Source organism: Francisella adeliensis (assembly GCF_003290445.1).
Classification (GTDB): domain Bacteria; phylum Pseudomonadota; class Gammaproteobacteria; order Francisellales; family Francisellaceae; genus Francisella; species Francisella adeliensis.
The window spans coordinates 288,358-519,043 of record NZ_CP021781.1; the positions used below are offsets into that span (position 1 = coordinate 288,358).

Here is a 230,686-nt window from a genome sequence, read left to right on the forward strand (position 1 = left end):
CGTAACTATCGTTATGGTAAAGAGATTTATCCAACATATAAGAAGGTTGATACTTGTGCAGCTGAGTTTGATTCTTCATCTTCATATATGTACTCAACTTATGAGCATTTTTCTCATGAAGAGATCATAAGAGATTGTGAATCTGATATTACTGATAACAAAAAAGTAATAATACTTGGCGGAGGGCCAAATCGTATTGGTCAAGGTATAGAGTTTGATTATGCTTGTGTGCATGCTTCAAAATCTTTAGCTGAAGAGAGTATTGAAACTATTATGATTAACTGTAATCCTGAGACAGTTTCAACTGATTATGATACTTCTGATAAGCTCTATTTTGAACCATTAATGGCGGAAAATGTATTAAATATCATTAAAAATGAGATGAGAAAAGGTGAAGTTCTAGGTGTGATAGTTCAATTTGGTGGACAAACTCCATTGAAGCTAGTTTCAGCACTTTTTGAAAATAATATCCCAATTCTTGGTACTAATCCAGACATGATTGATTTGGCTGAAGATAGAGAGAGGTTTAAAGAGCTACTTGATAAAATTGGTTTAAAACAACCAAAAAATGACATCGCCTACAGCATCAATGAGCTTACAAAAAGTGTCGAGAAAGTAGGTTATCCAATCGTTGTACGTCCATCTAATGTGTTAGGTGGTAGAGCTATGGAAATTATTCACTCTAAAGAAGAGCTCGATAATTACATAAAGATAAATGGTAAATGTATCTTAGAAGGGCCTATATTAATTGATAAATTCTTAACAAATGCTGTTGAGCTAGATGTTGATGCTCTTGCAGATGGAGATGATGTTTTTGTTGCAGGTATAATGGAGCATATAGAAGAAGCAGGTATTCACTCAGGTGATTCAGCTTGCTCGATTCCGACGCGTTCATTAACGGAAGCTCAAATTATAGAAGTTATGGACAGCACTATTAAGCTTGCAAAAGAGCTAAATGTAGTTGGCTTGATGAATGTGCAGTTTGCTTACCAAGATGGTGAACTTTTTGTAATTGAGGTAAACCCTAGAGCATCAAGAACTGTACCGTTTGTAGCTAAATCAACAGGTAATAGTATTGCAAATATTGCTACTAAATTGATGATAGGGCATAAGTTGAGAGACTTTACGCTAAATAATCCAATACCATCACATTACTCTGTAAAAGAAGCAGTATTTCCATTTGGTAGATTTGCTGAGGTAGATTGTTACTTAGGTCCTGAGATGAAGTCTACAGGTGAGGCTATGGGTATCGGTGACACATTCGGCGTAGCTTTCTATAAGGCTCAAGAGATGGCGTTTAATACGCTTCCTTTGAATGGAAATATCTTAATTTCTGTGAGTAATAACGATAAGCCAAAAATACTTGAGCCAATTCGTAGTTTAGTTGCAAAAGGGTTTAATGTATTTGCTACATCAGGGACAGAAAGTTTCTTGAGAGAAAATGATGTTGATTGTAAGCACTTCGATAAAGCTTCTGATAATATTCAAAACTCTTCAGCTACGAATACTGTTGAAGCTATAGAGGCTGGAAAGATTGACATACTTGTAAATACTTCGATGCGTGAAGAGTTAAATATAAGCTTAGCACTAAGAAGATCCGCTATTATGAATCGTGTGCCATACCTTACAACTTCAGGAGCATTTGAAGCATTTGCAATAGCTGTTGATGAGATGGGTAAAATTGATAACAACTATAGTGTAAAAACTGTAGATGAGTGGATTAATGGTTAATCAAGTCACTAAAACAAATAAAGCGCAAAACTACAGGATGAGTGCTAATGGAAAATATTGAAAAATGTAGAAAAAATGCTAAAAAATATAAGTTTAGATTTCACTTGTATAAGTGGTTAGGCAATATTTATTTACTAGTGTTTTTGGTCTTTTTACTAAATTCAATGGTGATTTTTTGTGGACAAACTGCTCTTCAAGGAAGTTATGGTTCAACAGCATCAACTGTTTATAACTATCTTGGAAAATATAGTTATCCAGAATATGCTTATGGGTTTGATAAAAATGGTTTGATAATTATGCTGATTAGTTTTTTACCTGTATTATTTTTCGTTGTTCTTGAAAAAATTAATGGAAGTAAAATGCGTAGGCTTTTAGCAGAAATTGATATTCATGATCTTGAAGAGGAAAGAAAAAATCAGCAAGATCGTGATAGAGAAATGAGTCGACCATGTGATTAAGTTTTTTGATAATTTATCTAGTGTTAACTTTCAGGAGAAAAAATGCTTTCATTTCAAAAGCTTCTAAAAGCTGAGCAAATCAGCCAAGGCGACTTAACGACTCTTTTTAAACAAGCTGATAGCTATAAAGAAAAATTAGAAGATAGTCAGCCTATAACTGATATGCAGAGTAAAATTATGGCATCACTTTTTTTTGAGCCAAGTACTCGAACTAGGTTTTCTTTTGAATCTGCTATGAATAGACTTGGTGGAAGTGTGATTTCATTAGAGGGTGGAGGTTCAAGCTCAGTAGCTAAGGGTGAGACTCTAGAAGATACTGGTCAAGTAATGGATCAATATGCAGATATAATCGTAATGAGACATCCACAAGCCCATAGTGTTGAAGAGTTTGCTACACATGTAAAATCACCAGTTATTAATGCTGGAGATGGTGATAATGAACATCCAACACAATCACTGGTTGATTTGTATACTATTCATTCTGAAAAAGGTACATTAAAAAATCTCAAGATATGTTTCATTGGTGATTTAAAATATGGTCGTACGGTACATTCTTTAGTTAAGATACTTGCAAAGTATGACTGCTCATTTGAATTTATATCATCTGATTATTTGCGTATTCCAGATACTCTTAGAAAGTTTATAAATGACAATGGAAACTCATTTGAAGAACATCAAAAAGTAGAGTCTGAGGTACTTGATGATTTGGATGTGCTTTATGTAACAAGAGTACAAAAAGAAAGGTTTCCAAGTGAACAACTATATCTTGAGAATAAAGATTTGTGCTATTTAGATAAAGGTCATATATCAGCTACAAGTGATTTTATAATCTTACACCCACTACCAAGAGTAGATGAGATGGATAAATCTATTGATGATCTTGATTGTGCTAAATATTTTGATCAAGTAAAACTAAGTGTACCTATAAGAATGGCTTTGTTATACTGTTTGTCTAATTCTTGAAATATTTAATAAAATGAATAAAAAAGAAGATTTTATGTGGTCTCTCAGCCTTTATGGTACAGCTATAGGGGCAGGGGTTTTGTTTTTACCTATTCAAACAGGTATTTCGGGTATTATACCTGTAGCTATAATGCTGCTGTTTATATTTCCAATGGTTTTTCTATCGCATAGAGCATTATGCAGATTTGTGATTTCTAGTCCCAATGGTAGTCATGATATTACACATGTTGCAGATGAGTATTTTGGTAAAGTTGGAGGAGTTTTTTTTAATATTTTATATCTGTTGGCAATATTCCCAATACTTTTAGTCTATAGTGTTGGAATTACAAATACTCTACAAAGTTTCATCCAGTATCAGTTTTATTATGATATTCAGAATCGGTTTTTATTGAGTTTTTGTACAATCGCTTTTTTAGTTTTTATTATTAATTTTGGTCAAAATTTTATTATTCGAGTGATGAGCTTTTTGGTGTTTCCATTTATTCTATCGTTAATAGTTCTTTCATTATGGATGGTTCCACACTGGAGCTTTGATATTTTTAAAGATAGTTTTAAGCAGACTAGTTCAGCTTCGAGTGTAGTTATAGCAATATGGCTTATTATGCCAATACTTATATTTTCATTTAATCACTCGCCGATTATTTCATCTTTAGCTGTTTACACTAAAAATAAATACAAACAGAATGCTGACAAAGAAGCTTCAAAAATTATAGCAACTAGCAATATACTTATGATTGTTACAGTAGTTTTGTTTGTGGTTAGCTCTATGCTTGTTTTGACACCACAAGACCTGATGTCTGCTAAAGAGGAAAATGTATCAATTCTTTCGTATCTGGCAAATCATTTTGAAAATCATACACTAGAATACTTAGCACCAGTAGTTGCTTTAGTTGCTATGGGTAAATCTTTCTTTGGACATTATTTAGGCTCAAAAGAGGGTATCGATGGTATTGTTTGTAAGGTCTCCAAAAATAAAATAAAAGAAAGCTCAATTCGACCAATTACTCTTACTGTTGTTTTCTTAATGTGTTGGTTTACAGCGTACTTAAATCCTAATATTTTAGATATGATATCTAGTATCGGTGGGCTTGTATTAGCTATTATATTATTTATTATGCCGATATATAGTATCTACAAAATTAAAAATCTCGAAACCTATAAAAAACCAATAGCAGATATTTTTATCTTAGCTGTTGGATTTATTGCTCTTTCATCAGCTATCTATATGTTGTTTTAAGTAAAAATGAGACTTTTATATTTGATATGGCACTTCGATTATTACCCTAGTATCTCCTTCTTGACTTAAGCTTTTTAAAGCCCACTTTATAAGAAATACTCTTTGGTTGTGTAACATATTGTGCCAGAGCTTTCTATTTTGAACTTTAGGGAGCACTATCGTTGATAGCTCATGGTTATTACTATCAGAAGTTTTAATGTATTTGACAAAATAATAAACAAAAGATTCTATCTTGGGCTCTATGACCGTAAGTTCTTCATTTATATTTAGTTTTTGCCAATTGTCTTTAAGCTCTTCTGTTTCAGTCGGATCCATATTTATAGTTACTATATCAACATTGTTTGAAATTGATTTAGCAAATTCTATAGCTTTTACTGTTCCTTTATGAAGCGTTGATATTGGGACAATAATTTTGATACTATTTTGAGCCTCTAGATTTATACTTATAGGTTTAATAGTTTCAAGTTCAAGCCTCTTTTTAACTGAATTATAATGTGCATTTATGCGATAAAACATTAGCACTATTAGTGGAATGGCAATAACAACAATCCATGCACCCTCATTGAATTTTGATTCAGCAATAATCAAAACAGTAACAAAAGTGGCTATACAGCCAATTAGATTAATACCAGCTTTTAAGTACCATTTGGGAACTTTATCACGCTTTTTAAACCAAAAGACTAGTAGACCACTTTGACATAGAGTAAATGCTAGAAAAACCCCAATAGAATAGAGGGGTATCAGAGCACTTGTGTCTGCATCAAAAAGTAAAATTAAAGCCATAGCAAAGATAGCCAAAATCATAATACCATTTCTAAAGGCAAGCCTTTCATCTTTATTTTTAAATTGTGCTGGTAAGAAACCATCTTTACTCAAGATAGATGCTAAAATTGGAAATGCTGAGAAGGACGTGTTTGCTGCAATTATAAGTATAAGACAAGTGGCTAGCTGTAAAAAATAATAAGCTATACCTCCACCAAATATGTAGTGTCCTAGTTGAGACAAAGCACTTTGGTCTACAAGTGGTCTTATATCAATTTTATAAGAAAGATACCCAATACCAGTAAACATAACGATTAATGTAATAATAAGAGCCATAAGAGTAAGTATAGCGTTGCGTCTTCTATCTGGACGGAATAAAGACACGCCATTTGCTATTGCCTCTATTCCAGTCATGGCTGAACATCCTGAAGAAAATGCTCTTAAAATTAGAGTTAAAGTTAAAGCTTGGTTTACAACTACTAAATGGCTAGTTGTATTTGAGTAGTCAATAGGGTGTATATCTCCGATAACCAAATGATACGTTCCCATGACTAATAGTGTTAGAATAATTCCAACAAACGCATAGGTTGGCCAAACTAAAATTGTTGCGGTATCTTTTATTCCTCTTAGGTTTATCCACATCATTATCATTATAGCAATTATTGCCATTTCAACTCTATAGTCTATGAGTGAAGGTATTGCAGATGTAATTGCTAAAATTCCAGCGGAAACACTTACCGCGACTGTTAAAACATAATCAATCAGTAAAGCTCCAGCAGCAATTAGACCTAATGGTACTCCTAGATTTTCTTTGGCTACCATATATGCACCACCACCTTTCGGATAGGCGTTGATTGTTTGAATATAAGAGATTCCAACAATTACAATTAAAGCTAAAATGAATAGTGATATGTGAAATGAAAAGCTAAGAGCTGCTACACCTGCTACTGCTAGTGTTGCTAGTATTTCTCCAGTAGCATATGCAACAGATGATAGTGCATCAGAAGACAATATAGGTAAAGCAAATCTTTTTGGTAGTGTATATTCGTCCATATTTTTTTTTGAAATAGGATTGCCGAAAATTACATTCCAAAGCATAACTTGGTTGCCTTATTTAGTTTATAAAACCAGCAGATGATACTCTTGTTTTATGGGTTTAGCAAACTTTTTTATGACTATTTTAATCATCATCTTTAAAGATTGGGAGTTTTTTTGTATGTTTTAGTATAGGTTTGTTAATCAGTTGCATAGCCTCTTCAAGAGCTAAAGGTCTGGAGTAAAGATAGCCTTGCACATAGTCGCAGCCAAGTTCTTTTAATATATCTTCATGGATTTGATACTCAACTCCTTCTGCAACGGATTTAATCCCTAAAGATTTGGCAATACCAATTATCGCTTTAACTATAATTTGTTTTCTATCATCTTTATGAAGTGTTCTGATAAAAGTTTGGTCTATTTTGAGTGCATCAACATGATGATCTATTAAGCGATTGATTGAGGAATATTCAACACCAAAATCATCAATTGTTAGACTAATATTTTTTTCTTTTAATAGGTCTGAAATATAGTTGTTTTTCTTTAGGCTCATAATACGACCGAAAGCATCCTCGATAAGTTCAAGTTCAAACATGCTATTTGGTAAATCACTTTTATCTATAATTTTTACTACTTCAATTATATGATCTAAAAAATCTTTTACATATGGAGATATGTTTATAGAAATGCGTTTACCTTTTAAACCTGAACTTCCAACTTCTTCTATAACCTTTCTTACTGCATACAAATTAAGTTTTTCAGATAATCCTATTTTCCTAACATGGTTAACAAGATCTTGAGTGGTCGCATCGATATCATCTGGTAAATCAAACCTAAGAAGTGCTTCAAAACCATTTATATTATTCGTGGTTAAATCAATTTGGGGTTGGTAATGAAAGAAAAATAAATCTTTAGAAAACGCTTTTAAAATATATTTTTCTAATTTTTGTTCCGAAGTGAAGTTTTTTTCTAAGTCCTCTGAAAAAAATGAATAATTTGTTTTACTATTTTTTGATTTATATAGAGCTAGGTCGGCTTGCTTTAGTAGAGTATTTATTTTCATGCCACTTGAGTAGAGGGCTATACCAATACTTACTCCAGAGTGAAATGCTTTTCCTTTGAAAATATAGTTTTGATTACAGATATTATTGATTCTTTCAGCAATAGGTGCTACATCACGGGTACTCTTAATATTATTTGCTACGATAATAAATTCATCACCACCAAATCTAGCAACAATATCCGTTTTTTTATTAAGCGCTTAATTCTTTTAACTAGTTCTATAAGTACATGATCACCGTAATCATGACCATAAAAATCATTAATTTTTTTAAAATCGTTACAGTCGATCATAATTACGGCAAAGTCAGAAGTTGCATTATTAATGTAGATATTATTGACTTTATCGGTAAGATATTTGTTTAGATAGTTTCTGTTATATGTTTTAGATAGTGAATCAATATTTGCCATATCTTCAATCATTGAAACATTTTTAGATGATTCTAAGATAGATGCTACAACACAAAGAAGATCTGATAAATCATCTATATTATCCTGGTTATAATCAGTATCCCTATCAGATAAATAAAACATACCAATAGTTGAGTTGTTTGAGTTTTTAATCGGTAGAGCAAGATATGAGCCAAAATGCGACTCTTTTTTTAGTGTTTCATCACTATTTGAGTCATCTCGAATATTATTTATCATAGAAAAGTTTTCATTTTTTAAAATATGACCGAAAAGTACATCTAAGTTTCTAAGGATTAAACCGTGTTCAACACTTTCTTCAAAAAAATGCTTAGATTGTATGTCAGAGTTAATATTTAAGTTAGCATAGCTTTTTAAAAATGAGCCTTTTGTATCTTCATAGATAGGACCAATAAAGCCATATTTACTTTCTGTGATGCGAATCATAAAGTTAAGAATAGTTTCAAAAATTTCAGGTAGAGGGATTTTATTTATATACATATTTTGTATTTGAGATATAAGTTCTGTGGTATTTTCTTTTTTTGATTGCTTACTATAGTCTTTGATTGCAATTACGAAGCATAAATTTTCTTTGAAGATAATATCATTTGAATTTAGTTTGACTGAAATGATTTCTCCATTTTTTTTCAAGCCTTTTGTGAGTCCACTAGTACCTAATATTTTTCTGAAAGCTTTGCTATAATTGCTTGAAACTTTATTTTTCTTTTCTTTGATATGTTTATCAGGAATTAATTTTCCGATTTTTTTACCAATTATTTCATCAGGAGTATATTGGAAAAGTTCAATAGCTGCTGGATTTATATATTTTATAGTACCTTCATTATCAAAAATAATAATACTGTCATTAACTATGCTAAGGGCATTGTCAAGGTTTTCATGCGACGAGGTTAATTTTATATTATCTAAACTCTTCTTAGGCATTACCATTAGACCTTAATTAAATTAAGTTATGTAAGGAAGGTGTTAAATCAAATTATATATTATTAAATCATCGAGGGTAAGAAGTAATTTAATTAATTAACTAATTATGTGTTGACTAGATTTGACTTTTAGTGAAATAAGATATACATTACACTAACCCAAATGGGGGCGAATATGGTTTCGACATGAATGTCAAAGTCTTAGGTGCATGCCGAGGAAGTACAGTACCTCGCTAATAACAGTACAATGCCTATATAACTGGCAACAAAAAAGCAAACCGCGTAGCGGCTAACGACAACAGCTTTGCAGCTGTTGCTAAAGCTGCCTAGTCTAGCTTAATAACCTAGAAACGCACGGGTATGATGGGCTTTCTTATGAGGCTGTCTATACATCCGTTCATCTTTTACATAAGATGGTCATTTGCTTTAAGTCTGGAAGTAAATGACTGTACTAATCAGACTCGCTAACTTTTACCCTGACTAACTGGGGAAAAGCCAAGCTAAACACTAAATGAGTTGGTCTAAGCATGTAGATCCGAGGATGAAGAGTTTATGGACGCGGGTTCAAGTCCCGCCGCCTCCACCACAAAGCTATTTCAAGCAGTTTCATAAAGCCCCACAAACCCTTTAAAAACAATGATTATAGCCATTTTTATGGTTTTATACAGTCCCAATACATACCAATAAAGCCCTTGTAAATATACATACTATAATACATACTAGATACATAATCACTAAATGAGTATGTATTTATGGCTATTAAAATCACTGATAGTAAGGTAAAGAGCTTAAAATACAAAGATATAAAAAGTATGTCTTTAGGCGATAGATTAAACATAAAAATAGATAAAAACGATAATAAGTATTTTTTCTATCTATACACTATCAACGGCAAAAGAACTACTATAGGTATTGGAAGCTATCCCGCAATAAGTCTAAAACAGGCGAGAGATGAGGCGTTTAAATATAATCAGATGTTAGCAAGTGGTAAAGACCCGAAATTAGAAAAAGCTAAAGCAAAGTATCAAGATGGCAATATTTTTGAAATAGTCGGAAATAAAGCACTAGAAACTAAACACCCTAGCAAGCCACACGGTTGGAAAAGTGAAGAGGTTTATACTAGGAATTTATCTATATACAATAGATTTATACTACCAAGCTTAAAAACTTTTGATATAAAAGAAATTGAGCCATACCAAATAGCGGGGATACTAGAAGCTACTACACCTAGCTATCAAAGAAAAATCAAAAACTTACTAAATATTATTTTCAACTATGCAGTTGGTAAAGGTATTACTAGATACAACATTGCTAGAGATATACAAGCGGAAAAAGAAAGCCCTAAAGGTTTTGAATTTATACACCCGACAGAAGACAGATACAACTTTAGTAAATTACTAAATGATATTGATACCTACAAAGGACAATATAATACAGCCATAGCTTTAAAACTAGCCGTATTAGTCGGTTTTAGACCAAGTAATATAGTAGGTATGAAATGGGAAGACATACAAGAGGCTAATATAGATGGTAAAAAAATACCTTTTGTATTTATATCCGCTGATAATATGAAAATGAGTAGAGATTTTAGACAGCCATTAAGTAAACAGGCTTATAAATTACTAATGGAAATAAAAGAATATAACGGCGGTTTTGAGTATGTATTTCACTCATTAAGTAAGAAAAAGCATATTACTATTGAGAGCCTATCAAAGGCTTTGAGAGATACACTAGCCTACAATGGTACAGATAAACCAAAACAACATACACACGGCTTTAGAAAGTCAGTTAGAACATATATTAGCACTATCAGAAGTAAATATAACTGGAGTGATGACAGTATAAGAATGATATTAAGCCATAGTAAAGAAAATGCTATAGATAACATCTATGATAAAAACGATTTTATAGCAGAGCGTAGTCAGATGTTACAGCTATGGGCTGATTATGTAGATGATGTTAAAGCTAATAGTAATATTATCAATATGGATAATGTAAGTTAGATTTTAAAGGTTAGCATTGTCTAGGTTCACTACCGAAAGAACACCGCCCAAGTGTTTTGGCAATGCTTAATATTTTGGGGATACTTTGGGGGTATTGGTTTGTCAAATAACAAAGCTAAGTTTTTATTATCAAAGAAATATTTAAATGTTAAAGATATTAGAGAAGTTTTATTATTGCATGACATAGATTTAGATATTGAGCAAATTATAGATTGGATAGAACAAAGTCAAAAATCATATATAAAGCCAAGAGATTGGACTAGTTTAGATGTAAGTAATTTCTATCATACCGCTAAAGGTTTTCAACATTTAACGCTAACAGATATGCTAAATGAACAAAAGGATGATTTTTTAAAGGCAAATTATACTAAAGATGATGAAACTTTTAATAACAGTCATTTAGAGATAGCTTACATTTTCAAGATAGCTGATTATATAGCCAATGTTACTGAATATACAGAATGTCCCGAACACCTTAGAGAATATAGCTATAAAGATAATATTTATTTAGAAAAAAGAGTATCTACTTATGATGAGCTAGCTAGTATTTTTTATACAAAATCTAGTTTTATCAAAGAGTATTTAGATAGTTTACAAGACCACCAACCAAAGTCAGCTACTAATCAAGATGATAGCTATAAATATAGTGAAGCTTTGAACCCATACAATGATATCATCTGGGCTTTTGAAAATGAAAGTAAAGAGTACGAAAAGTACAAAAATACCATTACAAAAGAAGTTATTAGAGATGAGTTAAGAATTAATTATAAAAAGCTACTATCTAGCAATGAAAAAGCAGAGTTTGTAGCTGATTTAATAATGGAACACTATAATATACCTAAAGGTAATCGTAAGAAATAGGTTTTAACCTCCGAACTTTCAAAGCTATATATATCAATACTTTTAGCCATACTTCCGAACTATATTTTAATAAGCTTCCGATACTTCCAGAATATTTTACCCTTAATTTTAACCGTATCATTTATAGCAGATACCAACTAGAACCACTCAAAAAAAAGCGGTTTTAAAAGGTACTAATCTTTAGTTGCTGCAGCAATTAAAACTAAACATTAATTGATAACTAAAGGAAGAGGTTATAAAGATATGAAAATACTAAGACTACCACAAGTTATAGAGAAGACAGGAACATCAAAAACAACTATCTATAGATGGATAAATGCTAATCAATTCCCGAGACCAATCAATCTTACCCATGCTAGTGTAGGTTGGTTGGAAGCTGATATAAACGATTGGATACAGTCAAAAATAGAAGCGAGGGGGTAGACAATGAATACGAGTAAATTTAATGGTTTTGTATCAGATTTAGGGTACTCATTGCCTAATAACTTTAATTATAGCATAGGTATTGGCGAGCTTAAAAGGTTTAAAGATACTAATAAAAATAAACATAATGTAGATTTATGGCTACAGAATATTGATAATAATATCTTTGTCTTTGGCGATTGGAAAACAGGCGAGAAATACAATTATATAGATAATGACAATCAATATAATAGCTATGAGAAAAGAGCCTATAACAGCCAAGTATTGCAGCAACAAAAAAAAGCAGAGATGCAGAGCAAACAAGAGCTAGCAAGTAAGTTAGAGAGTTATTATTTATCACTATCAAATGCAGATGATAACCACCCGTATTTAGTCGCTAAAGGTATAAAAAGCCATGAAGCTATAAAACAGGATGGCAATAAACTTGTAATTCCTTGTATTGGTATTAATGAGCCTTTTAAGGCTAAGCTACAGAGTATACAAACTATATTGCCTAATGGCTTTAAACAATTCTATAAAGGTGCTAATGCTAAAGATAGTTTTTTAATACTAAATAAGTCTACTAATGAAAAGTTTATTTTTGTGGAGGGACTAGCAACTGGTTTAAGTGTTTTAAGGTTCGCACAAAGTCAAAAAGTAGACCGCTTATACAGTATAATAGTTTGTTTTAATTGTAATGGTTTAAAACCTATTGTTAGTTATTTTTATAGCTTATATCCTGAAGCTGAATTAGAAATATGGGCTGATAATGACAAAAGCGGGGTAGGGCTGAAAAAAGCTCAACAAGTTAAAGAAGTGTTTCCAAGTGTATATATCAATCCCCCACCGCTAACAGATGAGGAAAAACAAAACGGCTTGTCAGATTGGAATGACTATATACCGACTATAGGAGAGTTTTAGCAATGAGCAATATTTTAGAAATGCAAAAAGAAATAGCAGAGGTTAAGCCTTTACCATTGCCAAGCGATAAAAAACAGCTACCAAGGTTTAATATTGATTGTTTACCTAAAGTTATAGCTGATTATGTAAGTAGTTTAGCTAATGCACATCAACAGCCAATACAGTATATAGCTACATCTAGTTTAGTTAGTATAGCGGGATTGCTAGGAAATAAAGTTTGTTTAGATATTGATGATAGAAAAGCCTATCCTATTCTTTGGGGTATGCTAATAGGGGATAGTGGAACAGGGAAAACCCCTAGTATCAATGAACCTATGAAACCAATTAAAGAAATAGATAAACAGCTTTTAGATGATTATTTAAAAGACTATGCTAATTATCAAACAGCATTAGAGTTATACGAAATTGAGCTAAAGAAATTAAAGGCTAAGCTTAAAGATTGTAAAGATGAGCAAAAGCAAAGTATCAAAGGGGAAATAGAAGCATTTAAGAAGCTAAAACCAATAAAGCCATATTCTAGGGAAATATGTATAAATACAGCTACTAAAGAAGCCTTACTAAGTCAGTTAGCAGATGACAGCCCTAACGGTTTAATACTAGAAATTGATGAGTTGATGGACTTTATACAGTCAGTTATTAGAGCTGAAAAAATAGAAGACCATAAACTATATGTAGAGGCTTACAATAATGGAAGTTTCAAAAGCAAAACAATATCTAGGGGTACTCAATATATAGATAATGTAACAATATCTATTATTGGCGGGGTACAAACTCAAAGACTGATAGATTTTACTAACAAATATAATGGTAGTGGCTTACTAGCTAGGTTTCAATTAATCCCTATAGCTGAAAAATACCAAAGAGAATATAAAGAAGCTAAATTAAGTTTTGATATAAAAAGTAGCTATGAGAACCTACTAAACAGCTTAAAACAAATTCCACAAAGGTTTAATATAGTTGATAATGAAAAAGTCAAAACAGAGCCTAAAAAGTACAACTATACAAGTGAAGCCAAGAGATTATATATTGACTGGTTTAATAATATTGAAAAAGTAAAAAATGAGAGTGGGCAGAGTGATTTAATGATAGAGTATCTAGGTAAAGCTACTAATACTTTTCATGCTTTGGCTTTAATATATCATCTAGCAGATAATCAAGATAACTACAATATAAACAAAGAAGTAGTACAAAAAGTTATAGCTACCTTAGAGTATTTTTATGATTGTGCTGATTATCTCTATGGCTATAATTTCAACAAATCTTTAGATTTAGCTAAAAAGATAGTTGATATAAAATCTAAACTGAACAACAAAAAAGGCTTTAGTATTGGCGACATTACTAGACCAACTAGTTATAGAAAGCTAGATAAAGAACTAGTACAAGAGGCTTTAGATATACTAGAGCAATATCATCATATTATAAAAACTGATAAGAAAGGTACTAAATATTATAAATATCATTGGCTATAATATCTCTATTTTCTAATTTCTTAACACATCTAACACATTAACACATTAACACATTAACACATTAACACATTAACACATTAACACATCTACCCCTAACACCCTTATTTTAAAGGCTTTGGCGTGTGTTACACTCTTAACACATAAAAAAGCAGATATAACACAAAACTATAAAATGGTAAGGTTTAGACAAGGGTATAAATAGTTGTGTTATTAACTGTGTTAGCAGTTACCACAACTGAAGCCCTTATGTATCAACGCTTTTAGCTATGTTGTGTTAATTGTGTTGGTTGTGTTAAGAAAAATAAAAAAACACGATATCTACATCTAAAATTAGAGTATCATTACTCAATATAATTAAATGTTATAATTATATAAAAATAGATAATAATTGATGATATGAATAAGCTAACATCTAAACAATTAGAGTTTTGTAAGTATTATTTGCAAAGCGGTTGCATGACAGAGGCATATATACAAGCTTATGACACCGAAAACATGAAAGACCAAACAATACATAATGAAGCTAGTAAGCTACTCAAAAATGAGAAAGTAGCCGAGTTTATAGAGAGCGTACAAAAAAGAGAAATGCTAGGTACATTTAACACTAGACAAAAGTACTTAGATAAACTTGATGATATTATAGATAGTGATGATAGTAGCATGAGTGAAAAGATACAAGCTATTAATACAGTCGCTAAACTCAAACAATGGGATAAAAGAAAAGCAGGCTTACAAGTAGACTTTCAAGAGGAAAGCGATTTACTACAAAGAAGCCTAGCAACTGATATAGGTAGTTTTCATAGCTACCCTAGAAAAGATATATAAACACCATTATTTTACCATTAGCTTTATGGTAAGATTATAAGGGTAAAAATAATAAGATACATACTATATCAAAATATAGCAAAAAAAATCTATATAGCACGGTGGTTGTAGGCGATAGTTTATGTCCCGCCGCCGCTATTTCAAGCAGTTTCACAAAGTCCCGCAAACCCATTTAATCAAGGTTATGACTGTTTTTTTATACAACATACTATGCAATATACTACTAAAAATAGTGCAACAAATGATGCAACTACAAAAAAATATAAGAGTTGATTAACCTATATAAATTACTTAAAGACTAATTGCATATAATTTGTTACGATTAAAAACTAGTGTTTAAAGAATGATTTAAATGATTAAACTAATTTCAAGTTCAGATAATTGGGAAGTTTGTCAAATAGAGAAAAAAAGCATTTGGAGAGAACCAGAAGCTAAGCATTTTGATGGGTTTAATCTTTCCAAAAAGAAAGGTTTTTTCTCATCTGAAAACAAGAGGTATTTTAGGAGACAAGCTATAAGAGTGGTTACAATCAATGAAGATAATAGTAAATCTCTAGTAGGTACGGCAGGAGCTTCACTTGCAGGAGGCTTATTGCTTGGTGGTGTGGGTATGCTTGCAGGGGCTTTAGCTGGAGGTAAAAAAAAGACTATCAGAGTTGGTGTTGAATTTAATGATGGTAAAAAAATTGTTTTTGAAGAAAACTCAAAAGACCAACCGTTTATAGCTTTTTTAAAATTTGCAGAAGAAATACAAGCAACAAAAACTCTAGATTTTTAGGTATTAACAAATAAACTTCTTATTCTGAAGAGTTATAGTTGAATATTCGAGATTACCCTGTTTTTACACCTTATTTATAAGTTTCATGCTCATACCATCCTTCAACATAAGTACCTCTACTACCAGTTTCTTTTAGGTCGCATCCAAAATTTAATTTAGTTCCTTTAACAAGCCCTGAAACGCTTTTAGGTTTATCCCACATTATGTCAAGCTCTCCATTTCTTGATTTTATAGAGTTTAAACATTGACTCATTGAACTAAATTCACCGTATAAGTTTTCTTTAATTTTTTCTTTCTTATTAACTTTGCGATAATCACTTATACATCTTTTAATTTTGGCAGTACTATTCGATATATTAGAATAATTATTTTCTAAATCTTGCTTTGATGTTGGTAGTATTAATTTGTCGCCTTTATTTATTTTGTTTTTAACTATTTCTGGATAGTTATTCTTATTGATATTTATTATATTATTTGTTCTCTCAAAAATAGAGGTTTTTGGTATACTATTTTCTTTTCCTAGATTATAAAGGAAATCTCCATCTTTAACTGTATATGTACAAAATGAAAAAGCGAAGCTTGATTCTAGTAATACTAGACAAAATATTATCATTTTTTTCATATTATCGTTCAAAAAAATAAATAGACTTTAAACATAAACCATGGTGCTATTTAAATCAAGTATCCATATTAAAATTTTATTTTCCTTTACACTTTTATATTAAAAATCAACCAACCTAACAGCTGATATAATTACTAGTATTAAATTTGTTCTATTATTAATCTATGGCTACTAAACTAACATCTAAGTAATTAGAGTTTTGTAAGTATTATTTGCAAAGCGGTTGCATGACAGAGGCATAAGAGCAGGCTTACAAGTAGACTTTCAAGAGGAAAATTATTTAATACAAAGAAGACTAACAACTGATATAGGTAGCTTTCATAGCTACCCTAGAAAAGATATATAAATACCATTATTTTACCATTAGCTTTATGGTAAGATTATAGGGGTGAAAATAATAAGATACATACTAATATACATACTATATCAAAATATAGCAAAAGAAAGCTATATAGCACGGTGGTTGTAGGCGATAGTTTATGTCCCGCCGCCAAAAATTATTCAAATAAGTATGTAGTTTCATCACATACAAGGATTATTCCCCATGAACAAAACAAACTTTTCAGATCTTTCTTTATCGAAAGAAATGCTTCATAACCTTAATGAAATTGGCTATAAGCAAATGACTTCAGTACAAGCAAGCACACTGCCACATATATTAGAAGGTAGTGATGTGATTGCTCAAGCAAAAACAGGTAGTGGTAAGACAGCTGCTTTTGGTATTGGGCTTTTGGCTAAACTACAAGTTAAAAAATACCGTGTACAAACACTAGTTTTATGTCCAACAAGGGAGCTTGCTGATCAGGTAGCTAAAGAGCTGCGTGCCTTAGCTAGATTTACGCATAATATCAAAATTCTAACGCTTTGTGGTGGTGTGGCTTTTCGTCCACAAGAAGAATCTTTGCGTCATGAAGCTCACATAATAGTAGGTACACCAGGGCGAGTGCTAAAACACCTTGATAAAAACACTCTAAACTTAAAAGATGTCGATACTTTGGTTTTTGATGAAGCTGATAGAATGTTAGATATGGGCTTTATTGATGATATTGAGAAAGTTTTAACATACACTCCTAAAAATAGACAAACCCTACTTTTCTCAGCAACTTATACTGATGAAATCATTGCTATAAGCGATAAAGTTCAAAGCAATGCTATAAGTGTAAAAACTACAGATATAGAAGTTGCCAATAAAGTTACTGAAGTATTTTATGAAGTAAAGATTGCTAGCAAACTCAAAACTTTAATTAATGTACTTGGTACTTATCAGCCAGAAAATGTAATTATATTTACAAATACTAAAGTAGAAGCAAATGAGCTAGCACAAAGCTTAAAAAACCACAATATAGACACTTTAGCAACACATGGTGATCTTGAGCAGTATGAAAGAAATGATGTGCTTGTGCAATTTGCTAATAAAAGCTGTCGTGTACTTATTGCTACAGATGTTGCTGCTCGTGGATTAGATATCAAAGAGCTAGCAATGGTTATAAATTATGATATTCCTTATAATGAAGAAACTTATACTCACAGAATAGGCAGAACAGCTAGAGCTGGCGAGGAAGGTGTAGCTATATCTATCTATAATTCAAATAGATCTTTTAAAGCTCTTAATTATCAAAATGAAACACGTAGATATGAAGACTCAAGTGCTTTAGAAACTACTCCTGACTTTGCGATGAAGCCGATATATAAAACTCTTGTAATTGAAGCTGGTAAAAAAGATAAGCTCCGAGCAGGAGATATATTAGGTGCTTTGACTGGTGATGTTGGAATTGCAGGAAAAGCTATTGGTAAAATAGATATTTATGATAAACAAAGTTATGTAGCTATTGATCGAGCCTTAATTAATTCAGTTCATAAAAAACTTTCTAATGGTAAGATTAAGGGTAGAAAATTCCCTGTGTGGATTTTGAAATAGCTTAAAGCTGAATATTTTCAAAAATAATTATTTTACAAATCATCAAATTTTATAACTTTTACCGCTCTACCAAGTATTACAGCACTAGAAGGATATTTTATGTTTTCTTTGCCTTGGAAGTTTGAGTTGAGTGGCATTAGACAAAGTTTACCATCATTTTTGTATAGCAATTTGACTGTTGCTCCTTCAGAGTTTTGAGCAACTACAACTTTACCGATTAGACTATTTATATCAATTTGGTTTGGATCGACTATTATAGATTCGCCTTCTTGGAGTGAATACTTAAGGTATTTGTCTGTAAGTATTTGTCTATCTGAGTGATCAAAAGTCATACTTTTGCCTGTAATTTCGAGTAAATAACCATTTTTGGGAATTATATTTGCAGGTAGCTCCATATGTCCTATAGGATCTGTATCTGTGGAAGATTCTGTAAATTCACCTGCTTGAACATAGTCTAAAATTGGAACTTGTATAATTGGCGTGGTTGATTCTTGGATTACATTTTTCGTAAGATTTATCTGACCCAAAATACTCATTACTTGTTCGTGTCTACTCATAGTAGGACTTGAAATACCAGCTATCCAGTTGCGTATAGCTTTAGTGCTTATATTTAGCCTTTCAGCTAATGCTTTTTGTGTCATCCCAATAGATTTAAGTTTGGGCTTTAACTCGGTTGTATAATCAAACATCTTACAACTATAATTGATTGTTATAATATGTAATTATATATTATTATTTTTATTCTTAAACTCATAAAGTGGAATTTTTAGTTGTAAAGTGGCTGTTTGTATATTATATTTGTAGTTAATCGGAATATTTAGTTCCGATTTTAATAAAAAGGAAGTGTCTTATGTTTAGAAAAAGTATTTTAGTCGCAAATAATGAAATGAGACTTTTGTTGTCAGTAATTAAATCTAACTACATATCAGACAATAAAAATGCTCTTCAAGAAGTAAATAAGAATTGTGTAGCAAATCGTATTGATGATGAAAATATAAAATCATATGTGATTAATTGTTGGGATAACTTAGAGGATAAAATAGGTTTCGAAGTAACTTTACTAGAAAATAATTGTAAGAGAAGTATTATAAATCGTTTGTATAATAGATCTCGTGATTTGAATTTTGTGATAAAAACTAAATCAGATGTAGTTTCTAAAGAATTACAAGATAATATCAAAAAAACATCTAATATTAACATAATTATGAAAGAGTTTGTCTTATAGTGGTTTTATTATGACAGCTTTTAGAAAAACTATTTCACAGGGATTATAACTTCATTCTTGCGTAAGAAAGGTATTGTCCACGGTGGGTTATATCCAGCTGCTTGAGGCCTATCTATAATTTCAAGATTATTTGAAGCTATCCAGTTTTTTAATTTTTTTGTATTCACCTCAATCGACTGTTTATCCATATAACCATTAAATTCAATCACAGCTACTTTAGTTTTAGGTTTTTCGACTAATTTAACTTCTTTATTTGTTGGCTTAGGAGCATTTTCTAGTGTCATCTTAGCAGGCATTACAAAGGTTATTGTCCAAGAGTTATTTTGTTCATTATTCTTTATAAGAACTGGGGCTGTCATCTCGATATCTTGTGATTTTTGCTCAGTAATAACAGGAGCAGTCATTGAAATTTTTTGCTTAGAAATATTTGAGCCAGTAATATATTTAAACAGCTCTCTAAAACCTTTATTTATCGCTGACTTATAATCTTTACCTTCAATAGTCACTTGTGCTTCGACTACTGGTTCATAAACTCTTACTGAAAAATTATTGTCTTTTTTTATGTCTTGATATTTCGCTTGTGGGGTATTGTTTATACCAATTACGCTACAAGACGATAAGGCGATAGATAATCCTAGAGCAGATATTTTTTTAAACATAATGCTTAACCTTTAATGTTTGTTCTATACTTTTATTATATTCTCTAAAAGAGCATTGGGAGATTAAAGTTTTGTAAGGTTTATCAGATTAAATGGTATTATTTGTACAGTTCTAATTTAGATTAAAAGGTTTTATGTTTATGAAGCTATTTAAAACTGTTATTTTAGCTTTTGTTGTGATTGGTGTGAGCTATGCTGGAGATGAACAGACTATCAGGCTTATAATGCAAAGAGCTAAACTTATGGAAGGAATAGGAGTTTGTAAGTTAAAGCTTAACTCTTCCTTGTATGATGCTGAGCAGGAAGTAAAAGTTCTTCAAAATGCTGAAAGCATTGCAAAAAAATATAACTTAGGTTTAGATTCTTTACTTGTGTTTATTCAGCTGCAAATGGATCTTTCAAAACAAATTGAAAACTACTATGTGATAAATACATCAAAAGAAGAAGCTAATAAGCAAAGTGATAAATGTTTGTTGGAGTACAGAGATAAAATAAAAAGTATTGATATAAAGCTTTATCCGAGCATAGCTAAAAACTTAAGCTCTTTAGTTAAGGATAAAAACCTTCGATTAAATCTTTATGAGCTTTCACAAAAAAATAAAATTAAAGGTATTCCTGGTGAACCTGATTATTTGGGGTTGATTTCTTTGAGTATCAAGAATATTAAGAGTGTGTAGTTTTTTAAATCTCATAAACTTATTTACTATAGGCTTGGATTCAACTATTATATAGTTTCAATATTGATATTCTTTTAATAGTGAATCCTCAAATGAAAATAATGTTCTCCGCAGATGGTATTTCTAAAAGTGATTTAGAAAAAACAGCAACGATTTCAAAGCTGGTTGATTGTGTCAAAATAGGGCATATATTATGCTCAACGCTATCTTTTAAAGAGATTAATGAGCTTGTTGGTGACAAAGATATATTCTTGGATTTCAAACTTCATGATATTCCAAACACCGTCAAAACAGCTATTGAAAACTACTCAAAAGCTATTCCAAATTTTAAGTACTTTACATTCCACGGTACAGCAAGTGATGAGATGGTAAAAGCTGCATTAACTGCAGAAACAACGGCGATACCTTTAGCTGTTATCACTTTAAGTAGTGATGCTAACTTTAATAAAGCCGATAGTTTAGCTAAATTTGAAAGATGTGTGAAACTTGGAGTTACAGACTTTATTTGCCATCCTTATTTGGTTGCCGATGTTAAAGCTAAGTTTGGTGATAAAATAAAGCTATATGTCCCAGGTGTAAGGCTTGAGAGTGATTTTTCAGATGATCATTTTAATGCACTAACTCCTAAAAAAGCAAAAGAGTTAGGTGTTGAATACATTATTGTAGGTAGACCACTATTGCGCGCAGATAATATTTCAGAAAAGCTAAAAGAATTTGAGTATTAAGAAATATGAAAAACCAAAATCTTAAAGATGTAATTATTTCGCCACCTTTTGGTAAATATATCAAATTCAAAGAAAGTTCTAATGTTTATGGTTCCTTTACCGTAAATAGGCGTTGGGGACTTATTAAACAAGCTATTAAAACCATTCGTAAAGTAGAGAGAAATGCTTGGCGTAATAAAATTGGTTTGCGTAACCCAGGTTTAGCAAATATAAACCCACCTAAACGAGCTCAAGATATTATTTCTTTAGCTGCTTTAGAGGTGGCTGATTGGCATAGTTTTGCAGAGACGCTAAAAAGCCCTAAATTTTTTACTCATAAAAATATAGAAGTAAATATAGGTTGTCCAAATGCTGCTATAGTCGATTTTCCGATAGAATTAGCACCATTATTTGCAGATAAAAACATAATAGTTAAAGTACCGCCAACAATTGATATTAATGCTAAAATTAGAGAGTTTATCAAAGTGGGTATAACATCTTTTCATCTTTGTAATACTATCCCTACACCAAAAGGTGGTGTATCTGGTTACCCGTTGCATCAATATACTTTTCCAGCTATCAAAAAGGCTAGAGAGGAATTTGGCGATAGTATAACTATTGTAGGCGGTGGGGGGATCTATACCCTAGAAGATGCGAAGAAATACTTAGAAATTGGAGCAGACCACTTAGCTCTTAGTTCAATTATGTTTAACCCTGTCAAGGGTCGAAGACTCGTTAAGCAGATTATAGGTTTGATGAGTAGATAATTTTTTAGGGTTTTAATTGGTTTGATTTTTCCATGAATATAAGTTAAATTAAGCCTCACTATATAAAACTACACTAATAGTTCATGAAAAAAACTACCATTACACTCTTATTATCTTTAGCTTTTTTTTCACTATATGGTTCCGAGAATTCGAACGAAGAGCCTCCTCTTATTGAAAAAGTAAAAATTAAAAATGATATGGGCGCAATGAATTCTAGATTTGAGATCAAGTTTGCTGGGGTTAAAAAAGAAATAAAATCAAATAAAAGTGTAACAATATATAATTCTGAAAACAATACTCCTAGTGCCTGTCAGGAGAATAGATACAATGAGTTTACTTGTGAGGTAACTATGTATTATGATGGAATACCTAAAAAGTTTAAGTTTGAACCAACAAAAGAAGTTTATAAAATCTCTAGCCTTATTGAGAGTGAATCTTAATAAAGTAGAAGTCTGAAATAACGATAGAATTTATTAGAAATGGTTATTTGGCAAATTGCTCAGAAACAAATTCCCAGTTTACTATATCCCATAGAGACTCAACATACTTAGGTCTAGCATTACGGTAGTCTACATAGTAAGCATGCTCCCATACATCAAAAGTTAGTAAAGGCTTTTTGTTGTCTGTAAGTGGGCAACCAGCATTACTTGTAGTAGTAATTTCTAATTTGCCATGAGAGTTCTTAACTAACCATGCCCAACCAGAACCAAATGTAGTAACTGCAGCGTTTGAGAATTGTGCTTTAAACTCATCAATAGAGCCAAAAGTTTCAATTATAGCTGCCTTTAAAGCACTAGATGCTTCAGTTTTCTTTGGGGATAAGCAGTTCCAGTAGAAAGTATGGTTATAAACTTGAGCAGCATTGTTAAACATACCGCCACTAGTAGTTTTAATAACTTCTTCAAGGTTTTGGCCATCATGTTCAGTGCCTTCAACTAACTTATTTAAGTTAGTTACATAAGTTTGATGATGCTTTCCATAATGGTATTGGATAGTCTCTTTAGAGATTACAGGCTCTAGAGCATCTTCCGCATAAGGTAATTTTGGTAGTTCAAATTTCATAGTTAACTCCTTTTGATTAATTTAATCGTTTAATATTTAACTGTATTTAGTATAATATGCTATCATTTTTTTAGAGAAATTTCTAAGCTTAGTAAGCTTATTAGATTAATTTAACCAGTAAGGATATAGTTATGTACACAGCAGAAGAACAACAAGTCGTTGACAAGATACAAAAGCAAATCACAGAAAACGATATAATTTTATATATGAAAGGTACTCCAAATATGCCACAATGTGGTTTTTCTGCTCATGCATCTACTGCTGTTAGAGCATGTGGTAAGCCTTTTGCATTTGTTAATATTCTTGAAAACCCAGATATTCGAGCAATACTACCAAAAGTTGCTGAATGGCCTACATTTCCACAGTTATGGGTAAAAGGAGAGCTTATCGGCGGTTGTGATATAATTATGGAAATGAAAGAGTCTGGCGAGCTTCAAGAGACTATCAACACAGTGGAGTAGGCATTTATCCTAAATAATTAATTTTTAGTATATTTTAATATGCTATAATTTAAAAAATCTTCAGGGCAGGGCGTAATTCCCTACCGGCGGTAACTATCTTTAGAAGCCCGCGAGCGCTTTTTGAATTTTCAAAAAGGTCAGCAGATTTGGTGAGACTCCAAAGCCGACAGTTAAAGTCTGGATGAAAGAAGATGATTGAAACTCAAGTAAGTTAAATGATTGACAGTGATGTTAATTACTTGATTTATTTAATATATGAGAAAAATATTTAAGTATATTCTTGAGATTTTTTTATTCCTGCCCTTAATGTTATTGACAACCTAAAAGCGGCAGTATGAAACACATAGACCAATACTATATGCAACAAGCACTAACTCTAGCTAATAGAGGTCGATTTAGTGTGTCACCGAACCCAATGGTTGGCTGCATTATTGTTAAAGATGGTTTGATTGTTGGTGAGGGCTATCATGCCCAGGCTGGAAAAGCTCATGCGGAAAAGTATGCTCTTGAAAAATCTGGTTCAAATGCACAGGGTGCAACAGTTTATGTGACTCTAGAACCATGTTGTCATTTCGGTAAAACCCCTCCATGCACAAAAGCTTTAATTGAAGCGAAAGTATCAAGAGTTGTTGTAGCTACCTTAGATCCTAATCCTAAGATGGCAGGCAAAGGAATAGATATTCTTTTAGATTCAGGTATTGAAGCTGAGGTTGGACTTTTAGAAGATAAAGCTCAAGACCTTAATAAAATATTTTTCCATTATCAAAAACATAAAAAGCCGTTTGTATTTGCAAAATGGGCAATGTCTTTAGATGGTAAAATTAAAGTTAATTCTTACGATAGTAAAAAAATCAGTTCAAAAGAAGTATTTATAAATACTCATCAGACTAGAAATATCTGCGATGCAATATTGGTTGGTAAAAATACGCTGATTGATGATAACCCTGAGCTAGATGTGCGTATAAACTTAAATAGAAAAATTAACCCAACTAGAATAGTTGTTTTTAATGAGATTGAAGATATAAGTGAATCTTGGAAGGTTTTGGATCAAAGAGCTGCTAAAACTATACTTGTATGCACATCTATTGACCAGGGTGCAAAGGAAAAGCTTGATAATTTAGGGGTAGAATGTTGGATTGTTCCTACCAGAGATAATAATCTTAATTTAGATAGTTTACTTCATAGATTAGGTGGAATAGGTATTACTAGTATTTTAGTTGAAGGTGGACAAAAGATATTGGAAAGTTTTATTACACAAGAATTAATCAATGAGTTTATTGTCTCAGTTAGCCCTGTTGCAATTGCAAAAACCAATCCAAAAAAGAAACTCAAATTTAATAATACTAGATTGTTAAGTAATGATTTACTTATCAACGCGTCATTTGCGGGAGATAAAAATGTTTAGTGGTATAGTACAGCAGTTAGGTATAGTTAAGAAAATATCAATAGTAAATAATGTTAAGACTTTTTACATAGCTTTTGATAATTGTAGTAATTGTAATATTGGTGATAGTGTAGCAATCAATGGTACATGTTTAACGGTAACAACAATTAATGCTGAACAGGCTATTGCAAGTTTTGATGTGGTTCCAGAAACACTACAAAAGACTAACCTTGATACTCTTGTAGAAGGTGACATTGTAAATACAGAGCTAGCAATTCGTTATGGTGATTTTGTTGGTGGACATGGTGTACAGGGTCATGTTGATGAGCAAGGAACTATTAACAGTATCAAAGATGTTGGAGGTGCTTGGTTAATTGAAATATCAGCAACTAAGGGTTTTATTAGATATTTAGTTGATAAAGGTTTTGTAACTATTGATGGTATGAGTATTACAGTTGTTGAGGTTTTAGAAAGTGGTTTTAGTGTAACTTTGATTCCACATACTATGGATTCAACTATAGCAAAAAACTATATCGTAGGGACTAAAGTAAACCTAGAAGCAGATGCTACGGGTAAATATATTTATAAATACATGCAAGGATTTAAGAATGTTTGAGCAAATAAAACAAAATGTCAACAATGCCATACAAGCACTTAAAAGTGGTAAAGGTGTGGTTGTAATTGATGATTATGATCGTGAAAATGAAGGTGATCTGATATTACCTGGTGAAATGGCAACACAAGAAAATATTGCGTTTATGTTACAGTATACGAGTGGTATAGTTTGCTTAGCAATGGATAGCACTCAAGCAAATAAACTAAGTCTTGCTCCAATGGTTGCCGCTGATAAAAATAACAGTACTTTTGAAACGCCGTTTACTGTGACAATAGAAGCAAAAGAAGGTGTGACAACAGGGGTTTCTGCTAAAGATCGTGCTCAAACTATACAGGTAGCTTCAAAAACCGCAGCTAAAGCTTCCGAGCTAGCTAGACCTGGTCATATATTTCCATTGATAGCTAATGATAAAGGTGTACTTGGGCGTAATGGTCATACTGAAGCAACAGTTGATTTGATGAAATTATCAGGTTTTAATAGTGCTGGTGTTTTATGTGAGCTGATGAATAAAAATGGTACTATGATGAATGGTGACGAACTTGAACGATTTGCTAAAAAGTATGATCTTCCCATACTTACAATAGCTGATTTATATCAATACCGTTTAGCAACCGAGGTTTTTGTAGAGAAACAGGCAAGTTCAAAAATGCCATTTGAAGGTGTTGGTGAGCTTGAAATGACTGTTTATAAAGATGTTTTTAGTGGTGATGAAGTTGTGGTCTTATCTAAAGACTATAGTGGTGATAATCCATTAGTGAGAATGCATTCATCTTGCATAACAGGTGATTTATTTGGTTCATTGAGATGCGATTGCCAATCTCAATTACATAAAGCAATGCGGATGGTTAATCAAGATGGTGGCTATCTTATATATCTAAATCAAGAAGGTAGAGGTATTGGCCTAGTAAATAAACTAAAAGCATACAACCTGCAAATGAATGAAAACATGGATACCATTGAAGCAAATGAAGCTTTAGGTTTACCAATAGATTCTAGGAAATATGATCTTGCAATACAGGTGCTAAAATATAACCAAATCTCAAGATGTAAATTAATCTCAAATAATCCCAAGAAGATTAATGCTTTGGAAACTGTAGGCATAGAAGTCGAAACAATAAGCTGTGAAGCTTTTGTTAACTCTCATAATCAAGGTTATTTGAAAACAAAAAAAGACAAAATGAACCATTCAATAAAAGGTATATAAAAGAGGCTGAAAATGAGAAAAATTGCTATAGTTGTTGCAGAATTTAATGATTTAATAACAAATAAGATGCTTGAGGGTGCTGTGCAAGAAGCTTATGATCAAGGCTTAACAGATGAGCAGATTGTTATAAAAAAAGTTCCTGGTGCTGTAGAGTTACCTTATGCTGCAAAATTATTTGCTGAAACTAAGCAGGTTGATGCTATTGTTTTACTTGGTTGTGTAATCCGTGGTGAGACAGATCACTATGATTTTGTTTGTAATCAGGTTAGTGAAGGAACACAAAAAGTAATGCATCAATATAATTTACCTGTAATTTTTGGTATATTAACCACACATAATAAAGAGCAAGCCTTAGAAAGAGTTGGTGGTAAAAAAGGACATAAAGGCAAATATTGTGTCCAAGCTGCTTTAACTATGGCTAATTTAAAAAAAGAAATAGAGAATAACGGAGCATAAAATGCCTTTACAAATTTTGCAGTATCCACATCCAGTATTAAAAGAAGTAGCCAAAGAAGTTTCAAAAGATGAAATTAATGATGATTTTAGAGCAACTCTTGAAGAAATGGCAGGACTTATGAGTGAAGCTAATGGCGTTGGGTTAGCGGCTATTCAGGTAGGTATTAAAAAGAGATTTTTTATTATGATTGAGAGTCTTAATAGTGATGAACATAATGTTATAACTATTATTAACCCAGAAATAGTTGAAGAAAAAGGAGAGATAAATGATGAAGAAGGTTGTCTGTCTTTTCCTGGTGTTAACGCTAAGGTTAAACGAGCTGAAACTGTAAAAGTTAAAGGCCTCAATGAGTTTGGTGAAGAAATTGAGGTGGAAAAAGAGGGTTATCTTGCTCGTTGTATTCAGCATGAGATTGACCATCTAAATGGGATTACTTTTTTTGACCATTTAGGAGCTATTAAACGCCAGATGATTGAGAAAAAATATAAAAAGCTTATGAAAGAAAATGCAATGGCTTAAACTTTTAAGTTAAATTAGCTGCAAACCCTTTACTTTTTCTGTAAGCTAGGCAAAAATTGTTGTTGAATTATAAAATATTGGAAATAATAGAATATGCGCAAAATTGTTAAATTAGTATCTCTTACTTTTTTACTGTTGGCTGTTGCTTCATGTGGAATGTTAACCGGAGATAAATTTGTATATCTTGGTCATGGAGAAGATACTCCTGATTATCAGCTTTATTATGATAAAACACGTAAATTATTTTTATTTGTAGATAAGCGAAATGGTTGTTTCCAAAAAGATGATACTGGAACATGTATGGCTTTCACACTTAAAGAAGCTCGCGAGTTTAGAGAGAAAGTATTATCTAAAATGATAGATATAGACCTTAGATTAACTAAAGATGCTTATGGTGATTATGCAATAAAAGAGCTTTCAAAGGCGGGTATTACAACGGTTAATAAGCCAATCAAGATCGATAATGTATTTGCTACACCTATTAGGCAGATCGTGCTAGATAGAAAGCAACAATACCATTTGGTTAGAGAGAAATTTAAGATAGATGCAAATCTTGTTGCAATGGTAACAAATGGAGACAATGGTAAAAAACGTATAAAAGTTGCTTATACTGTAGATTTCCCTAGAATTGTTAAAAAATACAATGCAAAATTAAGACCGTTTGTTGTAGATCCGGAGTATATGTATACACATATGACTATTGATTCAGTTCATGAAGCGAGATTTATGCAAAAAGATGTTATGAAGAATCAAAAGGATGTTACAAAAGAATTGGATAACTATCTTAAGAAGGTTGTTGATGAGGAAGAAAAGCCAAATGGCCATCCTAAAGAAGTTTTATCACGAAAAGTTGCAAAACTTGAAAGTGATATTGTCACAAATAACATTATGATGGAGCCAAGTGGTTCAACCACTGTAGATAACGATTCAGCAGCTAGTGGAAGTACTGTTAAAGCTAAAGATCTACCTTTAGATCACACTATGACGGAAGATGAAGCATCAACTGACACTCCTGACACTAAATAAATCTACTTACTTGTAGTTCTAATCAGTTCTTAAAATCTCAAGAAGCTATGTTACAATATGCAAACTTTCTCTACAAATAATTTTTAATGTTTAAAAAAAATAACCCTTTAGTTCTATTTTTATTTGGCTTTCTAGTTATATGGGTGGGTTTCACTCTTTTGATACACTCACCATCAAGTATTTCTCCTGATACTGCGGAAAACATGATGTGGGGAATGAAAGCTCATTTGGTTTATGATAAACATCCTGGTTTAGGCCCCTTATTTCTTATCCCATTCACTTATTTATTTAACTCTCTTTTAGCAGATCTTCTAGCAGTTAGTGTTTGTATATTTGTCACTTGGTTTTATCTGTATCGAACAATTAAACTTTTTTACCCAATAAAAGAGGCAATAATGTTGTTTCTTTTATCAGTGGCAAGCTTTTTCTATATGGGCGAATTTTTCATTCAATATAACCAAAACATTATTTTATTGCCATTTTGGAGTGCTAGTACATATTATTTTGCTAAGGCAATCACAGGTAATAAAAGATTAGACTGGGTTTTATTAGCGATATTTACAGCTCTTGGAGTGTATGCGAAATTCCAGATTGGTTTAATCGCAATTGCGATGCTTATATGTATTGTTATGAAGTTTGATAAGAAATGTTTAGTAAATATTTGTATAGCTATTTTAGTTGGTACAATATTTTTATTACCAGGTTTTATATCTCTTTATAGTATTGATTTTGAGACACTAGACTATGTTACAGCTCGTGTTAGCGAGCCAGATTCAAGTTTTCTACATGGTTTTTTGTATGCAGCTTTTGATAGTGTTTTTCAGCTTTTAAACCTTTCAATCGCAATAATTGTTTTTATATATCTTCTTTTCAAGAAAAGAGTAGTTAGATGTAAAAAAGAATACTTATATGATAAAAAAATATTGATCATACTTGGGTTAGCTCCTTATATTATATTTGTTTTTTTAGAATCTTTAAATGGAATGTTACCTACAGAGTGGCTTGTTTGTACAACAGTATTTTTGTTGCCAGCAATTTATGCGTTACTGAATTTAAAGTTAGTAGATATGAACATAAATCTACATAAGCTCGTAGCATTTATTTTAATCGTTAACTTGGTTTACTTTGTTTCCTTTAATTTAAATACGTTTTTTAACAATAATATAGAGCATAATAATATCGGTGATAGTGTAGCATTAAGTGCCGAAAATTTTTTAACAGAAAATAATCTTCCACAGCCAAATTTTGCTTCTGGAAACTGGGAATATGGCTTCTATTTAAGTGTGTTTATGCAATCAAAACCTCACTACTACAGGATTTGGCAAAACAAAGAAAAGCCGGGTGTTTTATTGTTGGCTTATCCTGGTTGTGATAATACTATTGATGTCACTGTTTATGGCTATAAACTTTTAAAGAAAAGCTGTGAAGAGGTGAAGATAATAGACAAATATAACACCCAATATAAAAAATTTGATTTCTATTTGGCAGAAAAATAAAAAACTTATCTGCTTTTATCAGTAGTATCACTTGTAAAATTTAGTGTATTCTTTATAGTTTAGAATAATAATTTTATAACATATATAACCTCCTTATTACCTATGCAAAAAAATAGCCTAATAATATTTAAATCAAAACTAGCAAAAGTTGTCGATGTATTAGATAAAAAAGTTGACATTGAAACTATAGATGGTAAAAAAATTAAACTGCCACCTAAAAATGTCGATTTACTTTTCACAGCTACAAAAGATTTTGAGCTTGAAGATATTCAAGAACTAGAAATTCCAGAACTTGAGATGACTTGGGAGCTACTTCAAGAGCAAGATAACACAACCTTAGCTGAGCTTAGTGAACTTTTATTTGAAAAAGAAGGACTTAATGAGGCATATACAGTTTGGAAGCTTGCAAATGCAGGAGAGTACTTTAGCTTTAATGATGATTTTGATGTGATTATTCACTCTGAAGAGCAAAAAGATAAAATTATTGCTGATAGAGAAGAGAGGCTCAAAAAAGAGCAAGAACTAAAAGATTTTGTGTCGCGTATTCATCAAAAAACTTATTTGCCAGAAGATGAGAAGTTTCTTAAAGAAATAGAATCATTAGCCACTCTCAAAAGCCAAAATTGTAGATTATTTAAGCACTTAAAGTTAGAAGAATCTGAAAACAGTTCACATAAACTTTTGTTGGAAGTTGGGTTTTGGGATGAGTTCGTAAATCCTCACTTATATCGCTATGGTGCAGAGCTTGAGAGTAACCCTGCGAACTTTATTTATAATAATGATTCAGATCTTAATCGTGTAGATTTAACACATTTAACAGCTTATGCAATAGATGATGAGGGTAGTAACGATCCTGATGATGCTATTAGTTGGGATGAGTCAAATGACAAAATGTGGGTGCATGTTGCAGATCCTTCTTCAAGCATAATTTTTGATGATGAAGTTGATGTCGAGGCTAGAGCTAGAGGGTCAAACCTGTATGTGCCGGAGCATATAATTTCGATGTTACCTACAAATGCTACCGATGTACTAGGACTTGGGCTTAATGAAGTTTCACCTGCATTATCTATAGGTTTTAAAGTTTTAGAAAGTGGTGAAATTACAGACATAGAGATTTGCTTTAGTAAAATAAAAGTTACTAGACTAAGCTATGAGTATGCTCAAGAAAATCTTTCAAATTTGGACTTGGGTCTTATTTCTGAGTTTGCTAAGAATTTTAGCCAAAAACGTCTTCAAAATGGAGCAGTAGAGTTAGAGTTTCCTGAGGTGAAAATATCTTTAGATATTGATAAAAAAGTAAAAATTTCAAATCTTGAGAAGTTAGCTTCAAGAACTTTAGTAAGAGATACAATGCTAATGGCCGGGGTTGCAGTGGGTCAATATTGTCAAGCGAACCAAATACCTGTACCGTATTCAACTCAGCCTGCACATGAGCTAACTCCTGAAAGTTTAGAAAACTTAAACACACCTGCAGAGATGTTTGCAGTGCGTAAAAAACTTCAAAGAGGTTGTCACTCTACTCAACCTAGCATACATGGTGGAATGGGTTTAGAAAACTATGTCCAGGTTACAAGTCCATTGAGAAGGTATCTTGATTTAGTCGTGCATTATCAGCTTAGAAATCATATAGAGGGAAAAGAGTTGATCAATGAGACAAAAGTAAGTGAAATAATCTCTCAAGCAGATATCCCTATCAAAGCTAATCGCCAAACAGAAAGATATTCAAATCAGCATTGGAAATTAGTCTACTTAATGCAAAATGCTGATTTGAAAACAACAGCTACAGTTGTTGAACTTTTAGATAGAGGTAGAGTTATGGTTTCAATTAATGAGCTAGCAATGACAAAGAAATTATCAACTGGTGAAAAAAATAATCTAAATGATACTATTGAGTTATTAAACACCTCGGTAAACCTTATAAATCAAGAGGCTTACTTCAAATAAAGCTAAGCTATCCACCTTAAAGTCACAATACATACACATTGTTATCCACAATTTATTTATTTAATCCTTGACACATTTTTAGCATATAACTCTAATCTTCAAAGCCTTTATTTCCAGGGTTCTTCGTAAATTAATGAAACTTAATATAGTGTTGTTAAAAAATTTACAACAAAAAATAAACACTACTGTAAACAGAGTTATCCACAGCGAGTATTGATTTGATGATTTTTTTCTTGCTTTTTGTTGAAAGCTTTAAAATATAAAGCTTTTATGCACAAAGATATTTATTTGATAGTTAAATTTATGACAAATTCATGTATCATTTGAGGTATAAAGTTACAACTTTGAAAATAATATGAATTATGAAATAGTAGAATCAAAATTAGATACTAAATACTGTATTATTTGGCTTCACGGACTTGGTGCTGATGGACATGATTTTGTCGATATCGTTGGACATCTAAATATTTCTTTAGATCATGTGAGATTTATTTTTCCACATGCTGATGTGATGCCTGTCACCATAAATATGGGGATGCAAATGCGAGCATGGTACGACATCAAATCTTTAGATGCTAATAGTCTTAATAGGGTCGTAGATGTTGAAGGTATTAATAATTCCATAATACAATTAAATAAGCTTATTGATGTTCAGATTAGCGAAGGTATTTCTAGTGAAAATGTAGTTCTAGCTGGTTTCTCACAAGGCGGGGTTATTGCTACATATACAATGCTGACTTCATCTAGGAAATTAGGTGGTTTAATGGCTTTATCAACATACCTACCTGCTTGGAGCGACTTTAAAGATCAAATAACAGATACTAATACAGATACACCAATAATAGTTTGCCATGGTATAAATGATCAGGTTTTACCAGAGGTTTTAGGTAAAGATTTATCAGATAAGCTTAATGAAAATGGTTTTAAAAATAATTATAAAAGTTATCTAGGAATGGAGCATAGTGTTTGCCCTGAAGAAATAAAGGATGTTTCTAATTTCTTACAAGGAATTATTAAATGAAAAAAATAACTATAGCAAGTAGAGATAGTAAGCTTGCTCTTTGGCAGACAAATTTTGTCAAATTACGAATTGAACAAGAGTTGGGTATTGATTGTGAAGTTATCACAATGAAAACACAAGGTGACATTATACTTGATAAGCCTTTAAGTAAAATCGGCGGTAAAGCACTATTTATGAAAGAGCTAGAGATTGCAATGCAAAGTGGTAAAGCTGATATTGCAGTACATTCTCTCAAAGATATTCCTTATGAGCTTCCAGAAGGGTTCACTATAGCCAGTTTTATGCCTAGAGAAGATCCAAGAGATGCTTTTGTGTCTAATGATTTTAAAAACATTGATGAGCTACCACAAGGTGCTGTTGTAGGGACTTCTAGCTTACGACGTAAAGCACAGCTTCTAAGTTATCGTAAAGATTTAGTTATAAAAGATTTACGCGGAAATGTTCAAACTCGTTTAGCAAAGCTAGATAGAGGTGATTATGATGCTATTATACTAGCTGGAGCTGGTTTGATTAGGCTTGAACTACAAGCTAGGATAGCTCAGCTTATTCCTGTAGAGATATCATTGCCTGCAGTTGGTCAAGGTGTTGTGGCTATTGAAGTCCTAGAAAAAGATAGTAAAGTTTTGAATGTATTAGAAAAACTAAACGATAAGCAAAGCTATCAAACAAGTTTAGCTGAAAGGGCTTTCAACCAAGAACTTAAGGGTGGTTGTCATGTTGCGATAGCAGCTTTTGCTACCCTGAAAAATGATGAGATTACTTTAAAGGCTAGAGTTGCAAGTAGTGATGGTCAAATTATCTTAGAGAGGCAAGAGCAAGGTAATGATCCTGTTAACGTTGGTGTGAAATTAGCTCAAGAGATGATTTCTCGAGGAGCAAGAGAAATATTGGAGCAGTAAATGAGTTTAATGATTTTATTAGTTGGTATTGGTGGTGGACTAGGGGCTATTTCCAGGTTTTTAGTAATGCAGGCAACCAGCAGTTTTTCTTCTGAAATACCTTTCGGAGTATTCCTATGCAACATTATTGGTTCATTAGCAATAGGCTTAATTGCAGCTTTTTTAATTAAAACTAATTTATTTAATGAGGAAATCTCAGCATATACTCGCTCTTTAGTTGTGACTGGATTTTTAGGTGGTTTTACGACATTTTCTAGTTTTAGTCTAGATGTTTTAAACTTGCTTCAAAGAGGAGAAGTCTTTATAGCTCTAGGCTATATTATCGCAAGTGTATTGGTTTCTATATTAGCAGTTGTATTGGGTTTTTATTTGGTTATGGGAGTATATAAGTGAAAAAAACAAAACTAGTGTTAGGAGTATTCGCGAGTTTAGGTCTTGGTAGTTGCGTACCTATTTTAGGTAGTGATTATGTCATAGAATCAAATCAAGGTATCCATAGTTTGGAAATGGAGAAAGGTGTAACTGTTCCTCAACTACATAAAGCAATTATGAAAACTGTTAAAGATAATCCTAAAGAGTTTAAGCTTAAGGCTAATGATCCTAATCCTGAAAGATCTGTCGTTTGGACATTCTCCGAAAAGTATAAAGAGCAAGTAACATTTTATGCAATGAAATCTGAAGGCAATGTATATCTAAGTGTAGATATTGGTAATGTGAGTAAAGCTGATAATGATATTAAGGATATTTATTATTTAGAAGGCTTAGTAGAATCAAACTTAGAGAGTGATTAGTTATTATTTTTTTTATCGTTAATAAATAAAAGAACAATTAGTGATAAAATCATGCTTATTACGAGAGTTGTAAATGCAAAGTGGTATGAACTAAGCTCAAAGTATTTTATGTCTGTAGGCATTATTTGCTGAGAAACGACAGCACCAGTAGATGTTATAAATTTACCTGTCCAAGACCAATCAAGAAAGTAGCCAATTAGTGGGTCAAAGATTGCACCTAAGATTGGTTCACCAGTGTTTATAAATGCAGCTACTGTAGCAGTTAAGATTATAGGATTAATTCTATTGCCGATAGCAAAAGAAAGCATATATATACCTAGACATAAACCAAATATAAATAGCAATATAGCAGACATTGTTGCAGAAGTTTTCGTTAAAAGAACTATACTTAAAGCAATGGTCCCGATAATATGGAAAACTATCATTACGCCTTTACGACTATCTAACATTTCAGATATTTTACCAAGAATAGGTGAGCCAACAGCCATACCTATAAATATCATTGAAATAATGCTAGCAGCACTTTCTTTTGAAACTCCATAAGCTTCTCTAAAGTATGCGTTCCCCCAAAATCCTGCAAATGCGTCAACAGCAGTAAAACTTAATCCAACATAGAGTGTTAATAGCCAGTTATCCTTATTTTTAATAACTTCTTTCAATGACATCATAGTTGTAAGTTTATCACTACTATTACTAGCTTCTGGTTGCTCAGGGTTAAAGTCTCTAACTACTATATAGTAAACTACAGCCATAAATAAGCTAAGGACGCATATTAAAAGCATAGCTGCTTTCCAATCACCACATAAGCTTATAATGTATGCTAGCGGAGCCTGGGCACACAAAGCGCCAATCATTGCGGCTGTAGCTAAAAAACTTGCTGCAAAAGCAAACTGTCTTGGTTCAAACCATACAGATACAGCTTTTAAGTATGATATCGTAGCAAATGAAACACCCATTCCAGTAATTATTCTAGCAATATAGGCTAGAGTTAGACTTCCCATGTTTGCAGCGACTACAAAAAGAATCACACCAGCAGTTGATATAGTTATAGATACGGGACTTATTAAGCGAAAACCATATTTATCTATAATCGGACCAGCTATGAAAAGCTGGCAAACTATAATTGACCAAAAAAATGCAGATCCCAAAGCACCTGTTTGTGTAGCATTTGTTTTAAAGCTGATCATCATATCATCAGTAATTAAACTAGGAAAAACTTGCATAATATACTTATCAAAAAGTAAGAATGAACTAAGGAGAATGATTATCCATGCATATCCACGGATATTATATATTTGTTTGGCCATGTATAGGTATAATTGATAATATTTATATGGTATTTTATTGATATACGGTGTTTATTGCAATAAAGATTTAAGAGAGATCCTTTGATGATCTGGTCTCTGGCATTTTGCTAATTAACAATAGTGTTATAATTGATGAGACAGCAAGATATATGCAGGCACCGTATTCAGACCCTGATGACTGGGTTAACCATACTGCAATCATCGGGGTAGTACCAGCAAATATAGCATTGCCAAGGTTATATGCTGCAGACATTCCACTATATCTATGAGCAGTAGGAAATAATTCACTAACAGTAATTTGAAAGGCTGCAGTCATTGCTGAAATAATTATAGCCATAACTATTTGAGCAATTAAGATAGCTTGTAACCCACCATGTATAAATGTGAAAAAGAGTGGGTAGCATAGTACTAGTAGTGTGAAAATAGGTATATATAATAAAGGTTTTCTTCCCCATATATCTGACATCCAACCAAAAATTGGAGATACAACGGCATAAGCTATAGATACCATAGCAGTAATATACATAATATATGAAGCATCAAAGCCTCGATTTGAAATTAATATGTTTGGTAAATAAGTAGCCATCATATAGTAAGCTATACCGACGTATCCTGTTAGAGTAAATGTCCATATAAGCGGTAGTTTTGCACCTTTTAAAGCATCTTTTAAAGGAGATTTTGAAATAACATTATTCTCCTTTAATTCCTCAAATGCTGGTGATTCATGAGCTTTTTTTTGTAAGATTGTAGATACTATTGCCAAGATAAATCCAGTACCAAAAGCTATTCTCCAGCCGTAATGTAGCATTTGTTCATTTGTAAGTATACTTGCTAATAAGCCAACAGTTAGTGAGCTTAATATGACACCAGCTTGTGATGCTAAGCCAGCTATGGCCGTGGTAAAACCTTTATGCTTGGGAGAAGCACTTTCTGCTAATGCTACTAATATCCCGGTATACTCACCGCCAACAGAAAACCCTTGTAGCATTCTTGCAAAAACTAGAATAACAATTGCCCAGATACCTGCGGAGCTATAAGTTGGCATTAGTGCCATAATTAGCATTGGTAAGCACATTAGCATCATACTAAGTTTGATAGCATAACTTCTACCCAACCTATCGCCAATTGATCCAAAGAAGAAACCTCCTAGAGGTCTCATAATATAGCTAGCAGCAAATATCCCAAATACCGAAATTAATGCTACAGCCTGATCTTCTTTGGGAAAAAATAAAATAGTAAGATATGTTGCTAAGTAGCCATATAAACAAAATTCAAACCATTCTAAAACAGCTCCTAAGTTTATTATAGCTATAGTTTTATAGCGTTCTTTACGAGTTAGTTGCTTAGTCATTTTGATGTTAAGGAGGTATCTTATTATAAATATTGTATCTATTAATTGCTTTAGGTGTGAAGTTTTTTAGTTAAAATGATTTATGAAGGATAAAAAGTTCAGTAGTATTAAAGCATTTTTAATTATTGAGGCTAAGCTATCTGTCTGTTAGAATCATTTGATACAAAATATTATAGAACTGAAAAATGCCAGAATCACATCTGCCTAAAACCAAAATATTAATCGCTACAGCCTGGTTTATTTGCATTGTTGCAACTTTAAATTATAGTTATGATTTCTTTATTCGTGCAGCTCCTGGAGCTATGACAGAAGAGTTAAAAACTGCCTTTAAAATAAATGCTACTAATATTGGATGGCTATCTTCGGCCTATTTTATCGCTTATACTATTATGCAGATTCCAGCTGGTGTCATCATTGATAAATATAATAGAAAAATAGTTATAGGTGTTGCGACTGCTTTATGTGTTTTAGGGAATTACTTATTTTCAGCAACAAGTTATTATGAAGTAGCATTTCTTGGAAGAATCTTAATGGGTATAGGTTCGGCATTTGGCTTTGTAGGTGCTGCTAAAATGGCTGGTATGTGGTTACCTCAGAGGTTTTTCTCAACTTTCATTGGTATTGCAACAATTGTAGGTATATTAGGTGGTCTTATTACAGATGTAGTTTTAGCAAACCTTGTAGATACATTGGGCTGGATACATGCTAATGAAGTTTTCACATATATCGGTCTAGCACTTTTAATACTTGTATTTATTTTCATAAGAGATAATCCTAAGCATGTCCAAAAATTTGATCACTATAGTGAAATAAGTTTTAAAGGAACCATAGAAAAAGTGATGATAATCTTTAAAAATCCTAAGTTTTGGGCTGCGAGTCTTATCGGTGCAAGTATTTTTATTCCTATCAATGTACTTGGTTCGCTCTGGGGTGTCAGTTTTATACAAATAAAATTAGGACTTAGTCAAGCCGAAGCATCACATTTAAACGGTTTTTTATTTATGGGAGCGGCTATAGGTTTTGGTTTTTTTGGTGTTTTATCTGCTTTTACTAATAAGTTTAGATTACTGCTTATTTTAAGCTTATCATCATCAGCATTATTATTAGCAATATTGTTGTTTGTTACTCTTGAAAGGAACTTATTTATAGTCCTTTATTTGCTTTTAGGTGCAATGGCAGGCCCTCAGGCAGTTACTTTCACAATTGCAAAAGTTCTTTCTCCTGCTGGGACATCAGGTTCTAGTACTGCTGGTGTAAATATGGTTAATAATCTTGCCGCAGTAATTTTACTGCCACTTATTGGTTATGCTTTGACCTTATTTACAGCACACCTTGATGATGGGTATAATACAATTGTTGATTATCAATATTCTCTAAGCATAATTATCATTATTTTACTTTTTTGCCTCCCATTAGCATTTATTCTTCCTAAAAAAATGGAAGTTTAAAACTAAGGTCTAGACCTAAAAAGAGTTTAAAGCATGTAAGAACATTATAAGACAGAATACTGTTATTATACTAGCTGTTAGATTTAGCTCTTTTTTATTACAAAATATTGAAACAATAAACCAAACTAATATACCACAAGCTATACCTGTTGATATTGATGATGATAGTGTCATCATTAAAATAGTAAAAAATGCTGGGGTTGCTTGAGAAAAATCATCCCATTGAACCTTATATACTTGTTGCATCATCATGATTCCAATCAAGATTAAAGCCGGAGATATAACCTCTATCGGGATAGCACTTATTAATGGTGATAGAAATAAAAATGGTAAAAACATCAAGCCGCCAAATATTGCAGTCAGTCCAGTTTTACCACCTTGAGCAATACCAACGCCAGATTCAACCACAACAGTTGTTGGGCTTGTGCCAAAAATTCCAGATAATGATGCTAATGTTGAATCAACAAGGAAAGTTTTTTTAAGCTCTTTACTTTTATGATTATGCTCTTTATTCATACTTCCATAAAGGCTAGATATTGTACCAGTACCATCAAATAAACTTAAGAAGCAAAATGTAAAAATAGTTGGCAATATTGCAAATTTCAGTCCATTTAAAAAGTCTATTTGACCAAATAGTGAAAAGTCTGGAAAGCTAATAATGTGATTAGGTAAGGTTATGATTTCTTGTCCTGAAAAATGCTCAAGTGGTAAAGCTATAGTGCATCCTAAGATGATGACTAAAATGATTGCTGCAGGAACTTTTCTAATATGGAGTATTAGTAGTGTACATAAACAAATTAGGAATAAAACTGTATGGGTTGAGATTTCACTAAGTGTCAGCATACCTCCATTAGAAGTTAAAAAACCGCTATTTATTAAGCCAACATAAGCTATAAATAGCCCTATACCGGCTCCTAATGATTGCTTTATAGATTTTGGTAAGCTTAGCATTATTTTAGTTCGTACATTTAAAATCACTAATAAACTAAATATTATTCCAGACCAGAAGGTTGCACCTAAAACAGTTTGCCAAGGTAAGTGGTATATCTTAACAGCAGTAAATGAGAAGAATATATTCATTCCCATACCTGGAGCGATTATAAAAGGATTTCGTGTAAAAATCCCCATTAAAATACTACCGAAGGCAGATACTAAGATAGTGCTTGTTACTAATGCATTTGTAGGCATTCCTGTAGCAGCCAGGATTTTAGGGTTTACGACAATAATATATGAAATAGCTAAAAAAGATGCGATAGCAGCTAATAACTCTTGCTTAATAGATGAGTTGTTTTCTTTAAGCTGGAAGTAGGAATTTATTTTTTTGATACTCATTGTTAGGTCCGAAAATAGAGGTTTTACTTGGTATATCCACCAGGAGCTGATTGGATAAGGTTCTGCATTTCTAATTCAAAAAGAATCTGTGTTATTTCAGAATAATTTAGCTTAGTTGAGTTGATGATATTATCTATAGTTGTTAGCTTGCTATCAATAGAGTCAAACACTAGTTTCTCTTGCTCTGAAAAATTGTTTGCTTGTGTGTTAATGAAAATATCTTCTTGGATTGTTAATTCATTAGCACATAACTCTGAAATTATATCTTTAGCATCAGTTACAACTTTAGCTCCTTGCGAGATAAGGGTATTGCAACCTTCGCTAGTAATATTAAATATACTACCAGGAACAGCAAAAACATCTTTATTTTGTTCTAATGCAAGATTTGCTGTTATTAGGGAACCACTTTTTGCTGCTGCCTCAACAACTAAAACACCTTTACTTAAACCACTGATTATTCTGTTTCTTAGAGGGAAGTTATGCCTTAATGGTCCAACCCCGAGCTGAAACTCTGAGATTATCAATCCATTTGTTGCTATCTGTGAATGTAATTTTCTATTATTTGAAGGATAAATGATGTCAGCACCAGTACCAATTACAGCGATAGTTTTTAGGTTATTATTTAAGGCTTGCTGATGAGCTAGCGTATCAATACCAAAAGCTAAACCACTGGTAATAGTAATTTTAGATTCAGTCAGATTAGATATGATCTTATCTGTGACATTTCTACCATAAGTAGAATAATTTCTTGAGCCTACGATTGCCAATTGCATATTTTTAAGTAATGAAATGTCACCAACACAGTATAAAAGAATTGGAGGGTCAGATAACTCTTTTAAGTCACTAGGATAATTATCATCAAAGTATGAAATTATATTATGGTTTGAATCTTCTAACCATTTATTTGCTTTATCTAAATATGTTAAATATTTTTTTTCGGTTAGATAGTCAATACTTATATCTCTTAAAGCGAGTTGTTTTCTAAAGCTTTTTGGGTTTTCTATAAGTTCATTAAAGTTTATCGAATTCTCTAGTGCTAAGATAAATTTTCTTGGCCCAAAGTAGGGGGTGCATGAAAGTATTAGAGCTATTTTAGAGGAGTTATGCATTATAAGATAGTTGTAGCCATAGATTTGCTGCTAATCTCTTGTAGGGAGTTTATAATGATAACAAGAGAGTAATGTTCAGATTGGCGATAAACAAAGCCATACCCTGTAAATTTAGGCGGAACTGGAAAACCATCGGTACGAGATTCTGGCTCATATAAGAGCATTTCTGCTCCAAGTTCTAAGCCATCAGCAGTACCTTTATTAATTAATACAGTATTATAGGTCGATGAGAAAGTATTTGTATTCATTACATCTTCCATCACATTACCTGTTATCTTGCTTTTCATTCTAAAAGTTTTTTCTGGAAGAGGTTTTGATAAAAGATCTGTTGGGCCAATATAGTCACCTACATTTGCTTCTCTTGAAAGATTTTTTATTGTTAAAGCAGTGATACCTTTGAATGTATAATCATAGCTAGCAGTGCCTAGACGATAAACTTTTTTATCTTCATTAAAAGACTCTAGTAGCTTTGGTTTTGTGACCACTATGAATGGTTCATTATTGAAGTTTATAGGGTATTCCTTATCTGCAAATATCTTAAAGCCACTAGCTAGTACGGGACGCTTCTCTCGACTATCATAGATTTGAGCTATGTCTTTATCTTGATCTTCATTTAGTAGATAAACATTAGAGAAGAATTTTTTGTAGTTTGAAGGAGTTACATGTTTTAGGCTACCCTCAATATTGTCTATTTGCTCAAGTAGTTTACTCTTAACTGTAATCTCAACTCGCTGATTTAAAGCTCTGTTTTCATTAGAGTCATTAGGTGCTATAGGGTCTTGGTAACCAAGAGCTTTAATAGTTATGCTTTCTGAATTAAGACCCTTGTTCACGAGGTATTCTCTTACACTTATAGCTCTATTTTTAGATAAGCGAATATCATGCTCTACAAGCAATTCTTTATCATGTATTAGTTTTGAATCGACTTTCCCTGTATAGCCACGAATCGTAATTGCTGGACTACCACTTAACTTTAAGTAAGCAAAGAGCTTATATAATATTTTTTTAGACTCTTCATCAAGTGTGAAGCTATTATTGTCAAACTTAACATTTGTTTCTATTAGATCAATACCTTCTTGCTCTTGTATGCAGATATACGACTCTTTTGAATCAATAAGCTTTACAGAGCATGGCTCTATAGTCGGAAAAGTAAGAGGATCTTCTTTTGTAGTATTGCAGCTTGTCAATGCAAGTATAGATGACAGTACTAAAGTAGATAGTAAGAATTTTTTCATGCTTAGAGATATTTACAGATTTTAAAATTTATTTTACTATAAAAATGTCGCTGAATAAATCTCATTCGTTGATTAGATTGATTTAAGTTTTTTGTTTTACGAAAACTTTAATAAGTGCTCTAGAAGAGCCTTGTAATTTCATTATTTGTCTAGTATTATAGTGCTTGCTGTCTTGGTCCCACGCAATGATAGGTTGTGAACCCCGCCAGATCCGGAAGGAAGCAACGGTAACGATTGATGCATGTGCCGTGGAAAGGCCGAGTCAGCACTTAAAATATTCACATATTTTATTATAAAATTGATTACATTATAGTTATAATGTCTATTATCATAAAACTAATCTTTCCAAATTAGTGCAATTTCAAGAATTAGAAAAAATAATTAATCATGATATTGATTATGGTTTCAGCGGGATAGCTGTGAATATATGCCATCGTGGAGAAAATATATATCAAAAAAGTCACGGATTTAGTTATAAGTATAATAGTTGTGGGCAAAAGCTAGATAGTCCACAGGTTTTAAAAGAGAATATGCTTTTTGATATAGCCTCTTTGACTAAAATTTTTGCTACAACTTATGCATTGATGTATCTATATGAACGAAATTTAGTGGATTTAGACTTACCAATAGATGGCTATATAAGCAATTTTAAATTTGAAGGTACTAATTATATCCCAACTTGTCGTGATTTACTTAGTCATAAATCAGGCTTAGCTCCAGCATTTAATTTCTATGATGAAAGTGAGGCTGGAGAACTTTTTAGTCAAGATAGGGATAAGACTATAAAGTTTTTAACTACTAAGATGAAGCCACAACATTCAGCAAACAAGTATTGTATTTATAGTGATATAGGAATGAAGATACTAGGATTAGTAATTGAAACTATTACTAATCAGCGCTTAGATAAGTTTGTTGAGCAGCATATATATGAAAAGTTAGACCTCAAAAATACATGTTTTGATCCTCTTGATAATGATTATAATAGTGATGAGATTGTAGCAACCCAGCTTGATGGACATACAAACTTAGGTAATACTAAGTTCGCAAACATAAAAACACATACTTTAAGAGGGGAAGTACATGATGAGAAAGCACTCTACTCAATGGGTAGGGTTGCCGGTCATGCAGGGCTTTTTTCAACTATTGATGATATAAGTAAATTATCAAAATTACTTTTTGAAGATAATGAACTATTTTCACAGAAAACTGTAGCAAGGTTTAGTGAACAATGTGCTATAGATAAAACATTTGCTCTAGGTTTTTGGACAGCTAATGGCCGTAGGACTAGAAATTCTTTTGGAGAGTTGTGTAGCAACCAAACAATAGGACATACCGGTTTTACGGGACAATGTTTTATATTTGATCCAGTAAATAAAATTAGTATAGTCATTATGACAAACAGTGTACATTCACCAATTATTTATCCGAGAGTTTTTAGTGGTAAGACTTTTCAGTCAGGTAAGTATGCGTGTTTGATTGATTCGATATATAAAGATTTAAAAGTAGGAACTAAATCATGAAGCTAAATTTAGATTTTAGGTATAGTTTTAAATATATTTTGACAGTATATCTTATAGCTGCGGTCATAGGTGGTTATGCCTTGGCAATTGTTGGAGGTATTGGTGATGAAATCCGACATCAATTTAAACTTGATTCACACCAATTATCTATACTGCTTGGTCTGGTTTTTTTAGGTGGTATTTTAGCAAAATTAGTATGGTTAGCTGCTGATAAAGTTGGTCGAAAAGTAGTTATTCTCTTTTTTGTAATTATGTATATTGTCGGTACATATATGTTTGTTTGCGCAGAAAGTTATCAGGTTTTAGTTGCATCTAGGCTGTTACAGGGAGCTGCTATACTACTCTGTACTTATGCTTTTCCCGTATATATGACAGAAATAGCACCGCCAGAAAAAAGAGGTAGATATGTTGCATTATTTCAGCTTTTATGGACTGCTGGAATGTGTTTATCAGGTTTGATAGTATTTTTCTTTCAAGAGGCTTTAACTTGGAGAGAGTACCTTTTCCTTACTTTATCATTCTCCATAATCTTGTTAATAATGGCTTGTTTACTTCCAGCTAGCCCAACATGGTTGGTTCTTAAAAAACGCATTCATGATGCTTATGAGGTTATTCAAAAAACACAGACTAGTCTAAGCGATGAGGAAATTAAAAAACATATTGATGATATTCGTGTGAGTTTAAGAGATCATAAGCCAAAAAGTTTTTTGCAAAAGTTATTGATAGGTAAAGATGTTTGGCCAGTAATGCTTGTTACAGTTCTTTTAATATTAAACCAGCTTACAGGAATTAATTTTATAGTATTTTCATCAGAAATGCTCATAGTTCCATTAACCTCAAACCTTAGTGTGGCTCATTTCACTAATTTCTTTTTATTAGGGATTAATTTTTTAGTTACCATACTTACTATTTTATATATTGATAGATGGGGGCGAAAAAAGGTTATATTCTTTGGGCTTAAACTAGCGTTAGTTAGTATGTTATCTTTGTTTGTAGTCTATAGCTTACCGGTTTTTGAATATAGTTATATCATTGCGATTTTAATGTTAGCTCTTTGTATCTCTGGATTAGCTTTTGGGCCTTGTGGTGTAATTGTTACACTTATCAATGAGCTATTACCAAATCGTGTGAGAATGATCGGTATTTTTATGGCAGGCATTATTTCGATGTTGTTCTCATTTTATTTTATTGGTTATTTTTTGAGAGTCGGTGAGATTTTTGGTTATAACATGCTATTTTTAGTGTTATTTATATGCTCAAGTGTCTACTTCTGGGTTGTGAAAAGATTTGTACCAGAGACTGCTGGAAAAAGTTTAGAAGATATTGAAAATGCTTTCGATTAGGATATTTCTTAGTAAGAAAGTTACTAACAGAAGTATTAATAAAAGAAACAAGATGGCTGAGTATAGTCGAAGCTTCAATTTCCTTAAACTAATAAGTAGCAAAAATTTAACAAGCTTAAAAGGCTTTTGCTACTGAATCAATATCTTTTACTAGTAAGAGTTTTAGTGATTAGATAATTAGATTATTTATCGGTTTGTGAAACTACTCACCTTCCCAAGGGACAGCGTATCCGCACTCACCAACATTAGGGCAAGCTTTTTGCTCACCATCTTTTTTAGTAGTTTTATGTAGAAGTATCGGAGAATCACACTTAGGGCAAGACTCTTTAATCGGAGGATACCAATAAGCATTCTTGCATTTAGGGAATCCTGAGCAAGCGTAGAAGACTTTACCTTTACGAGATTTTTTCTCAACGATAGTATCTTTGTTACACTTAGGACAAGTCACACCTGTATCTCTAGGTTTTTCTAGGGGTTCCATATGTTTACATTTAGGGTAGTTTGAGCAACCAATAAACTTACCATAACGACCTTGCTTAATATGTAAATCAGATTCACATTTAGGGCATTTTCTATCTTCAACAACTACAGGCTCTTCTTTTTCAACTTCGTTACCGTCAGCATCAACTCTACGAGTATATTTACATGTAGGGTAGTTTGTACAACCAATGAATCGACCATTTTTACCTAAACGAGAAGATAGCTTACTGCCACATTCTGGACAATCTTCATCTAACTCTTCCGCAACTACATCTTTACGATCTACTTCTTTTGCAATCTTGTCTATTCTAGCTTTAAACGGTTCCCAAAATGCTGTTAGGACACTCAGGTAGTCATTACTGTTGTGAGCTATTTCATCTAGTTCTTTTTCAAGGCCTGCTGTATAAGAGTATTCAACATATTTCTTGAAATATTCTGTTAAGAATTTGTTTACTACACGACCTTTGTCTGTAGGAGCAAAACGGCGTTTCTCTAACTCTACATATTCTCTTTGCTGTAAAGTAGAAATAATCGATGCATAAGTAGAAGGGCGACCAATACCATGCTTTTCAAGAGCTTTTACTAAAGAAGCTTCTGTATATCTAGGAGGAGGCTCTGTTGAGTGAGCTTTTGTGATGATGTCTTTAAGCTTAACTTTTTCACCTTTTTCAAATTTTGGTAAAGTTTGCTCTTCGTCAGAGTCTTTTTCATCCTCATCTTTCTCGACATTATAGAGGCTTAAGAAACCTGCATCAACAATCACAGTACCTGTAATTCTAAATTTATGTTTGTTATTTTCAGTGATAAGATCAACAGCAGTACTATTTAAAGTAGCGTGCTTCATTTGACAAGCGATAGTTCTATTCCAAATTAAGCTATAAAGCTTAAATTCATCAGCTGTAAGATGGTTTTTCATCTCAGCAGGTGTTCTATTTGCTGCAGTTACTCTAATAGCTTCATGGGCTTCTTGAGCATTTTGTGATTTTTTACTAAAAACTCTGGGCTTAGCTGGTAGCATACCTTTATCGTATTTTGATTCAATATAGCCACGGATATCGTCTAATGCATCGTTTGATAAGTTTGTAGAGTCTGTTCTCATATATGAGATTAAACCAACAGATTCGCCGTCACCTAAGTCTTTACCTTCATAAAGTTTTTGTGCTGTAGACATTGTTTTTTTTGCACTAAAACCTAGCTTTTTAGAAGCCTCCTGTTGAAGTGTAGATGTTATAAATGGAGGATATGGATTTCTACGAGATTTTTTCTCAGTAATTCCATCAACAGTTAGCTCACCATTTGCATCTTTGATTATTGTTGTTTTAGCATCTTCGGCAGATTTTTCATCTGTAAATGAGAACTGTTCTATTTTGTTATTATTAAACTCTGTTAGGTTTGCTAGAATTTTTCTTTTTTTAAAAGTCTCTGCAGTTAAGCTCCAGTAGTCTTTTTTTATGAAACTTTCTCTTTCAATTTCTCGTTCTACAATCATACGTAAAGCAGGACTTTGAACACGACCAGCAGAAAGACCAGATGTGATCTTTCTCCAAAGTAGTGGAGATAAGTTGAAACCAACCAAGAAATCTAGAGCCTGTCGAGCTTTTTGAGCGTTTACTAGATCCATAGACAATTCTTTTGGGTTTGCTATAGCAGTTGAAACAGCAGATTTTGTGATTTCATTGAATGTAACTCTATAGACTGTTTTGTCTTTCAGAAGCTTTGCATTTTTTAAAACTTCTTGAACATGCCAAGATATAGCTTCCCCTTCTCTATCTGGATCGGTAGCAAGATATATATTGTCAGCAGATTTTGCTGCTTTTTTTATAGCATCTATATGCTTTTTACTTCTGTCATTGATTGTGAATTTGATTTTAAACTTATCATCAACATCAATTGAGGTGTTTTTTGATGGAATTTCACGAACATGACCGAAAGATGCCAATATCTCAAAATCATTGCCAAGATATTTTTTGATAGTCTTAGTCTTTGCAGGAGACTCCACGATTACTAAATTTTTTGCCATTTAATTTTTTGCCTTAAGAATTCAAAATTATAAGAAGAGTGTTCTAACTTTATATGGTTCTTTTATAAAATATAAGAAAATACTATAGCTTTCAATAGCTAATATACAAAAGTTAGTTTTATAGCTTGTAAATATAGATTATAATTTCTGTAATTAATCTAATGTTAGAAAACAAATTATCAGGTTTTAAGGTTTCAAAATGCAAAAAGATGCAAAAGTAATTTCGTTGCTACAACAAAAAGGCGGGTCAGGTAAAACAACAACTGCGATAAATATTGCATGTGGTCTTAGTGACTTAAAATATAAAGTAGCAATTATAGATATGGATAAAGATAAGCCAGATGCTTATATGTGGATGACAAAAAATAGTGAAGATACTAGTTTTGTTTATAATCTTGATGAGAAAAATATTCGTGAGAAAGTTAAAGAGTTAAAACCTGAACTAGACTTCATAGTTATTGATACGCCACCAAATTTTCAGACCGCAGCTTTAAAGTCAGCCTTATTATCAGATTTGGTAGTGATTCCATGTTCACCAAGTGGTATGGATTTATCTGGACTTATAGAAGCTAAAGATCTTGCTCTAACTGCTGATAAACCATACAGGTTTTTTGCAAATCGAGTGCAGATGCAATCTAATATGTCGAAAAGTTTGATGGATTTTTTTGAGGCGGATGGACATTTTTTTGAAAGCTATGTTTCACAAAGTGTGAAATTTATCGAAGCAGAATCAGAAGGTCAGTATATTGGACATTATGCAAAAAGTTCTAAAGTACATATTCAAGTTAAAAAGCTTGCTAGAGAAGTCGTAGAATTTTTTGGAGATAAATAAATGGCAAAGAAAATTTCATTAGCAAATCGAAAAGTTAATAAACAAGTTCACGATACTGTAGGGCAAGAAAAAAAGGATATTCTTCGTGCAATGCAATTACAAGAGCTTAATGAGCAAGCAAGTAGAGTTGGCGAATTTTTTGAACTACCATTAAGTCTTGTCAAACCTGATGCTAATCAGCCAAGGAAATCTTTTAAGAATATTGAGTCATTAGCTGCAAGTATCAAAGAAAATGGTGTAATACAGCCAATTATTGTAACTGCAAAGAAAAATGATGGTACGCATTATATTATTGCTGGTGAAAGAAGATATTTAGCATCACAGCAAGCTGGATTAGCAACTATACCTTGTATTGTTCGCCAAGAAGAAAGTGATGCTAGTATACTTTTGTTACAGCTTTTAGAGAATGATCAGCGAGAAGGTGTATCACCTTTTGAAGAGGCTGACGCGTTAAGAGATTTGATTGAGCAAAAAAATGTAAAAAAAGCTGAGATAGCGAAAGTACTTGGCCGTGAAGCTAGTTGGATTTCAATGCGTCTTAAAATTGCTGATGCTAAAAGTAATATTCGTGCATTGGCTGATAATGGTGTCATAGAGGATGTTAGAACTCTTTATGAGTTAAAGAAATTTGCTGAAGAGATGCCAGAGGGAGCTCATGAGTTTGTAGAAAAAGCTTTGGCGAATAAAATTTCTGGATCATATAGGTCGGCGATTACTAGATATAGAGATAACTGGAAGCGAAAAGCAGAAATTATTGATAATGAGAAAATGGATATTATTAGTATAAAAAACATATCTAAAGATGATAACATCTTAAGAATCAAAGGTGCTAGAGCTGGATCTAAGTCTTATACTTATTCATTTGAAATAACTGATGAATTTAAACAGTTATTATTTGATGCACTGATAAAGTAAATTATGAAAATAGCTATATTACAAACAGATCATATTCCTAAACATCGCCGAGGTGTTGCTGGTGGAAATTACCCAGAAATGTTTGCTAATTTATTTTTTAGGCTTTCGCTTATTATAGATTTTGATACCTATGATGTTACAGAAGGGCAATATCCTAAAGACTATAGTATATATGATGGTTTTATAATAACAGGCAGTAAAGCAACAGCTTTTGATAATCTACCATGGATAGAAAAATTAAAATCGGTAATTACAGAGATATATAAAAATGGGCAAAAAATAGTAGGGATATGTTTTGGGCATCAGATATTAGCCCAAGCATTAGGTGGGGCTGTTAAACGTTCAGAAAAGGGTTTTGCAGTTGGTGTAAGAAATGTTGAAGTTACAGCTACTAAGCCTTGGATGGAACCATACCATCACTATTTAAGCTTACTTTTTTATCATCAGGATATGGTAATAGGATTACCTGAAAAGGCTGAGCTTATAGCAACAAGTGATTATTGTCAGGTGCAGATGTTTTGTGTTAATAATCAGATATTTGGAATACAAGCACACCCTGAGATGTTAAAAGTGCATAATCATGCTTTAATAAAAGAGTATCAAGATGATATTAAAAATGAATTCCAGCATGCATTAGAGAGCTTAAGAATTAGAGATAACAGTTTAGTTATAGGTCACTGGATGGCTAACTTTTTTGAATATAAGGAATGATTATGGATATTAAGCGATTAGTAGTGTTTGGTGATAGTCTATTAGATACAGGTAATGTTATTAAAACTCTTGGTGTGCCTGGAAAGCCATATCATGACGGGAGATTCTCAAATGGTTTGGTATCAACAGAAGTTTTAGCAAATCTGATAGCTAAAGATCAGGGTGTGGAGTTTGTGGATCATAAAAACTACGCTATCGGTGGAGCTTTTACTCATGGTTCAAATCCAACATCTTTACTTAAAAACCATGCATTTCCAGTTTCTGAGCAGCTTACAAGGTATGAAAATGAAGAGGGGCGCTTTAAAGAAGATGACCTTGTTGTAATAAATGGTGGGGCAAACAACTTCATGTTCACTATTTATACTGAAATTCCATACATAAATGTTACAGCGAAATTAAGAGTAGCTCGTGACTTGCGTAAAATAACTCGAAAAGCTATTAAGATGGGTGCAAAAAATATAATTGTTTGGAATATTCCAGATGTAACAAGAGCCCCAGCCTATAAGGATTATCTTACTAACTGGGTTGGTAAATTTTTTAGATCATACTTACAGGTGAATATCAATCTACAGAATGGCTTGTTACGTAATAGAATAGCAGACCTACAAATAATTTTTCCTAAAGTAAATATTAAACTTTTTGATTTTTATACCTTACTTAATGATTGTGGCGATAATCCAGATAAATATGGCTTAGAAAATACTACAGATGTATGTGTGGATAGTTATGGTGGTGCAGATTCTTTAGGTAATATTCAGTATGATATTGAGATAATAGCAGATCCAGAGAAGTACTTATGCTGGGATTACTGTCACCCTACAGCTAAAGCAAATAGAATAGTTGCAGATGGAATGTTTAAACTATGGAAACATAATCTTTGAATAATTTAGACCAACAAGTCAAGTTTATAGTGGAGCTTGAAAAGCTTAAATCAGTTTACAGAAAAACTTGGATTCCATGTGATAATAACCGTAATGAGAATACGGCCGAGCATAGTTGGCAGGTAGCTTTAGTAGCAAATATTTTAAGTGAGTATGCTAGTGTTGAGATTAATATTGCTCATGTGACAAAGATGCTTCTTTTACATGATATTGTTGAAATATATGCAGGAGATACATTTGCCTTTGCTTCAAATGCAATTTTAGCAGAACAACAGGTTAATGAGTTAAAGGCTTTAGATAGATTACTTGATTTACTACCTAAAGATCAAAGGAAATATTTTAAAGATATTTGGCTTGAATACGAAGAAGCTAAAACAAATGATGCAAAGTTCGCAAATGCTATAGATAGAATAGTTCCTGCCTTTCAAAGTTTCGCAAATGCTGGGGGAACATGGAAAAAGTTTAATGTTTCTAAAACAAAAATTTTGCAAAGGAATAAATATCTAAAAGAAGTTGCACCTAGGCTATATGAATACTTACTTGAAAAAATTGATAGTCATTTTGAGGGAGACTATTATAAATAATCCATTTATATTTGGCTATACATTTGATACATATTTGGTATTATTTTAGTATTCACCTTATAGTTTTTAGGAAGTCATATGAAAAAAATAATAGGATTAATATTTTTAATGGTTGTTTTTGCAATTGTATCTTGTACTACTGAGAGTGGAGATTCATTTGGTTATCAAACTCCTCCTTCATCAGTGAAAAACATGGATTCTACAGAGCCTGGGCCTTTACAGCAGCCTGGAGGCGTAGCAGCAGAAATAGAAAATAATCAAGGTAATCCAACTAATGGTTCTGAATTTACTGTTAGAGAATAAGCTTTTAAGGTTCTATATCAACAATTTTTTTACCATCAACGCTTGATGCTTCATTTAAATCGTTATTTTTTGTCTTATTTTTATGCCTGTAGTGTGTTATAGGTCCTGATAGAGCATAACCCATCATTAGTAAATATAGTAATTTCTCAGGCATAGTGAAAAGCATTAGAATAATAAGCATGAAACAAACTACATAGAGTTTGCTTATATTGCCTTTGCCATCACTATCTTTAAAGCTTCTAAACTTGATATCACTAATCATCACAAATGCTAAATAAAGAGCTGTAAATACAGTTAAGCTAACAGTAATGAAATCATAGTGCCCAATAAATGTTCTTTGTCCTAGCCAAATAAGGCCTGATATGGCTACTGCTCCAGCAGGGCACGGCATTCCATAGAAATACTTCCTTCTTTCTATAGCAGAATCTTCTGTTATATCTTTAATAGACATAGTATCAAATTTCGCTAATCTAAGAGCAACTGCCAATAAATATAAAAATGCTATTGCTGCACCAACTGAACCTAGTCTATGAAGGCTCCAAAAGTACATCACTAAAGCAGGAGTAGCTCCAAATGAAACAACATCTGCAAGACTGTCTAATGCAGCACCAAATTCAGTCTGAGTGTGGGTGTATCTAGCAACCTTGCCATCAAAAGCATCAGCAAATCCAGCTAAAAGCATATAAACAGCACAAGATACAAAGTGTGATTGAAAAGCTGAGATAATTGCTAGGAAAGCAAAAAGTAGGCTTGCACTGGTAAACAAGCTAGGCAGGATGTACTTAGATTTCTTCATATCAATATTTTCTAATAACCACATAGGAATCCTTTTATTTTAATAAGTCTGGTCGTAAGTTTTTAGCTTTTCGAAGATAAATATGTTGTATATCTTCTTGAGTTTTATTTGTATTATAAGTCAACATTACTCTAATGCAAAGAGCTAAAGAGTTTTTACATTTCATTTGTTGACAGTCTAGTAATGGGACAGTTGTTAAGCCTATTTTTCTGGCAGCAACAGCTGGAAATTCTGAAGATATATCATTAGTAGTCGTGAATATGATATTTACAATATCTTTAGAATCCACTGAGTTACTGGAGATAATTTCATTTAAAAGCTCTATAGTAGCATCTATAACTAGTTCTTTACTATCATTGTTTATAGTTGTAGCACCTCGAATAGATCTTTGCATTTTACACCTTTACAAGTTTCTGTTTTAATAATCTTGGCAGTGGGAAGTAAACTTCTTCTTTAATACCGTCAAAGTCTTCAACCTGAACATTGCCATTACACACTTGAGATATTTTAGTAATAATATCTTGAACTAAATATTCAGGAGCTGATGCACCAGCACTCACACCACAAGACTTTTTATTATCAAACCAAATTTTATTTATATCTAAAACATTATCAACTAGATAAGCGTCAATACCTTCATTACTAGCAAGCTCTCTAAGTCTATTCGAGTTGGAGCTGTTTTGTGATCCAACGACTACAAGTACATCAATCTCATTTAACATTGACTTGATAGCTGTTTGGCGGTTTTGAGTTGCGTAACAGATATCTTCTTTCTTAGGTCCTTTTATAGCTGGGTATTTGCTTTTTAAGCTGGCTATAATGCCTTGTGTCTCATCAACTGAAAGAGTAGTTTGGGTTGCGTAGTAAAGGTTTTGGGGATTATTTATCTGTAGTTTTGAGACATCCTCTTCACTTTCAACCAAATAAATAGCTCCTTCAGTACTGCGATATTGTCCCATAGTGCCTTGTACTTCAGGATGCCCTTTATGCCCAATTAAGACACATTCAGCATCATTGTTGCTAGCTTGTCTTACACCTCTATGAACTTTTGTTACTAGTGGGCATGTTGCATCATATAGTACTAGATTTTTTTTTGCGGCTTCACTTTCTACTTTTAAAGATACTCCATGAGCACTAAATATACAGACTGAATCATTTGGAACTTCATCAATCTCTTTTACAAAAGTTACACCTTTTTTCTTCAAGGAGTCAACAACAACCTTATTATGAACAACTTCGTGCCTCACATAGACAGGAGTTTTTTCAACCTCAAGTACTTTTTCAACAGTTTCAACTGCTCTGCTTACTCCTGCACAAAAACCACGAGGATTAGCTAATAATATCTTCACTTATTTCTCCCTCATTTTCAGCAATTTCTAAGATTTTAGATTCAAAAACTATTATTTGCCCAGATAATGGGTGATTAAAATCCACAGTTACATCAAACTCTTCGATTTCAGTAATAAGACCAGGAAGTTTAGAACCATCTTTTTGACTGAAAGAAACTATTAAACCTTCTTCAAGCTCCATATCTTTAGGGAATCTTTTTTTAGGTACAGAGTAGATACTAGAAGGATGTTTTTCACCAAAAGCTTCATCTGGCATTAACACGACTCGTTTACTGTCACCAATTTCAGAACCTATAAGTTCATTTTCAACCTTATCGGTAAAGCATCCTTGACCCATTTGAAATACAAAAGGTCTGTTATAATTTTCAGTATCCTCTGCTATGGTTCCATCTTTTAAACGAAATTTAAAGTGCATTTTAACGAAGCTATTGTCGGTAATTCTCATTGTTTTATATTAGTAATTATCTTTTGTACTAAGATACCATATTTAGTTTATTGAGTCATTATATTTGCCAGGTAGACATTTTAATTTGAAGTGAAATAGTTGTCTGATTTAATATTACTTTATAAAAATACCCAAATAGAGTACTATTGTGGTATATAAATAAGAAAAATTTAAGAATAAACTGAATGTCTTTTTTAGTAGCGATTGTAGGTAGAGCCAATGTTGGAAAATCTACCTTATTTAATGTAATGACAAGCTCGCGTGATGCTCTTGTTTTTGATTTTGAGGGTGTTACACGAGATCGCCAATATGGTCAAGCGAAATATGATGATCTTGACTATCTTGTAGTGGATACAGGTGGTATTTCTGATAATGATGTCGGCTTTGATGAGTTTATGGCAAGACAATCAGAAATGGCTATAGATGAAGCAGACTTAGTGTTTTTCATTGTTGATGGCCGTTCTGGAATTACAAGTGGTGATGAATATGTCGCTGATTTGTTGCGTCAAAAAAACAAAAAAGTAGTCGTAGTAGTCAATAAAGTTGATGGTGTTGAAGAAGAAGCAGCGATGTCTGATTTTTATAGCTTCGGCTTTGACAAGGTTTTTGCTATTTCTGCAGCTCATCGTAGAAATACACAGAAATTAATCGATAAGTATCTGAAAAAACCACTTGATGCATACTATAAAGATTACACTCAAGCAGAAGAACATCGCGAAGAGCAACGCCATGGCATTCACTTCTCATTAATTGGTAGACCAAATGTAGGTAAATCAACTCTTACAAACCGTATGCTTGGTGAAGATAGAGTTGTTGTGTATGATATGCCAGGTACAACGATTGACAGTGTTAGCATTCCATTTGATAGACATGGTAAAAAATACACAATTATTGACACAGCAGGAGTGCGCAAAAGAGGTCGTATAAATGAGACTCTTGAGAAATTCTCAGTTATCAAAACTTTAAAAGCTATCCAAAACTCGAATGTAGTAGTAGCTGTGATTGATGCAAGAGCAGGACTTTCTGAGCAAGATTTAAGCCTAATAAATTTCGCAGTTAAAAATGGTCGCGCAATAGTTGTGGCTGTCAATAAATGGGATGGTATGAGCGAAGAAGATCGTGCCTTTGTTAAGAAAGAGTTAGATAGAAGACTGTTTTTCTTAAAAGATTATGTTGATATTTTATTTATATCAGCGTTACATGGTACAAATGTTGGACATATATTTGAATCAATAGAAACAGCTTATGCTTGCGCAACGAAGAAAATAACTACAGCAGATGCTACTAGGCTGATGCAACTGGCTGTTGATGCGCACAATCCTCCAGTAGTTGGTAAGTTTCGTATTAAGTTGAAGTATGCTCATGTAGGGGGCCATAACCCTCCATTGATTGTTATTCATGGTAATCAGGTTGTTAAACTGCCTCATTCTTATAAGAAATATCTTGAGAATTTTTATCGTGAAGCATTAGATTTTCGTGGTACACCAATAGCATTTGAATTTAAGCAATCTGAAAACCCTTATGCAGATAGAAAACCAAAGAGAGTAAAAGATGAAAGCAATAAGAGTAAAAAAGCTAGATAATATAGCTGACGATATAACTATTAATATTAGTGGGGCTAAAAATGCTCTATTACATCTTATCTTTGCAGGTTTAATCCCTGCTTCAAAAACAGTTTTTTCAAATGTTCCAACTACTTTACTTGATTATAAAGGAGCTAAAGAGATTTTAGAAAGTGTAGGCGCTAAAGTTGTTGAGAAAGGTGAAAATGTAGCTATAGATACAAGTAAAATTACAAAGGATACGTTAGAGTTATGTGGTAATCAAACATCAAAAACTCGTTGTTCACTAATGCTTCTAGGAGCGATGCTAAAGCAAAAAAGTCGTGTAAAAATTGGTTTTCCAGGAGGCTGTAGTTTTAGTGAAAAAAGACCTTTTGATATACATCTTGAGGGGCTTGAAGCATTAGGTGCTGAAGTGGTTTTAGGTGATGAGTTTATTGAGGTTATCTATAAAGAAGAAAAAAATGCAGAATACAAAATGCCTTTTCCATCTGTTGGCGCTACGATGAATCTCATCATGTATGCTGTAATTGGAAGCTCTAAAGTAATCTTAGAAAATGTTGCTCTTGAGCCAGAGGTTGTTACGCTTATTGATTATTTAAATAAGTGTGGAGCAAATATAAATTTTGATACAAATAGTCGTAAAGTTGAGGTTGATGGAGTTACAAAGCTTAAAGGTTGTGAGTTTGAGATTATTTATGATCGTATTCAGGCAATGACTTATGCTACGATGGCATATTTGTATAAAACAAATGTTACTATAACTAACATTAACACGGGCGATACTAATAATATTAAAAAACCCTTAGAAAAGCTTACAAATGCTGGGGCTAAATGGGAGTATGATAGCGATAAAAATTTAATTAAATTTTATGGTAAAAACAGCTCGCTAAATGGTGTAGATATTATCGCAGCACCGTTTCCACATTTTCCTACAGATTTACAGCCTATATATGCCATTATGTTACTGATGGCTAATAGCACGAGTACTATTCAAGACACGGTATATCCAGAGCGACTAAATTATGTGTATCAAATAAGAAAAATGGGATTTGATTTGTCGATAGATAATAACCTTATAAGAATAAATCCTATTGAGAAACTGAGTGAAATTCGGCCAGCTACAATGAGTGTTAAGGATTTGCGAGCAGGAATGGCATGTTTGATGGCAGGCTCATTACTTGAAGAATCCTCAACTATAAATAATGCACATCAAATATTTAGAGGTTATAACAATCTTGTTGAAAATATGTCGCATTTTATGAAAATAGAAGTTCTGAGTGAAATAGAGTAGGATTGTGATGTCAGAGTATATATCTTTAGAAAAATATAATACATATAGGATTAATGCTGTTGCTAAGCATGTCTACTTTCCAAGTTCAGAAAGTGAGGTTGTTGAGATTGCTAAAAAGCACGATAAATTATTTTTTCTAGGCAATGGTAGTAATATTATTTTTTCTAAAGAGAGATACGAAGATGATATAGCTTTTATAGTATTTTGTGAAAAATTTAATAATTTAAAAATACAAGGTAATAGTGCAAAGGTTGAAGTTGGAGTTCTATTACAAGATTTAGCTTTAACAACTTATCAAGCAGGGTTGAGTGGGGTTGAAACATTTTATGATGTGCCAGCAAGTGTTGGAGGAGCCCTGATAATGAATGCTGGTGCCTATGGTGATGAAATATATACTCTTGTTAAAAGTGTCAGAGTACTTGATTTAAAAACTAAAAAAATTAGAGAGTATCAAAAAGCTGACATTGAATATGGGTATAGGTATTCGATGTTTAAAAATAATCATGATATCTGTATATTATCAGCAGAGCTTGAGTTTGAGAAAAAGCCTAAAAACCAAATAAAAGCAAAACTTGATGATATTTACTCAAGAAGGCTTGCAAACTTACCCCAAAAACCAACAGCAGGGAGTGTTTTTAAGCGGCCTCAAGCAAATGTGCCAGTCGGTGTGATGGTTGAAGAATTAGGGCTTAAAGGTAAAACAATTGGTGATGCTCAAATCTCTCCTAAACATGCAGGTATTATAGTCAATAGAGGGCATGCTAAAGGATCGGATATTATAGCTTTAATTGAGTATATTAAAGAACAAGTCTCCAAGCATTATAATATATGCTTGCATGAGGAACAAATTATAATTTGATGGTGCTTATTCGATAGTTGCTATATGCTCAAAATTTACTATACTTCTTTTAGGTAATTTATTTTTATGAAAAAGATGACAAAAACTGTTCTAATATCGCTATTTTTACTTGTAGGCATTGGTTTGGGTGTTGCTAGTGAAACTTATCAGGGAGAACATTCTGATAAAAAACTTGGGTTAATAAGTAAGAAGACTACAAATACTGGTGGTTTACAGCCTGATGAAAAAGATAGTAGCTATAGTTATGACGAGAAGTATGAGGATCTATTGACTCATATAGATACGTCATATACTGATGACTATGAGATTGATTCTGATAAATTAGATGGTGAGCTTTCAAGCTATGAAGACGATTACCAACATCTTTTAGCTGAAGCTGAAAAAATAATTGGTAAAGATAAAGTTGATGCATTAACGAAGAATGTTGAAGAAGTTGCAGTAACACCCAAAAAAGAGCCTAAAAAAATAATAAAAATAAAACAGTTAGATGATGCTAAGAAAAAATTGCATGAACAAAATGATTCTATGGCTATAGATTATAGTAAGGCTAGGGATTTAGATTCTGATTCAGATGGTGAAAATATTTATCAAGGTTTATTGGATGCGTTAAAAACTGATAAAAAAATTGATGGTATGTTTAAGCCTGATGAAAATGAGGGAGGAGAACATGATGAGCATGATGAGGAACATTATAAGTATAAGATGGATAATGGATTTCCACTTGAAGAGATAATGACAGTTGGACTCTTTAATGGAGAGCAGAAGCGCTTTAAAAAGTGTTTAATCCTGAAAAAATATGGCGGGGGTACATGGAGAACATATTGCCAGCCATTAGCTAAGCCTACTAAATGTTCTGATCAAGAATGGCGTGATTTATCTACTATGCCAATTATGTATTGTTAAATTTAGTACATAATTTCAGATTATTAATTTTTTCTATCCTTTTTTGAAATCAGCAATTTGTTTCTTAAGATCCTCAAGGCTTACTCTGTTAGGGTTTGCTTTGGGTTTTAAGTCAGAAGAATCTTTGCGAACAGCATAGCCATATAAAGCTTCGACTTCTAATTGAAAATTGTTTTTTAGTTCGGCTATAAAACTTTGCCATTTGTTTTTGCCTGTTAGAGAGGTTTGCATTTTAGTATCTGCTAAAGGCTCATTAAGCTCGCGAATATCATTAAATAGCACATTTGTATCTTCATAGGTAAAAGTGATTAAATCACTCTCTATAGCGGGAGACTTGTAAGCGCTTGATTGAAGCATGCCTCCCCATGTTTTAGCATCTATCATAGCATTTGTATGAGGTAAGTTATCGATGGTTGAAAAAGCTGAGTTTATAGAGCTAAAACTATTATCACCAAAAGTGGAAAATAGAAGAATCCCTTCGTGGTTTAGCATTTCATAGTACTGATCAAGCTTATCTGCAATGTTAGGGTTAAGATGAACCGTAGTGTTTGATATTATTAGGTCATATTTTTGGAGTAAATTATTAGAAATATTTGCTTCAGGAAACCTATCTTTTAAAACACTTATATAAGATTCATCTTGGTAACCGTCAATAAAAATATTCTCAGGATTAAGGTTTATAAATTCTAACCTTTTTAGGAGTCTTAGGGCTATTTCATTTTTTATAAATGAAGTGTTATATTTACGACTTGAGTTGAGTCGTTGATTAAAAAAAATATAGTTAAACATTTGTTTTTATGTGTAGAAAGTGACTTTGAAATAGAGTATATCACTTATGATTTATTGTCAAAAAAGTGATAATAATTTCCTCCCAACTCTTCTTTTGTCATGAATATTGCAGTATTTACTTGAATAAGTAGTTTAGCTATATTGGTGTTGGAGTTGTTAATATAGATCTGAAAGGCTAAATATTTATTTACATTTGCCTTTAAAACTTATAAGTTTATTAATTAAATATATACTGGTTTTCATAGAGAATTTATGAGTTTTAATATTGGAGTATTTGGCTCCTTTGATTTTAAAGGTGCTTCTGAGCTTAAAAGCGAGATAACTTCAACAGGACCTAAGATTTATGAGTTTAACCTAAAAGAAGATGTAGTTAGTCAAATACAAACAAATAATATTCAAGTATTGATCCTAAATTTGCAGAAAAAAGATTTGCTGATTGAGACTGTTAATAAAATCAGATCTTCAGCTGAGATTTATTTATTACCTGTATTTAGTGTTGCTGAAAACTATGAAATTTATACTGATGCGACATACTCTAGCGTAGAAGGTTTGAGTAGTATATATGAAAAACTAACTGCTAAAAAAGAAACCCTAGTAGATATTGATGGTAAAAGGATGATAAAAGACTGGCAGACAAGATTCTTAACTTATCTGTATACTAGAAAAGGGTTGAAATCTTTAGATGCTTCAGTAGATAAAGTATCTAAATCATTTTATAGTTTTCCATTGATAGAGGTCTTCCATACTGATAACACGAATGTTGCTGAATGGATTGGTGATTTAAAATCAGATGAGTTTTTAAAGATAAAAAAATTTGTAAAATCTTATTTTTGCTGCCAAAAGTGTGATTCTGCACGAATACTTTATTCTGAACAGTGCCCTGATTGTAAAAGCGAAAATATTCTCTTGACTGACTTTATACATTGTTATACTTGTGGAAATATGGGTCCTCAATCAGAATTTCTACATAATGAACAATATGTTTGTACACATTGTAATACAAAACTTAAGCATATTGGTCAAGATTACGATAAACCTTTGGAAAATTATTACTGTAAGAGTTGTAACTTTAGTTTTTTAGAACCTAATGTTATTTCTGAATGTATCGATTGTGATAACAAGTGTGACACAGAACAACTAAAAAAAATGAGTGTTCATAATTATGAATTAACTCAAAAAGCTGAGCATTTTATTAGTATCGGTTTGAATTATGCGATGTCTGTTTTCGATAATATAAACTATATAGTCCCTGAATTTTTTTATAACTTTATAGAATGGTCATCTCTCATGCAAAAAAGGGATGAGTCATACGCATTTTCATTATTGAGGATAAATATCTCTGATAATGTTAATGTTAATGTTGATGAAATAGTACTCATTTCAAAAAGCCTTAAAGCTGTTTTACGAAAAACAGATATGCTTACAAGAATAAATGGTCAAACAGTTTGGGTATGGCTTCCAAATACGCCAATAGATGGTGCAATGGTAGTCTTGGAGAAACTTAATACTATTCGAGTATCAGAAGGGGCGAATGCTGAAGATATGACTAATATAAAAGCATTTTCATCGGAAGACTTAGGAGTTGTTCAAGATGCTAAGATATTGTTGATTGAGCTTGCCAATAAGGATTAAGCAACATGGAAGAATTGTATATTTTATATAATTATGTTTTAGGCTTACTCTCTAACCCTAAAGAACTTTTTTTATCTGTATTTGTAGTAGTATTACTTGTAGAAACCCCCTATACTTTTTTTATTTTTTTAAGTGTTTTAGGTAGCTACTTTCATCAGTTAATTACACCAAATAAAAAAGAACCATATTATCCTAAGGTAAGCTGTATTATTACAGCTTACAGTGAAGGCAAAGATATTTTAATTACTCTGAAAAGTTTAGAAGAACAATTTTATAAAGGACATATCGAAGTTTTAGTAATGATCGATGGTGCAGATGTAAATAAAGAAACTCTTGATGTTGCGATGAACTATAAAAAAACATTTGAGTCAAATAGGAAGAGAACTTTAAAAGTTGTACCAAAATGGCAAAGAGGTGGACATGCATCATCATCAAATCTAGGTTTTAGACTTAGTACTGGAGATTTAGTAATATTGCTTGATGGAGATACTTCAGTCGATAATGATATGGTTAGTAATATGGTGCAACCATTTGCAGACCCTGATGTTATAGGATGCTCAGGAACTATAAGAGTTAGAAATATTAAGAAAAATATTCTTACAAAGTGCCAAGGTATAGAGTATATGTTAGGCATCCAAATGTCGAAGATAGCTTTAAGCAATATTAACAGTGTTAACAATATTTCTGGAGCATTTGGTTGTTTTAGAAGAACATTACTTAAAAAAACCACTTTGTGGCGTAACGGATCAGCAGAAGATCTAGATATGACATTAAGGTTACAATTTTTATTTAAGCGGCATAAGAATCTTAAGATTAAGCATGTACCTTATAGTGTCTCGCATACAGATGCACCAGAGTCAGTTTGGGTGCTTATTAAACAAAGAATGAGGTGGGATGGAGATACTTATTTTATATATATTCGTCGACACCTCAAAAGGTTGTTGCCTAGGTATCTAGGTTGGAAAACTTTTTTTGTTACCTTGTTTTCTGGTTTATTTTTTCATGCTGTGCAGCCTATAGTTATTGTAATAAGTTTGATTTATACAGCCTTTATGTTTCCAGTGCATGTGATAGTGCCTGTATATGTTGCAGTATATATATATTATTTAGTATTGAATTTTGCTTTATTTATTACTTTTATATTGTTAGTATCAGAGAGAAAAAAAGAAGATGCTAAGCTTTGGTATGTATTGTTTGTGATGCCATTTTATTCTGTGTTTTTAAAATTTGTAGCAACAGTCGCAACATTTAGTGAGTTTTTTATTAAGTCTCATAAAGATAGCACTATGGCTCCAACATGGGTTAATAAAAAAGTAGGGTGAAATTTACAGCATGAAGTTTAAAGTGCCTAAAAATAAGTTATTGTCTCAGGTTGAGAGATCACCTGTGCGTAAAAATATAGCTAAATGGCAATGGTATTCTGTTGTAGCTGTAGTTGTAGCTCCACTTGTTTATATAGTATGGTTGATTTTTAGTGGTAGTTGGTTTATTGTCGCTCATGGAACAGTTGTTACAGAAAAATACCTTATTCGAGCGAATGAAGATAGTTTCGTGGAGCAAAACTTTATTCATGATGGTGAGATAATTAAAAAAGGCGGGCAAGTTTTTAAACTAAAATCTCCTCTCCTTGAGACTGAACTTAAAGAAATTAACGATCAAATTCATGAAATAGAAAGTATGCAGGAGAAGCTCTATAATAAAGATCTTAGCGCAATAAATCATATGTATAATACATCAAAAAAATATGTTGATATAAATAAAAAGTTTTATGAAGCTATGGTTGATCTACGTAAAGAAAAAGTAATAAACTTAGTTGATTTGCAAAAATCATCTCAGGTTTTGCATGATGCAGAAATGGAACTTGAAAAAGTAAAGGTCGATAAGCAAGAATATAGTCTTGATAAGGATAGTGAGTATGAAAAAGATATTAGGGATCTTGAGTTTAGAAAAGCTATTGTAGAAAAAAAATTAGATAGTTTAGATATAAAAATGAATATCAGAGCTGTTGTTAATAAGGCATATGTTTATAAAGGTGAGTTTGTTCAAAAAGGACAAGAGCTAGCTATGCTATCTTTATTTAGTAAACCTTATATTAGAGCTTATTTAGACTCTAAATATCTCTCTTATGTACATCGAGGGACTGCTGTTACGATTCGTTTTCAGGATGGTGTTGAATTTTCTGGTAAAGTTGATTCGCAACCTATTTTTGCCGAAGTAAATAGAGATAGTACTAGTATATTTGATGAAGTAGAATCTAAGGTCGTAATAATTGTCAAACCTACAGAAGAGATTCCTTCAGATTATAATATTAATAGTGTGCCTGTTGAAATTGACATAGATCGTTTGTAGATGGGAGTAATTATATGTCACAAGCTATAATTGATAGTTTTATTGCTTTAGATAACGCGATTATAGGAATATTAGTTATTGATAAGCATAAAAATATCAAAGTTGCTAATAGTACAGCTTGTGAAATTTTTGGTTATGAAAAGAGTGAACTACTTGATCATAATATAAAAATGTTAATGCCTGAAGATATTGCTAAAAACCATAATGATAATGTTGACAGATATATCACTTCTCGCAAGGCTAGGGTCCTTGGTCAGCCACTTCAGCTGCCAGGTGTCAAAAAAGATGGATCCCTTTTAAATCTACTAATTTCTATAAGTGAGATAGAGACAGATGAGCCTTGTTTTGTAGGCTTAATACAAGATTTAACTCAGCAAACTCGTGAGCAATCCAAATACAATGCTATAGATGCTACAAGCTATGCTTCTTGGGTATATAATGCTATGGAAGATAAATTTTATTGGAGTGTTGAGCACTTTGAATACTTTGGAGTTAAAGTAACAAAAGATAAAAGTATTTCATTGGATTATTGGATAGAGTTAATCCATCCAGAAGATCGGAGTAAGTTTAGAGAGGCTATAGAACAGATTATTTCAAAACAACAGTTACTTGATATTATTTTTAAACTTAATTGCAATTCTGAGATAAAAACAATCAGGATGTTTGCTAATTATTCAAATGACTATAAAGGTGAATTAAACTATATCGATGGTATCAGTGTAGATGTAACTGATAGAGTTAAGTTTTCACAGCTACAAAAAATAGTGAATATAGATCTCCTTACAGAGTGTAATAGTAGGTTTTATTTTGAAAAAGCATTAAATAATTCCATAGAAAACTTCTTACAGAAGGGAGAAGGTTTTGCACTAATACTTATTGATATTAAAAGGTTTAAAGATCTTAATGATTATTACGGGCATAGTGCTGGGGATCAAGTGCTTAAAAAAATTGCATCATTGCTAAAAAAAAGCTCTCGTATCAGAAGAGAAGATGTATTAGCTAGGCTTGATGGAGATGAATTTGCAATAATTTGTAATAATATACAGTCGCAAACAGAGCTTAAAGAAATTGCTGAGAGAATCTCGAGCATTATCAACACAACCATACAGGTAGATAGTGCAGAGATAAATGTGGCTACTCATATAGGTGTGGTTTCAAGCCAATATGACAATAAAAATCTACGTACTTATGCAGATTTTGCTATGAGTGCTGCTAAGAAAAGAAATTTGGATATTTGTTATTTTAATGAAAATATTAAAAATGAGTATTATGAAAATATAATACTTGATCATGCAGTTAAAGATATTATTGATAATGGAAATATAAGAGTTACATACCAATCTATTCATGATCTAAAGACATCTAAGGCTATAGGTTTTGAGGTTCTTGCTAGGTCTTCAACGAAAGCCTTTAGTGGTATTAATATTGGTAATTTAGTTGAGTTAATTGAGAGAAATGGTCTAGCAGATAGACTAAATAAGCTAGTAATTAATAAAATCTTCTTAGACTTAGAAAAAGTTGAGTTACCAAAAGATTTTAAAATCTCTATAAATATTTCTCCTAGTGTTATAAATCTTGCACGGCATCTTAAAGATTTGGTAGATATTGTTTCTCAAAAGAGAAAAAATCTATCAACTGACTGCGATATTGTTTTTGAGATTATAGAATCATCAATCATGTCATTTACAGAAAGAGAAATAACAGAAGCTCGAGAGATGTTTAAAAAGTCTAATATACTACTAGCTATTGATGATTTTGGTACTGGTTACTCATCATTTGGAAGATTAATGGACGGTGGCTTTGATATATTAAAGCTTGATAAGTCATTATTAGATAAACTGATGCAGGGAGTTGTTGGAAGCAAAAGTATCTTTGAATCAATAAATAGCATAGCTAAAGAAATGGATATGAAGTTGATAGTAGAAGGGGTTGAAACTAAAGAAGCCTTAGATTTGGTTGAAAGCTTGGGCTATAGGTATGTTCAAGGCTATATATTTTCTAAGCCAGAAGGTTTAGGAGCATTAGTCGATAAAGGGGTTTTAAAATATAAAACAAAATGAGTTTTTTAAGTTTTGTATCATCATTAGTTCAAAAATTTACAAAGCAAAATTGTTTGTTATGTCATCAAAGTTCAGATGAAGTGATTTGTAATTACTGTTTTGATGATATGGCGAGTAACCTGCATTTAACAAAAGAGCAAGTTGAGTTAGATGTGGAGTATGATTATTTCTATCTTTCTAGTTATTCGATAGAGATGAAGTTTTTATTGCAGAAACTCAAATTCAGTAAGGATTTACTTATTGTACCAATTTTTGAAAAGCTTTTTGATAAATGGTGGGGCAGCTTTGCAAATAAACATTTAGTTGATGTAGATGCTATAGCAGTAGTGCCAAGCCATCGCTTGCGTTATCTTTATAGAGGATTTAACCAAGCAGAAGTTATAGCACAAAGCATAGCTGATAAAATTAGTATAACGACGACATTTGAGCATTATAAACGCTCAAAGTATACCAAGCCACAATCAAAATCCTCAAAAGCACAAAGAGCAGAACAGATATCAGGAGTATTTGAGCTTACAAAGCCAATCACAGCGAAGCACCTTATAGTTTTTGATGATGTGCTAACTACAGGCTCAACCTTGAAAGAGTTTATAGCAACTATAAAAGAAGGTAGTAAGATTGAGAAAATCTCGGTGGTTACGCTAGTTAGAGTTGGATAAATAATTAAATAGTATTTGCAGTAAATCGTTGTTTAACTTTATCTCTGTCGAGTATTATGATGCTTTTTGCAGGGACACTTAACTTTTGATATTTCTTAGAGGTTTCAGCAAAATTCGCAATTACTGAGATATGATTTGAAAATTCTGTGCGTTGGAGTAGTTTGTCTTTGCTTAGATAATCAAAACTAGTCATTTGTTGCTGCACTAAGACTCTATGCCATTTAGACCAGATAGGCAGATACTTACTCAACAGAGGTTTTTGTTCAGACCATGCTTTTCTATCTAAATGCAATAGTGGTGGATAGTTGTAGAGAAAAGTTTTCAATATGTTATTTTTTATTTCAGATGGGAACTTAAAAGTCGCATACTCCCAGTGATCAGATGTAATTATACTATCATTATAAACTAGTTGAAAAAGGGGGACTTCAAAACTAGGATTATAATATATATAGCTTAAAAGTGGTTTTAATGGTGTTGGCTTGCCGTAACGATCTGGGATACCATCAGGAGACCAATACCCTCCCATATAATATTTTGAATTTTTATTTCGACGCATATCTTTATCCCATATTCCTTGAGAAACTAAGCCATGTCCAAATACAGCTACAGGAGCAACATAATCTTTGCCATCTTCCGTACCGACAACTAACTTATATTTATTCGCTGCCCATTGCATACGATCTAATCTATTTTGAGCATCTTGCATTTTACTCATAGGATGTTTGGCTGAAAAGTCATTATTAAGATCGCCAGCACCATCTGTATCAAAAAACCAAGAATTAAAAGGGGTTTTATCTTTGTTTATAGCATCATTTAAGCGTAAATGCACTTCAGGAGTTGCAAATGAAGAGTTTAAGCTATGACCTCTACCTAAGAAGCCAGTTTTGTATTCTCCATTTTGTTTGATTACAGCGGCTCTTGTGTATAAGGTTTTATCATTGAAGATGCCCGTTGACCAAGAACCTTTTCCTGGTTGTTGTAGCGAGTGGTAAGAATCATAAGGAGCGATTAAGTAACCATCATCAATAGCTTGTTTTATCACATTTGCATGATAAGTGCCATCTGAAATCTCATTTAACCCAAGCCAAGCATTTTTTAAGCCGATACTTTGTAAGTCATCTAACATTGCTAAAGAAACACCATTACCCCATAATTTAACTGGTTGAATATATTCAGCGTAAGCAGATTGAATGAGGTTTTTGTTTAATTGGATAATTTCAGCAGATGTTTGCTTTTCTTTAAGTAAAGAAGCTGCTATGGTATTTAATTTAGTAGAAGCAAATGCTTTTTTATTCCAGAGTTTTGGATCGGCAATTAGAGATTTAAAAGCATCATCAAGCTGTGCTTCTAAAGCTGGATATACCCATTTCTGTTTGGCAAAATTTTCTAAAATATTATTTGAGGATCTCTTAAGTAAAGTGTTGAAGTATTTTGTGGGATTATAAGTTTTACTCGCAAGTTGTTGCTTTATAAATTCATGAAGTTTACGCCAGTTTACATTTTTATTTCCAATTAATTCGTCACCCCATAGATAAATAAAGGGAGCGCCATATAGCTTGGTAACATTTGGAGCAATTTTAGCTTTTTCTGTTAAGGTTACAAATTTACCCTCAGCTATTTTATGTTCACGATATGTGTTAGCTATTACATTAGGATCATTTTTTAATAATTTAATTGTAAAACCAAATGATCTTTTTTCATTGAGAATATTAAATGTATGAGAGAAGCTTAAGCCTAATCTATTTTTTCCAGTAAACCAAAAATTATTGTCAAAGGGGTTGTTAATTTGGTAGTAAAGAACTGAATCTCCAAAACCTGCTGTTAGGAATTGCATTGATAGGTTTGCAAGGCCTGTTAATGAGTCTTTCTCATTTGTAGTTGAAGTTAGATAATTAATCCATTTTGGATCTGTGGTCGGAATGAATCGTCCTTCTAACATTGGAAGTAAGAAAGAGTTTGAGTTATTGATAATTGGGAATGTAATAGAGTTATTATCTGTTTTTTTTAGTTTTATAATGTTGGAGAAGCTAACATCAAGACTATTATTGTTTAGTTTGAAATCAACTTTGACATTATTGCGATCAAAGACTAATTCTTGTTTATTTTGAAGTTTTATGTCGAATTTTTCTTCAGTTTGAGCTACTGAGACCGGGAAGCTCTTAGAGTTTGATTTTAAATCAACCTTTAAAGTTGCTGGGTTGATCAAGAAACAAGAAGTTTTGTCACAAAGTTGAACTGGGTTAGCAATAGTCGTCCCAAAAGTAAGAAAGATTAATGGGAGTAAATATTTTAATTTCATAATTGCAGGATAGATTCGGTATTTGTATGAAGATTGTATCATGAGAAAATTTCATAAAGGCAATGCTCTATAGCAAATCTATCTTCATTCAGGTAGTTTGAGACTCATTTTGCCACCCAAGATATGAGCATGAATATGAAACACCATTTGGCCACCTTCTTTACCTGTGTTGAAAATAGTTTTAAAGCCTCTTAAGCCATTTTCTTTGGCTATTTTAGGAATTGCTAGCATCAGCTTACCCATCATTTCTTCATCGCCAGGTTCAAGCTCGTTTAAGCTAGCTATATGTTTTTTTGGAATAACCAAAATATGTACTTCAGCAGATGGATTTATATCATGAAATGCTAATACATTCTTATCTTCATAGACCTTTTTAGATGGTATTTCACCAGCAATAATTTTACAAAATATACAGTCAGACATTCTACTTTCCTTTTTTGAATATATAGTAAACTAATAATCCAAAGCCACTTACACTCAGGGCAGTGTGATTTTGCTCCATAAAGTTTTGCAAACTCATTAAAATATTTAAATTATCATAGATATCGTAAAAGGAGCCAAGTCCAAGTAATGTAACACCAAGTATTAAAGACCATTTTTTTGATTTTTTAGTTTCAACATTAGTGTGTTGGGTACTAGGTTCTTTTTTTAGGTTGTTTTGAGTTTGTTGCAATATATCAAATACCATCTGTGGTAATTCTGGCAGTTTGTCGCTTACTCTAGGCATATTTTCAAGCGTTCTTTTATAAAAGCCACTCCAGCCCATTTGTTCTTTCATCCATTTTTCTAGAATTGGGCGAGATGTATCCCAAATATTTAGCTCAGGACATAGGTTTTGACCTAAACCTTCTACGTGAAATAAGGTCTTCTGTAAAAGCGTAAGTTGTGGTTGAATATTCATCTTAAAGCGACGAGCAACATTAAAAAGTTGCATTAGAGTGTAGCCTAGAGATATTTCACTCATAGGTCGCTCAAATATTGGCTCACATACAGTTCTAATTGCTGACTCAAGTACATCAACACGAGTGTCAGCAGGCACCCAACCTGATTCAATGTGAAGTTCTGCAACTTTACGATAGTCACGATTGAAAAATGCTAGAAAATTACCTGCTAGGTAGCGTTGATCATCACGATTAAGTGTACCAACTATACCAAAGTCTATGGAAATATATTTCGGATCAGCTGGATTTGTGACATCAATAAACATATTGCCAGGGTGCATGTCAGCGTGAAAGAAGCAATCATTAAAAACTTGGCTATAGAATATTTGAACCCCTCGTTCTGCTAATAATCTGCGATCTACGCCAAGCTTATCAAGAGTGTCAATATCTGAAACGCTTACACCGCCGACTTTTTCCATCACCATTACAGAAGAGCTAGTATACTCCCAATGAATTTTAGGGATATAGTGAATAGGGTTACCTTCAAAGTTACGGCGAAGCTGAGATGCATTTGAAGCTTCACGAACAAGATCAAGTTCATCAAAGAAACTTTGGTTGATTTCACCTACAATTTCAACAGGCTTAAACCTTTTAATGCCATTGAAAAGGGCTAGCGTTTTAGCAACTATAAGCATTAATGAAGTATCAATTTTAAGAATTTTTTCGATATTTGGCCTTAAAACTTTTACCACAACTTCTTCTTCTGTGTGCAGCGTTGCACTATGGACTTGTGCTACTGATGCGGAAGCAAGAGGGATTTCATCAAATGATTTGAAAATTTCCTCAAGTGGTTTTCTTGTGGCATTTTGTATTTGTTTAATTGCAATTTTGCTATCAAAAGCAGGAACATTATCTTGTAACTTAGCAATTTCTTTGATTGCTTCAGGTGGTAGTATATCAGCACGAATAGATAGTGCTTGTCCAAATTTTATAAATATCGGACCGAGTTTTTCTAAAGCTTCTCTTAGTCGTACACCATGCTTGAGTCTACGCATTTTTAGAGAGTAGTAAAATGGGTTTAACAGTAGTATTAATCTTAAGCTTTTAATTTTAGTTGCTCGTACTGGTTCATTAAGTAGGCAGTACCTGTTAATGATATAAAAAATATAGATTAGTCTAAAGAATTTCTTAATCATTGAACTGGCCTTGTAGTAGTTGGTATTTTGCTTCTATCCTATCTACAGCTTGTTTTAGCTCCTTTATATCGCGATAGAAAATATCTATCTCATTTTGAGAGATTAAAATCTTTTTTTCTTCTGTAAGATAATCTTTTATATCAATAAGAGTTTCACCACGCGAGGTTTTTAGATATTCTTTAGCCTTTGTGAAAGGTTTTGCTACTATATTGGCAAACTCTGGGCTTGTCGCTTGAGATATTTTATAGATAATATCAATATCAATAGCCTCAAAAAATGTATAGAACTCTTTTAGATCTTTTAAACTACCTTCGTAATTTAGCTTATCAGTCATTATTAGTTCTTGAAGATTTTTATTAAATACAAGCTCAATAATAAAAGCTAGCTTCCCACTTAGTAAGTTCTTACTGGTTTGCGTGTTTGCTGTTAGAGTTTGATTTTTAACTTCAAGAGTGATTGTATAATCTAAATCTGAGATATGTACACTAAGAGGTTTACCGTTTAATGGTAGTAAAAGGGCTGGTACTTGAGGGTCTAGCTTTGGTAATAAAGTTAGAGCTTTATTGATAGTTTCAATCATACTTTAGTATTTATATCCTGTATGTAATGCTACTATTCCACCTGTTAGATTTTGGTATTCTGCATTGTCAAAACCAGCATCAAACATCATCTGCTTTAGAGTTTCTTGATCTGGATGCTTACGGATAGATTCAGCTAAGTATTTGTAACTTTCAGCATCTTGAGTGATGATTTTACCCATAAATGGTAAAGCTTTAAATGAGTATTCATCGTATATTTTAGAAAGCATTGGTACTATAGGCTTAGAGAACTCTAGCACTAGTAACCTACCACCTGGTTTTAATACTCTACATATCGAAGCTAGTGCTTTTGCCTTATCTGTAACATTTCTTAAGCCAAAAGAGATTGTTATGCAATCAAAATAGTTGTCAGGAAAAGGCAAGCTTTCCGCATTTGCTTGTACATATTCGATATTACCAACACAACCTCTATTAGTAAGTTTTTCTTTACCAACTTCTAGCATTGATGAGTTAATATCACTTAAAATAACCTTACCTTCATCACCAACTTGTTGACAAAACTTATAAGCTAAATCGCCAGTACCGCCAGCTAAATCTAGTACTCTATCGCCTTTACGCACACTAGCTTTAGAGATAGTTATTTTTTTCCAAATACGGTGAATACCAAATGACATTAAATCATTCATAATGTCATACTTTGCTGCTACAGAGTGAAATACTCCAGCTACTTTTTGTTGCTTTTGTTCCCAAGGTACTTCTGAGAAGCCAAAATCTGTTGTTTTATTTTCTTTAGACATTTAAACTAAAGCTTATGTAATAATTTGTTATGTCATTATAGCAGAATATCCTATGTTTGTATTGGCTAGATGGCGAAAATGAAAGGATGTAAGTTTATGTATATTTTATCTGGTGATATTGGTGGGACTAATACAAGATTAGAAGTATCAATTCTTGAGAATAAAAAGACTAAAAGTTTAGCTATAAGAAAGTATAAGGGTGCAAATTTTAATTGTTTAACAGATGTTATATCTACTTTTCTGAAAGAGATTGATCTAAAAGATAAGATTGATTCAGTTTGTCTTGCAGTTGCAGGTTTTGTTTCAAATGGTGAAGTAGAAGTTACTAATCTTCCTTGGCTTGTTTCAGAACAATACATTGCAGAAGGTCTCGGTATAGCTCGTGAGAAAGTTAAAGTGATAAATGACTTTGAAGCTATTGGCTATGGGATTGAAAGTTTAGATAGAAAAAAAGATATTTTTACTCTTCAAAAGGGTAAATATGATGAGGATAATTTGTGTGCTGTAGTTGGTGCCGGCACTGGCTTAGGAATGTGTTTGGTAAGCTATGATAAAAATCATAAGCCTAGAGTCTATAAATCTGAAGGAGGGCATGCTGATTTTTCACCGGTTGATGATGAGCAGGTAGAACTTTTTAAGTTTTTAAGAAAGACATTTCACCGTATATCTCCTGAGAGATTTTGTAGTGGTTATGGTATATATAATATCCATAAATATGTAGTTAAACACCCATTATATAGTCAGCCTGAATGTATGGGACTTAGAAGGGAACTTTTTAGTGTTTCAGATTCAGATAAAGCTGCTGTAATAGTTAAACATGCAGTCCAGCATCAAGAACCTTCAGCATTAAGAACTGTAGATATGTTTTTAAGTATTTATGGTTCTATAGCTGGAAATCTTGCTTTGACAAGCTTACCATTTAGAGGTCTTTATATCGCTGGAGGTATTGCACCAAGGTTGATTGAGCAAATAAAAGAAGGTAAGTTTCTAGATAAGTTTAGAGATAAGGGTAGGATGTCTAGTATGATGAAAGATTTCCCTGTTCATATAATTACAAATACCGATGTAGGTCTTATAGGAGCTAGAACTTACGCAGCTAATCTTGTGTAGAACTTTTATTTGAATAGTGTTTTATTATATTTTTAATGGAGACATAAGATAGATAGCACGCACCAGCTATAAGAATTGCAATATATACGCCTAAAAATACCGTAAATATTAATCCTAGAACTGCAATCTCAAGTGTACAAAATATAGCTAGTATTATTACTAAACATATACTTCCAAATGCTTTTTTATATGGGCATTTTTTTTGTTTTGGTGTTTCTATTTCTTGGTTCATAGTATGTTTTTTTAAGTTGTTAGAAATATTTTATTTGTAATTATAGCCTAAGCTACCTAATTCTTCATATGTTTTGATAAGTATACCGTTTGTAATATCAAAAAGGCAAAAGTCAGACCTAGTAATCCAAACATTTTAAAATTCATCCATGTGTTAGTTGAAAAAAACATTGCTATAAAAAGGTTAAGAGTACCCAAACAAACAAAGTAAGCTCCCCACATATTATTGATGATTTTCCATTTATGGTCGTAAAGCTCAACATAATCTTTAAGCAGTTTTTCCATAGGAGTTTCTTTCATAATATAAGTAGATATTATAAGTCCAAAACCCATAACCCAGTTTATGATGCTGACCTTCCACTTAACAAACTCTTCATTGTGGAAATATAAAGTAGCACCACCAAAGACTACCACTAATACGGCAACTAAAATTTGTGCTTTGGCAACTTTGCGATGCTTAGCGTATTCCCAAATTACTTGAGCAAGAGTTACGATTATTAGTGCTGCAGTAGCGTAGAAAATATCATAAACTTTATAGACTGTAAAAAACACGATAGCTGGAAGCAAATCGCTAATCATTTTATTCATAGCTTAGTTAAATCATTTAAGTAATGTATAATGTGCTAAAAGTATAACGCTTGTTATAGAGATTATGAAGAGATTAATTGAAATTTATAGTTATGGAAATAATGCAGCTGCTTTAAAAGAAGTTGTTGAAGTTCTTGATAAAAATGGTGTGATAGCTATCCCTACAGATTCTGGGTATGCACTAGCTTGTAAAATGAAGTCTAAAAAGGGTATAGATAAAATCATAAAGATACGCGACTTAGATAGCTCGCATAATTTCACTCTTATTTGTAAAGATTTGTCTGAAATTTCAGAGTATGCAAAAGTTGATAATAATGCGTATAGGTTTTTAAAACGCTATACACCTGGTGCTTTTACTTTTATACTAAATGCAACTAAAAAAGTATCATCACTGCTTGTAACAAAATCAAAAAATACTGTAGGTATAAGAGTTAGTGATCATTATATTGCTCAGGCAATAGCTGATGAGTTAGGTGAGCCTTTAGTAGTCAGTTCTTTTATCTTACCTGGTAATGACTTGGTGGTTACTGATTGTAGTGAGTTAGATGATGAAGTTACTAATCATATAGACTTAATAGTAGAGTCTGAGTATTGTGGCTATGAGTCCACAACTGTTGTAAATATGCTAGAGCTACCTTATGGGATAACAAGACAAGGTGCTGGTGAGATAGACGCATAGGTTTTGATATTTCTATGAATAGTTATAAAACCATCTCTAAGAATATTCAACTTGAAATCGAGCCAATTAAAAAGTCTCGCTTTATAGCATATTTGTTTAAAGTTGAGTCTGAGCAAGATGCTTTAAATCATATAAAAAATCTTAAAGCAGAGTTTTCTACAGCCAATCATCATTGTTGGGCGTATGCTTTAGCAGAGAATTGTCAATTTAGGTTTAGTGATGATGGTGAGCCAAGTGGTTCAGCAGGCAAGCCAATACTCTCCCATATCCAAGGACATCATTTAACAAATGTCTTAGTTGTTATCGTGAGATATTTTGGTGGTACTAAGTTAGGTGTTGGTGGTTTGATACGAGCTTATGGACAGGCTACAAAAAAGGTTATAGAGTCAGCGGAGATTATAGAGGTTCAACCATGTAGTAGTGTTTGTATAAAGTATGATTATACAGAGACAGCAAGTGTTGAGACTGTTATAAAGCATTTTGATGCTGAAATAGTGAGTCAAAGTTATGATATCTTCGTTACAATGACAGTTAAAATTAATACGATAGATAAATTTGAGTTTATTCAAGAAATTATCAATACAACTAAGGGTAATGCTAAGATTGAAGATATAAATCAGAAACTCTAGCTTATTGACACTTTTTTCTCGGTAACTTTAGTTAATAATTTAGCAACAATCAGTTATTATATACTTATCATTTTATGTAAGGATTAGGTTTTAAAAACCAATAAATGACACTCGAGTACGATAATTTTCTTTTTATAGCAATAGCATTTGCTTTTGTAATTTTGAATGGTTTCTTTGTTGTCGCTGAGTTTTCGATGGTTAAGTTGAGATACTCGCGAGTTGAAGTTCTTAAAAAGAAAAAAGGCTTGAGAGGTCGAATTCTTTATAAAGTTCATTCAAGTTTAGACACTTATCTGTCAGCTTGCCAACTTGGTATAACACTTGCATCTCTCGCATTAGGTTGGATTGGAGAGCCTGCATTTTCAGAAATCCTAGAACCAGTACTGTCTAGTCTTGGAGTTGAGTCTGTAAAGCTTACAAGACTTATAGCATTTGCTATTGGATTTTTGATTATATCATTTTTACATATAGTTATTGGTGAGTTAATGCCAAAATCTATGGCAATACGCCAAACAGAAAAATGGTCGCTAGTAACCTGTATTCCTTTATATGTATTTTACTGGGTTATGTTGCCCTTTATTTGGGTTCTAAATACTACAGCAAATGGTTTGTTAAAGCTTTTTAGATTAGATAAGCGTACAGATAAAGATTTTGAGTATACTGCAGAAGAAATTAAGCTTATTTTGAAAAGTAGTCATCTCAAAAAACCCTTAAGAGAAGAGCATAGAGATATTCTTTTAAGAATGGTTGAATTTTCAAAACTACAAGCAGTTGATGCAATGCAACCTGTTGAAAATATGGTTAGTCTTGGTTATGATACGGACAATAATGCTAAAATAAATATTATTAAAGAGCATCTCTTTACCAGATACCCTGTTTATAGAGGTGACCCTACAAATATTGTTGGGATTATTCATACTAAAGATATTTTGTCTAAACTTAACGAAGATTATCATCAAGAGGAAGTTTTAAGAGCTGTTTTAAAAGTTTCTCATCATGATCAGCTCATTGATGTACTTAGAAAGTTTCAGCAAGGTAAACCACATTTTGCATTAGTTTATAATAGTAATGATTTGGTTGGTTTTATCACACTTGATAATCTTTTGAGTATATTACTAGGTAGAATGTCAGATGAATTTAATTTAGTGAAAGAGCCTTGGATTGTTTTATCAAAAAATAAATTTCTAATAAAAACAAATGCACCTGTTTATGCTATTGAAAAACTAGCAGATGTTGATTTATCTGAATACGATGCGGATAATATTTTAGACTTATTGCCATTGTTGATAAATGAACCATTAAGAACAGGCGCTCACTATGAGCATGAAAAATTTTCATTGACGATAAATAAAGTGAAGAATAAAAAGGTTAAGGATATAGTCCTATATCTGAAGATTGGCTAGAGATTACTTTTAAAAATATTTTTTTTGAATCCATAGAGATACATTAACCAGAGAAATAAGTACAGGCACTTCAACTAATGGCCCAATCACTCCGACAAATGCTTGCATAGAACCAATACCAAATACAGCAATAGAGACAGCAATCGCTAACTCAAAGTTATTTGATGCAGCTGTAAAGCTTAAGGCTACAGATTGCTCATAAGATGCTTTAAATCTGTATGATAACCAAAATGATATAAAGAACATTAACACAAAATATATAGCTAGAGGAATTGCTATCTTAACTACTTGAAGTGGCAGTTCGATAATCTCATTACCTTTAGTAGCGAACATTAAAAGTATTGTGAAAAGTAATGCGATTAATGTTAATGGAGATATTCTAGGTATGAAAACTTCATTATACCATTGCTCAGATTTTTTATTTATGAGTATAAATCTTGTTAAGGCACCTGCTAAGAATGGTATGCCAAGATATATAGCTACATTTTTAGCTATATCACTCATGCTAATGTTGACTACTTGCGATTCTAGTCCAAGCATTTTAGGTATAATTGTAACGAATATATAAGCGTATGCAGCATATAGTAAAATTTGAAATATAGAGTTGAATGCTACAAGGGCAGCACAGTATTCATTATCACCGTTTGCTAGCTCATTCCAAACAATCACCATAGCAATACATCTAGCTAACCCAATCATGATAAGCCCAGTCATCACAGCAGGCTCGTTATGGAAGAAAATAATAGCAAGGATAAACATAAGCACAGGGCCAATTAACCAGTTTTGTACTAGTGATATGCCTAGGATTTTCTTATTTTCAAAAATTTTTGGTAGGCTTGAGTATTTTACTTTTGCTAGAGGTGGATACATCATGACTATTAACCCAAGCCCAATTAACCAGTTTCCTGAACCAGTACTAAATTGATTTATAAAATCTTGTGTTTGTGGTAGAAAATATCCTAATCCAACACCACAGCCCATCGCTATAAATATCCATAAAGTTAGATATCTATCTAGAAAACTTAGTTTTTGCATGATTGACTCCTGATTTTGCTTGTTTGCTTTATATAATTATCATTTTTTATTTCATTAAAAACCTTGTTTAGTATTTGTTTGTGTGAGGTGTTTATATCTTCAGAAAGTTTATAGAAAACCCACTTACCATCTTTTCTTGAGCTAAGTAAATTTTCTTTTGACAAATTTTTTAGTTGTATGGATAAAGCTCCCTGAGTTAATGGGATTAGTTGCATCAAATCACATACGCATAACTCTTTCTTACTAAGAAAATATAAGATGCTGAGTCGATTTTTATCAGCTAGTATTTTTAAGAATGAAATGGTGTTTTGCATTAATTTATATATTTAAATTTGTAAATATGAATATTGTAGATTACATATATGTATTTGTAAATATGTTTTTTGTTGAAATTACTAACTAATGGTACGCATTAAACATATTTTGGGAGCTATTACCTACACATTAGAAGCTTAAATTAGGCACGAACTACCTTGCGATATTTATATGAATTTATATTGGAATTGGTATAAATTGCGTTGAAGAGCGAGGCGATAAGGTGTAGTAGCTTCAAATCATTTGTTTAAGGGTTTATCTCCTTATTATCCCAATCAAAGCACTTGCCTGTATCTTTTGGTTTTAAACCTTCAATCACCTCTATAAGTTTACTAGCAGAATAGGCTGCTGTAAAAAGCTTGCCATTAGGTACATTAGCTTGGAATGGCTTAGATAATCTGCTATCCACTGTACCAGGGTGTAGAGTGATTATGATAGCATTTTTATTGCTTCTCGCTAGTTCGATACTTGCTGTTTTTATGAACATATTCAACGCCGCCTTAGACATTCTATAAGCATACCAGCCACCAAGTCTATTGTCTGAGGTGCTGCCTACACGAGCAGATATACTAGCAAATACTGATTTTGACGTTTTATTTAACTTAGGGGTGAAATGTTTAGCTACCAATGCTGGAAATATTGTATTTGCTGCAAAGATTTGTTCAAAATTTGCTGTTGAGATTTGTCTCAGAGATTTCTCAGGGGAAACTGTTTCTGTATGGAGTATGCCTGTGGCAACAAAGACTAAATCTAGGTTTTTATCAAAATTACTTGCTAAAGCTTCGATATTTTTTTCATCTGAATAATTAGCTTGTAAATAATTGATATTAGCAAGCTTTGAAGCGGGTGGTTTTTGAGATATGCCGTAGATATTAGCATTAGGGTAAGTTTTAGAAAGATTTGTTAATACAGCATTTCCAATTGCACCTGTTATACCAAATATTACAATATTTTGCATAAATTCCCTAATAGCTCAGTTTTTCTTTGACTTTACCCTTAAATACAAAGTATGCATAACCTGTGTAAAGTAGTAGTAAAGGTATCATTATAATTGCTGGGATTAGCGTAAATAGTAGGGTAGTTTGACTAGCTTGAGCTTCCATGTAAGTTAAGTGATAAGGTATTACATAAGGGAACATTAACGTAAGCATACTTAGGTAAGTAAGTATAAAAACTGTAACAGCTAGCCAATATGGTAAAGCATGAATCTTAGAGTCTATGATTTTCCATAGTATAAAAAAGCTGATTATTGTAAGTACAAAAAATTCACCTAATATAAACATTTTGTAAATATTATCTAATGGTAATGTGATATATAGAGGAGTCATAAGGCCAATAACTAACATTAGTATAGCTAGTATTCTGCAAGATTTTCTAGCATACAGTTTAGCTTTTTCAAAAAGTGCTCCTTCTGTTTTTAGGATAAGCCTAGTAGCTCCAAGTAAAGCATAACCTGCTATAAGTGTGATACCTGTTAAAACCTGAAAAATTAAGCCATAAGTGACAGAGTCTTTTGGATAGCCAACTATAAGACCACCAACGATAAAGCCCTCTAAAAATGTAGCTGTAATTGATGATATAAAAAATAGCTTATCCCAGTTTTTGATACCTTCATCTGAAGCTTTAAGCCTAAATTCAAAACATATACCTCTAAACAGCAACATTACTACAAGTAGCACCGCAGACATATAAATCTTTGGAAATATAAAAGCAAATGCTATTGGGAACATGCCATAGAAACAAGCTAATGATAGTACTAGCCAAGTTTGGTTACCATCCCAGGTAGGTAAAAGTACACTTGTTGCAATATCTCTTTGGTTTGAATTGAAAAATGGGAAGAGTATGCCAACTCCAAGAGCAAAACCATCTAGTATTACATATAAAAGCAAACCAAAAGCTATTATACCGAGCCAAATTAATCCTAAGTCCATAATTTACTCCTTATCTTTGCTTGTTTTTTCAACAGACTGGAAATATGAGTACGGCATCCTTTCTTCCCCATTCGTTCCTGGACCTGCTTTAATAAGTTTTACTAAGTATTTGAAGTAAAAATATCCAAATATAATAAAGTAAACAACAAATATTGAACCTAAAGATAAAGCTACTTGCCATGCACTAATATCACTAACTGAGTATTGAGTTTTAACAAGATTGTAAACTACCCATGGCTGTCTACCAAATTCAGCCGTAAACCATCCTGTGATAATAGCAACAAAACCTAAAGGCGTTGCAAGCCTACATAACCATAAGAACCATTTTTGCCCATATATTCGTTGTTTTGCTAGAAGTAATGAGCCAACAACACCTATAAATACCATCAGCAATCCAATTCCAACCATAATTCTAAAACTATAGAATACTACAGCAACTAAAGGTCTATCTTCTTTTGCTACAGATTTTAATCCCAGCATTTCACCGTTTAGTTCATGGGTGTTTACTAAAGATGCAAGTTTCGGTATCTCAATTGCGAAGAGGTTTTTCTCTTGGTTTTCACTTGGGTAGGCAAATAGTACTAATGGTGCACCTTTTTGAGTATCCCATACACCTTCCATTGCTGCAGTTTTAAGTGGTTGATGTTTGTGTACTTCTATACCGACCTCATCACCGACAAAAAGCTGAGCAAAACTTAGGAATAGCATTGTCAATAAACTAAATTTGATACAAGTTTTTGCAAATAAATGAAACTTATCTATAAGCATGTAGTAACAACTAACACCAAGTATAACCATTAAAGTGCTTAGATATGAAGCGATAAGCATGTGAATAAATCTAGGTATTACAGATGGATTAAATATCACATGATACCAACTATAAACTTCAAACTGACCGTTTACAAAATTCACACCATCAGGAGTTTGCATCCATGAGTTTGCTGATAGTATCCAAAATGCAGATAGTGTTACACCAACAAAAATAACAAAGTTTGCTGAGAAGTGAATGTATTTATTGATTCTGCCCCAGCCGAATATCATAATCCCCAAAGCGCCAGCCTCTATAAAGAAAGCAGTAAGCACCTCATAAGTAAATAATGAACCTAATACAGGCCCAACAGTTTTGGCAAATCCAGCCCAGTTTGCACCAAGCTGGAATTCCATCACAATACCTGAAACTACGCCCATCCCGAAGGTTAGTGCAAAAACTTTAGTCCAGAATTTAACTATGAGTAAGTATTTCTCTTTTTTTGTGATTAGCCAGAGTGCTTCAAAAATCATCAAAAAAGTTGAGAGTCCGATACTAAATGCCGGAAATAGAATATGAAAACTCACTGTAAATGCGAACTGTATTCTTGATAAAATTTCCACCCAATCCATGTGATTATCCTTCCATGTTTGTTAGCTAGACATATTCTCTTATAATGAGAGCCTTATTGCAACTTTCTCACAGTAATATTAACGCATTGTAATATTTAAAATATTTATATAGCTTATAATTAAGTAATAAGAAGTATTTGTTCTTAAATTAAAAAGGGGTATGTTATGAAGATACTAATTGCAGGTGGTTCAGGATTTGTTGGTGCAAACTTAGCTAAAGCACTTTCTGAAAAGTATAGTTTAACTCTACTTTCGCGCACAAAGCAGAACATAAAAGGCTATCAAAACACTATAGTTTGGCAGGATTTAAATGAGTATAATATTTCAAACTTTGATATTGTGATAAATCTTTGTGGCTATAGTATAGGGGAGAAACGCTGGAATGATAAAGTAAAAGATAAAATTATCTCTAGTAGAATTGAACCAACCCAAAAACTTATCGAACTTATTGGAGATAAGGATATTTGGCTTATAAATGCTAGTGCGATAGGTTTTTATGGTTTCTCTACAAAGCCTCAAAATGAGGATGAATATTTTGATAACACTACGGAACAAGGCTTTAGTCAAAGTATTGTAAATCAGTGGGAAGCAACAGTGAAATCATCTAAATTACAGAAATATTCTATACTAAGGTTTGGTGTGGTTATCGGTGATGGCGGAGTGCTAGATAAAATGACAATGACAGCTAAGCTAGGCGTGCTAAGTAAGTTTGGTAACGGCGAGCAGCTTATGAGCTGGATCAGCATACACGACTTGGTAAAAGCTTTTGAGTTCGTTATAGAAAATAATCACTCTAAATATCAAACTTTCAATCTCACAGCACCAAATGCTACTTCTAATAGTGATATGATCAAAGTTATAAAACAACTTACTAAAGCTAAACTTGTAATGCCGATGCCTGAGATTATGATAAAACTAATGTTTGGTCAGATGGGCGAAGAGCTTTTACTTTCTAGTCAAAACATCAAACCTAAGAGGTTGCTAGGAAATGGCTTTAGATTTGATGATGATAATATTGAAAAAGCTCTAGAAAGATATTTGTAATATTTTAAATATACTCAACTGATTAGAAAAATTATATACAACCAGTTATTATTGAATCTGTACATCGTCAGTTTAGAACTCTTACAAAACTAGAGATGATTCTCTAACGATAATAGTCTACTATTCATTTTAAGGAGAGGTTGAAAGATGATTTAGATTAATAATATGTGATCAATAAATCATGACACAGAGTTTTATTATACTCCTGCTACTTTAGATTATCTTGTAGGTTTTCATCTTCGTCTACTATATTATTATGCTCAACAGGTATTCTAACAGTTACAGTTATACCTTTGTCTGGGTTGTTTTTAACTACTATATGTCCATGATGTAGTCGGACAATCTCTGTGACAATAGCAAGCCCAAGACCACTACCTTCTTCTCCTGTTCCAGTTTCACGATAAAATCTATCAAAGATTCGATTAATATTTTCTGGAGGCACACCAATTCCGTTATCTTTGACTTCGACAACTATTTCATTGTTTTCAAGATGAGAATAAACCTCAACAAGACCACCATTTTCAGTATATTTTATTGCGTTTGAAATCAGGTTTTTAAAGAGAATTCCAAGCAGGTAGTCATTGCTATAGCAGTAAATATCATGCTCACTAGGGTGGAAAGATATTTCTATGTCTTTTTCTATAGCTTTTATGGCATTTTCAGCAATAAGTATCTCAAGTACTTTATTTATCATTAGCTTTTTGGCAAATGTGATTTGTTCATTTGGCTGAATTCTAGTCAAAGTTAAAAGCTGGTCAATAATGTGAGAATATCTATTTGTTGAGCTTTTAATTCTATTTAATCTGACTTTTATTTCATCGATATCATCAGAACCTAACGCTATCTCGACAAGAGTCTTTACACCGGCAATCGGTGTTTTAAGCTCATGTGCAGCATCTCCCGAAAACCTCTTTTCTCGTTCAAGAGTTTGGTGGAACTTGCTTATCAAAGAGTTAATTTGCTCAACAAGAGGCTTAATTTCATAGGGGACAATGTCATCATCTAACTTTTCATTTTTACGTGGGTTTATACGTCCAACTCTACGGTTTATACGTCCAACTCTACGGTTTATACGCTCAAGTGGATGAAGAGCTGTTCTTAGTATGTAATATATAAAAGCAATTAGTATTATATAAGTGGATGCAAGAAGCACTGCAAATTTGAGAATTATTTGTCGAGAAATTTTATCTTTTACTGCATTATTAGCAAAGACTGTGATGAAATTACCATTATCTGTTTTTAAGCTGTATGTATACCAGTGTTTTTGGTTGCCATCGCTATCAGTATAAACCCATTCAAACCCAGTTGTTGAAGTAATTCCATCATAATTTTTTCTAAATACAGGGAGATTAGATGTTTTAAGAATTAACTTTCTCTGTTTACGGTTATACACAATAAAGCCTACACTTTGATTGTAGTTTTTAATATTTAGGAATGATGTCGAAATTTTATCAATCATCATATGTTTAGCATCTTCATGCTCCTCTAAAGGATAGACTTTTAAAATAGTTTCAATAACTTGAGCAGCAGTTTTTAGCTGATAATCAAATAAGGCATCGTTTTGATGCTTTATTTGATAAAAACTAAAAATTGATATTACTAACATAAAAACAGCAAAGAAACTTGCAAATGAAACTACTAGAAAGCTCAGTATTGATCCTTCTTTTTTCTTTTTTATAGCCATGTTTTTTATATTTTAGATATTTGTATGTTTGTATTATAGATAATTTTAAAATTTATTATTAGTTTTATAGTTGTTATAATCAATTTAAATTAGCTGAAATAATAAAAATTGAGACACTATCTTATATGACTGGAAATAATACCCCATTTTATACTAAGCACTATGAAGCATCGACATTGTCTTTTTATACAAGAGAGGATTTGAGATTCGATCTTTTAATCACTTGTCCTCATGCAGAGCTTGGTAAAAACTTTATTGAGGTTGATTATCCAGAGCTTATCGATAAAGTAGGTTTGAAGAAAAAAGATTTTGAAGATTTTCTATCGATAGAGTATGACTTTGGGACTCATACTTTAAGTCATCAAATAGCTGCCAAACTTTTTCGTGAGCATGGTATTTGTACACTTGTGTTTGAGCCGTCATTTCCAAGATCAGTGCTAGACGCCGGTAGATTATATCCAAACTGTATTCGCAACATTGTTGACTATGAAAAGCATCCCGACCTTAAGGAATCATTGGTGAATTTGTATGAGGCATATATGGCTAAACTATGCCATGTAGTAGCAGTTGCAAAAAACTATAATGCTTTAGCTATTGATTTACATACAATGTCAAGCTATTCACCAGATATAGTTCAAGAGAGATATTCTGAGGCTATAAGTGAAACGCCAGATAATCTTTTAAAATATATAAGCTTATACAAGAACAGTCATAAAGATGGAGAAAAAAGAAGTGTAGAACTTTTTAGTGGAGATGCAAGGAATGGTATTTTTGCATCAACAGAGCTTCTTAAGAGCTTATATAGAGAAATTCAGGCTCGAGATATAATGGTTCAGTTTGATAAGCCATATATTTTAGCAGAGCATTTGGTGGCACATTACTTGGTATGTGAGTTATCGGCGGTATGTATTGATATCCCTAAAGACTTAGTTTCAAGAGTTACTACCGAAGATGAAGACTATGACATTGCTAATCTAGAAATAGATGATGATAAGCTGGAAATTATGGCAAGCATATTTACTAGCTCTGTTGTCAAAGCACGTGATTTATTAAAACTAAAAGAGGTGTGAGAAATGAGCATAAAAACCACTAATACAATAGCTGAAAAGATGTGGGGGCAAAAAGCCATTCATATACCTAACACCACTGATATATATGGTGCAGACTTAGTTAGTTCATTTGTAAGTAGTTATGTTACACGTACACTTTGCCTTTTAGCAAAAGACCATAAGATAATCCTTCCAGATACAGCTAAACATGAAGTTACTCAGATGCTGGATTATTTCTCGGATATTGGATTAGATTATATTACAGACGAAAATTTTATATATCTAGAGGGTGTGGGACGCCATAGTTTTTCAACTGTAGTTATGAGTTACGCAGATCAGATCCCAGAATTTAGTGATCAAAGCTATACAAGTTTAGTGCCATTCACATCGGCTACAGCAATTGAGCTTATGGGAATAAAATACGCTAAACAATATGGGTTACAAGAGTCATTATCTTTATTTTTAAATGATAAATCTTTTTTAAGACAAATGTTACATGAAAAAGATATTTTAGTCCCAAGTGTAAATATAGTTTCAACTATAACAGACAATTATGTTAAAAAAGCTCTTAAAATGTACAGAAAGTTTGAGAACCAAGGTATATATGAGTGTGCAGTAATAATGCCTAGAGCTTGCTCAGGATATGGAATCCATAGATTTGAAAGTGAGAAAGAGTTAAGAGATATCCTTGAATTGATGCATAGAGTAGAGGTTTTTATGGTAGATCCTTGGTTAGATAACGTAGGTTCACCAGCATTTCAAGTGTGTATAGGAGATACGAAAGAGCAAGACATTTGTTTAGGCTTAAGTGATCAAATGCTTGATGGACAAACACATTTAGGTAATAAATATAAGTCGCAGTTCAGTGATGAGCCAGCTGTAATAGAAGTGTGTGATCAAGTTACTGAGATTTTACGTAGTATGGGAGCTAGAGGTGTTATGGGTGTTGATCTTCTAATAAGGGAGATTAATGGAGAGATAGTTCCTTATGTTTTAGAAGTAAATGCTCGCCAAACAGGCGCTATATATGCCGGGTTTTTAGCTCATGAATTGCGAAATGGTGAGAGTAAGCCATGGGTTGGTCATAATAATGTTCCAGTTCCAAAAGGTGCTGGTATTAATGATTACTATGATTATCTTAAAGCAAATGATATTGATTATAAGTATGGTGATGAAGAAGGTGTGATTATTACCTGTATAGGTAATTTGGACTTAAACCAGAAAATCATGATTTTAGTAATTGCAGATACTGATGAAAGGCTTGATGAAATATTAGATATAGCTACATCTTTTAATAAAATGAACAGCTAGTCTTTTATATATTTCTTAGTCATATATGCCAGCATAACTAACCCTAGTATGAAAAACACCACAAAAGTTATTGATATAGATGTGCTATTGCTGATGTTTAATTTATTTCCTAAGTCCATAAAAGCACCAGTGCTTAATTGACCTAATTCTGTTACTAGTGTGATTATCATATTTGTGATTGCAATTCCAACAGCTGCAACATTTTTTGGACAAATCTTGCCAAAGTAGTACCAGACTAATACCTGAGAAGCTGAAAAAGCTCCAAATAAAAAAGTTATAATCAAAACATGATTTTTTAGTAATCCCAAGCTAAAAATTATAGTAACAGCTATAGCTAAAAGCATAGAAATATTAATTATTTTAGTTGTAGAGAATCTTTCACACAAGACAATTTTTAGTGGGGAGAACACTACCCAACCCATAAATAAAGCAGTAATTAAACTGGCGCTATAAAAAGTGTCAAAACCATAAATGTTCTTGAAATAAAGCACACCGTACTGAGATGTTAGCACTACGGTAGGTATATAAACAAGACCTGCCCATGTAGCATTACTCCACAAAGGTTTACTGGCCAATAACTTTTTACTTATAGTAAATATCTTTGAAAAGTTTGGCATCATCTGTATAGACTGGTTTTGTTTTGGTAGTAAGATTTGAAATAGTATTGCTAAAGGTATAGCAAATACACCGGAGTAGATGAAAATACTTAACCATGAAATATCATAGTTTGAAATATAGACACTAATGTTTTGTGAAAAAGCAGCAGCAAGAGTGCCTAGTGAGATGATAATACTTGTTACTAGTGCAAAATATTTGCTATCAAAGTTCTCTAGGGTTAGTTTTAATACACCAATAAAAGCAAATGATGAACCGATACCTACTAGCAATCTACCAACTATTGCTAGCTCAAAACCTCCTACAATAAATAATATGTTACCAATCCCACAGATTAGTGTAGCTACGATTAAGACTTTCTTACTGCCAAATCTATCAAGTAGTATTCCAGCAGGTACCTGCATAAGTAAATATGTAATGTTGTAGCTTGATACTAGAAATGAAAACCCAATATGACTCTGGATGTGGAAATATTCTACTATTTGTTCTTGATATGCTCCTGTAAGAATTCTTAAAAAAAACTCATAACAATAAAAGCTTATTCCAATAAGTAGTATGAAAAATATTCTAATCTTGTGCATAATAAGATAAAGGGACTAAAGTAATAACTATCTTTAAACTTATCTTTTTAAAGTATTTTTGTCTAATTAATTTTTATTAATCAATAATCTTTATGCCGATTGCCATCTAATATTTCTATTTAATTTGTCTAAAAAATTTATTTTCATGATTAATGTTTTATAATATAACTTATCTCTAATGTCGGAGTAATTGGGATTTCATGAAAAAAATTATATATTTATTTTCTGTAACTATATTTTTTGCAAATGGGTTTGGTGAGAATAATTACAATCCTAAAACAGGGAAATATTATCTTTCAGGAAATAATTCTTTTTATCGTAGTAGTGATGAAAGAGGTAATGAGGTTATAGATAGAGACAATTCTTCAATATTTATGGGTGATGTTGATTCTGAAGGTGTTGATATCGCTGATGATTTGGTTCTTGATAGTTATACGAGTTCAACTAATTTGGTTGCAAAAGGTTCTAGTGGTGGAATTAAAAGTTCTAAATTTTATACCCAAGAAACAAAACTTACTAAGAAAATGTTGGATGACAAATTTGAGCTTTATGGTGGTACAGTTTTAGGGGCATCACCTTATGAGTTAAATAACACGGGCGGAGTATATGATCCAGGAGATCGTATCGCCGCTTTTGCTGGAACTAGAGCTGGAGCTAGATATAATGTATCGGATAGTTTTGGGCTGCTTTTTGAGGAACAATATAACCTCACAGGAGAGATGGCAGAAAATACAAATATGTTTTCAGGGTTTGATGGAGCTCAATATCAGGGTTCTAAAATGCTAAAAGCTGGGTTTGAGTGGAATTTTTAGGTTTTAGTATTATTTACATATACCAGTTTTTACAGCATAATCATTACAATATTTTATTGATTGGAAGCTTAAATGCAAAAGGTTACAAAGATAGGCTTTATAGTTTGGTTTTTATGTGCATTTTTTTATGCACTTGAATTTATAGTCAGAGCATCAGGTAATTCACTATTTCACAGCTATTCTATGGCTCCGTATAGTCTTTCACCAGGCGAAATAGGAGTTTTTAGTTCGGCATTTTACTGGGCTTATGTGGCATCACAATTACCCGCGGGTATTCTTATAGATAAGTTTGGTATCAAAAAGGTGATGCTCGGTAGTACGTTTTTGTTTTCTATGGGTTTACTCGTAGCTACATTATCCACATCTGAGCAGTACTTGATACTATACAGAGTTTTAGCTGGATTTGGCGCAGGATTTGCATTTTTATGCTCACTAAAGGCTATAGCTATTTGGCTTCCATCAAGACTATTCCCAATGTTTACTGGTGCTACTCAAATGCTTATGTATGGAGCAGGAACTTTGACAGGATTACCTCTTGTAATATTAGCAAGTCATTATAGTATTCAAGTAATTATGGCTGGCATATTCATTGTATCGATGATTTTATTTGTTTGTGTGTTTCTCTTCATTCCAAGAGAAGAGCCTCATAATCAAAAAGACACAGATATTTTGGCTGATACACACACTAAAGTAGAAGATATTCCTGTTGTATTTAAAATTAAACAGATTTTACTGAATGGTTTCTTCTGTTTTACAATTTATGGTACAACAGCACTTTTCGCTGACTTGTGGAGTTATAGGTTTCTGAGTTTAGATGGTTACTCTGAGCAATATGCAGGTCTTGCTGCTTCTATGGTGTTTGTGGGCATTGCTATATTTAGCCCATTATGGGGAGTGATAGCAACTATTCTCAATAAAGAAAAGTTGTTACTTATCGTAGCATCTGTTCTTGGATTTTTTATAGTTATTGCAATTGTTTACCTTCATGTAAATCCAGTTTTGATGTGCCTACTTTGTGTATTGTGGGGTGGAATGCAGGCTGTACATGTGCTTAATTTCACAATTTTACGCTCTCAAGTTAGTCCAATGTATATAGCTACAGGCCTAGCAATAGTAAATCTTTTTATTCCATTAAGCGGGGCTGTATTACAGCCGTTTGTTGGGTTTATGGTTTCAACGCTAAAAGATTATGGCTTTGGGGAGCTTCAATCATTTAAGATAGCTCTTTTGATTTTGCCGATATTAATGGCTATATCGTTACTACTTGCCTTCTTTATTAAGGAAGAAAAACAATAAAGTAATTTTTTTATTCGGTTTTTTAAGACCATAGTTATATAATCTATATAGTTTATACAATATTCAAAAGGTAATTTCATGTCAGAAAAATTTATTCTAGCAATTGATCAGGGAACTACTAGTTCACGAGCAATTATATTTGATAAGCAAGGTAACATAAGAAAGATAGCTCAAAAAGAGTTCACCCAGATATACCCGCAAAGTAGTTGGGTAGAGCATGATCCTATGGAGATATGGGCATCTCAAAGTAGTATTGTTCGAGAAGCATTAGAGTATGCTAGAGTTTCTCCTAGAGATATTGCGGCTATAGGTATTACAAACCAAAGAGAGACGACTGTTGTTTGGGATAAAAATACCGGTCAACCAGTATATAATGCAATTGTGTGGCAGTGCCGTAGAACATCTCGTATCTGTGATGAAATAAACAAAGATAAAGAGTTCACCGAATATATACGCAAAAATACTGGTTTACTTGTAGATGCTTATTTTTCTGCGACAAAAGTTAAGTGGATATTAGATAATGTTGAAGGAGTTAGAGAAAAAGCTGAAAATGGAGATTTGCTATTTGGAACGATTGATACTTGGCTAATTTGGAACCTAACAAAAGGCGAGGTTCACGCCACAGATTATTCAAATGCTTCAAGAACTATGCTTTTTAATATCAATACGCTTAAGTGGGATAAGAAAATTTTAGAACATCTTGGTATCCCAGAATCAATGTTACCAGAGGTTAGATCTTCAAGTGGTGATTTTGGTTATACTCATGAAAGTACTTTAGGTGGGGCAAGGATTCCTATAGCAGGTGTTGCAGGAGACCAACAAGCGGCACTTTTTGGACACTGTTGTTTTGAGAAAGGTTCGGCAAAAAATACCTATGGTACAGGGTGTTTTGCGCTTATGAATGTTGGCGATAAGCCAGTTTTCTCTGATGCGGGACTTCTTACAACTATTGCATGGGCAGAAGATGGTAAGCCAACTTATGCACTTGAGGGTAGTGTATTTATAGCTGGCGCAGTTATTCAGTGGATTCGTGATGGGCTAGGACTTATTCGTTCTGCAGAAGATAGTGAGTATTATGCGACAAAAATTGACTCTACAGATGGTGTGTATTTAGTGCCAGCTTTTGTAGGTCTTGGGACACCATATTGGGATATGTATGCTCGAGGCACTATTGTGGGTATTACTCGAGATACAAGGCGTGAGCATATCATCAGAGCAGCACTTGAAGCAGTTGCATACCAAGCAAAAGATGTGCTTGATTGTATGAAAAAAGACACGGGCCTTGATTTACAAGGTCTGCGCGTAGATGGAGGTGCAGTACAAAATAGTTTCCTAATGCAATTCCAAGCAGATATTTTACAGTCAAATATCACTAAACCGAAGATTAATGAAATTACAGGTCTTGGAGCGGTATTTTTAGCTGGTCTTGCTACTGGTTTTTGGAAAGACAAGGAAGAGCTAAAAACTATATTAACTACAGACAAAGTGTTCAGGCCAGAGCGTGATGAAGATACTGTAACTCACGATTATAAAGGCTGGAAAAAAGCAGTACAAAGAAGTATGGCTTGGGCTGAGTAATACAAAAAAGTTGTCATCCTATAAATTGACCACAGGATCTATATTTAGAACTGCCTTGAGCCGAATTATAGAGATTCCCACCTTTGTGGGAATGACAAGACTTTTTTAAAAATGATCGGATATAACGGAAAATAATAAACAAATGAAAAACAATTACGACATAATAATAATTGGTGGTGGAGCAACAGGCTTTGGTTGTGCTGTAGAAGCAGTTTCACGAGGCTATAAAACCCTTCTTTTAGAAGCACAGGACTTTGGTAAAGGTACTTCCTCCAAATCTACAAAGCTTATACATGGTGGTTTACGCTATCTTGAAAACTTTGATTTTGCTTTGGTGAAAGAAGGGCTTGAAGAGAGATATTCATTCTTACATAATGCTCCACACCTTACAAATAGACAATCTTACCTTATACCAACGCGTAGTTATTTTGAAACCATCAAATACACTATTGGTGTAAAACTATATGAGTTTTTATCAGGTAAATACAAGATAGGCAAAAGTTACAATCTCAACAAGAAACAAACTTTAGCACAACTACCAAATATAGATGACTCTAAGCTTATGAAGAGTCTTGTGTATTATGATGGTCAGTTTGATGATACTAGATTATTAGTGTCTTTAATGAAAACTTTTGAGTCTAAGGGTGGTACAGCTCTTAACTATAGTAAAGTCAAAAGCATAACTAGCTCAGAAAATGGCAAGGTCGATACTGTAAAGGCAGAAGATACATTGAGTGGTGAAACTACAGAATTTACTGCTAAACATATTATAAATGCTACAGGTACTTTTAGTGATGTAACTATTAGTCTTGCAAAAAGTAAAGAGTCTCATAAATTTGTATCTGTTGCTCAAGGCACGCATATTGTTTTAGCTCGTGAGAAATTCCCAACAGAACACGCAATCTTAATCCCAGAGACAGAAGATGGTAGAGTGTTGTTTATATTACCATGGCATGAGCATCTAATAATTGGTACTACAGATATTAAAAAAGAAACCCCAAGCTTAGAGCCAAGAGCAGAAAAGTCAGAGATTGATTTTATCTTAGAGACATTCAATCAGTATGCTAAAGAAAAGGCTACAGTTGATGATATTAAATCAGTTTATTGTGGGCAACGACCATTAGTTTCTCCTAAGAAAGCTAAAAATTCTGCTAAGATTTCGCGTAAGCATGAGGTTGTCGAGTCAGATAATGGCTTGATAACAGTTGTTGGTGGTAAATGGACTATTTTCAGGCGTATGGGGCAAGATGTACTTGATCATATCGAGAGTGGCAAGATAGCACAGAAAATATCGAAGACTTCAGGTGAGCTGCTTGTAGATGCTTGCGAAACAAAAGAGAATTATCCTTTGAGTGTATACGGTAGTATGGCTGATGAAGTTAAAATCATTCAAAAGGAACTAAATAACTTTGATTTGCTACATAAAGATTTACCATATTATCAAGCAGAAGTTATTTACCAAGCTAGAGCAGAAAAAGCAAAGACTGTAGAGGATGTACTTGCTCGCAGAACTAGAGCAGCATTCTTAGACATTAAAGCAAGTATTGAAGTTGCACCACTAGTTGCCGAGCTAATCGCAAATGAATTAGGCAAAGGCAGAGCTTGGCAAAAAGAGCAAGTTGTTCAGTTTAAGAAATTTGCCGAGAATTTTGATGTGGATAGTTTGTATAAATAAGGAGCGCAAATGCTAGAAGCTTGCATAGCCGAACTAATCGGTACAATGATTTTGATACTTCTTGGTAATGGAGTAGTTGCTGGAGCTGTGTTGAGCAAAACTAAATCACACAATAGTGGCTGGATAGTTATCACATTTGCATGGGGGTTGGCAGTATTCTTAGGGGTGCTTGTTGCTGGTCCTATAAGTGGAGCTCATCTAAACCCAGCTGTAACCATTGCACTTGCATTAGCAGGTAAGTTTTCTTGGGCGTGGGTGGCACCTTTTATAGTTAGCCAAGTACTTGGAGCTATGCTTGGGCAAGCTTTAGTATGGGCAGTGTATTATCCGCATTATAGTGCTACTGATGATACTGATTTAAAGCTTGCAACTTTTTGCACTTCACCAGCTATCAAGCATTTACCATCAAATTTAGCCAGTGAAATTATAGGAACTTTTGTACTTGTGTTTGCTATATTGACAATGCACGGAGTGGTAATGCATGTGGGAGACCCAAGTGTTGTAACTGCTTACCCTATAGATATGGGTGCTTTAGGTGGTCTACCTGTTGCGTTTGTGGTTATTGTGATAGGTATGTCACTTGGAGGTACTACAGGCTATGCGATAAATCCAGCTCGTGATTTCGGTCCTAGGCTTTTTCATGCTATTATGCCAATACAAGGTAAAGGCTCTTCACAGTGGGGCTATGCGTGGGTGCCGATTGTTGGGCCTGTGATGGGTTGTTCGATTGCAACAGGTGTATACTTGTTGCTTAGGTTAGAGGGGGTGTTCTAATATATGTGTGAGACTCAATATAGTCTAATGATTGCAGATGATTTTATTAGATTGATACTAACATTTTTTTTGTGTTCTTCATGTGTGATATTATATTTTATCGTAGTTAAAAGAAAAGTTTGGGATATTCCGTTTTGGTTTTGTCTTGTTGGCTTCTTGAGTTCTTTGGCTATTTACGGACATATTGTTCAACATATATTTCTACAAAATACATTCTCATATGATGGTTTTATTTCTGGTGCAGCTATTATTACTATATTGGGACTGTTATTTTCTAAGAGACGTTATATAGCCTTTTCCAGTACAGTATTTTCTAAGGATAGTCCAATATTATTTGCGACTTTCATAGTTTTTGGGTTGATATATCTATCAACAGTAGACTATGATGCTGATTGTGTAGCGAATGTTTATCAATTATCGATAGATATACTTCATATTTATGTATACCCACTTTTATTGTTGTTTACTATATCTGCATTTTTATATAGGTTTACAATATGTATTTCTGCATTTGCAATTTGCATGGCATTATCTATAGTCCATAATATAGTGTTTATGTTTCGTGCTTTAACATTTCAACATAGTTATAATGTATTAGTAGAAGAGATGATTTGTTCTTCAATCTCGATAGTTTTGAGTGTGTTTGCTATACTAGTGCTTACTAAAACAAAAAGATATATAAGGAAAGAGAGAAATGATAGTAGCAGAAATTAGTGATTCTTTATGGGTTAATCTCGTCGTAGCAGGAATTATTTTGGTTTTGGGTTATATTGCATCAAAATACATTAAGTCATTTGTTTACAAAATTCTTGAAAAATATGATTCAACAGTTTCACAGTTGATAGCAAGCTTTGCGAATATCGTATTTTTGATGCTTGTGATAGTCGTTGCATTGGCTAGATTAGGTGTGCCAATTTCGCCTATTACGGGGATGTTAACAGGCATAGTGTTTGGAGTTTCAATTTCTTTGAAAAGCTCATACAATATAATTGCCTCTGGAATTATGCTTGCATTTAGTAAGCCTTTTGAAGTTGGTGAAACTGTTGATTTTGGTGGGATTGTAGGAGTGGTAAGCTCAATTGGATTCTTATACACTCGGTTGGCTACTGCAGATGGTGGTGAGATAGTTTTAGCTAATAACCTTATATTGGCAAAAGTTATTACAAAGTTACCAGTAAATAAAGAGAGTATAAGTGCAGACTAAAATACTTGATAGCTTAGAAATTCTGTATTTGGCTAATGGAACTAAGATTGACTTAAACTCCCAGCAGCTAGATGCGATTAAGCATATTCATCAATTTCTAAAAAGCACCTCAAAAATATTTGTTTTATCTGGTCATGCAGGCACTGGTAAAACTACTGTTATAAAAAAAATCTTAGATAATTATGCTGGTAGAGCTGTTGTTTCAGCACCTACTAATAAGGCTCTTCAGGTTATATCAAGCTCAGCAATGTATGAAGGTGTAACAATTCATGCTTTGCTGGGTTTACAGCCTGATGTGAGTCTAGAAGATTTTAACCCTAATGAACCACAGTTTGGTCAAATCAAGCCATCTACAATACAGGATTATAACCTTATCGTAATAGATGAAGCTAGTATGATTAATGATGCATTGTTTGAATTGATAGAGTCAGAACTAAATAATCTTTCAAGAGTTAAGGTTATATTTATGGGAGATAAGGCGCAATTACCTCCAATCTCTCAAGAATCTAGTATGGTTTTTGCGTTTGATACTATTTATCATCGAGAGCTAACCACCTTAGTTAGACAGGCTGAGACAAATCCTTTAATTTCAATCTATGACAATCTTCGTGATAACATTGATAATGAAAACTTTGAATTAGATCTATCAACTGATTTAAATCATGCTGAAGAAGGTGTTTTAGCTCTTTCATCGAATGAAGACTTTAGGGCAAAGCTTGTGGAAGTTTTTACTTCTAAAGAGTATCTTGACGATATTAATCATGCAAAACTTATTGCTTGGCGAAATAAAACTGTCAATCAATCAAATATTATCATTAGGAATATTGTTTTTGGTGAGTCTAAAAAAATACTGCAAAAAGGAGATATTCTAACAGGATATCGGACAGTTAAAGGTACTCGAACGATTCCTTTTTATGTAAATAACTGTACGGATTATCGTGTTTCTGGTGTATCGCGTCGCCAAAAAAACAAGCATGGCATTTATGGTTACACTATTAAAATATTAGAAAAATCAAAGTTTTTAAAAGGCTTTGATGAGAAAAAAATATTTGTAGTAGATTATAAAGATCATAAAAACTTGCATGATTATGCTGAGTTGCATGACAGTTTAGTTGAGGTTGCTCGTGGAGATAAAAAACAGTGGGCAGCGTACTACAATTTCCGTAGAGATAATCTAATGATGCAAAGTGTGTATACATATCGAGAAGGTCACCCTCGTACAAAAGATAAGCAAATTGCAAAAGATTTGGATTATGGGTATGCTGTAACTTGTCATAAGGTTCAAGGATCAACATATGATCATGTATTTATCTTAACTAAGGATTTTAAGATTAATCGAAACCACAAAGAAAGAAATCAAATGTTTTATGTGGCATTAACACGCCCTAAGAAAACAGCTATAGTATTAGTATAATTTCACAAAGGCATTAGAATTCTTTATGAAATTATTTTTTATGTTTTATTTTTAATGAACCTCTTTACATTTGCAGAAACTAAAGCTATTATATGGTTACTTTTTTTATAAAAGCACCCTAGAAACTATCCTATGGCTTTTAAATAAAAATCGCGTATAAAACACTTGATTTTTAATTTAATAACGCTTATAGTATTACAAAGTTTAGGGGAGGGATTCCCGAGTGGCCAAAGGGATCAGACTGTAAATCTGACGGCTCCGCCTTCGCAGGTTCGAATCCTGCTCCCTCCACCATGCGGGTGTAGTTCAATGGTAGAACTTCGGCCTTCCAAGCCGATAGTGTGGGTTCGATTCCCATCACCCGCTCCACCTAAACATATATTGTATAATTTGTAGATCAAAAAAGCTTGAGATTGTGCTTGCATGGCTCAGCGGTAGAGCACTCCCTTGGTAAGGGAGAGGTCACCAGTTCGAGTCTGGTTGTGAGCACCACTTTTTTGATTTTTATTTTTTGTTGAAAAAAAATGGAGTAAATAAAAATGGCTAAAGCTAAGTTTGAACGTCTAAAGCCGCATGTAAACGTAGGTACAATTGGTCACGTTGACCATGGTAAAACTACTCTTACTGCCGCGATTACTAAAGTAATGGCTGAGAAAAACGGTTCAGAAGTTAGAGATTTTGCTGAAATCGATAACGCACCGGAAGAAAAAGCGCGTGGTATAACAATTAATACATCTCACGTAGAGTATGAGTCTCCAAGCAGACACTACGCTCACGTTGACTGTCCTGGTCACGCGGATTACGTAAAAAACATGATCACTGGTGCTGCTCAAATGGATGGCGCTATCTTGGTATGTTCTGCTGCAGATGGACCTATGCCACAGACTCGTGAGCATATCCTTTTATCTCGCCAGGTTGGTGTGCCATATATCGTTGTTTTCTTAAACAAATGTGACATGGTTGATGATGAAGAGCTTTTAGAGTTAGTTGAAATGGAAGTTCGTGAACTTCTTGATCAATACGAGTTCCCTGGTGACGATACTCCAATCGTAATGGGTTCTGCGCTTAAAGCATTAGAAGGCGAAGAAGAGTATGTGAACAAAATCGTTGATCTTGTAGCAGCGATGGATGACTACTTCCCAGCTCCAGAGCGTGATACAGATAAGCCATTCATTCTTCCAATAGAAGATGTATTCTCAATTTCAGGTCGTGGTACTGTTGTTACTGGCCGTGTTGAGCGTGGTGTTGTAAATGTTGGTGACGAAGTAGAAGTTGTTGGTATTCGTCCAACTCAAAAAACTACTGTAACTGGTGTTGAAATGTTCCGTAAGCTTCTTGATCGTGGAGAAGCTGGTGATAACGTTGGTGTACTAGTTCGTGGTCTTAAGAGAGATGATGTTGAGCGTGGTCAAGTTTTATGTAAGCCAGGTTCAATTACTCCTCATACTAAGTTCGAAGCTGAAGTATATGTGTTATCTAAAGAAGAAGGTGGTAGACATACTCCATTCTTCAAAGGTTATAGACCTCAATTCTACTTCCGTACTACGGATGTAACTGGTGCTTGTGAGCTTCCAGAAGGTGTTGAAATGGTTATGCCTGGTGATAACATCAAAATGGAAGTAACACTAATCAACTCTATTGCGATGGAAGAAGGTCTTCGTTTCGCAATCCGTGAAGGCGGAAGAACAGTTGGTGCTGGTGTTGTTGCTAAAATTCTTGCTTAATCGCTAGAATTTAAAAAAACATAAGGTCAGTAGTTCAATTGGTAGAGCAGCGGTCTCCAAAACCGCAAGTTGGGGGTTCGAGTCCCTCCTGGCCTGCCAAATAATTAAGGCGGTGTGCATTTATTTGTACACCGCCTTTTTTATTTTCTTGCTATTATATTCTCGTTATGGTATTTTATAGGCTACAAATTTTAATAATCTAAATTTACAAAACTCTCTATAAAGGATTTATTTAGTGAAAAAAAGTCAAAACATTAATGATAAAGTGTGGGTTAGTGGTGCAACTAAGCCCACTGAGCTCTCTACTATTTCAAAGGGAGCTAATACGTTTCTTTGGTTAATAACTATGGCAATAGTAGTTTTTGGCGTTGCTATAACAATGTATTCTGAGGTGTTAGGTCTCAATCTTGGTGCATATAATACATCTATAGCTGTAGTGGTTGTTTTAGTTTCGTTGGTTGTTGCTAGGTTTACTAATCAAGGACGTCGTTTTTGGTCGTTCTTTAATGCTTCTAAGTTAGAGTTGGCAAAAGTTGTTTGGCCTACAAGAAGGGAAACTATGACAATTAGTGCAATGGTGATTGTGGTAGTTATCATTTTTGCAATATTGATATCTATATTTGGTATGATTTTTGAAAACTTCATCCAATATTTCTTAGGTTAATTAAGGGTTTTATATAATGTCTGAAGAAAATAATAAAAATATTGTAGTGGATTCTGCTCAAAATGAAGATAATTCTGAACCGATGACAAAGCCAGGTATGTTGTGGTATGTTGTTCAAGTTCATTCAGGTTATGAGAAAAGGGTTAAAACTCAGCTTGAAGAAAACATAGAGATAAATGAGTTGCAGCATAGTTTTGGTCGTATTTTAGTGCCAACAGAGCATGTGGTAGAGATGCGTGGCGGTCAAAAGCGTAAGTCTGAAAGGAAATACTTTCCAGGGTATGTTTTGATTGAAGCTAAGCTAACTACGGAAGCTTGGGATGTTGTGAAGGCTGTCCCTAGAGTTTTAACTGTTATTGGTTCTAGAGGGAAGCCTATTCCTTTGAGTAAGCCAGAGGTTGAAAGAATATTTGGTTTCATGCAAGCAAATGTTGAAGATGCGGAGCCGCGTCTAAGAAAATCTTACCAAGTCGGTGAGGTTGTTAGGGTTCTTGAGGGACCATTTAATGACTTTACAGGTGTGGTAGAAGAAGTTAACTACGAGAAGTCAAGATTGAGGGTTGCAGTGTCTATCTTTGGTAGATCTACGCCAGTAGAGCTTGAGTTTTCACAAGTTGAAAAAGAGTCTTAGTTTTATTGACTAAGGCACAGGGAGCTTGTGCATTGACATAAGCGCTATTAACCTACTAAATGGAGAAAAAAATGGCTAAGAAAAAAATAGAAGCTATTATTAAATTACAGGTTGCAGCTGGTAAAGCGAACCCAAGCCCACCAATTGGTCCTGCTCTAGGTCAACATGGTGTTAATATTATGGGATTCTGTAAAGAGTTCAATGCTAAGACTCAAGGTATGGAGCCAGGCGCACCAGTACCAGTTGAAATCTCTGTATATAGTGACAGAAGTTTCACGTTTGAGATGAAAACACCGCCAGCATCTTTCTTGATTAAAAAAGCGATCAATGTAAAGTCTGGTTCTTCAACACCTTCAAAAGAATGGGTTGGTACTATTACTCGTGAGCAATTAGAAGAAATTGCTAAAGTAAAAGATCCTGATTTAACAGCTGCTGATATAGATGCTGCTGTAAGAATTATTGCTGGTTCTGCTCGTAGTATGGGTGTAAAAGTTGAGGGAGTTGAATAATGTCTAAATTATCTAAAAGAATGAAAAATATCGCTGCTAAAGTTGAAGCTGAAAAAAAGTATTCTGCTAATGAAGCATTTGGTATCTTAAAAGAGCTTACTTCTGTTAAGTTTGTTGAGGCGGTAGATGTTTCAGTTGCTTTGGGTGTAGATCCACGTAAATCTGATCAAGTAGTTAGAGGTGCGTCTGTACTTCCTAATGGTACTGGTAAATCTGTAAGAGTTGCAGTATTTGCTAAAGGTCCTGCAGCAGAAGCAGCTAAAGAAGCTGGAGCAGATGTTGTTGGTATGGAAGATTTAGCTGACGAAGTTAAAAAAGGTAACATGGATTTTGATGTTGTAGTGGCATCTCCAGATGCGATGAGAGTTGTAGGTCAATTAGGTCAAATCCTTGGCCCTAAAGGTCTTATGCCTAATCCTAAAGTTGGTACGGTAACTATGGATGTAGCTAAAGCAGTTAAAGATGCTAAAGCTGGTCAGGTTAGATATCGTGTTGACAAAGCGGGTATTGTACATACTACTATTGGTAAAGTTAATTTCAGCACAGAAGCGCTAGTTCAAAACTTAGAGCATTTGTTAGTTGATTTGAAAAAAGCAAAGCCATCTGTTTCTAAAGGTGTATATCTGAAAAAAGTTTCTGTATCTAGTACTATGGGTCCAGGAATTTCTCTTGACTTTTCAGATTTAACTATATAGAATGATGCTTTGAATTTCTTTGGGTTGTATGAAAATACAGCGTTCAGAGACCGTAGGAGTCGAGCTTGCTTGACTTAATAGTTATCCTACGCAGACGATGTTGAATCAACCAATTTGGTTTTTTAAATATCGTGTTAATAAGTAAATGAAGTGTGTAGACAATAAAATAAGGAGTCGATTATGGCACTTAGAATAGAGGACAAAAAGGCGATTGTTGCTGAAGTTGCTGAACAGGTATCCTCAGCATTGTCTGCAGCAGTAGCAGATTATCGTGGTTTAACAGTTAATGAAATGACTTCATTAAGAGTTGAAGCTCGTAAATCTGGAGTTTATTTAAGAGTTGTACGCAACAACTTAGCACGTTTAGCAATTAAAGGAACTGACTTTGAGTGTCTTGATGACGCTTTAGTCGGTCCTCTTGTTCTTGCTCTTTCTATGGAATCGCCAGGCGCATCAGCTAAGCTATTCAAAAACTTCCAAAAAGACCATAAGTCTTTCGAAGTTAAGAATTTAGTTATGGAAGGTGAGTTATATGGTCCAGAGAAATTGGATGACTTTGCTAAAATTCCTACTAAGGATGAGGCTCTTGCAATATTGCTTAATGTTATGCAAGCGCCGGTTACTAAGCTTGCTAGAACTCTTAAAGAGGTTTCAATACAGGCTGAATAACGGCTTGCTACTGTTGAAGATGGTAAATAATATTAGTTGATAAATAAATAAAGGAGCTTATAAAATGGCTATAACAAAAGAAGATATTTTAAACGCTGTTGCAGACATGAGTGTAATGGATGTATGTGATTTAGTTTCAATGATGGAAGAGAAGTTTGGTGTATCTGCCGCTGCTGCTGTTGCAGTTGCTGGCCCTGCTGCTGCTGAAGCTGCAGAAGAGAAGACTGACTTTGATGTTGTTTTAACTGGTGCTGGATCAAACAAAATTGCTGCTATTAAAGCGGTAAGAGCGGCAACTGGCTTAGGTCTTAAAGAAGCAAAAGCTGCTGTAGAAGGTACTCCTTTCACAGTAAAAGAAGGTGCTGCTAAAGAAGAAGCTGAAGAGCTTAAGAAGCAACTTGAAGAAGCTGGCGCTACTGTTGAGCTTAAATAAGAATATTCTAGAAATTAGTTTTTAGAAATATAGGCTAGTGGTCATTAATTTGGCCCCTAGTCTTTCTAGTATTGAAAGATACATGTATTTAAGTCACTAAATAGTGTCTAACTAAAAAGATAGTTTTAGTGGTTTAAATATAAATTGGTGCAAATATATTCGTATTTGCTTTTTGTTTTTTGTAAACAAAATCTTAAGGGTTTTTTGATGTCTTACTCATACGCTGAGAAAAAAAGAATTCGTAAAGAGTTTGGGGTTTTACCTCATATTTTGGATGTTCCTTATTTACTTTCTATACAGACAGAGTCTTATAAAAAGTTCCTTAATGCTGATAAAGCTAAAGGTAAAGTGCATTCCGGTTTAGAAACAGTGCTAAAACAGTCTTTTCCTGTTGAGAGCAAAAATGGTCAGTATGAACTTCATTATGTTGACTATCAAGTAGGTTTACCAACATTTGACGGAGATGAATGTCAAATTCGTGGAGCTACTTATGATGCGCCTCTTAATGTGAAACTGAGATTGGTTGTATATAATAAAGAGGCACTTCCAAATGAAAAGGTTGTTGAAGATATTCGCGAAGAATATGTTTATATGGGTGATATCCCATTAATGACAACAAATGGTACTTTTATTATTAATGGTACTGAAAGAGTTGTGGTATCACAATTACATAGATCTCCTGGTGTATTCTTTAGTAAAGATGATTCAGAAGAAGGGGCTTTTTCTGCTCGCATAATTCCATACAGAGGTTCATGGTTGGACTTTGAATTTGACTCAAAAGGTATTGTATGGGCGCGTATAGATAGAAAGAGAAAGATATGTGCTACAGTTGTGTTAAAAGCTTTAGGTTTAACACAAGAAGATATACTTAAGTATTATTCTGATACTAAAACTATCAAGATTGATTCAAAAGGTTTTGGTCTTAAGCTTGATAATCTTTCACAAATGAAAGGTGAAGTTCTTAAATTTGACATCTTTGATAAAGATGACAAGATTTTAGTTAAGAAAAATAAAAAACTAACTACTAGAGATATTAAAAAGATTACAGATGCAGGTGTTGATTCAGCTGCTATTGATCTTGATCTAGTAAGTACGCTTCGTATTGCTAAAGACATGATAAATGAAGCAACGGGTGAAGTTATTGCATATGCAAACGATGATGTGACAGAGTCTTTATTGGAGAACTGTGTTACTAATGGTATGCTTGAAATAGATGTTATAGATTTTATTACTACTGAAAGAGGTAGATATATATCTGATACGCTTAAGCATGATTTGACAAAAAACACTGATGAAGCTTTAGTTGAAATATATAAGGTATTAAGACCTGGTGATCCTCCAGCAGCAGCTTCTGTGAAGGCTTTGTTTGAAGGTTTGTTCTTTATCGAAAGTAGATATAGTTTATCTGATATCGGTAGAATGAAACTAAATGCAAGACTTGGAAATGATTCAGTAGCTAAAGATGTGTATACGCTTGAAAACAGCGACATTATGGGCGTTCTTGAAGAGCTGATGAAGATTCGTGATGGTAAGGGCAGTGTTGATGATATTGATCACTTAGGCAACAGAAGAGTAAGATCTGTTGGTGAAATGGTTGAGAACCAATTTAGAGTTGGTTTATATAGAGTTGAAAAAGGTATCCGTGAAAGCATGACTTTAGTTAATAAAGAAAAGCTTATGCCTAAAGATATCGTAAACTCTAAACCAATTACAGCAGCTATCAAAGAATTCTTTACTTCTGGTGCATTGTCACAATTTATGGATCAAGATAATCCATTGTCAGAAGTTACGCATAAGCGTAGAATCTCAGCTTTAGGCCCAGGTGGTTTATCTAGAGATAGAGCAGGCTTTGAAGTGCGTGATGTACATGCTACTCACTATGGTAGATTATGTCCGATTGAAACTCCAGAGGGTCCAAATATTGGTCTAATTAACTCATTGGCAAGTTATGCTCGTGTAAATGATTATGGTTTCTTAGAAGCACCTTATAGAAAAGTTATAAACGGAAAAGTTACAGATAAAATAGAATATTTATCAGCAATTGATGAAGGTAATTTCGTAATTGCACAAGCTTCAACTAGGCTTGATGATAAAAACCATTTTGTTGATGAGCTAATTCAGTGTCGTTCTGGTGGTGAAGCTATATTTACAGAATCAAGTCGTGTTCAGTACATGGATGTATCTGCAAAACAAATGGTTTCAGCTGCTGCAGCATTAATCCCATTCCTTGAGCATGATGATGCTAACAGGGTACTAATGGGTGCAAACATGCAACGACAAGCTGTACCTACTCTAAAATCAGAGAAGCCAATGGTTGGTACTGGTATGGAGAAGATTGTTGCTAGAGATTCAGGTAACTGTATCGTTGCTAGAAACCCTGGTACTATTGCAGAAGTTGATTCAAATAGAATTGTAGTTAAGGTAAATACTAAAAAATCTAAGAATAATAACTTAGTAGATATTTATAGCTTAACTAAGTTCAAAAGATCAAACAAAAACACTTGTATCAATCAACGCCCAATAGTAAATATTGGTGATAAGATTGAAGCTGGTGATATATTAGCTGATGGTTTTGCTACTGACTTTGGTGAGTTGTCACTTGGTCATAACCTGATGGTTGCATTTATGCCATGGAATGGTTATAACTTTGAGGATTCAATTTTATTATCTGAAAGAATTGTAAAAGATGACAAGTATACAAGTATCCATATTGAAGAGTTTACTTGTGTGGCTCGTGATACTAAGCTTGGCCCTGAAGAAATAACTTCAGATATTCCGAATGTGAGTGAATCTGGGCTATCTAAATTAGATGAGTCTGGTATTGTTCATATAGGTGCAAATGTAGAAGCTGGTGATATCTTAGTTGCTAAGATTACTCCTAAAGCTGAACAACAGTTAACTCCAGAAGAAAGACTTCTAAGAGCAATTTTTAATGAAAAAGCTTCAAACGTTGCTGATAGTTCATTAAGAATGCCAAGTAGTACTGGTGGTACTGTTATCGGAGTTCAAGTATTTGAAAACGATAAGGGTGGTAAGAGCCAAAGAGCATTAGAGATTGAAAAACAACTTATTGATAAAGCTCGTAAAGACTTTGATGAAGAATTTGCAGTAATAGAATCTGTTGTAAGATCTTCTGTAGAAAAAGATATAGTTGGTTCTAAGATTTCTAAAGCAAAAGGGCTTAAAAAAGGCGCTATTTTAACTAAAGAATTTTTAGAAACATTACCATTTTCAAAATGGTTGGAAATCTCTTTTGAAGATGAAAAGCTTGATGAAAAAGTTCGTAAAGCTCAAGAATACTATGATGAAGCAAAAATTGCTGTAGATGCTAAGTTTGAAACTAAGCGCCGTTCTATTATGCAGTCAAGTGAGCTTTCTCCTGGTGTGTTACAAACTGTAAAAGTTTTTGTGGCTATCAAGAAGCGTATTCAGCCAGGTGATAAAATGGCTGGTCGTCATGGTAACAAAGGTGTGGTTTCACGCGTATTACCAATTGAAGATATGCCTTATATGGAAGATGGTACACCTGTAGATGTGTGTCTGAACCCATTAGGTATTCCTTCGCGGATGAACATCGGTCAGATACTTGAGGCTCATATGGGTCTTGCTTCTTATGGTCTCGGTAAAAAGATTGAGAAAACTTTAGAGCAAACTAAAAAAGCTGATGATCTAAGAAAAACATTAGAAGAAGTTTACAACACTGTAGGCGATAAGAAAGCAGATATTAAATCATTAAGTGACAGTGAAGTTATAGCTATGGCTGAAAACTTAACTGATGGTGTGCCAATTGCAACACCAGTATTTGATGGTGCAAAAGAAGAAGATATTAAAGAGCTTCTAAAAATTGGTGGGTTTGCTAGTAATGGTCAGATGAAATTATTTGATGGTCGTACTGGTAAAGCATTTGATAGAGCTGTGACTGTTGGTTATATGTATATGCTTAAACTTGACCACTTGGTTGATGATAAGATGCATGCTAGATCAACAGGTTCATATAGTCTTGTGACACAGCAACCATTAGGTGGTAAAGCACAGTTTGGTGGCCAAAGATTCGGTGAAATGGAGGTTTGGGCACTACAAGCATACGGTGCTGCTTATACGTTGAGAGAGATGTTAACTGTGAAGTCAGATGATATTACAGGTAGGTCTAAGATGTATAAGAATATCGTTGATGGTAAGTTGACTATGAATGTTGATGTTCCAGAATCATTTAATGTACTAAGAAATGAAGTTAGAGCATTAGGTATTGATATGGACTTCGATCATTCGTCAGAGGAAGAATAAGCATCTATTAAAGCTACTTATTTTGTTATTATAAATATAAAGTATAGGAGAATTACCTGTGAATAACGGTATCCTACAGCAAGATTACAATGGTAAAAAGTTTGATATAATCAAAATATCTTTAGCATCACCTGAGGTCGTAAGATCATGGTCACATGGTGAAGTTAAAAAACCTGAAACTATTAACTATAGAACATTTAAGCCTGAAAGAGATGGTTTATTCTGCGCTAAAATTTTTGGCCCAGTAAAAGATTATGAATGTCTTTGTGGTAAGTATAAAAGACTTAAGCATCGTGGTGTAGTTTGTGAGCGTTGTGGCGTAGAGGTCGAGCAAGCTAAAGTGCGTAGAGAGAGAATGGGTCATATTGATCTAGTTTGTCCTGTTGTACATATTTGGTACTTAAAATCCCTACCATCAAGAATAGGCCTGTTTTTAGATATGCCTCTTAAAAATGTAGAGAAAGTTCTATATTTTGAGTCATATATAGTTACAGATCCTGGTATGACTCCATTAGAAAAGAAACAACTTCTTACAGATGATGAGTATGCTGAAGCTTTAGAAAACTATGGTTATGAATTTGAAGCAGCAATGGGTGCTGAAGCAATCCGCGAGCTGTTATCAGAAACTGACATTGAAACTGAAATTGAAACTTTACAAGCGGAATATGAAGGAAGTAAATCCACTGCTAAAAGAGAAAAAGCAATTAAAAGAATTAGACTTCTTGAGACTTTCTTAGCATCTGGTAATAAACCTGAATGGATGGTAATGACAGTATTGCCTGTACTACCACCTGATTTAAGACCACTTGTACCAATTGAAGGTGGTCGTTTTGCTACTTCTGATCTTAATGATCTTTATAGAAGAGTTATCAACAGAAATAACAGACTTAGAAAGCTAGTTGATCTTAACGCGCCAGATATTATTGTGCGTAATGAAAAGAGAATGCTACAAGAATCTGTAGATGCCTTACTAGATAATGGTAGACGCGGTAGAGCTGTAACAGGTTCTAATAAGCGTCCACTTAAATCTTTAGCAGATATGATTAAAGGTAAGCAAGGTCGTTTCCGTCAAAACCTTTTAGGTAAGCGTGTTGACTATTCTGGTCGTTCGGTAATTACGGTAGGTCCTTCACTTAGGTTACATGAGTGTGGTTTACCTAAGAAGATGGCATTAGAATTGTTTAAACCATTTGTATACTCTAAGCTAAGATTAGGTGGCTACGCTACTACTATCAAACAAGCTAAGCGTATGGTTGAGCTTGAAGAAGCTGTAGTATGGGATATTCTAGAAGTTGTGATTAATGAACATCCAGTACTTCTTAACCGTGCTCCTACACTTCATAGACTTGGTATTCAAGCATTTGAACCTAAGCTGATAGAAGGTAAAGCTATCCAGCTTCATCCATTAGTTTGTGCGGCATTTAACGCCGATTTCGATGGTGACCAAATGGCTGTACATGTACCTTTAACTGTAGAATCTCAGTTAGAGTCTCGTGTGTTGATGATGTCTACAAATAATATCCTTTCTCCAGCATCTGGTCAGCCGATTATTACTCCTACACAGGATATTGTACTTGGATTGTACTATATTACTCGTGAAAAAGAGGGTGCTAAAGGCGAAGGTAAGTTATTTGCTAGTTATGATGATGTAGCAAGAGCGTATAATTCTGGTACTATTGAAATTCATACAAAAATTAAGCTAAGAATTGATAGACAAGTTTTTGATACTAAAGGTAATACCTATAATGAAAAGGGTGTGGTAAATACTACTGTTGGTAGAGCTTTACTAATAAACATCTTACCAGATGGTATATCTTTCTCATTCATAAACAAAGTTTTAGCTAAGAAAGAAATTTCTAAAGTAATTAACCAAGCATTTAGGGTATTAGGTGGTAAAGCTACTGTAGTTCTTGCTGATAAACTTATGTATGCTGGTTTCAAATACTCTACTATTTCAGGTATTTCTGTGGGTGTCAACGATATGACTATTCCAGATATTAAAGAAGCTAAAGTAGAAGCTGCTGAAGAAGAGATTAAACAAGTAACTGAACAATATCAGTCTTCATTAATTACTGAAAATGAAAGATATAACAACATCATTAACATTTGGAGCAAAGTCTCTGATGAGGTTGGCGCCTTGATGATGGATGAGATTTCTAAAGATACTATTACAATAAATGGTGAGAAAAAAGACATTGAGTCATTTAACTCTGTGTATATGATGGCTAATTCTGGTGCAAGGGGTTCTTATAACCAAATGCGTCAGTTAGCAGGTATGCGTGGATTGATGGCTAAACCAGATGGTACGATGATCGAGACTGCTATTACTGCAAACTTTAGAGAAGGCTTGTCAGTACTTCAATACTTTACATCTACGCATGGTGCTCGTAAAGGTCTTGCCGATACAGCTCTTAAGACTGCTAACGCAGGTTACTTAACGCGTAGACTAGTAGATGTAGCTCAAGATTTAGTTATCATCGAAGAAGATTGTGGTACAGAAGACGGACTTATGTTCTCAGCTATTGTTGAAGACGGTGAAGTTAAAGTACCTCTAGCTGAAAGAGCGTTAGGTAGAACTTTAGCTGCTGATGTTATCACTGAAAAAGGCGATGTTTTATTAGAAGCAGGTACTTTACTTGATGAAAATCTTGTTGAGTTACTTGATGATAATGCTATTGATATGATCAAACTTAGATCGCCAATTAGCTGTAATACTCGTCGTGGACTATGTGCTACTTGTTATGGTCGTGACTTGGCTCGTGAGAGAAAAGTAAACGTTGGTGAATCTGTAGGTGTAATCGCTGCCCAATCAATTGGTGAGCCAGGTACACAGCTTACAATGCGTACTTTCCATACAGGTGGTGCTGCATCACTTGGTGTTACAGTTTCTGACATCAAAGTTAAAACTGCAGGTAAGATTAAGCATAAAAACATCCGTACAGTTACAAATAAAGAAGGCAATGAGATTGTTATATCTCGTGCTGGTGAAATTATTGTATCAGATAGTATGGGTCGTATTCGTGAGCAACATAAGATCCCTATGGGTGCATCTTTACCATTAAAATCAGGTAAAGCAGTAGAAATAGGTGATGTAATTGCTACTTGGGATCCGCATGCTCAGCCGTTAATTACTGATGTTGCAGGTAAAATTGCAATGGAAGATATTATCGATGGTATTACTTCTAAGCATACTTATGATGATTTAACTGGTCAGCTAACTATTGAGATAACTTCTATTTCACAAAGAACTACAGCTAAAAACTTAAAGCCAGTAGTTAATGTTGTTGATGAAAAAGGTGAGGTTATTAAGTCTATATCTCTAGCTATTGGAGCAGTACTAAGTGTTGCGGATGATGCTATGGTTGATATAGGTGATGTAATTGCTAAGATTCCTTTAGAAGGCTCAAAAAACAAAGATATTACTGGTGGTCTTCCACGAGTTGCTGAACTTTTTGAAGCTAGAAGACCTAAAGAAGCTGCAGTACTTTCACCTTGTGATGGTACAGTAAGACTTGGTAATAGAGATACTAAAGAGAAGCAAAGAATCGAGCTTTTAGATAAAGATGGTCATCTTATTGATGAAATCTTAATGCACAAATCAAGACATTTAGTTGTGTTTGATGGTGAGAAAGTTGTTAAAGGCGATGTATTGGCTGATGGCCCTACTGATCCACATGATTTACTTAAGTACCGTGGTTTGAAAGCATTTGCTGATTATATAATGTTTGAAGCACAATCAGTTTACCGTATGCAAGGCGTTGTAATTAATGACAAGCATATTGAAACTATTGTTAGACAGATGATGAGAAAAGCTAAGGTTCTTGATCAAGGTGATAGTAAGTTTGTTAAGAATGAAGTTGCTGAGCTTGTTAGAATTTTCGAAGAGAATGACAAGCTTCGTAGTGAAGATAAGAAAGAAGTAACTTTTGAGCCTATGTTAATGGGTATTACAAGATCTTCTCTATCTACAGAATCATTCTTGTCAGCAGCATCTTTCCAAGAAACTACTAGAGTTCTTACAGAAGCTTCTATTCACTCTCAAGTGGATAACTTAAGAGGTCTTAAAGAGAATGTACTTATAGGTAGATTAATACCTACTGGTACAGGTCTTGCAGTAAGAAAAGAAACTGACAAAATTGAGAAAATGCGTGAAGAACTTGGGGTAGATGATAATCTACTACTTTCTGATGTGTCTTCTTCATTTGGTGTTAGTGAAAATTCTGCTGAAGAAGCTCAAGTAGAAGAAGAGAAAGACATCAATGAAGATATTGAAGAATCATTAAGAAATGCTCTTGAATCATTAGATTTCTAAATCTTAAAATCTTTTATTTTCTTTGAATAATTATTAAAAGCCCAGTTTTCTGGGTTTTTTTGTTTTTGATACTTTGTATCTATTATTTATACTTGTAAATAAAATGAGTGAATACATTCGACTACATTTAGTAACCATGAGGTTAAAGCTTTAGTTTATTATGTTCAGAGGTAAATAATTTCGATAAGCACTATAAGTTTGAGATGCAAGTTTAATTGAATAGCTTAGCTATAGCCTATGTATACGGCTACTATAATCATAAAAGAGCTTAGTGCCATAAGGTATAAGTAGAATTTAAAGATAAATTTTAACCATACACCGTAAGGTATTTTTGCAACACCAAGTACAGCCATTAAGGTTGCTGATGTTGGCATTAGACAATGAGTCCAACCATCACCTAATTGAAATGCTAAAACAGCAATTTGTCGACTTATACCAGTTAAATCTGCTAGAGGTGACATAATAGGCATTGTTAAGGCTGCTTGACCAGAGCCTGAAGTTATAAAGAAATTAAATATTGATTGGAAGTAAAACATTCCAAGAGCAGAAACATATTCATTTGTACCGGAAATGCTTTTACTTGCATATTCTAGCAGTGTATTTAGCATAGTATAATCTTTTGGGTTTGATCCACCCATTAGATATATAAGGCCGTAAGCAAACGAGATGATTAAGCAAACTGGTAATAAATCTTTGGCACCTTCTTTAAAGGCGTTTATGGCTGTTGATAGTGTCATACCATTTACTTTACCAACTACAGCTAGAAAACCTGTGACTAGACCAAGAATAGTAAATAAAGTAGCTATTTGTGGGATGTAGTAACCTAGTTTTACTACACCATAGACTAGCCATATAATTGTTATAAAGAGACTTAATAATATCAGCCATGAGTAAGTGCATATTTTCTGAGTTTGTTCTAAACTATAATCACTAGAATCTCTATAGACATTATCATGCTGATACATTGGAGATAGTGATGGTTTTTTTTGTATTCTCAAAGCATAAAATACAGTAAAAATTGATATTGAAAGAGTAAAAATAAGCCAAAGAATTATTCTAAATAAGCTTCCTGATAGAATTGGTATTTGCGCTATACCTTGGGCAATACTCACAGAGAAAGGATTCATCCACGATGTTGCAAAACCAATCTGAGTAGCCAGATAAATTGCTAGTGTACAGGTTATTGCATCAAAGCCAATAAGAACAAATATTGGAACTAAAAGCATAATGAAAGGGATAGTTTCTTCACCCATGCCAAAAACAGCACCACCTAATGAAAAAATGAAGCATAAAGCAGGAAGTAAAAAGATTTTGTTATTTTGAAATTTACTGACTACTCTCAAGATTGATTGATCGATTACTTTTGTTTTTAATAGTACGCCAAATGAGCCTCCTATGATCAACAGGAATGCAATAATTGAAATAGCACCACCATCTCTAGATCCTGAGGTTAACCCTTCATATACGAAATTTGTAAATCCTTTTTCTGAATCATTAGCTGAAAATACTTTTACTGGAGACGTTTTAGGATTATTACTTGAATCGACTTTGAATTGGAAACTATTTGCTAACAAGACTTCCTTTGAGAGTGTCTGTCCATTAGACTGATATTTGATGGTTTGAGTATCAAATTTTCCGACAGGAACAAAATAACTAGTGATGGAAACTAATATTGCCATACAAAAGAGTATCAGCAATGTATCTGGCATTTTTATAGTTTTTGATTTGCTCATTTATTTTGATTCAATCTATATTCATTCTAGTATTTATACTACCATTAATCATCTGTATCAAGACTTACTCGAGTTTAAGTTTAATTATGTAAATATTGAGCACTTAAGTTTAAAAATTTATTATGTATCATATATATATGTATGCGATAATGAATATTATATTCCTTATAAAACTTTTTGTATGAATTGTTTGAAAACTTTGAAAAACCTATTTTGTCAAAAGAAAGAGCCTGAAATAAAAGAAAATACTTTTATAGTTTGGGAACCATGCTCAAGTAGCCATGCTGAAATTGTTCCTGGATTCGCAAAGTATTTGCTTGAGTTAGGCTTCCATGTCTCTATATTAGTAACCCCGGAAAGATATGATGAAGGACTTTTTTGTCGCTTTGAAAATGAGAATATTTCATATAATGTGATGACACAAAAACAGATCAGAAAATTTTTCTTAAATAATGAGATTAGTAATGTTAAAGGCATTTTAGTTACTACTCTTGGTAAACTTAGCACTCAAGATATTGAATCAGCATACAAAAGTTTTCATCCTAATGTAGATAAATCAAAAATATTTTTTGTTGAGCATGAGATTGATAAGTTAGTCGATAATGGAAAGTTAAAGGAATCAATAATTACACTGCGTGAAATCGACTATAAAGGCGCTAAGACAACTGTTGTAAACCCTCATTATTTTGGAGTTATAAAGTCAAACCTTAAAAATGAAACTACTAATTTTGTCACAATTGGCGAGCTCTCTGAAAAAAGAAAGAATACTAAAATCCTTGTGGATGCAGTAAGTGATATGGTTACTAAAGGGTTTACTAACTTTAAAGTTACGGTTATTGGTAAAGGTAAACTTTCTAGTTTACCTCAAAGTTTGCGACAATATTTTGATATTAAAGGTAGACTGAACTTTGATGAGATGTATGATCAAATAGAAAAGGCTGATTTTATTCTTTCAGCATATGAAAACACTGATATTCACAGAAAATATATAACAGTAAAAACTAGTGGGACATTTCAGCTAGTTTATGGTTTTTTAAAGCCTATTATTATTCGGACTGAATTTGCTGAAATTAATGGTTTTGATGATCAAAACAGTCTTATATACAGTGACGATAGCGAGTATTCATTAGAAATGATAAGAGCTATTGAGATGACTCAAGAAAACTATAGAAATATGCAAAACAAACTTGATGAATATGCTTCACAGCTTTTTCTATCATCAAAAGACAATTTACAGAAATTAATAGCTAAAAAGTGATTTAAAGGTATTAAAATAATGAATAAAAATATTCCAATAGTTTTTACATTTGATAAAAGAATAGTTCTAGGTGCTGCAGTAGCGATAAAAAGTTTAATTGAAACAGCTAATGATGATACTGTTTATGATATTTATGTTTTTCATCCTGATATAGATGATAAAACTATTTTATGCTTTGAGAAAATGTTAGCTAATACCCAGCATAAAATATCGTTTGAATTTATAGATAAATCAAGATTTAAGCATGCACCAATAAATAAAGGTGGAAGTTGGACGGAGATTGTTTATTATCGACTTTTGATAGCTGAACTATTACCTCAATATGATTGTGTTATATATTCAGATGTTGATGTGCTGTTTATGAAAGATATGAAAGAAGTTTATGAGTTAAATCTATGTGGGTATGAGTTTGCAGCAGTAAGAGCTGAAAGAAATTCATCTGAAATGATTGGTCATAAGTACTTCAAAGAAAATGATAATGAATTTATCTATTGGTCTGGTTTTATTGTCATGAACACAAAATTAATGCGTGAAAATGAATTTGTTGATAGATGTTTTGATGTTATTAATACATATAATGATAGATTAAAGTTTTTTGACTTGGATACATTAAATCTTGTTTCGAGTAAGATTAAGGATGTACCTTTTGATTACTGTACTTTGCAGAGTGTCTATTATTTAGACAATTTGTCTGAATCTGAAGAGTACGAGTATATAAAAAATGTATACACTGATGAAGAGCTTTTATATGCTAAAGAAAACCCTGCTATAGTACATTATGCAGGCAAGCCAGGTAAGCCATGGAGGATGCCAGTTCCTTATAGTGATTACCAAGAGTATATCGTTAAAGTACCTTCTGAATTAAGAAAATACACATTAAGAGATTATAAGAAGAAGTTTCTGGCCAAAGTTAAAGGCAGTGGTAAGATAAAGTCTTAATATTGAGCATTTAGACCTAGATGTTTACTTATTTTCAATAGAAATATTAGTTAAGTATGTTATACTTAGACTCCATGATTTTCTATATTTTCATGTGTTCAAAATGAATCCAAAGACTAAAATTATTTTTGTTACAGGTGGGGTTGTATCTTCGCTTGGTAAAGGTGTAACGGCTGCATCATTAGCAACTTTGCTGGAAAGCAGAGGTTTAAATGTAACGATGATGAAACTAGACCCTTATATAAATGTTGACCCTGGTACTATGAGTCCTCTACAACATGGAGAGGTCTATGTAACAGAAGATGGTGCGGAAACTGATCTTGATTTGGGACATTACGAAAGATTTATTCGTAATAAAATGACTCAAGCTAGTAATTTTACTACAGGTAAGGTTTATCAAAGTGTACTTAAAAAAGAAAGGAAAGGCGACTATCTAGGGGCAACGATTCAAGTTATTCCACATATCACTGATGAGATAAAAAACCGAGTTTGTTCTGGCATTGCCGATGATATTGATGTTGCAATAGTAGAAATTGGCGGTACAGTTGGTGATATAGAGTCTTTACCATTTCTTGAAGCTATTCGACAGCTACGAATTGAGCTAGGAAGAAATAGAACCTTGTTTGTTCACCTAACGCTTCTACCTTATATCAGAGTTGCAGGTGAGATGAAAACTAAACCTACTCAGCATTCAGTAAAAGAACTTAGAGGTATAGGAATTCAGGCAGATATATTAGTATGTAGGTGTGAAAAAATATTTAGTGAAGACGAGAAGCGTAAAATAGCACTTTTCACAAATGTAAGTCAAGATTCTATATTTACTGCTGAAGATGTGAAAACTATCTACGAAGTACCTCTTAGATACCATGAGCAAGGTTTTGATTCTAAATTGGTTGAGCTTTTGAACCTAGATGCACAGGATGCGGATTTATCTGAATGGCAAGGTGTAGTTGAAGCAATAAAAGAGACTAAAGGTGAAGTTACTGTTGCGATGGTTGGTAAATATGTGTCTTTAACAGAAGCGTACAAGTCTCTAAATGAAGCTCTTTATAACGCTGGCTATAAAAAAGGTATTAAAGTAAAAATAAAATTTGTTGACTCTGAAAAACTTACAACTGAAAATGTAAAAAAACAGTTTTTAAATATAAACGCAATACTTGTTCCTGGTGGCTTTGGACATAGAGGTGTTGAGGGTAAAATAATTGCTATTAAATATGCTAGAGAGAATAATGTGCCATTTATGGGTATTTGTTTAGGTATGCAGCTAGCTGTTATCGAGTATGCTCGAAATGTCCTTAACATAAAAGATGCGCATTCTAGTGAACTTGATTCAAAAACTATGAATCCTGTTATAGCCCTTATAACAGAATGGCAGGATGAGTTTGGTGAGATTCATCAAAGAACTGTAAATTCAGATCTTGGTGGCACAATGCGTTTAGGTGGTTATAAAGCGGTATTGGATGAAGGTTCAAGAGTAAGAGATATTTATAAAAAAGCGGAAGTGGTGGAAAGACATCGTCATCGCTATGAGGTGAATAATAAGTATGTCGAAGCTTTAGAACAAGCTGGTTTGATTTTCTCAGGCAAATCAGAGGATAAAAGTCTAATGGAAATAGTAGAGTTGCCAGAACATAAGTGGTTTGTGGCTTGTCAAGCTCATCCAGAATTCACATCAACACCAAGATATGGACATAAATTATTTGAGTCTTATATAGAGGCTGCAATGCAAAAATAATGAATTATAAGCTTGTTGTTTTGATATTTCATAAATAATAATGCTATAATTTGATTTAACTAAATACAGGAGAATAAAATAAAATGGGTAAACAAAGTACGTTATCAATAATAAAGCCAGATGCTGTAGCTAAAAATGTAATTGGTGATATTTATAGTCGTTTTGAGAAAGCAGGTCTTAAAGTGGTTGCTGCAAAAATGAAGCATTTGTCTAGAGTTGAAGCAGAAGGTTTTTATGCTGAACATAGTGAAAGACCATTTTTTAGTGCTTTAGTAGAGTTTATGAGTTCAGGCCCTGTAATGATACAAGTCCTTGAAGGTGAAAACGCAATCCTTAAGAATCGTGACTTAATGGGTGCTACAAACCCTAAAGAAGCTGACGCAGGTACTATTCGTGCAGATTTTGCTGATAGTATTGATGCTAATGCTGTACATGGTTCAGATGCTGAAAAATCAGCTGCTAGAGAGATCGGATATTTCTTTAGTGATATAGAGATATTCGCATAAGATATAAGCTTTGTGCTTAAACTATATATTTATAGGAGATTAGTAAATGAGTTGGTTAACTAGAGTAATTGGAAAGAGTTTGGGTATGAGTGCCCAAAAGAAAGATTTACCTTCAGGTGTATGGAGTCAATGCCCACAGTGTCAGATAACTATATACTCAGAAGAGCTAGCAAATAATAATTCTGTATGCCCAAGTTGTAACTATCATTACAGAATCTCAGCTAGACATAGATTAAGCATATTTTTTGATGAAAATTCTATGACTGAACACTTTGAAAATATCTCTCCGGTAGATATGTTAAAGTTTAAAGATACTAAAGCATATAAAGATAGACTATCTCAAGCTCAGAAGAAAACAGAAGAGCAAGATGCATTAGTTGTTATGGAGGGAACTGTTGAAGGTTTTCCAGTAGTAGCTGCTGCATTTAACTTTATGTTTTTGGGTGGCTCAATGGGTTCTGTTGTTGGTGAAAAGTTTATTCGTGGCGTTAAACTTGCTATGGAAAAGAAAGTTCCTTTCATTTGTTTTACAGCAAGTGGTGGAGCAAGAATGCAAGAATCATTATTCTCATTAATGCAGATGTCTAAAACTAGTGCAGCATTACAAAAATTAGCAGAAGCCAAGCTTCCATACTTAGTAGTTCTTACAGATCCAACTACGGGTGGTGTATCAGCATCATTAGCTATGCTTGGTGATGTTCATATTGCTGAACCTAAAGCGTTAATTGGCTTTGCAGGTCCTAGAGTGATTGAACAAACTGTTAGAGAGCAGCTACCAGAAGGGTTCCAAAGAAGTGAGTTTTTGGTTGAGAAAGGTATGGTTGATATGATTGTTGATCGTAGAAATTTAAGATCAGAAATTTCTAAATTGATAGATAAATTAATGCCTAATCTTACTAAAATTAACCATAATCAAGCTTTAGAACATAAATCTGCACAAGCGGAAGTATAATACTAAAATGAGCGTCGATCTCAAGATAGCTAATATAATGGCTAATGATGCTCGAATTTGTGCTTTACATGAGTTAAAAGATCTTCTTCAAGAATTTAATTTTCATAAAAAATTCAAAATAATAACTGTTGCTGGCACGAATGGTAAAGGCACAGCGGTAACAATGCTTGAAGAGTTATTGGTAGCTAATAATAAATCCGTTTTATCTCATACATCACCTCATGTCTTTAAATTTAATGAAAGAATCTCATTAAATAAAAAACCTATTGATGAGGTTGTTCTGCTAGAGATTCTAGAACGACTTGCGGAAATTAGTTATGAATATAAGCTTTCTTATTATCAAATAGCTTTTTTATCAGCTTGTATGTATAGCCAAAAGATACATGTTGATTACTTGATTTTAGAAGTTGGCATAGGTGGTAGATTAGATGCGGCTAATCTTTTAGAACCTGATATTACAGCAATTACAAATATAGATTTTGATCATTGTGAAATACTAGGAGATACTCTTGATAAAATTGGTCGTGAAAAGGCTGGCATTTGCAGGTCACAAATACCTTTGTTTTTAGGTTCTAAAATGCCTGAGAGTGTATATTTATATGCAAAAGAAGTTGGGGCTATTGTTTATGAGAAAAATTATGAATATGAATCAATAGAATGTTTTACTCATAGCTACAATATAGCTATGGCAATAGCTGAATGTCTGCTTCATAGTTTAGCAATAAATTATGTACCAAGATTGGAGCATATTAAAGCTCCAGCGAGATTTTGTCAGCTTAAAAATGATAATACTTACAAAAGCTATGTTATAGTTGATGTTGCGCATAATCCTGCTTCAGTTAAGCATTTATTTGATCTTTTAGAGAAGAAGACAGAATTTCATAGTCTAAACTATGAGGCTGTATTTGGGATTTTAGGATCTAAAGATATAGGAAAAGTTTTAAATATTTCAAAGCAATATATACATAAGTGGAATGTTGTCAATCTTAAGAATATTGATCCTCGTGCACTTGATATTGATGATATTAGGGCTGAGTTTGAAAAGCAAAATATAGTTATAGCTGATTATCATCAGGATTTAACTAGTTTATATTTAGCGAAAAAAAATACGGTAACAGTTGTGTTTGGATCGTTTGTAATGGCAGGTAAGTTTCTTGAAGAATATAATAAAAATAGCTAATAATGAACAGCAAATGCTAGAACTTGCTACTGAATATGCAGGTAGGCTAAAAGCTAGTGATGTGGTTTTTTTACATGGTAATCTAGGTGCGGGTAAAACTACTTTTGTGAAAGGTGTATTACGCTCCTTAGGTTATAATGGTAATGTTAAAAGTCCAACTTACACTTTGGTTGAGAGTTATGAATTTGAAAGTGTGACAATTCATCATTTTGACCTTTATAGACTAGCAGATCCAGAAGAGTTGGAATGGGTTGGTCTTAGAGATTATTTTAATGAAAATAGTATTTGTTTTGTTGAGTGGCCTGAAAAAGGAAAAGGTTTTTTATCTCAGCCAAGTAGTAATATTTATATTAATTATTTACATGATGGTAGAGAATTAATATTTTCATAGTTTTCAGTGGAAAAGTACTATAAAAAAGTTATTATTAAACATATACTATTACCATCTTTTCTACATAAGAAATCTTAAAAACTATTGGAGTATTAATGAGAGTTAAAATTTTATTTGCTTTGCTTGGAGTATTATTTTATAACTCATCTTTTGCTACACTTGAGCAGTGTTATAAAGACGGAGCTGATGAAGAGTATGAAAAAGTACTTGATACATGTAAGCCTTATCAAAAGAAAGACGCACGAGCAACAGGACTTATCGCGGAAGCTAATGTTCAACTTGATGAAGATGATAAGTTAGCACTTGATGACGCTGAATGGGCTGTCGATTTTTATAAAAAGAATGGAACTCCTAATACTGTTGAAGGGATGAAGGCGTATGTTTATCTTATTTATTTGATTGGGGAATTATACTATTTTGGTAGTGATGATATTCCTGTTGATCAGGATAAAGGTTATCTGTATATTCGTGAAGCTGCACATTTAGGATATGATATTGCACAGAATCAATTAGCAAATCTTTATGTCAGAGTTGGTGATGTCCCTGCTACAAATTTTGCAAAAGCTTACAGATGGTATAAGTTAGCTATAGCTAATGGTTCTTTAGATGCAAGAAAAGCTTTTATTTTAAACAATGAAGAGAAGTTCATTGGAGAGTATCCATACTGTATATCTCAAGGCAGAACATATATAGGTGATGCATACTTTGAAGGATTTGGTGGATTGCGTAAAAATCATGACAAAGCTCTAGAGTGGTATGCTAAGGCTTATGAAGTAGATCATATATCTCCAGTTGAAGTTGGGCTTGCTAAAGTATATTTAGAAAGGGGTGACATGGAAAAGGCTATGATGTATACGAAAGAGGCCATTACTCAGCCTTATGCCCCGGCTTTTGTTGAAATGTATGAATTAGAGAAGAATGATAAAGTTAAACAATATGCATATTTATCTGTTGCTATATCTTTATTTGAAAGACCTGACATAAAATATTGGGAACAATTTAATGAATATTGTCTCCCAGACCTATCAGAGAAAGGCATTAACTATGCTAAGAAAAGTATTAAGCAAATTGAGCTGACTAATGAAGAAAAAGTTAAAGGAAACGAGCTAACTAGACAAATTATAGATCAATGGCATAGGCCACAAACTAATAAAAAATAATCAATGTTTATTATTATTAAAAATTATTAAATAGTTTTTCCTTCACTCTTAGTTGAGCTTTATTATGAAAAAATTCTTCTCTAAAAGTTTTCTAGTCTCTAGTTTTCTTTTGCTATCAAAAATACTTGGCTTTTTAAGAGATATGCTATTGGCAATGTTCTTTGGCAGTAGTGGAGCAATGCAAGCTTTTTTAATTGCATTTAGATTTCCTGAGTTTATTCGTAAAGTAACATCTTCAGGAATTATTACGCAGATCATGAATCCTCATCTAGAGGATAGTATCTCGGCTAAGCAAAGAGAGTTTATTGCTACGGTATTATACTTTATAGCTGTAGTGTTATTGCTAATAGTTATATTAATGATTGCTTTTAGTGATTTTATTGTTGATTTATATGCATATGGTTTTTCAAAAGATACTAGTGTACAAAACCTTATCGAAATAATGTTTGTTATTATGATACCTTATGTATTATTTAATTTCATGGTTGGACTTATATCAGCGGTACTTAATAGTCACCGGAAATATTTTGTTTCATCAATGTTACCAATTATTTTAAACTTGGTTATGATTGTAGGCATAGTATGCTCTAAATACTTTAATGTTGCTATATACGCTGTAGCTTATAGTGTCTTGGTTGCTGGTGTAATTCAGCTGATTATGGCTTTGTGGGCATTATATAGGTTGGCGGGAAAGTTGGCTTTATCAAGAGATATATTTTTATTAAAAAATATTGAAGCAAAGTCTTTTCTCGGGAAAATGCCGATGGCATTTTTTGGTAGTGCTATTTTACAGATCAATGGTCTAGTAGAAACATTTTTTGCTTCATTTTTAGTTTCAGGAAGTTTAGCATGGCTTTATTATGCAGATAGGGTGAATCAGTTCTTATATGGTGTGTTTGGTACAGCGATTGCTACTGTAATGATACCTTACCTAGTTAAATGTAAAACAGATGCTAAAATTTTCTATAAGAATTTAGCATGGATCTTGAAGGTAACCATGCTTATAACGATACCTGCTATTGTTGGGCTATGTGTATTATCAAAGCCTATTGTTATAACACTTTTTTATTATGGTAAATTTAGTGTCACAGATGTTAATGCGACTCAATTAGCACTGTTAGGCTATTTGTTGGCATTATTTTGTTTTGTAATAGTAAGAGTTATAGTTTCTGGCTTATATGTGCAAAATCAGGCTCATAAGGTGTTTTATATAGGTGTTACTTGTTTGGTAATCAGTGTGTTGGTTGATATTTATATTGTTAAGGTATTTGCTGGTGATAAAAATGCCTTTCTATACTTAGCATACTCTAGTTCATTTATTGCTTTAGTGAATTTATTATCACAAATGTTGCTTATGGTAGAGTTTAATTTTAATAAATTTGTAGAAGCCTATTTACCGTTTAGGTTCTTATGTAAAGTACTAATAGGCTGTATCTGTATGTTTGTTGTATTAAAAATGTTTGATCTTAGTGATAGTTATTGGATAAGTTTGTCATTCTTTGGTAGAGTAGAGCATATAGTGATAGTGATACTATCTGGAATTATAAGCTTTATTGGAGTTTTGTGGTTGTTGGGTGTTAAAAGCTCATTAAAACTTAAAGCTTAAATTTAATTTTAAGGTTTGGAATATGTATGATTATAAAAATATCACGAATCTTCGAGGTGTAGAGAGAGAAACTTTACGAATTAAAAGAGATGGTAGTTTAGCTAAAACTCCTCATAGTATTAATTTAGGGCATAAGCTTACTAACGATAGTATTACTGTGGATTTTTCAGAGGACTTATTAGAGCTTATTACTAGTCCTCATACTACTGTTGATGCTACACTTGAAGAACTTAATGGTTTAACTGCTTTTACTCTACAAAATATTTTTCAAGATGAGATTATTTTAAATACTAGTATGCCATTATCAGCAGAAGAGAACGAAATATCTGAGGCTAATTTTGGTAGCTCAAACTCCGGTATGATGAAGCAAACTTACCGTAAGGGCTTATCTGCACGCTATGGTAAAGTTATGCAAATAATATCAGGAATACACTATAACTTCTCAATTGATAAATCTTTAATGTTACAAAAATCTAAAGAGTTGGGTATTTCTAAGTCAGCAGTATATTTTGGAGTTATAAATAATTATTTTGAGTATATGTGGTTGTTACCATATTTATTTGGAGCTAGCCCTATCTGTGCAAAGACTTCAGTCCAAGATAAACCGAGCTATTTGAAAAGTTTAGATGATGAATTTTATATTGGTGAACGTGCTACTAGTTTGAGAATGAGTGATTTAGGTTATACTAGTCCAGCCCAAAAAGATTTACATATCTCATATGAAGGTGTTAAACCCTACGTGACAGATTTAATAGGTGCGACAGCAGAAGTATTTGAAGATTATAAGCAAATTGGTTTATATGACGATAGTGGGCAAAGAATTCAGCTCAACGAAAGTATTCTGCAGATTGAAAATGAATACTATAGTCCTATAAGACCAAAACAAATAGCTAAAAGATGTGAAAGACCTGCTTGTGCTTTAATAAACAGAGGGGTTGAGTATATTGAAGTTCGTGTTCTTGATGTTGATCCTTTTGATGCTAATGGGGTTAGTAAAAACACTTCTCTTTTTATAGAAGCAATGCTTATGACTTGTTTTGATAGTAAGTTTAACAATTATTCTAAAGAACATGTTTCTAGAGCTAAACAAAACCTAAATAAAGTAGCCATTGATGGTAGAAACCCTAGTTTAAAACTTCAAAATTTATTGGGTAAAGAAGTTAAGCTTAAAGATTATGCTTTGGAGCTATTTACAAAAATTGAAGAGGTGGCTGAGCAAATGGGAGATGAGTTTGTAAGAGCTGTATCCTTTGAAAAAGAGAAGGTTTTAGATAGTACTAAAACACCGTCAGCTAAACTAATCGGCTTAGCTAAAGAACATGGTTACAAAAAAGCTGTATTAGGTCTTTCTGAAGTTATAACAACTAAATTTAGAAATAATAAGCTTTCTACTGAGACAAGTGATAAATTAAAGAATCAAGTTAAAGATTCATTTAAAGCAGAAGAGATTCTTAGAGCAGAGGATAGTATTTCTCTTGATGAATATATTAGAAGGTACTATGAGTCTGGAGATTGTTGCTGATATAATCAATATTTCGTAAAACTTTTAAGACAAGGTTGCATAATCGTACAAATTTATGTTTAGTGCGTAACTTCATTCAAAAGGTAAGTTTTCTATAGGCATAAAAAAACCAACACAAGGCTGGTTTTAATTATTTGGTTTTTCTAAAAGTAAATTATACTTTCTTCATGCCACCAAAACGCTTGTTGAATCTATCAACACGGCCTGCAGTATCTACAACTCTTTGCTTACCTGTGTAGAAAGGGTGACACTGTGAACATATATCTACGTTCATAGCTTCTTTACCAATAGTAGATTTTGTAGTGAATTTGTTACCACAGCTGCAAGTTACAGCAACTTCGTTATATTTAGGATGAATTTCGTTTTTCATTTTTTTATTTCCTTGATATTTATAATTTGACATCGCCACTTAAACTATCTCATTTAAGCACCATATCCCTTTATTTTCTAATAAATAGAATAGCCCAAAGATTATAGTTTATATTTGCCTATCCTGCAAGCCAAAATCTGGTCTAATTGGAAGAAATATACTTTTCTCTACGCACACTTTTAATACCAAACCCAGCATTTGTGAGCATTTCAAAGGATTGGTCAATCATGTTAGGGTTACCGCAGATATATACAACGTCTGTTTCAGGATTTAGATTTAAGCTTTCAAATTGGTGCTGAACATATCCTGATATTTCATAATCCTTAAGATTTTCGATTTCACGGCTTAAACAAAGTTTGAAATTTATATTTGGATGTTTATTTGCAAACTCGATAAAATCATTTTGGTATAAACCGTCTTTACGATATTGTACACCAAGTAATATATGAACCTCTGTATTATCAGCCCTTTCTAAAAGTTCTGGAAACATTGATTTATAAGGGACAATGCCGGTACCAGTTCCAACAAGAACAATTTTTTTGACATCCTCATCTTTTAAGATAAGTCTACCAGCAGGGCCCATCGCTGGAGTTATATCGCCTACTTGCATGTTGAAGAAAGCTTCAGAAGCAATACCACCTTTTACATATGTTATTGCTATTTCAAGTAATTTGTTATCAGTAGGAAGAGACCCTAAGCTATAGCTTCTTCGCTTAACTTTGCCATCTTCGCCATCAAATGTGAAAGTGATAAATTGTCCTGCAATAAAGTTTAATGGTTTCCCATCAGTTCTTTTAAATACTAGGTGTCTTACGGTATCTGTAATATCTTTAAAAGATACTAATTCTAATTCAAATCTTTCTATTGCCATATTAGCTCAATTAATGTGTATATTTGTAACAACACTAATTGTATAATAAATTTATCAAGATGATAAGTTTGTATTGTTAAAATATGCGTAAGCTTTTGTTGATGTTCGTGATTTTGCCATTGTTTGGATATGCGAGTATGACTCAAAAAGATTTTAAAGGTGTATATGCTGATCCAATAGTTTTAAGTGAAAAACAGCATACTTTCAATATTGATTTACCTGTTGATTCAACGGAAGGGTATAAGTGGTTCTTAGTATCTCCTGAATATGGTTATGTAAATGCAATAAGCTTTAAGCATGATAGTATTGATGTTGAAAACTCAAAATGGGGTGGGGTTGATCACTTTAAATTTAAAACAAAGCCGGAATTTGAAGATGTACCTCAGAAGATAGTTTTGAGATTTGAATGTTTTCAGCCTTTTAAAAAGAACGTGAAGCCTCTTGTAAAGAAAGTGGTAATATTGTCAAACTAAATTTAACAGGAAATATATGTGTGTTATGAAAAAAATCTGGATATTGATCTTAAGTTTAAGTGTTTTTTCAAGTGTATTTGCAACAGGTAATTGCTCAGACAAGAAGTTTGATGATATTAAGTCTAAGGCTACACAAATGGAAAAAGCTTGGGATGCTGCAGACTTAAAAAAAGTAGTATCTTTTTATGATAATGATTTTATTTATATGGGAGATGGCAAACTATATACAGATAAACAAGATGTTTTAAAACATTATGTTGATGGTTTTTCTACTGCCGCTGATGGTAAAAAAAATATGGGTAAAATAAAACTTAACTATCAGTATTGTCGTGAAATTGATGAAAAGCATCAATTAGTGGTCTTAGAGTTTGTATGGAATAGTCCAAGTGGTAAGGTTGTTAAGGGGCATGACTTACTTCTTTGGAAGAAAGATAGTAAAAATGGTAATAAAATTATTGTAGATTTTCCTCAACAATAAGTAGTTTTTATTTTAATAATCAAATTTGGAGCTTAAATGTTTATGATTTTTTTAATGTTTGTGGTTTTTGTAACTATATTTTTACTAGCTTTTTCAGTCAATTTGGTTGAAACCCAGTCTGTGAATATAGTTGAGCGATTTGGTAAATTCGTTCGTATCCAAAAGGCTGGTCTTAATTTTAAGATTCCTTTTATTGAAAGAGTTGCTGGTCGTGTGAGTTTAAGAATACAGCAGTTAGATATAGTTGCTGAAACAAAAACTCGAGATAATGTTTTTGTGCATATGAAAGTTTCTGTACAGTTTCTAGTCGAAGAAGCGAAAGCTACAGATGCTTTTTATAAGCTTACTAATGCAAGAGCTCAAATGGAATCATATGTTTTTGATGTTATTAGATCATCATTGCCACGCATGAGTTTAGATGATTCTTTTGAAAATAAAGATAGTATTGCGATGGACATAAAAAAAGAGTTATCTGAAGAGATGAGTAATTATGGCTATACTATTATTAAATCATTAGTCGTGGATATTAACCCTGAAGAAAATGTAAAACGCTCAATGAATGAGATTAATGCAGCTCAAAGACAACTTGAAGCGACTAAAGCAAAGGCTGAGGCAGATAAAATTGTTAAGATTAAAGAAGCCGAAGGTCAAAAAGAGTCAATGAAACTTTTAGGTGAAGGTATTGCTGAGCAAAGAAAAGCGATTGCTCGTGGTTTGCGTAAGTCTATAGAGGATGTGAAAGAGGGTGCCGAAGATGGTATGTCTAATGAATATGTATCTTCTCTTGTGATGATGTATCAGTATCTTGATACTCTTGAAAATATGACTAAGAATGGTAAATCGAATGTTATATTTACACCAAATTCGCCGAAGGGCTTTAATAATCTGTCAACTGAGATGATTAGTGCTTTATCTGCTGCTAAAGAAATGTAGCTAATCATAGGTGATATAATGAAATTTGGTATAGTATCTATTTTTCCTGAAATGTTTAAGGCTTTAGGTGATTTTGGCATTACATCTAGGGCATTTAAGCGATCTAAAGTTTCGATGAGTTTTTTTAACCCTCGTAGTTATACTGCAGATAAGCATTCAACTGTCGATGATACTAGTTTTGGCGGTGGTGCTGGTATGGTAATGAAATATCAACCATTAGCAGATGCAATTACGGATGCAAAAAATACTTTAGGTTGTGATACAAAAGTAGTATACTTGTCACCTCAAGGTAGTGTCTTTAATCATGCTAAGGCTTTAGAGCTTTTGAAAAATGATTCTTTGATACTTCTTTGTGGTAGGTATGAAGGGGTTGATGAACGCTTAATAGAAGATTATATAGATGAAGAAATTTCTGTCGGTGATTTTGTATTAAGTGGTGGTGAATTCCCTGCTATGTTAGTAATGGATAGCTTAATAAGGCTATTGCCAGATGTGCTAGGTAACAAAGATTCTTTGATAGAAGATTCTTTTTATGATGGTCTTTTAGATTATCCGCATTATACAAAACCTGCTGTATTACCTAATGGTAAATCAGTACCAGAAGTTTTGTTATCAGGCAACCATAAAAATATAGCAAAATGGAGGCGTAAACAAAAGTTAATAAGAACTTATGAGCGTCGTAAAGATTTAATGAAGTGCCTATGCCTATCACCAGAAGATAAGCAATTATTGGAAGATAATAATAAAGATAAGGTAAGCACAAAAGGAGCAAAAAAATGAAAAACAAATTTGTAGAATTAGTAGAAAAAGAGCAGTATAGAACAGATCTTCCAGAGTTTAATCCTGGTGATTCTATCACTGTAAATCTTTGGATTAGAGAAGGCGATAAGCAAAGAGTACAGGCTTTTAAAGGTTTTGTGTTAAGAAAAAGAAATCGTGGTCTTCATTCTGCATTTACTGTAAGAAAGATGTCTTCAGGTATGGGTGTTGAAAGAACATTCCAAACTCATTCTCCATTGATTGATAGCATCACTGTAGAGAAAAGAGCTGATGTTCGTAGAGCTAAGCTTTACTACATGCGTGGTCTTACTGGTAAGGCTGCTAGAATTAAAGAAAAAGTATAATTCTAAGGTCTTAGAGGGTGTCTGCTCATATAGATACTTTTCTAGACAATCTTTGGCTTGAGCATGGTCTTAGTCAAAACACTATCTCATCTTATCGAACTGATCTTAAATTTTTACAAAAACACTATTCCAAACTAGAAGTATCTAGCCTTGGTTTTGATCAGTTGTACGCTTTTATATCTTATCGTTCTCGTAAAGGCTATAGTGGTCGCTCTAATGCTCGCATGATATCAACTATGCGAAAATTTTATGGCTGGCTACTTGCTTCTAAAGAGATTTCTCAAGATCCAACTATTAAACTTACATTGCCAAAACTTGCGAAAAGTTTACCAAAAGATATGACAGAAGATGATATAGAAAAGCTTCTTCAAGCTCCTGACTTGACTGTAGATGTGGGTATTAGAGATAAAGCAATGCTAGAACTGATGTACGCAACAGGTCTACGAGTTAGTGAGTTGGTAGGCCTTAATCTTGATGATATGGATACCAATATAGGTGTGATTCAAGTTATAGGTAAAGGGTCAAAAGAGCGGATAGTTCCTATTGGTGAGTATGCACATGAGTATTTGGAAAAATATTTGGCTGAGGTTCGTCCTAATCTTGTAACAGGATTTAAAGAACAGGCTGTATTTATTAGTAAGCATTTTAAGCGAATTACGCGACAGTCTTTTTGGCATCGCATAAAAAATTATGCTTTGGCAGCTGGAATAAGTACAGATATATCACCGCATACACTTCGCCATGCTTTTGCCACACATCTTTTAAATCATGGTGCAGATTTGCGTTCTGTGCAAATGTTGTTGGGGCATAGTAGTGTATCTACAACGACAATCTATACACATATCTCACAAAATAGGCTCCAAAAAATTTATCAAAAGCATCATCCGCGAGGCTAATAAGAAAATATGAATATGGGTAAGTTTTATGCTTTTTCTAAGAGGATCGTTAAATTAAAGCCAGGAAAAAGGTTTTACTTGCTACATAGGTATTTTCGAAGAAAGTTATCAAGTCCTTTGCTTTCATTGATATCAATAATATTTTCTTGTGTAGCGCTTATTCTTGGGTTAATTATGTTATTTATGCCAGGACCTGGATTATTTTTTATCTGCTTATCTCTCTTACCATTTGTAGCAATAAGTAATCGCTTTGCTAAGCTGCTAGATAAAGTAGAAATTGCTTTTAGGAAAAAGTTTGAAAAATATAAAGTAAATAAGAAAAAGCGTAGTAAATAATCTTTTCTAGGAATTTTATGTCTGAAAAGTTTAAACTAATGCATCAGAAAATTATTGTTGATATAATACCTATGAATTTCACATATCTTTTCTTATAAAAAATTGGAGTAAAAATGAATATCCTAAGTGTAGATTACTATGCAGAAAATGCAGCTAAAGATTTTACAACATCATTAAAAGAAACGGGTTTTGCTGTTTTAAAAACGCATCCAATTGACTGGAATCTTATTCAAACTGTTTACAAAGAATGGCAGGATTTTCTAAAGTCTGGTGAAGCTGATAAATATCTTTTTGATAAAGAGAATCAAGATGGATATTTTCCTAAAGATGTATCGGAAGTTGCTAAGGGTGAAAAGGTTAAAGATATCAAACATTTTTACCATTTGTACTTTCCTAATGGTAGATACCCTAATGAAGTTAGTAATGCCGCTAGAGAAATGTATCAAGCAATGATAGCACTTGGTGAAACGCTACTTGAGTGGATTGATGAGCATATGAATCCAGAGGTTGCCAGTAAACTATCACAAAGGCTTAAAGATACTTTATCTCCAGAAAATACACTGTTAAGAATACTTCATTATCCTGCTCTAGAAGGTGATGAAGAAGTTGGTGCGGTAAGAGCTGCAGCACATGAGGATATAAACCTTATAACTTTGTTGCCTATAGCATCTTCACCAGGCTTACAGGTTTTATCTCCAGTAACAGACCAATGGTATGATGTGCCATGCGATAGTGAGTCTATAATTGTAAATATCGGTGATATGCTACAGGAAATGACTAATGGCGAATATATAGCGACTAAGCATAGAGTTGTTAAGCCAGAGAGCGAAACAAAAAATATTGATAGAGTATCTACACCATGTTTTATTCATGCAAAGTCTGAAACTTATTTGTCAGAAAAATACTCAACTGCAGAATTATTTTTAAATGAAAGACTTAAAGAGTTGGGGTTAAAATAAGAAGATATGACTAAGCTTGAAGTTATTGATTATTATGAGAGTGGTGCTCATGAGCAAGAGATATCTTGCATCCTAGAACAAGCTCGGGATATTGTGAATTCTGTGGATATATTAGAGAAAACTACTTTGATTTTAGATATCGATGAGACATCTTTGAATCATTATAAGGCTTTAAAAGAATATGGTTTCCCTCAAGGTGATAATCATAAAGTTTGGAATGAATGTATATTTGCAGATACGGGTACGCCAATTCAAGCTACTTTAGATTTCTATAAATTTTGTTTAGACAAAGGGCTGAAAGTTTTTTTTGTAAGTGCGAGGGTTGCTGATAGCATTGATGTTACTAAATTAGCTCTAAAAGATGCAGGCTATACCCAGTTTGAAGATGTGTTTGTGTTTCCAAAAGAAATTGCTAATTACAATCCTGATCAGTTTACAAATTTCAAATCAGAACGACGAGCTTATATTGAATCTTTGGGATTTAAAATATTGATATCTGTAGGTGATCAGCCTTCAGACTTAATAGGTGGATTTACAAAATACACTTGCGAATTGACAAATTATCTTTATGGTAATAAGTCGGTTTTTGTTGATCGCTGACTATTCAGTTTTAGTTCTTTAATGAAAAGCTTGACCTTTGATGGTACATATCTTTTACTTGGGTACAATGCATAAACACTTCTTTTCTCAATACTATAATCATTTAAGATGTGAATTAAACTTCCTTGCTTAAGTTCTTCCTCAACAGCAAATTTAGGCATCATTGCTATTCCTTGATCTAAAAGTAGAGCTTTTTTAATTGCTTGTATACTGTCAATAGATAGTTTGCTATTCACTTTGATTAATTCTACCTTATTATCTTTTTTAAATTCCCAAAAGTCTTGGTTGTGTAGATTGTTATCAACAATTAATGATTGATCCAAAAGATCTGCTGGTATTTTTATGATTTTATTGGTTTTTAAATATTTAGCTGATGCACAAGTAATCACATCGTTATCCATGAGTTTTACAGATATGAGGTTTAAGTCGCGATTCACAAAGTTCCCAGATCTAATTGCGACATCAAAACCTTCTGTGAACAAATCCATAACTTTATTGTTTAGGCATAAGTTGATGCTTATATCTGGATATTTATCTCTAAAACTACATATGCTAGGCATTAAATACATTTCAGTAAGTGAGCTAGGAGCTAGTACATTTAATGTGCCTATTAGGTTTTCTTTATCTTCATAAATTGAACTATTGATGTTCAAAATCTCATCAGCTAGTGGAACACAACGATTATAATACGTTTGCCCAACTGATGTTAGACTAATAGATCTTGTTGTTCTATTTAGTAGCTGAGAATTTAAGTGTTTTTCTAGGTTTGCAATGTAGCGACTGACTAGAACTTTTGACAAGTTTAATCTTTTTGCTGCGGCAGTAAAGCTTTTCTCTTCTACCACGGCTCTAAATGCTTTAATGCATGTTAGTATATCTATCATAATCATTATTGTTTCATAAATGTATACATTGTATCAACAGTGCGGGACATTGTTTACACAAAAGTACATGTTAATATTTCTCATGTAAACAAACAAGAACATGAGGAAATATAAATGAGTGATAATTTGAGTAAAGTTAAAGAGTATTTTAAATATTGTGTTGATGGTAAGCAGACTAATTTAATACCCAAATATTTTCATGAAAATGTAGTGATACATCGCCCAGACTGTAGTGCACCTTTAATAGGTTTAGATATTTTTGAGAAATCATTAAGAGGATGTGTAACAGATCGTTATGAAACTATAAATACAACATTTCAAAAAGAAATTGTTTCTGGTAATGAAGTTGTTGTAGCATTAACTCATTTTGCAACAGGATCAAACACTTGGAAAGGCCATGAAGTTAGTGGGAAAGATGTTCAATGGACTAGTCTTACTTATTTTAAATTTGATAATGATGGATTTATTATAGAGGAAATAGTTGAAAGAAATGAGTTGGCAATGGCTGAACAATTAGGCATTTCAGTTATTTAGATACAGATATTTTCTATTTTCTTTAAAAGGAGCGATTATTTTTGGAAATTTTAAGAAATTTGATCCAAAAGATGAAAGCAGCTCTTAAAGTCATTAATAAACCGATTTTGATTTAAATATTAAGAAGTTACCTAAGAATATTAGTATGGCACAAATGATTAGTAGTATTATGCTAATGCTTTGATCAAATAGTATAAATGCAAAAAGTGGTCCCCATATTATATATGTAATGTTTAGTGACATTGCTAAAGTAACATCTGAAAATTTAAATGCTTGCATATACGCAAGGTCAGCAACATAGCCAATAATACCAACAGCTGCCATTAGTAGTAAGACATTAACGCTAACAGTAGGAATTATTATCAGGGTAAAGGGTAAGAAAATCACAATAGTCGATAACTTACGTAAAAATAAAAGGGTGTTTGGAGAGACGTCAGCATTTAAAACCATTTTATAAATTACACCTTCTAATCCCCAAAATATAGCTGCAAGTATTGCAAAGGTTAAGCCTAGAAGACCATTTGCATGATCAAAAAGACCATTGTAAGCTGTAAGTGTAATACCAACTACAACGATTAAAAACCCAGTGATTTTAAGTGAGCTGAGACTTTCTTTGAGGAAAATCCTAGCACCAATCATTCCAACTGCTGGGTAACAAGATGAGATAATTATTGCCGTTCCTGTTGAGATGTCTCTAGTTGAAAGCATATACATTGTCATGGCTAAGCCACCTAAGAGAGGAATACAGCAGATGCTTATAAACTGCCATAGCTTTAGATCTTTAGCTTTTTTTACTGATGATTTTGATACTACGCTAACAGTGGCAGCTACTCCTAAGTCATGAATTGATGTGAGCCACATTGATACTAAAAAAGTCATGGCTAGAAGTGTATGGATTTGTCCGGCTAGTGTATAGTCTAATCCCCAAAATACTCCTGACATTGTCCCAAATATGAAAGCTCGCTTTTTACATTGCATATATCTTTAACTGATTGTAGTAAATAATTTTAATTAGTAACGATAGAGCATATAATAGTAGTTTACAAGCTTATATAACAATAAATATATATAGGTAGATATAGTATTGATTTTTATATTTAGATTAATGATAATCAAAGGTTGGTTATAGTGATAATAATAATGTTTATTGAGGGTTAAAGATGAAGACTTATAAAAGTTTCATAAATGGTGAATTTATTGATAATAAATCAGGAAACACGTTTGATGTAGTAAATCCTGCTACTGGTGAAGTGATTTACAAGATGCAAGAAGCTGATGATTTTGTAATTGATTTGGCAATAAAGTCATCTCAAGAAGCATTTAAAAAATGGTCATCCTTACCCCAGATAGAAAGAACAAGGCTGCTACAAAAAGTAGTAAATCATTTGCGTAAAAAAAATGATGAGTTAGCAAAAGTTGAGGTTTTAGATACAGGTAAGCCTTTACAAGAAGCTATAGAAGTAGATATTCAAACAGGTGCAGATGCTATTGAGTACTTTGCTAACCTTGCTCATAGTACTACAGGTATTCAACAGCAAGTAGGAGATGATTTTTTCTATACTCGTCGTGAGCCACTAGGTATAGCTTTAGGTATAGGGGCATGGAATTATCCACTACAGATTGCTTGTTGGAAAGCGGCACCTGCATTAGCTAGTGGTAATGTGATGATATTTAAGCCATCAGAAGAGACTCCGCTAGGAGCAATAAAGCTTGCAGAAGTTTTCATCGAAGCGGGTGTGCCTGCAGGCGTGTTTAATGTGGTACAAGGTGCAGCTGAGGTTGGTAAGGCTTTAGTAAATGCTCCAGAGGTAGAAAAGGTTTCATTCACAGGTGAAGTTAGTACTGGTAAAAAAGTGATGTCAGCGGCAGCGGCAAGCTTAAAAGAAGTGACAATGGAGCTAGGTGGTAAATCACCGCTTATAGTATTTGAGGATGCAAATATCGATGAAGCTGTAACGGCTGCGATGCTTGGGAATTTCTACACACAAGGAGAGATTTGTACAAACTGTACGCGAGTGTTTGTCCATGAGACCGCTTATGAGCAGTTCATTGAAAAGCTAGTTAAGCGGACAAAAGAGAATATCATTGCTGGTGATACTCTTGATATAAATACAAATTTTGGAGCATTGATTAGTGAAAAGCATATGGAGCTAGTACTTCGCTATATCGAAATAGGTAAAAAAGAAGGTGCAAAACTTCTAACTGGTGGTCAAAGAATAAGTTCATTAAATGGTTACTTTATAGAGCCGACTATATTTGCTGATTGTACGGATGATATGACTATTGTTAAAGAAGAGATATTTGGTCCTGTGATGAGTATCTTAAAATTTAGTAGTGAAGATGAGGTTATTTCTCGTGCAAACGACACTAAGCTAGGCCTTGCTGCAGGGGTCTTTACAAATGATATTCGCAAAGCTCATAGAGTAATTCATCAGATAGAAGCAGGGATCTGCTGGATAAATGCGTATGGAGCTTCGCCAAGCGAGATGCCTGTGGGTGGTTATAAGTTATCTGGTGTGGGTCGTGAGAATGGTATAGAAGCATTAAACCATTATACTCAAACTAAATCTATATATGTGGGAATGGCAAAATTAGAAGGCCCATTTTAAATGTTAAAAAAATACGACTATATAATCGTAGGGGCAGGTTCAGCGGGTTGTGTGCTAGCAAATAGACTTAGTGAAAATCCTGATGCAAGTGTGCTACTTATAGAAAGTGGTGGTAGTGATAAAAGTATATTTATAAAAATGCCGACAGCTCTTTCATACCCAATGAATACCGAAAAATACGCTTGGCAATTTCATACAGTGAAAGAGAGGTATCTTGATAATCGTGTAATGCATTGTCCGCGTGGTAAGGTTTTGGGTGGCTCATCATCTATCAATGGTATGGTTTTTGTTCGAGGGCATAAAAAAGATTTTGATGAATGGCAAGAGCATGGTGCAAATGGTTGGAATTATGGTAATTGCCTACCGTATTTTAAAAAAATGGAAAGTTACTATGCTAGTGGTAATGAGTACCGTGGTGCAACAGGGCCGATAACTATCACTAATGGTAACAATATGACCAATCCACTGTACACAGCGTTTATAGATGCTGGTGTGCAAGCCGGCTACCCTAAAATTGATGATTATAACGCTAAAGAACAATACGGCTTTAGTCCGATGCAAATGACTGTTAAAAATGGTGTCAGATGCTCTACAAGTCATGCTTATTTAGATCCTATAAAAAATCGAGAAAATTTAACTATACTTACTAAAGCAACTACTCAAAAAGTTATTTTTGAGGGTAAAAAAGCTATTGGAGTAGAGATAAATCGAAAAGGTAATATCGAAGTAGTCAAAGCTCAAAAAGAAGTGATTTTAAGTGCAGGCTCAATCGGCTCACCTCATCTGTTGCAAGTATCTGGTATAGGCGATAAGAGAGAGTTAGTTGCTGCAGGAATTGAAGTTATTCACAGCTTACCTGGTGTAGGTAAAAATTTACAAGACCATTTAGAGTTTTATTTTCAGTTTAAATGCAAAAAGCCAATTACGCTAAATAGCAAGATAGACTTATGGTCAAAGTTTAAAATTGGTGTGAATTGGATATTGTTTAAAAAAGGTCTTGGCATAACTAATCACTTTGAAGCTTGTGCATTTATTCCATCAAGTTTGAGTGATGAGAGCTGGCCAGATATTCAGTATCACTTTTTACCGGCTGCAATGAGATATGATGGTAAAGCTGCTTTTAAAGGGCATGGTTTTCAAGTTCATGTAGGGCAAAATAAACCTAAAAGTACAGGGTATATAAGAGCATTATCAGCAGATATAAACAATGCTCCAGAAATTAGATTTAATTACTTACAGCATCCTGATGATGTGATCGGTTTTAGAGATTGTGTGAAGCTTACGCGCAAAATCATCAATCAACAGGCGTTTGATGAATATCGTGGTGATGAGATTCAGCCTGGCAGTAGTGTACAGTCTGAAGAAGAGATAGATGCTTTTGTACGAGCAAATGTCGAGAGTGCTTATCATCCATCTTGTACTTGTAAGATTGGTTTTGATGAGATGGCAGTAGTTGATGAAAATCTAAAGGTTCACGGTCTGGAAAATATTCGAGTGGTAGATTCTTCAGTATTTCCAACTATACCAAATGCCAATCTAAACGCTCCGACTATTATGGTTGCTGAGAGAGCTGCTGATATTATTATTCAGTAAGTAATTTAAAAGGTTTTATTAGTTGCCCGAATCCTTTGTTAAGCTTATTTAGTTATTCTAATTTCTCTTATAATAGTTTATATTTTAATTATGTTGTTCATTCAGTAAATCATTATAAATGTCCCAGAAACAAGTTAAGTTATCTAATATGATTGCCTATGGATCAGGCGATTTTTTTGGTGGAGGAGCATTTACCATACTTGGTTTATGGCTTATGTATTTTTATACTAATGTTGCTGGGTTATCTCCTGCAGAGGCTGGAATGATTGTAGCTATTGGTCGTGGACTTGATGTGTTTGCTGACCCTATTATGGGGTATGTTTCTGATAACTGGCATGGACCTATTGGTCGAAGAAGATTTTTCTTTGTAGTAGGAGCTCCCTTAGTATTGGTTTTTGCTTTACTTTGGTTGCCGGGTCTTAGCTTTTGGTATTATTTATTTGGATATATTGCATTTAATTTCATATTCACAATGATCCAAGTACCTTATGAAACACTTGCAGCTGAGATGAGTGATGACTATAAAGTCCGTTCAAAAATGACTGGTATTAGGATGCTGTTCTCACAAAGCTCAAATATTGTGGCTGGATTTTTACCTGCAGCGATTATGTACTTTTTTGCTAGTGAACAGATCTCTTTTGCTATTATGGGTATAATCTGTGCAATTTTGTTTATGCTTCCATGGTTCTTTGTATATAAATATACTTGGGAAAGAGATGTTGTGATTTCAAAGAAACTAGATACAACTCTTTTGGGTGAGTTTAAAAACATTTTTAAAAATATATTTTCAACTCTTAAAGTGCGAGCTTTTAGGCTTACTTTATTGATGTATATAGGAGCTTTTGTTGCTCTAGATGTATTTGGTGCTAGTTTCGCGTATTACTTTACCTTTATTCTTCACTATAATATTAGTTCTGCTTCAATTATCTATACTTGCTTTTCAGTTATACAAGTTATCTCTGTACCTATATTTGCATTTTTATGTATAAGATTGGGTAGTGTGATGAGCTATAGATTAGCTGTTTGTTGTTTAATTTTTAGTATGTTAAGTTTTATAATTATACCTACTTTTAGTCCAGTAGTTGCTTTTGTTGCATTTGTGTTGATAGTTTTTGTTTTAGGATTTGCACGAGCTGGATGCTATTTTACTCCTTGGAATATCTATAATTTTATTGCAGATATAGATGAGGCTCTTACTACCCAAAGGCGTGAAGGTACTTTTGCTAGTACAATGACAGTTTCGCGTAAATTAGTCCAAGCTTTAGCTTTTGCTTTAGTCGGTTTTACTTTATCTATATTTGGTTTTGAAGCTGGTCAAACTGTACAGTCATCTACAGCATTATTGGGTGTAAATTTATGCTTTGTAGGGGGAACTATATTCTTTTGTGTGATGGGAGCTATTGCAGCATCTAGGTTTAGACTAAATCAAACTAAACATACTATTTTGGTGTTAGAGTTAGAAAGATTGAGAGCTGGCGGTAATCTTACTGAAGCACCTTTAGATGCAGTTAAAGTTGTCGAAGAACTTACAGGCTGGGAGCATAAACAGACCTGGGGAAATAATTCAGTAGCTATAAATTAATCTTTAAATGGAGAGTGTCGATGCTAAATATTTGTACATTTAGGCTCAAGGAAGTTAGAGAAAACTCTGTAGAACTAGAGTTGGTTGAAAAAGCTATATTTGTTAAGGTTTTTGTTTTAGAGGAAAATATCTTTAGAGTATTATTTACTAAGTCAAATAAGCTAGAACTTGCGAAGACATGGTCAATTACAAGGGGTGATATACCATTTGAAGGTATTGATAGACTAGATACTTCTAGTTTTAGTTGTCCGGATTTCAAAGTTGATTTGGATGATGGGTTACTGACAATAGAAACTAATGAACTAAAAGCAGAAATAAAGCTACAAGGATTACATTTTACTTGGTATAAGAAGGATTTGAAAAACTGGATTAAAATATCTGAAGATCTTAATACACAAGCTTATAACTTAGGTTTTTGGTCTGATAGAGGAGCTTATCATGCTATAAAGAAAGTTCCTGACTGGAAGTTTTTTGGTTTAGGTGAGAAGGCTGGTGAGCTTAATCGCGATAAAAAACGCTACGAAATGAAGTCTATCGATCCAATGGGCTATGATGCAGAAAGTTCAGATCCGTTGTATAAACACATTCCTTTTTTTATAACTCACAATTCAAAACAAAAAACATCCTTTGGTCTTTTCTACGATAATTTAAGTGATAGTGCTTTTAATTTTGGCAAAGAGATAGATAATTATCATGGCCCATATATCAGTTATGAGGCAAAAGCTGGAGATTTAGATTATTATTTTATTGCTGGAGAAAAGATAGCAGAAGTAACAGAAACATTCAGCCGAATAACAGGTAAGACAATTCTTCCACCATATTGGAGTTTGTATTATTCTGGTTCAACAATGACTTATACTGATTTACCTGATGCTCAGCATCAAATGTCAAATTTCATAAATGATTGTCAGCAGTATAATATCCAATGTGGATCATTTCAGCTAAGTTCTGGTTACACTTCGATTGGAGATAAACGCTATGTTTTCAATTGGAATGATACAAAATTTCCTGATGTGTCAAAATTCACTAAACATTATAGTGATAATGGCATAAAGCTCTGTGCAAATATTAAACCATGCTTACTTCAAGATCACCCTAAATTGGGTGAGATTAAAAGCTTCAATGGCCTGATAAATAATGAGCAATACAAACAACCCGAGCTTGTACAGTTTTGGGATGAGCTTGGATATTATCTTGATTTTACGAATCCTGAAACTATTGATTGGTGGCAAGATAACGTTACAAAACAATTGTTAGAAAAAGGTATAGAGTCAACTTGGAACGATAATAATGAGTTTGAAGTCTATAACGGTGAAGCAAGTTGTAATGGTTTTGGTAATAAAATATCTATAAAGCATATTAAACCAGTTCAAGCTTTACTTATGTCAAAAGCAAGCTATGAAGCACAATTGAAATTTACTCCTAATAAGCGCCCTTATCTTATAACCAGATCAGGCTGTGCAGGTTTGCAAAGATATGCACAAACATGGACAGGTGATAATCGTACTGAGTGGAAAACTCTTAAATATAACCTTGAGATGGCAAAAGGTCTATCACTATCTGGGATTTATAATTTTGGTCATGATATAGGTGGTTTTAGTGGGCCCGCTCCTGACTTGGAGTTGTTTGTTCGATGGGTCCAACATGGTATTTTTTACCCTAGGTTTACTATACATTCTTGGAATGATGATGAATCTGTAAATACTCCATGGATGCATTTAAAGGGATTACCAATAATTCAAAAAGCCTTTAGTTTACGTAATGAAATAATACCTTATATTTATCAGTTATGTTATCAAGCTCATGCAAATGCTAAGCCAATTATTAAGCCAACTTTTTATGATTTTGAAGAAGATGAGAAAACTTTCGAGGCTAATCAAGATTTTATGGTTGGAGATTTGCTGGTTGCAAACATTCTAGAAAAAGATACAAAAGTCAGAGAAGTTTATTTACCGAAAGATTCTCATTGGTATGACTATTATACCGGAGAGGTTTTTGCAGGTGGACAAACCATAAAAGTAGATGTAAGTCTTGAAAGTATCCTCGTGTTTGTCAGAGAAGGAGCCGTTATCCCTATTAATAAATTAACTGCCGGCTTTAATAACTTTGAAAAAGATATAGCATACAAAATTTACCCAAGTTTAAGTGAGAATATAACAACACATAACATCTATATAGATGATGGTAAAACTAATGAATATCTTAATGGAGAAAGTGGTGTTTTGCTAATTGAAGTTACTAATAATGATGATATGCTAGAAGTAGAATGGCACTATAAGGGTTGTGATAAATTTAAGGTGTTAGATTTAGAAGCTATAAATATGAATAAGGATTTAAAATACAATGTTTGATGTAAATAATCTAAAGAATTGTAGTCTACCAAGCTATGATAAGTCGCAATTAAAAGCCGGTATTTTACACATAGGAATAGGAGCTTTTCATCGAGCTCATCAAGTATGTTATATTGATAAGCTTTTAAATTTGGGTGATAAAGAGGCACTTAAATGGGGTTATATAAGTGGGACTATCCGAACTAACCAAAAATTGATTAATGATTTAAAAGAGAATGATTGTCAATATATCCTTTCAGCTAATTCAGAGTCGGGTACGACTAATAGTGTTATTGGAGCTTTAAAAGATGCCTACTTTGCAGGTGAAGGCCATTCTGATGAACTTATAAAATATATAGCAACATCTGATATCAAAATTATTACATATACTATTACAGAAAAAGGGTACTTTGTTGATTTATCAACTCAGAAACTAAACTTACTAGATGATGAAATAATTTATGATATCGAGAATTTTAACTCACCTAAGACGGCAATAGGGATAACAGTAGCGGGCTTGCATGCGAGAAAGCAGCAAAATGCTGGGGCAATCACACTTTTGAGTTGTGATAACATGCCAAATAATGGAGCAATTTTAAAGCAAGCAATTTTAGATTTCGCATATAAAATAGATAAAGAGCTTGCTACATGGATAGAAAAAAACTGTACTTTTCCTAGTTCAATGGTAGATAGAATCGTTCCTGCAGTTACTGATGAGACTCTTGATAGCATCAAAAAACTTGTAGATATGAGAGATAAGTCTGCAATATCTACTGAAGAGTTTAGTCAGTGGGTGATAGAAGATGACTTTGCAAATGGTAGACCTAGTCTTGAAAAAGTGGGCGTCGAATTTGTGGGGGATATTGAGTCTTTTGAAAAGTTAAAGCTTACCATGCTAAACGGTAGCCATAGTTTGATCGCTTATTTAGGTGCTTATGCTGGGTTAAAGACAGTTGATGATGTAATAACAAACAAAGAATTCTATAACTTTATAAAAAAATATATGCTTGAAGTAGCAGCACCATTAGTTGAGGGTTTACCTAAAGAAGTCTCTACAACTGATTATGCGGATAAGCTTTTACACAGATTTGCAAATCCACATCTAAAACATAGGACTGAACAAATAGCGATGGATGGATCTAAAAAAGTTCCACAAAGGTGGTTAGGTTCGCTGGAGTATCTTTTAGATAATAGTCGTAATTATGATATCTTAGCTATAGGGTTGGCAGGTTGGATTTTATTCTGTGGTGGCAATGATGAAAATGGTAATTCACTACAAGTAAGCGATCCGTTACAAGAAAAATATCAAGGAATATATGCTCAAAATAGCTCAACTAAAGACATTGTAAAAGGCTTTTTAGCTATTGACAGTATCTTTACTGAAAAGCTTATTAAAGATAACAATCTTGTAGATAAAGTAGAATTTTTTATAATAGAAATAAAAAATAATGGTGTTATAAAAACTCTTTCAAAAGTAGGAGAATAGAATGATAGAGTCATGGAGATGGTTTGGACCAAATGATCCTGTATGTATAGAAGATATTATGCAAACTGGAGTTACAGATATTGTTACAGCTTTGCACCATATTCCAAATGGTGAAGTTTGGCCAATTGAAGATATAAAAAAACGACAACATGAGGTTGAGAACTCTTCTAAGTTAGGTAAGACAAATTTGACTTGGTCGGTTGTTGAAAGTGTACCAATTCATGAGGATATAAAAAAAGGTAAATCAAGCCGAGATAAGCTAATTGAAAACTATTGTCAAAGTATAAGAAATCTTGCTCAATGCGGTATTAAACTGGTTATTTATAATTTTATGCCAGTGCTTGATTGGACACGTACAGATCTTGGTAAGCAGACAGCGACAGGTGCAAAAACACTTTCTTTTGATGAGGTAGCATTTGCAGCATTTGATATTCATATCCTTAAGAGAGCTAGGGCAAAAAATGCTTATAAGACTAGTGTAGTATCTCAAGCAAAAGAGTATTTTGATAACATGAGTCAAAAGCAAATTGATGGTTTGACAGCTAACATAATCGCGGGCTTACCTGGAGCAGAAGAGAGTTTTTCATTAGAGCAATTTCAAGTAGCTTTAGATGAGTATGAAAATGTCACAAAAGAAGTTTTACGCGAGAATTTGGTTTATTTCTTAAAGAAAGTAATACCTGTAGCTGAAGAAGTTGGAGCTAAACTAGCTATTCACCCAGATGATCCTCCGTTTGAATTATTCGGTTTGCCAAGGATTATCAGTACTATAGAGGACTATGATTGGTTGTTTGAAAATATGCCATCTATGGCAAATGGAATTACATTTTGTGCAGGGTCTTTAGGTTCAAGATGGGATAATAACCTACCACTTATGGCAAAAAAAATTGGTAAAAGAATATATTTCACTCATTTAAGAAATGTTGCTTTAGATCCAGATAACCGTAGCTTCTATGAAGCAGAACACCTTTGTGGTAATACAGATATGTATGCACTTATCAAAGAAATTTTAAAGGTTGAGCAAACAGGACAAGATGTATATATGCGACCTGATCATGGTCAACAAATGCTTAGTGATTTAGATAAAAAAACTAATCCAGGTTATTCATGCATAGGTAGGATGAAAGGTCTAGCAGAAGTGCGTGGAGTAGCTTATGCTGTGAAAAGAGAGTTAAAAAATGCATAGTAAACTTTTAGCTATAGGAGAATGTATGCTTGAGCTTAGTGGTAATATGAAACTAGGTTCACAAACAAAGCTAAATTTTGGAGGAGATGTTTTAAATACAGCAGTTTATTATGCAAGGCTTGGTGGTAGCGTATCATTTTTAACGGCAATGGGGCAAGATGATTTTTCTAATCAAGTAATAAAAGCTTGGGATGATGAAAATATTGATACTAAAACAGTACTACAGCTACAAAATAGAGTTCCTGGATTATATGCTATTCAAACTGATGAGAAAGGTGAAAGAAGTTTTCATTACTGGCGTGAAGAAGCTCCGATTAAAGATTTGTTTAACTACTTAGATAAAAATATTTTAGTAGCTCTTACAAATCAATATAAATATATTTATTTCTCTGGGATATCTATATCACGATGGGATGTAAAGCAACTTGAAGTCTTTAGTAATTGGCTTAAGCAATTTAGGGAAAACTCACAAGATAAAGAAATTATCTTTGATTTAAATTATCGTCCTAGATGTTGGGGTAATACTCAACAAGCTAAAGAATACTTAGCTAAAATATTACCATTTGTAACTACAGTTATTACAACTTTTGATGATGAACAGTTACTTTTTGATGATATTGACTATACTCAAACTCTAGAGAGGTATATTAAGCAGAATGTAGATACTATTATAATAAAACATGGTAGTAATCCGACTATTGTTTTAAATGATAATGATGTCACAAAACTTACACCATTAAATATCTCAAATCCAACAGATACAACAGCTGCAGGCGATAGCTTTAATGCAGCATTTTTAGCATCTATTGAAAATGGTATGAGTATGCTAGAGTCAATTAAATTTGCTCAAGAATTTGCTGCAGAAATTATTCAGCATCGAGGAGCCATTATAGATAAACAATATACTATAAAATATACCCAGAAGTTACAGGAGCTATCAAAATGCATTTAGAAAAAATTTTAGAAGATAATCAATTAATCCCCGTAGTTTCAGCAGATACAATAGAGGAAGCGAATTTAGTTTTAGAAAAGTTGCGAGCTAAAAAGATAAAAATAGTCGAATTCACATTACGAACTCCAAATGCTTTTGATGTGATAGAGCAAATTAAAAAAGAAAATAGAGATTTTGTAATAGGAATTGGAACTATTGTGACTATAGAGCAGTTTCGTAAGGCAAGATTTTTAGAAGTTGATTTTTATGTATCTCCAGGGTCAAATGTCGAGCTTTTAGAGTTTGCAAGAGAGCATAATATTGACTACCTTCCTGGAGCAGTTACACCATTTGAAATTATGACAGCAATACAATACCACTTTAAGATAATTAAATTTTTCCCAGCCGAGGCAATGGGTGGTGTTAAGTTGCTTAAAAACTATAGCAGTGTATTTTCTGATATCAAATTTTGTGCTACAGGAGGTATTACTGCTTTTAACCAACAAGAATATTTAGATCAAAAGAATATTATAGCAATCGGAAGTTCATCACTAATCTAAAGGGAGTGAGTAATGTTAGATGAAAATGTTTTAATGCCTACAGATAAGCAAACAAGAGGTTTAGCTTTAGAAATATATAATCATATTAAAGAGTTGCCAATCATTAGCCCACATGGACATACAGATCCAGCGTGGTTTGATGAAAATAAGCCTTTTGAAAATCCTGTAGAGCTTTTGATTAAGCCTGATCATTATATTTTCAGAATGTTTTATTCTCAAGGGTTACGACTAGAGGATTTCGGTATAGATCGCAAAGATGGTAAGCAAGTAGAAACTGATCCAAGAAAAATATGGCAAAAAGTTGCAGAAAACTGGTATTTGTTTCGTGGTACTCAAGTTGGCTTATGGTTTGACGCCCAACTAAAAGATGTATTTGGTTTTGATAAACCATTTACTCCAGTAACAGCTGATGAGTTATATGATCACATAGATAATTGCTTAAAGCAGAAAGAATTTTTGCCTAGAGAGATCTGTAAAAAATTTAATATAAAAGCAATTGCTACAACAGATGATGTTGGTGATGATTTACAGCATCATAAAAATATCGCAAAATCTAGTTTTGATTGTAAAATTGTACCAACCTTTAGACCTGATAGTGTTACTAATCCTGAGCTACACCCAGTTCATAAGAACATAAAAAAACTAGCAAAGAAACTAAATACTAAGATAGATACTTATAGTGATTTTCTAAAAGTATTAGCCGAACGAAGAGAGTACTTTAAAGCAAATGGTGCAACAGCTTCAGATCATGGAGTAACTGTGCCAGAGACTTATGATCTTGATAAATCGGAATGTAAAGATTTGTTTAAGAAAATAATTTCAAATACAGCTACTGATACTGAGAGAAGAATTTTTAGTGGTCAAATGCTTACTGAAATGGCAAAAATGGCAACAAATGATGGTCTTGTAATGCAAATTCATGCAGGTGTGTTTAGGAACCATAATCAGTCAATACAGCGTAAGTTTGGTAATGATAAAGGATGTGATATTCCTGTGAAATGTGACTATGTAAATGGTTTACATCCACTTCTTACAAAAATAGGTAATAATCGCAATTTCAAAGTGGTTTTATTTACAATGGATGAAACTGTGTATACCCGTGAGTTAGCACCACTTGCAGGGCATTATCCTAGTGTGTTTCTAGGTCCACCATGGTGGTTTAATGACTCTCCTGAAGGTATGAAAAGATTTCGTCATGCTGTGACAGAGGTTGCTGGATTTTATAATTGCTCTGGGTTTATTGATGATACTAGGGCATTACTTTCTATACCAGTAAGGCATGATATAGCTCGTCGTGTAGATGCTACTTATTTAGCTGAGATGGTTTTAGCAGGTAGATTATCAAAAACAGATGCATTTGAAGTAGCTTATGATTTGACTTATACACAAAATATTAAAGTTTTTAATTTTGATAGATTGCTGGAGACAAAAAATGCAAACTAAAAAGTCTACTAAACTATATGTTTTGGTGATTGTAGCTGTTGCTGCAATTGGAGGACTATTATTTGGTTTTGATACATCTATCATAGCTGGTGCAACACCGTTTATCCAAAAAGAGTTTACTGCACAAAACTGGCAGATTGAAATGGTTGTGAGTTTCTGTGTGTTGGGAGCGTTCTTTGGTGCTATTTTAAGCGGATTTTTTACAGATAGATTCGGTAGAAAGCGTGTAATGATAGCTACAAGTCTGCTTTTTATTATTGGTACCTTAGTTGCAGCATTTGCACCAAATATAGAAATACTAGCATTTGGTAGGTTCTTACTTGGATCAGCAATTGGTGTAGCATCTTATGCTGTACCGTTATTTATAGCAGAAGTGGCTCCAGCGAGTAAAAGAGGTTCTTTAGTGTTGTGGAATGGTGCATTCCTTACTGGGGGGCAGGTTATAGCATTCGGGGTTAACTATTCACTTACAGCAAGTGGTGATTGGCGAATGATGATTGCTACAGGTCTTGTGCCTGCTGTAATGTTATTTGTAGGTATGTGTTTTATGCCTTATTCACCTAAATGGTTATTTTCTAAAGGTAGGAAAGTAGAGGCTCGTGAGACATTAACAAAGATTCGTGAAACAGAGCAAGATGTATCAGAAGAGTTAAATGCTATTCAAGATAACTTGGAGAAATCAACTAAAGCAAAATTTTCTGCTATTTTTAATAAAAAAGTACGACCTGTACTTTATATTGGTTTAGCTTTGGGTATATTTCAGCAGTTTTTTGGTATTAATACAGTTATGTACTATGGTCCTCATATTATGTCTAGTATTGGTTTTGAGGGTGATGAGATGAACATGCTTATGACTTTATCTCTAGGACTTGTAAACTTTGTAGCAACTATTGTAACTATTATGTTTATAGATAAGCTTGGTAGAAGAAGATTCTTGTTAATTGGTTCAGCAATGGCTGCTATAAGCTTATTTTCTATGATTTATCTACTAAAAGATACTTCAAATGGTTCTACAGCAGTTTTAGCTTTGATTTGTCTGTTAGTTTATATTATTGGTTACTGCGTAAGTGTGGGTTCATTATTCTGGTTGATAATTTCAGAAATATTCCCATTAAATGTTCGTGGATCTGCTATGAGTTTTGTAGCATCTATTCAGTGGTTAGCAAATTTTGTAGTAGCAGCAACTTTCTTAAGTATATTGACAACCCTAGGTGTTTCATTCACATTTGGAATATATGCATGTGTAGCCACACTAGCTTTTGTTATTACATACTTTTTTGTGCCAGAAACAAAGGGTGTACATCTTGAAACTATTGAGAATAACCTCAATAGAGGTGTATCAACTAGGCATCTGGGTGTAGAAGATTATCAAATTGTGAAAAGTATTTAAAGGAGTAAAATTATGTCTCAATCAGCAGAAAATTCATTTGGAGAATTTCGTAACTATACAGATAGTAAGTTTCAAGACAGAGTCGAAAGAACTTATAGAGAAATGCATATAAATCAGTCTTTAGAATATGTGAAAAGTATGAAAGAAAAGTACTTTAAGCTAGAGCTTGGTAATATGGATGTCTATGATGTTTTTAAGCTTTTAGAAGATGTACATGATGAGAGTGATCCTGATAATGACTTACCTCAGATAGAGCATGCTTACCAAACTGCAGAAGCCTGCCAGAATAAATTCCTAAAAAGTGATACAGAGATTAGAGATAATGCGATGATTAGAACTTTATTTAGAGAACATGAATGGCAAAGTATTCCAACAGAGTGGCAGAAGTTTTATACAGAGAAAGAAACTCTGGCTAATCTATACTCGCATATAAAAGATTGGTCATGGTTGCCATTAGTGGGCTTTATTCATGATTTAGGTAAGATTATGACTTTGCCTCAATATGGTGAATTACCTCAATGGTCTACAGTAGGAGATACATACCCAGTTGCTTGCCCATTTGCAAAAGCAAATGTCTTTTATGATAGCGGTTTTTATAAAGAAGCTAGTGACTATATTACTTATAATAGTTCTACAGCTACTCACCACGGCTTATATAAAAAAAACTGTGGCTTTGATGATGTACAAATGAGTTTTGGGCATGATGAATATGTTTATAAAGTTTTTGAGCAAGGTAGTGATATTCCTTATGAGGGATTGTATTTGCTTAGGTATCATTCTTTTTATCCATGGCACACACCGCAAAATGGTGGTTTAGCTTATCAAGAGTTAGCTGGTGAAAAGGATTGGTTATTATTGCCATTATTAAAGACTTTCCAGAAAGCAGATCTTTATTCAAAGCTTCCTGAACTTCCACCAAAAGAAGTTTTAGAGGCAAAGTATAAAGGCTTGTTAAATAAATGGGTGTCAAAGGAAAAAATTGATTGGTAATTGTTGTCTTAGTTCTGATAGGAATCATTTTTAATGGAAAATATGATTAAAAAAATAGTAGTAGTATTGATGATATTTTTAATGACTTTTATGACTACATCATGTTCAACTCAATCTGAAACTGCTAAAGGTGCAGAAATTGGAGCTGGCACAGGTGCAGGAGTGGGAGCTATTGGCGGAGCTGGTTTTGGAGCTATTACTGGAGGCATTATAGGAGGAGCCTTAGGGGTTGCATGTACTATTCTAACTTTAGGATTAGGAGTTGTACCATGTATGTCTATAGGTGTTGGTACTGGTGCTGTAGTCGGAGGCGGTACAGGTGCTATAGTCGGAGGCGGTACTGGTGCTGTAGTTGGAGGTGGTACTGGAGCAGCTATTGGGCATTATAATGAAAAACCTGAAAATGCAGCAGATCAATGATTCATTCTATAAATCATTCTCTTTTTTCAAAACTGTGTTTAGTACAGTCGTAGATATGATAGCAAAGTTCTAATTATAAAATTATCAAAGTTAGAGAAATTAGTTTACAATAGATTTTAGGTAGAAGAAATTTTTCTTTGATAATGATAGATAAAAATGGTTATAGAGCTAATGTTGCAATAATCCTAATCAATAAACAAAACAGGGTTTTTTGGGCTAAGCGTCGCAATAGAACTTCTTGGCAGTTCCCTCAAGGAGGAGTATCAAAGGGTGAATCACCACTTCAATCAATGTATAGAGAATTACATGAGGAAATTGGTTTAAGGCCTCATGATGTTGAAGTTATTGGTTCTACCCGTAATTGGATTAAATACGATATTCCAGATAATTTAGTTAGAAACAAAGAACCTATATGTATAGGTCAGAAGCAAAAATGGTTTTTGTTACGCCTTAAAACAGTAGAAAGAAACATAGATTTAGAAGCTACTGATTCGCCAGAGTTTGATAATTGGCGCTGGGTTAACTATTGGTACCCTATAAATCATGTTGTGAATTTTAAACAAGAAGTTTATAGAGAAGCATTAACTTATTTTAAAGATTTTTTATAAGATTAGTATTGGTATTAGTCAGTTAGTCTATGCTCAACAAAAGCTTTTGACCAAAGATAACAAAATGTACCAATATATGCAGATATTAAAATATCTGAAGCGAAATGATCAAGTATTAGTATTCTACTAACACCTACTATAGCAGCAACAATTATTGCAATGACAGTAATCCGTTTATTTTTGAAAAAATTAGCAATTGCTAAAAGTCCAGCAAATGTAAAAGTAGTATGTCCTGATGGCATAGAGTTATAAACACTTTTAAAAGAGAAGAAATGAAAACCAAATTGTTGGTCGAAAAGCCAAAGTTCTGGTCGAGATCTTGCTAATAGTACTTTTAATGTTCCTGCTACAAAGAATGTCACAATTAGAGATAAGGATAATATATATAGGTTTTTAGACTGTTGTTTTTTTATATATTTGTATATACATGCAATTGTAGCCAGTACTATGATAATAGCCCAGATTTTTGGTGAGAACAGGTTTGAAAAAAGAGAAGCAAAAGTATTTATACCTGTACCGAAGAGGTCGCTGCTGTATATAGTATCAGTGACTTTCTTGTCGAGAAAGTTATAGCACAAAGCTGTTAGTACTATAGTTAAAACAGCATAAAAAATAGTTCTTTTAGCAAGCTTGCAATCTATACAGTTCATATTATTATTCAAATATATTTTGTTAGCTGTTAAAGTATATCTTAGCATAAAGAAATTTGAAATATTAATGTTTAAAGATGGTTGGTATCAAAAAGCAAAACATATTAAGAGCTGCAATCATAATTCAAGACCTACAGAATCTGGTATTGATTTGGTAGTTATTCACTGTATCAGTTTGCCAGAAGGAGATTATGAAAATGACAATGTTGAACAGTTCTTTCAAAATAGGTTAGATATTTCTATAGATGATAGTTTAGAAAGTCTGGAGAATGTAAGAGTTTCAGCCCATTTTTATATAAAGCGAAATGGTGAAGTGGTTCAGTTTGTATCTGTTGATGATAGAGCTTGGCATGCTGGTGTGAGTGAATATCATAGCAGACAGGGTTGTAATGATTTTTCAGTAGGAATTGAAATGCAAGGTACAGATAAGGATTTTTATCAGTCAGAACAATATCGAAGCTTAAATATACTTCTTTTAGATATGAAGAAAAACTATCCGTCTATAAAAAACATTACAGGACATGAAGATATTGCTCCTGGAAGAAAGACAGATCCAGGTGTTGGCTTTAATTGGGATAGAGTTAATTTTTAGTCAGCTTTTACTTTTTGAAAAATATAGTTAACCATTGTTACTAAAATGGTATAATCATCTCAATTTTTTAAAAAAGGTTTATTGTATATGCAAGTGCAAAAAGCTCTCGAAATAAATAATCTTAATAAAGTCTACAAAGGTGGCTTTAAAGCCGTTAATGACATTAGTTTCACGGTAAATAAAGGCGATTTTTTTGCTTTACTTGGTCCTAATGGTGCTGGAAAGTCTACTACTTTAGGGATGATATCTTCTCTTGTTAATAAAACTTCAGGTCAGATTAAGATTTTTGGTCATGATATTGATAATGATTTTAATCAGGCTAGAAGACATTTGGGTGTTATGGCTCAAGAGGTTAATCTTAATATATTTGACACACCTATGGATATATTAATAACCCAAGCAGGTTTTTTTGGAATACCTAAAAAAGAATCAAAACCTTATGCTGGAGAGTTGCTAAAAAAAGTTGATTTATACGATAAGAAAGATACACAAGTAAGATTTTTATCTGGAGGAATGAAGAGAAGGTTAATGGTTATAAGAGCTCTTATACATAAGCCAAAACTTCTAATACTAGATGAACCTACTGCGGGTGTAGATGTTGAATTGAGAAATTCTCTTTGGGAAATGATCTCAGGATTTCATAAAGATGGTTTAACAGTTATATTAACTACTCACTACTTAGAAGAGGCAGAGTCTATGTGTAATCGTATAGCTCTTATCCACAAAGGTAAAGTACATGTAAATACCGATATGAAGTCTTTTTTGAAAACAGCAGATAAGCAGACATATATTTTTGATTTAAAGAATCGTTGCAATGAACAGATAACTCTTAAATTTGGTGTTGTAAAGATTATTGATGAAGTTACACTTGAAATAGAGGTTGATGGAGGAGCAGTTTTAAACGATATTTTTGCAGAATTAACCTCAAAATATAATTTAGAAGTTTTAGATGTGCGTACTAAAGCAGCTAAACTTGAAAAGCTGTTTATAGATATAGCTAAAAATAAATAGGTGGAAAAATGAGTCTTAAAGATAATTGGATAATGTATACCACGATTTTTAATCGAGAAAGTAAAAGAATATTTAGAATATGGGCACAAACACTACTACCATCAGTTATAACTATAATACTGTATTTCTTAATATTTGGTAAAGTAGTTGGCTCAAGAATAGGTACGATGGAGGGGGGTATTACTTATATGCAGTATATCACTCCAGGTTTGATAATTATGGCGGTGATCCAAAACTCTTATGGTAATGTTGTAAGTTCATTTTTTGGTTTGAGGTTTAGTAAGGCTATTGAAGAGCTTTTAGTATCTCCAGTTAGTAACCATATAATTATTTTAGGGTATATCTCTGGAGGTATATTTAGAGGATTTATCGTTGGTGTTTTAGTTAGTATCGCAGCTTTCTTTTTAGGAGGTTTCTCTACTATACATGATTTACCATTAGTACTGTTTGGTTTTGTGTTTTGTGGAGCATTGTTTTCTTTAGGTGGCTTGATAAATGCGATATTCTCACAAAAATTTGATGATACAACAATATTCCCAACATTTATTTTGACTCCACTTATATATCTAGGTGGTGTATTTTATGATATAAATAATCTAACAGGCTTCTGGCACTTTATATCATCTTGTAACCCACTTTTTTATATAGTTGATTTTGTTAGATTTGGCTTTATCGGTGTTTCAACCGTAAACCCTTATATAGCATTTGGTGCTATTATTGCATTTACACTAATGCTTTATTATCTTGCGTGGTATCTATTAAGCAGAGGCATTCGCTTAAAACCGTAATATAAACATAAACTCTAATTTTTAAAAAAACTTAATTTATTTATATGCAAAACTCAGAAATTAATTCTAAAATGATAATGCTTGCAACTTTAGCTATGCTTTATGGAGTGCTATCAATTTGTGGGCAAGTTATGGCCTCTAAAACAGTTGTTATATTTGGCATAACTGCATCAGGAGGGGTGTTTTTTATGGCATCGACATTCCCATTAAACTCAGTGATTACACAAAGATATGGCTATAAAATTATGCGTAGCTTGATTCTTGTGACACTAGTTGCACTTGTGATTGTAGCAGCTCTTTTAAGCTTGCTCTCTAATATACAGGTTAACAGCTCTCTTACAGAAGCCTACAGAAAAGTATTTGGCATTACAGAGCTTAGAATAGCATTAGCTTCTTTTATGTCGTATTTATTAAGTGAAAACACAACAAGCTTTTGTACAAGTCTTTTTAAAAAAACTAAGCTTAATCTAGCCGTTCAAATATTTTCTGCTGCGGTAATGGGAATACTTATAGATTCAATTATTTTTACGCATTTAGCTTTTGTGGGAATGTTTCCATACGGTATAGTTCTTGAGCTAGTATTATCTTTAATAATTATCAAGACATTAGTAACTCTATTAGTTTCTATATTTTTTGGAATATTTATTAAGAAAGATATTTAGCTAAAAGGCCTTAAGTAATCAAAAAATGATTCATTCAAATTTATTTTTCACAAATGTTATAATAACAACTTTAGAGAATTAGTGTTTCTGTATAATATTTATTGCAGATAGTTTTGTAAACACCTTATTTTAACTAGAGTTGATATGAAAAAAAATAATTATATAATAAAACTGCTATTTTGTTTCTTGGTGGTTTTTTGTTCATTTACATCAATTTATGCAAGTGACTTCTCTATACAACAATATATAAAACAAACAGCTGAAGTCATGAGAACCAGCTCAAAATTAGAGACCTATGTTCAAAATAGTTATGAACAAAAAAACTTATCTGATGAGAAGTTATCAGATTATAAGGTCAAACTCCTTGAACAATATGATAAATTAACATCAATAGAAAATGCTCTTGAAACTAAAATTAAGCAGACAAAAGACAGTCTTAGAGAATATATCTCTTTAGATTCTGATAAAAATAAAGGCAGCTTTGAGCTAAGTGATAATTTCCTTTATAAAGTTGTTGCTGGAAATAAACCATCAAAAGAAAACCACCATACAGAACAAAACTATAAAGATATTGATTTTGATTCGAATATAATCCAGAAAAGGTATCAGTATCTTGTTGAAAGCTATCTTGAAACAAAGCAAGCATTATCTTATGTTGGAGATGTTAAGAAGACCTTGAGTAAAGATCTTAAATTAATTTTAGATACTAGAATAAAGATTCGGAATAGAGATTTCTTTACGAAAGGAGCATTCCTTGGTCATTATAGTTCATGGGAAAAAGGGCTTAGTCAGATAGAGTATAAAATAAGCTTTATATCTCTTTTAAAATATTTATTTTCGATAGCGTTAGTTTTTGTTATTTATAAGGTTTGCTCTATAGCTTTTTATATCAGTCTTAAATTAGTTCGTTTAAAATTTAGTCGTTATCGAGTTATTATTAGTAGCTTAAGCTTTTTCTTGAGAGTTTTTTGGAATGTTTTAATTGCAACAGTTTTGGTACTGATTCTTGGGAAACTTTTTGAGTATCATAGGATAGAAGAGTTTTTTGCGGCATATACAATATGTGTTTACTTTATTTTACAGAATAGTTTGGTTATTTTCTTAAGATTTTTGAAAGTTTCACCAGGAAATAGAGTGCAAATTTGGCTCAAAAGTTATGTATTTATACTAATGCTTTTAATCTTTCTGCAAGGAGTGAATTTCTTTTCGGCAGTGACTATAATTCAGCCTGTATTTGGACTTTATGGAAATATAGTTGTTACTTTCATTATTTCAATAATGCAATTATTTATAGCTTATATTATATATTTCCAGCTTGGAAAGCTCACGCATAGAAATAAAAAACTTAATATATTAAGAATGGCATTAATCATATTTTCATTGATTTATTGTGTACTAACATTTATGGGGTTAAATAGCTTAGCAACGTTATTGATGGTTAATTTCTTGCAAATATTTGTTGTAGCTATAATTTCTCATTCTATGTATAGTGTCATAGTAATGCTTTTGCATTATATTGCTTCAAAAACTCTTCATAATAAAGGAAGTCAAACCTCATTAATAAACCGTTTAAAAAATCAAGAAAAAGAAACTTTACCAGAATATTGGGTAAGGACTATAATCAAGATGGTTTTTATAGTTATCGCGATAGTTATTTCTTTAGTAATACTAGGAATTCCATATCAAGAAATTAGAGATTTTTTCTATACAATATTTTTTACTGGTATTCGAGTTGGTGGAACGAATTATTTTGCTATTGCGGCATTGTTAAAGTCTTTATTGGTGATTCTTATAGGATTATCACTTTCAAAAGTAGTGGAACGAGTTTTTGCTAAAAATATTCTTCCGTATACAATGATGGGCAAAGGCACCCAAAAAGCAATTTCTACAGCTGTGTGGTATATAGGTTTATTTTTATCTATTATCTTTTTCATAGCATCAATGGGGATAAGTGGAACAGCATTAGCATTTATAGTTAGTGGCTTGTCTGTAGGTGTAGGTTTTGCTTTACAAGATCTTATGAAAAACTTTTTTGCTGGATTTATGATGTTAGTTGAGCGACCAATTAGAATAGGTGACTATGTTATGCTTGATGGTATATTAAATGAGGTAAAAAAAATACGCTTGAGATCAACAATAGTTCAAGATTTTAATCTAAATACTATCGTAGTGCCTAATAGTCAATTTATGAATAGCTCCATAAAGAATGAGACATATAATCCACTTTCTCGGATGAATCTCAAAATTAGTGTTAATTTGAATCAAGATGTAGAGCAGATATTTGAATTACTAATGTCTATTACTAAAACATACAAGGGTATAGTGAATTATCCAGAACCTTTTGTTATATTTGAAGGATATAGTGAGTATACATTAGATTTTACATTAAGAGCGTATTGCTTAAGAGTAGATAGGTTAGTTATTGAGAGCAATTTAAGACAAGCTATTGTGAAAGAGTTTGAAAGACTAGGCATTGAAATTCCAATCAATACGAGTAAAGTTATATTAGAAAAATGATTTCTAAGTTTATTTGGTATTTTCTTTTGAATAAACTTTTCTAACAATATATAAAGGTCTTTGTTTTGTTTCTATGAAAATTCTACCAATGTAGCTGCCAAGCATGCCAATACCTATCATTTGTAATCCACTGAAAAATAAGATAAATGTTATCAATGATGGGTAACCTGGTAAATCAGCACCAAAGAGAATGGTCTTTAATATAAACCATGATCCATAAACAAACCCACTTAGTGCAATAAGTACACCTAGGTAAGACCATATCTCAAGAGGAGTTTTACTAAAGCTTGTAATACCATCGATAGAGAATTTAAAAAGTTTCCAGTAGTTCCATTTTGTTTGGCCAGCGGCTCTTTCCTCACGAGCATGATATAGAGTTTTTTCTTTGAAACCTATCCAACTAAGCAGCCCTTTATTGAAACGAACTTTTTCTTTGAGTTCTAAAAAGGCATTTATAGCAGCTCTATTAAGCAGTCTGTAATCACCAGCATTAGGCGTAAGTTTAGTATCGCTTATACTATTCATCAGCTTATAAAAAAGTCCGGCAGATTTTCTTTTGGTTTTAGTGTCAGAATCCCTATTTTCTCTAACAGCAGTAACAACTTCATAGCCTTCTTGCCAGTATTTAACCATATCAAGAATAAGTTCTGGAGGATCTTGTAAGTCAGCATCAATGGAAATAGCAGCATCACCATTACAGTTAGCAAATCCAGCATATAAAGCTGACTCTTTACCAAAATTTCTAGAGAGATCAACTATTCTGATCTGAGGAATCTGTTGCTGTTTTTCTAAAAGTAAATCAAGAGTATTATCAGTACTACCATCATTAACAAAAACAAGCTCATAATTAACTGGTAGTTTTTCTAAAACTATATTTAAGCGATCAAATAGATAGTCAACACCTTCAGACTCATCTTTAACGGGAATTATTATGCTTACCATTTCATTTTTATTCATAGTATTTGTTATTTTACCTCTATATAGAAGATACTTTAGCCTTTTCATCATAAAAAATCCATAAAAGAATATTACTTTAGTAATTTATGATTTGTTATAATTATTATTAGGTGGGTTCTAAAAAAGTACAGATGTCGTTTGCATATAACAAAGTCGCTATTATAGGTAAGCACTATAATAAAGAAATAAGTGAATCAGTAGTTGCTGTATATAAGATTTTATACAAGCTTGGTATAGAGGCTTGTGTGGAGACTGTATCAGCAGGTGATTTGACTATAAAGAATCTAAAAACTAAAACATTACATGAAATTGCAGCAGATTGTGATCTGGCGATAATAGTTGGTGGTGATGGAAATTTTTTACAAGCTTCAAGAGTTTTAGCTTTGTATAGTGATATCGATATAGTTGGTGTAAATAAGGGTAAACTAGGATTTTTAACAACAATAAGTCCCGATAGAAGAGTTCTTAAGAAGTCATTGCTATCTATATTAAATGGCGAAAGTGTTCAATCATCAATGTCTATGTTGAAATGTAAGGTAGATGATAAAACTCGTTATCCTCTTGAAAAATCAATAGCTCTTAATGAAATCGCAATAACATCATCTCGAGGTTTGATGTTTGGCTTAACAGTGTATATTAATGGTCAGTACGCTTTTGATCAACGTGGTGATGGGCTTATAATATCAACACCAACAGGTTCAACAGCTCATGCTATGTCAGCAGGAGGCCCAATTTTATGTCGAAATCATGATAGTATGGTTTTAGTTCCTATTTGTTCTCATTCTTTAAATAGTAGACCTTTAGTTATTTCTGATAGTAGTGTTATAGACATTTATATCACAGAATATAATAATCCTGAGCCGGTACTTAGTATAGATGGTCGACATGATACAATTCTTAATGCACATCAAAAAATAACAATTAGAAAAGCACAAAAGAGCGTAAAAATACTTCACTTAGAAGATTATAACTATTATGCGACGCTTAGAGAAAAGTTGGGCTGGGGTAAGGTGTTATTTTAGAAGAAGTGTTCAACTAAGATTATTATTACAAATCCGGTTATAAATATTGCCGATACAAACTCAATTTTTTTAATATTCCTAAAAAATAACTGTCGTAATTTATTATTACCAAAAAATATTGCTACAGTACAAAACCACATGAGCGTTGTAATTCCAATAGCTAGCCATATAGCTACTTTACCAAAACTAGGCAACTCTTCAACCAAGCTAAGCATTGAGCTAAAAAATACCATAACCTTAGGGTTAGCTAGATTTGTGAAAACTCCCTTAACATATAGTTGTATGTTTGTTGGTTTCTCAAAAGATTTTATATTTTTTATATGTTCACTTGCATTAGGATTTAGTTCAGGAGTAGATGTAAATATATCTTTGTATAAGTTAAAAGCAATATAAGCTAGATATGCTACACCGGCTAGTATCAGTATATTAAATAATTGAGGTTCTTTATATAGCAAAAACGAGCCACACCAATAGACTATTAGTGTGTTTATAAGTATTCCACTAGATACACCAAAAGCGGTAGTAAGTCCTTCTTTATAGCCAAATTTTACTGAATTACTTATCGTTATAAAAAAATCTGGCCCTGGTAAGATAAGACAACTTACTTGCAAAACAAGGATTGTTAGAAAGATTAGCACTGTTAGACTCTTATTTTTTGTCTAGTTGATATAGAATAGTAGTAATAAATAAGCCATAAATCTACAAAAATGTCAGAAAACGAACAAGAAAACTTGAGACAGATAAAAAGTTTCGTACAAAGAGCCGGTAGAGTTACCAAAAAACAACAACAAGCATTAGATAATTATGCAGATAAACATGCTATCAAATACTCTGAAAAAAAGTTAAATTTTAATGAGCTTTTTGGTAATACTAACCCTGTAATTTTAGAGATAGGTTTTGGAATGGGTGGCTCCCTTGTACAGATGGCTTTAGAAAGCCCTGAGAAAAACTATTTTGGTGTCGAAGTACATCAAGCAGGTGTTGGTAATATTTTATATGAAATCGAACATCAAAATATTAATAATCTAAAAATTATGAGTTATGATGCTGTTGAAATATTAACCAAAATGATTGATGATGGAACTCTAAGTGGGGTTCAAATATATTTCCCTGACCCTTGGCATAAAAAGAAACATAATAAACGCCGACTTGTAAATCAGGATAACTTGGATTTATTTGCTAAGAAGCTTAAAAAAGGTGGAGTACTTCATTATGCGAGTGACTGGTTGCCATATGCTGAAGATGTTCTTGATTTGTTAGAAAAAGATAAGAATTATCAAAACCTACATAATGGTTATGCACCTCGTCCAGAATGGCGACCGCTAACTAAGTTTGAGAAAAGAGGGCAAAACTTAGGTCATACAATTTCAGATATACTTTTTGAGAAAGTTTAAGGTTAAAAATGAACATAGCTAGATATAAGAAAGGCTTTATAAATACAAATGAATATAGCAGTAAGCTTCACTCGGGAAATATCTATTGTTTAGATTGTGGTAAAGCAAAAGTTAAAATAATTAGAAAGGCAAATCAAGGATCATTTTTTGAAGTTATTAAGGATGAAGATAATCTACATGATGATGCTTGCCCAAGAGTAGCTAAGTTAGTAGATGAAGCAAGAATTAAAGAGCTACTTAATAGTGATTCTAAAAAAGATATGAGCAAGATAAACTTTCTTGTAAATAAAAATCTTGAGAAGACTATAAATTTACTAACAAAGTTAGAAGTTGGAGGTGAGCTAAGAGATGATGAGACTCTTGAGCTAATGCCACAAAAAAAACAACACTTAGCTGATAATAGAATTAAAGAATATGCGAAACAAGACATTGCAACGATAAATGCTCTTGAATTAACAGAAGAAAATGCAGCTAGCTTAAATGGTAAGTATAGACTTGTATATGGTATCTCTGGTATATCTAAATCTCTTGTAGGAGATAGTGTAAAAATGCTTTTTAAGGTTAATCAAGATGCAAGGTTTTCTATATTTATAGCACCAAATCAAGTGCAATATTTGGGTTTTGATAAAAGTAAAATCGCTAAGTTTGCTGTGTTTGGTAGAATTAAAAAAACTGGTAAGTTTACAAATATAGAGATTCGTTCTACAAGAGATATGGTTATAGTTGATTAGTTTTCCTTAACAATATACTTATTTAATCCTTCAAAAAATCACTATTTTCACCTACATATCAAGATATACTTTTAGTATTGTTAACTATAGATACTATAGATAGGTGTTTAAGTCTAGTAAATAAGCTTGAGTTAAATAAATTAGTATAGATTCTTGATTCCAAATAAAAATATAGAGAAGATTTGAATAATAAAAAAGTATCTATTTTGTATCCTTATGATACTGATAAGAGTAGTCTTATCAAAACATTGAAAAACAAAACTCTCAATACATAGATTGTAATTTGAAATGCACCAACTGTTTAGTTTCTAATTAAACGCTTAGTTAGGAACTAGCTAATCATGTTGTTTAACAAGTTAACATATCTTTCCAATTGCAATGCTACTCTAAGGTGTTTTTAACTGTTTGTATTTAAGTCTTTCAAAGACATTGCTTTAATAAAAATTATACCGTACAATTAAAGATGTATTTAAAATGCATCTTTAAACAACAGGAGTAACTATGAAAAAAACACTTTATGAAAAATTGGGCGGTCAAGTGGCAGTTGATGCAGCAGTAGATATTTTTTATCGCAAAGTATTGCTTGATGAGAGAGTTAACTTTTTTTTTGATGATGTTGATATGGACAAACAGATTCCAAAGCAAAAATCCTTTCTAACTATGGTTTTCGGTGGCCCTAATAGCTATACAGGCAAAGACATGCGTCAAGGCCACAAGCATCTAGTAGCTCGTGGATTGAACGATACTCATGTTGATATTATTATAGAACATCTAGGTGCTACATTAAGTGAGCTTGGTGTAGGTGATGAAGATATCCAACAAGTGGCTAATATAGCTAATAGTGTTAGGGATGATGTATTAGATAGGTGATTTAATTATGGTTTTTTATTATGAGGGCCAAGCCTATAAACTTCAAAATGATGAAACAGTATTAGATTGTTTATTAAGAAATAATGTTTCATATAATCATTCTTGTAAATCTGGCATATGCCAATCTTGTATTGCAAAAATTTCGATTGGTGATATCAATTCTCTATGGCAAAAAGGCTTAAAAGAAACGCTTCAATCACAAGGTTATTTCTTACCATGTATTGCTAAGCTAGAATCTAGCATCACATTTAGTACTTCTGAAAATGATGTTATTGAAACTACAGCTACAATCAAAGAATTAGACTATCTAAATTACAATGTTATGAGCGTGAAGCTTATTGTCGATGATTTTTCGGCTTGGATAGCTGGGCAATATATTAATTTAATAAATAATGATGGAGATGCTAGGAGTTACTCTATTGCGAATATTCCTTACAGTGATAATTATATAGAGTTACATATAAAAATTATAGATAATGGCAAGATTGGCAATTGGCTAAAGAATGATGCTAAAGTTAACTCTACTGTAAAGTTAAGAGGCCCTAGTGGTGATTGTTTTTATTATAATCCAAAAAAAGAAAGCTATCCGTTACTATTAGCTGGCACAGGTACAGGGTTAGCCCCATTGATAGGTATTGTAAAAGATGCAATCAAACAAAATCATCAAGGTGAAATGATAATAATACATGGTGGTTGTAGTAACCAAGATCTTTACTATAATGATCAACTACAAGCTTTTGCTAAAGCTTATTCAAACATAGAATACTACTCTAGTGTGTTGGATGACAAAGATAGCAGGACTATAGATAAAATTTTTCTACAGCATGCCGCTAAATATAAAACAGCAAAAGCATATGTATGTGGGCCTGTAGAAATTACGAAGAAACTAAAAACCGCAGCATTTTTAGCAGGGATAGCTTCCAATAATATTTATAGTGATGCCTTTATTTACTAAAACAAATAAATTAGATTACAGGAGTTAATATGAGCATTAAACATCGAGCAGCAAAAAAATAAGTGATAAGGTCGCTTATGGTTTAGTTAAATTTTTAGGCTTTTTGCAGATACCTTTTTCAGAAAATGCTACGGCTCGTGCTATTGTTTTGGGAACTGTTGTATCTATATCAGATATGATTGGAGCAGCTAACTTTCACGTTAAATGCCTTAGAAAAATTAAAAATGATGAAAGCTGGATTAGAACGTTACTTAATGAAGCTGAAAATGAACGTATACATTTGATGACATTTATTCATATTGCCCAACCAAACTGGTTTGAGCGCTTTATTATATTTGTTGGTTATCTAGAAGAAGCTGTTATTAGTTATCAACATTACTTAGATGAAATTGATGCCGGCAGAATAGAGAATGTCCCAGCACCTCAGATAGCTACAGATTATTGGAGTTCACCTGAAACAGCAAGATTAAGAGATGTTGTTATTGTAGTAAAAGCAGATGAAGAAGAACATAGAGATGTAAATCATGATTTAGCTGATAGAATAGATAGAAAGGAAAAAATTATATCTTAATCGGAGTAACTATAAATGCAATTAAACCGTCAAACTGACTATGCACTAAGAGTACTGATATTTCTTACCCTTAAGTCTCATGATGATTTAGTAAAGTTAGATGAAATCTCAAAAAAATTTAATATCGTAAGAAATCATTTAACTAAAATAATTGCAAAATTAGCTAAGCTCCAATACATCATCACTCAAAGAGGTAATGGTGGTGGAATAAAGGTTCATCCTAATGCACTGGAATTAAATTTGTTCGAGATTATGAGTAAATTTGAATCATCATTCAAATCTATTGATTGTACTGGGATCAATTGCCCAATTGCAGGCATGTGTAAACTCGAAGCTATTTTAGCTGAAGCATCTGGTGCTTATACATCGGTATTACAAAAATATAAGCTAAAAGATGTATTGCCATCTAACAACAATGAACAGAGAATCATTTTTAAAAGTTTAGACTTAATTTGAAACAGAGGTTAGTTATGAATATATCATCGCAACAAATTGAAATATTCATTAAACAATTTTATGTAAAAGTAAATGAAGATACTTTGCTTAGCCCTATATTTAATGATGTTGCTAAAGTTGATTGGTTAGAACATATTCCTAAATTAATCAAATTCTGGAACTCTGCTTTATTAAAGAAACTGGTAAAATCACTAATGTAGAGATTCGTTCCATATGGGATATAGTTATAGTTCTCTGATTTTCTCATAAACGCTTAATTTTCAAATATAATATATTTCGATAGCCTAGCAGCCATTAAAATTACAAGTATTTTAGTTAATTAAATTCATAAAAAACTACAAATTTTTTTACTACCTCTTTGTATGGGATAACTATATTTTGATTCTAATATAAATAAATAGTTTTGTGCTAATATGCACTACTTGTGATGTTATTGTTTTTTTTTTGAAAGCGTTGTTATTAAAAGTTTTGGGAAAATCTTCGTGGTAGCTATGAATGGACTTGAACCATCGACCCCAGCATTATGAATGCTTTATAATATGTATATCACCATATATATAATATTTGGATTCTTGCGAAAAACTCTTTAAAATAAAGGTTTTGTGAAAATTTTGTATATTTGGTATGAGAAATTATTTATAATTTGTGTTACCCAGTTTGTTACCCAGTTTGTTACCCAGTTTGTTACCCAGTTTGTTACCTATGGATAAATAGAGTGCCAAATATAAAATTTACTAAAAGTGAGCTTAATAAGATTAAATCATCAAGTGCCATAGTTGATTATACTGATCCTGAGTATAAAGGGTTAGTCTTAAGAGTTACCCCCTCTGGTGGTAAGACATGGAGATTGAATTATAGAAATAAAAACAAAGTTCAAAAGAGATATACTATAGCCAATTATAATTCGCTAACCCTTACGCAAGCTAAATTAGAAGCTCAGCGATTAAATGGGTTGATATCGCAAGGTGAGGATATTCAGTCAAATGAAAATCATTCTGATAAAGATCCTTTACTTAAAGATTATTTAAATGACTTTTATCTCAACTGGTATAAAGATAACAGAAAATCATATAAGACTAATAATGATATTTTAGTTAAACAATTGGTATCTCTTCATAATACAAAGTTGAGTGATATTTCTCCTAATTTAGTAAACAACACACTTTATAAATACCAAAAAGAAAAAGGTATATCAGATAGTCGTGTAAATAGAATTATGGCCTGTTTGAAAGGTGCTATGAGTAAAGCTTATGAATTTGGGTATGTTGATAATAATAGCCTTAGTAAGTTGAAGCTAAAAACAGTGTCTTCGTCAAAAATAAGATATTTGGATGATGAGGAGACATAAAATATTTTGTACTAAAGAAGTCATTGTTTGTGCTGGAGCTATTGGAACTCCTTTAATTTTACAAAGATCTGGAATTGGTCCAGATGATTTATTATCAAAAAACCAAATTAAAACTATTCTAAGTAATAAAGATGTTGGATCTAATTTGCAAGATCATTATCAAGCAAGGTTGGTATATAAAACATCTAAAAATAATTCAATGAATGGTATATATAACAGTAATTATAGAAAAGTAATGTCTGGCCTAAAATATTTTCTTACTAAAAAAGGAGATTTGACTATTGGAGCTGGTGTTGCAGGCATGTTTTTTTCTAGTGAAAATAATAAAGAATATCCAGATCTTCAATTACACCTTATCCCTTTTAGTGCGGAATCTCCTGGGAAGCTACATAAAACTCCTGGAATGACATGTTCAATAACACAGCTTAGACCAGATTCAAGAGGAAAGGTCTCAATAAGAAGTCGAGATCCTTATATGAAACCACAAATAGTTTTTAATTATTTGAACTCAGAAAGAGATTTAACATCGATTATGTATGGTTTAAGGTTTTTAGCAGACAAATTTTTCCTAAAAAACTCTACTAGTACGGTTGATGAATTAATGATTCCTAATAGAGATGTTATTAATGATAATGACAAATTAGCTGAATATATAAAGAAGTTTGGGACTACTATTTTCCATCCTACTAGCACTTGTATGATGACTAGCTTCGATTCAGATTATGGGGTAGTAGACCCCGACCTTAAAGTAAAAAGGTTAGAAAACATAAGAGTAGCAGATGCTTCAGTAATTCCAAATATTATATCAGGAAATACAAATGCAGCTTGTATGATGATTGGTGAAACTGCAGCTGACTTAATACTTAGCGATTTGAAAGCATGATACTAATAAAATAAAACAGATATAAGGGGTATCAAGTGAAACAAAGAAGAATAGAACTAAAGAACCATAATAGTAAATTTTTTTTCTTATGCCTAACAAACCTAACTTTTTCTATAACCGTTAAAGGATATATGATTTTTTTTGCCTGGTATATGATAAGCACCTTTGCTGATACTAAGCTTATAGGCTTTGTAATGTTTATATCTTGGATTATTAATTTAATGGTGGTTTATTTTTTTTCAAAGATATCTAGTATTTTTATTGTGAGAAAGGTATTACTTTTAAACTTTTTTGTTAGTTTTATATTATTATTATTTTGCTCGGTATTATCATTGTTTAATGTTATTTATATGTCATTATTGATAATTTATCTAAATGCCGTGTACGTTTGTTTTACTCCTGTAACAAATAGTATTATATCAAGCATTTGTACTCGTGATTTTAAAAAACAAGCTTTTAGAATTGCTGGGAGTATTTCATCTATTAATGTGGTTCTTGGTCCAGCAATTTCAGGTTTTTTAATCTTGATAATCAGTAATCAAAACTTACTATTTATTGGATCTTTGTTAGTTATAACAGCCTTATCACTTTTATATAAAATCAAATTAAATAAACCAATAAAAAATAAAGAACACTATCGTAAAACTAAGAATGGTTTCAGGGTTTTGTTTTTAATTAAAAACGAATTTTATTTAGCAATAATTACAGCTATATATAATTTTGTTATCTCTCCTTTCATAGCGGTACTTTTACCTTTTTTTATTTTACATAGTTTAAAAGAATCTGTTTTTTATGTAGGAATAACAGAGACATTTTTTGGATGTGGTATGGTTTTAGGAGGGATATATGTTTCAAAGCTTTTGGGTACTTTTTTTAATTCTTTTTACATAATAATATTTTCTAGTATTATTACGTGTTTCTCAATGACTCTTATTAGTTTCTCAGAAAATATATATTGTATGGTTTTTAATTCTTATATTAGGAATTAGCGTATGCGTATTTAATGTAAATATTACATATCTAAAGAGTGTTGCAACACCAGAATTTGCTCGTAATAAAATTGAATCAATCTATATATTTATATGTAAACTTCTTATCCCAATAGGATTTTTATTTTTCACACAAATTAGTAACATATATAGTATGTCAGAGGTCTTAACAATTTCTGGTATAATTCTCTTTTTTTGCTCGCTTTGTATTCCCTTTATTCCTAACTTAAAACATTTGTGTACATTGAATCACAAAAGGTTAGAAGGGTGTTACGAAAAGCTTTATCCAGAAGCCTTTGAAAACTGATCTGAAATAAAATCGTGCATACTAATATTATTGTATCTTAGTTCTTTTATCAAAATTGATTGTTTACTGAGTCCTGGTAATGAGTTGGTTTCTAAATAAAACAATTTTTTTCCATCAAATATGAAGTCAGAGCGACTATATCCTGTACAATTTAAAGCTTTATGAATTTTTAAACTAAAATCTTGAATAAGCTGTTTAACTTCAATATCAATATCAGGGTTAACTATTTCTTTAGTATCTTGAGAAATATATTTTTCTTCATATCCAAAATGGTTATTACAAACTATTTCAACAGGAATAAGAGGCGTTAGGCTACAATTATTTTCTATAACTCCACAACTAAACTCTCTCCCATCAATTTGTTCTTCACATATGATATTAGGATCATCGAGTATGTGGTTTGGGATATCAGATATGGAGCTATAAAAATTTATTCCAGAACTAGAGCCACCTTTTATAGGCTTAGTAATTATAGCTTTTTCTTTAAGGGTAAAATCAGAGTTAGAAGATATAACTTTGGGTGTTGGTATGCCATTATCGTTAGCAACCTTCTTCGATAGTTTTTTATTAAAGCAAATAGTACAAGATTTAGAAGAAGAGCCTGTGAATTTAAAATTGTGTTTCTCTAATATTGATTGAATTTCACCATCCTCACCAAATTTACCATGAAGTGCTAAGAAAAATATAGAGTTTTTCTTTACATTAAGAGCTATATTATAAACATCACCTATGTGTTTATAGTTATCTTTAATAGTAAAATCAGAAATGAAGTCGCAATCATGTTGAATTAAATCTGCTTTTTCAACTATATATAATTGGTAATTTTTATCTAGGAAGAGATATGTATCAAAATCAAAACTTAGAGCTAAATTTTTTGCAGATGCTATAGATACTAATCTTTCATTATCTACTCCACCAAATAATAGTATAGTTTCTAGCATAAAACTTTTTCTCTTTAAAAAAATATAATAGATTTTATCATAACTACCAACAAATGAAATGAGTAAAAAGTATATGTTTTTGCTTATGAAAATGAGCTAAGGAATGTTTAATATTAATTAATAACAAATAAGGTTCTTAGAAAAAAGGGTATTTATGTCAGAAGATTATAATTTTTCAAACAAGCTAGTTGTGTTTATTTTATCAACATTTAACATGTTTTCATTTAATGAGTATAAATATGAATATGAATATGGTTCTTTAAGAGAGTATATTACTAAAAATAATATACCAAATGAGTTGGTAAATGAATTTTTAGAATGCTTATTTTCTATTTCGTTAAATGAAGCTTATTTAACATATCAAGATGTGCAATCAAGTAATTCATATTTAACTCCTTACCAGCACGCTAAATTGATAAAGTTTTTCTATGATGATTTTAAAGAAGAAATTGAAAAAGCAAAATTATTTATAATATGGTATGTAAATAATTCTGATAGATTCAAAATATCTAAATTATGTAACTATAAATCGATAGTATTTGAACCAACAGCGTTTGAACAAAGCTTTTTAGCAAATGCTACTGTAGGCTTAAAGAGAGATAATGTTACTACAGTAGCTAAACTTTATAAGACATTTTTACAAACTCAAAATTGTAAGTATTATGAAACATTCTGGCTAAAATCTACTGAACCAAATCTTTCTAGAATGTTCGAGGATTATAAAGAAGTATTTGACACATCATACTTTAAATCACATATAAGAGGTAATAAATACGTAATAAAACTACCAGATGTAGATAAATTTATTTGTAATAACCTTACAGTAAATGATATTTTTGGAGTTTTGTTTAATTTATGGCAAGTATATTGCTCAATAAAAAAGACTTTTATGCCTGGATTAAAAATAATGACTTAAAAAAAATGTATTTGAAAATTGTAGGACCTACGAAAGAGTCGTGTATATCTTTTAAGCTATTAGAAATGTGTGGGTCAATGACTTCAGCTTTGAATTTCCTTAAGGATTTTTATGAGTCCCCTTTTACTTCAAAGTTTGAGTATTTGATAAATGAAGTAAAGTATATTGATAATCCTATGGGTAATACTGATTCAATATCAAAAATATCAGAAAGATCAGAGGGGGCAGATGCTTTTATAAAAGAACATTATAAAAGTGTATATTTCAATGATTCTGAGATATCTATGACAAAGAGTTTTTATGCTAGAAAAACTAAAAATTCTAAGTTATATAAAAACTATCTGAATAAATATAGCAAAGATATAAAAAGCCCATTTCCTGAATTTTTTTATGATAGAGATGATTTATATTATGAAAAAAATAAAGAAGACTTTTTAATATATGATCCTCAGGTAATAGAAAAGAAATTAATTAAATTTTGGATTAATGAACATGGTTTATACATGTTATATGTTTTTATTTTATCAAAAGTTTTTGGCTTATCTTTACCAGAGAATCAAGTCTTTCATGACAAATTCAAGTCGTCTAAGAAAAAGAAATCCTTTGAGAGAGATATTGATATGAGATTCAATTTTGATTATCTTTCTCAACTTTCACATATATGCAGTTTAATAAAAAGTGATTCTTAGTTTAATGGAGGGGTAAACATGTATACAAAAGAAGAGATAGATGATTTTAGCTTTTTTAAAGATTCTTTATTTAATGAAATATATATAAAACTAAAAGAGTCAAATTATGTAATAAACCCGTATGAGAAAGCAAAATATATCAGACGATTATTAACTAAAAATATTTCTTTAGATGCTTATGATATTCCTGACGCACTACAAGTATCAAAAACAATCGATGACTTATATGAAGAGCTTCCAAAATGGGTAAAAATATCAACAAAGAGTTCATTGCATAAAAGGATAGAGAAATTATCAAGAGAAATATATAAAGATAGGTTATTAGATGTTTTTTTAGATTCTTATGTAAAGTATGCAGACAGGTTTACTAATTATAAAATTGATCATCTTCATATTAGTTATGGTCATACGTATGTTATTCAAAAATTTGAAGATAAAAAGCTAAACAAGCAGTACAAAAAAGCAAGTTTTAAGAGTTTTATGAGACATATTGAAAATATAGGTACTAAGATTGGTCAAACATTAAGTTTTGATCCTAGTAAATATAAAGACGTTTCAAGATTAAACTGTGATGACTTTTTTGAGATATTATTTCATCGTTTATCTGTAATTTGTTGGATGAGAGAGATTCAATCAAATAAAGAAGCTTTTAAAAGTAAAGATGTTTTATTGCTAAATAAATATGCTGATATTGGTGCTTTTTTTTATGACATGCTAAATGATCCTATTTCTGCTAGGTATTTAAGGCTGCATGAAATACCGTATTGGTACCAAAACCCAATAGGTTTAGATAAATCTAAAAATATAGAGAGACTTGATGAGCAGCCACAAGCATTTTGCTATAAATTTGCAACAGATTTTATGAATAGTTTCTTTGTTAATAAAGTGAAATCAAGTGAAGCAAAAAAAAATAAATATCCAGAGCTTTATGAAACAGATGGCTATAAACCGTCGATATTATATCAAGGAGGAGGCTTTCTAGAAGGGAATTTTATTTTTTTACTAGATATTTTGTTGTTATCAGAATATTTTGGTTTTGAGGTTTCAAGTAAAAGTATAGCAGAATATTTAGGATATTATGATTATACAAATAAAATTACGAAACTTATTAAAGATGTTGAAAAAAGGTTCTGTTCGGAATATTTAATGAAACTTGGTTCTTTATATAAATATGAGGAATTTAATAAAAAAAGTCATGATGTTATGGCTAAACATCAGGGTAAACATTGATATATATAGCTATGTCTATAAAATAATTTTATATGTTTTTATTTTAGCCCGATCTTATAATCAAACTATGGATAATTGACACCTATTATTTCTGAGATATTTAAGGTAACTAATTAATGAGGGAATCTTTATATTTCATCTTATCTAAGGAGGAATGCTAATAAGCATGACTAGCTTGGCTACGGGGCAAACCTATAAATGCAAATGCTTTGGCAAAAATGTTAGCAGAATTTGAGATCTCTTCAACAACATTTTGGCGAGATTATAACTGTAAAAAAGTTATGAGTATTAGATGATTTATTACTTTTGTCAAAGCAAGTAAATAATCAAGCTAGTAGCACTAGCAAATATAAACCCCTTTAGGCTACTTTATAATCCATATCGTCCACCCCTTAACACACTGTATGTGTCGCAGGGCGTTGGAGCAAGCCGATATAGATTAACAGTTCGCCGCTTCCCCAATTTCATTTGGGGAATGCTCAGCCCACCGTCTACGCTACGCTTGACCAACGAGTTTTACACGATGGACTAAAGCCGAGCAAAGCACCCTGTCGCAGGCTAAGGGCACAGTAACAAGTTTGCTAGTCTAAGTCCCTCCCGTTTCACTGGTAAAACCCGTTGGTCAACCCTATCGGGCCGACGGTGGGCAATGCGTAATGCTTCGCATGATTAATACTTAGAAACGCTATTGTAAAAGATTTATATAGCCTCAGGGCTATCTAAATTAACTAGCGTTTCAGATTAGTAATTAAAAAATGAAGCAATATACATGTAAAAATACAATATACAATATACAATTACTACCGACAGTATTAATTTTCCTTCCAGGAATCTCAGCTATAGCCATTTTAATATCAGCAAGGAGTTTAAGTCTACAAGGATTATTTGCAATTTTTCAGAGAATATTAGGAGGCTTTGGTTTTCATTTAGGTTATGTTTAGTTTTGGTGAGCGATGATACTTTTCCCATTTTTGAGCGTAGCATATTACATTGGCTTTACAATGTTAAATGGTGAACAACAAACTTTTGAGTTCAAACTTTAAGATTAAGCATCAAAGAGTTATTTATATTTATGTTCTCATGCTTTTAAATAGATAGGGAAGATCATTTGAATATTAACTCTTATATAAGCAGAGCCTTATTAATCAAGTACAAACCTGAAAGGTGATAACAAAAATATCATGGAAGTTCTATGATTGAGACTGGAAGGAGAAAAGATCTTATAGAGCAAAATAATAAGAGTATTAAACTAACTTTAGATTTATTAGCTGATGAAGTCTATATCAATAAGCAAATCCTAAAAGAAGTAACAGGTGTAAATTCATCTTAAGGTATGGTTTAAACTAATCATCTTGATAGAAGTAGAGGAGATAAGTGAGCCTAAATATGGCCAGCTTTTGGATAAGATTATCTGTCAGTAGATATACTTACAAGCCATAGAGCAAAACTATAGATATATCAGAGGTAGATGGTTAACTGATGAAATTTGGAGATTGTTTGAGTTTTCTATAATTTTACTTGCAAAATTTAACATTTTAAAAAATACTAGAATAGTTAAGGTAATTGTATGTATAAAATGTGTTGGTTAATTTAGTGTTAAAATCTATTTAGACCTTCTAAATCAAGGAGCTTATTTATGAACTGTGTTATATTGGATGATTATCAAAATGTTTCTTTAAAATCGGCTAATTGGAATGAATTGAAAAATATATCTGTGAGCAATTTAAATCAACATTTAGTAGGAAATGAACTTGTAAAGGCTTTATCAGATGCTGAAATAATTGTAGTCATGCGTGAGAGAACACCAATCACTCGTGAACTAATGCAAAAATTACCAAAATTGAAATTAATAATAACTTCTGGAATGAGAAATGCTTCTATTGATAAAGAAGCTGCAAAAGAAAGAAATATAATAGTATGTGGTACAAAAAGTCTAAAACGACCTCCTATGGAGTTAACTTGGGCTTTAATTTTAAATTTATCAAGATATATAACAGCTGAGTCTAATGCTGTTAAAAACTATGGTCCTTGGCAGTCAACACTTGGTACTAGTTTACAAGGTAAAACATTAGGTTTATTAGGATTAGGGCACATTGGTAAACTAATGGTGCCAGTAGCCAAAGCATTTGAAATGAATGTTATTGCTTGGAGTCCTAATCTTACTCAAGAACGTTGTGATGAAGTAGGAGTTACTCTTATAGAATCCAAAGAAGATTTATTTATAAATTCTGACATAATATCAATACATATGGTATTAAGTCATCTAACTAGAAACCTAGTTACATATAAAGAGATGTCTCTAATGAAACCATCGGCATTTTTAGTTAATACTTCCCGTGCTGAAATAGTTAATCAAGAAGATTTGATAAGAATTCTTAAAGAGGAAAAAATTAGAGGTGCTGGTATAGATGTGTTTGAAGAAGAGCCATTACCACAAAATCATCCTTTACGTCAGCTAGATAATGTTATAGCAACACCGCATTTAGGTTATGTGGCGGATACAAATTATAAATTGTATTTTACTCAGGCTGTTGAAAATATTAATGCTTTTATTTCTAATAATTTTATTCGAACTTTAGATTAATAAAAATCAAAATTAAGGAAATGACATGAGAAAAATGAAACTAGGGGCTTTTCTGCCAGTGCCAGGTCATCATATTGCTGCTTGGAGACACCCTTTAGCTAAAGCTGATGGTGGTCACGATATAGATTATTAGTTATTTTATATAGATGTTCTGTAAAGTACTTTAATATAATTGAATATTAAATCAACTGTCTTTTAGAGTAAATGGGCATAGTTCTTAGAATAAACTGGAAAACTATTTAGTAATGTAAATCGTTTTAGAGAAGAAGGTATATCTGGCTTATATGTGAGATCAACAAAATCAAAACCATCAAAATCACGTTCAGATATAGAAAAATAGATATCAAAATTTATGTAAGTTTTATGTGTTAGTCTTAGTAGTTGGAAGAGGAATAGGTAAGCAACTACATTAGATAGTATGTAATGAATTCTCTGTAAGCTGTTCACTAAAAACGATTTATAATACTTTTTAAGTTAGATCAGTTATCGTTCAAAACATCTAACAGAAGTTATTAGTCTTTATAAAAAAAATGGTGAACTAGGAATGGATGAAAGTTAAGTGCTGTTCATCACCAAAATGATCTTGTATCAGCTTAAAGAATATTGAGAAGTTGTATAGGATTTAAATATATACTATTTCTTATTTCATCAATGTTATCTAAACATACTAATATTACAGTCATTTGTAAGATTTACTTAGATGAAAAAATTAGAGATTTGTTACCTATTTGTTACCTAGAAGCTTTTTCGAGGTTTTGCTTATATGGTTTGTCAGTGTTCTGAGAGTATTGAAAATAAAGGAAAAAACTTGTGGTAGCTATGAATGGACTTGAACCATCGACCCCAGCATTATGAATGCTGTGCTCTAACCAGCTGAGCTACATAGCCACAAAGATGTAGAATATTATATTTAAAATATGGATATTGTCAATGATAATTGAGCACTGTTATGAAAAAATATCTCAAAGGGGTTTATTACTTGCCAAAAGGGATTAGTTTGTAGTACGATATAGCTAATTAATTTAACTAAAGCAAAAGCTTAAAACAAAAGTATAAAAATATGTCTGACGGTAGAAATAAATTAAACGACTTCTCTTTATTACAATCTTTATTGGGTGGTTCTTCTAAAATAGAAGAAAAAACTTCAAGAATGAAGCAGGCTAGAGATAAAAATATCTCAAGAAATAAAACTAGTAAAAATGTGAATAAAACAAATACTAGAGCTACAGATGATGAAACTTTTATTCGTATTCCTCAGTATGGCCATAGAATAAACAACAAGGTTATTAACGAGCTAGAAAATCCAACTAGTGTAGATAATGACGAGTTAGTGATCAAGGTTGATGTTGCAAAAGAGAGAGAGAAAGAAGAGGCAAGACTTTTTAAATGGTTATGTACTCGCTTTTCAAAATGTTTTGATCCTATCAATAAGAAGCCGTTAAAAGTTGGAATAAGTGAAGAAATTGAAATAATTTATCAAAATGAGCATTTTTCACCTTTAGATAAGATGGTTTTAAGAAATGTACTGCGTCGCTATGTTGGAGATACTCGTTATCATAAGGCTGTATTTGAATTAAAACAAAGGTTTAATCTACATGGTCAACCAGTTGAAGATTATGCTCCAGAGCATATTGAATACTCTAAGAGAAGGCTTGATGAAATCGCTGAAAAGGCTGAGTTTAGAGCTAAAGGTCTTAGTATGAAAGATTACTATGAACACAAAAAACAAAAGAATGAAGAAGAAGTCAAATCAGAAGATTAGTAATAATTTCTTTAAAAATTAATTTTTAACTATTGAAATAATAGTACTTAGGGGGTATATTTACTTATAACACAAGGATTTAAGTGTTTTAGGTGATATGAAAATGGGAAAAAAAATAGTTAAATTGAAAAAAATAGGCATTATATTTACATTAATTTCTTTGATAGTATTATTAATCGGTTGTATTAGTGAAGATGTTAAAAATAAGTATAAAGGTCTGACTTTGACAGATCATCAGTTTATAAGTTCTAAAGCTACGGCATATAAGACCTTAGGTTTTGACTATGATGCAGTCCCTTCAGGAATAAATAATATAGATAAAGCATCACCAACAGAATTTTTAGTTAAATTATATGTAGGTGATAACAAAGACTGTAAAGTGATTTATACGGCATCAGAAGATGGTAAAGAAGGTCAGGAGACTAACACTTCAAGTTTCAAAGCATATTTATCACCTAAAGATACACTTGTGAAAGTATTCTGTGTTGGTAAAGAGTCTAATATAGATTATAAAATAACAGCAATTGCTAAAGGTGTTACTTATTCTCGAATTGGCAATTTATCATATATGGCAGAAGCATCAGAATTCTAATTTCTTTAAAATCTTATACTCATCTTAGAATGCATTGATATCTTTCATGCTTTCTTTAATTATTTAGCATTTTTCAGCATTATATATTGATTTTAGAGAGGAATATAAACTCTTTTGTGGAAGAGTGAATGTGACTGGTATGAATTATTTTCTCCAAAACTCAGGCATAAATAAAACTAGTATAGTAAATATTTCAAGTCTTCCGGCGATCATTGTTAAGTCACATATCCATAATGCTTTATCAGGTAAAGAGCTAAAGCTTGTGCCAATCTCACCTAGTCCTGGACCTACATTTGAAAGAGTAGTAGCGGCTGTTGAGAAAGCTGTTGTAACATCAAGCCCACAACCAAGTAAGGCAAGCCAAGCAGCACCAAAAATTATTATGTATACAGAGATATAGCCAGAAACTCTATTTAAAGCTTGCTCAGATATATGAATATCACCAAGTTTCGCAGTAAAAACACCTTGAGGATGAATTACTCTTTTTGCTTCTAATACAGCTTTCTCTTTAAATAATATTGCTCGTATCATTTTTAGGCCACCGGCAGTTGAGCCTCCACAACCACCTACAATTGCTAAAAACATTAGCATGATGGGTAAGAAGCTAGGCCATAGATAGAAGTTATTGTCAGAAACAAATCCGGCACTTGAGCTAAGAGCTACTACTTGGAAGATACTATCTGTTATTGTCTTAGGAATATTTGCAAGATCATTAGAGAATGAAATCATTGTTATAGCAACGATTACAGATGAGAAAAAAAGCAGATAGCAATACGCTTTAAACTCAACATTTTTAAAGTAATGTTTGATGCTTAGTCGTGATAGAGCTATATAGTGAGCTTTAAAGCTTGTAGCACCAAGAAATAAAAATATCCCACAAACTATAAGCACGCCAGTAGATTTGTCAGTCATGCTAGCATCTGTTGGAGCAAAGCCTCCGGTAGATACGGTTGAGAATGTATAGCAAATTGCATCAAATGGATTCATGCCTACGAGTAAGTACGATAAGAAACATAAAAATGTAAAGAGTAAATATACTAACCAAAGTGCTTTAGCTGTACTTGATATTTTAGGAGCTATCTTTTCATCTTTCCATTGACCAGAGATCTCAGCTTTATATAGCTGCATTCCACCAACACCAAGAAGAGGTAGTATCGCGACTGATAGTACAATAATACCCATACCACCAAAAAATTCAGTCTGCTGACGGTAAAATAATATGCTGTGAGGCAAATACTCAAGACCAGATATAACAGTACCACCAGTAGTTGTAAACCCAGAAGCTGATTCAAATACAGCATGAGTGAATGTAAGGTTTAGTCCAGGAAAGGTTAGGTAGGGAATCGCACCATATAATGTCACAAAGCCCCATACTAACGCAACTATAAGGAAGCCATCCCTATTTGAAAGTTTTTTTGTTGATTTTCGAGCTATAAACCACATCATAAACCCAGAAAGAAAAGTGATTACGAAACTTACTAAAAAAGGGTACGATGTATTTTCTTCATAAATATGATCGATAATTACAGGACTTAGCATAGTAATGCTCAAAAACATTAAGAAAATTCCAATAATTTTTGGCTTTTGGCTTAATCCCATAATTGTGCTTAAAGCTTTAACAGTTAAAAGGTGACTTTGTCATTTAGTTTAGTATAATTACCTTCAAGCTACAAGATAAAATACTAATAAGAGGTTTCGCTATGATGAAAATAATTTTAAGGCTAGCACATCTTTTTGATAATAAAAAAGATAGAGAGTATGTGAGTGAAGCAGGTAAATTCTTAAAAGAGTTTGATAAAACAAATCCTCAAAAATCAGAAGCACAAAAAAAAGAAATTTTAAAGCATCGGAATCTTTATAAAAGAGAAGCGAAGAAAGAGACTAGCTTTCTTGATGGATAGTTTCTGTAGGTAGTTTTATTTGTGTCACAGCAATAAAGCCTATAAATAGAATTATGCTAGCTATAATATATAGATAAGAACCAAACCCAGCATCTATTAGCCATCCTCCGGAGATAAGTATTAGAAGTTGAGGTAGTGAGAAAAACATATTTAACCACCCCATATATTCACCAAGTTTACCATCAGGTGCAAGTCTTGCAATGATTGTATAACTAGAAACTTGTGTCAAGATAAACCCAAGTGCTACAAAAACTGTAACTGTATACCAACAATAACAATCTTCTTTCAAGAAGGATGCTCCAAAAAGAGATATTGCAAATATTAGCATTCCACCACCGAAAAGCTTCTTTATAGTGATATTGAGTCTTTTTAAAGCTATTGCTGCGCAAAAGCCAATAATTACTGAGCTAACACCAAATGCTACTACTAATGAACCGGTAAAGTTTATGTTAAATGATAAGTATTCATTCATGTAGCCACCCATCATCGGCATAAAAGCACCAAAACCTGTCATTGCACAAAATGTTGCAAGAAAAAGCATATTATTATTTTTGTTTTTAAATACATTAAGACTTAACTTTGACTCATTCTTAGTCTGATTTTCAGGTCTTTCTTTTACGATGGTTGGCAATATAGCTACTGTAGGGATAATGAGTATAAGACATATAACTATACAGCTTATAAGAGCACCGCCAGCATCCCACATAAATGCTGCAATAAGACCAATTAATATTGTGCCAATTTGAGCAGTAGTACGAGCTAAGAGTATTGCAAAAGGAACTTGATCAAAATCTACAACTTCAACTACAAGAGTATAGTAAGGTCCTTGAAAAAAGTTAATACTTGCATAGGTACAAAAAGCGATGATAAATAAAGTTGCATAATTTGGAGCAAAAGCCCAAAGCATTTGAAAAATACAAGTTAGTATAAGTCCAAATAACAACCAAGTAGTCCTTTTACCAAACATAAAGTTAATTGGTGTTTTATCAGAAATTATGCCGGCAATAGTTTGCATGAATATCCCAGTGAAAGCAGCCATAGATAAAAGTAAGCCCACAAGTAGAGCTGAGCTTGTATGTTGATATGCAATCCAAGAGCCAATAGTTCCTGTTAAAGACCAAAACATACCAATACCAATATCTGGTATAGCTATTAGGAAAGGGTTCCAACGGCGTGTATTGTATTTAATCATTTTTAACCTCATTAATTTCTACTAAAATGGCACTTTGTGGGTGCAGTAAAGGAATGTCTAAGCCAATATTAGCCAAAATATTACCGGTTAACCTTATATCACTATTACATAAGCTAGGAAGAGCTTTCATCACATAGCCAACATTATCAATCTCATCTTTTAGAGTTAGTTTAGCTGATTGAGAACTAATCTTTGTATTTATAAGTTTAAAATTTGGTGACCAATGAGTGCTAGAGATTATTTCAATAGCATTTATATGAAAGTCACCTTGAGCAAGATTAGGGATTAGTGATCCGTGACTAGGCTCATCTATTGTGCCTTGAGGTATAGCAGAGCTTTGTGCTAAAAGTTGGTTGATTTCATCCTGATTAAGTTGAAGTTTTTCTCCCCAATAAATACATTGAGGAGGATTTTTAGGGTTACATTTGATTATGAAAGAAGAGTTCTTACCATGCAAGTTTATTATGGTACTCATAGTATTACCCATAGTATTTTGAATATTTACATTGGAAATTATCATATTTTAATATTTGTGTATCAAGGGCTTTGATAGTTTCTCCAAGATACTCAACATCAAAACGATTATGGTTTAATAAGATAGCAATTTTATCATTATCGTTTCCTTTAACTACAATCTCTAAGCTATCAGGGGATTTGAAATACTGTATAGATTTTTCATCCGCTAATTCTATTGCAATATCATGCCAAAAAATATCATCATCAATACCTGTACCAATATAGTAAATCTCGCCACTGCCAACTTTTGATTTTACTGCACCACTATAATCTTTAAACTCATCTGTATAGTTACATAGTGATTGCGTATTCTCTTTAGGTATTAACATATCACGCCAGACAGTAGCTTGTAGTTCTTGTCCTTTATAATTTACGGTACAGCTAGTATCTGTTGGTAATGGTTCGAAGTAATTTACGCTAACATTTGCTAATTTATGAATAGGATTTTCAACACCAAAGCGAATTTCATTATGATACTCTTTTAAGCCTGCTCTAAAGCTTGCAATAACTGTACCACCATTTTTAATGAACTCTTCAAGCCTAGCGATGTTTTTATCTGTTATAAGCATTGCTACCGGAAGAAGTATTACAGAATAATCACCAAAATCATGACGAATATCTAACACATCAACACTAATATTATTATCATAAAATGGTTTGTAAAGGCGAGTATGTTCATTTTGAATATCAAAAGCTGTTGATTGCTGTTGAATGCGCCAACTATAGATATTATCCATAGAGTATAAAAGAGCAACCTTAGATTTTGTTGGGGATTTTATAGCTTCTTTGTGTTGTTTTGCGAGCTTAATAATCTCTAACATTTCATTGTAACGGTGATTATACTTGTTGTCATGGTCTAACACACCATAGCAAAACTGCTCAGCACCTTTTGTTGCTGTACGCCATCTAAAGTAGATTAAATTGTCGCAACCACGAGCCATTGCTTGGAATGACCATAGCTTGGCGTGTCCTGGTCGAGGAACGAACCCCATGATGTTATGTGCTTGAGCGCCAATTAATTGTTCGGTTATCCAGTAGTTTTTATTTAAAAAACCTCTAGTTTGATCTAGCTTTAAAGCAGTTTTGTATGATTCTACTGGTATGTGTTGCCCACCCCAAACAGGGTAGTTGTTTAGTGCTACAACATCAAGTTTTTCTGATAAGTCTGTATGGTCTTGAGCTTTTGAAAAGTAGTCACCTGTATAATTATGTAAAACTTCTTTGGCAGGGTCTATGTCTTTTATTATCTTAACTTGTCGAGCAAGAAAGTTAGTTGTAGTATCTGCTCTAAAGCGATTGAAGTATAAAATCATTCCAGGGTTAGTTGCTGGAATTGTTGAACGAGGAATATTTATTTCATCAAAATCATTATAAGTTTGTGACCAAAAAACACTACCAATAGCATCATTAAAAGAGTGTATATCATTGTTGAACTTTTCTTTTAAGTATTTTTTAAACTCAATTTCACATTGATCACAATAACACATATCACTTGTTTCATGACCAAGCTCATTATCTATATGCCACAATAAGACAGCAGGGTGATCTTTATAAGCTTCGACCATCTTTTGTGTTATGCGATTAGCATATTTATTATAAGTTGGTGAGTTTAGACAGGCTTGCCTTCTTCCTCCGAAATGTTTTTGGATCAGATTTTCATCAATTTCAAATATCTTGGGATCTTTTTTATAAAGCCAAGCAGGAACTGTAGCAGTAGGGGTACCAAGCATAACTTTTAAACCTAGCTTGTGAGCTTTGTCTAAAACCATAGTAAAAAAGCTAAAATCAAACTCACCATCTTTTGGCTCCATAAGATGCCAAGCAAATTCAGCAACACGGATACAGTTTAGCTCTGAATTGGCTATACGATTTAAATCTTCATCAATAAGGGAGTAGTCCCATTGTTCTGGGTAATAGTCGACGCCGAAGTACATAGGTTATGTATGAAAAAATTAAGATGCTTTTCATTATATGTAGGAGTAGTCATAACTTCAATTAAAATATAACTATTCTTGAGAGTAAATTGAGTGTACAAAAAAGTGCACTAAGCATGTATCATATAAAATAATCATTTTTATTATATAGGTCAATTATGAAAAAAATCATTTATATATCACTAGCGTGCTTCCTTGCACTTTCACTTAATAGTTGTTGGATTATGGCAGCAGGTGTTGTCGGTGGGGCTACAGGGGCTTATATAGCTAAAAAAGATTAACAGTTTAAAATTAGCCTTTCTTCATTGTCTGGAAAAATTCTTCATTAGTAAGAGAACCTTTCATTTTTTCTGTAAGGAATTCCATAGCCTGCACATCTTCCATACCACCAAGAATCTTACGCAATACCCAAAGTTTTTGTAGTTCTTCAGGAGATGTAAGAAGTTCTTCTCTACGCGTACCAGATCTATCAAAGCTAATAGCAGGATAAACGCGGCGTTCAGATATTTTACGATCAAGATGAAGCTCCATGTTACCGGTACCTTTAAACTCTTCAAAGATAACCTCATCCATTTTTGAGCCTGTTTCAACTAGCGCTGTTGCGATAATAGTTAAGCTACCACCTTCACCAGTATTTCTAGCTGCACCAAAGAATCTTTTTGGCTTTTGAAGAGCATTTGCTTCAACACCACCAGAAAGGACTCTTCCTGATGCAGGAGATACTGTGTTGTATGCACGAGCAAGTCTTGTGATTGAGTCAAGTAAGATTACTACATCTTGTTTATGCTCAACTAATCTTTTAGCTTTTTCGATTACAATCTCTGCTAGCTGTACATGGCGAGCAGCTGGTTCATCAAATGTACTTGCTACAACTTCACCACGCACAGAGCGTTGCATTTCTGTTACTTCCTCTGGTCTTTCATCAATTAAAAGCATGATTAGGTTACATTCAGGATGGTTTTTTGCAATTGAAGTTGCGATATTTTGCATCATGATTGTTTTACCAGTCTTTGGGGGTGCTACGATTAGTCCACGCTGACCTTTACCAAATGGAGCTGCTAAATCAATAACTCTAGCTGTAATGTCTTCATTTGAACCATTACCAATTTCCATGGTAAGTCTTTCTTTAGCATATTCTGGAGTTAGGTTTTCAAAAAGTATTTTCTTTCTTGCTAATTCAGGAGAATCGAAGTTAACGCTATCAATATGTTTAACAGCAAAATATTTTTCATTATCACGAGGAGGTCGAATTTTACCAAGAATGCTATCGCCTGTTCTTAGATTTAACTTTCTTATAAATGCTGGGGATACATATATATCATCAGGTGATGCAAAGTATGAACTATCAGAAGATCTTAAAAAACCATAACCATCTTGAAGTACTTCTAATATACCTTCACCATAAATGTCTTCACCTTTATCTGCATGGTATTTTAAGATTGAAAATATAAGTTCTTGTTTTCTTGCACGCAAAGAATCTAAGTCTAAGCTTTGTGCAATATCCATTAACTCATTTACTGATTTGTACTTTAATTCATTTAAATTCATGAGGATTCTCTATTGTGTAAAGGGGGAGGGGTTAATATGAGTTTATAAGTATTTGTCTACTGTAGAAATTAATTGGCTCTTTTGAACAACACCAACTTTAGTTTCTTTATTTTCACCGTCTTTGAAAATCATAAGTGTTGGTACTCCGCGTACAGCAAATTTCATTGCAGTATCTTCGTTATCATCAATGTTGATTTTACAGATTTTAACTTTATCACCATAATGTTCGGCAACTTGCTCAAGTATAGGGGTAATCATTTTACAAGGACCACACCAAGGTGCCCAAAAATCTAAAACTACAGGAGTAGAGCTATTAATTACTTCATCTTGAAACTGGCTATCTGATATATCTATACATTTTGACATGCTTTGATTTTTCCTTGTGTGATTTTTTAATTTGATTTTGCAAGAATTTTGCTAAATGTTGATTATAAGGATTTAACTAACTGAGAGTTATTATAAACAAATAATTACGGCTAGACAAAATTATTTTAGCTATTTATACGCTTTTTTTTTATAATTGGTACATCTTTTAAGTGTTTGGTTGTGCGTTGATGTCAAAAATTGTAGCTACAATAGATCTAGGGTCTAATAGTTTTCACATGCTAATAAGTGAGATTATGTCTGATGGTGAGGTTGTTACACTATCAAAACAAAAGCAAAAGGTTCAATTAAGAGCTGGTTTGAACAATAATCTAACTATCAGCAAAGATGTTCAAGAAAGAGCTATACAATGTTTAGAGTTTTTTGCGGAAGAGATAGAAAACTATAATGTTGAACATGTAAAAGCTGTTGGTACTTACACTCTTAGAAAAGCTAAAAATAAAATTAAAGGGTTTAAAAGGAAATTAGATAAAGCTCTTGGGACTAAGATCAAGATTATATCAGGACCAGAAGAGGCCAGGCTTGTGTATGTTGGAGCTAGAGATAATCATGATATAAAGAAAAAAACCTTAGTAATAGATATTGGTGGAGGCTCTACGGAATGTGTCATTGGTAAGGGAGATAAAATACTTGTTGCTAAAAGCTTGGATATGGGTTGTGTAGGAGCCCAGAAAGAATGCTTTATAGATGAAAAGCTTAATTTTAATAATTTTCATAATGCTGTGAGTAAGGCTAAAAAGATACTTGATCCAATAGCTACGAAATATAAGCGCATTTCGTGGAATACAGTGTTAGGGTCTTCTGGGACGATTACTTCTGTTACAGGAATCTGCCAAGAGATGACTGGTAGCCCAATTATCACTAAAGAATTTCTAAATGACCTTATTACAAAAATGATGGATAAAAAGTTTGTTGAGCATATACAGTTTGAAGGGCTTCGTGAGGATCGTGAAAGTGTACTTGCCGGAGGTGTTGCAATCTTGTATGCAGTATTTGAAAGTTTGGGCATATCACAGATGTCTTTGTCTAATGGGGCGGTACGAGAAGGGATGCTTTATGAGTTGGTTAAAAATAAATATAAGATAACGATTTCATGAAGTATATCCCATTAGCAGCGAGACTAAGACCACAAAAAATTGAAGATGTAATTGGTCAAGAACATCTTCTTTCAAGTAATGGAGTGCTAACTAAGATACTTCAAAGTCAAGGGATTTGCTCATTAGTTTTATGTGGTAAACCAGGGGTTGGCAAAACAACATTAGCGAGAATAATAGCAAAATCAAAAGATCTTGATTTTTTTGAATTATCAGCTGTTGATTCAGGGGTTAAGGAAGTAAAAAAAATTATAGCTGAAAACCAAGCTTTAGACAGTTTTGTACTTTTCTTAGATGAAATACATCGTTTTAATAAATCGCAACAAGATTTACTTTTGCCTTATGTCGAATCAGGTAAGATAATCCTAATAGGAGCAACTACTGAAAATCCTACTTACTATCTAAATGATGCCTTAATCTCTCGGCTATTTATTTTACGATTGAAAAGACTTAATCACCATGCAGTAGAGCAATTAGTTAAATCTGCAATAAATACTGATGAGATTTTATCGGAGCAAGAAATTGTGATTGATGATTGTATTTATTCAGCAATTTTTAGCTATAGTCAAGGAGATTGTCGTAAGGTTTTGAATCTCTTAGAAAGAATGTATCTTTTAAGTACTAAATCTGGGACTATAAGTTTTAGTAAAGAGTTATTTGATACAGCTGTTGGCGAAGCCTCAAAAGATTTTCATAGAGAAGGCAAAGAGTTTTATGAGCAACTATCAGCTTTTCATAAATCTATAAGAGGGACAGATCCTGATGCAGCAATATTTTGGTTAAGTTTAATGCTTGATAACGGAGTGGACCCTCTTGTGGTTGCTAGAAGAATGCTTTGTATAGCTTCTGAAGATATAGGTAATGCGGATCCGCAAGCTTTACGTATAGCTATGGATGCTTGGAATGCTTATGAAAAATTAGGAATGCCAGAAGGTAGACTTGTACTTTCTCAGGCAGCTATTTATCTTGCTGTAGCACCTAAAAGTAATGCGTGCTATAAAGCTTTAGCAGAGGCTTCACAAACTGTAAAAAAACTTACTTATATAGAAGTTCCTCAGCACCTTAAGAATTATAAAGATAGTAAATATATCTACCCCCATGACTATCCAAATTCTTTTGTAAAGCAGCAATATTTGCCAAGCAACATAAGTAAAACATTTTACAACCCAACAAGTCACGGTTTTGAAAGTAAGATAAAAACAAAATTAGATAGCATTAAAAAACTATTTTTAAATTAATGACTTTTTGTTGGTAGGGCTGAAAGCCTTGTGTTTTAATGGTTTTTTAGATAATATTTTTGTGGGTGGGTGAAGACCGATTAGCTATTTTTCATTAAGTGTGTTACACTGCAAAAACTAAATGCCAAGCGACTGTAGATTAAACGTTCTTCTGGTTGTTTGAATATGACTTCATAAAAAAGGGATAAAATACTTAAATGAATAACGAAATAATAAATCAAGAAATAGAAAAAGAAGGCAGCATTGTCTGGAAGAGTATTGTTGGACTCTTAATACTTCCAATAGTGGCTCTAGTTGTTGTACCTTGGTTCGCTTATAGCGTTGGCTTTACAAAAGCGGACTATATGTGTTTACTTGCTTTTTATATCCTGACGGGTATATCTATAACTATGGGTTACCATAGATTGTGGTCTCATAAAACATACAAGGCAAATAAGATAGTATCTTATATACTGCTTGTGTTTGGTACTGCAGCACTTCAAAATAGTGTTTTACAGTGGGCGTCAGACCATAGAAAACATCACAAAGACGTTGATGATCCTATCAAAGACCCTTATGCGGCTACGCGTGGTTTTTGGTACTCTCATTTTACTTGGTTGTTCAAATATAACAATGCAGATGTACAAGAAATCCGTGGCGTTAATGATCTTTTGAAAGATAAGGCTGTAGTATTTCAGCACCAGCATTATACAATACTTGCGACACTAACATGTCTTGGTTTACCTGCATTAGCTGGTTTCATATATGGCTTTGCAAGTGAAGGTACGCTTTCTGCAGCCTTATGGAGAACTTTAAGTTTTGTACTTTTAGGTGGTCTTGTTAGGGTTATATTAGTGCATCATGCTACTTTTTGTATCAACTCATTAGCTCACATACTAGGTAGACAGCCATATAATACTAAAAATACTGCTAGAGATAGTTTTATAACTGCTTTAGTTACTGGTGGTGAAGGTTATCATAATTATCACCATGCATTTGCTGGTGACTATAGAAATGGTATTAGATGGTTTGATTTTGATCCTTCTAAATGGCTTATCGCAGGTTTAGCTAAAATAGGCTGGTGTACTGACCTTAAAAGAACTCCTAAGCATTTAATTGAAATTGCAAAAGCAAGGGTTAAACTAGATGAGGCTCTTTTAAGAAAAACAAAGACTTCACATTTTGGTATAGAAGAAAAGTATGCCAAATTAGTTGCTAATGTTAAAAGCATGTATAGTGCTAAGCAAGAATATGTTAAAGCTAAAAAAGATAATGTACTTTCTAAAGCCGACATTAAAGCTATTAAATCTAAATATAAAGATCTTAAAATCGAATTCATCGATGCTAAGAAAAAATATAAAGCTAGTATCGTAGCTTAAACTCAAAACTATATTCTAATAATTCTTCTTTTTATAACTTTCTGTTTTATATATTAGATCATTAACCTTGTATACATAAAGTACTTATTTACATGCTTTAAAACAGAAGTATTGACGACTAGTTTTTAAATAAACTGTTTTGATAAAGGTTTTTTAGTTATGAATACCTTTCCAAACTTCCTTACTTAATATGAAGGTATACTTTTCTTTATTTTTATCTATTTTATACAGTTTAGCACATAGCTTTTGAACGGCTTTTTGTGAGCGAAAATTTTCAGGCCATACATCAAAAAGAACATTATCAATAAATCTAAAAGCATAATCTAGCATTAGTTTTTTAACTTTTCTATTTAAACTTGTACCCCAATATTCTTTTGCATAAAATGTAAAGCCTATTTTTAACGATGATTTTTTTGTATCATATTCATAATATCTTGTAGATCCAACCAAATCATCTTTATAGAATATCAAATAACAGTTTTGAAGATTATTTATTCCACTATCGAAAAACTCCTTAAATCCATTTAGTTTGTATCGTTCTTTATCATTATGTTGATCCCAAATTTCAGGGTCTTTAGCAACAGCAAATAACCTATTAAAATCACCTTTTGTCATTATCTGAAGATGTACATCTTCATGTGAAAGAGATTTATTAAAATTCATAATTTCACCTTATATATATCGAATTGATTATATAAATTAACTAAATAGATTGTGCCTACACTCTTATAGAATATACATTTAAATTAAATGTTTTTCCATTTATAGATTTATAATTTTTCACGACATTAACTCTAACACCTTCAGCTCTAATGGCCACAGCAATAGCATTCTTATTTTCACTAATACAAGAGATTTTTATTGTTTTAATTCTTTTCTTTCTTAAATGTTTTTTAATTGAATTTATAGATTGAGAAATAACACCATAACCCTGTGCTTTCTTAGCTAACCAATAGCCAATCTCTGATTCGGACCTATCATAACAAATATACTTTATACCAAAAACTCCAACAACTTTGCCATTTAAGGTTATCTTGAACCATTCAGAATTTACACTTGTATTTAGTATTCGCTTAGATATATATTCTTGAGCGAATATTACACATCTAACATTACTAACCCAGTCTAGATAATGAAGTGTCTCTCTATTTTCTTCAACCAATTGAAAAATTTTATCTGCATCAGTTAATGAAAGTTTTTCTAAACAAATATTATCTGAAATCCTAATCACTATTCTACTGTTACAGATTTGGCTAGGTTACGGGGTTGATCAACATCCGTCCCTTTGATAATGGCTACATGATATGAAAGTAGTTGTAGTGGAATGGTAAATACTACAGGAGCACTAAAGTCACCACCAGCATTAATTTCTAATACAATACTGTTATCAAAGTTCACCCTATGTTTTATAGCAGAATCAACAAATAGAATTAATTTGCCTCCTCGTGCATGAACTTCTTGCAGGTTTGATAAGGTTTTATCAAGCAAGTTATCATTAGGTACTACAGCAACTATAGGCATACTCTTGTCTACAAGAGCAAGAGGGCCATGTTTAAGCTCACCTGAAGGGTATGCCTCAGCATGGATATATGAAATCTCTTTAAGCTTTAGAGATCCTTCTACTGCGATTGGATAATAAAGACCTCTACCTAGAAATAGAGTATGTTCTTTATCAGCAAAGTACTCACTAATTTCATCAATCTCTGAGTCTAGTTTCAGTGATCCCATTATCAAAGAACGAATATTCTTAATTTCATTCATATGTTCAGAAATACATTCTTCGGTCAAAACTTCTTTAATGCGTGCGACAGTTAAGCTAAACATTGCTAAAGCTACAAGTTGAGTAGTAAAAGCTTTAGTTGAGGCTACACCTATTTCAACACCAGCTTTTGTCATAAATGAAATATCAGACTCTCTTACAAGTGAGCTATTTGGCACATTGCAAATACACATACTACCTATGTAGTTTTGTTTTTTACTTTTGCGTAAAGATTCTAAAGTATCGGCGGTTTCACCTGATTGAGAAATACTTACAAAAAGTGAGTCATCAACTACAACATTGTCACGATACCTAAGTTCACTTGCTATTTCAACGCTACAAGAAACTTTTGCATATTTCTCTAACCAGTATTTGGCAGTTAGTCCTGCATTATAGCTAGTACCACATGCAACTATACAAATATGTTTAGTCTTTTCTAGAAGGTTAATAGTACTTTTGTTAAAATTTTCTAAAGATAGTTGACCATCACTATTTAAATTCGCTGCTATGGTGTTAGAAACGGCTTCTGGCTGCTCATATATTTCTTTGAGCATATAGTGTTTATAACCATCTTTTGTGACGCTACCAGAGCTGTAGTTATATTCTTCTGGTTCTAATGTTTTAGAGATCCCATTATTATCAAATACTTTTACATTATTTTTTTCAACAATAGCAACATCACCTTCATCAAGGTATGCGAATTTATTTGTAACAGGAAGTAACGAAAGGGCATCAGAAGATATAAAGTTTTCATCAATACCTAAGCCAATCACTAAAGGTGATCCAGATCTTATAGCAACTATTTTATCTGGAAATTTTTCAGAAATTACTGCTAAAGCATAAGCACCTTTTAAATTTTTTGTGATGATTGAAAGGTTCTCTATTATTGATTTATTATCATCCCAATCTCTATCTAATAAATGAACAACAACTTCAGTATCAGTATCTGAGACAAAGTTATATCCATCTGTTTTGAGTGAGTTTTTTAACTCTTCAAAGTTTTCGATAACACCATTATGAACTATACAAAATTTTTCAGATCTATGTGGGTGTGAATTAGCTTGAGATGGTTTGCCATGTGTTGCCCAACGTGTGTGAGCTATACCAATATTCCCAACAAAACTATCTTTCTTATTGACAGATTTTTCCAATTCAACTACTTTGCCAACTTCTTTACAGATCTCTATTTTTTTGTTTAAAATAGCTAGCCCTGCTGAATCATAACCACGATACTCAAGTTTTTTTAAGCCCTCAATTAAAATGTTTGTGACATTTCTGGTTGAGTTTGCTCCAACTATTCCGCACATATCTATTCCTTACTTTTAAATTACTTATTAGTCTTCTTTACGGGTTTATCCCAGCTTTCAATATGTCTTTGTCTTGCTCTAGACACCGCTAGTTGTTGATCTGGAACATCTTTAGCTATTGTCGATCCTGCACCAACAAAAGCCCCTTTGCCAATAGTAACAGGAGCAATTAATTGTGAGTCAGAACCAATAAATGCCTCATCTTTTATAGAGGTTTTATGTTTATTAATGCCATCATAATTACAAGTAATAACACCAGCGCCTATATTGCAGAACTCACCAATCTCGGCATCCCCTAGATACGTTAAGTGAGATGCTTTTGAGCCTTTACCAACTGTGGTTTTTTTTGTTTCAACAAAATTGCCAATTACCGCATTTTCTTTTATATCACATTCTGGTCTAATTCTAGCAAATGGTCCAACTATAGCACCATTTCTAATTATAGAGCCATCAACCATACTATTTGCTTTTATTTTTACATTATCTTCTATAGTACAGTTCTTTAAAATACAGTTTGCACCAATTACAACATTATTGCCTATTTTAACATTGCCTTTTGCAATAACATTAATGTCAATCCAACAATCTTTTCCTACACGCAAATCACCTCTAACATCAAACCTATTAGGGTCAGCAATACTCACACCTTGAGCCATGATTTTTTCAGCAACATTTCTTTGCCAAACTCGCTCAAGGTTTGCTAATTGCATGCGATCATTTACCCCTAGAATCTCAAACTCATTAATAGGGTGTGAAACATTTATTGATAAAGAATCATCTTTTGCAAACCTAACGATGTCTGTTAAGTAATACTCATTTTGAGCATTGTTTGAGTTTAGGTTTGGTAGCCACTTAGTAAGGCTAGTTTTGTGTGCACAGTAAATACCCGTATTTATCTCTTTAATTTGTTTCTGTGCATCAGTAGCATCTTTCTCTTCAATAATATCTGAAACTGCCCCGAACTTATCTCTAACTATTCTACCAAGACCAGTTGGATTATCCATAAACGCTGTTAAAATACCAAGACCATCATCATGTGTGGTTTTTACAAGATTATCTAAAACTTCTGAAGATATAAGTGGGACATCACCATATAGAATTAAGACTTTTTGCTCTTCAAGATGAGGTAATGCTTGCAGTACAGCATGACCTGTTCCGAGCTGCTCTGTTTGATGAACAAATGTTATGTTGTGTCCGGATAAGGCAACTTCAACTTGTTCTTTTAAGTGGCCAGTTACAACGATAATGTTGTCGGCATTGAGCTTTTCAACACTCTCAACGACTCTTTCAATAAGCGTTTTCGCTGCTAGTGTTTGTAGTACTTTTGGCTTGTTTGAATTCATTCTAGAGCCTTTTCCAGCCGCTAAAATCACTACTGATAATCCCATGAGATCCCCTTATATATTTCTATTACATCTTTCTAATAAAACATTAATCATTTGATAATGATCTTCTAACATTTTATCATACATTTGTGTGGTGATTGTTGCAAGAGAAAACCATTTGACATCTTTTGCATCATCAGCTGCCTTAACATTTGGTAAGTCAGGCCATTCATCTAAGATAAATATAGCGGCATGGCTTATAGTACGACCTCGGACAGATCGAGAAGGATAGTCAAATACTTCTTGGGAGTTTTTTGCCAATTCAAGTTGTTCTATAGTTAGTTCTATACTTGTTTCTTCTTTTAGCTCTCTTAATATTGCAGATAAAATGGTTTCATGACACTCTAAAAATCCACCAGGCATCGCCCATTGATTTTTCCCTGGGGAGTTTTTTCTTTGAACTAGTAATATATGATTGTTAACCATAACTAAGGCATCTACAGTAACTAGATTAGGTTTGTAGGGAGCATTTTGCCATGATTTTTTATATTCGATAACATACTGGTTTTCTGTAATCAAATCATTGTAAGCATCTGTTTTTAGAAAGGCTGATAAAAATTTATGTGTTCCATACTCGTTTGTATTAGCACACATATACTCAATTAAGATATTGCCTTGATAGAATTTTTGCCTGAAGTCTGTGGCATTATAATTTTTGTAGTTTGTAACAGGGACAAATCCCCATTCACTAAAACTTTTTAAATAATAGCTCGACTCATCTTTATCATGCCCAATAATTGCAACTTTATCTTTTGGGTCTGAGTGCTTTGATACATTATTGCGCAGAGCTTGTTCCCATTTCTCTTCTTGATAAAAGTAATCAGCTAAAGGCTCTATTTTTATTTGATTTAAGTCAATAGAAGAATATTTTAAATCTTCTTTGATCATTTTTTTTCTTTGTTCAAAAGAAAAGGGGTTTTTGATATTAGGAGAATTAAATGAGCTTCCAATAATTATTAGCAATTTCTCGCTAACATTTAAAGCTTCTATAACGTTATGAAGATGGCCTTTATGGAACGGTTGGAATCGACCAACAAAAACAGCTAAATTATACATATTAAGAAGACTTACCTGTACTTAGAGCTTGAGCTTCGGTATTTAAGACCTGAGCCTCTGCATTACTATCATAAACACTACTTCCAGAAGAAGGTGCTGTAATATTTTGATAATCTGCTGTTTGAGAGTTGCTTATCTGGTTTTCTTTATCTTGTTTAATTGCTCTATCATATGAACCAAACCCAAATGATCCGGCAGATCCTGATAATCCTCCCAGACTAGATTTCTTTTTCGGTTGACTATCTTGAACAGCTACCTGTCGTGTGGTTTGCTCCACAGATTTTAGATCTCCAGTTGATATGGATTTACCATTTATAGATTTTCTTACACCATTTAAAAGTTTAACCCCTTGATTTATATGGTCAGGAACAATGGTATCTCCATCTTCTTCAAGCACTGAAATTACGGTAACCAAACTAGATAGATTATCAATTTTTCTTACTTTAATATTGAATATTTGTTTATTCTGGATATCTCTGACTGAGATAATATGTCCAGAAAGCATTTTATCTGTTTCGGAATTAATCTTAAATTGTTTAGGGAGGCCTTCAAAATACTCATCTAGTAGCTTGATGGATATGGTTAATGGCTCACGGAAAACAAGTTTTAAAGCTCCCTTATCATCATAGACAACATTTATAGCAACTTTAGATATTTGCTCATTAATAATTTTATTTATGTCAAATTTATCAACATAGTTAGGAGGTAACATTTCTTCTTCTGCTTCAGGAACCTGAGATTTAGCAAAATTATTGTTACCACTTGGTAGTTTGAATCTTGGTTTTATTGACTGACCATTAAGACCTACAGGTATCTTTAAGGATGGAGCTTCTTCAACCTTTGCTCTTGCGTAATCAAACTTTCTATTTCTGAAAGGTGTTCCATCAACAGTGTCAGTAAGACTTTCATAGGTGAAGTCATTCTCAACATTATTGGATGAGCAGCCTTGTATTAAGGCAATAAAATTTATCAAAATTAATGTTTTGACTATGTTTTTCATTAAAAGATATTTGCCAATTAAGTTGGCTAAATATTATAACACAGTGATATACTAAATATCACAAACCAAATTGTAATATTTTTGAGTAAAACAATTATGAAAGATGATTTATTTATATATTTTCAGTATATGATCCCACAAGCTGTAACTTCTCGGTTAGTTAGTAAGTTGGCGGAGTCTAGAAATAAGGCTTTAAAAAATTACTTGATAAAGCTAGCAATAAAAAAGTTTAATATAAATATTGAAGAGGCTAAGTCATCAAATCTTGATGATTATGCAAGCTTTAATGAGTTTTTTATAAGAGAGTTGAAAGATGGTCTTAGACCGTTAAATATTGACTCAAATACGATCAGTTCACCAGCAGATGGTGTTTTGAGTGAGTTTGGTAAAATTGAAAATAATACATTGATTCAAGCTAAAGGAAAAGATTTCTCTTTAGAGTCTCTTGTCGCAGGTAGTTCTGAGACAAAGTTTACGGATTTTGCGACAGTGTATTTATCTCCAAGAGATTATCATCGTGTTCATATGCCAATAGATGGTAAACTCACTAAAATGGTCTACATACCAGGTAAGCTCTTTTCTGTTAATAAGACTACAGCAAATAATATAAATAGTTTATTTGCGAAAAATGAGCGACTAGTTTGCTATTTTGAAACTGCTATAGGCGAAGTGGCTGTGATTTTTGTTGGTGCTTTATTAGTTGCTGGAATAGAAACTAAATGGCATGGAAAAATTGCACCTAACTACTATAATCGAGTACAAGAGTGGTCATATGATTGTGATAAATTTCAGTTAGATTATAAAAAAGGAGAAGAAATTGGCTTGTTTAACTTTGGTTCAACTGTGATTTTTTTAGCACCTAATAATAAAATAAAATTTCAGTTTGATGAAAAAGATTCTGTAGTTCAGGTTAATCAGGATTTGGCTTTAATAGTAGAGTAAAGACTCATATTTATCCAACATTTACTAAGTAAGTTTTTAGCGCTCAGCGTTTTAGATTTACAGTTTCTTATATATTCAGTCCCTTTATTAGAGATATTTTCAGATTTGTATGTTTTTGATGTTGGTGAAAGTTTAACATCAAGTCGTTTAGCCCATTTTCTGATAGTTACATGCTTAAAACCTAAAAATTCTTCAGCATCTTCATAGCTTAGTCCTTTTGACTGACATATTAAAAGAGCTTCTTTTGCGGAGCAGTTAAATTTTCGTGTTATGATTTGTTCAAAATTGCCTGTATATTGATTTGCCATATCCAAGCCCTCCATTATTTAATTCGCATGAGTCTCTTATAATACACGTTGTAAAAGCTCTCTCAAGCTTTTATACAGCAGATTTTTTACTTTAATTTTTGTGTTAGGTTAGTGCAATTTTTATAAGAAAATATTTTAAAAAAGAGTTAACTAAATAAAGCTAATTATGATAAAAAATAGTTTTCAGATATAGGGTTTAAATAAATTCTGATTTAATATTTAGCAGGTAGGCAAGATAACAATACGTTTGCTGTACTTTTGATATAGTGCTATGAAAAGTTATCCCATATTTTTATTTTAAGTTACTATAAATATATGGTCCGTAGAAAATTAGAAGAAAAATTATTTAACCGACAGGAATTAAACCAGCTAAATAAGTTTGTTGAGTACAACTATTTTTATCAAGATATTTATTTCCTTGAGCATCTGTAGCTGTTGCACATTTATTAGATGTAACACATGACATTAAAGCCATTGAACATAGTACGATTACGGCTATTTTTTTCATATCAATCTCCCTTTAGCTTGCTTCGCTAGCTGTTTGATTATTGTCTTGAGGTATAGGCTTATAAGTACTGACACATGAAGCTAATAAGCTAACCGCAATAATTGTTGCAATAATTTTTTTCATAGTTTAAATCCTCATATAGTTTATAGTTTAAAATGTAAACTTTTAAAAGTTTTTTGCCTTAAGCAATATAATTTATAGCATAGCAGATATTACAACACAACCTGTTTGGCTGAAAAAATAAAAAATAAGTTTAAAAATTTTTAGTATAATAAAACAAAAAATAGAGATATCTTATGGATGTGTATCAAATACTCATAACTCTACTGATGTTTGGTATTCCTCTTATATTTGCAATTACTTTACATGAAGCAGCGCATGGCTTAGTTGCTAAATTACGAGGAGATAGTACTGCATATAAGCTTGGTCGAGTAACATTAAACCCAGTATCACATATTGATTTAGTAGGTACTATTTTAGTTCCAGGGGTGATGCTCCTATCAACACTTTCTACAGGCTTTCCATTTGTTTTTGGTTGGGCTAAGCCTGTGCCTGTTGATTATAGGCAGCTTAAAAAACCACGATTAGATATGGCTTTAGTAGCTCTAGCAGGCCCAATGGCAAATTTTCTTATGGCTGTAATTTGGGCTGCTGTTTACAATCATATAGACTTACATGCTTATGTATCAACTATGGCACTTTATGGGGTAATGATAAATATCGTATTGATGGTATTAAATCTTTTACCTATTCCTCCATTAGATGGCAGTAAGGTAGTTTCTTCATTTATGAGCTCTAAAATGGCCTTTCAATATAATAGTATCGAAAGGTATGGTTTTATGATATTAATTGCATTAATAATAATTCCCCTAAATGGAGGCAATTTACTATCACAAATAATGAGACCTTTTATTTCGATTATTTTAGATATTGTTCAAGCAATATCTTTTTGAAACTACCTGTATCATTTGTAATAAAAGATATTTGCTTAACTCTTTGAAAGGCTATATGAGTTTAGTATACTCATTTTAGGGACTAAACTTAAAAAAATATTATTATGAAAATATATAGCTTTATAGTACTGACTTTATCTATTATGATTTCATCGCTGTCCTATGCGGGAAACCCACCACCAGCATCACCAACAATCATTGATGTAACAGCATTTATAACAGATATTCAAAACCTTGATGAGTTAAATGAACAGGTTCAGGTTGATGCGATACTTCAGTATGAATGGGAAGATTCTCGTTTAGCTTATGATGAGCAAAAAGTTGGTAAAAAATATCAATTGTACCAGGGTGATTTTCAATATGATGAAGTCTATGAAGGTTGGCGCCCACAAGTATCTATAATAAATGAAGTGGGAAGTCCTCAAATAAAAGAAAGACAAGTTAGGGTTTATCCTGATGGGCATGTAATACTTAAAGAGCATCGTACTTTAACGTTAGAAACACCTATGGCTCTACAGAAGTTTCCATTTGATAAACAGGATCTTAAAGGTTTTTTGATACCTTTTGGTTTTGAAAATAGTGAAGTTCAACTTAGGGTTAATCCTAAGTATCAGATTCTCGTTAAGGATTATATAAGAAATAACCCTCAAGTTGATATTTCAGAATGGAGACTCAAGGATTATAAGCTTAATGTAAGTGATCCAATTAAACAATACTATGGACATTCAGATAAGATTTCAATGCTTACGCTAACAATATCTTTAGATAGAAAACCAATGAATATTATTTGGAAAGTATTATTGCCATTAACACTTCTTGTGTTAGCAATGTGGTCAATTTTTTGGATGAATAAAGAGGCTCTATCAGATAGATTGAATATTTCATTTATAGGGATTTTGTCTGTAATTGCATATCAATTCCTTGTGGAAGGGGATATGCCGAGGATTGATTATTTTACATTTGTGGATGGTTTTTTACTTATTTCTTTTGCGATATTATTTTCAACTATTGTTGAAAGTTTAGGAGTTTATTGGTTGGTTAAACTCAACAAAGATAAAGCAGCCCGAAATCTTGATATTTTCTTTAGAATTATTTTTCCTATCATATATGTATTGCTTATACTTTTACTTTATTTGATATTGGTTGCGTAGTTTTTTCTTTTAAAAAAATAGATTAGATTAAATGCTAGCATAGTATTATAATAGACTAAAATTATTCTATATTTTATAAACTAGATCTTACATGAAGAAGCATTTGCCAAAAGTTTTATTACTATGCCTTTCAGCTTCGTCATCGTTGTATGCTAGGGATGAAAAGATTGATTCACAGAACCCTATAATTGCATTACAAGAGCAAATACAAGATTTACAACAAGAAATAAACACGATTGATTCTGATAATAACTCTCCCACTTTGCATACATACAGTTCTGTTGTTGATGATAAAAATACTGAGCAGTTACTAAAAGAGAGAAGGGCACTAAAAAACATCGATCTTATGAAAAATATAAGTGTTGATGGAAATATAATAAATCTTACAGATAGTGTGAATAATATATTTGGTGATGGAGATGGTGTAGATGTTTCTAATTCTGCACCAATTACAACTCGTGGTGAGGTTTCTTATTTGGGTTCCTATTCTGGTAATAACAATATACCTATAGGGATGTTACCATCAAAGCTTTTTGCCTCTAGTTTAGTAACGCAAAAAGAAAAATTTGACGATTACTCAATATTTTTGGGTGGCTTTATTGGTATGGACGCCCAGGCTTGGTATGGGGATAATATCCCAAGGGTGAATTTTGATGGTACACCTACCTCATCGTTTAATGGTAGTGGGCAAAATATTTATTTGACCTCATCACGACTGTACTTTTTATCTAATCTTGGTGATTATGTTACAGCTGAATATGATGTCAGTACAAATCAGCTACAAAACTTCTTTATCGGAAATGCATTTGTTATTTTTGGTAATATGTCTGCATCACCATTTTTTGTAACAGTTGGTAGGAGTACTCTTTCAGTAGCTTCAATTGGTGGAGGAGGATCATCAACGGGCTCTGTTGCAGGTTTTCTTGGTACAGGGCGAGCAACAAATATTTCATTAAACTATAAGACAAGTACTTTAAATGCAAGTGTAGCAGTTTTTGGTACAGATGATAAAAAAGCAAACTTTTCTACAGGTCTTTTTTATGCAGACTCTTGGACAGACAGTCTATCTGTTGGTTTCAACGCCGGTTATGTTTATGATCTTAATGGTGCGGAAAACTTTACTATTGAATCAGTTGTATCAGATGGTAAAACAGTTGGTGTTTTTAATATTGATACTAACATAGCTTATACTGTTGGAGGAGGAGTCTTTCAGATCAATACTGGTTGGGGGACTACAACCGGTAAAGATAACTTTAATGGTGATGGTAATGATGTGTTAACAGGGGCTTGGTATGTTGGTACAAACTATAGTTTAAGCCTTGCTGGTAGAAGTACGAACTTTAATGCAACATACGGGCAAAGCTATAATGCAGCTGCTATACCTATGGGTATAGCAGCTAGTCCGTTACAAGATGGTCTTGCCCAAACAGGCATAGAAAAACAGTTAATATTTTCAGCTCAGCGTGCATATTTTGATGATTATGTTTTATTTGGTCCAGAATATGCATACCAGCGTTTTTATGATGGTAGGCATATGAACACATTAACGCTAGATCTTGCAGTATACTTATAGTTTTCTAGGCTTTATTTTTTACCAGAAGCAATAAGATGAATGATAAGCTAGACATTAGAAGCATTGTTATGGCAATTGGAAGAGAGCTTGTTGCAGGGAAAAGCATAGCTATACTTCCTATAACACCACTTAGTGCAAACTCCATAGTACCAAATAATGCCGCAGCCACGCCAGCCATTTCATAGAAGGGTTCCATAGCACCACTAGCACCTGTTCCTACGACTAAAGCACAGCCAAATGTTGCAAAAAAACAAGGTGCAAAAAAGCCCCATAAGCTTAAGCCATATACAAGGTATATCCCAAGCGATAGTGAACCTGCTATAAATACTAAAACTACGCCAAGTAAAGCAGTTTTATGAACACCTAGTGCATTCACAATTCCTCCAGCAAATAATGAACCAAATAAAAATGCTACACCAGCAGAGCCGAACATTATGTATATTTTAGATATAGGGAACCCAAGATAAGTGATAATATATGGAGTCATTGAGAATAATATAAAGAATGCAGACATTCCCGATACAGCAGTTAGTGAGTATGCCCAGAACTGTAGTGATTTTAAAACCTCAAAATACCTTAGAAAGACATTCCATGATACTTTCTTGCGTCTTTCTATAGGTAAGCTTTCTTTAACTAGAAAAATTACAGTTAGAAGAACTATAGAAGCCATGGCAGATAGTAGTATAAAAGCAGAATTCCATTCAAAATGGGTTGCTAATTGTACACCAATTAAGGGTCCAACAATCGGAGAGACCGAAATAATAGCATTTATAAGGCTATAAATCATAGAGCTAGTTTTCCCGGAAAAAGCATCTCTAATTATTGCAAATGCACATACAGAAAGCCCACAACATCCTATAGCTTGTATTACTCTAGAAAATATCAAAAAATCGATGGATGTTGAAATAGCACATAGTATTGAGCCAAACAAAAAAAGAATTGATGAGATTAGGACTATCTTAAATCTACCAAACTGATCAGATAGAGGTCCTAATATAAGTTGTCCAACACCAGTGACGATGAGAAATAGAGATAATGTGATTTGAACCATTTGCTGAGAAGTATGTAATGCTTTTTGCATTTCTGGTAATACAGGCATATATATATCCATAGCTAATGCAAATGAGAAGACCATTGGGCCAAGAATAAAAATCGTTTTTAAAGGGGAATATTTCCACATAAGAATAATCTTTTAATTTTATTAGATAGCGGACTATTATAGCAGAGATTTCGTTTTTCAAAAAAAGTATTTAATACAAGGCTTTAGTTTTTAGTTTTTTTGGTGTCAGTCTTAGATTATGAAGATTTGAAAAGATCTATGGAAAGCTATAAAAAAAGACGATGTCTACTAGTGGGTCAAAGCTATTATAGAAAATAAACTAAAATATTTTATTAAATAACGTTCAAGCGCATAGTTTTATATATTCCTATAGCGCCTAGTATTCCAGCAATTATTAAAATCAAAGTATAGATTCCTAGTCCTGAAATACCATACTTTGCAGTGAAGATACTAGCAATCAATGGAGCTGCCCCACTGAAACCATTACCAATACTATAGCTAATAGCGCACCCAGTAGCTCGCCACTTTTCATCAAACACTAACGAAAAATACGGAGATACTGAGCCTTGTATAGCAGCCATTAAGGCACAAAACACCAGCATGGAAAAGAAAGTTACTATGAAGTTATTAACTTCAAGCAACATTATTAGTGGATAAAAAGTTATACCTAGCAGAACTAACGATACATAGAATACTTTCATGTAACCAAGCCTGTCTGCCAAATAGCCAAATAATGGGTATAATATACATGCGAACAATAGTATAAAACTATTGAGTAATAAAGCATAGCTTTCAGAAGCATCCAAATACTCTATTTGATAGTTTACTAAATAAGTAAATACCATATAGTATAGAGATGCGCACATACATGTAATTAATGAGACAATAATTATCTGACTATATTGGTTTTTAAGAGAAAAAAATAATCCACTCTGGTTGTCTTTGTGAGTTGGTTGGTGCATATGGTTTTCATTTCTATTTATATATAAATATATAACAAAAAGCACACCGCTAAAAATAAAAGGTACTCTCCAGATAAGCTGATTATGGTTTTCAAATAATAATTCAGAGATTGCTCCAACGATTGAAGCTAATAGGAAACCCATTGAAGAAATTGAAAAGATCAAACCTACAGAAATGCCTGGTTTTCTCTTGGAATCACTTACCCCTAGTGTTATTAATGTTGGAAACTGCCCACCTACAGATAAGCCCTGGATGATCCTAAATATTATAAGTAAAATGGGGGCTAATATCCCTATCTCGGAGTAACTAGGAATTAATCCAATAAGTACTGTAGAAATCCCCATTGCTATAGTACAAGCATTAACGACATAAGTATATGAGAAGATATCTGCTAGATAACCCATAACTAAAGCACCTACAGGTCTAATAATAGTGCCGATAAAGAATACTGAAAAAGTCAACAATAATGACAGTTGATGGCTATCAGAAGGAAAGAAGTTTAAAGATATATATGTTGCAAAAAAAATGTATAATGAAAAATCGTACCATTCAAGTATATTTCCATAGGATACTTTTAAGAAAGACAGAGTATTTTCTTTCATAAACCTAGAGGTAATTAATAAAGGTATTGAGTTTAGTATATCTAAGTTTAAGTAGCATTTATAGTATAAATACTACCCTAAGTTAGTGTGTTAAAATTTAGGTGATTTATTATTTTTTACAAAGTGAGCAATTTTTTTAAGACTACTATTTATTTTGAAAAGCACCATAAGCGTTTTATAAAAACTTTAGTAAAAACAAACACGATAATATTTGTGGTTATAAATGATTCAAAGTTCTAAATTGCTTTAGAAGCTTCAAAATAATATTTTCTTAATTTGTTGGATTATTCTTTCATAGTTTTATAAAAGCAAGCAATATTAGTGACATTATCAATATAAATAAAGGTAATTGTAGTAGTTCTGTATTAATCTTCAATCTTGTTGGCAGCATTAGCAGTTTTTTTACAGAAAGCCACATAGCGTCTATCTGTAACTATTAAGTAAAATATAGCTCCAATTAATCCTTCAAAAAGAGTGTGGTCCATAGGAGAAACTATACATACAAAAATTATAAATGGCATTACAAGTACCATGAGGTTCTTTAATCCAATCCTACGAAATTCAAAAGCACCAAATATTGTCATAAGAACTACTAATATGATGCTCAAATGAATATTTGTTTCAACCTCTACAGTATTTAGAAGCATTGTTAATAGAACAAAAACTATCACACCAAAAATACGCGTTTTAGGAGCTATCGCACCCATACTCACTGGAGCTGCCATATAACCTATTATATTGAAACCTGTAACTATTAGCATTAATGCAGCCCAGCTATCTGAAAATATTAGGAAAACTGCACAAATTAAGAAGTTTGCAATAAGAGCTCTGCGAGAGATATTTACTTTTTGGTTTAATTTAGCAAAGTAGCGAGGCATTTGGCCTTCTGCAGACATAGCATAAAGCATTCTTGAAGATGCTCCTAGGTAACTATATCCCGTAGCAGATGGACTAATAATACTATCAATAATTAGTAATATAGCTATATAGCCAAGACCAATAAGTGTTGCAACTTGCAATAATGGTGATTCAAAATCTAGTCCAGCCCAACCACCTTTTGAAATTAGGTAATCATGAGGTACAGCCTGCATAAAAGCATATTGAAGTCCAAGATATAGTACAAGTACCAGTAGTAAAGAAAATATTATTGCAAGAGGAACATTTCTAGAGGGATTTTTAATCTCACTACTATAGGCTACTACAATTTGAAAGCCATTAAATGTGTATACTAACCCACCAGCTACAATCGCTGTTAGAGCATTTGATATTGTGAAATTATTGTTAGGAATTTCTGTGGATATGAGGCTGTGATGATTACCTGTATGAGTGAATGCATATATTAAAAATATAATTACAATAATTGCTGGAACAAACATTTTGAATATTGTAATGCCATTATTCACGCCTGCAAGAAGTTTAACTCCATAGAAATTTATTATAAGATAAATCATAAGTATAGATAATGAAAGCATAACTCCATAGTTTGACATTACACCATTTTGCATAAGCCCGTGAAAGCTCTCCAAACCTGCTAGGTATTGAGTAGTTGCTTGGGCTTCTGTTGAAATCATTACGACTATTCCAAACCAGTTCGCAAAAGCAAAAGGCATAGCGAAAACACTATTATGTGATAATGCACTTGACCTAGTGGTAGCTCCCCTAACAGGATATACTGAGACAACTTTTGCCAAACATAGTCCAACCATCATTATCATGATCGCAGCTAAACTCCATGATAAAAAAGCCCAATTACCAGCAGCTTTAGCAGTGAGCTGAGCACTAAATAGCCAACCCGAGCCAACCATAGATGTTACGCCAATTAAAACAGCACTGAACAAAGTCATTTTTTTTGCATTTTCGGTATCCATTGAATTATCCTTTGAGAAAATTAATAATCTGCCTAGATTTGAATATACACATAAACTGCTGTTAATAAAATAGATTTAATGGTTAAATAGTATTAAGAATTAAGTTTGTAACTTCAGTTAGAAATTATCAGCTTGGTTATTTTCAATATATTTTGCTTTAGAAATATTAAAACTCTTTTGCTCGGGTTTTGGTATATATTTGATTTTCTTAAATACAATTTTCAAAGCTTGCCAATGTATTAAATAGATCACTTTAAAAGTTAAAATGGGACATCTGAAAAATTGTTTTATTAAGTTTGAGCTGACTAATTCTTTCGCGTTAGCTGAGATAGATGTACCAAGTTGTAATTTATCATCATAGTAGTTTATAATGATTTGATTTTTAGCATTATCTGAAAAATTAAGTTTAAAGTTGAATTTATAGTGCCCTTGTCTTCGATAAAAAGGTGATACATGAAAGTCCTTTTCTGCTTTAAACCAGCATTTATCATATATTTCATCGCCATTTTTGTGGCAAATATAGCTATGTGTTTCCTTGAAAGTGTTATTTACTTCTGCAATTACTGAAATAAGCTTGTTTTGATGGTAGCAGAGCCAAAAACTTACTGGATTGAAAAGATAACCTAAAATTCTTGGCATTGTTACAAGTTTAATATTATCAAACTCTAGATTATTTTGATTAAGAAGGTTTATCACCCAATCAACACTTTTTGAGCCATCACGATTACCATGATCTTTGTCATGAAAACTAAATATATTAGGCTTATTGATGCTGAAAAATTTAGAGTCTGATTGTAAGTCAAGCATATCTAAAACGATATAATAAGATTTATACTTAAAAGAATTAACTTTTGGATGATGCCTTTTATGAAATACTTCAGAACTTAAAATAAAGTTTTTTACCACGGAGTATTAGCCCCTAATATTTTTGCGACATTTACTGCACTAAGTATACCATCTTCATGGAAACCATAACGCAAATATGCTCCGCAGAAATAAGTATTATTGTCACCTTGGATACTTGGAATCTTAGCTTGAGCATCTATAGCTTTTTTATCAAACACTGGGTGAGAGAAGTTATGTTCATTAATTATTTTACTTGCATCTGGCTTTTGGTCTGGGTTTACAGTTACAAAATAGTCGGTGCTGGTATTTAAAGGCTGTAGGTTATTCATCCAATAGCTTAATGAAACCACTTTGCGTGAGTCATTTAAATCTTTACTCAAATAATTCCAACTTGACCAAGCTTTTTTACGCTTTGGCATTATATTTTTATCTGTATGTAATATCACTTTATTTGGCTGATATTTGATTGCACCGACTAGAGTATTTTCATCGCTAGTTGGTTTATCGAGTAATTCAATAGCTTCATCAGAGTGACAAGCAAATATAACTTTATCAAAATATTTAGTCACATTATCAGAGGAAGTTATTTCGATAGCTTCATTACGCACAACTTTAGATGCTCCAAACTCAAACTTTACACCACTTTTTTTAAGTTCTTCAACAACTTTAGTAACATAAGTTTTGCTACCACCTTGGACAGTGTACCATTGGACAGGCATTGTTACAGTAAGCAATCCATGATTATTAAAAAATCTAATAAAACTAAGAGCAGGGAACTCATACATTTTTTTTAGAGGTGTACTCCAAATGCAAGCTCCCATGGCAAGTAGATAGTAGTTTCTAAACCATTTACCAACTTTTAGCGTATCTAAGTAGTTTGCAAGACTAATGTTTTCATCAAGAGTTTTATCCTTTAGGTGTTGCTTAGATATTTTATTAAATTTAAAAATATCCCTAACCATCTTGTAAAAACTAGGTTTTAGTAAATTTGATTTTTGAGCTATTAAGCTTGAAAGTGCATTTGAACCATATTCTAAAGCACCATTTTTAATTGAGACACCAAAAGACATATTGCTTTTAGCCGTAGGTACATCAAGATGCTTTAAAAATCTTGTAAGGTGGTAATAAGTCTCATGGTTAAAAACTATAAACCCAGTATCAACAGGGGTATCATTTACATTTAAAGTGCGAGCATGACCACCAAAGTAGTCATTTTTTTCATACAAAATTACTTCAAATTTATCTTTTAAAAGATATGCTGAGGCTAAGCCTGATATCCCACTACCAATAATTGCAATTTTTTCCATGATAACTTAAGTAATATATGTTTACTATATTAGGAATAATAAATATGAATCAATTAAAAGGCGAGTTAAAGTTTGTTAATGTAATGGTAGCTTAATAATTATGCTTAGGCCATGAGGTGTATTCGCTTTAGCTTCTATGCTACCACCATGTAGTTCAATAATATTTTTAACAAGAGCCAATCCTAGTCCGTTACCAGACTGAGTTCGGCTGATATCTTCACGAAAAAATCTTTCAAATATCTTCTCAATATTAGCAGAATTAATACCACTACCTGAGTCAGAGATTTCTAAATTATAACTTGAGCCTTCTATAAATCCATTTATAGAAATATAAGTATTCTCTCCAGCATATTTATAACAATTATCTAAGATATTAACTATGCTTTGAAATATTAAGTTTTTATCGACATTTAAGCTTTTATGAGTAATTTGAGATTTTATGGAAATATTTTTGTCTTCTAAAACAGGTGCGTAGAGCTCTATGGCATCATTAGCAAGTTGAGATATTTCTATACGCTTTTTTTGAAGTTTCTCACGACCATGCTCAAGTCTATTTAGCCTAAGTAGACTGTTAAAAATTTCTAACAGCTTATCACACTCATCTACAGCTTCTTGTGTCTCTTGGTTTGGGTTAGCTTCGTGGATGCTTTCAAGTTTGTTTCTAAGTCGTGTGAGAGGGGTTTTTAAGTCATGTGCGATATTGTCTGTAACACTTTTTATGTCGTTTAAAAGTGCATCGATACTACCAAAAAGTATGTTAAGCATGTTTGATAGATTACTTAAATCATCCCAGTTAGAAATTGTCTCAATTCGACGACTAAAATCTTCAGTATTTACAATAGATGCTGCAGAGCTTGATATGTGGTTAATAGTTCTAACAACAAAGACACTTATAGCAAAGCTTATAATAACTACACTTAAAGTTGAAAATATTCCGATACTTAGTGGAACGATATGCTCAAGTATTTTACTACCTACAGATGAATATATTACATAGCCCCAAGATATTATACTCATAGCAAGCAATACTGTGAAAAGTATAGCCATTTTAAAACTAGAGCTTATTATGTATTGTCGTTGAATTGGTTGGTTATGATTGGTCCTGTATGACATAGCCAAAGCCTCTTACAGTTTTTATTGGGTCATCACCACCATTTTCGGTGAGCTTGTTACGAAGCCTAGAAATGTGTACTTCAACAACATTAGTCTGAGGGTCAAAATCATAGTCCCATACTTCTTTGAGAATCATATTTTTGCTAATAACTTCATTTTGATGCTTTAGGAGTAAGTGTAGAACTTTGTACTCTCGTTGTTGTAACGGAATCAATATCCCATCACGATGAACTTCATGAGCTAACTCATCAAGCACTATATCATTACAAGTTATTTTATGTGTAGTCGGCTGTGATAACTGCTTAGTTCGATTGTGTAAAATATTTACTCTAATCATCAATTCATCAATAGAAAAAGGCTTAGTCAGGTAATCATCACTACCAGCTGTAAGACCTGTGATTTTATTTTCGGTACTGTCAAGAGCGCTAAGTACTATGACTGGTGTGGTTACTTGTTGTTTGCGTAATATTTTAAGTAGAGAAATACCATCAAGATAAGGCATCATCCAATCAATAACAATTACATCGTATTCATTAGTGTTTATCAGAAATAGAGCCTCTTTACCATCATAAGCTACAGTTACGTTGATGTTATTTCTTACAAACCTAGTTTTTATGAAGTTGGCAGTTTCTTTATCATCATCAGCTACTAGCACATTTATCTTATCGGACATAAAAAAGTATTGTTTATGGATATCAAAGTAATTATATCAGTCGCAATGAAAAATCTTGAAAAAAATAATAATAGAAATTACTTTATATGTTGTAATTGAATTCCTTAAATAAGATAGTGGAGATTAGACTATGAAAAAGGCACTTATGATAATTTTAGGTTTAGGCTTAGTAACAAGTGGTTTTGCAGAAACATATACTGTATATGAAAAACCTGATACCTCATCAAAAAAAGTGGCTAGGATTGATAATAATAGTCCTAAATATGAGGCTATTTTTGTAAAAAACAGCTGGGTTGAAATAGTAGACAAAACTACGGGCCAAGTTGGTTGGATTGAACAAGGTACAGCAGTTGAAAAAGCTAGTAAGCAAGGAATGGTAGATAAAGTCTTTGCAAGGTTTCAAGAAAGGCAGCAAAAGATGCAACAGCATTTTCAAAAAATGATGGATAGCATAGATGCTGATGCAGATATTTCTACGAATATTCCTAGTAGTGGTTCGACAGCTAATACCCAAGTTAGTAAGAAGTCTAGCTCTATAACTATAAACTCAAATGGTAAAACGGCTAAGGTTATTAAAACAACCAATAATAATGGTAGTGTAAAAACTGTCGAGAAAGAAGTTCCAGCTGATAAGCTTGATGATTTGAAGTTATAACGATTAAAGTTCTATCCAGAATATAGTCTATATGCTAGTATATGAGATTAAAGAAATCATTCTATGAGAGATTTATATGTCTAATAAAAGCTCTGATGCAGGACAAAAGATTTATTCTAAAACAGTATTAAAAATCTATAATTTTTGGGTTTTATTTTTTAATAATAGGTTTCTCTGGAAATGCAAAACCTCTAACTTAGTTGATCTTTATAGTAAGAATGTTAGCCGTAATCATTTGGATGTTGGCGTTGGCTCTGGTTATTTGCTTAATAAAGTTAGAAATAAATTAGATAAAGTTACTTTAATGGATTTAAATCCGACATGCCTTGATTATGTTGAAAATGTGTTAAAAGATAAAGAAGTTAGCAAAGTTCAGACGGACATACTTGTGAATGTGCCAGAATCATTTCATAACCAGTTTGATTCAATTGGTGCAAATTACCTTATACATTGTTTGCCAGATAACAATACTAAAGATATGGTCTTTAAAAATCTTGCTAAGATGCTGAAGTCTACAGGCGTGGCTTTTGGTTCTACTATTATTAATGGGTATGATTCAAAAATGGCTATAAATGTTGCAGATAAGTTTAATAAAAAGGGTATTTTTGATAACGAAAATGATTCTTACGAAAAAATTGAGCAATACATAAAAGAAAATTTTGAAAATCATGAAATAAGCCAAGTAGGATCAGTTTGTATTTTTTCTATGTCGCATCCTATAAAATAACTACTCTAGTTTACATAACATTTCCATTTATCAGTATTTTTTTGGTTAAATATGGCTTTATAGCTAATAGTTAAGGGTTAATAACCGTAGAGTAAATTTTTCAATACCTCGATATAAATTCCACATTTTGATTTGCATTATGTATAATCGAAGTTATAAGGAATTTATATTTATTAAATAAATGAAAAATAAAATGCTTACAACTGCATTTGCAGTAGGACTGGTTATATCTTTAGCTTCATGCGGTAAAACAACAGTCGCTTATGAAGATGCTAATGGAATAGATACTACATCGATAGACTTTAGTTCTACAGATTTACAAGCTATGACGAAAGATATGTCCGAAGATATGCTAAATTCAAGATCAGTTAAGAAAATCACAGCGATGGATACGCCAACGTTATTCTTTAGTAATATTAGAAATGAAACTCGTGAGCATATAAATACAACCATGCTTTCAAACACTGTGCAAACACAAATTATTAAGTCTGGGCTTTTTCAAGTTACAGATATGACACAAATTAAAAATGTGAAAGAGCAGCTTGGGTATCAGGCAAATAGTGGTATGGTTGATCAAAGTACGGCTACGAAGATAGGTCAGCATATAGGTGCTAGATATATGGTTTATGGTAGTATTCAAGATATAGATAATACGAGTGTTGATAAAGATAAAAGATCTAAGTTTTTCTTGGCGACATTGAAAATGATGGATTTAAAAACTGGTCTTGTTATTTGGCAGGATGATAAGCAAATTCGTAAATCACAAACTAAATCAACATTTGGTTGGTAGGCGATTGTTTTAGGTAATTGCTCTTTTATGAGTAGTTGTTGAACTATTAGGAGATATGATATGAAAAAGAATATTTTAAGTACTATAATTTTGTCGTCAATTATGGCGACCAGTGTTTTTGCATATGAGGTTCAAGAAACTTCCGCAGCGAAAAAACAGTCAGAACAGCAAGGTGAATCGGCGACATCTAAAGTAGATATGGGTGCAGATGTAGCAAATTTAAATTCAGCCATTTCAGCTGAGTCAAAGCCAGTTGCTCAAGCATCCGAAGATAAAAGATCAGCAGAGGAAATTCTAAATGATGTGATGGAAGGCTATATTGATGAAAATAATTTGCGTGATAGGTATGATTATGTTGGCTCAGCTATTGGAGTATCATCACAAAATCAGACTAACTCAAATTATGTTGATAGTGCCCAATTAGCGTTTGAGAAAGCTTTAATTAAAGCTCAAGCAGAATATATATCATTTATATCAGCAGATACTCAAGTTGATAAAAGTATGAGCATTGATAGTAATCAAGGTACTAAGGCAAATACTATGGAAGATAGTAACAACAAGCCAAAAGAAGGTACGCAAGAAGCTGTTGATGCCAAGAAAACTGCACTTGAAGAAGCTAAGCTTAATGAACAGTTAAAAGAGCAAGGTCTAGATCCTGATAGCTTTACCTCTGTTGATGAAAAGAAGAAAGCACTTCTAAGTCAGCAAATGACAGTTAAGAGTTTAACAACTGGTTTTGGTAATTTATCTGGCTTATTACCAATTAAAACTTTTGTAGTTGAGAAAAATGGTAATGCAGCTATTGGTGTTGTGGTTATTTATTCGGATAAAATAAAAGGCATGTTTGAAGACATTAAGCATGGAAATGAGCCTGTTATAGTTGGTAACGGTGGTAAAGCTCCATCTGATCTCTATAAAGATAAATCAGGTGAAGATATGATGGGTGACTATGGTATTCGTGTAGGTTTTGGTGAAGATAATAAGCCGTATATATTATCTTACGGGCAAGGCTCGTATACTGGGCCATCAATTCAAGGAGTTTCAGCAGGAGATTATGGTTATAAGCAAGCAGCTATACAAGCTAGAGCAAATATTGTAACTTTAATAGCTGGACAAATGTCAACTAAAGAGGCGCTAACCTTATCTGAAGACATCTCTAGCACACTAGCTAAAAATACAAAAACAAACCAGACTCGCCGCATAGATAGCTCTAATATTGAGAAGAGTTTATCTACTTACTATCAAACAAAAGCTAAGCTTGATATTATTGGTTTGAAAACAGTTAAAAGATGGAGATACAAACTTCCAAGTACTGAAAATACAGTTTACGGGGTGGTTTTGAAATGGGATCCAAAACAAGTTGCAACGGCTAATAAAATCAAGAATTTCAACTATGATGAATATCGTAGTAAACATACTAAAAAAGAACAACAAGGCGAAAGTTCTTTAAATGGCAAGGTTATTATTAGGCAAAGTGATGATAATCAGTATTTAAATCAGTTTTAAGTAGTTGATATGAAAAAGATAATAACCTTAAGTATTGCAGCTTTATTGAGTCTGACAGGCGGCTTTGCTGATACAACTAATAAGGCGCAATTAAACTCAGGAAGTACTTATAAGAGTGTCGATGAGCGTGATAAATTGGAAATGTTTAGTATTGCTATTCAACCATTTGAGGTTGATGAATCTAAATTGCCTAAAGATACGAATGCTAAAGTTTTTCAAAGAGGCCTAAACCAAGCTATTGTTGCTGAATTTACGCAGTCACGTAAATTTAGAGTGGCAAGCAGGGATGATACGGACGATAAGGCTTATCAAAAAGAGATAGAGAAGATTATAAATAGTGATTCTAAGGATGATAGAACTAAGTTAAATAAGAAAATAGGTGCAGATTTTATTTTGACTGGAAATGTATTGTCAGTTAATTCACATCAAAAGAAAACATCGTACTATGGTGAGCATTTTACTACATGGAGTGTCTCTGCAACAGTTGCTTATAGAGTGTTAGAGCTTGCGACTATGGAAGTTAAATGGTCTAACGTTGTGAAAGTTAATGTGCCAACTAATGTTGCAAATGAAACAATGCAATCAAATGATGGACAGTTTTCTGCGATAGCTACTTATCTTGATGAACAGATTGGTTCGAGAATTGCTGATGAAGTTATTGGAGCAATATACCCTCTTCAAGTACTGAAAGTTATTGATGGAGAAATTTATTTTAACCAAGGTGGTAATAGGGTTAAAGAAGGTAGTATCTATGAGGTACGCCAGAGTGGGGGTACTACGGTTGATGAGGCTACTGGACAACATGTTGTGCTAGATGCAAAAGTCTTAGCTAAGGTAAGAATTACTGATGTTATGCCTAAGTACTCCATAGGTATAGTTGTTGACGGCAGTCTTAGCAAGATTCAAAAGGGCGCGAGATCTTATTTAGTCAAATAACAGAGTTCTTAAACAAATGAAAACTAAGATCATTAGTGTTGCTATTATACTTTCAAGTCTTTCAGGGTGTGCAACTTTTAGTGGTAGCCACCCTAGTAAGGTTGATAATGCAAAGCAAGCTCTTCAAAATAACTCTGCAAGTATTATCGAGAATAAGTTTTTGCATTCCTTTGCAGAGGATGGTGTCAATGCATCTCTTGGTTTTTTAGAAACAGGTAGGTTTGAACAGCTTGTTGGCAATGTTGATACTTCTTTAAATAAATATTCTAAAGCCACAGCTTATGTTACTAAATCAGAGGCGGAAGCTAAAATTCGAGTTAGAAATGTTATAAAAAATGTACAGGCTACGCTATTAAGTGATAAAGAGAGATATTATTATCTTTCTGATTATGAAGTTACATTTTTATATGCATATCAGTCATTGAATTATTTAAAAATGAATGATCTAGAGAATGCAGCTGTAAGTATAAGAAATCTTTCGTATGCACAATATGCCACATACCAATCTAAACAATTATCTAGCACCGTATCTGGAACTAACTATAGTCAGATGCGACACGTTAATACTACGAAAATATCTTCAGAAATAAATACTTCTAATCAGTATCGCCAGTTATCAAGTATCGCCAGTAAGATAAACAACTCGTATGAGAATGCTTTTGGATACTATTTAGCTGCAATGATATATCAAGCTTATGATACCGATCTTAATAATACTAACCTTTCTATGCAGAATGCATTAAATGTAGTTCCTAATAATTCTTATGTGAAGCATGATGCTGAGAGAGTTAAGCAGGCATTTGATGGAACGGGTAAGCTCTATGATGACAATCAAGGAAGATTAGTAATCCTCTACGAGAATGACTGGGTTGAATCTCTTCAAAAGTTTGATTTACCAATTATATTGTTTTTCCAGGTAGCAGGAATGCAGAAAATTTCTCTGCCTTACTATAAAACTTATACACTTGGAAGCCCTGCAAGTATAGATGTAATGAAGTCAGGTAAGTCGATTAAAAAAGGTGAAACTGAAATTTTAGTTGATACTACTGCAATGGCAGCTAAATCATTATCTGATAGATATCCAGCTATAGTTACAAGAGAGGTTTTGAGACTTATTGCAAAAACAGCTATATCAGCAGCAGCAATTCAGAGCTCGGGTGATTACGCAGCGCTTGCCGCAATAGGGACGTCAATTTACAATATGACAACGACTCAAGCGGATCAAAGAAGTTGGAATTTATTGCCGCAGGCAGTATCAGTCTTTTCAGCTGATTTAGAAAAAGGTGTATATACTATAAGAGTTAATGATAAGCTTGAAACTATATCTATCAAGCCATATAAAACAATGCTGTTATGGGTTGTAAAAGAAGGTGGCTCAGAAAATATTTTACTTGAACAGAATCTATAAAAAAGCTATTAAACCTATCAATAATTTTTGTTGAAAGCCCTAGAAAAGCTAATGCCTCTAATATGTGTTTATAAAATGGTGTGCACAGCTAAATCAAGTTTTTTTAATGAGTAGTCGTTAAATATATGTTTAATATATGGCAAAATATACGGTTAATCCGCATATGTGGATATTATTTTACTTGTAAGAATTTTATAACTGAAATGTTATGTTTAAGAATGGTTTTTAGAGATAGATAGATTGAAAAAAGTTATTAAGATGCAAAAGCTCTACGAGTAGCAATTCTTGCTCTTTTAACAGCTAAACGCTTAGCTATTTTTCTTTTTTCAGTAGGCTTAGTATAGTGTTGTCTATCTCTTAGCTCTTGCTTAATGCCTGCTTTTTCACAAGCACGCTTAAAGTTTCTTAGGCTTATATCAAAAGGCTTACGCTCGTCAACTCTAATACTTGGCATTATAGTACCTCTATATTTATAGCTTCAGGACCTTTTCTGCCTTCTTGAGTTTCAAATGCAACTGTTTGACCTTCTGAAAGACTTCCACCATTTAGGTTTGTGATATGAACAAAGATATCTTTGCTACCAGATTCTGGAGTTATGAAACCAAAACCTTTTTGTTCATTGAAAAATTTTACTGTACCTTTTTCTTGATTGCTCATTATTTTATTCTCTTATTTTGTTTATTTAAATTTAGTAGTAAACGAAGTTGTTTACACCATTTGTAATTGAATATCTGGAAAATATATTTATAGTCACAAGTTATCCTTACCCTGACAATAATAGTATAAAAAAAACCTAAAAGATAGTGTAAAGATAATGATAGGTGATAATTTTCTATAAATTCTTTATTTTAAGGGTTTATTCTTATTAAGTAATTAGTGTCTCGTTGAATAAATAATATTAATTCACTTAGTGTGTTATTTGTTGATGTTGATAAGCTATTAACTTATAATCTCACTTATATGTAATTTCATTTAACAATGTTCGATAAATTCGGAGGATATACGATGTCGGATTTCACTAAAGATATAGATGTTTTAGAAACCCAAGAGTGGCTTGAGGCTTTTGAAGATGTTGTCAGTAGAGAAGGTGCAGATCGCGCTAAGTTTTTGTTTGAGCAGTTACTTACTAAAAGTAGTGAGCTTGGTATAGAAAGTTCTTATGCTGGCGCTAAAGTAAAAAGCTATATAAACTCAATTGATGTGAGTAATCAACCAGCATATCCAGGTGATATAGAACTTGAGAAACGCATTGAAGCAATAAATAGATGGAACTCTACAGTTATTGTTGCAGCTGCAAATAAAAAGGATGGCTCTATTGGTGGGCATATTGGTACTGGTGCCGGTGCTATGACTCTGTATGAAATTGGTTTTAACCACTTCTGGAAGGCTCCAAATGAAAACCATGCAGGTGATTTAATATTCTATCAAGGACATTTATCTCCAATTGTATATGCTCGTTCATTCCTTGAAGGTCGTATATCATCAAAGCAATTGGATAATTTCCGTAAGCAAGCATTTGATGGTGATAATGCTGTTTCATCTTATCCGCACCCTTATTTACAGCCAACTTACTGGCAATTCCCAACAGTTTCTATGGGTCTTGGTCCGTTACAGGCTATTTATCAAGCTAGATTCATGAAGTATTTAGAGGCAAGAGGTTTAGCTAAAACTTCTGATCGTAGAGTGTGGGCTTTCTGTGGTGATGGTGAAATGGATGAACCAGAGTCAATTGGTTCTATCACAAGAGCTGGTCGAGAAGGTTTAGATAACCTTATATTTGTAGTGAACTGTAATTTACAAAGACTAGATGGTCTTGTAAACGGTAATGGTAATATTGTTGAAGAATTAGCAGGCGTGTTTGAAGGTGCTGGTTGGAATGTTATCAAGGTGTTATGGAGTAGTGATTGGGATAAGCTTCTTGCTGACCAAAAAGCTGGTAAAAAATTAGCAGATAGATTGAGCTCACTAAATGATGGACAGTTCCATACTATTAAAGCTCATGGTGCCGAAGAATGCCGTAAAGTTGTATTTAGTGGTGATGAAGATTTAGAAGCTCTAGCTAAAGACATGTCTGATGCTGATATTGCAGCACTTCGCCGTGGTGGACATGATCCTCTTAAAGTATTTGCAGCATACAAAAAAGCTACTGAAGAAGCTAACGGTAAGCCTACACTTATTTTACCAATGACTGTAAAAGGTTATGGTCTTGGTGAATACGGTGAGTCTAAAAATATCGCGCATAACGTTAAGAAACTTGATACAGATGCACTTGAGTATATTAAAGAAAGATTCGATGTGCCTGCAACTAAAGATGATGTTGAGAATTATAAGCTTATTAAACTTGATGAAGACTCTAAGGAAATGAAGTATCTTCATTCTAAGAGAAAAACTCTTGGTGGATATATTCCCGCTAGACGCGAAAATAATACAGCATTAGAGATTCCTAACTATCAAGACTTTGCTGGTAAATTATTAGAAGATAGTGGTGAGAGAGAATTCTCAACAACTACGGCTTTCGTAAGAATGCTAACTCATTTAGCAAAAGATAAAAAACTTGGCAAACACTTAGTACCAATCACAGTTGATGAATCGCGTACTTTCGGTATGGAAGGTTTGTTTAGACAGTTAGGTATTTATAATCCTAAAGGTCAGCAATATGTTCCAGAAGATAAAAAACAAGTAATGTTTTATAAGGAAGCCGTTGATGGTCAAATTTTACAAGAAGGTATTAACGAACAAGGTGGATTCTGTTCATGGATAGCTGCGGCTACTTCATACAGTGTACATAATGTACCAATGATTCCATTTATGATTTACTACTCAATGTTTGGTTTCCAAAGATTTGGTGATTTAGCTTGGGCAGCTGGTGACTCAATGGCAAAAGGTTTTGTGATTGGTGGTACAGCGGGTCGTACAACTCTAAATGGCGAAGGTTTACAGCATGAAGATGGTCACAGTCATATTCAAGCAGGTCTTATCCCTAACTGTGTATCTTATGATCCTACTTATGCTTATGAGCTAGCTGTAATCTTAGATTCAGGTATGAAGAGAATGTATGTTGATGGTGATAAAGTTTATTATTACATCACAGTTATGAATGAAAACTACACTCATAGAGCTATGCCTGAAGGTTCTGAAGAAGGTATTATTAAAGGTCTATACAAGCTTGAAGATAACAAGCCTGCTGACAAGCATGTACAGCTTATGGGTTCTGGTACTATCTTGAAAGAAGTAGAAGCTGCTGCTGTAATGCTAAAAGATGAGTATGGTATAACTTCAAATATCTGGAGTATGACTAGCTCAAACGAACTTTATAGAGAAGCTAAAAATGTTGCTCGTGAAAATATGCTACATCCTACAGCTGAGCAAAAAGAAAGCTATGTGACTAAGTGCTTTAAGAATGAGCAAGGTCCTGTGATAGCATCCACTGACTACATCAAGCTTTATACAGATCAGTTAAGAGAATTTATTCCAAATACACTTGTAAACTTAGGTACAGATGGTTTTGGTCGATCAGATACTCGTGCAGCATTAAGAAGCTTCTTTGAGGTTGATAGATACCATGTGGTAGTAGCTGCTCTTTATGGTCTTGCTAAAGAAGGCAAGGTGAAAGACGCTGAAGTTGAGAAAGCTATCAAAAAGTACAATATAGACCCAGAGCGTTTAGCGCCATTATATAGCTAATTAAAGGAGATAATGATGTCTATAGAAATAGTTAAAGTACCAGATATTGGTGATTATGATGCAGCAGAGATTATTGAAATAAATGTTGCTGTCGGTGATAGTATTGCTGAAGAAGATGCTCTAATTACATTAGAGACTGACAAAGCTAGTATGGAAGTTCCATCACCTGTTGCAGGTAAAGTAACTAAAATTACAGTAAATACTGGCGATAAAGTTGGTGAAGGTGATGTGATATTAGAAGTTGAGCTTGAAGGAGCGAGTACTACTGAAGAAGCTAAACCTGCAGAAACTCAAACAACTACGTCTTCTTCTACAGAAGTCGTTGATGTAGCTGTGCCAGATATTGGTGATTATGATGCAGCAGAGATTATTGAAATGGCTGTAAAAGTTGGTGATGAAATTTCAGAAGAAGATCCCTTAATTACATTAGAAACTGATAAAGCTAGTATGGATGTGCCATCTCCTGTTAATGGTAAGGTAGTAGAAATTTTAGTTAATATCGGTGATAAAGTTGGTGAAGGTAATTTAATTCTTAAAGTAGAAACTGGTAGCACCACTGTTGAAGGTTCTAGCGATACTAGTTCTAATGATGCTCCAGCGACACAATCATCAGCTAGTGAAGTAGTTGATGTTGAAGTTCCAGATATTGGTGACTATGATGCAGCAGAAATTATTGAAATGGCTGTAAAAGTTGGTGATGAAATTGCAGAAGAAGACGCTCTTATTACACTTGAAACTGACAAAGCTAGTATGGATGTGCCATCACCTGTAGCAGGAGAAGTAGTTGAGGTTCTAGTAAATATTGGTGATAAAGTTGGTGAAGGTAAGCTTATATTAAAGGTTAAAACAGAGGGATCTGCTTCCGCAGCTCCAGCGTCTAGTCAACCAGTTAAGCAGGAAACACCTAAGAAGCAAGAGTCTAAACCTGCAACATCAACTCAAAATACTGTAAACCAGTATGAAGTTGATAATTCAAATGCCCATGCATCACCTGCAGTTAGAAAGCTTGCAAGAATCTTGAATGTAAACCTAAGCAAGGTAAAAGCGACTGGTCGCAAAGGTAGAGTTTCAAAAGAAGATTGTTATAACTATATTAAAAATGCTGTAACACAAGTTCAAACAGGTAAAGTTGCTGCAAGTGGGTCAGGTCTTGATTTGTTAGCTGATCCTGTGGTTGATTTCTCTAAGTTTGGTGAAATTGAGACACAACCATTAACTCGTATCAATAAAATTTCTGCTAAAAACTTGCATAGAAACTGGGTGAAAATACCTCATGTAACTTTCTATGATGATGCAGATATTTCTGATCTTGAAGAGTTTAGGAAATCTAAAAAAGCATTTGCTGAAAAGATGGGTGTAAAAATTACTCCATTATCATTCTTAGTGAAAGCAGCTGCAGTAGCGTTGCAAGAATTCCCTAGAATGAATAGTTCTCTTTCAAATGATGGTGAAGATTTAATTTTGAAGAAATATTATAATATTGGTTTTGCTGCAGATACACCAGCAGGTCTTATGGTTCCAGTCATCAAAGATGCCGATAAAAAAGGTATTATTGAGATTTCTAAAGATATTATGGAACTAGCAGGTAAGGCTAGAGATGGTAAGCTTGGTAGTAAAGACATGTCTGGTGCTACATTTACAATCTCAAGTATTGGTGTACTAGGTACCACAGCATTTACGCCTATTATCAATATGCCAGAAGTGGCTATTATGGGTGTATCTAAAGCTGCTGTTAAACCAGTTTGGAATGGTAAAGAGTTTGAGCCAAGAACTATGCTTCCACTTTCTATGTCAGCAGATCATAGAGTAATTGATGGAGCGTTAGCTGCTAAGTTCTTGACTAGATATAATCAGATTCTTTCTGATTTACGCGAAATTATAATGTAAATTCAATATTAGCGGAGTTTAAAAAAAATGAGTGATATTAAAACACAATTAGTAGTATTAGGTAGTGGTCCTGGTGGATATGGTGCAGCTTTTAGAGCAGCAGATTTAGGTTTAAAAGTAACTTTAGTTGAAAAATATAGTGAAATTGGTGGCGTATGTTTAAATGTGGGCTGTATCCCGTCTAAAGCTATGTTACATATTGCAAAAGTTATCAATGAGGCTCGTCACCTTGAGTCTTTAGGTATCGTAAAAGTTGGCGATATGGGTATCAATAAAGACAAGATCGTTGATTATAAGAATGGTGTGATCAGTAAGTTAACTACTGGTCTAAAAGGCATGGCAAAAGCTCGTAAGGTTGATATCGTACAAGGTTATGGTAAGTTTACTTCTGATAAAGAGATTGCTGTAGAAACTGCTGAAGGCACAAAAACTATATCATTTGATAACTGTATTATTGCAGTTGGCTCAAGTGTGATAAATCTGCCATTTGTACCAGAAGATGACAGAATTATTGACTCTACTGGCGCTTTGCAGATGAAAGAAATTCCTGAAACTATGCTTGTAGTGGGCGGTGGTATTATAGGTCTTGAGATGGCTCAAGTTTACTCTGAGCTTGGTACTAAAATCACAGTTGTAGAGTTTGCTGACCAGTTAATGAACGGTGTTGACAAGGATATTGTTAAAGCATACCAAAAAATGAATGCTCGCTATGAAGTTCGCCTGAAGACGGGTGTAACGGCTATGGAAGCTAAAAAAGATGGTATCTATGTAACTATGGAAGGCGACCATGCTGCTAAGAATGAGCGTTACGATCGTGTGCTTATGGCTATTGGCCGTAAGCCAAATGGTAAGCTTATAGATGCTGAGAAAGCTGGTGTTAAAGTTGATGAGAGAGGATTTATTCCTGCAGATAAGCAGCTTCGTACGAATGTGCCGCATATATTTGCAATCGGCGATGTGATTGGTCAACCTATGCTTGCTCATAAAGCTGTGCCGGAAGGTAGAACTGCTGCTGAGGTTATCTCTGGTCTTAATCATAGTTTTGATCCGCTAGTAATCCCATCAGTTGCTTATACTGATCCTGAAGTTGCTTGGGTTGGTGAAACTGAAACTTCTGCTAAAGCAAAAGGCATCAAGTATGAAAAAGGTGTATTTCCATGGGCAGCTAGTGGTAGATCATTAAGTATTGATCGTACTGAAGGTATGACTAAAGTACTTTATGATGAAAATCATAAAATTATCGGTACTTCAATTGTCGGTACAAATGCCGGTGAACTTATTGCTGAGTCTACTCTTGCAATTGAAATGGGTTGTGATGCAGAAGATATCGCTCTTACAGTTCATCCGCATCCTACACTTTCTGAAAGCTTAATGATGGCGACAGAAGTATTTGAAGGTACTGCAACAGATCTTCCTCCTCAAAGAAAGAAGAAGTAATTCTCTAAATTTCTCAAAAAAATTTTAATTCTTATAAAACTTCAAAAAAACTCTAAAGTAGGTTTTTTTGTGGTTATTTCTGTGACATTTTATTAAAATTAATTTATCTCTATTTTTCAAATATTTTTGCTATGAAGAATAACGTGCTATCAAGAGTTGATGCCTCATATAAAAAAATGCGAATGGAAGTAATTAGTATTACTTTTTTTAGTTATATAGTATTTTATATTGCGAGGAAAAATTTTGCAGCTGCAGCACCTGCTCTTATGAGCAGTATTGGTATGACGGACACTCAGTTTGGTCTTATGTCTTCAGGGTTTTATATTATTTATGGGTTATCTAAGTTCGGTAGTGGCTTTATAGCAGATAATGTTAATGTACGCTTTATATTGGGCCCTGTGCTTATTTTAATTGGTATAGTGAATATTCTGTTAGGCAGCTCGTCTAGTATTATTATACTGACTGGTTTATATTGGCTTACTGCAATACTTCAAGGCTCAGGTTTTCCACCAATAGCTAAATCTTTAAATTTTTGGTTTTCTAAGAAGGAAAGAGGGATGTGGTATAGTATTTGGAACTCATCTCACAATATTGGTGGAGCACTTGCACCGTTGATTGCTAGTCAAGCTATTGTGATGACTGGTAATTGGAGAATGGCTTTTTATGTTCCTGCAGTTATTGCAATTGCTATGGGTATTATTGCCTTGGTTTTTATGAAAGATAAGCCTGAAAAGTATAAGTTACCCTCGATTGGACAATGGAAGCAGGATAAGGCTGAAATTCAAGTAGAAGCAAAAAGTGCTATCGTTATGTCTACATGGCAGATGTTTATAAGATATGTTTTATTAAACCCTGTAGTTTTATTTGCTATTTTTGGTGATCTTTGTATATATGTCGTTAGGACTTCTGTAAATGATTGGTCTGCTATTTACTTTACGCAGGTTGCTAATTGGGGCTTAGATAAATCAAATTCTCTTAATTTTTGGTTTGAGATTGGTGGTATTGTCGGTGGTCTGGTAGGTGGGTTTATTTCTGATATTTTCTTCAAATCGAATAGATGGACTAGTTGTGCAGTATATGTACTAATTCTTTTTGTTAGTTTTATTTTATTACCGTTTGCTATAGATACATCATATCTATTAACATCCCTTATTTTTATGGCAATTGGTGCAGGTATATATGGCCCACAATTATTGTTTGCTTTAGGTATTATAGAGTCAGTTCATAAAAATGCTGCAGGGGCTGCAACAGGGCTTAAGGGGTTTATTACATATTTAGGTGCGGCAATGGCAGGTTTACCAATTGCATTAGTTAAGGTTAGTTATTCTTGGACAGGCGTATTTACTGTAATTATATTTATGAATATATTGCTGATATTTGTTTTGACGTTGCTTATTTATACAGAGAGAAAACAAAATAAGATTGTCAGTATATAGGTGGATTTATCGAATATATTTTGCTTACAAAAATAATGTTTATAATTTTAGTTTAGATGTGTATCCTTTATAAATATCAAATTAGTAAATAGTAGATAATTTCTAAAAATGAAAAAATCATTATCACTAATGTATGTTATTTTATTTGGTATTTTTTTGGTTTTATTTAGTGGTATCAAAACTGGTTATTCTACAGTTACTTCTAAAGATATCGTGATTTTTGGAGATAGTTTAAGTGATGTCGGTTATGCAAATAATTTTCATAAAATAAAAAAGAATTGGCCGGATATACCAGAAACCCCTACTATTGTTAAGCAGGCTACATACACAAGCCCGAAGGTTGGAGAAACTGTATGGCCTCAGTTTTTAGCCCTAAAGTACAGAAATGAGAATATCGGTATCTCAAACAATATTAATACGCCTGAGCTAAATATAAATCAATCTGTGATACCAAAACTTATAGGGAATAATTATGCGGCTGGAGGTTCAGCTACAGTTTGTAAGGGGATTGGCGAAGATGGTGATTATGCTCCTCCTCCAATAGGACCATTGCGAAAAGGAGAGTACTGTGATGAAAGTGAAGTTAGTATTCAAGAACATAATCAAATAGATAGTTACTTAAATCAAAATAATAATCAGGCTAACTCAAAGACTATATACATAATATGGGGTGGAGCTAATAATGCATTTCTAGCTCTTGGAGATTTCTCTAATAATACTTCCACATTAAGCAAACTATATCTGTTTGCCAAATACTTGATAGTTAATAAAGTATCTCCAGTGCAAGAAATTTCTAAAATGCAGAGTGCAGCAGACGATATAGCTTATGATGTTGAGTATCTAGTGAAGCATGGTGCAAACGCTAATAATATCTATATCATTAATTTACCCAATTTAGGTATAACTCCAGAAGCTACAGATAATGGGCAAAATATGAATAGTTTTAAAGTTAAGCTTTTTGAATCGCTATCAAAAGCGTTTAACCAACAGTTACAAGATGATATTTCTAAAACTAATGCACATATTATTTATGCTGAAAAGTTTTTTGATCGAATTGTAAAAGACAAGGCTATAAAAATAAATAGCGCTAATTATTCATTTTTAAATGTAACTCAATCAGCATGTGATTTTTATGGAGATAATTCTTTAATGTGTATTCCTAAAAATTATATTTCAGGAATATATGATAAATACCTTTTTGAAGGTCAAGTACACCCAACCTCATATTCGCATCAAGTTTTTTCTATCTATATTGATGATATTATAAATAAGTGATCTAGTAAGAAGGTACTGAGATAATAATAGGAAGGCTTTACTTATTAAAATATTTTTTAAATAAACCTTTATATTGAACTAGCTCTTTATAAGTTAGTAAAAATACGCCATCACCACCTTCGGCAAAGCTTAACCATGTGAATGGAATATCTGGACACATTTCCATTAGAGCGTATTGACTATTACCAACTTCAACGATTAATACACCGTTTTCTGTGAGATGTTTATCAGCTTCCAAGATTATTCTTTTTGCTAAATCTAAACCATCATCACCAGCTTCAAGAGCAAGTTTTGGCTCAAAGTGGTATTCAGTTGGCATGCTTTCTAAATCTTGGCTATCAACATAAGGAGGATTTGAAACTATTACATCAAACTTTTTACCTTCAAGATTGTTAAACAAGTCAGATTTAATTGCTGTTACTCTATCACTAAGTTGGTGTTTTTTAATATTATGATTGGCTATTTCTAAAGCATCATCAGAAATATCCACCAGTGTAATATCAGCATTCTCAAATACAAAAGAAGAAGCTATACCAATACAGCCACTGCCAGTGCAAAGATCAAGAACATTTTTAACACTATCAATATCACTAACCCAAGGAGAGTAATCATTGCGAATAAGTTCAGCAATAGGAGAACGAGGTATAATTACTCTTTCATCTATGTCAAACTCCATATCTACAAACCAAGCCTTTTTTAGGATATATGAAAGTGGCTTGCGCTCATGAGCTCGTTGATATACATAGCTAACTATAGCTTTCTTTTCTTCCAAGAGAAGGTTTGCGTTCACCATGCTTGTATCTATATCATGAGACATGTGTATTGCTGAAAGAACTAAATGTACAGCCTCATCCCACATACTGTCCGAGCCATGTCCAAAATAAACTTTTTCAGCAGTCATTTCAGTCATTGTCCAACGAATAAAATCTCTGATTGTGTGTAAGTTTTCTAAAATATCTTGTTGTTTTTCTATACTATCTTGTTGTTTTTCTATACTATACATTTACTAACCTTTTTTCCAAATTGTACCTGTCGCACTATCTTCTAAGACAATACCTTGCTCAGTTAATTCATCTCTAATCTCATCAGCTCGAGCATAGTTTTTATCTTTTTTTGCTTGTGCTCGTTCCGTGATAAGTTTTTCGATTTCAGTAGCATCAATGCTATTATCTTGAGTGAAATATTCTTCTACATCTGTAAATAATATGCCTAAAACATCACATAATTTACGCAATAAAAATGCATAACCACTAGCTTTGAATTTGTTTGTAGTTTTTAGAGTGTTAATTTCTTTTGCTAGGCTAAATAATACTGCTAATGCTTCAGGAGCATTAAAGTCGTTATCCATTGCTTTGATAAATTTCTGCTCATATTCTGTAGCATCTTCTGGTAAGTTTACTTCGACTGGTTCAACTCCACGCATAGCTGTAAATAGCCTTTCTATAGATGCTTTTGCATTATCTAGATTTTCTTGTGAGTAGTTGATTTCACTTCTATATACATTTGATGCTAAAAAGTATCTTACAACTTCTGGATGATATTCTTTTAATACTTCAACAATAGTGAAGAAATTATTTAGTGATTTAGACATTTTTTCAGCGTTTACTTTCACCATACCAGAGTGTAGCCAATAATTAGCGAATGTACATTCATTACAAGCTTCAGATTGAGCGATTTCATTTTCATGATGTGGGAATCTAAGGTCAGAACCACCTGCGTGAATATCAAAAGTTTCACCAAGTAGTTTCTTCGACATTGCAGAACACTCTATATGCCAACCTGGGCGACCAGCACCCCATGGTGAATCCCAAGCAGGTTCACCTTCTTTAGCCATTTTCCAAAGAACAAAGTCCATAGGATTTTCTTTAATATCAGATATTTCTACTCTTGCACCTTGTTGTAGAGCTTCTATATTTTGTTTACTAAGTTTACCATAGCCATCAAACTTATCTACACGATAAAAAACATCACCATTGGTACCTTGATATGCAAAACCTTTATTTATTAGAATTTCAATCATCTGAACCATTTCAGTGATTGTTTCGGTAGCTTTAGGCTCGTGATCTGGAGTTAGAATATTTAAACTAGCAAATACATCATGCATAGCTTTGATATTTCTAGCAACTAGTGCTTCTGTAGACTCACCATTTTCATTAGCTCTTTTGATGATTTTGTCATCAATATCTGTGATATTTCTTACTAAAGTTACATCATAACCACGGTACTTGAAGTATCTGTTAATTACATCAAAAGCGATGTAAGTACGGGCATGACCAATATGGCAATCATCATAAACAGTTACACCACAAGCATACATACTGATCTTGTTAGGTTTTATGGGTTTAAATTTTTCTTTTTTACCGGAAAGAGAGTTATAAAAAATCATAAACTATAAGTCTTATATTTTAATTGCTATATTATAACGAAATTTTGTGTTTTTTGTGGGAAAAAAGTTGCTGTGATATATAGTAAGGTCGTGATCTAAGCATATAAATTTCTAGGTTAAGATATAACATCTAATGCAAGAAGTACTATAGATAAAATATTTATAACTAAAAGAGTTTTAGAAACACCTTTAATGCCGACAGTCATTATTTTAAATCCACTCCAAAGTAGTAACCCTAAAATAACTCCGTGAGTTATAGATCCCGTTAAGGGGATTATTAAGATAGTGAGTAATGCAGGTATTGCTTCTTGGATATTTTCCCATTCAATATCTCGAACAGTTTTTACCATATGTATACCTACTATAAAAAGTACAGGTGCCGTAGCTACAGCTGGAACTAAAGCAAGTAGAGGTGATAAGAACAAAAATGGAAGGAATAAAAAACCTGTAACAATAGCACTAATACCTGTTTTAGCCCCAACCTCAATACCTGCAACAGACTCGATATAACCTATAGCCGAACTAGTACCCAGAATACCTGATATGACACCTGAAATACCATCAACAGCTAGTATTTCCTTGAAGTTTCTTGGGTCGCCATTTTTATCTACTAGTCCACCAGCCTCACAGACTCCTATAGCTCCTGTCATACTATCAAACAAAATTGTAAAAATGAAAGCAAACATTGCTGGCCAAAGAGCAATGGATAGAGAGTTGATAAGGTCTAGTTGAGCAAATGTAGAGAAGTTTGGCATCGATAAAATGCCATTAAAATGAGTTGAAAGAGCTAGATTTGGAAATAGGGAATCTATTAGTAAATAAATAACAGTTATAAGAACAACACCTAAAATCATTGCACTTGAGTATCTTAAATATATTAAGAATCCAGTGAATAATAATCCACCTAGAAATAAAGCAAATGAAATATTGAGTTTAGACATTTGGATCATATTTACAGGGTCTGATGATATTATATTTGCAGATTTTAAAGCAATTACAGCAATCAATAGTCCAATGCCTACGACAACTGCATGTCTTATCTGTTTTGGGATAGCCATTATTAGGATAGCTCTAATATTTGCCAGCTAACATTCATGTGCTGAACTATAGCATAAGTGAAAAAAGCATTAATTCCCATTCCCGGAGCAACAGCAATAGGATTGTTTGAAAGAATTCCCATTGATACACAACCTATAAAAGATACTAAAAGTGTAGCTGTTAAGGCTCCATCATATGGCACACCAGCTTGAGATAAAATCATTGGGTTAACAACTATTATATACATCATTGAGAGAAATGTGGTTATTCCGCCAAGACATTCTTTTTTTAGTGAGAACTGTGAGTCTGTTGTAGCTGAAAGTATTTTAAAAAGCAATTTTAAATCCATCATAAAGAACTAGTATTAAGTATAAGAATTTTCCCTAGAAATACTAGTTGAAAGATTTGTTTATGTTAAATCTTAGATAGAAGAATTATGACCTCATCTATTATGCTTTAGTCATTTGTTAGACTATTAAGTCTTCTTGTTTCTACTTGGGCATTAGGAATAATTATTGCAATTATTAGACCGATAATTCCAACAGTGATTAAAAGAATACATAAGCCAACTGTAGCAGATGTGTATCCCATAATTATAGTTGCAATCATTGGGGCAAATCCAGAAAGTGAAGCACCGAATCCAAACCCTATTGAGCAACCTGTAGCTCTTACTCGAGGAGGGAAAATCTCCGTATAGTATGGCGTTGAAACACCTTGTATAATGGCAGTTAAAACAGCCATGGATATAACCATACTAGCTACTATAAATACACCTTGTAGTTGCATTAGCGTAACCATTGGGACTGTAAATATAAGTAGTAGTAGATAGCCAATTATATGAGTTAGTTTTCTACCATATATATCCGATAGATACCCGAAAATGGGCATAACTATACACATGGCAACTATACTTATGGTATTTATTGCGAGAGCTGTTGATAGACTTAAACCTAATTCTTCCTCCATATAAGTAACCATATATGTCACATCTAAATAGTATAGAATCATTGCTGTTGTAGATAGGACTACAACCAAAGAAAGTCTCCAACTATAATGTTTAAGGAGGTCCTGCATAGGTTTAATTTCAAGATTACTATTTTCATCTTCTTTTATTTCTTCTTGGATTTTGTCACCTTCTCTAAAGAACAAATGTAGTAGTAACAGTAGAAAACCCAAAGCAAAAGGGACTCGCCAAGCGTAGTATTGTAGGCTTTCTGGGAGTAAGTTTATAGTTAGAAAACTAACACCAGAGGCAAGTAAAAAACCAACAACAGATGTTGAATAAGCAACTGCAAGATTAAAGCCCGTATGAGTTTGATTGTCTTCTTCTGCGGTTATTGTCATTAAGTTACCAAATTGACCACCAGCTGAAAGACCTTGGAATATCCTCACCATTACTAGCAATACCGGAGCCCAAATACCAATTTGGTTATAGCCAGGCAAGAAAGCCATTATAACTGTTGGTACAGCCATCATGATGATAGCTAGATTCATTGCGTAGTGTCTACCAAGCCGATCACCGAGTCTACCAAAAAATATTGAACCGATTGGTCTTGCTATGAAACCAGCAGCAAAGGCACCAAAAGTAGCAATTAGTGCTATAAAAGGACTAGAGTTAGGAAAAAATTGAATAGAAATGATGGTCGCAAAATAGCCATATAATGAAAAATCATACCATTCAATAATATTACCAAATGAGTGTTTAAAGGTTGTTTTGATTTGTTTGAACATAACAATTGTAGTTTGAAAGTGAATCAAAGTGTTTTGATTTATAATAAACAGTGGTTGAGTTTTATAATCACACTGCTGAACTACTAAGTTTTCTCCAGATTATTTTTACGTAGATAATATAGGCTAACATTTGAGACAGATATTTCAAGTTTTGCTAATTTTTAGGCATAGCGGAAACACTTAATTCATATTTCTAATATAAGAGTCAAATATTTGTCTAATAACAGTTATAATATGGTTATGCTAGCTTATCTTTAAATGATTGTAATGAATATAAATCTATACTGCGAAAACGACTATATTAGACAAAATAACAATATTAAAGCAAAAGAAAATTTTTCACCTTTTAGGCGTGATTATGCAAGGGTAATACATTCGTCGTCCTTTAGAAGGCTACAATCAAAAACTCAAATATTTCCAAGTTTTGAAAATGATTTTTTTCGAAACAGGCTGACTCATTCACTAGAAGTTGCTCAAATAGCGAAATCAATAGCTGTTAAGCTTAACTATGACTATGGTTTGAACTTAGATTATGATTTGATAGAGACAGCAGCACTTTGTCACGATATTGGGCATCCTCCGTTTGGGCATAATGGAGAAGTTGCATTAAATGCAAAAATGAAAGAGTTCGGAGGGTTTGAAAGTAATGCGCAGACTCTAAGACTTATTTCTCACACAGCAAAAAAAGATATCGATCAGAAACAGAGTTTCGGTTTAAATCTTACTTATAGGACTCTCGCTGCAACTATAAAGTATGATAATTTAATTCCAGTCAAAGCTGACAAAGTTACAAAAGGATATTACCAAGAAGAGTCAAGACTAGTAGAGAATATTAAAAAGAGTTTACTTACAAATGAAAGTACAGCGTCTAATGAAAGTTTCAAGACTATAGAATGCTATATTATGGATGTGGCAGATGATATTGCTTACTCAACTTATGATGTGGAAGATGCATTAAAAGGCGGATTTATAGATCCATTATCTATGGCAAGTATTGATGATAAGCTTATAGCTAAAATATTAAATGCTGTGCCGGATAATTTAAACATCACAGCAGAGGATGTAAAAGGTATTCTAAAAAATATTTTCGCCGAAAAAATAGATTTTGATGGTGATTGTCGAGATATCTATCAGGCTTCTAAAAATATTGCAAATAATAGTCTTTTAAGAACAAAGCTTACATCTAAGCTTGTTGATAGTTGCATTCAAAACATCTCTTTTGATTTCAATGAGGAAGAACCAATACTTTCTAAGGTTTATTTGAGTGATGAAATCACTAAACAAGTTGAGGTGCTTAAAAAATATATTCTTTTTAAAGTTATAAAGTCACCAAAGCTTAATGTTTTGCGTTACCGGGGTAGAGAGATAATCTCAGAAATCTTTGATATTTTGATAGAATCAACACCTGCAGAGAGTTTACTTCCAGATGATATTGGTGCTATATTTTATAGCGCACAAAACGAGCAAGTTAAAGCTAGGATTATTAGTGATTATATATCTTCAATGACAGATAGATATATTATAGAACTTTATAATCAGTTTAAGTCAGACCCATCTACGATGATTTTTAAGCCTTTTTCTTAAAATAAGCAGAAAGATTAAAAACTCATCTACTCTATTTCAGCTTTATCACCATGTACTTCTAGCCAATCACGGCGATCTTTAGAGCGTTTTTTAGCTAAAAGTCTATCAAGAGCTTCATTATCGCTATCTTCAGGAGATAGTGTTAGTTGTAAAAGTCTACGAGACGATACATCCATTGCAGATTCACGCAATTGAGTGGGGTTCATTTCGCCTAGACCTTTAAAACGCATAATATTTATCTTACCAGTAAGCTTAGAATTTTCTCTAAGAATATTATCTTTTTCTAACTCATCAAGAGCATAGAAGGTACTTTTGCCAATATCTATTCTAAACAAAGGAGGTTGGGCGATATAGATATGTCCTTCTTCTATAAGTTTCCTAAAATGCTTTAAAAACATTGCACACAGTAGGGTTGCGATATGTAGACCATCTGAGTCTGCATCGGCTAATACGCAAATTTTATTATATCTAAGTCCTGAGATGTCATCGCTATCAGGGTCAACTCCGATTGCAGTTGCGATATTATGTACTTCTTGAGAGTTCATAATAGTATCAGCATCGAGTTCCCAACTATTTAGTATCTTACCTTTTAATGGCATTACAGCTTGGAAGTTTTTATCACGAGCTTGTTTTGCCGAGCCTCCAGCAGAGTCTCCCTCAACAATAAAAAGTTCGGTAGAATTTATATCTGAGCTAATACAGTCTGTAAGCTTGCCAGGTAAACGGATAGTTGTGTTCATAATGCGTTTACGCGCAGTTTTTTTATCAGCATTTACTCGTTTTTGAGCAATTTTATTTATATTTTCGACTATCTCAGTAGCCTCATCAGGGTGTTGGTTTAACCATATTGTAAGTAAGTCTTTAACTGTAGTTGCTACAAATGCTGTTACATCCTTATTAGAAAGTTTTTCTTTAGTTTGACCTGCAAACTGAGGATTGGTGATTTTTACAGAAATCACATAGTTTAGTTGAGCAAATGAGTCATTAGCTGTGACTTTGATGTTTTTAAGTCCAAGAGAGTTTTTATCTATATATGTTTTGATGGCATCATAAACACCATTTTTGAGCCCTGTAACATGTGTACCATCTTGAGGCGTAGGGATGAGGTTTACATAGCTGTTTTTGATTTGTTCAAGAGGAGCATCACACCAGCAAAAGACAGCATCTAAAAAAGATTCGCCGTTCGAAAAGTTATCTATAAAAAAAGGTTCAGCAGGTAAAGTCTCAGCATCTAATTTATGGTCTAAATATCCTTTTAGTCCAGCATTAAAGTGCCAAGTTATTTTCTCTTTTTTTGCGATGTTAGAGTATTTGATTGTCAAATCTTTGCAAAGGATT

Annotated in this window: 217 protein-coding genes, 5 tRNA genes, 2 other RNA genes, 1 pseudogene and 1 riboswitch (2 of these 226 running past the window's edge); of the genes and pseudogenes, 154 read left to right on the forward strand and 71 right to left on the reverse strand. The window is 32.9% G+C overall.

The genetic code is table 11. From position 1 onward, the window contains the following. The 4 genes in view from carB to CDH04_RS01455 are tightly spaced (at most 47 nt apart) and all read left to right on the forward strand, a layout consistent with a single transcriptional unit that may run on beyond the window. Positions 1 to 1,731, forward strand: partial view of a carbamoyl-phosphate synthase large subunit gene (gene carB / locus CDH04_RS01440; RefSeq protein ID WP_112869336.1) — the 3' portion only. 1,551 nt of this gene lie to the left of the window's left edge; the window shows 1,731 of its 3,282 coding nt (coding positions 1,552-3,282); its start codon lies off the left edge, out of view; the stop codon is at positions 1,729 to 1,731. Between the two features lie 47 nt (positions 1,732 to 1,778). Continuing rightward, positions 1,779 to 2,189, forward strand: a complete 411-nt coding sequence (locus tag CDH04_RS01445) for a hypothetical protein (RefSeq protein ID WP_112869337.1) — start codon at positions 1,779 to 1,781, stop codon at positions 2,187 to 2,189. Positions 2,190 to 2,231: 42 nt separating this feature from the next. Continuing rightward, the gene (pyrB, locus tag CDH04_RS01450; protein ID WP_112869338.1) at positions 2,232 to 3,152 is read left to right on the forward strand and encodes an aspartate carbamoyltransferase; all 921 of its coding nucleotides are present in this window, start codon (positions 2,232 to 2,234) and stop codon (positions 3,150 to 3,152) included. A gap of 13 nt (positions 3,153 to 3,165) precedes the next feature. Next, positions 3,166 to 4,389, forward strand: a complete 1,224-nt coding sequence (locus tag CDH04_RS01455; protein WP_112869339.1) for an aromatic amino acid transport family protein — start codon at positions 3,166 to 3,168, stop codon at positions 4,387 to 4,389. Positions 4,390 to 4,404: 15 nt separating this feature from the next. Here the strand turns inward: CDH04_RS01455 and CDH04_RS01460 are convergent, their stop codons facing one another. The 3 genes and pseudogenes from CDH04_RS01460 to CDH04_RS01470 form a co-directional block, all read right to left on the reverse strand. Next, positions 4,405 to 6,249, reverse strand: a complete 1,845-nt coding sequence (locus tag CDH04_RS01460) for an APC family permease (protein WP_112869340.1) — start codon at positions 6,247 to 6,249, stop codon at positions 4,405 to 4,407. An 82-nt stretch (positions 6,250 to 6,331) separates the two neighbouring features. Then, positions 6,332 to 7,249 carry an EAL domain-containing protein gene (locus tag CDH04_RS01465; protein WP_112869341.1) on the reverse strand — a complete coding sequence of 306 codons (918 nt, stop codon included), beginning with the start codon at positions 7,247 to 7,249 and terminating at the stop codon, positions 6,332 to 6,334. Continuing rightward, a pseudogene (locus tag CDH04_RS01470) lies at positions 7,232 to 8,601 on the reverse strand (diguanylate cyclase domain-containing protein); the annotation flags it as partial. The pseudogene CDH04_RS01470 and the gene CDH04_RS01465, both read right to left, overlap by 18 nt. A gap of 158 nt (positions 8,602 to 8,759) precedes the next feature. Here CDH04_RS01470 and ssrA point away from each other — a divergent pair. The 8 genes from ssrA (at position 8,760) to CDH04_RS01510 (ending at position 15,853) form a co-directional block, all read left to right on the forward strand. Then, positions 8,760 to 9,180, forward strand: a transfer-messenger RNA (tmRNA) gene (ssrA, locus tag CDH04_RS01475). Positions 9,181 to 9,346: 166 nt separating this feature from the next. Further along, complete coding sequence (locus CDH04_RS01480; protein ID WP_112869343.1) at positions 9,347 to 10,597, forward strand: tyrosine-type recombinase/integrase; 1,251 nt, start codon at positions 9,347 to 9,349, stop codon at positions 10,595 to 10,597. A gap of 99 nt (positions 10,598 to 10,696) precedes the next feature. Beyond that, positions 10,697 to 11,458: a hypothetical protein gene (locus tag CDH04_RS01485; RefSeq protein ID WP_162699176.1), complete on the forward strand. Its 762-nt coding sequence runs from the start codon at positions 10,697 to 10,699 to the stop codon at positions 11,456 to 11,458. Between the two features lie 243 nt (positions 11,459 to 11,701). Beyond that, complete coding sequence (locus CDH04_RS01490) at positions 11,702 to 11,881, forward strand: helix-turn-helix transcriptional regulator (RefSeq protein WP_112869345.1); 180 nt, start codon at positions 11,702 to 11,704, stop codon at positions 11,879 to 11,881. 3 nt (positions 11,882 to 11,884) lie between these two features. Then, a complete protein-coding gene (locus CDH04_RS01495) occupies positions 11,885 to 12,781 on the forward strand; it encodes a primase/helicase family protein (protein WP_112869346.1) in 897 nt (298 codons plus the stop codon). Between the two features lie 2 nt (positions 12,782 to 12,783). Then, positions 12,784 to 14,250, forward strand: a complete 1,467-nt coding sequence (locus tag CDH04_RS01500) for a DUF3987 domain-containing protein (RefSeq protein WP_112869347.1) — start codon at positions 12,784 to 12,786, stop codon at positions 14,248 to 14,250. A 396-nt stretch (positions 14,251 to 14,646) separates the two neighbouring features. Further along, positions 14,647 to 15,075, forward strand: coding sequence for a terminase small subunit (locus CDH04_RS01505; protein WP_112869348.1), 429 nt, complete (start codon positions 14,647 to 14,649; stop codon positions 15,073 to 15,075). Positions 15,076 to 15,427: 352 nt separating this feature from the next. Continuing rightward, complete coding sequence (locus tag CDH04_RS01510; RefSeq protein WP_112869349.1) at positions 15,428 to 15,853, forward strand: hypothetical protein; 426 nt, start codon at positions 15,428 to 15,430, stop codon at positions 15,851 to 15,853. A gap of 70 nt (positions 15,854 to 15,923) precedes the next feature. On the opposite strand, the gene CDH04_RS01515 is transcribed toward CDH04_RS01510, so the two are convergent. Further along, positions 15,924 to 16,475 carry a hypothetical protein gene (locus CDH04_RS01515; RefSeq protein ID WP_112869350.1) on the reverse strand — a complete coding sequence of 184 codons (552 nt, stop codon included), beginning with the start codon at positions 16,473 to 16,475 and terminating at the stop codon, positions 15,924 to 15,926. Positions 16,476 to 17,019: 544 nt separating this feature from the next. On the opposite strand from CDH04_RS01515, the gene dbpA reads away from it, so the two are divergent. Continuing rightward, positions 17,020 to 18,393 (forward strand): ATP-dependent RNA helicase DbpA, encoded by a 1,374-nt coding sequence (dbpA, locus tag CDH04_RS01525; protein WP_112869351.1) that lies wholly within the window; start codon positions 17,020 to 17,022, stop codon positions 18,391 to 18,393. A gap of 32 nt (positions 18,394 to 18,425) precedes the next feature. Here dbpA and CDH04_RS01530 read toward each other — a convergent pair whose 3' ends face one another. Further along, complete coding sequence (locus CDH04_RS01530) at positions 18,426 to 19,082, reverse strand: LexA family protein (protein WP_112869352.1); 657 nt, start codon at positions 19,080 to 19,082, stop codon at positions 18,426 to 18,428. 161 nt (positions 19,083 to 19,243) lie between these two features. On the opposite strand from CDH04_RS01530, the gene CDH04_RS01535 reads away from it, so the two are divergent. After that, positions 19,244 to 19,618 carry a normocyte binding protein 2b gene (locus tag CDH04_RS01535; RefSeq protein ID WP_112869353.1) on the forward strand — a complete coding sequence of 125 codons (375 nt, stop codon included), beginning with the start codon at positions 19,244 to 19,246 and terminating at the stop codon, positions 19,616 to 19,618. A gap of 29 nt (positions 19,619 to 19,647) precedes the next feature. Here CDH04_RS01535 and CDH04_RS01540 read toward each other — a convergent pair whose 3' ends face one another. After that, a complete protein-coding gene (locus CDH04_RS01540; protein WP_112869354.1) occupies positions 19,648 to 20,277 on the reverse strand; it encodes an SOUL family heme-binding protein in 630 nt (209 codons plus the stop codon). A 140-nt stretch (positions 20,278 to 20,417) separates the two neighbouring features. On the opposite strand from CDH04_RS01540, the gene CDH04_RS01545 reads away from it, so the two are divergent. The 4 genes from CDH04_RS01545 to CDH04_RS01560 all read left to right on the forward strand — a co-directional run bounded on the left by CDH04_RS01545 (position 20,418) and on the right by CDH04_RS01560 (position 22,865). Further along, entirely contained in the window at positions 20,418 to 20,954 is a 537-nt protein-coding gene (locus tag CDH04_RS01545; protein WP_112869355.1) for a chorismate mutase, read from the forward strand. Positions 20,955 to 21,046: 92 nt separating this feature from the next. Continuing rightward, positions 21,047 to 21,679: an orotidine-5'-phosphate decarboxylase gene (pyrF, locus tag CDH04_RS01550; protein WP_174208879.1), complete on the forward strand. Its 633-nt coding sequence runs from the start codon at positions 21,047 to 21,049 to the stop codon at positions 21,677 to 21,679. Positions 21,680 to 21,684: 5 nt separating this feature from the next. Further along, positions 21,685 to 22,425, forward strand: a complete 741-nt coding sequence (locus tag CDH04_RS01555; RefSeq protein ID WP_112869357.1) for a diguanylate cyclase — start codon at positions 21,685 to 21,687, stop codon at positions 22,423 to 22,425. Between the two features lie 83 nt (positions 22,426 to 22,508). Then, positions 22,509 to 22,865, forward strand: a complete 357-nt coding sequence (locus CDH04_RS01560; RefSeq protein WP_112869358.1) for a hypothetical protein — start codon at positions 22,509 to 22,511, stop codon at positions 22,863 to 22,865. A 43-nt stretch (positions 22,866 to 22,908) separates the two neighbouring features. On the opposite strand, the gene CDH04_RS01565 is transcribed toward CDH04_RS01560, so the two are convergent. Further along, on the reverse strand, positions 22,909 to 23,487 hold the full coding sequence (locus tag CDH04_RS01565; RefSeq protein ID WP_112869359.1) for a superoxide dismutase: 579 nt from the start codon (positions 23,485 to 23,487) through the stop codon (positions 22,909 to 22,911). Positions 23,488 to 23,618: 131 nt separating this feature from the next. Here CDH04_RS01565 and grxD point away from each other — a divergent pair, with 131 nt between their 5' ends. The 13 genes from grxD (at position 23,619) to CDH04_RS01630 (ending at position 35,305) form a co-directional block, all read left to right on the forward strand. Beyond that, positions 23,619 to 23,948, forward strand: coding sequence for a Grx4 family monothiol glutaredoxin (gene grxD / locus CDH04_RS01570; RefSeq protein WP_112869360.1), 330 nt, complete (start codon positions 23,619 to 23,621; stop codon positions 23,946 to 23,948). A gap of 52 nt (positions 23,949 to 24,000) precedes the next feature. Continuing rightward, positions 24,001 to 24,145, forward strand: a riboswitch (FMN riboswitch). A 137-nt stretch (positions 24,146 to 24,282) separates the two neighbouring features. Continuing rightward, positions 24,283 to 25,353: a bifunctional diaminohydroxyphosphoribosylaminopyrimidine deaminase/5-amino-6-(5-phosphoribosylamino)uracil reductase RibD gene (ribD, locus tag CDH04_RS01575; RefSeq protein ID WP_112869361.1), complete on the forward strand. Its 1,071-nt coding sequence runs from the start codon at positions 24,283 to 24,285 to the stop codon at positions 25,351 to 25,353. Beyond that, the gene (locus CDH04_RS01580) at positions 25,346 to 25,948 is read left to right on the forward strand and encodes a riboflavin synthase (RefSeq protein WP_112869362.1); all 603 of its coding nucleotides are present in this window, start codon (positions 25,346 to 25,348) and stop codon (positions 25,946 to 25,948) included. The genes ribD and CDH04_RS01580 overlap by 8 nt, the downstream gene beginning before the upstream one ends. Beyond that, on the forward strand, positions 25,941 to 27,152 hold the full coding sequence (gene ribB, locus CDH04_RS01585; protein WP_112869363.1) for a 3,4-dihydroxy-2-butanone-4-phosphate synthase: 1,212 nt from the start codon (positions 25,941 to 25,943) through the stop codon (positions 27,150 to 27,152). The genes CDH04_RS01580 and ribB overlap by 8 nt, the downstream gene beginning before the upstream one ends. Before the next feature lie 12 nt (positions 27,153 to 27,164). Beyond that, positions 27,165 to 27,608 carry a 6,7-dimethyl-8-ribityllumazine synthase gene (ribH, locus tag CDH04_RS01590; protein WP_112869364.1) on the forward strand — a complete coding sequence of 148 codons (444 nt, stop codon included), beginning with the start codon at positions 27,165 to 27,167 and terminating at the stop codon, positions 27,606 to 27,608. A 1-nt stretch (position 27,609) separates the two neighbouring features. Next, positions 27,610 to 28,128 carry a peptide deformylase gene (gene def / locus CDH04_RS01595; protein ID WP_112869365.1) on the forward strand — a complete coding sequence of 173 codons (519 nt, stop codon included), beginning with the start codon at positions 27,610 to 27,612 and terminating at the stop codon, positions 28,126 to 28,128. Between the two features lie 93 nt (positions 28,129 to 28,221). After that, on the forward strand, positions 28,222 to 29,154 hold the full coding sequence (locus CDH04_RS01600; RefSeq protein WP_112869366.1) for an FTN_0109 family protein: 933 nt from the start codon (positions 28,222 to 28,224) through the stop codon (positions 29,152 to 29,154). An 86-nt stretch (positions 29,155 to 29,240) separates the two neighbouring features. Next, the gene (locus tag CDH04_RS01605) at positions 29,241 to 30,650 is read left to right on the forward strand and encodes a glycosyltransferase family 39 protein (protein WP_112869367.1); all 1,410 of its coding nucleotides are present in this window, start codon (positions 29,241 to 29,243) and stop codon (positions 30,648 to 30,650) included. 102 nt (positions 30,651 to 30,752) lie between these two features. Further along, on the forward strand, positions 30,753 to 32,594 hold the full coding sequence (locus tag CDH04_RS01610; RefSeq protein ID WP_112869368.1) for a ribonuclease catalytic domain-containing protein: 1,842 nt from the start codon (positions 30,753 to 30,755) through the stop codon (positions 32,592 to 32,594). Between the two features lie 355 nt (positions 32,595 to 32,949). Next, positions 32,950 to 33,615 (forward strand): dienelactone hydrolase family protein, encoded by a 666-nt coding sequence (locus CDH04_RS01615; protein ID WP_112869369.1) that lies wholly within the window; start codon positions 32,950 to 32,952, stop codon positions 33,613 to 33,615. Then, positions 33,612 to 34,514: a hydroxymethylbilane synthase gene (hemC, locus tag CDH04_RS01620; RefSeq protein WP_112869370.1), complete on the forward strand. Its 903-nt coding sequence runs from the start codon at positions 33,612 to 33,614 to the stop codon at positions 34,512 to 34,514. The genes CDH04_RS01615 and hemC overlap by 4 nt, the downstream gene beginning before the upstream one ends. Beyond that, a complete protein-coding gene (gene crcB / locus CDH04_RS01625; RefSeq protein WP_112869371.1) occupies positions 34,515 to 34,907 on the forward strand; it encodes a fluoride efflux transporter CrcB in 393 nt (130 codons plus the stop codon). It abuts the gene before it with no gap. Beyond that, the gene (locus CDH04_RS01630; protein WP_244909963.1) at positions 34,904 to 35,305 is read left to right on the forward strand and encodes a hypothetical protein; all 402 of its coding nucleotides are present in this window, start codon (positions 34,904 to 34,906) and stop codon (positions 35,303 to 35,305) included. The genes crcB and CDH04_RS01630 overlap by 4 nt, the downstream gene beginning before the upstream one ends. On the opposite strand, the gene CDH04_RS01635 is transcribed toward CDH04_RS01630, so the two are convergent. Together CDH04_RS01635 and CDH04_RS01640 are read right to left on the reverse strand one after the other, a co-directional pair. Then, complete coding sequence (locus CDH04_RS01635) at positions 35,302 to 36,612, reverse strand: MFS transporter (RefSeq protein ID WP_112869372.1); 1,311 nt, start codon at positions 36,610 to 36,612, stop codon at positions 35,302 to 35,304. The genes CDH04_RS01630 and CDH04_RS01635 overlap by 4 nt on opposite strands. A 67-nt stretch (positions 36,613 to 36,679) precedes the next feature. After that, complete coding sequence (locus CDH04_RS01640) at positions 36,680 to 37,963, reverse strand: MFS transporter (RefSeq protein ID WP_112869373.1); 1,284 nt, start codon at positions 37,961 to 37,963, stop codon at positions 36,680 to 36,682. A gap of 185 nt (positions 37,964 to 38,148) precedes the next feature. Between CDH04_RS01640 and CDH04_RS01645 the strand changes: the two genes are divergently transcribed. After that, on the forward strand, positions 38,149 to 39,411 hold the full coding sequence (locus CDH04_RS01645) for an MFS transporter (protein ID WP_112869374.1): 1,263 nt from the start codon (positions 38,149 to 38,151) through the stop codon (positions 39,409 to 39,411). 15 nt (positions 39,412 to 39,426) lie between these two features. On the opposite strand, the gene CDH04_RS01650 is transcribed toward CDH04_RS01645, so the two are convergent. Genes CDH04_RS01650 through CDH04_RS01660 form a run of 3 tightly spaced genes read right to left on the reverse strand, consistent with a single transcriptional unit; the run spans position 39,427 to position 43,087 of the window. Beyond that, on the reverse strand, positions 39,427 to 40,743 hold the full coding sequence (locus tag CDH04_RS01650; protein ID WP_112869375.1) for an NCS2 family permease: 1,317 nt from the start codon (positions 40,741 to 40,743) through the stop codon (positions 39,427 to 39,429). 23 nt (positions 40,744 to 40,766) lie between these two features. Continuing rightward, positions 40,767 to 41,852, reverse strand: coding sequence for a DNA-processing protein DprA (gene dprA, locus CDH04_RS01655; protein WP_112869376.1), 1,086 nt, complete (start codon positions 41,850 to 41,852; stop codon positions 40,767 to 40,769). Then, complete coding sequence (locus tag CDH04_RS01660) at positions 41,852 to 43,087, reverse strand: OmpA family protein (protein WP_112869377.1); 1,236 nt, start codon at positions 43,085 to 43,087, stop codon at positions 41,852 to 41,854. Before CDH04_RS01660 ends, dprA begins: the two co-directional genes overlap by 1 nt. A gap of 169 nt (positions 43,088 to 43,256) precedes the next feature. Between CDH04_RS01660 and ffs the strand changes: the two genes are divergently transcribed. From ffs to CDH04_RS01675, 3 genes are all read left to right on the forward strand, one after another. Continuing rightward, an RNA gene (ffs, locus tag CDH04_RS01665) (signal recognition particle sRNA small type) lies at positions 43,257 to 43,354 on the forward strand. Between the two features lie 86 nt (positions 43,355 to 43,440). Next, complete coding sequence (locus CDH04_RS01670; protein ID WP_112869378.1) at positions 43,441 to 44,607, forward strand: serine hydrolase; 1,167 nt, start codon at positions 43,441 to 43,443, stop codon at positions 44,605 to 44,607. Next, positions 44,604 to 45,950 carry an MFS transporter gene (locus CDH04_RS01675; RefSeq protein ID WP_112869379.1) on the forward strand — a complete coding sequence of 449 codons (1,347 nt, stop codon included), beginning with the start codon at positions 44,604 to 44,606 and terminating at the stop codon, positions 45,948 to 45,950. The genes CDH04_RS01670 and CDH04_RS01675 overlap by 4 nt, the downstream gene beginning before the upstream one ends. A gap of 202 nt (positions 45,951 to 46,152) precedes the next feature. Here CDH04_RS01675 and topA read toward each other — a convergent pair whose 3' ends face one another. Beyond that, complete coding sequence (gene topA, locus CDH04_RS01680) at positions 46,153 to 48,450, reverse strand: type I DNA topoisomerase (protein ID WP_112869380.1); 2,298 nt, start codon at positions 48,448 to 48,450, stop codon at positions 46,153 to 46,155. A 199-nt stretch (positions 48,451 to 48,649) separates the two neighbouring features. Between topA and CDH04_RS01685 the strand changes: the two genes are divergently transcribed. The 6 genes from CDH04_RS01685 (at position 48,650) to CDH04_RS01710 (ending at position 52,676) form a co-directional block, all read left to right on the forward strand. After that, complete coding sequence (locus tag CDH04_RS01685) at positions 48,650 to 49,282, forward strand: ParA family protein (protein WP_112869381.1); 633 nt, start codon at positions 48,650 to 48,652, stop codon at positions 49,280 to 49,282. Next, positions 49,283 to 50,197, forward strand: a complete 915-nt coding sequence (locus CDH04_RS01690) for a ParB/RepB/Spo0J family partition protein (RefSeq protein ID WP_112869382.1) — start codon at positions 49,283 to 49,285, stop codon at positions 50,195 to 50,197. Positions 50,198 to 50,200: 3 nt separating this feature from the next. Further along, positions 50,201 to 50,908, forward strand: a complete 708-nt coding sequence (locus CDH04_RS01695; RefSeq protein ID WP_112869383.1) for a glutamine amidotransferase-related protein — start codon at positions 50,201 to 50,203, stop codon at positions 50,906 to 50,908. Next, positions 50,908 to 51,789 carry an SGNH/GDSL hydrolase family protein gene (locus tag CDH04_RS01700; protein ID WP_112870857.1) on the forward strand — a complete coding sequence of 294 codons (882 nt, stop codon included), beginning with the start codon at positions 50,908 to 50,910 and terminating at the stop codon, positions 51,787 to 51,789. Before CDH04_RS01695 ends, CDH04_RS01700 begins: the two co-directional genes overlap by 1 nt. Then, positions 51,786 to 52,373 (forward strand): HD domain-containing protein, encoded by a 588-nt coding sequence (locus CDH04_RS01705; RefSeq protein ID WP_112869384.1) that lies wholly within the window; start codon positions 51,786 to 51,788, stop codon positions 52,371 to 52,373. The genes CDH04_RS01700 and CDH04_RS01705 overlap by 4 nt, the downstream gene beginning before the upstream one ends. Before the next feature lie 78 nt (positions 52,374 to 52,451). Then, on the forward strand, positions 52,452 to 52,676 hold the full coding sequence (locus CDH04_RS01710; RefSeq protein ID WP_112869385.1) for a hypothetical protein: 225 nt from the start codon (positions 52,452 to 52,454) through the stop codon (positions 52,674 to 52,676). 4 nt (positions 52,677 to 52,680) lie between these two features. Here the strand turns inward: CDH04_RS01710 and CDH04_RS01715 are convergent, their stop codons facing one another. The 4 genes from CDH04_RS01715 to fkpB are packed head-to-tail and all read right to left on the reverse strand — an operon-like array spanning position 52,681 to position 55,266. After that, positions 52,681 to 53,496 (reverse strand): CDP-alcohol phosphatidyltransferase family protein, encoded by an 816-nt coding sequence (locus CDH04_RS01715; protein ID WP_162699177.1) that lies wholly within the window; start codon positions 53,494 to 53,496, stop codon positions 52,681 to 52,683. A gap of 10 nt (positions 53,497 to 53,506) precedes the next feature. Continuing rightward, the gene (gene aroH, locus CDH04_RS01720) at positions 53,507 to 53,866 is read right to left on the reverse strand and encodes a chorismate mutase (RefSeq protein ID WP_112869387.1); all 360 of its coding nucleotides are present in this window, start codon (positions 53,864 to 53,866) and stop codon (positions 53,507 to 53,509) included. A gap of 1 nt (position 53,867) precedes the next feature. Next, positions 53,868 to 54,821 (reverse strand): 4-hydroxy-3-methylbut-2-enyl diphosphate reductase, encoded by a 954-nt coding sequence (gene ispH / locus CDH04_RS01725; RefSeq protein WP_112869388.1) that lies wholly within the window; start codon positions 54,819 to 54,821, stop codon positions 53,868 to 53,870. Next, positions 54,802 to 55,266, reverse strand: a complete 465-nt coding sequence (fkpB, locus tag CDH04_RS01730) for an FKBP-type peptidyl-prolyl cis-trans isomerase (RefSeq protein WP_112869389.1) — start codon at positions 55,264 to 55,266, stop codon at positions 54,802 to 54,804. Before fkpB ends, ispH begins: the two co-directional genes overlap by 20 nt. Before the next feature lie 185 nt (positions 55,267 to 55,451). Here fkpB and der point away from each other — a divergent pair, with 185 nt between their 5' ends. The 4 genes from der (at position 55,452) to CDH04_RS01750 (ending at position 59,884) form a co-directional block, all read left to right on the forward strand. After that, positions 55,452 to 56,849 (forward strand): ribosome biogenesis GTPase Der, encoded by a 1,398-nt coding sequence (gene der, locus CDH04_RS01735; RefSeq protein WP_112869390.1) that lies wholly within the window; start codon positions 55,452 to 55,454, stop codon positions 56,847 to 56,849. Beyond that, positions 56,818 to 58,122 (forward strand): UDP-N-acetylglucosamine 1-carboxyvinyltransferase, encoded by a 1,305-nt coding sequence (locus CDH04_RS01740; protein WP_112869391.1) that lies wholly within the window; start codon positions 56,818 to 56,820, stop codon positions 58,120 to 58,122. Before der ends, CDH04_RS01740 begins: the two co-directional genes overlap by 32 nt. Positions 58,123 to 58,129: 7 nt before the next feature. After that, entirely contained in the window at positions 58,130 to 58,981 is an 852-nt protein-coding gene (gene murB / locus CDH04_RS01745; RefSeq protein WP_112869392.1) for a UDP-N-acetylmuramate dehydrogenase, read from the forward strand. Between the two features lie 66 nt (positions 58,982 to 59,047). Then, positions 59,048 to 59,884 (forward strand): hypothetical protein, encoded by an 837-nt coding sequence (locus CDH04_RS01750; RefSeq protein WP_112869393.1) that lies wholly within the window; start codon positions 59,048 to 59,050, stop codon positions 59,882 to 59,884. A gap of 33 nt (positions 59,885 to 59,917) precedes the next feature. On the opposite strand, the gene CDH04_RS01755 is transcribed toward CDH04_RS01750, so the two are convergent. Further along, complete coding sequence (locus tag CDH04_RS01755; RefSeq protein WP_112869394.1) at positions 59,918 to 60,673, reverse strand: methyltransferase domain-containing protein; 756 nt, start codon at positions 60,671 to 60,673, stop codon at positions 59,918 to 59,920. Positions 60,674 to 60,925: 252 nt separating this feature from the next. Between CDH04_RS01755 and CDH04_RS01760 the strand changes: the two genes are divergently transcribed. From CDH04_RS01760 to CDH04_RS01780, 5 genes are read left to right on the forward strand one after another with little or no spacing between them, the layout of a single operon-like run. Continuing rightward, entirely contained in the window at positions 60,926 to 62,305 is a 1,380-nt protein-coding gene (locus tag CDH04_RS01760; RefSeq protein ID WP_112869395.1) for a TackOD1 domain-containing metal-binding protein, read from the forward strand. 5 nt (positions 62,306 to 62,310) lie between these two features. Further along, positions 62,311 to 63,627, forward strand: a complete 1,317-nt coding sequence (locus CDH04_RS01765; RefSeq protein ID WP_112869396.1) for a glycosyltransferase family 2 protein — start codon at positions 62,311 to 62,313, stop codon at positions 63,625 to 63,627. Between the two features lie 10 nt (positions 63,628 to 63,637). Next, a complete protein-coding gene (locus tag CDH04_RS01770) occupies positions 63,638 to 64,654 on the forward strand; it encodes an HlyD family secretion protein (protein WP_112869397.1) in 1,017 nt (338 codons plus the stop codon). A gap of 14 nt (positions 64,655 to 64,668) precedes the next feature. Further along, on the forward strand, positions 64,669 to 66,714 hold the full coding sequence (locus CDH04_RS01775; RefSeq protein ID WP_112869398.1) for an EAL domain-containing protein: 2,046 nt from the start codon (positions 64,669 to 64,671) through the stop codon (positions 66,712 to 66,714). Beyond that, positions 66,711 to 67,373 (forward strand): ComF family protein, encoded by a 663-nt coding sequence (locus tag CDH04_RS01780; protein WP_112869399.1) that lies wholly within the window; start codon positions 66,711 to 66,713, stop codon positions 67,371 to 67,373. Before CDH04_RS01775 ends, CDH04_RS01780 begins: the two co-directional genes overlap by 4 nt. Positions 67,374 to 67,377: 4 nt before the next feature. On the opposite strand, the gene CDH04_RS01785 is transcribed toward CDH04_RS01780, so the two are convergent. From CDH04_RS01785 to ubiE, 5 genes are read right to left on the reverse strand one after another with little or no spacing between them, the layout of a single operon-like run. Next, positions 67,378 to 69,714, reverse strand: a complete 2,337-nt coding sequence (locus CDH04_RS01785) for a glycoside hydrolase (protein WP_234393384.1) — start codon at positions 69,712 to 69,714, stop codon at positions 67,378 to 67,380. Positions 69,715 to 69,756: 42 nt separating this feature from the next. Further along, on the reverse strand, positions 69,757 to 70,095 hold the full coding sequence (locus tag CDH04_RS01790; RefSeq protein WP_112869401.1) for a histidine triad nucleotide-binding protein: 339 nt from the start codon (positions 70,093 to 70,095) through the stop codon (positions 69,757 to 69,759). Between the two features lies 1 nt (position 70,096). After that, the gene (ubiB, locus tag CDH04_RS01795) at positions 70,097 to 71,749 is read right to left on the reverse strand and encodes a ubiquinone biosynthesis regulatory protein kinase UbiB (RefSeq protein ID WP_112869402.1); all 1,653 of its coding nucleotides are present in this window, start codon (positions 71,747 to 71,749) and stop codon (positions 70,097 to 70,099) included. Beyond that, the gene (locus tag CDH04_RS01800; protein ID WP_112869403.1) at positions 71,742 to 72,329 is read right to left on the reverse strand and encodes a ubiquinone biosynthesis accessory factor UbiJ; all 588 of its coding nucleotides are present in this window, start codon (positions 72,327 to 72,329) and stop codon (positions 71,742 to 71,744) included. Before CDH04_RS01800 ends, ubiB begins: the two co-directional genes overlap by 8 nt. Before the next feature lie 3 nt (positions 72,330 to 72,332). Continuing rightward, complete coding sequence (ubiE, locus tag CDH04_RS01805; protein WP_112869404.1) at positions 72,333 to 73,085, reverse strand: bifunctional demethylmenaquinone methyltransferase/2-methoxy-6-polyprenyl-1,4-benzoquinol methylase UbiE; 753 nt, start codon at positions 73,083 to 73,085, stop codon at positions 72,333 to 72,335. Between the two features lie 96 nt (positions 73,086 to 73,181). Here ubiE and glk point away from each other — a divergent pair, with 96 nt between their 5' ends. Beyond that, positions 73,182 to 74,195 (forward strand): glucokinase, encoded by a 1,014-nt coding sequence (glk, locus tag CDH04_RS01810; RefSeq protein WP_112869405.1) that lies wholly within the window; start codon positions 73,182 to 73,184, stop codon positions 74,193 to 74,195. On the opposite strand, the gene CDH04_RS01815 is transcribed toward glk, so the two are convergent. Beyond that, positions 74,182 to 74,427, reverse strand: a complete 246-nt coding sequence (locus CDH04_RS01815) for a hypothetical protein (RefSeq protein ID WP_112869406.1) — start codon at positions 74,425 to 74,427, stop codon at positions 74,182 to 74,184. The genes glk and CDH04_RS01815 overlap by 14 nt on opposite strands. 56 nt (positions 74,428 to 74,483) lie before the next feature. Then, positions 74,484 to 75,014 (reverse strand): septation protein A, encoded by a 531-nt coding sequence (locus CDH04_RS01820; protein WP_112869407.1) that lies wholly within the window; start codon positions 75,012 to 75,014, stop codon positions 74,484 to 74,486. Positions 75,015 to 75,078: 64 nt separating this feature from the next. On the opposite strand from CDH04_RS01820, the gene CDH04_RS01825 reads away from it, so the two are divergent. The 3 genes from CDH04_RS01825 to CDH04_RS01835 all read left to right on the forward strand — a co-directional run bounded on the left by CDH04_RS01825 (position 75,079) and on the right by CDH04_RS01835 (position 77,725). Continuing rightward, a complete protein-coding gene (locus tag CDH04_RS01825; protein WP_112869408.1) occupies positions 75,079 to 75,693 on the forward strand; it encodes an L-threonylcarbamoyladenylate synthase in 615 nt (204 codons plus the stop codon). Positions 75,694 to 75,707: 14 nt separating this feature from the next. Next, a complete protein-coding gene (locus CDH04_RS01830) occupies positions 75,708 to 76,322 on the forward strand; it encodes a YigZ family protein (RefSeq protein WP_112869409.1) in 615 nt (204 codons plus the stop codon). A 104-nt stretch (positions 76,323 to 76,426) separates the two neighbouring features. After that, on the forward strand, positions 76,427 to 77,725 hold the full coding sequence (locus CDH04_RS01835) for a hemolysin family protein (protein ID WP_112869410.1): 1,299 nt from the start codon (positions 76,427 to 76,429) through the stop codon (positions 77,723 to 77,725). 9 nt (positions 77,726 to 77,734) lie between these two features. Here CDH04_RS01835 and arsB read toward each other — a convergent pair whose 3' ends face one another. The 5 genes from arsB to CDH04_RS01860 form a co-directional block, all read right to left on the reverse strand. After that, positions 77,735 to 78,760: an ACR3 family arsenite efflux transporter gene (gene arsB / locus CDH04_RS01840; RefSeq protein WP_112869411.1), complete on the reverse strand. Its 1,026-nt coding sequence runs from the start codon at positions 78,758 to 78,760 to the stop codon at positions 77,735 to 77,737. Next, positions 78,748 to 79,074, reverse strand: coding sequence for an ArsR/SmtB family transcription factor (locus CDH04_RS01845; protein ID WP_112869412.1), 327 nt, complete (start codon positions 79,072 to 79,074; stop codon positions 78,748 to 78,750). The genes arsB and CDH04_RS01845 overlap by 13 nt, the downstream gene beginning before the upstream one ends. A 248-nt stretch (positions 79,075 to 79,322) precedes the next feature. Then, on the reverse strand, positions 79,323 to 80,033 hold the full coding sequence (locus tag CDH04_RS01850) for an SDR family NAD(P)-dependent oxidoreductase (RefSeq protein WP_112869413.1): 711 nt from the start codon (positions 80,031 to 80,033) through the stop codon (positions 79,323 to 79,325). A 7-nt stretch (positions 80,034 to 80,040) separates the two neighbouring features. Next, on the reverse strand, positions 80,041 to 81,006 hold the full coding sequence (locus CDH04_RS01855) for a cytochrome d ubiquinol oxidase subunit II (protein WP_112869414.1): 966 nt from the start codon (positions 81,004 to 81,006) through the stop codon (positions 80,041 to 80,043). A 3-nt stretch (positions 81,007 to 81,009) separates the two neighbouring features. Next, a complete protein-coding gene (locus CDH04_RS01860; RefSeq protein ID WP_112869415.1) occupies positions 81,010 to 82,386 on the reverse strand; it encodes a cytochrome ubiquinol oxidase subunit I in 1,377 nt (458 codons plus the stop codon). A 165-nt stretch (positions 82,387 to 82,551) separates the two neighbouring features. On the opposite strand from CDH04_RS01860, the gene CDH04_RS01865 reads away from it, so the two are divergent. Next, the gene (locus CDH04_RS01865) at positions 82,552 to 83,430 is read left to right on the forward strand and encodes a TIGR01777 family oxidoreductase (RefSeq protein WP_112869416.1); all 879 of its coding nucleotides are present in this window, start codon (positions 82,552 to 82,554) and stop codon (positions 83,428 to 83,430) included. 208 nt (positions 83,431 to 83,638) lie between these two features. Here the strand turns inward: CDH04_RS01865 and CDH04_RS01870 are convergent, their stop codons facing one another. After that, positions 83,639 to 85,114: a sensor histidine kinase gene (locus CDH04_RS01870; protein WP_112869417.1), complete on the reverse strand. Its 1,476-nt coding sequence runs from the start codon at positions 85,112 to 85,114 to the stop codon at positions 83,639 to 83,641. Between the two features lie 125 nt (positions 85,115 to 85,239). Between CDH04_RS01870 and CDH04_RS01875 the strand changes: the two genes are divergently transcribed. Next, on the forward strand, positions 85,240 to 86,184 hold the full coding sequence (locus tag CDH04_RS01875) for a hypothetical protein (RefSeq protein WP_112869418.1): 945 nt from the start codon (positions 85,240 to 85,242) through the stop codon (positions 86,182 to 86,184). Between the two features lie 3 nt (positions 86,185 to 86,187). Then, the gene (locus CDH04_RS01880) at positions 86,188 to 87,474 is read left to right on the forward strand and encodes an ATP-grasp domain-containing protein (RefSeq protein WP_162699178.1); all 1,287 of its coding nucleotides are present in this window, start codon (positions 86,188 to 86,190) and stop codon (positions 87,472 to 87,474) included. Here the strand turns inward: CDH04_RS01880 and CDH04_RS01885 are convergent. Next, positions 87,471 to 88,670, reverse strand: a complete 1,200-nt coding sequence (locus CDH04_RS01885) for an MFS transporter (RefSeq protein WP_112869419.1) — start codon at positions 88,668 to 88,670, stop codon at positions 87,471 to 87,473. The genes CDH04_RS01880 and CDH04_RS01885 overlap by 4 nt on opposite strands. A gap of 200 nt (positions 88,671 to 88,870) precedes the next feature. On the opposite strand from CDH04_RS01885, the gene CDH04_RS01890 reads away from it, so the two are divergent. The 21 genes from CDH04_RS01890 to rpoC all read left to right on the forward strand — a co-directional run bounded on the left by CDH04_RS01890 (position 88,871) and on the right by rpoC (position 111,344). After that, positions 88,871 to 89,482, forward strand: coding sequence for a hypothetical protein (locus CDH04_RS01890; RefSeq protein WP_112869420.1), 612 nt, complete (start codon positions 88,871 to 88,873; stop codon positions 89,480 to 89,482). A 72-nt stretch (positions 89,483 to 89,554) separates the two neighbouring features. Continuing rightward, positions 89,555 to 90,778, forward strand: coding sequence for an MFS transporter (locus CDH04_RS01895; RefSeq protein WP_112869421.1), 1,224 nt, complete (start codon positions 89,555 to 89,557; stop codon positions 90,776 to 90,778). A 78-nt stretch (positions 90,779 to 90,856) separates the two neighbouring features. Then, positions 90,857 to 92,356, forward strand: a complete 1,500-nt coding sequence (gene glpK, locus CDH04_RS01900; RefSeq protein ID WP_112869422.1) for a glycerol kinase GlpK — start codon at positions 90,857 to 90,859, stop codon at positions 92,354 to 92,356. Between the two features lie 142 nt (positions 92,357 to 92,498). Further along, entirely contained in the window at positions 92,499 to 94,031 is a 1,533-nt protein-coding gene (locus CDH04_RS01905) for a glycerol-3-phosphate dehydrogenase/oxidase (RefSeq protein ID WP_112869423.1), read from the forward strand. Between the two features lie 9 nt (positions 94,032 to 94,040). After that, complete coding sequence (locus CDH04_RS01910; protein WP_112869424.1) at positions 94,041 to 94,805, forward strand: MIP/aquaporin family protein; 765 nt, start codon at positions 94,041 to 94,043, stop codon at positions 94,803 to 94,805. A gap of 3 nt (positions 94,806 to 94,808) precedes the next feature. Further along, positions 94,809 to 95,519: a hypothetical protein gene (locus tag CDH04_RS01915; protein WP_112869425.1), complete on the forward strand. Its 711-nt coding sequence runs from the start codon at positions 94,809 to 94,811 to the stop codon at positions 95,517 to 95,519. After that, a complete protein-coding gene (locus CDH04_RS01920) occupies positions 95,500 to 96,009 on the forward strand; it encodes a mechanosensitive ion channel domain-containing protein (protein WP_112869426.1) in 510 nt (169 codons plus the stop codon). The genes CDH04_RS01915 and CDH04_RS01920 overlap by 20 nt, the downstream gene beginning before the upstream one ends. Beyond that, positions 95,999 to 97,423: an ATP-dependent DNA helicase gene (locus CDH04_RS01925; protein ID WP_112869427.1), complete on the forward strand. Its 1,425-nt coding sequence runs from the start codon at positions 95,999 to 96,001 to the stop codon at positions 97,421 to 97,423. The genes CDH04_RS01920 and CDH04_RS01925 overlap by 11 nt, the downstream gene beginning before the upstream one ends. 209 nt (positions 97,424 to 97,632) lie before the next feature. Beyond that, positions 97,633 to 97,717 (forward strand) — tRNA-Tyr (locus CDH04_RS01930). A 1-nt stretch (position 97,718) separates the two neighbouring features. Beyond that, positions 97,719 to 97,792: transfer RNA gene (locus tag CDH04_RS01935), tRNA-Gly, on the forward strand. A gap of 48 nt (positions 97,793 to 97,840) precedes the next feature. Beyond that, positions 97,841 to 97,915 (forward strand) — tRNA-Thr (locus CDH04_RS01940). A gap of 47 nt (positions 97,916 to 97,962) precedes the next feature. Continuing rightward, a complete protein-coding gene (gene tuf, locus CDH04_RS01945) occupies positions 97,963 to 99,147 on the forward strand; it encodes an elongation factor Tu (RefSeq protein WP_112869428.1) in 1,185 nt (394 codons plus the stop codon). A 23-nt stretch (positions 99,148 to 99,170) separates the two neighbouring features. Continuing rightward, positions 99,171 to 99,246, forward strand: a tRNA-Trp gene (locus CDH04_RS01950). A gap of 136 nt (positions 99,247 to 99,382) precedes the next feature. Beyond that, positions 99,383 to 99,811 carry a preprotein translocase subunit SecE gene (gene secE, locus CDH04_RS01955; protein WP_112869429.1) on the forward strand — a complete coding sequence of 143 codons (429 nt, stop codon included), beginning with the start codon at positions 99,383 to 99,385 and terminating at the stop codon, positions 99,809 to 99,811. 97 nt (positions 99,812 to 99,908) lie between these two features. Further along, complete coding sequence (gene nusG, locus CDH04_RS01960) at positions 99,909 to 100,442, forward strand: transcription termination/antitermination protein NusG (RefSeq protein WP_112870859.1); 534 nt, start codon at positions 99,909 to 99,911, stop codon at positions 100,440 to 100,442. Between the two features lie 71 nt (positions 100,443 to 100,513). Next, the gene (rplK, locus tag CDH04_RS01965) at positions 100,514 to 100,951 is read left to right on the forward strand and encodes a 50S ribosomal protein L11 (protein ID WP_112869430.1); all 438 of its coding nucleotides are present in this window, start codon (positions 100,514 to 100,516) and stop codon (positions 100,949 to 100,951) included. Continuing rightward, positions 100,951 to 101,646, forward strand: a complete 696-nt coding sequence (rplA, locus tag CDH04_RS01970) for a 50S ribosomal protein L1 (RefSeq protein ID WP_112869431.1) — start codon at positions 100,951 to 100,953, stop codon at positions 101,644 to 101,646. The genes rplK and rplA overlap by 1 nt, the downstream gene beginning before the upstream one ends. A 180-nt stretch (positions 101,647 to 101,826) precedes the next feature. Continuing rightward, complete coding sequence (rplJ, locus tag CDH04_RS01975) at positions 101,827 to 102,315, forward strand: 50S ribosomal protein L10 (RefSeq protein ID WP_112869432.1); 489 nt, start codon at positions 101,827 to 101,829, stop codon at positions 102,313 to 102,315. 64 nt (positions 102,316 to 102,379) lie between these two features. Continuing rightward, positions 102,380 to 102,748, forward strand: a complete 369-nt coding sequence (gene rplL / locus CDH04_RS01980; protein ID WP_112869433.1) for a 50S ribosomal protein L7/L12 — start codon at positions 102,380 to 102,382, stop codon at positions 102,746 to 102,748. Positions 102,749 to 102,955: 207 nt separating this feature from the next. Then, on the forward strand, positions 102,956 to 107,032 hold the full coding sequence (gene rpoB, locus CDH04_RS01985; RefSeq protein WP_112869434.1) for a DNA-directed RNA polymerase subunit beta: 4,077 nt from the start codon (positions 102,956 to 102,958) through the stop codon (positions 107,030 to 107,032). A gap of 58 nt (positions 107,033 to 107,090) precedes the next feature. Next, positions 107,091 to 111,344, forward strand: a complete 4,254-nt coding sequence (rpoC, locus tag CDH04_RS01990; protein WP_112869435.1) for a DNA-directed RNA polymerase subunit beta' — start codon at positions 107,091 to 107,093, stop codon at positions 111,342 to 111,344. Positions 111,345 to 111,568: 224 nt separating this feature from the next. Here rpoC and yfcC read toward each other — a convergent pair whose 3' ends face one another. Beyond that, positions 111,569 to 113,053, reverse strand: a complete 1,485-nt coding sequence (gene yfcC, locus CDH04_RS01995; RefSeq protein ID WP_213075200.1) for a putative basic amino acid antiporter YfcC — start codon at positions 113,051 to 113,053, stop codon at positions 111,569 to 111,571. A 205-nt stretch (positions 113,054 to 113,258) separates the two neighbouring features. Here yfcC and CDH04_RS02000 point away from each other — a divergent pair, with 205 nt between their 5' ends. The 10 genes from CDH04_RS02000 to gshA all read left to right on the forward strand — a co-directional run bounded on the left by CDH04_RS02000 (position 113,259) and on the right by gshA (position 124,326). Further along, a complete protein-coding gene (locus CDH04_RS02000; RefSeq protein WP_112870860.1) occupies positions 113,259 to 114,335 on the forward strand; it encodes a hypothetical protein in 1,077 nt (358 codons plus the stop codon). Between the two features lie 18 nt (positions 114,336 to 114,353). Continuing rightward, on the forward strand, positions 114,354 to 115,274 hold the full coding sequence (locus CDH04_RS02005) for a glycosyltransferase family 8 protein (protein ID WP_112869437.1): 921 nt from the start codon (positions 114,354 to 114,356) through the stop codon (positions 115,272 to 115,274). Positions 115,275 to 115,377: 103 nt separating this feature from the next. Continuing rightward, entirely contained in the window at positions 115,378 to 117,009 is a 1,632-nt protein-coding gene (locus CDH04_RS02010; RefSeq protein ID WP_112869438.1) for a CTP synthase, read from the forward strand. An 83-nt stretch (positions 117,010 to 117,092) separates the two neighbouring features. Beyond that, positions 117,093 to 117,515: a nucleoside-diphosphate kinase gene (ndk, locus tag CDH04_RS02015; RefSeq protein WP_112869439.1), complete on the forward strand. Its 423-nt coding sequence runs from the start codon at positions 117,093 to 117,095 to the stop codon at positions 117,513 to 117,515. Between the two features lie 46 nt (positions 117,516 to 117,561). Next, complete coding sequence (gene accD, locus CDH04_RS02020) at positions 117,562 to 118,467, forward strand: acetyl-CoA carboxylase, carboxyltransferase subunit beta (protein WP_112869440.1); 906 nt, start codon at positions 117,562 to 117,564, stop codon at positions 118,465 to 118,467. 7 nt (positions 118,468 to 118,474) lie between these two features. Then, positions 118,475 to 119,647 (forward strand): bifunctional folylpolyglutamate synthase/dihydrofolate synthase, encoded by a 1,173-nt coding sequence (locus tag CDH04_RS02025; RefSeq protein WP_112869441.1) that lies wholly within the window; start codon positions 118,475 to 118,477, stop codon positions 119,645 to 119,647. After that, complete coding sequence (gene tsaE, locus CDH04_RS02030) at positions 119,622 to 120,038, forward strand: tRNA (adenosine(37)-N6)-threonylcarbamoyltransferase complex ATPase subunit type 1 TsaE (RefSeq protein WP_162699179.1); 417 nt, start codon at positions 119,622 to 119,624, stop codon at positions 120,036 to 120,038. Before CDH04_RS02025 ends, tsaE begins: the two co-directional genes overlap by 26 nt. Before the next feature lie 95 nt (positions 120,039 to 120,133). Further along, positions 120,134 to 121,198 (forward strand): tetratricopeptide repeat protein, encoded by a 1,065-nt coding sequence (locus tag CDH04_RS02035; RefSeq protein ID WP_112869442.1) that lies wholly within the window; start codon positions 120,134 to 120,136, stop codon positions 121,196 to 121,198. A gap of 64 nt (positions 121,199 to 121,262) precedes the next feature. After that, positions 121,263 to 122,804: a murein biosynthesis integral membrane protein MurJ gene (gene murJ / locus CDH04_RS02040; RefSeq protein WP_112869443.1), complete on the forward strand. Its 1,542-nt coding sequence runs from the start codon at positions 121,263 to 121,265 to the stop codon at positions 122,802 to 122,804. 22 nt (positions 122,805 to 122,826) lie between these two features. After that, positions 122,827 to 124,326, forward strand: coding sequence for a glutamate--cysteine ligase (gene gshA / locus CDH04_RS02045; protein ID WP_112869444.1), 1,500 nt, complete (start codon positions 122,827 to 122,829; stop codon positions 124,324 to 124,326). Between the two features lie 154 nt (positions 124,327 to 124,480). Here the strand turns inward: gshA and rpmE are convergent, their stop codons facing one another. Then, complete coding sequence (rpmE, locus tag CDH04_RS02050) at positions 124,481 to 124,696, reverse strand: 50S ribosomal protein L31 (RefSeq protein ID WP_112870862.1); 216 nt, start codon at positions 124,694 to 124,696, stop codon at positions 124,481 to 124,483. A 142-nt stretch (positions 124,697 to 124,838) separates the two neighbouring features. After that, a complete protein-coding gene (locus CDH04_RS02055) occupies positions 124,839 to 125,567 on the reverse strand; it encodes an FAD-binding oxidoreductase (protein ID WP_112869445.1) in 729 nt (242 codons plus the stop codon). A gap of 137 nt (positions 125,568 to 125,704) precedes the next feature. On the opposite strand from CDH04_RS02055, the gene CDH04_RS02060 reads away from it, so the two are divergent. The 8 genes from CDH04_RS02060 to CDH04_RS02100 all read left to right on the forward strand — a co-directional run bounded on the left by CDH04_RS02060 (position 125,705) and on the right by CDH04_RS02100 (position 131,366). After that, positions 125,705 to 126,040 carry a hypothetical protein gene (locus CDH04_RS02060; protein WP_234393383.1) on the forward strand — a complete coding sequence of 112 codons (336 nt, stop codon included), beginning with the start codon at positions 125,705 to 125,707 and terminating at the stop codon, positions 126,038 to 126,040. 25 nt (positions 126,041 to 126,065) lie between these two features. Continuing rightward, on the forward strand, positions 126,066 to 126,518 hold the full coding sequence (locus tag CDH04_RS02065) for a DUF4440 domain-containing protein (protein ID WP_112870863.1): 453 nt from the start codon (positions 126,066 to 126,068) through the stop codon (positions 126,516 to 126,518). Between the two features lie 42 nt (positions 126,519 to 126,560). Then, positions 126,561 to 127,451 carry an SPFH domain-containing protein gene (locus CDH04_RS02070; protein ID WP_112870864.1) on the forward strand — a complete coding sequence of 297 codons (891 nt, stop codon included), beginning with the start codon at positions 126,561 to 126,563 and terminating at the stop codon, positions 127,449 to 127,451. Between the two features lie 18 nt (positions 127,452 to 127,469). Continuing rightward, positions 127,470 to 128,231, forward strand: coding sequence for a tRNA (guanosine(37)-N1)-methyltransferase TrmD (trmD, locus tag CDH04_RS02075; RefSeq protein ID WP_112869447.1), 762 nt, complete (start codon positions 127,470 to 127,472; stop codon positions 128,229 to 128,231). Then, positions 128,228 to 128,575 (forward strand): 50S ribosomal protein L19, encoded by a 348-nt coding sequence (gene rplS / locus CDH04_RS02080; RefSeq protein WP_112869448.1) that lies wholly within the window; start codon positions 128,228 to 128,230, stop codon positions 128,573 to 128,575. The genes trmD and rplS overlap by 4 nt, the downstream gene beginning before the upstream one ends. Positions 128,576 to 128,592: 17 nt before the next feature. After that, the gene (gene xerD / locus CDH04_RS02085; protein WP_112869449.1) at positions 128,593 to 129,471 is read left to right on the forward strand and encodes a site-specific tyrosine recombinase XerD; all 879 of its coding nucleotides are present in this window, start codon (positions 128,593 to 128,595) and stop codon (positions 129,469 to 129,471) included. A gap of 449 nt (positions 129,472 to 129,920) precedes the next feature. After that, positions 129,921 to 130,766: a 2OG-Fe(II) oxygenase family protein gene (locus CDH04_RS02095; protein WP_112869451.1), complete on the forward strand. Its 846-nt coding sequence runs from the start codon at positions 129,921 to 129,923 to the stop codon at positions 130,764 to 130,766. 6 nt (positions 130,767 to 130,772) lie between these two features. Further along, positions 130,773 to 131,366, forward strand: coding sequence for an HAD family acid phosphatase (locus tag CDH04_RS02100; protein WP_112869452.1), 594 nt, complete (start codon positions 130,773 to 130,775; stop codon positions 131,364 to 131,366). On the opposite strand, the gene CDH04_RS02105 is transcribed toward CDH04_RS02100, so the two are convergent. Next, positions 131,333 to 132,250: a LysR family transcriptional regulator gene (locus CDH04_RS02105; protein WP_162699180.1), complete on the reverse strand. Its 918-nt coding sequence runs from the start codon at positions 132,248 to 132,250 to the stop codon at positions 131,333 to 131,335. The genes CDH04_RS02100 and CDH04_RS02105 overlap by 34 nt on opposite strands. 114 nt (positions 132,251 to 132,364) lie before the next feature. Here CDH04_RS02105 and CDH04_RS02110 point away from each other — a divergent pair, with 114 nt between their 5' ends. Continuing rightward, positions 132,365 to 132,784, forward strand: coding sequence for an ester cyclase (locus CDH04_RS02110; protein WP_112869454.1), 420 nt, complete (start codon positions 132,365 to 132,367; stop codon positions 132,782 to 132,784). A gap of 93 nt (positions 132,785 to 132,877) precedes the next feature. Here CDH04_RS02110 and CDH04_RS02115 read toward each other — a convergent pair whose 3' ends face one another. Beyond that, a complete protein-coding gene (locus CDH04_RS02115) occupies positions 132,878 to 133,762 on the reverse strand; it encodes a DMT family transporter (protein WP_112869455.1) in 885 nt (294 codons plus the stop codon). 182 nt (positions 133,763 to 133,944) lie between these two features. Between CDH04_RS02115 and betB the strand changes: the two genes are divergently transcribed. The 13 genes from betB to CDH04_RS02180 all read left to right on the forward strand — a co-directional run bounded on the left by betB (position 133,945) and on the right by CDH04_RS02180 (position 149,912). Beyond that, complete coding sequence (betB, locus tag CDH04_RS02120; protein ID WP_112869456.1) at positions 133,945 to 135,393, forward strand: betaine-aldehyde dehydrogenase; 1,449 nt, start codon at positions 133,945 to 133,947, stop codon at positions 135,391 to 135,393. Beyond that, positions 135,394 to 136,986 (forward strand): choline dehydrogenase, encoded by a 1,593-nt coding sequence (gene betA, locus CDH04_RS02125; protein ID WP_112869457.1) that lies wholly within the window; start codon positions 135,394 to 135,396, stop codon positions 136,984 to 136,986. A 118-nt stretch (positions 136,987 to 137,104) separates the two neighbouring features. Continuing rightward, a complete protein-coding gene (locus tag CDH04_RS02130) occupies positions 137,105 to 138,568 on the forward strand; it encodes an MFS transporter (RefSeq protein ID WP_112869458.1) in 1,464 nt (487 codons plus the stop codon). 20 nt (positions 138,569 to 138,588) lie between these two features. Then, the gene (locus CDH04_RS02135) at positions 138,589 to 140,919 is read left to right on the forward strand and encodes a glycoside hydrolase family 31 protein (RefSeq protein ID WP_112869459.1); all 2,331 of its coding nucleotides are present in this window, start codon (positions 138,589 to 138,591) and stop codon (positions 140,917 to 140,919) included. Beyond that, on the forward strand, positions 140,912 to 142,384 hold the full coding sequence (locus CDH04_RS02140) for a mannitol dehydrogenase family protein (RefSeq protein ID WP_112869460.1): 1,473 nt from the start codon (positions 140,912 to 140,914) through the stop codon (positions 142,382 to 142,384). The genes CDH04_RS02135 and CDH04_RS02140 overlap by 8 nt, the downstream gene beginning before the upstream one ends. Position 142,385: 1 nt before the next feature. Beyond that, positions 142,386 to 143,570: a mannonate dehydratase gene (gene uxuA / locus CDH04_RS02145; protein WP_112869461.1), complete on the forward strand. Its 1,185-nt coding sequence runs from the start codon at positions 142,386 to 142,388 to the stop codon at positions 143,568 to 143,570. Continuing rightward, entirely contained in the window at positions 143,563 to 144,522 is a 960-nt protein-coding gene (locus tag CDH04_RS02150; RefSeq protein ID WP_112869462.1) for a sugar kinase, read from the forward strand. The genes uxuA and CDH04_RS02150 overlap by 8 nt, the downstream gene beginning before the upstream one ends. Continuing rightward, positions 144,513 to 145,061, forward strand: coding sequence for a bifunctional 4-hydroxy-2-oxoglutarate aldolase/2-dehydro-3-deoxy-phosphogluconate aldolase (eda, locus tag CDH04_RS02155; protein WP_112869463.1), 549 nt, complete (start codon positions 144,513 to 144,515; stop codon positions 145,059 to 145,061). The genes CDH04_RS02150 and eda overlap by 10 nt, the downstream gene beginning before the upstream one ends. A gap of 12 nt (positions 145,062 to 145,073) precedes the next feature. Next, a complete protein-coding gene (gene uxaC, locus CDH04_RS02160) occupies positions 145,074 to 146,504 on the forward strand; it encodes a glucuronate isomerase (protein ID WP_112869464.1) in 1,431 nt (476 codons plus the stop codon). Further along, the gene (locus tag CDH04_RS02165; protein WP_112869465.1) at positions 146,494 to 147,894 is read left to right on the forward strand and encodes a sugar porter family MFS transporter; all 1,401 of its coding nucleotides are present in this window, start codon (positions 146,494 to 146,496) and stop codon (positions 147,892 to 147,894) included. The genes uxaC and CDH04_RS02165 overlap by 11 nt, the downstream gene beginning before the upstream one ends. Before the next feature lie 12 nt (positions 147,895 to 147,906). Then, the gene (locus CDH04_RS02170) at positions 147,907 to 148,884 is read left to right on the forward strand and encodes an inositol oxygenase family protein (RefSeq protein WP_112869466.1); all 978 of its coding nucleotides are present in this window, start codon (positions 147,907 to 147,909) and stop codon (positions 148,882 to 148,884) included. A gap of 33 nt (positions 148,885 to 148,917) precedes the next feature. Next, positions 148,918 to 149,304, forward strand: a complete 387-nt coding sequence (locus CDH04_RS02175; RefSeq protein WP_112869467.1) for a hypothetical protein — start codon at positions 148,918 to 148,920, stop codon at positions 149,302 to 149,304. Positions 149,305 to 149,447: 143 nt separating this feature from the next. Then, on the forward strand, positions 149,448 to 149,912 hold the full coding sequence (locus CDH04_RS02180; protein ID WP_112869468.1) for an RNA pyrophosphohydrolase: 465 nt from the start codon (positions 149,448 to 149,450) through the stop codon (positions 149,910 to 149,912). Between the two features lie 14 nt (positions 149,913 to 149,926). Here the strand turns inward: CDH04_RS02180 and CDH04_RS02185 are convergent, their stop codons facing one another. Next, positions 149,927 to 150,562, reverse strand: a complete 636-nt coding sequence (locus CDH04_RS02185) for a phosphatase PAP2 family protein (protein WP_112870865.1) — start codon at positions 150,560 to 150,562, stop codon at positions 149,927 to 149,929. 67 nt (positions 150,563 to 150,629) lie between these two features. Between CDH04_RS02185 and ampD the strand changes: the two genes are divergently transcribed. The 5 genes from ampD (at position 150,630) to CDH04_RS02210 (ending at position 156,132) form a co-directional block, all read left to right on the forward strand. Further along, complete coding sequence (gene ampD / locus CDH04_RS02190) at positions 150,630 to 151,154, forward strand: 1,6-anhydro-N-acetylmuramyl-L-alanine amidase AmpD (RefSeq protein WP_112869469.1); 525 nt, start codon at positions 150,630 to 150,632, stop codon at positions 151,152 to 151,154. 87 nt (positions 151,155 to 151,241) lie between these two features. After that, entirely contained in the window at positions 151,242 to 152,165 is a 924-nt protein-coding gene (locus CDH04_RS02195; protein ID WP_112869470.1) for an ABC transporter ATP-binding protein, read from the forward strand. An 8-nt stretch (positions 152,166 to 152,173) separates the two neighbouring features. Beyond that, positions 152,174 to 152,953 (forward strand): ABC transporter permease, encoded by a 780-nt coding sequence (locus tag CDH04_RS02200; RefSeq protein ID WP_112869471.1) that lies wholly within the window; start codon positions 152,174 to 152,176, stop codon positions 152,951 to 152,953. A 44-nt stretch (positions 152,954 to 152,997) separates the two neighbouring features. Next, positions 152,998 to 153,615 (forward strand): queuosine precursor transporter, encoded by a 618-nt coding sequence (locus CDH04_RS02205; protein WP_112869472.1) that lies wholly within the window; start codon positions 152,998 to 153,000, stop codon positions 153,613 to 153,615. A 144-nt stretch (positions 153,616 to 153,759) separates the two neighbouring features. Further along, positions 153,760 to 156,132 carry a mechanosensitive ion channel domain-containing protein gene (locus CDH04_RS02210; RefSeq protein ID WP_112869473.1) on the forward strand — a complete coding sequence of 791 codons (2,373 nt, stop codon included), beginning with the start codon at positions 153,760 to 153,762 and terminating at the stop codon, positions 156,130 to 156,132. Positions 156,133 to 156,141: 9 nt separating this feature from the next. Here CDH04_RS02210 and CDH04_RS02215 read toward each other — a convergent pair whose 3' ends face one another. After that, entirely contained in the window at positions 156,142 to 157,089 is a 948-nt protein-coding gene (locus tag CDH04_RS02215) for a glycosyltransferase family 2 protein (RefSeq protein ID WP_112870866.1), read from the reverse strand. Between the two features lie 131 nt (positions 157,090 to 157,220). Here CDH04_RS02215 and CDH04_RS02220 point away from each other — a divergent pair, with 131 nt between their 5' ends. Further along, positions 157,221 to 158,111: an NAD(+)/NADH kinase gene (locus CDH04_RS02220; RefSeq protein ID WP_112869474.1), complete on the forward strand. Its 891-nt coding sequence runs from the start codon at positions 157,221 to 157,223 to the stop codon at positions 158,109 to 158,111. Here CDH04_RS02220 and CDH04_RS02225 read toward each other — a convergent pair. Then, the gene (locus CDH04_RS02225; RefSeq protein WP_112869475.1) at positions 158,108 to 158,749 is read right to left on the reverse strand and encodes a LysE family translocator; all 642 of its coding nucleotides are present in this window, start codon (positions 158,747 to 158,749) and stop codon (positions 158,108 to 158,110) included. The two genes, CDH04_RS02220 and CDH04_RS02225, sit on opposite strands and share 4 nt — an antisense overlap. 69 nt (positions 158,750 to 158,818) lie before the next feature. Between CDH04_RS02225 and trmB the strand changes: the two genes are divergently transcribed. From trmB to CDH04_RS02275, 10 genes are all read left to right on the forward strand, one after another. After that, positions 158,819 to 159,505, forward strand: a complete 687-nt coding sequence (gene trmB, locus CDH04_RS02230) for a tRNA (guanosine(46)-N7)-methyltransferase TrmB (RefSeq protein ID WP_112869476.1) — start codon at positions 158,819 to 158,821, stop codon at positions 159,503 to 159,505. An 8-nt stretch (positions 159,506 to 159,513) separates the two neighbouring features. Beyond that, positions 159,514 to 160,236, forward strand: coding sequence for a hypothetical protein (locus CDH04_RS02235; protein ID WP_112869477.1), 723 nt, complete (start codon positions 159,514 to 159,516; stop codon positions 160,234 to 160,236). Between the two features lie 501 nt (positions 160,237 to 160,737). After that, complete coding sequence (locus tag CDH04_RS02240; protein ID WP_112869478.1) at positions 160,738 to 161,106, forward strand: group I truncated hemoglobin; 369 nt, start codon at positions 160,738 to 160,740, stop codon at positions 161,104 to 161,106. Between the two features lie 7 nt (positions 161,107 to 161,113). Further along, positions 161,114 to 162,061: an FAD-binding oxidoreductase gene (locus CDH04_RS02245; protein WP_112869479.1), complete on the forward strand. Its 948-nt coding sequence runs from the start codon at positions 161,114 to 161,116 to the stop codon at positions 162,059 to 162,061. 58 nt (positions 162,062 to 162,119) lie between these two features. Continuing rightward, positions 162,120 to 162,632 carry an alternative oxidase gene (locus CDH04_RS02250; RefSeq protein WP_200164552.1) on the forward strand — a complete coding sequence of 171 codons (513 nt, stop codon included), beginning with the start codon at positions 162,120 to 162,122 and terminating at the stop codon, positions 162,630 to 162,632. A 15-nt stretch (positions 162,633 to 162,647) separates the two neighbouring features. Then, positions 162,648 to 163,088, forward strand: a complete 441-nt coding sequence (locus CDH04_RS02255; protein WP_112869480.1) for an RrF2 family transcriptional regulator — start codon at positions 162,648 to 162,650, stop codon at positions 163,086 to 163,088. A 14-nt stretch (positions 163,089 to 163,102) separates the two neighbouring features. Then, complete coding sequence (locus CDH04_RS02260) at positions 163,103 to 163,288, forward strand: globin family protein (RefSeq protein ID WP_200164534.1); 186 nt, start codon at positions 163,103 to 163,105, stop codon at positions 163,286 to 163,288. A gap of 515 nt (positions 163,289 to 163,803) precedes the next feature. After that, a complete protein-coding gene (locus CDH04_RS02265) occupies positions 163,804 to 164,436 on the forward strand; it encodes an Arm DNA-binding domain-containing protein (RefSeq protein ID WP_162699181.1) in 633 nt (210 codons plus the stop codon). Next, a complete protein-coding gene (locus tag CDH04_RS02270) occupies positions 164,420 to 165,319 on the forward strand; it encodes a GMC family oxidoreductase (protein WP_112869482.1) in 900 nt (299 codons plus the stop codon). The genes CDH04_RS02265 and CDH04_RS02270 overlap by 17 nt, the downstream gene beginning before the upstream one ends. A 35-nt stretch (positions 165,320 to 165,354) precedes the next feature. Further along, positions 165,355 to 166,308: an MFS transporter gene (locus CDH04_RS02275; protein WP_162699182.1), complete on the forward strand. Its 954-nt coding sequence runs from the start codon at positions 165,355 to 165,357 to the stop codon at positions 166,306 to 166,308. Between the two features lie 282 nt (positions 166,309 to 166,590). On the opposite strand, the gene CDH04_RS02280 is transcribed toward CDH04_RS02275, so the two are convergent. Next, positions 166,591 to 167,556 carry a D-alanine--D-alanine ligase family protein gene (locus CDH04_RS02280; protein ID WP_112869484.1) on the reverse strand — a complete coding sequence of 322 codons (966 nt, stop codon included), beginning with the start codon at positions 167,554 to 167,556 and terminating at the stop codon, positions 166,591 to 166,593. Positions 167,557 to 167,710: 154 nt separating this feature from the next. Between CDH04_RS02280 and CDH04_RS02285 the strand changes: the two genes are divergently transcribed. The 5 genes from CDH04_RS02285 (at position 167,711) to CDH04_RS02310 (ending at position 172,975) form a co-directional block, all read left to right on the forward strand. After that, on the forward strand, positions 167,711 to 168,472 hold the full coding sequence (locus CDH04_RS02285) for a hypothetical protein (protein ID WP_112869485.1): 762 nt from the start codon (positions 167,711 to 167,713) through the stop codon (positions 168,470 to 168,472). 5 nt (positions 168,473 to 168,477) lie between these two features. Next, complete coding sequence (locus CDH04_RS02290; protein WP_162699183.1) at positions 168,478 to 169,161, forward strand: hypothetical protein; 684 nt, start codon at positions 168,478 to 168,480, stop codon at positions 169,159 to 169,161. Positions 169,162 to 169,179: 18 nt separating this feature from the next. Further along, the gene (locus tag CDH04_RS02295; protein WP_112869487.1) at positions 169,180 to 170,391 is read left to right on the forward strand and encodes a hypothetical protein; all 1,212 of its coding nucleotides are present in this window, start codon (positions 169,180 to 169,182) and stop codon (positions 170,389 to 170,391) included. A gap of 1,192 nt (positions 170,392 to 171,583) precedes the next feature. Next, on the forward strand, positions 171,584 to 171,721 hold the full coding sequence (locus CDH04_RS09875; protein WP_200164535.1) for a hypothetical protein: 138 nt from the start codon (positions 171,584 to 171,586) through the stop codon (positions 171,719 to 171,721). 306 nt (positions 171,722 to 172,027) lie between these two features. Next, positions 172,028 to 172,975: a D-2-hydroxyacid dehydrogenase family protein gene (locus tag CDH04_RS02310; RefSeq protein ID WP_112869489.1), complete on the forward strand. Its 948-nt coding sequence runs from the start codon at positions 172,028 to 172,030 to the stop codon at positions 172,973 to 172,975. An 811-nt stretch (positions 172,976 to 173,786) separates the two neighbouring features. Here the strand turns inward: CDH04_RS02310 and CDH04_RS02315 are convergent. Beyond that, positions 173,787 to 173,863: transfer RNA gene (locus CDH04_RS02315), tRNA-Met, on the reverse strand. A gap of 172 nt (positions 173,864 to 174,035) precedes the next feature. Here CDH04_RS02315 and CDH04_RS02320 point away from each other — a divergent pair. Further along, positions 174,036 to 174,737: a ProQ/FINO family protein gene (locus CDH04_RS02320; protein ID WP_112869490.1), complete on the forward strand. Its 702-nt coding sequence runs from the start codon at positions 174,036 to 174,038 to the stop codon at positions 174,735 to 174,737. Between the two features lie 103 nt (positions 174,738 to 174,840). Next, positions 174,841 to 175,329 carry an FTL_1709 family lipoprotein gene (locus CDH04_RS02325; protein ID WP_112869491.1) on the forward strand — a complete coding sequence of 163 codons (489 nt, stop codon included), beginning with the start codon at positions 174,841 to 174,843 and terminating at the stop codon, positions 175,327 to 175,329. Between the two features lie 144 nt (positions 175,330 to 175,473). Here the strand turns inward: CDH04_RS02325 and CDH04_RS02330 are convergent, their stop codons facing one another. After that, positions 175,474 to 176,928, reverse strand: coding sequence for a potassium transporter TrkG (locus CDH04_RS02330; protein ID WP_112869492.1), 1,455 nt, complete (start codon positions 176,926 to 176,928; stop codon positions 175,474 to 175,476). Between the two features lie 101 nt (positions 176,929 to 177,029). Between CDH04_RS02330 and CDH04_RS02335 the strand changes: the two genes are divergently transcribed. Next, positions 177,030 to 177,230 (forward strand): CBU_0585 family protein, encoded by a 201-nt coding sequence (locus CDH04_RS02335; RefSeq protein WP_112869493.1) that lies wholly within the window; start codon positions 177,030 to 177,032, stop codon positions 177,228 to 177,230. Here CDH04_RS02335 and CDH04_RS02340 read toward each other — a convergent pair. From CDH04_RS02340 to CDH04_RS02350, 3 genes are read right to left on the reverse strand one after another with little or no spacing between them, the layout of a single operon-like run. Beyond that, positions 177,211 to 178,422, reverse strand: a complete 1,212-nt coding sequence (locus CDH04_RS02340; RefSeq protein ID WP_234393396.1) for an MFS transporter — start codon at positions 178,420 to 178,422, stop codon at positions 177,211 to 177,213. The two genes, CDH04_RS02335 and CDH04_RS02340, sit on opposite strands and share 20 nt — an antisense overlap. Continuing rightward, entirely contained in the window at positions 178,415 to 178,897 is a 483-nt protein-coding gene (locus tag CDH04_RS02345) for a hypothetical protein (RefSeq protein ID WP_162699184.1), read from the reverse strand. The genes CDH04_RS02340 and CDH04_RS02345 overlap by 8 nt, the downstream gene beginning before the upstream one ends. Positions 178,898 to 178,901: 4 nt before the next feature. Further along, positions 178,902 to 180,872 (reverse strand): beta-galactosidase, encoded by a 1,971-nt coding sequence (locus CDH04_RS02350; RefSeq protein ID WP_112869495.1) that lies wholly within the window; start codon positions 180,870 to 180,872, stop codon positions 178,902 to 178,904. A gap of 158 nt (positions 180,873 to 181,030) precedes the next feature. On the opposite strand from CDH04_RS02350, the gene CDH04_RS10015 reads away from it, so the two are divergent. Further along, positions 181,031 to 181,153, forward strand: a complete 123-nt coding sequence (locus CDH04_RS10015; protein ID WP_256868917.1) for a hypothetical protein — start codon at positions 181,031 to 181,033, stop codon at positions 181,151 to 181,153. Between the two features lie 10 nt (positions 181,154 to 181,163). On the opposite strand, the gene rho is transcribed toward CDH04_RS10015, so the two are convergent. Both rho and trxA read right to left on the reverse strand, forming a co-directional pair. Then, complete coding sequence (gene rho / locus CDH04_RS02355) at positions 181,164 to 182,420, reverse strand: transcription termination factor Rho (protein WP_112869496.1); 1,257 nt, start codon at positions 182,418 to 182,420, stop codon at positions 181,164 to 181,166. Positions 182,421 to 182,462: 42 nt separating this feature from the next. Further along, positions 182,463 to 182,786, reverse strand: a complete 324-nt coding sequence (trxA, locus tag CDH04_RS02360; protein ID WP_112869497.1) for a thioredoxin — start codon at positions 182,784 to 182,786, stop codon at positions 182,463 to 182,465. Between the two features lie 188 nt (positions 182,787 to 182,974). Between trxA and CDH04_RS02365 the strand changes: the two genes are divergently transcribed. From CDH04_RS02365 to CDH04_RS02375, 3 genes are all read left to right on the forward strand, one after another. Next, positions 182,975 to 183,901: a Ppx/GppA phosphatase family protein gene (locus CDH04_RS02365; protein WP_112869498.1), complete on the forward strand. Its 927-nt coding sequence runs from the start codon at positions 182,975 to 182,977 to the stop codon at positions 183,899 to 183,901. Further along, entirely contained in the window at positions 183,898 to 185,136 is a 1,239-nt protein-coding gene (locus CDH04_RS02370) for a replication-associated recombination protein A (protein ID WP_112869499.1), read from the forward strand. Before CDH04_RS02365 ends, CDH04_RS02370 begins: the two co-directional genes overlap by 4 nt. 197 nt (positions 185,137 to 185,333) lie before the next feature. Then, positions 185,334 to 186,494, forward strand: a complete 1,161-nt coding sequence (locus tag CDH04_RS02375) for a fatty acid desaturase (RefSeq protein WP_112869500.1) — start codon at positions 185,334 to 185,336, stop codon at positions 186,492 to 186,494. 153 nt (positions 186,495 to 186,647) lie between these two features. On the opposite strand, the gene CDH04_RS02380 is transcribed toward CDH04_RS02375, so the two are convergent. Genes CDH04_RS02380 through CDH04_RS02405 form a run of 6 tightly spaced genes read right to left on the reverse strand, consistent with a single transcriptional unit; the run spans position 186,648 to position 193,001 of the window. Beyond that, complete coding sequence (locus CDH04_RS02380; RefSeq protein WP_112869501.1) at positions 186,648 to 187,157, reverse strand: GNAT family N-acetyltransferase; 510 nt, start codon at positions 187,155 to 187,157, stop codon at positions 186,648 to 186,650. Positions 187,158 to 187,212: 55 nt separating this feature from the next. Continuing rightward, the gene (locus tag CDH04_RS02385; protein ID WP_162699185.1) at positions 187,213 to 187,725 is read right to left on the reverse strand and encodes a GNAT family N-acetyltransferase; all 513 of its coding nucleotides are present in this window, start codon (positions 187,723 to 187,725) and stop codon (positions 187,213 to 187,215) included. Next, complete coding sequence (gene glmS / locus CDH04_RS02390; RefSeq protein ID WP_112869503.1) at positions 187,725 to 189,560, reverse strand: glutamine--fructose-6-phosphate transaminase (isomerizing); 1,836 nt, start codon at positions 189,558 to 189,560, stop codon at positions 187,725 to 187,727. The genes CDH04_RS02385 and glmS overlap by 1 nt, the downstream gene beginning before the upstream one ends. 20 nt (positions 189,561 to 189,580) lie before the next feature. Further along, entirely contained in the window at positions 189,581 to 190,948 is a 1,368-nt protein-coding gene (gene glmU, locus CDH04_RS02395) for a bifunctional UDP-N-acetylglucosamine diphosphorylase/glucosamine-1-phosphate N-acetyltransferase GlmU (protein ID WP_112869504.1), read from the reverse strand. A gap of 9 nt (positions 190,949 to 190,957) precedes the next feature. Beyond that, positions 190,958 to 192,001 (reverse strand): bifunctional nicotinamide-nucleotide adenylyltransferase/Nudix hydroxylase, encoded by a 1,044-nt coding sequence (locus tag CDH04_RS02400; protein ID WP_112869505.1) that lies wholly within the window; start codon positions 191,999 to 192,001, stop codon positions 190,958 to 190,960. Position 192,002: 1 nt separating this feature from the next. After that, on the reverse strand, positions 192,003 to 193,001 hold the full coding sequence (locus CDH04_RS02405; RefSeq protein ID WP_112869506.1) for a hypothetical protein: 999 nt from the start codon (positions 192,999 to 193,001) through the stop codon (positions 192,003 to 192,005). A 96-nt stretch (positions 193,002 to 193,097) separates the two neighbouring features. On the opposite strand from CDH04_RS02405, the gene asd reads away from it, so the two are divergent. Beyond that, positions 193,098 to 193,943, forward strand: coding sequence for an archaetidylserine decarboxylase (gene asd, locus CDH04_RS02410; RefSeq protein ID WP_112869507.1), 846 nt, complete (start codon positions 193,098 to 193,100; stop codon positions 193,941 to 193,943). Here asd and fevR read toward each other — a convergent pair. Together fevR and CDH04_RS09850 are read right to left on the reverse strand one after the other, a co-directional pair. Next, complete coding sequence (fevR, locus tag CDH04_RS02415; protein ID WP_112870868.1) at positions 193,916 to 194,251, reverse strand: transcriptional regulator FevR; 336 nt, start codon at positions 194,249 to 194,251, stop codon at positions 193,916 to 193,918. The two genes, asd and fevR, sit on opposite strands and share 28 nt — an antisense overlap. Before the next feature lie 346 nt (positions 194,252 to 194,597). Then, positions 194,598 to 194,759, reverse strand: coding sequence for a hypothetical protein (locus tag CDH04_RS09850; RefSeq protein ID WP_174208881.1), 162 nt, complete (start codon positions 194,757 to 194,759; stop codon positions 194,598 to 194,600). Between the two features lie 296 nt (positions 194,760 to 195,055). Here CDH04_RS09850 and CDH04_RS02420 point away from each other — a divergent pair, with 296 nt between their 5' ends. The 3 genes from CDH04_RS02420 (at position 195,056) to CDH04_RS02430 (ending at position 198,436) form a co-directional block, all read left to right on the forward strand. Then, positions 195,056 to 195,712, forward strand: coding sequence for a site-2 protease family protein (locus CDH04_RS02420; RefSeq protein WP_112869508.1), 657 nt, complete (start codon positions 195,056 to 195,058; stop codon positions 195,710 to 195,712). Between the two features lie 101 nt (positions 195,713 to 195,813). Continuing rightward, positions 195,814 to 196,863, forward strand: a complete 1,050-nt coding sequence (locus CDH04_RS02425) for a ligand-gated ion channel (protein ID WP_112869509.1) — start codon at positions 195,814 to 195,816, stop codon at positions 196,861 to 196,863. A 91-nt stretch (positions 196,864 to 196,954) separates the two neighbouring features. Continuing rightward, positions 196,955 to 198,436 carry a DUF3573 domain-containing protein gene (locus CDH04_RS02430; protein WP_112869510.1) on the forward strand — a complete coding sequence of 494 codons (1,482 nt, stop codon included), beginning with the start codon at positions 196,955 to 196,957 and terminating at the stop codon, positions 198,434 to 198,436. Positions 198,437 to 198,440: 4 nt separating this feature from the next. Here CDH04_RS02430 and CDH04_RS02435 read toward each other — a convergent pair whose 3' ends face one another. The 7 genes from CDH04_RS02435 to bfpR form a co-directional block, all read right to left on the reverse strand. Continuing rightward, complete coding sequence (locus CDH04_RS02435; RefSeq protein WP_112869511.1) at positions 198,441 to 199,616, reverse strand: multidrug effflux MFS transporter; 1,176 nt, start codon at positions 199,614 to 199,616, stop codon at positions 198,441 to 198,443. A gap of 212 nt (positions 199,617 to 199,828) precedes the next feature. After that, positions 199,829 to 201,061, reverse strand: a complete 1,233-nt coding sequence (locus CDH04_RS02440; RefSeq protein ID WP_112869512.1) for an MFS transporter — start codon at positions 201,059 to 201,061, stop codon at positions 199,829 to 199,831. 365 nt (positions 201,062 to 201,426) lie between these two features. After that, positions 201,427 to 202,929, reverse strand: coding sequence for an APC family permease (locus CDH04_RS02445; RefSeq protein WP_112869513.1), 1,503 nt, complete (start codon positions 202,927 to 202,929; stop codon positions 201,427 to 201,429). Between the two features lie 117 nt (positions 202,930 to 203,046). Further along, complete coding sequence (locus tag CDH04_RS02450; protein WP_112869514.1) at positions 203,047 to 203,835, reverse strand: DUF1365 domain-containing protein; 789 nt, start codon at positions 203,833 to 203,835, stop codon at positions 203,047 to 203,049. Continuing rightward, a complete protein-coding gene (locus CDH04_RS02455; RefSeq protein WP_112869515.1) occupies positions 203,829 to 205,082 on the reverse strand; it encodes an NAD(P)/FAD-dependent oxidoreductase in 1,254 nt (417 codons plus the stop codon). The genes CDH04_RS02450 and CDH04_RS02455 overlap by 7 nt, the downstream gene beginning before the upstream one ends. Before the next feature lie 75 nt (positions 205,083 to 205,157). Continuing rightward, a complete protein-coding gene (locus CDH04_RS02460; protein ID WP_234393397.1) occupies positions 205,158 to 206,195 on the reverse strand; it encodes a sensor histidine kinase in 1,038 nt (345 codons plus the stop codon). Continuing rightward, positions 206,173 to 206,868, reverse strand: a complete 696-nt coding sequence (gene bfpR / locus CDH04_RS02465; RefSeq protein ID WP_112869517.1) for a two-component system response regulator BfpR — start codon at positions 206,866 to 206,868, stop codon at positions 206,173 to 206,175. Before bfpR ends, CDH04_RS02460 begins: the two co-directional genes overlap by 23 nt. Before the next feature lie 130 nt (positions 206,869 to 206,998). Here bfpR and CDH04_RS02470 point away from each other — a divergent pair, with 130 nt between their 5' ends. The 6 genes from CDH04_RS02470 (at position 206,999) to CDH04_RS02495 (ending at position 212,890) form a co-directional block, all read left to right on the forward strand. Then, positions 206,999 to 207,523, forward strand: coding sequence for a hypothetical protein (locus CDH04_RS02470; RefSeq protein WP_112869518.1), 525 nt, complete (start codon positions 206,999 to 207,001; stop codon positions 207,521 to 207,523). 76 nt (positions 207,524 to 207,599) lie between these two features. Then, complete coding sequence (locus CDH04_RS02475) at positions 207,600 to 208,250, forward strand: class I SAM-dependent methyltransferase (RefSeq protein WP_112869519.1); 651 nt, start codon at positions 207,600 to 207,602, stop codon at positions 208,248 to 208,250. Positions 208,251 to 208,431: 181 nt separating this feature from the next. Then, a complete protein-coding gene (gene lpoB / locus CDH04_RS02480; RefSeq protein ID WP_112869520.1) occupies positions 208,432 to 209,040 on the forward strand; it encodes a penicillin-binding protein activator LpoB in 609 nt (202 codons plus the stop codon). 60 nt (positions 209,041 to 209,100) lie between these two features. Then, positions 209,101 to 210,546: a DUF6844 domain-containing protein gene (locus CDH04_RS02485; RefSeq protein ID WP_112869521.1), complete on the forward strand. Its 1,446-nt coding sequence runs from the start codon at positions 209,101 to 209,103 to the stop codon at positions 210,544 to 210,546. Positions 210,547 to 210,555: 9 nt separating this feature from the next. Further along, the gene (locus CDH04_RS02490; RefSeq protein ID WP_112869522.1) at positions 210,556 to 211,482 is read left to right on the forward strand and encodes a CsgG/HfaB family protein; all 927 of its coding nucleotides are present in this window, start codon (positions 210,556 to 210,558) and stop codon (positions 211,480 to 211,482) included. Positions 211,483 to 211,498: 16 nt separating this feature from the next. Next, on the forward strand, positions 211,499 to 212,890 hold the full coding sequence (locus tag CDH04_RS02495) for a COG3014 family protein (RefSeq protein ID WP_112869523.1): 1,392 nt from the start codon (positions 211,499 to 211,501) through the stop codon (positions 212,888 to 212,890). A 253-nt stretch (positions 212,891 to 213,143) separates the two neighbouring features. On the opposite strand, the gene rpsU is transcribed toward CDH04_RS02495, so the two are convergent. Together rpsU and CDH04_RS02505 are read right to left on the reverse strand one after the other, a co-directional pair. Further along, entirely contained in the window at positions 213,144 to 213,344 is a 201-nt protein-coding gene (gene rpsU, locus CDH04_RS02500; RefSeq protein ID WP_112869524.1) for a 30S ribosomal protein S21, read from the reverse strand. Beyond that, entirely contained in the window at positions 213,344 to 213,547 is a 204-nt protein-coding gene (locus tag CDH04_RS02505; RefSeq protein WP_112869525.1) for a cold-shock protein, read from the reverse strand. The genes rpsU and CDH04_RS02505 overlap by 1 nt, the downstream gene beginning before the upstream one ends. 348 nt (positions 213,548 to 213,895) lie before the next feature. Here CDH04_RS02505 and aceE point away from each other — a divergent pair, with 348 nt between their 5' ends. From aceE to CDH04_RS02530, 5 genes are all read left to right on the forward strand, one after another. Next, complete coding sequence (gene aceE / locus CDH04_RS02510) at positions 213,896 to 216,574, forward strand: pyruvate dehydrogenase (acetyl-transferring), homodimeric type (RefSeq protein ID WP_112869526.1); 2,679 nt, start codon at positions 213,896 to 213,898, stop codon at positions 216,572 to 216,574. Positions 216,575 to 216,589: 15 nt separating this feature from the next. Further along, positions 216,590 to 218,461, forward strand: a complete 1,872-nt coding sequence (aceF, locus tag CDH04_RS02515) for a pyruvate dehydrogenase complex dihydrolipoyllysine-residue acetyltransferase (protein WP_112869527.1) — start codon at positions 216,590 to 216,592, stop codon at positions 218,459 to 218,461. A gap of 27 nt (positions 218,462 to 218,488) precedes the next feature. Next, the gene (gene lpdA / locus CDH04_RS02520) at positions 218,489 to 219,898 is read left to right on the forward strand and encodes a dihydrolipoyl dehydrogenase (RefSeq protein ID WP_112869528.1); all 1,410 of its coding nucleotides are present in this window, start codon (positions 218,489 to 218,491) and stop codon (positions 219,896 to 219,898) included. A 131-nt stretch (positions 219,899 to 220,029) separates the two neighbouring features. Continuing rightward, a complete protein-coding gene (locus tag CDH04_RS02525) occupies positions 220,030 to 221,334 on the forward strand; it encodes an MFS transporter (RefSeq protein WP_112869529.1) in 1,305 nt (434 codons plus the stop codon). Positions 221,335 to 221,442: 108 nt separating this feature from the next. Further along, on the forward strand, positions 221,443 to 222,609 hold the full coding sequence (locus CDH04_RS02530; protein ID WP_112869530.1) for an SGNH/GDSL hydrolase family protein: 1,167 nt from the start codon (positions 221,443 to 221,445) through the stop codon (positions 222,607 to 222,609). A gap of 37 nt (positions 222,610 to 222,646) precedes the next feature. On the opposite strand, the gene prmB is transcribed toward CDH04_RS02530, so the two are convergent. The 5 genes from prmB to CDH04_RS02555 all read right to left on the reverse strand — a co-directional run bounded on the left by prmB (position 222,647) and on the right by CDH04_RS02555 (position 227,764). After that, the gene (gene prmB / locus CDH04_RS02535) at positions 222,647 to 223,612 is read right to left on the reverse strand and encodes a 50S ribosomal protein L3 N(5)-glutamine methyltransferase (RefSeq protein ID WP_112869531.1); all 966 of its coding nucleotides are present in this window, start codon (positions 223,610 to 223,612) and stop codon (positions 222,647 to 222,649) included. 3 nt (positions 223,613 to 223,615) lie between these two features. After that, a complete protein-coding gene (gene cysS / locus CDH04_RS02540; protein WP_112869532.1) occupies positions 223,616 to 224,995 on the reverse strand; it encodes a cysteine--tRNA ligase in 1,380 nt (459 codons plus the stop codon). Between the two features lie 116 nt (positions 224,996 to 225,111). Next, positions 225,112 to 226,053, reverse strand: coding sequence for an NCS2 family permease (locus CDH04_RS02545; RefSeq protein WP_112869533.1), 942 nt, complete (start codon positions 226,051 to 226,053; stop codon positions 225,112 to 225,114). A 2-nt stretch (positions 226,054 to 226,055) separates the two neighbouring features. Continuing rightward, entirely contained in the window at positions 226,056 to 226,385 is a 330-nt protein-coding gene (locus tag CDH04_RS10020) for a solute carrier family 23 protein (RefSeq protein ID WP_112869534.1), read from the reverse strand. Between the two features lie 104 nt (positions 226,386 to 226,489). Beyond that, positions 226,490 to 227,764, reverse strand: a complete 1,275-nt coding sequence (locus tag CDH04_RS02555) for an MFS transporter (protein WP_112869535.1) — start codon at positions 227,762 to 227,764, stop codon at positions 226,490 to 226,492. Positions 227,765 to 228,031: 267 nt separating this feature from the next. Here CDH04_RS02555 and dgt point away from each other — a divergent pair, with 267 nt between their 5' ends. After that, positions 228,032 to 229,348 (forward strand): dGTP triphosphohydrolase, encoded by a 1,317-nt coding sequence (gene dgt / locus CDH04_RS02560; RefSeq protein WP_112870869.1) that lies wholly within the window; start codon positions 228,032 to 228,034, stop codon positions 229,346 to 229,348. Between the two features lie 26 nt (positions 229,349 to 229,374). Here dgt and parE read toward each other — a convergent pair whose 3' ends face one another. Continuing rightward, on the reverse strand, positions 229,375 to 230,686 hold the 3' portion of the coding sequence (gene parE / locus CDH04_RS02565) for a DNA topoisomerase IV subunit B (protein WP_112869536.1). The gene runs 572 nt beyond the window's last position; the window shows 1,312 of its 1,884 coding nt (coding positions 573-1,884); its start codon lies off the right edge, out of view — the gene reads right to left on this strand; it ends in the stop codon at positions 229,375 to 229,377.

What these genes read in the sequence shown, in the direction of transcription:
- CDH04_RS01445 (WP_112869337.1), top strand. Translation starts at nt 1,779, where the DNA reads ATGGAAAATATTGAAAAATGTAGAAAAAATGCTAAAAAATATAAGTTT.
- pyrB (WP_112869338.1), top strand. Translation starts at nt 2,232, where the DNA reads ATGCTTTCATTTCAAAAGCTTCTAAAAGCTGAGCAAATCAGCCAAGGC.
- CDH04_RS01455 (WP_112869339.1), top strand. Translation starts at nt 3,166, where the DNA reads ATGAATAAAAAAGAAGATTTTATGTGGTCTCTCAGCCTTTATGGTACA.
- CDH04_RS01460 (WP_112869340.1), bottom strand. Translation starts at nt 6,249, where the DNA reads ATGCTTTGGAATGTAATTTTCGGCAATCCTATTTCAAAAAAAAATATG.
- CDH04_RS01465 (WP_112869341.1), bottom strand. Translation starts at nt 7,249, where the DNA reads ATGAAAATAAATACTCTACTAAAGCAAGCCGACCTAGCTCTATATAAA.
- CDH04_RS01480 (WP_112869343.1), top strand. Translation starts at nt 9,347, where the DNA reads ATGGCTATTAAAATCACTGATAGTAAGGTAAAGAGCTTAAAATACAAA.
- CDH04_RS01490 (WP_112869345.1), top strand. Translation starts at nt 11,702, where the DNA reads ATGAAAATACTAAGACTACCACAAGTTATAGAGAAGACAGGAACATCA.
- CDH04_RS01495 (WP_112869346.1), top strand. Translation starts at nt 11,885, where the DNA reads ATGAATACGAGTAAATTTAATGGTTTTGTATCAGATTTAGGGTACTCA.
- CDH04_RS01500 (WP_112869347.1), top strand. Translation starts at nt 12,784, where the DNA reads ATGAGCAATATTTTAGAAATGCAAAAAGAAATAGCAGAGGTTAAGCCT.
- CDH04_RS01505 (WP_112869348.1), top strand. Translation starts at nt 14,647, where the DNA reads ATGAATAAGCTAACATCTAAACAATTAGAGTTTTGTAAGTATTATTTG.
- CDH04_RS01510 (WP_112869349.1), top strand. Translation starts at nt 15,428, where the DNA reads ATGATTAAACTAATTTCAAGTTCAGATAATTGGGAAGTTTGTCAAATA.
- CDH04_RS01515 (WP_112869350.1), bottom strand. Translation starts at nt 16,475, where the DNA reads ATGAAAAAAATGATAATATTTTGTCTAGTATTACTAGAATCAAGCTTC.
- dbpA (WP_112869351.1), top strand. Translation starts at nt 17,020, where the DNA reads ATGAACAAAACAAACTTTTCAGATCTTTCTTTATCGAAAGAAATGCTT.
- CDH04_RS01530 (WP_112869352.1), bottom strand. Translation starts at nt 19,082, where the DNA reads ATGTTTGATTATACAACCGAGTTAAAGCCCAAACTTAAATCTATTGGG.
- CDH04_RS01535 (WP_112869353.1), top strand. Translation starts at nt 19,244, where the DNA reads ATGTTTAGAAAAAGTATTTTAGTCGCAAATAATGAAATGAGACTTTTG.
- CDH04_RS01540 (WP_112869354.1), bottom strand. Translation starts at nt 20,277, where the DNA reads ATGTTTAAAAAAATATCTGCTCTAGGATTATCTATCGCCTTATCGTCT.
- CDH04_RS01545 (WP_112869355.1), top strand. Translation starts at nt 20,418, where the DNA reads ATGAAGCTATTTAAAACTGTTATTTTAGCTTTTGTTGTGATTGGTGTG.
- pyrF (WP_174208879.1), top strand. Translation starts at nt 21,047, where the DNA reads ATGAAAATAATGTTCTCCGCAGATGGTATTTCTAAAAGTGATTTAGAA.
- CDH04_RS01555 (WP_112869357.1), top strand. Translation starts at nt 21,685, where the DNA reads ATGAAAAACCAAAATCTTAAAGATGTAATTATTTCGCCACCTTTTGGT.
- CDH04_RS01560 (WP_112869358.1), top strand. Translation starts at nt 22,509, where the DNA reads ATGAAAAAAACTACCATTACACTCTTATTATCTTTAGCTTTTTTTTCA.
- CDH04_RS01565 (WP_112869359.1), bottom strand. Translation starts at nt 23,487, where the DNA reads ATGAAATTTGAACTACCAAAATTACCTTATGCGGAAGATGCTCTAGAG.
- grxD (WP_112869360.1), top strand. Translation starts at nt 23,619, where the DNA reads ATGTACACAGCAGAAGAACAACAAGTCGTTGACAAGATACAAAAGCAA.
- ribD (WP_112869361.1), top strand. Translation starts at nt 24,283, where the DNA reads ATGAAACACATAGACCAATACTATATGCAACAAGCACTAACTCTAGCT.
- CDH04_RS01580 (WP_112869362.1), top strand. Translation starts at nt 25,346, where the DNA reads ATGTTTAGTGGTATAGTACAGCAGTTAGGTATAGTTAAGAAAATATCA.
- ribB (WP_112869363.1), top strand. Translation starts at nt 25,941, where the DNA reads ATGTTTGAGCAAATAAAACAAAATGTCAACAATGCCATACAAGCACTT.
- ribH (WP_112869364.1), top strand. Translation starts at nt 27,165, where the DNA reads ATGAGAAAAATTGCTATAGTTGTTGCAGAATTTAATGATTTAATAACA.
- def (WP_112869365.1), top strand. Translation starts at nt 27,610, where the DNA reads ATGCCTTTACAAATTTTGCAGTATCCACATCCAGTATTAAAAGAAGTA.
- CDH04_RS01600 (WP_112869366.1), top strand. Translation starts at nt 28,222, where the DNA reads ATGCGCAAAATTGTTAAATTAGTATCTCTTACTTTTTTACTGTTGGCT.
- CDH04_RS01605 (WP_112869367.1), top strand. Translation starts at nt 29,241, where the DNA reads ATGTTTAAAAAAAATAACCCTTTAGTTCTATTTTTATTTGGCTTTCTA.
- CDH04_RS01610 (WP_112869368.1), top strand. Translation starts at nt 30,753, where the DNA reads ATGCAAAAAAATAGCCTAATAATATTTAAATCAAAACTAGCAAAAGTT.
- CDH04_RS01615 (WP_112869369.1), top strand. Translation starts at nt 32,950, where the DNA reads ATGAATTATGAAATAGTAGAATCAAAATTAGATACTAAATACTGTATT.
- hemC (WP_112869370.1), top strand. Translation starts at nt 33,612, where the DNA reads ATGAAAAAAATAACTATAGCAAGTAGAGATAGTAAGCTTGCTCTTTGG.
- crcB (WP_112869371.1), top strand. Translation starts at nt 34,515, where the DNA reads ATGAGTTTAATGATTTTATTAGTTGGTATTGGTGGTGGACTAGGGGCT.
- CDH04_RS01635 (WP_112869372.1), bottom strand. Translation starts at nt 36,612, where the DNA reads ATGGCCAAACAAATATATAATATCCGTGGATATGCATGGATAATCATT.
- CDH04_RS01640 (WP_112869373.1), bottom strand. Translation starts at nt 37,963, where the DNA reads ATGACTAAGCAACTAACTCGTAAAGAACGCTATAAAACTATAGCTATA.
- CDH04_RS01645 (WP_112869374.1), top strand. Translation starts at nt 38,149, where the DNA reads ATGCCAGAATCACATCTGCCTAAAACCAAAATATTAATCGCTACAGCC.
- CDH04_RS01650 (WP_112869375.1), bottom strand. Translation starts at nt 40,743, where the DNA reads ATGAGTATCAAAAAAATAAATTCCTACTTCCAGCTTAAAGAAAACAAC.
- dprA (WP_112869376.1), bottom strand. Translation starts at nt 41,852, where the DNA reads ATGCATAACTCCTCTAAAATAGCTCTAATACTTTCATGCACCCCCTAC.
- CDH04_RS01660 (WP_112869377.1), bottom strand. Translation starts at nt 43,087, where the DNA reads ATGAAAAAATTCTTACTATCTACTTTAGTACTGTCATCTATACTTGCA.
- CDH04_RS01675 (WP_112869379.1), top strand. Translation starts at nt 44,604, where the DNA reads ATGAAGCTAAATTTAGATTTTAGGTATAGTTTTAAATATATTTTGACA.
- topA (WP_112869380.1), bottom strand. Translation starts at nt 48,450, where the DNA reads ATGGCAAAAAATTTAGTAATCGTGGAGTCTCCTGCAAAGACTAAGACT.
- CDH04_RS01685 (WP_112869381.1), top strand. Translation starts at nt 48,650, where the DNA reads ATGCAAAAAGATGCAAAAGTAATTTCGTTGCTACAACAAAAAGGCGGG.
- CDH04_RS01690 (WP_112869382.1), top strand. Translation starts at nt 49,283, where the DNA reads ATGGCAAAGAAAATTTCATTAGCAAATCGAAAAGTTAATAAACAAGTT.
- CDH04_RS01695 (WP_112869383.1), top strand. Translation starts at nt 50,201, where the DNA reads ATGAAAATAGCTATATTACAAACAGATCATATTCCTAAACATCGCCGA.
- CDH04_RS01710 (WP_112869385.1), top strand. Translation starts at nt 52,452, where the DNA reads ATGAAAAAAATAATAGGATTAATATTTTTAATGGTTGTTTTTGCAATT.
- CDH04_RS01715 (WP_162699177.1), bottom strand. Translation starts at nt 53,496, where the DNA reads ATGTGGTTATTAGAAAATATTGATATGAAGAAATCTAAGTACATCCTG.
- aroH (WP_112869387.1), bottom strand. Translation starts at nt 53,866, where the DNA reads ATGCAAAGATCTATTCGAGGTGCTACAACTATAAACAATGATAGTAAA.
- fkpB (WP_112869389.1), bottom strand. Translation starts at nt 55,266, where the DNA reads ATGAGAATTACCGACAATAGCTTCGTTAAAATGCACTTTAAATTTCGT.
- der (WP_112869390.1), top strand. Translation starts at nt 55,452, where the DNA reads ATGTCTTTTTTAGTAGCGATTGTAGGTAGAGCCAATGTTGGAAAATCT.
- CDH04_RS01740 (WP_112869391.1), top strand. Translation starts at nt 56,818, where the DNA reads ATGAAAGCAATAAGAGTAAAAAAGCTAGATAATATAGCTGACGATATA.
- murB (WP_112869392.1), top strand. Translation starts at nt 58,130, where the DNA reads ATGTCAGAGTATATATCTTTAGAAAAATATAATACATATAGGATTAAT.
- CDH04_RS01750 (WP_112869393.1), top strand. Translation starts at nt 59,048, where the DNA reads ATGAAAAAGATGACAAAAACTGTTCTAATATCGCTATTTTTACTTGTA.
- CDH04_RS01755 (WP_112869394.1), bottom strand. Translation starts at nt 60,673, where the DNA reads ATGTTTAACTATATTTTTTTTAATCAACGACTCAACTCAAGTCGTAAA.
- CDH04_RS01760 (WP_112869395.1), top strand. Translation starts at nt 60,926, where the DNA reads ATGAGTTTTAATATTGGAGTATTTGGCTCCTTTGATTTTAAAGGTGCT.
- CDH04_RS01765 (WP_112869396.1), top strand. Translation starts at nt 62,311, where the DNA reads ATGGAAGAATTGTATATTTTATATAATTATGTTTTAGGCTTACTCTCT.
- CDH04_RS01770 (WP_112869397.1), top strand. Translation starts at nt 63,638, where the DNA reads ATGAAGTTTAAAGTGCCTAAAAATAAGTTATTGTCTCAGGTTGAGAGA.
- CDH04_RS01775 (WP_112869398.1), top strand. Translation starts at nt 64,669, where the DNA reads ATGTCACAAGCTATAATTGATAGTTTTATTGCTTTAGATAACGCGATT.
- CDH04_RS01780 (WP_112869399.1), top strand. Translation starts at nt 66,711, where the DNA reads ATGAGTTTTTTAAGTTTTGTATCATCATTAGTTCAAAAATTTACAAAG.
- CDH04_RS01785 (WP_234393384.1), bottom strand. Translation starts at nt 69,714, where the DNA reads ATGATACAATCTTCATACAAATACCGAATCTATCCTGCAATTATGAAA.
- CDH04_RS01790 (WP_112869401.1), bottom strand. Translation starts at nt 70,095, where the DNA reads ATGTCTGACTGTATATTTTGTAAAATTATTGCTGGTGAAATACCATCT.
- ubiB (WP_112869402.1), bottom strand. Translation starts at nt 71,749, where the DNA reads ATGATTAAGAAATTCTTTAGACTAATCTATATTTTTTATATCATTAAC.
- CDH04_RS01800 (WP_112869403.1), bottom strand. Translation starts at nt 72,329, where the DNA reads ATGATTGAAACTATCAATAAAGCTCTAACTTTATTACCAAAGCTAGAC.
- ubiE (WP_112869404.1), bottom strand. Translation starts at nt 73,085, where the DNA reads ATGTCTAAAGAAAATAAAACAACAGATTTTGGCTTCTCAGAAGTACCT.
- glk (WP_112869405.1), top strand. Translation starts at nt 73,182, where the DNA reads ATGTATATTTTATCTGGTGATATTGGTGGGACTAATACAAGATTAGAA.
- CDH04_RS01815 (WP_112869406.1), bottom strand. Translation starts at nt 74,427, where the DNA reads ATGAACCAAGAAATAGAAACACCAAAACAAAAAAAATGCCCATATAAA.
- CDH04_RS01820 (WP_112869407.1), bottom strand. Translation starts at nt 75,014, where the DNA reads ATGAATAAAATGATTAGCGATTTGCTTCCAGCTATCGTGTTTTTTACA.
- CDH04_RS01825 (WP_112869408.1), top strand. Translation starts at nt 75,079, where the DNA reads ATGAAGAGATTAATTGAAATTTATAGTTATGGAAATAATGCAGCTGCT.
- CDH04_RS01830 (WP_112869409.1), top strand. Translation starts at nt 75,708, where the DNA reads ATGAATAGTTATAAAACCATCTCTAAGAATATTCAACTTGAAATCGAG.
- CDH04_RS01835 (WP_112869410.1), top strand. Translation starts at nt 76,427, where the DNA reads ATGACACTCGAGTACGATAATTTTCTTTTTATAGCAATAGCATTTGCT.
- arsB (WP_112869411.1), bottom strand. Translation starts at nt 78,760, where the DNA reads ATGCAAAAACTAAGTTTTCTAGATAGATATCTAACTTTATGGATATTT.
- CDH04_RS01845 (WP_112869412.1), bottom strand. Translation starts at nt 79,074, where the DNA reads ATGCAAAACACCATTTCATTCTTAAAAATACTAGCTGATAAAAATCGA.
- CDH04_RS01850 (WP_112869413.1), bottom strand. Translation starts at nt 80,033, where the DNA reads ATGCAAAATATTGTAATATTTGGTATAACAGGTGCAATTGGAAATGCT.
- CDH04_RS01855 (WP_112869414.1), bottom strand. Translation starts at nt 81,006, where the DNA reads ATGGACTTAGGATTAATTTGGCTCGGTATAATAGCTTTTGGTTTGCTT.
- CDH04_RS01860 (WP_112869415.1), bottom strand. Translation starts at nt 82,386, where the DNA reads ATGGATTGGGTGGAAATTTTATCAAGAATACAGTTCGCATTTACAGTG.
- CDH04_RS01865 (WP_112869416.1), top strand. Translation starts at nt 82,552, where the DNA reads ATGAAGATACTAATTGCAGGTGGTTCAGGATTTGTTGGTGCAAACTTA.
- CDH04_RS01870 (WP_112869417.1), bottom strand. Translation starts at nt 85,114, where the DNA reads ATGGCTATAAAAAAGAAAAAAGAAGGATCAATACTGAGCTTTCTAGTA.
- CDH04_RS01875 (WP_112869418.1), top strand. Translation starts at nt 85,240, where the DNA reads ATGACTGGAAATAATACCCCATTTTATACTAAGCACTATGAAGCATCG.
- CDH04_RS01880 (WP_162699178.1), top strand. Translation starts at nt 86,188, where the DNA reads ATGAGCATAAAAACCACTAATACAATAGCTGAAAAGATGTGGGGGCAA.
- CDH04_RS01885 (WP_112869419.1), bottom strand. Translation starts at nt 88,670, where the DNA reads ATGCACAAGATTAGAATATTTTTCATACTACTTATTGGAATAAGCTTT.
- CDH04_RS01890 (WP_112869420.1), top strand. Translation starts at nt 88,871, where the DNA reads ATGAAAAAAATTATATATTTATTTTCTGTAACTATATTTTTTGCAAAT.
- CDH04_RS01895 (WP_112869421.1), top strand. Translation starts at nt 89,555, where the DNA reads ATGCAAAAGGTTACAAAGATAGGCTTTATAGTTTGGTTTTTATGTGCA.
- glpK (WP_112869422.1), top strand. Translation starts at nt 90,857, where the DNA reads ATGTCAGAAAAATTTATTCTAGCAATTGATCAGGGAACTACTAGTTCA.
- CDH04_RS01905 (WP_112869423.1), top strand. Translation starts at nt 92,499, where the DNA reads ATGAAAAACAATTACGACATAATAATAATTGGTGGTGGAGCAACAGGC.
- CDH04_RS01910 (WP_112869424.1), top strand. Translation starts at nt 94,041, where the DNA reads ATGCTAGAAGCTTGCATAGCCGAACTAATCGGTACAATGATTTTGATA.
- CDH04_RS01915 (WP_112869425.1), top strand. Translation starts at nt 94,809, where the DNA reads ATGTGTGAGACTCAATATAGTCTAATGATTGCAGATGATTTTATTAGA.
- CDH04_RS01920 (WP_112869426.1), top strand. Translation starts at nt 95,500, where the DNA reads ATGATAGTAGCAGAAATTAGTGATTCTTTATGGGTTAATCTCGTCGTA.
- tuf (WP_112869428.1), top strand. Translation starts at nt 97,963, where the DNA reads ATGGCTAAAGCTAAGTTTGAACGTCTAAAGCCGCATGTAAACGTAGGT.
- nusG (WP_112870859.1), top strand. Translation starts at nt 99,909, where the DNA reads ATGTTGTGGTATGTTGTTCAAGTTCATTCAGGTTATGAGAAAAGGGTT.
- rplK (WP_112869430.1), top strand. Translation starts at nt 100,514, where the DNA reads ATGGCTAAGAAAAAAATAGAAGCTATTATTAAATTACAGGTTGCAGCT.
- rplA (WP_112869431.1), top strand. Translation starts at nt 100,951, where the DNA reads ATGTCTAAATTATCTAAAAGAATGAAAAATATCGCTGCTAAAGTTGAA.
- rplJ (WP_112869432.1), top strand. Translation starts at nt 101,827, where the DNA reads ATGGCACTTAGAATAGAGGACAAAAAGGCGATTGTTGCTGAAGTTGCT.
- rplL (WP_112869433.1), top strand. Translation starts at nt 102,380, where the DNA reads ATGGCTATAACAAAAGAAGATATTTTAAACGCTGTTGCAGACATGAGT.
- rpoB (WP_112869434.1), top strand. Translation starts at nt 102,956, where the DNA reads ATGTCTTACTCATACGCTGAGAAAAAAAGAATTCGTAAAGAGTTTGGG.
- yfcC (WP_213075200.1), bottom strand. Translation starts at nt 113,053, where the DNA reads ATGCCAGATACATTGCTGATACTCTTTTGTATGGCAATATTAGTTTCC.
- CDH04_RS02000 (WP_112870860.1), top strand. Translation starts at nt 113,259, where the DNA reads ATGAATTGTTTGAAAACTTTGAAAAACCTATTTTGTCAAAAGAAAGAG.
- CDH04_RS02005 (WP_112869437.1), top strand. Translation starts at nt 114,354, where the DNA reads ATGAATAAAAATATTCCAATAGTTTTTACATTTGATAAAAGAATAGTT.
- CDH04_RS02010 (WP_112869438.1), top strand. Translation starts at nt 115,378, where the DNA reads ATGAATCCAAAGACTAAAATTATTTTTGTTACAGGTGGGGTTGTATCT.
- ndk (WP_112869439.1), top strand. Translation starts at nt 117,093, where the DNA reads ATGGGTAAACAAAGTACGTTATCAATAATAAAGCCAGATGCTGTAGCT.
- accD (WP_112869440.1), top strand. Translation starts at nt 117,562, where the DNA reads ATGAGTTGGTTAACTAGAGTAATTGGAAAGAGTTTGGGTATGAGTGCC.
- CDH04_RS02025 (WP_112869441.1), top strand. Translation starts at nt 118,475, where the DNA reads ATGAGCGTCGATCTCAAGATAGCTAATATAATGGCTAATGATGCTCGA.
- CDH04_RS02035 (WP_112869442.1), top strand. Translation starts at nt 120,134, where the DNA reads ATGAGAGTTAAAATTTTATTTGCTTTGCTTGGAGTATTATTTTATAAC.
- murJ (WP_112869443.1), top strand. Translation starts at nt 121,263, where the DNA reads ATGAAAAAATTCTTCTCTAAAAGTTTTCTAGTCTCTAGTTTTCTTTTG.
- gshA (WP_112869444.1), top strand. Translation starts at nt 122,827, where the DNA reads ATGTATGATTATAAAAATATCACGAATCTTCGAGGTGTAGAGAGAGAA.
- rpmE (WP_112870862.1), bottom strand. Translation starts at nt 124,696, where the DNA reads ATGAAAAACGAAATTCATCCTAAATATAACGAAGTTGCTGTAACTTGC.
- CDH04_RS02055 (WP_112869445.1), bottom strand. Translation starts at nt 125,567, where the DNA reads ATGGCAATAGAAAGATTTGAATTAGAATTAGTATCTTTTAAAGATATT.
- CDH04_RS02060 (WP_234393383.1), top strand. Translation starts at nt 125,705, where the DNA reads ATGACTCAAAAAGATTTTAAAGGTGTATATGCTGATCCAATAGTTTTA.
- CDH04_RS02065 (WP_112870863.1), top strand. Translation starts at nt 126,066, where the DNA reads ATGAAAAAAATCTGGATATTGATCTTAAGTTTAAGTGTTTTTTCAAGT.
- CDH04_RS02070 (WP_112870864.1), top strand. Translation starts at nt 126,561, where the DNA reads ATGATTTTTTTAATGTTTGTGGTTTTTGTAACTATATTTTTACTAGCT.
- trmD (WP_112869447.1), top strand. Translation starts at nt 127,470, where the DNA reads ATGAAATTTGGTATAGTATCTATTTTTCCTGAAATGTTTAAGGCTTTA.
- rplS (WP_112869448.1), top strand. Translation starts at nt 128,228, where the DNA reads ATGAAAAACAAATTTGTAGAATTAGTAGAAAAAGAGCAGTATAGAACA.
- CDH04_RS02095 (WP_112869451.1), top strand. Translation starts at nt 129,921, where the DNA reads ATGAATATCCTAAGTGTAGATTACTATGCAGAAAATGCAGCTAAAGAT.
- CDH04_RS02100 (WP_112869452.1), top strand. Translation starts at nt 130,773, where the DNA reads ATGACTAAGCTTGAAGTTATTGATTATTATGAGAGTGGTGCTCATGAG.
- CDH04_RS02105 (WP_162699180.1), bottom strand. Translation starts at nt 132,250, where the DNA reads ATGATAGATATACTAACATGCATTAAAGCATTTAGAGCCGTGGTAGAA.
- CDH04_RS02110 (WP_112869454.1), top strand. Translation starts at nt 132,365, where the DNA reads ATGAGTGATAATTTGAGTAAAGTTAAAGAGTATTTTAAATATTGTGTT.
- CDH04_RS02115 (WP_112869455.1), bottom strand. Translation starts at nt 133,762, where the DNA reads ATGCAATGTAAAAAGCGAGCTTTCATATTTGGGACAATGTCAGGAGTA.
- betB (WP_112869456.1), top strand. Translation starts at nt 133,945, where the DNA reads ATGAAGACTTATAAAAGTTTCATAAATGGTGAATTTATTGATAATAAA.
- betA (WP_112869457.1), top strand. Translation starts at nt 135,394, where the DNA reads ATGTTAAAAAAATACGACTATATAATCGTAGGGGCAGGTTCAGCGGGT.
- CDH04_RS02130 (WP_112869458.1), top strand. Translation starts at nt 137,105, where the DNA reads ATGTCCCAGAAACAAGTTAAGTTATCTAATATGATTGCCTATGGATCA.
- CDH04_RS02135 (WP_112869459.1), top strand. Translation starts at nt 138,589, where the DNA reads ATGCTAAATATTTGTACATTTAGGCTCAAGGAAGTTAGAGAAAACTCT.
- CDH04_RS02140 (WP_112869460.1), top strand. Translation starts at nt 140,912, where the DNA reads ATGTTTGATGTAAATAATCTAAAGAATTGTAGTCTACCAAGCTATGAT.
- uxuA (WP_112869461.1), top strand. Translation starts at nt 142,386, where the DNA reads ATGATAGAGTCATGGAGATGGTTTGGACCAAATGATCCTGTATGTATA.
- CDH04_RS02150 (WP_112869462.1), top strand. Translation starts at nt 143,563, where the DNA reads ATGCATAGTAAACTTTTAGCTATAGGAGAATGTATGCTTGAGCTTAGT.
- eda (WP_112869463.1), top strand. Translation starts at nt 144,513, where the DNA reads ATGCATTTAGAAAAAATTTTAGAAGATAATCAATTAATCCCCGTAGTT.
- uxaC (WP_112869464.1), top strand. Translation starts at nt 145,074, where the DNA reads ATGTTAGATGAAAATGTTTTAATGCCTACAGATAAGCAAACAAGAGGT.
- CDH04_RS02165 (WP_112869465.1), top strand. Translation starts at nt 146,494, where the DNA reads ATGCAAACTAAAAAGTCTACTAAACTATATGTTTTGGTGATTGTAGCT.
- CDH04_RS02170 (WP_112869466.1), top strand. Translation starts at nt 147,907, where the DNA reads ATGTCTCAATCAGCAGAAAATTCATTTGGAGAATTTCGTAACTATACA.
- CDH04_RS02175 (WP_112869467.1), top strand. Translation starts at nt 148,918, where the DNA reads ATGGAAAATATGATTAAAAAAATAGTAGTAGTATTGATGATATTTTTA.
- CDH04_RS02180 (WP_112869468.1), top strand. Translation starts at nt 149,448, where the DNA reads ATGATAGATAAAAATGGTTATAGAGCTAATGTTGCAATAATCCTAATC.
- CDH04_RS02185 (WP_112870865.1), bottom strand. Translation starts at nt 150,562, where the DNA reads ATGAACTGTATAGATTGCAAGCTTGCTAAAAGAACTATTTTTTATGCT.
- ampD (WP_112869469.1), top strand. Translation starts at nt 150,630, where the DNA reads ATGTTTAAAGATGGTTGGTATCAAAAAGCAAAACATATTAAGAGCTGC.
- CDH04_RS02195 (WP_112869470.1), top strand. Translation starts at nt 151,242, where the DNA reads ATGCAAGTGCAAAAAGCTCTCGAAATAAATAATCTTAATAAAGTCTAC.
- CDH04_RS02200 (WP_112869471.1), top strand. Translation starts at nt 152,174, where the DNA reads ATGAGTCTTAAAGATAATTGGATAATGTATACCACGATTTTTAATCGA.
- CDH04_RS02205 (WP_112869472.1), top strand. Translation starts at nt 152,998, where the DNA reads ATGCAAAACTCAGAAATTAATTCTAAAATGATAATGCTTGCAACTTTA.
- CDH04_RS02210 (WP_112869473.1), top strand. Translation starts at nt 153,760, where the DNA reads ATGAAAAAAAATAATTATATAATAAAACTGCTATTTTGTTTCTTGGTG.
- CDH04_RS02215 (WP_112870866.1), bottom strand. Translation starts at nt 157,089, where the DNA reads ATGAATAAAAATGAAATGGTAAGCATAATAATTCCCGTTAAAGATGAG.
- CDH04_RS02220 (WP_112869474.1), top strand. Translation starts at nt 157,221, where the DNA reads ATGTCGTTTGCATATAACAAAGTCGCTATTATAGGTAAGCACTATAAT.
- trmB (WP_112869476.1), top strand. Translation starts at nt 158,819, where the DNA reads ATGTCAGAAAACGAACAAGAAAACTTGAGACAGATAAAAAGTTTCGTA.
- CDH04_RS02235 (WP_112869477.1), top strand. Translation starts at nt 159,514, where the DNA reads ATGAACATAGCTAGATATAAGAAAGGCTTTATAAATACAAATGAATAT.
- CDH04_RS02240 (WP_112869478.1), top strand. Translation starts at nt 160,738, where the DNA reads ATGAAAAAAACACTTTATGAAAAATTGGGCGGTCAAGTGGCAGTTGAT.
- CDH04_RS02245 (WP_112869479.1), top strand. Translation starts at nt 161,114, where the DNA reads ATGGTTTTTTATTATGAGGGCCAAGCCTATAAACTTCAAAATGATGAA.
- CDH04_RS02255 (WP_112869480.1), top strand. Translation starts at nt 162,648, where the DNA reads ATGCAATTAAACCGTCAAACTGACTATGCACTAAGAGTACTGATATTT.
- CDH04_RS02260 (WP_200164534.1), top strand. Translation starts at nt 163,103, where the DNA reads ATGAATATATCATCGCAACAAATTGAAATATTCATTAAACAATTTTAT.
- CDH04_RS02270 (WP_112869482.1), top strand. Translation starts at nt 164,420, where the DNA reads ATGATGAGGAGACATAAAATATTTTGTACTAAAGAAGTCATTGTTTGT.
- CDH04_RS02280 (WP_112869484.1), bottom strand. Translation starts at nt 167,556, where the DNA reads ATGCTAGAAACTATACTATTATTTGGTGGAGTAGATAATGAAAGATTA.
- CDH04_RS02285 (WP_112869485.1), top strand. Translation starts at nt 167,711, where the DNA reads ATGTCAGAAGATTATAATTTTTCAAACAAGCTAGTTGTGTTTATTTTA.
- CDH04_RS02290 (WP_162699183.1), top strand. Translation starts at nt 168,478, where the DNA reads ATGTATTTGAAAATTGTAGGACCTACGAAAGAGTCGTGTATATCTTTT.
- CDH04_RS02295 (WP_112869487.1), top strand. Translation starts at nt 169,180, where the DNA reads ATGTATACAAAAGAAGAGATAGATGATTTTAGCTTTTTTAAAGATTCT.
- CDH04_RS09875 (WP_200164535.1), top strand. Translation starts at nt 171,584, where the DNA reads ATGATTGAGACTGGAAGGAGAAAAGATCTTATAGAGCAAAATAATAAG.
- CDH04_RS02310 (WP_112869489.1), top strand. Translation starts at nt 172,028, where the DNA reads ATGAACTGTGTTATATTGGATGATTATCAAAATGTTTCTTTAAAATCG.
- CDH04_RS02320 (WP_112869490.1), top strand. Translation starts at nt 174,036, where the DNA reads ATGTCTGACGGTAGAAATAAATTAAACGACTTCTCTTTATTACAATCT.
- CDH04_RS02325 (WP_112869491.1), top strand. Translation starts at nt 174,841, where the DNA reads ATGGGAAAAAAAATAGTTAAATTGAAAAAAATAGGCATTATATTTACA.
- CDH04_RS02330 (WP_112869492.1), bottom strand. Translation starts at nt 176,928, where the DNA reads ATGGGATTAAGCCAAAAGCCAAAAATTATTGGAATTTTCTTAATGTTT.
- CDH04_RS02335 (WP_112869493.1), top strand. Translation starts at nt 177,030, where the DNA reads ATGATGAAAATAATTTTAAGGCTAGCACATCTTTTTGATAATAAAAAA.
- CDH04_RS02340 (WP_234393396.1), bottom strand. Translation starts at nt 178,422, where the DNA reads ATGATTAAATACAATACACGCCGTTGGAACCCTTTCCTAATAGCTATA.
- CDH04_RS02345 (WP_162699184.1), bottom strand. Translation starts at nt 178,897, where the DNA reads ATGAGTACCATAATAAACTTGCATGGTAAGAACTCTTCTTTCATAATC.
- CDH04_RS02350 (WP_112869495.1), bottom strand. Translation starts at nt 180,872, where the DNA reads ATGTACTTCGGCGTCGACTATTACCCAGAACAATGGGACTACTCCCTT.
- CDH04_RS10015 (WP_256868917.1), top strand. Translation starts at nt 181,031, where the DNA reads ATGAAAAAAATCATTTATATATCACTAGCGTGCTTCCTTGCACTTTCA.
- rho (WP_112869496.1), bottom strand. Translation starts at nt 182,420, where the DNA reads ATGAATTTAAATGAATTAAAGTACAAATCAGTAAATGAGTTAATGGAT.
- trxA (WP_112869497.1), bottom strand. Translation starts at nt 182,786, where the DNA reads ATGTCAAAATGTATAGATATATCAGATAGCCAGTTTCAAGATGAAGTA.
- CDH04_RS02365 (WP_112869498.1), top strand. Translation starts at nt 182,975, where the DNA reads ATGTCAAAAATTGTAGCTACAATAGATCTAGGGTCTAATAGTTTTCAC.
- CDH04_RS02370 (WP_112869499.1), top strand. Translation starts at nt 183,898, where the DNA reads ATGAAGTATATCCCATTAGCAGCGAGACTAAGACCACAAAAAATTGAA.
- CDH04_RS02375 (WP_112869500.1), top strand. Translation starts at nt 185,334, where the DNA reads ATGAATAACGAAATAATAAATCAAGAAATAGAAAAAGAAGGCAGCATT.
- CDH04_RS02380 (WP_112869501.1), bottom strand. Translation starts at nt 187,157, where the DNA reads ATGAATTTTAATAAATCTCTTTCACATGAAGATGTACATCTTCAGATA.
- glmS (WP_112869503.1), bottom strand. Translation starts at nt 189,560, where the DNA reads ATGTGCGGAATAGTTGGAGCAAACTCAACCAGAAATGTCACAAACATT.
- glmU (WP_112869504.1), bottom strand. Translation starts at nt 190,948, where the DNA reads ATGGGATTATCAGTAGTGATTTTAGCGGCTGGAAAAGGCTCTAGAATG.
- CDH04_RS02400 (WP_112869505.1), bottom strand. Translation starts at nt 192,001, where the DNA reads ATGTATAATTTAGCTGTTTTTGTTGGTCGATTCCAACCGTTCCATAAA.
- CDH04_RS02405 (WP_112869506.1), bottom strand. Translation starts at nt 193,001, where the DNA reads ATGAAAAACATAGTCAAAACATTAATTTTGATAAATTTTATTGCCTTA.
- asd (WP_112869507.1), top strand. Translation starts at nt 193,098, where the DNA reads ATGAAAGATGATTTATTTATATATTTTCAGTATATGATCCCACAAGCT.
- fevR (WP_112870868.1), bottom strand. Translation starts at nt 194,251, where the DNA reads ATGGCAAATCAATATACAGGCAATTTTGAACAAATCATAACACGAAAA.
- CDH04_RS09850 (WP_174208881.1), bottom strand. Translation starts at nt 194,759, where the DNA reads ATGAAAAAAATAGCCGTAATCGTACTATGTTCAATGGCTTTAATGTCA.
- CDH04_RS02420 (WP_112869508.1), top strand. Translation starts at nt 195,056, where the DNA reads ATGGATGTGTATCAAATACTCATAACTCTACTGATGTTTGGTATTCCT.
- CDH04_RS02430 (WP_112869510.1), top strand. Translation starts at nt 196,955, where the DNA reads ATGAAGAAGCATTTGCCAAAAGTTTTATTACTATGCCTTTCAGCTTCG.
- CDH04_RS02435 (WP_112869511.1), bottom strand. Translation starts at nt 199,616, where the DNA reads ATGTGGAAATATTCCCCTTTAAAAACGATTTTTATTCTTGGCCCAATG.
- CDH04_RS02440 (WP_112869512.1), bottom strand. Translation starts at nt 201,061, where the DNA reads ATGAAAGAAAATACTCTGTCTTTCTTAAAAGTATCCTATGGAAATATA.
- CDH04_RS02445 (WP_112869513.1), bottom strand. Translation starts at nt 202,929, where the DNA reads ATGGATACCGAAAATGCAAAAAAAATGACTTTGTTCAGTGCTGTTTTA.
- CDH04_RS02455 (WP_112869515.1), bottom strand. Translation starts at nt 205,082, where the DNA reads ATGGAAAAAATTGCAATTATTGGTAGTGGGATATCAGGCTTAGCCTCA.
- CDH04_RS02460 (WP_234393397.1), bottom strand. Translation starts at nt 206,195, where the DNA reads ATGTCATACAGGACCAATCATAACCAACCAATTCAACGACAATACATA.
- bfpR (WP_112869517.1), bottom strand. Translation starts at nt 206,868, where the DNA reads ATGTCCGATAAGATAAATGTGCTAGTAGCTGATGATGATAAAGAAACT.
- CDH04_RS02470 (WP_112869518.1), top strand. Translation starts at nt 206,999, where the DNA reads ATGAAAAAGGCACTTATGATAATTTTAGGTTTAGGCTTAGTAACAAGT.
- CDH04_RS02475 (WP_112869519.1), top strand. Translation starts at nt 207,600, where the DNA reads ATGTCTAATAAAAGCTCTGATGCAGGACAAAAGATTTATTCTAAAACA.
- lpoB (WP_112869520.1), top strand. Translation starts at nt 208,432, where the DNA reads ATGAAAAATAAAATGCTTACAACTGCATTTGCAGTAGGACTGGTTATA.
- CDH04_RS02485 (WP_112869521.1), top strand. Translation starts at nt 209,101, where the DNA reads ATGAAAAAGAATATTTTAAGTACTATAATTTTGTCGTCAATTATGGCG.
- CDH04_RS02490 (WP_112869522.1), top strand. Translation starts at nt 210,556, where the DNA reads ATGAAAAAGATAATAACCTTAAGTATTGCAGCTTTATTGAGTCTGACA.
- CDH04_RS02495 (WP_112869523.1), top strand. Translation starts at nt 211,499, where the DNA reads ATGAAAACTAAGATCATTAGTGTTGCTATTATACTTTCAAGTCTTTCA.
- rpsU (WP_112869524.1), bottom strand. Translation starts at nt 213,344, where the DNA reads ATGCCAAGTATTAGAGTTGACGAGCGTAAGCCTTTTGATATAAGCCTA.
- CDH04_RS02505 (WP_112869525.1), bottom strand. Translation starts at nt 213,547, where the DNA reads ATGAGCAATCAAGAAAAAGGTACAGTAAAATTTTTCAATGAACAAAAA.
- aceE (WP_112869526.1), top strand. Translation starts at nt 213,896, where the DNA reads ATGTCGGATTTCACTAAAGATATAGATGTTTTAGAAACCCAAGAGTGG.
- aceF (WP_112869527.1), top strand. Translation starts at nt 216,590, where the DNA reads ATGTCTATAGAAATAGTTAAAGTACCAGATATTGGTGATTATGATGCA.
- lpdA (WP_112869528.1), top strand. Translation starts at nt 218,489, where the DNA reads ATGAGTGATATTAAAACACAATTAGTAGTATTAGGTAGTGGTCCTGGT.
- CDH04_RS02525 (WP_112869529.1), top strand. Translation starts at nt 220,030, where the DNA reads ATGAAGAATAACGTGCTATCAAGAGTTGATGCCTCATATAAAAAAATG.
- CDH04_RS02530 (WP_112869530.1), top strand. Translation starts at nt 221,443, where the DNA reads ATGAAAAAATCATTATCACTAATGTATGTTATTTTATTTGGTATTTTT.
- prmB (WP_112869531.1), bottom strand. Translation starts at nt 223,612, where the DNA reads ATGTATAGTATAGAAAAACAACAAGATAGTATAGAAAAACAACAAGAT.
- cysS (WP_112869532.1), bottom strand. Translation starts at nt 224,995, where the DNA reads ATGATTTTTTATAACTCTCTTTCCGGTAAAAAAGAAAAATTTAAACCC.
- CDH04_RS02545 (WP_112869533.1), bottom strand. Translation starts at nt 226,053, where the DNA reads ATGGCTATCCCAAAACAGATAAGACATGCAGTTGTCGTAGGCATTGGA.
- CDH04_RS10020 (WP_112869534.1), bottom strand. Translation starts at nt 226,385, where the DNA reads ATGATGGATTTAAAATTGCTTTTTAAAATACTTTCAGCTACAACAGAC.
- CDH04_RS02555 (WP_112869535.1), bottom strand. Translation starts at nt 227,764, where the DNA reads ATGTTCAAACAAATCAAAACAACCTTTAAACACTCATTTGGTAATATT.
- dgt (WP_112870869.1), top strand. Translation starts at nt 228,032, where the DNA reads ATGAATATAAATCTATACTGCGAAAACGACTATATTAGACAAAATAAC.